Source organism: Streptomyces sp. IMTB 2501 (assembly GCF_001953885.1).
GTDB lineage: Bacteria > Actinomycetota > Actinomycetes > Streptomycetales > Streptomycetaceae > Streptomyces.
In genome coordinates this window covers 1-164,887 of the sequence record NZ_MQUS01000021.1, presented here as the reverse complement: position 1 = coordinate 164,887, position 164,887 = coordinate 1, and the positions used below count along the sequence as shown (strand labels likewise).

At 71.5% G+C, this 164,887-nt stretch carries 144 protein-coding genes, 1 tRNA gene and 6 pseudogenes; 78 read left to right on the top strand and 73 right to left on the bottom strand.

Annotated features, from left to right (window positions below; translation table 11 throughout):
- From AV521_RS30990 to AV521_RS30975, 4 genes are all read right to left on the bottom strand, one after another.
- Nucleotides 1-1,219: cation-translocating P-type ATPase (locus AV521_RS30990; RefSeq protein ID WP_143658670.1), on the bottom strand; the 1,219-nt coding region annotated here is incomplete at its 3' end.
- A gap of 125 nt (nucleotides 1,220-1,344) precedes the next feature.
- Nucleotides 1,345-1,584 carry a heavy-metal-associated domain-containing protein gene (locus AV521_RS30985; RefSeq protein ID WP_076092974.1) on the bottom strand — a complete coding sequence of 80 codons (240 nt, stop codon included), beginning with the start codon at nucleotides 1,582-1,584 and terminating at the stop codon, nucleotides 1,345-1,347.
- 74 nt (nucleotides 1,585-1,658) lie between these two features.
- Entirely contained in the window at nucleotides 1,659-2,609 is a 951-nt protein-coding gene (locus AV521_RS30980; RefSeq protein ID WP_076092972.1) for a PrsW family glutamic-type intramembrane protease, read from the bottom strand.
- An 87-nt stretch (nucleotides 2,610-2,696) separates the two neighbouring features.
- Complete coding sequence (locus AV521_RS30975) at nucleotides 2,697-3,353, bottom strand: TetR family transcriptional regulator (RefSeq protein ID WP_076092962.1); 657 nt, start codon at nucleotides 3,351-3,353, stop codon at nucleotides 2,697-2,699.
- A 124-nt stretch (nucleotides 3,354-3,477) separates the two neighbouring features.
- On the opposite strand from AV521_RS30975, the gene AV521_RS30970 reads away from it, so the two are divergent.
- Together AV521_RS30970 and AV521_RS30965 are read left to right on the top strand one after the other, a co-directional pair.
- Nucleotides 3,478-5,685 carry an MMPL family transporter gene (locus AV521_RS30970; protein ID WP_076092961.1) on the top strand — a complete coding sequence of 736 codons (2,208 nt, stop codon included), beginning with the start codon at nucleotides 3,478-3,480 and terminating at the stop codon, nucleotides 5,683-5,685.
- Nucleotides 5,686-5,715: 30 nt separating this feature from the next.
- Nucleotides 5,716-6,762, top strand: coding sequence for a zinc-dependent alcohol dehydrogenase family protein (locus AV521_RS30965; protein WP_076092960.1), 1,047 nt, complete (start codon nucleotides 5,716-5,718; stop codon nucleotides 6,760-6,762).
- Here AV521_RS30965 and AV521_RS30960 read toward each other — a convergent pair.
- The 3 genes from AV521_RS30960 to AV521_RS30950 all read right to left on the bottom strand — a co-directional run bounded on the left by AV521_RS30960 (nucleotide 6,743) and on the right by AV521_RS30950 (nucleotide 8,982).
- A complete protein-coding gene (locus AV521_RS30960) occupies nucleotides 6,743-7,306 on the bottom strand; it encodes a GNAT family N-acetyltransferase (protein WP_076092959.1) in 564 nt (187 codons plus the stop codon). The two genes, AV521_RS30965 and AV521_RS30960, sit on opposite strands and share 20 nt — an antisense overlap.
- Before the next feature lie 71 nt (nucleotides 7,307-7,377).
- On the bottom strand, nucleotides 7,378-7,578 hold the full coding sequence (locus AV521_RS30955; RefSeq protein ID WP_076092958.1) for an AlpA family transcriptional regulator: 201 nt from the start codon (nucleotides 7,576-7,578) through the stop codon (nucleotides 7,378-7,380).
- A 414-nt stretch (nucleotides 7,579-7,992) separates the two neighbouring features.
- Nucleotides 7,993-8,982, bottom strand: coding sequence for an AraC family transcriptional regulator (locus tag AV521_RS30950; protein WP_305965195.1), 990 nt, complete (start codon nucleotides 8,980-8,982; stop codon nucleotides 7,993-7,995).
- A gap of 164 nt (nucleotides 8,983-9,146) precedes the next feature.
- Here AV521_RS30950 and iolC point away from each other — a divergent pair, with 164 nt between their 5' ends.
- The 6 genes from iolC to AV521_RS30920 all read left to right on the top strand — a co-directional run bounded on the left by iolC (nucleotide 9,147) and on the right by AV521_RS30920 (nucleotide 17,093).
- Nucleotides 9,147-10,121, top strand: a complete 975-nt coding sequence (gene iolC / locus AV521_RS30945; protein WP_076092957.1) for a 5-dehydro-2-deoxygluconokinase — start codon at nucleotides 9,147-9,149, stop codon at nucleotides 10,119-10,121.
- Nucleotides 10,118-11,065 (top strand): deoxyribose-phosphate aldolase, encoded by a 948-nt coding sequence (locus tag AV521_RS30940; protein ID WP_256725724.1) that lies wholly within the window; start codon nucleotides 10,118-10,120, stop codon nucleotides 11,063-11,065. The genes iolC and AV521_RS30940 overlap by 4 nt, the downstream gene beginning before the upstream one ends.
- 7 nt (nucleotides 11,066-11,072) lie before the next feature.
- The gene (iolB, locus tag AV521_RS30935) at nucleotides 11,073-11,912 is read left to right on the top strand and encodes a 5-deoxy-glucuronate isomerase (RefSeq protein ID WP_076092956.1); all 840 of its coding nucleotides are present in this window, start codon (nucleotides 11,073-11,075) and stop codon (nucleotides 11,910-11,912) included.
- Nucleotides 11,909-13,786: a 3D-(3,5/4)-trihydroxycyclohexane-1,2-dione acylhydrolase (decyclizing) gene (gene iolD, locus AV521_RS30930; RefSeq protein ID WP_076092955.1), complete on the top strand. Its 1,878-nt coding sequence runs from the start codon at nucleotides 11,909-11,911 to the stop codon at nucleotides 13,784-13,786. The genes iolB and iolD overlap by 4 nt, the downstream gene beginning before the upstream one ends.
- A gap of 16 nt (nucleotides 13,787-13,802) precedes the next feature.
- On the top strand, nucleotides 13,803-15,305 hold the full coding sequence (gene mmsA, locus AV521_RS30925; protein ID WP_076092954.1) for a CoA-acylating methylmalonate-semialdehyde dehydrogenase: 1,503 nt from the start codon (nucleotides 13,803-13,805) through the stop codon (nucleotides 15,303-15,305).
- A 378-nt stretch (nucleotides 15,306-15,683) separates the two neighbouring features.
- A complete protein-coding gene (locus tag AV521_RS30920) occupies nucleotides 15,684-17,093 on the top strand; it encodes an APC family permease (RefSeq protein WP_076092953.1) in 1,410 nt (469 codons plus the stop codon).
- A gap of 28 nt (nucleotides 17,094-17,121) precedes the next feature.
- On the opposite strand, the gene AV521_RS30915 is transcribed toward AV521_RS30920, so the two are convergent.
- On the bottom strand, nucleotides 17,122-17,532 hold the full coding sequence (locus tag AV521_RS30915) for a GNAT family N-acetyltransferase (protein ID WP_076092952.1): 411 nt from the start codon (nucleotides 17,530-17,532) through the stop codon (nucleotides 17,122-17,124).
- Nucleotides 17,533-17,647: 115 nt separating this feature from the next.
- Between AV521_RS30915 and AV521_RS30910 the strand changes: the two genes are divergently transcribed.
- The 6 genes from AV521_RS30910 to AV521_RS30885 all read left to right on the top strand — a co-directional run bounded on the left by AV521_RS30910 (nucleotide 17,648) and on the right by AV521_RS30885 (nucleotide 23,387).
- Nucleotides 17,648-20,329: an alpha/beta fold hydrolase gene (locus tag AV521_RS30910; protein ID WP_076092951.1), complete on the top strand. Its 2,682-nt coding sequence runs from the start codon at nucleotides 17,648-17,650 to the stop codon at nucleotides 20,327-20,329.
- Complete coding sequence (locus AV521_RS30905; protein ID WP_076092950.1) at nucleotides 20,326-21,180, top strand: ABC transporter permease; 855 nt, start codon at nucleotides 20,326-20,328, stop codon at nucleotides 21,178-21,180. Before AV521_RS30910 ends, AV521_RS30905 begins: the two co-directional genes overlap by 4 nt.
- Before the next feature lie 260 nt (nucleotides 21,181-21,440).
- Nucleotides 21,441-21,830: a hypothetical protein gene (locus AV521_RS30900; RefSeq protein ID WP_256725723.1), complete on the top strand. Its 390-nt coding sequence runs from the start codon at nucleotides 21,441-21,443 to the stop codon at nucleotides 21,828-21,830.
- Nucleotides 21,831-22,239: 409 nt separating this feature from the next.
- On the top strand, nucleotides 22,240-22,572 hold the full coding sequence (locus AV521_RS52815) for a hypothetical protein (protein WP_076092949.1): 333 nt from the start codon (nucleotides 22,240-22,242) through the stop codon (nucleotides 22,570-22,572).
- Between the two features lie 59 nt (nucleotides 22,573-22,631).
- Nucleotides 22,632-22,961, top strand: coding sequence for a hypothetical protein (locus AV521_RS30890; protein ID WP_076092948.1), 330 nt, complete (start codon nucleotides 22,632-22,634; stop codon nucleotides 22,959-22,961).
- Nucleotides 22,962-23,054: 93 nt separating this feature from the next.
- A complete protein-coding gene (locus AV521_RS30885) occupies nucleotides 23,055-23,387 on the top strand; it encodes a hypothetical protein (protein ID WP_076092947.1) in 333 nt (110 codons plus the stop codon).
- A gap of 175 nt (nucleotides 23,388-23,562) precedes the next feature.
- Here AV521_RS30885 and AV521_RS30880 read toward each other — a convergent pair whose 3' ends face one another.
- Nucleotides 23,563-23,883 carry a hypothetical protein gene (locus tag AV521_RS30880; protein WP_076092946.1) on the bottom strand — a complete coding sequence of 107 codons (321 nt, stop codon included), beginning with the start codon at nucleotides 23,881-23,883 and terminating at the stop codon, nucleotides 23,563-23,565.
- 403 nt (nucleotides 23,884-24,286) lie between these two features.
- Here AV521_RS30880 and AV521_RS30875 point away from each other — a divergent pair, with 403 nt between their 5' ends.
- The 8 genes and pseudogenes from AV521_RS30875 to AV521_RS30840 all read left to right on the top strand — a co-directional run bounded on the left by AV521_RS30875 (nucleotide 24,287) and on the right by AV521_RS30840 (nucleotide 32,845).
- A complete protein-coding gene (locus AV521_RS30875) occupies nucleotides 24,287-25,471 on the top strand; it encodes a glycosyltransferase family 4 protein (protein ID WP_076092945.1) in 1,185 nt (394 codons plus the stop codon).
- Nucleotides 25,468-26,940: an exopolysaccharide biosynthesis polyprenyl glycosylphosphotransferase gene (locus AV521_RS30870; RefSeq protein WP_076092943.1), complete on the top strand. Its 1,473-nt coding sequence runs from the start codon at nucleotides 25,468-25,470 to the stop codon at nucleotides 26,938-26,940. The genes AV521_RS30875 and AV521_RS30870 overlap by 4 nt, the downstream gene beginning before the upstream one ends.
- 6 nt (nucleotides 26,941-26,946) lie before the next feature.
- A complete protein-coding gene (locus AV521_RS30865) occupies nucleotides 26,947-28,287 on the top strand; it encodes an O-antigen ligase family protein (protein WP_371917080.1) in 1,341 nt (446 codons plus the stop codon).
- Nucleotides 28,284-30,014 carry a lipid II flippase MurJ gene (locus AV521_RS30860; protein ID WP_079249476.1) on the top strand — a complete coding sequence of 577 codons (1,731 nt, stop codon included), beginning with the start codon at nucleotides 28,284-28,286 and terminating at the stop codon, nucleotides 30,012-30,014. Before AV521_RS30865 ends, AV521_RS30860 begins: the two co-directional genes overlap by 4 nt.
- Nucleotides 30,004-30,789, top strand: a complete 786-nt coding sequence (locus AV521_RS30855) for a polysaccharide deacetylase family protein (RefSeq protein ID WP_079249475.1) — start codon at nucleotides 30,004-30,006, stop codon at nucleotides 30,787-30,789. Before AV521_RS30860 ends, AV521_RS30855 begins: the two co-directional genes overlap by 11 nt.
- Nucleotides 30,786-30,953, top strand: a pseudogene (locus tag AV521_RS51220) (glycosyl transferase); the annotation flags it as partial. The gene AV521_RS30855 and the pseudogene AV521_RS51220, both read left to right, overlap by 4 nt.
- A 159-nt stretch (nucleotides 30,954-31,112) precedes the next feature.
- Complete coding sequence (locus AV521_RS30845) at nucleotides 31,113-31,739, top strand: lipopolysaccharide biosynthesis protein (protein ID WP_256725722.1); 627 nt, start codon at nucleotides 31,113-31,115, stop codon at nucleotides 31,737-31,739.
- 20 nt (nucleotides 31,740-31,759) lie between these two features.
- Nucleotides 31,760-32,845, top strand: a complete 1,086-nt coding sequence (locus AV521_RS30840) for a GNAT family N-acetyltransferase (protein ID WP_256725727.1) — start codon at nucleotides 31,760-31,762, stop codon at nucleotides 32,843-32,845.
- A 27-nt stretch (nucleotides 32,846-32,872) separates the two neighbouring features.
- Here the strand turns inward: AV521_RS30840 and AV521_RS30835 are convergent, their stop codons facing one another.
- From AV521_RS30835 to AV521_RS30825, 3 genes are all read right to left on the bottom strand, one after another.
- The gene (locus AV521_RS30835; RefSeq protein WP_107481068.1) at nucleotides 32,873-34,021 is read right to left on the bottom strand and encodes a glycoside hydrolase family 26 protein; all 1,149 of its coding nucleotides are present in this window, start codon (nucleotides 34,019-34,021) and stop codon (nucleotides 32,873-32,875) included.
- Between the two features lie 169 nt (nucleotides 34,022-34,190).
- Nucleotides 34,191-34,973, bottom strand: a complete 783-nt coding sequence (locus AV521_RS30830; protein WP_143658669.1) for a hypothetical protein — start codon at nucleotides 34,971-34,973, stop codon at nucleotides 34,191-34,193.
- 242 nt (nucleotides 34,974-35,215) lie between these two features.
- Complete coding sequence (locus AV521_RS30825) at nucleotides 35,216-37,135, bottom strand: long-chain fatty acid--CoA ligase (protein WP_076092931.1); 1,920 nt, start codon at nucleotides 37,133-37,135, stop codon at nucleotides 35,216-35,218.
- Between the two features lie 310 nt (nucleotides 37,136-37,445).
- On the opposite strand from AV521_RS30825, the gene AV521_RS30820 reads away from it, so the two are divergent.
- From AV521_RS30820 to AV521_RS30785, 8 genes are all read left to right on the top strand, one after another.
- Nucleotides 37,446-37,994 carry a vitamin K epoxide reductase family protein gene (locus tag AV521_RS30820; RefSeq protein WP_076093008.1) on the top strand — a complete coding sequence of 183 codons (549 nt, stop codon included), beginning with the start codon at nucleotides 37,446-37,448 and terminating at the stop codon, nucleotides 37,992-37,994.
- Between the two features lie 144 nt (nucleotides 37,995-38,138).
- The gene (locus AV521_RS30815) at nucleotides 38,139-38,645 is read left to right on the top strand and encodes a tyrosinase family oxidase copper chaperone (protein ID WP_076092929.1); all 507 of its coding nucleotides are present in this window, start codon (nucleotides 38,139-38,141) and stop codon (nucleotides 38,643-38,645) included.
- Nucleotides 38,629-39,495 (top strand): tyrosinase family protein, encoded by an 867-nt coding sequence (locus AV521_RS30810; protein ID WP_076092927.1) that lies wholly within the window; start codon nucleotides 38,629-38,631, stop codon nucleotides 39,493-39,495. The genes AV521_RS30815 and AV521_RS30810 overlap by 17 nt, the downstream gene beginning before the upstream one ends.
- Before the next feature lie 302 nt (nucleotides 39,496-39,797).
- Nucleotides 39,798-41,210: a condensation domain-containing protein gene (locus AV521_RS30805; protein ID WP_076092925.1), complete on the top strand. Its 1,413-nt coding sequence runs from the start codon at nucleotides 39,798-39,800 to the stop codon at nucleotides 41,208-41,210.
- A gap of 229 nt (nucleotides 41,211-41,439) precedes the next feature.
- A complete protein-coding gene (locus tag AV521_RS30800; RefSeq protein ID WP_023550648.1) occupies nucleotides 41,440-41,682 on the top strand; it encodes a hypothetical protein in 243 nt (80 codons plus the stop codon).
- A 172-nt stretch (nucleotides 41,683-41,854) separates the two neighbouring features.
- Complete coding sequence (locus AV521_RS30795) at nucleotides 41,855-42,187, top strand: hypothetical protein (RefSeq protein WP_076092923.1); 333 nt, start codon at nucleotides 41,855-41,857, stop codon at nucleotides 42,185-42,187.
- Between the two features lie 147 nt (nucleotides 42,188-42,334).
- Nucleotides 42,335-42,577, top strand: a complete 243-nt coding sequence (locus AV521_RS30790) for a hypothetical protein (protein WP_076092921.1) — start codon at nucleotides 42,335-42,337, stop codon at nucleotides 42,575-42,577.
- Between the two features lie 340 nt (nucleotides 42,578-42,917).
- Entirely contained in the window at nucleotides 42,918-43,277 is a 360-nt protein-coding gene (locus AV521_RS30785; RefSeq protein ID WP_076092919.1) for a hypothetical protein, read from the top strand.
- A 170-nt stretch (nucleotides 43,278-43,447) separates the two neighbouring features.
- Here AV521_RS30785 and AV521_RS30780 read toward each other — a convergent pair whose 3' ends face one another.
- The 3 genes from AV521_RS30780 to AV521_RS30770 all read right to left on the bottom strand — a co-directional run bounded on the left by AV521_RS30780 (nucleotide 43,448) and on the right by AV521_RS30770 (nucleotide 44,975).
- Entirely contained in the window at nucleotides 43,448-43,747 is a 300-nt protein-coding gene (locus AV521_RS30780) for a hypothetical protein (RefSeq protein WP_023550652.1), read from the bottom strand.
- 252 nt (nucleotides 43,748-43,999) lie between these two features.
- On the bottom strand, nucleotides 44,000-44,296 hold the full coding sequence (locus AV521_RS30775) for a hypothetical protein (RefSeq protein WP_076093006.1): 297 nt from the start codon (nucleotides 44,294-44,296) through the stop codon (nucleotides 44,000-44,002).
- A gap of 217 nt (nucleotides 44,297-44,513) precedes the next feature.
- Complete coding sequence (locus AV521_RS30770) at nucleotides 44,514-44,975, bottom strand: hypothetical protein (protein ID WP_076092917.1); 462 nt, start codon at nucleotides 44,973-44,975, stop codon at nucleotides 44,514-44,516.
- A 497-nt stretch (nucleotides 44,976-45,472) separates the two neighbouring features.
- On the opposite strand from AV521_RS30770, the gene AV521_RS30765 reads away from it, so the two are divergent.
- Both AV521_RS30765 and AV521_RS30760 read left to right on the top strand, forming a co-directional pair.
- Nucleotides 45,473-46,237, top strand: coding sequence for a hypothetical protein (locus tag AV521_RS30765; protein WP_076092915.1), 765 nt, complete (start codon nucleotides 45,473-45,475; stop codon nucleotides 46,235-46,237).
- A 72-nt stretch (nucleotides 46,238-46,309) separates the two neighbouring features.
- Nucleotides 46,310-46,585, top strand: a complete 276-nt coding sequence (locus AV521_RS30760) for a hypothetical protein (RefSeq protein WP_076092913.1) — start codon at nucleotides 46,310-46,312, stop codon at nucleotides 46,583-46,585.
- Nucleotides 46,586-46,698: 113 nt separating this feature from the next.
- Here the strand turns inward: AV521_RS30760 and AV521_RS30755 are convergent, their stop codons facing one another.
- The 7 genes from AV521_RS30755 to AV521_RS30720 form a co-directional block, all read right to left on the bottom strand.
- Nucleotides 46,699-47,802, bottom strand: coding sequence for a glycosyltransferase family 4 protein (locus AV521_RS30755; RefSeq protein ID WP_076092911.1), 1,104 nt, complete (start codon nucleotides 47,800-47,802; stop codon nucleotides 46,699-46,701).
- On the bottom strand, nucleotides 47,792-48,487 hold the full coding sequence (locus tag AV521_RS30750; RefSeq protein WP_079249473.1) for a sugar transferase: 696 nt from the start codon (nucleotides 48,485-48,487) through the stop codon (nucleotides 47,792-47,794). The genes AV521_RS30755 and AV521_RS30750 overlap by 11 nt, the downstream gene beginning before the upstream one ends.
- Nucleotides 48,488-49,547: 1,060 nt before the next feature.
- Nucleotides 49,548-50,684: a glycosyltransferase gene (locus AV521_RS30740; protein ID WP_076092905.1), complete on the bottom strand. Its 1,137-nt coding sequence runs from the start codon at nucleotides 50,682-50,684 to the stop codon at nucleotides 49,548-49,550.
- Nucleotides 50,681-51,103 (bottom strand): hypothetical protein, encoded by a 423-nt coding sequence (locus tag AV521_RS30735; protein WP_143658668.1) that lies wholly within the window; start codon nucleotides 51,101-51,103, stop codon nucleotides 50,681-50,683. The genes AV521_RS30740 and AV521_RS30735 overlap by 4 nt, the downstream gene beginning before the upstream one ends.
- Before the next feature lie 655 nt (nucleotides 51,104-51,758).
- Nucleotides 51,759-51,890 (bottom strand): winged helix-turn-helix domain-containing protein, encoded by a 132-nt coding sequence (locus AV521_RS52810; RefSeq protein ID WP_079249472.1) that lies wholly within the window; start codon nucleotides 51,888-51,890, stop codon nucleotides 51,759-51,761.
- A 419-nt stretch (nucleotides 51,891-52,309) separates the two neighbouring features.
- Entirely contained in the window at nucleotides 52,310-53,269 is a 960-nt protein-coding gene (locus tag AV521_RS30725; RefSeq protein WP_076092901.1) for a D-2-hydroxyacid dehydrogenase family protein, read from the bottom strand.
- Nucleotides 53,270-53,400: 131 nt separating this feature from the next.
- Nucleotides 53,401-53,473: transfer RNA gene (locus AV521_RS30720), tRNA-Arg, on the bottom strand.
- 318 nt (nucleotides 53,474-53,791) lie between these two features.
- On the opposite strand from AV521_RS30720, the gene AV521_RS30715 reads away from it, so the two are divergent.
- From AV521_RS30715 to AV521_RS30700, 4 genes are all read left to right on the top strand, one after another.
- A complete protein-coding gene (locus AV521_RS30715; protein WP_076092899.1) occupies nucleotides 53,792-55,402 on the top strand; it encodes a dynamin family protein in 1,611 nt (536 codons plus the stop codon).
- A 75-nt stretch (nucleotides 55,403-55,477) separates the two neighbouring features.
- Nucleotides 55,478-57,649 (top strand): GTPase, encoded by a 2,172-nt coding sequence (locus AV521_RS30710; RefSeq protein WP_371917079.1) that lies wholly within the window; start codon nucleotides 55,478-55,480, stop codon nucleotides 57,647-57,649.
- Between the two features lie 898 nt (nucleotides 57,650-58,547).
- The gene (locus AV521_RS30705; protein WP_076092895.1) at nucleotides 58,548-59,021 is read left to right on the top strand and encodes a single-stranded DNA-binding protein; all 474 of its coding nucleotides are present in this window, start codon (nucleotides 58,548-58,550) and stop codon (nucleotides 59,019-59,021) included.
- A gap of 238 nt (nucleotides 59,022-59,259) precedes the next feature.
- A complete protein-coding gene (locus tag AV521_RS30700) occupies nucleotides 59,260-60,696 on the top strand; it encodes a TQXA domain-containing protein (RefSeq protein WP_179023489.1) in 1,437 nt (478 codons plus the stop codon).
- A gap of 11 nt (nucleotides 60,697-60,707) precedes the next feature.
- Here the strand turns inward: AV521_RS30700 and AV521_RS30695 are convergent, their stop codons facing one another.
- Entirely contained in the window at nucleotides 60,708-60,902 is a 195-nt protein-coding gene (locus AV521_RS30695) for a hypothetical protein (protein WP_076092893.1), read from the bottom strand.
- Nucleotides 60,903-61,449: 547 nt separating this feature from the next.
- On the opposite strand from AV521_RS30695, the gene AV521_RS30685 reads away from it, so the two are divergent.
- Nucleotides 61,450-61,785: a hypothetical protein gene (locus AV521_RS30685; RefSeq protein WP_076092889.1), complete on the top strand. Its 336-nt coding sequence runs from the start codon at nucleotides 61,450-61,452 to the stop codon at nucleotides 61,783-61,785.
- A gap of 372 nt (nucleotides 61,786-62,157) precedes the next feature.
- Here the strand turns inward: AV521_RS30685 and AV521_RS30675 are convergent.
- Both AV521_RS30675 and AV521_RS30670 read right to left on the bottom strand, forming a co-directional pair.
- Nucleotides 62,158-62,364 (bottom strand): annotated as a pseudogene (locus AV521_RS30675) (hypothetical protein); the annotation flags it as partial.
- Between the two features lie 156 nt (nucleotides 62,365-62,520).
- Nucleotides 62,521-63,009 carry an HAD domain-containing protein gene (locus tag AV521_RS30670; RefSeq protein WP_076092887.1) on the bottom strand — a complete coding sequence of 163 codons (489 nt, stop codon included), beginning with the start codon at nucleotides 63,007-63,009 and terminating at the stop codon, nucleotides 62,521-62,523.
- Between the two features lie 239 nt (nucleotides 63,010-63,248).
- Between AV521_RS30670 and ettA the strand changes: the two genes are divergently transcribed.
- From ettA to AV521_RS30655, 3 genes are read left to right on the top strand one after another with little or no spacing between them, the layout of a single operon-like run.
- The gene (gene ettA, locus AV521_RS30665) at nucleotides 63,249-64,913 is read left to right on the top strand and encodes an energy-dependent translational throttle protein EttA (protein ID WP_076092885.1); all 1,665 of its coding nucleotides are present in this window, start codon (nucleotides 63,249-63,251) and stop codon (nucleotides 64,911-64,913) included.
- 6 nt (nucleotides 64,914-64,919) lie between these two features.
- A complete protein-coding gene (locus AV521_RS30660; RefSeq protein ID WP_076092883.1) occupies nucleotides 64,920-65,345 on the top strand; it encodes a thioesterase family protein in 426 nt (141 codons plus the stop codon).
- Nucleotides 65,342-66,019 (top strand): hypothetical protein, encoded by a 678-nt coding sequence (locus AV521_RS30655; protein WP_076092881.1) that lies wholly within the window; start codon nucleotides 65,342-65,344, stop codon nucleotides 66,017-66,019. The genes AV521_RS30660 and AV521_RS30655 overlap by 4 nt, the downstream gene beginning before the upstream one ends.
- Before the next feature lie 10 nt (nucleotides 66,020-66,029).
- Here AV521_RS30655 and AV521_RS30650 read toward each other — a convergent pair.
- The 3 genes and pseudogenes from AV521_RS30650 to AV521_RS30640 all read right to left on the bottom strand — a co-directional run.
- Nucleotides 66,030-66,656, bottom strand: a pseudogene (locus tag AV521_RS30650) (ATP-binding cassette domain-containing protein); the annotation flags it as partial.
- A pseudogene (locus AV521_RS30645) lies at nucleotides 66,635-66,925 on the bottom strand (hypothetical protein); the annotation flags it as partial. The pseudogenes AV521_RS30650 and AV521_RS30645, both read right to left, overlap by 22 nt.
- 49 nt (nucleotides 66,926-66,974) lie before the next feature.
- Entirely contained in the window at nucleotides 66,975-67,379 is a 405-nt protein-coding gene (locus AV521_RS30640; protein ID WP_076092877.1) for a globin, read from the bottom strand.
- 99 nt (nucleotides 67,380-67,478) lie between these two features.
- Between AV521_RS30640 and AV521_RS30635 the strand changes: the two genes are divergently transcribed.
- A complete protein-coding gene (locus AV521_RS30635) occupies nucleotides 67,479-67,802 on the top strand; it encodes a hypothetical protein (RefSeq protein ID WP_076092875.1) in 324 nt (107 codons plus the stop codon).
- Between the two features lie 106 nt (nucleotides 67,803-67,908).
- Here AV521_RS30635 and AV521_RS30630 read toward each other — a convergent pair whose 3' ends face one another.
- Together AV521_RS30630 and tatA are read right to left on the bottom strand one after the other, a co-directional pair.
- Nucleotides 67,909-69,546, bottom strand: a complete 1,638-nt coding sequence (locus tag AV521_RS30630; protein WP_079249471.1) for an MFS transporter — start codon at nucleotides 69,544-69,546, stop codon at nucleotides 67,909-67,911.
- A 126-nt stretch (nucleotides 69,547-69,672) separates the two neighbouring features.
- Entirely contained in the window at nucleotides 69,673-69,972 is a 300-nt protein-coding gene (tatA, locus tag AV521_RS30625; RefSeq protein WP_076093000.1) for a Sec-independent protein translocase subunit TatA, read from the bottom strand.
- A 223-nt stretch (nucleotides 69,973-70,195) separates the two neighbouring features.
- Between tatA and AV521_RS30620 the strand changes: the two genes are divergently transcribed.
- The 7 genes from AV521_RS30620 (at nucleotide 70,196) to AV521_RS30590 (ending at nucleotide 82,528) form a co-directional block, all read left to right on the top strand.
- A complete protein-coding gene (locus AV521_RS30620; protein WP_256725720.1) occupies nucleotides 70,196-71,320 on the top strand; it encodes a DUF1702 family protein in 1,125 nt (374 codons plus the stop codon).
- Nucleotides 71,317-73,251: a CRTAC1 family protein gene (locus AV521_RS30615; RefSeq protein ID WP_076092871.1), complete on the top strand. Its 1,935-nt coding sequence runs from the start codon at nucleotides 71,317-71,319 to the stop codon at nucleotides 73,249-73,251. Before AV521_RS30620 ends, AV521_RS30615 begins: the two co-directional genes overlap by 4 nt.
- Nucleotides 73,248-74,249 carry an enediyne biosynthesis protein UnbU gene (locus tag AV521_RS30610; protein WP_179023487.1) on the top strand — a complete coding sequence of 334 codons (1,002 nt, stop codon included), beginning with the start codon at nucleotides 73,248-73,250 and terminating at the stop codon, nucleotides 74,247-74,249. The genes AV521_RS30615 and AV521_RS30610 overlap by 4 nt, the downstream gene beginning before the upstream one ends.
- 19 nt (nucleotides 74,250-74,268) lie before the next feature.
- The gene (locus tag AV521_RS30605) at nucleotides 74,269-80,511 is read left to right on the top strand and encodes a type I polyketide synthase (protein WP_076092869.1); all 6,243 of its coding nucleotides are present in this window, start codon (nucleotides 74,269-74,271) and stop codon (nucleotides 80,509-80,511) included.
- On the top strand, nucleotides 80,429-80,905 hold the full coding sequence (locus tag AV521_RS30600; RefSeq protein ID WP_076092867.1) for a thioesterase family protein: 477 nt from the start codon (nucleotides 80,429-80,431) through the stop codon (nucleotides 80,903-80,905). Before AV521_RS30605 ends, AV521_RS30600 begins: the two co-directional genes overlap by 83 nt.
- Nucleotides 80,898-81,596, top strand: coding sequence for an NADPH-dependent F420 reductase (locus AV521_RS30595; protein ID WP_305965193.1), 699 nt, complete (start codon nucleotides 80,898-80,900; stop codon nucleotides 81,594-81,596). The genes AV521_RS30600 and AV521_RS30595 overlap by 8 nt, the downstream gene beginning before the upstream one ends.
- Before the next feature lie 128 nt (nucleotides 81,597-81,724).
- Complete coding sequence (locus tag AV521_RS30590) at nucleotides 81,725-82,528, top strand: alpha/beta fold hydrolase (RefSeq protein ID WP_076092863.1); 804 nt, start codon at nucleotides 81,725-81,727, stop codon at nucleotides 82,526-82,528.
- Nucleotides 82,529-82,544: 16 nt separating this feature from the next.
- Here the strand turns inward: AV521_RS30590 and AV521_RS30585 are convergent, their stop codons facing one another.
- From AV521_RS30585 to AV521_RS30575, 3 genes are all read right to left on the bottom strand, one after another.
- On the bottom strand, nucleotides 82,545-83,096 hold the full coding sequence (locus tag AV521_RS30585) for a carboxymuconolactone decarboxylase family protein (protein WP_076092860.1): 552 nt from the start codon (nucleotides 83,094-83,096) through the stop codon (nucleotides 82,545-82,547).
- Between the two features lie 201 nt (nucleotides 83,097-83,297).
- A complete protein-coding gene (locus tag AV521_RS30580) occupies nucleotides 83,298-83,480 on the bottom strand; it encodes a hypothetical protein (protein WP_076092858.1) in 183 nt (60 codons plus the stop codon).
- A gap of 334 nt (nucleotides 83,481-83,814) precedes the next feature.
- Nucleotides 83,815-84,879: a cobalamin-independent methionine synthase II family protein gene (locus AV521_RS30575; RefSeq protein ID WP_076092856.1), complete on the bottom strand. Its 1,065-nt coding sequence runs from the start codon at nucleotides 84,877-84,879 to the stop codon at nucleotides 83,815-83,817.
- A 230-nt stretch (nucleotides 84,880-85,109) separates the two neighbouring features.
- Between AV521_RS30575 and AV521_RS30570 the strand changes: the two genes are divergently transcribed.
- The 3 genes from AV521_RS30570 (at nucleotide 85,110) to AV521_RS30560 (ending at nucleotide 87,976) form a co-directional block, all read left to right on the top strand.
- Nucleotides 85,110-85,655, top strand: a complete 546-nt coding sequence (locus AV521_RS30570) for a hypothetical protein (protein WP_076092854.1) — start codon at nucleotides 85,110-85,112, stop codon at nucleotides 85,653-85,655.
- A 33-nt stretch (nucleotides 85,656-85,688) separates the two neighbouring features.
- A complete protein-coding gene (gene tatC, locus AV521_RS30565; RefSeq protein ID WP_179023485.1) occupies nucleotides 85,689-86,576 on the top strand; it encodes a twin-arginine translocase subunit TatC in 888 nt (295 codons plus the stop codon).
- Between the two features lie 83 nt (nucleotides 86,577-86,659).
- Nucleotides 86,660-87,976, top strand: coding sequence for an AarF/ABC1/UbiB kinase family protein (locus AV521_RS30560; RefSeq protein ID WP_076092852.1), 1,317 nt, complete (start codon nucleotides 86,660-86,662; stop codon nucleotides 87,974-87,976).
- 124 nt (nucleotides 87,977-88,100) lie between these two features.
- Here AV521_RS30560 and AV521_RS30555 read toward each other — a convergent pair whose 3' ends face one another.
- The gene (locus tag AV521_RS30555; protein ID WP_076092850.1) at nucleotides 88,101-88,793 is read right to left on the bottom strand and encodes a twin-arginine translocation signal domain-containing protein; all 693 of its coding nucleotides are present in this window, start codon (nucleotides 88,791-88,793) and stop codon (nucleotides 88,101-88,103) included.
- Nucleotides 88,794-89,126: 333 nt separating this feature from the next.
- On the opposite strand from AV521_RS30555, the gene AV521_RS47920 reads away from it, so the two are divergent.
- Entirely contained in the window at nucleotides 89,127-89,825 is a 699-nt protein-coding gene (locus tag AV521_RS47920) for a hypothetical protein (RefSeq protein WP_076092848.1), read from the top strand.
- 112 nt (nucleotides 89,826-89,937) lie between these two features.
- Here AV521_RS47920 and AV521_RS30545 read toward each other — a convergent pair whose 3' ends face one another.
- Together AV521_RS30545 and AV521_RS30540 are read right to left on the bottom strand one after the other, a co-directional pair.
- Nucleotides 89,938-90,516, bottom strand: coding sequence for a hypothetical protein (locus AV521_RS30545; protein WP_076092846.1), 579 nt, complete (start codon nucleotides 90,514-90,516; stop codon nucleotides 89,938-89,940).
- A gap of 137 nt (nucleotides 90,517-90,653) precedes the next feature.
- On the bottom strand, nucleotides 90,654-90,863 hold the full coding sequence (locus AV521_RS30540; RefSeq protein WP_143658667.1) for a hypothetical protein: 210 nt from the start codon (nucleotides 90,861-90,863) through the stop codon (nucleotides 90,654-90,656).
- A 125-nt stretch (nucleotides 90,864-90,988) separates the two neighbouring features.
- Between AV521_RS30540 and AV521_RS30535 the strand changes: the two genes are divergently transcribed.
- The 3 genes and pseudogenes from AV521_RS30535 to AV521_RS30525 form a co-directional block, all read left to right on the top strand.
- Nucleotides 90,989-92,878, top strand: coding sequence for an FAD/NAD(P)-binding protein (locus AV521_RS30535; protein ID WP_076092994.1), 1,890 nt, complete (start codon nucleotides 90,989-90,991; stop codon nucleotides 92,876-92,878).
- 175 nt (nucleotides 92,879-93,053) lie between these two features.
- Nucleotides 93,054-94,256 carry a putative PEP-binding protein gene (locus AV521_RS30530; protein WP_371917081.1) on the top strand — a complete coding sequence of 401 codons (1,203 nt, stop codon included), beginning with the start codon at nucleotides 93,054-93,056 and terminating at the stop codon, nucleotides 94,254-94,256.
- Nucleotides 94,257-94,310: 54 nt separating this feature from the next.
- Nucleotides 94,311-94,549, top strand: a pseudogene (locus AV521_RS30525) (methyltransferase); the annotation flags it as partial.
- Between the two features lie 26 nt (nucleotides 94,550-94,575).
- Here the strand turns inward: AV521_RS30525 and AV521_RS30520 are convergent.
- The 15 genes from AV521_RS30520 to AV521_RS30450 all read right to left on the bottom strand — a co-directional run bounded on the left by AV521_RS30520 (nucleotide 94,576) and on the right by AV521_RS30450 (nucleotide 114,144).
- Nucleotides 94,576-96,120: an FHA domain-containing protein gene (locus AV521_RS30520; protein WP_076092840.1), complete on the bottom strand. Its 1,545-nt coding sequence runs from the start codon at nucleotides 96,118-96,120 to the stop codon at nucleotides 94,576-94,578.
- A gap of 33 nt (nucleotides 96,121-96,153) precedes the next feature.
- Entirely contained in the window at nucleotides 96,154-97,494 is a 1,341-nt protein-coding gene (locus AV521_RS30515; RefSeq protein ID WP_076092838.1) for a VWA domain-containing protein, read from the bottom strand.
- A gap of 80 nt (nucleotides 97,495-97,574) precedes the next feature.
- Nucleotides 97,575-98,963, bottom strand: coding sequence for a PP2C family serine/threonine-protein phosphatase (locus AV521_RS30510; protein ID WP_076092992.1), 1,389 nt, complete (start codon nucleotides 98,961-98,963; stop codon nucleotides 97,575-97,577).
- Between the two features lie 3 nt (nucleotides 98,964-98,966).
- Entirely contained in the window at nucleotides 98,967-101,435 is a 2,469-nt protein-coding gene (locus AV521_RS30505; RefSeq protein ID WP_076092836.1) for a serine/threonine-protein kinase, read from the bottom strand.
- Complete coding sequence (locus AV521_RS30500) at nucleotides 101,432-102,706, bottom strand: hypothetical protein (RefSeq protein ID WP_076092834.1); 1,275 nt, start codon at nucleotides 102,704-102,706, stop codon at nucleotides 101,432-101,434. The genes AV521_RS30505 and AV521_RS30500 overlap by 4 nt, the downstream gene beginning before the upstream one ends.
- A gap of 41 nt (nucleotides 102,707-102,747) precedes the next feature.
- On the bottom strand, nucleotides 102,748-103,779 hold the full coding sequence (locus tag AV521_RS30495; protein ID WP_076092988.1) for a glutamate ABC transporter substrate-binding protein: 1,032 nt from the start codon (nucleotides 103,777-103,779) through the stop codon (nucleotides 102,748-102,750).
- A 14-nt stretch (nucleotides 103,780-103,793) separates the two neighbouring features.
- The gene (locus AV521_RS30490) at nucleotides 103,794-105,227 is read right to left on the bottom strand and encodes a hypothetical protein (RefSeq protein ID WP_371917078.1); all 1,434 of its coding nucleotides are present in this window, start codon (nucleotides 105,225-105,227) and stop codon (nucleotides 103,794-103,796) included.
- Nucleotides 105,228-105,374: 147 nt separating this feature from the next.
- The gene (locus tag AV521_RS30485; RefSeq protein WP_076092832.1) at nucleotides 105,375-106,358 is read right to left on the bottom strand and encodes an N-acetylglucosamine kinase; all 984 of its coding nucleotides are present in this window, start codon (nucleotides 106,356-106,358) and stop codon (nucleotides 105,375-105,377) included.
- Nucleotides 106,349-107,614: a 6-phospho-beta-glucosidase gene (locus tag AV521_RS30480; protein ID WP_076092830.1), complete on the bottom strand. Its 1,266-nt coding sequence runs from the start codon at nucleotides 107,612-107,614 to the stop codon at nucleotides 106,349-106,351. Before AV521_RS30480 ends, AV521_RS30485 begins: the two co-directional genes overlap by 10 nt.
- A 7-nt stretch (nucleotides 107,615-107,621) precedes the next feature.
- The gene (locus AV521_RS30475; RefSeq protein ID WP_076092828.1) at nucleotides 107,622-108,515 is read right to left on the bottom strand and encodes a carbohydrate ABC transporter permease; all 894 of its coding nucleotides are present in this window, start codon (nucleotides 108,513-108,515) and stop codon (nucleotides 107,622-107,624) included.
- Between the two features lie 2 nt (nucleotides 108,516-108,517).
- Complete coding sequence (locus AV521_RS30470; protein WP_076092826.1) at nucleotides 108,518-109,459, bottom strand: carbohydrate ABC transporter permease; 942 nt, start codon at nucleotides 109,457-109,459, stop codon at nucleotides 108,518-108,520.
- 3 nt (nucleotides 109,460-109,462) lie between these two features.
- Nucleotides 109,463-110,806 carry an ABC transporter substrate-binding protein gene (locus tag AV521_RS30465; protein ID WP_079249462.1) on the bottom strand — a complete coding sequence of 448 codons (1,344 nt, stop codon included), beginning with the start codon at nucleotides 110,804-110,806 and terminating at the stop codon, nucleotides 109,463-109,465.
- A gap of 53 nt (nucleotides 110,807-110,859) precedes the next feature.
- Complete coding sequence (locus AV521_RS30460; RefSeq protein WP_076092824.1) at nucleotides 110,860-112,071, bottom strand: ROK family transcriptional regulator; 1,212 nt, start codon at nucleotides 112,069-112,071, stop codon at nucleotides 110,860-110,862.
- A 208-nt stretch (nucleotides 112,072-112,279) separates the two neighbouring features.
- The gene (locus tag AV521_RS30455; RefSeq protein ID WP_076092822.1) at nucleotides 112,280-112,897 is read right to left on the bottom strand and encodes a Uma2 family endonuclease; all 618 of its coding nucleotides are present in this window, start codon (nucleotides 112,895-112,897) and stop codon (nucleotides 112,280-112,282) included.
- Nucleotides 112,898-113,034: 137 nt separating this feature from the next.
- A complete protein-coding gene (locus tag AV521_RS30450) occupies nucleotides 113,035-114,144 on the bottom strand; it encodes a mechanosensitive ion channel family protein (RefSeq protein WP_076092820.1) in 1,110 nt (369 codons plus the stop codon).
- 325 nt (nucleotides 114,145-114,469) lie between these two features.
- Here AV521_RS30450 and AV521_RS30445 point away from each other — a divergent pair, with 325 nt between their 5' ends.
- The 4 genes from AV521_RS30445 to AV521_RS30430 all read left to right on the top strand — a co-directional run bounded on the left by AV521_RS30445 (nucleotide 114,470) and on the right by AV521_RS30430 (nucleotide 117,963).
- Nucleotides 114,470-115,006: an HNH endonuclease gene (locus AV521_RS30445; protein ID WP_023550692.1), complete on the top strand. Its 537-nt coding sequence runs from the start codon at nucleotides 114,470-114,472 to the stop codon at nucleotides 115,004-115,006.
- Between the two features lie 274 nt (nucleotides 115,007-115,280).
- The gene (locus tag AV521_RS30440; protein WP_076092818.1) at nucleotides 115,281-115,514 is read left to right on the top strand and encodes a hypothetical protein; all 234 of its coding nucleotides are present in this window, start codon (nucleotides 115,281-115,283) and stop codon (nucleotides 115,512-115,514) included.
- Nucleotides 115,515-117,677: a 4-alpha-glucanotransferase gene (gene malQ / locus AV521_RS30435; protein WP_079249461.1), complete on the top strand. Its 2,163-nt coding sequence runs from the start codon at nucleotides 115,515-115,517 to the stop codon at nucleotides 117,675-117,677.
- 4 nt (nucleotides 117,678-117,681) lie between these two features.
- Nucleotides 117,682-117,963, top strand: a complete 282-nt coding sequence (locus AV521_RS30430) for a hypothetical protein (RefSeq protein WP_076092816.1) — start codon at nucleotides 117,682-117,684, stop codon at nucleotides 117,961-117,963.
- Nucleotides 117,964-118,075: 112 nt separating this feature from the next.
- Here the strand turns inward: AV521_RS30430 and AV521_RS30425 are convergent, their stop codons facing one another.
- Together AV521_RS30425 and AV521_RS30420 are read right to left on the bottom strand one after the other, a co-directional pair.
- Nucleotides 118,076-119,608 (bottom strand): carboxylesterase/lipase family protein, encoded by a 1,533-nt coding sequence (locus tag AV521_RS30425; RefSeq protein WP_076092814.1) that lies wholly within the window; start codon nucleotides 119,606-119,608, stop codon nucleotides 118,076-118,078.
- 176 nt (nucleotides 119,609-119,784) lie between these two features.
- Nucleotides 119,785-120,363, bottom strand: a complete 579-nt coding sequence (locus AV521_RS30420) for a TetR family transcriptional regulator (RefSeq protein WP_076092812.1) — start codon at nucleotides 120,361-120,363, stop codon at nucleotides 119,785-119,787.
- Between the two features lie 128 nt (nucleotides 120,364-120,491).
- Between AV521_RS30420 and AV521_RS30415 the strand changes: the two genes are divergently transcribed.
- From AV521_RS30415 to AV521_RS30405, 3 genes are all read left to right on the top strand, one after another.
- Nucleotides 120,492-121,937: an FAD-dependent monooxygenase gene (locus AV521_RS30415; RefSeq protein ID WP_076092810.1), complete on the top strand. Its 1,446-nt coding sequence runs from the start codon at nucleotides 120,492-120,494 to the stop codon at nucleotides 121,935-121,937.
- Between the two features lie 322 nt (nucleotides 121,938-122,259).
- Nucleotides 122,260-123,165 carry a DMT family transporter gene (locus AV521_RS30410; RefSeq protein WP_076092808.1) on the top strand — a complete coding sequence of 302 codons (906 nt, stop codon included), beginning with the start codon at nucleotides 122,260-122,262 and terminating at the stop codon, nucleotides 123,163-123,165.
- 17 nt (nucleotides 123,166-123,182) lie between these two features.
- Nucleotides 123,183-124,103: a LysR family transcriptional regulator gene (locus AV521_RS30405; protein WP_076092806.1), complete on the top strand. Its 921-nt coding sequence runs from the start codon at nucleotides 123,183-123,185 to the stop codon at nucleotides 124,101-124,103.
- 104 nt (nucleotides 124,104-124,207) lie between these two features.
- Here AV521_RS30405 and pepN (AV521_RS30400) read toward each other — a convergent pair whose 3' ends face one another.
- The gene (gene pepN, locus AV521_RS30400; protein WP_076092804.1) at nucleotides 124,208-126,784 is read right to left on the bottom strand and encodes an aminopeptidase N; all 2,577 of its coding nucleotides are present in this window, start codon (nucleotides 126,782-126,784) and stop codon (nucleotides 124,208-124,210) included.
- A gap of 112 nt (nucleotides 126,785-126,896) precedes the next feature.
- On the opposite strand from pepN (AV521_RS30400), the gene AV521_RS30395 reads away from it, so the two are divergent.
- Nucleotides 126,897-127,415 (top strand): DUF1203 domain-containing protein, encoded by a 519-nt coding sequence (locus AV521_RS30395; RefSeq protein WP_076092802.1) that lies wholly within the window; start codon nucleotides 126,897-126,899, stop codon nucleotides 127,413-127,415.
- Nucleotides 127,416-127,459: 44 nt separating this feature from the next.
- Here AV521_RS30395 and AV521_RS30390 read toward each other — a convergent pair whose 3' ends face one another.
- The 3 genes from AV521_RS30390 to AV521_RS30380 form a co-directional block, all read right to left on the bottom strand.
- The gene (locus AV521_RS30390; RefSeq protein ID WP_076092800.1) at nucleotides 127,460-128,221 is read right to left on the bottom strand and encodes an SDR family NAD(P)-dependent oxidoreductase; all 762 of its coding nucleotides are present in this window, start codon (nucleotides 128,219-128,221) and stop codon (nucleotides 127,460-127,462) included.
- A gap of 75 nt (nucleotides 128,222-128,296) precedes the next feature.
- Nucleotides 128,297-129,634 carry an RNA polymerase subunit sigma-70 gene (locus tag AV521_RS30385; protein ID WP_076092799.1) on the bottom strand — a complete coding sequence of 446 codons (1,338 nt, stop codon included), beginning with the start codon at nucleotides 129,632-129,634 and terminating at the stop codon, nucleotides 128,297-128,299.
- A 19-nt stretch (nucleotides 129,635-129,653) separates the two neighbouring features.
- Nucleotides 129,654-130,538, bottom strand: coding sequence for a LysR family transcriptional regulator (locus AV521_RS30380; RefSeq protein WP_107481065.1), 885 nt, complete (start codon nucleotides 130,536-130,538; stop codon nucleotides 129,654-129,656).
- 90 nt (nucleotides 130,539-130,628) lie between these two features.
- Between AV521_RS30380 and AV521_RS30375 the strand changes: the two genes are divergently transcribed.
- Nucleotides 130,629-131,948: an MFS transporter gene (locus AV521_RS30375; RefSeq protein ID WP_256725719.1), complete on the top strand. Its 1,320-nt coding sequence runs from the start codon at nucleotides 130,629-130,631 to the stop codon at nucleotides 131,946-131,948.
- A gap of 28 nt (nucleotides 131,949-131,976) precedes the next feature.
- Here AV521_RS30375 and AV521_RS30370 read toward each other — a convergent pair whose 3' ends face one another.
- On the bottom strand, nucleotides 131,977-132,996 hold the full coding sequence (locus AV521_RS30370) for an aspartate-semialdehyde dehydrogenase (protein ID WP_076092793.1): 1,020 nt from the start codon (nucleotides 132,994-132,996) through the stop codon (nucleotides 131,977-131,979).
- Between the two features lie 341 nt (nucleotides 132,997-133,337).
- Between AV521_RS30370 and AV521_RS30365 the strand changes: the two genes are divergently transcribed.
- Together AV521_RS30365 and AV521_RS49500 are read left to right on the top strand one after the other, a co-directional pair.
- Complete coding sequence (locus AV521_RS30365) at nucleotides 133,338-133,913, top strand: sigma-70 family RNA polymerase sigma factor (RefSeq protein ID WP_076092791.1); 576 nt, start codon at nucleotides 133,338-133,340, stop codon at nucleotides 133,911-133,913.
- A 1-nt stretch (nucleotide 133,914) separates the two neighbouring features.
- Nucleotides 133,915-134,844: a hypothetical protein gene (locus AV521_RS49500; protein ID WP_256725718.1), complete on the top strand. Its 930-nt coding sequence runs from the start codon at nucleotides 133,915-133,917 to the stop codon at nucleotides 134,842-134,844.
- A gap of 278 nt (nucleotides 134,845-135,122) precedes the next feature.
- On the opposite strand, the gene AV521_RS30355 is transcribed toward AV521_RS49500, so the two are convergent.
- Complete coding sequence (locus AV521_RS30355; protein WP_076092787.1) at nucleotides 135,123-135,665, bottom strand: CGNR zinc finger domain-containing protein; 543 nt, start codon at nucleotides 135,663-135,665, stop codon at nucleotides 135,123-135,125.
- Between the two features lie 111 nt (nucleotides 135,666-135,776).
- Between AV521_RS30355 and AV521_RS30350 the strand changes: the two genes are divergently transcribed.
- The 5 genes from AV521_RS30350 (at nucleotide 135,777) to AV521_RS30330 (ending at nucleotide 140,357) form a co-directional block, all read left to right on the top strand.
- Entirely contained in the window at nucleotides 135,777-136,223 is a 447-nt protein-coding gene (locus tag AV521_RS30350) for a VOC family protein (protein WP_076092785.1), read from the top strand.
- Between the two features lie 2 nt (nucleotides 136,224-136,225).
- Nucleotides 136,226-137,197 (top strand): pyridoxamine 5'-phosphate oxidase family protein, encoded by a 972-nt coding sequence (locus tag AV521_RS30345; RefSeq protein WP_076092783.1) that lies wholly within the window; start codon nucleotides 136,226-136,228, stop codon nucleotides 137,195-137,197.
- 9 nt (nucleotides 137,198-137,206) lie between these two features.
- Complete coding sequence (locus AV521_RS30340) at nucleotides 137,207-137,668, top strand: NUDIX hydrolase (protein ID WP_179023483.1); 462 nt, start codon at nucleotides 137,207-137,209, stop codon at nucleotides 137,666-137,668.
- Between the two features lie 216 nt (nucleotides 137,669-137,884).
- Nucleotides 137,885-139,012, top strand: coding sequence for a serine hydrolase (locus tag AV521_RS30335; protein ID WP_179023481.1), 1,128 nt, complete (start codon nucleotides 137,885-137,887; stop codon nucleotides 139,010-139,012).
- Between the two features lie 151 nt (nucleotides 139,013-139,163).
- The gene (locus tag AV521_RS30330) at nucleotides 139,164-140,357 is read left to right on the top strand and encodes a glycosyltransferase (protein WP_076092980.1); all 1,194 of its coding nucleotides are present in this window, start codon (nucleotides 139,164-139,166) and stop codon (nucleotides 140,355-140,357) included.
- 130 nt (nucleotides 140,358-140,487) lie between these two features.
- On the opposite strand, the gene AV521_RS30325 is transcribed toward AV521_RS30330, so the two are convergent.
- The 3 genes from AV521_RS30325 to pepN (AV521_RS30315) form a co-directional block, all read right to left on the bottom strand.
- A complete protein-coding gene (locus AV521_RS30325) occupies nucleotides 140,488-141,297 on the bottom strand; it encodes an SGNH/GDSL hydrolase family protein (protein ID WP_076092781.1) in 810 nt (269 codons plus the stop codon).
- Nucleotides 141,298-141,468: 171 nt separating this feature from the next.
- Nucleotides 141,469-142,506, bottom strand: a complete 1,038-nt coding sequence (locus tag AV521_RS30320; protein ID WP_076092779.1) for a hypothetical protein — start codon at nucleotides 142,504-142,506, stop codon at nucleotides 141,469-141,471.
- Between the two features lie 227 nt (nucleotides 142,507-142,733).
- Entirely contained in the window at nucleotides 142,734-145,325 is a 2,592-nt protein-coding gene (gene pepN, locus AV521_RS30315; RefSeq protein WP_076092777.1) for an aminopeptidase N, read from the bottom strand.
- A gap of 159 nt (nucleotides 145,326-145,484) precedes the next feature.
- Between pepN (AV521_RS30315) and AV521_RS30310 the strand changes: the two genes are divergently transcribed.
- Nucleotides 145,485-146,129 carry a DsbA family protein gene (locus tag AV521_RS30310; RefSeq protein WP_076092775.1) on the top strand — a complete coding sequence of 215 codons (645 nt, stop codon included), beginning with the start codon at nucleotides 145,485-145,487 and terminating at the stop codon, nucleotides 146,127-146,129.
- 118 nt (nucleotides 146,130-146,247) lie between these two features.
- Here AV521_RS30310 and AV521_RS30305 read toward each other — a convergent pair whose 3' ends face one another.
- Nucleotides 146,248-146,895, bottom strand: a complete 648-nt coding sequence (locus tag AV521_RS30305) for a superoxide dismutase (RefSeq protein WP_076092773.1) — start codon at nucleotides 146,893-146,895, stop codon at nucleotides 146,248-146,250.
- 185 nt (nucleotides 146,896-147,080) lie between these two features.
- On the opposite strand from AV521_RS30305, the gene AV521_RS51215 reads away from it, so the two are divergent.
- Nucleotides 147,081-147,500, top strand: a complete 420-nt coding sequence (locus AV521_RS51215; protein WP_076092771.1) for a hypothetical protein — start codon at nucleotides 147,081-147,083, stop codon at nucleotides 147,498-147,500.
- Nucleotides 147,497-149,695 (top strand): tetratricopeptide repeat protein, encoded by a 2,199-nt coding sequence (locus AV521_RS30295; protein ID WP_076092769.1) that lies wholly within the window; start codon nucleotides 147,497-147,499, stop codon nucleotides 149,693-149,695. The genes AV521_RS51215 and AV521_RS30295 overlap by 4 nt, the downstream gene beginning before the upstream one ends.
- On the opposite strand, the gene AV521_RS30290 is transcribed toward AV521_RS30295, so the two are convergent.
- From AV521_RS30290 to AV521_RS30260, 7 genes and pseudogenes are all read right to left on the bottom strand, one after another.
- Entirely contained in the window at nucleotides 149,668-151,080 is a 1,413-nt protein-coding gene (locus AV521_RS30290; RefSeq protein WP_076092767.1) for an amino acid permease, read from the bottom strand. The genes AV521_RS30295 and AV521_RS30290 overlap by 28 nt on opposite strands.
- A 121-nt stretch (nucleotides 151,081-151,201) precedes the next feature.
- Nucleotides 151,202-152,098 (bottom strand): TauD/TfdA family dioxygenase, encoded by an 897-nt coding sequence (locus tag AV521_RS30285; protein WP_076092765.1) that lies wholly within the window; start codon nucleotides 152,096-152,098, stop codon nucleotides 151,202-151,204.
- 11 nt (nucleotides 152,099-152,109) lie between these two features.
- Nucleotides 152,110-152,421: pseudogene (locus tag AV521_RS51210) on the bottom strand (LLM class flavin-dependent oxidoreductase); the annotation flags it as partial.
- Between the two features lie 83 nt (nucleotides 152,422-152,504).
- Nucleotides 152,505-153,239, bottom strand: a complete 735-nt coding sequence (locus tag AV521_RS30275) for an ABC transporter ATP-binding protein (protein ID WP_076092763.1) — start codon at nucleotides 153,237-153,239, stop codon at nucleotides 152,505-152,507.
- Complete coding sequence (locus tag AV521_RS30270) at nucleotides 153,215-154,057, bottom strand: ABC transporter permease (RefSeq protein ID WP_076092978.1); 843 nt, start codon at nucleotides 154,055-154,057, stop codon at nucleotides 153,215-153,217. The genes AV521_RS30275 and AV521_RS30270 overlap by 25 nt, the downstream gene beginning before the upstream one ends.
- Nucleotides 154,058-154,062: 5 nt before the next feature.
- A complete protein-coding gene (locus tag AV521_RS30265) occupies nucleotides 154,063-155,106 on the bottom strand; it encodes an ABC transporter substrate-binding protein (RefSeq protein ID WP_076092761.1) in 1,044 nt (347 codons plus the stop codon).
- A gap of 204 nt (nucleotides 155,107-155,310) precedes the next feature.
- A complete protein-coding gene (locus tag AV521_RS30260; RefSeq protein ID WP_076092759.1) occupies nucleotides 155,311-156,510 on the bottom strand; it encodes an ROK family transcriptional regulator in 1,200 nt (399 codons plus the stop codon).
- 442 nt (nucleotides 156,511-156,952) lie between these two features.
- On the opposite strand from AV521_RS30260, the gene AV521_RS30255 reads away from it, so the two are divergent.
- Nucleotides 156,953-157,534: a biotin transporter BioY gene (locus tag AV521_RS30255; RefSeq protein WP_076092757.1), complete on the top strand. Its 582-nt coding sequence runs from the start codon at nucleotides 156,953-156,955 to the stop codon at nucleotides 157,532-157,534.
- Here AV521_RS30255 and AV521_RS30250 read toward each other — a convergent pair.
- Nucleotides 157,531-158,838: an FAD-binding oxidoreductase gene (locus tag AV521_RS30250; RefSeq protein WP_079249479.1), complete on the bottom strand. Its 1,308-nt coding sequence runs from the start codon at nucleotides 158,836-158,838 to the stop codon at nucleotides 157,531-157,533. The two genes, AV521_RS30255 and AV521_RS30250, sit on opposite strands and share 4 nt — an antisense overlap.
- A 76-nt stretch (nucleotides 158,839-158,914) precedes the next feature.
- Nucleotides 158,915-160,342 (bottom strand): amino acid permease, encoded by a 1,428-nt coding sequence (locus tag AV521_RS30245; protein WP_076092755.1) that lies wholly within the window; start codon nucleotides 160,340-160,342, stop codon nucleotides 158,915-158,917.
- Nucleotides 160,343-160,603: 261 nt separating this feature from the next.
- Here AV521_RS30245 and AV521_RS30240 point away from each other — a divergent pair, with 261 nt between their 5' ends.
- On the top strand, nucleotides 160,604-161,089 hold the full coding sequence (locus AV521_RS30240; RefSeq protein ID WP_076092753.1) for a ribose-5-phosphate isomerase: 486 nt from the start codon (nucleotides 160,604-160,606) through the stop codon (nucleotides 161,087-161,089).
- A gap of 101 nt (nucleotides 161,090-161,190) precedes the next feature.
- On the top strand, nucleotides 161,191-162,000 hold the full coding sequence (locus AV521_RS30235; protein WP_076092751.1) for an Fpg/Nei family DNA glycosylase: 810 nt from the start codon (nucleotides 161,191-161,193) through the stop codon (nucleotides 161,998-162,000).
- A 97-nt stretch (nucleotides 162,001-162,097) separates the two neighbouring features.
- On the opposite strand, the gene AV521_RS30230 is transcribed toward AV521_RS30235, so the two are convergent.
- Nucleotides 162,098-163,339 (bottom strand): GNAT family N-acetyltransferase, encoded by a 1,242-nt coding sequence (locus AV521_RS30230; protein ID WP_076092749.1) that lies wholly within the window; start codon nucleotides 163,337-163,339, stop codon nucleotides 162,098-162,100.
- Between the two features lie 175 nt (nucleotides 163,340-163,514).
- On the opposite strand from AV521_RS30230, the gene AV521_RS30220 reads away from it, so the two are divergent.
- Nucleotides 163,515-164,693, top strand: coding sequence for a PP2C family protein-serine/threonine phosphatase (locus tag AV521_RS30220; protein ID WP_076092747.1), 1,179 nt, complete (start codon nucleotides 163,515-163,517; stop codon nucleotides 164,691-164,693).
- The last annotated feature ends 194 nt before the right edge of the window (nucleotides 164,694-164,887 follow it).

Genomic DNA, 164,887 nt, shown 5'->3' with positions numbered 1-164,887 from the left:
CGGCCGTGAACGCGGCGACCGTGTCGCCGGTGACGCCCAGCCAGGCGCCGAAGGTGGCGACGGCGATGAGGATGACCGCGGGCACGAAGACCGCGGAGATCCGGTCGGCGAGCCGCTGCATCCCGGCCTTGCCGTTCTGCGCGTCCTCCACGAGCCGCGCCATCCGGGCGAGCTGGGTGTCGGCGCCGACCCGGGTGGCCTCGACGACCAGCCGGCCGCCCGCGTTGACCGTGGCGCCGGTGACCCGGTCGCCCGGACCGACGTCCACCGGCACCGACTCGCCGGTCAGCATGGACGCGTCCACCGCGGAGACGCCCTCGATCACCGTGCCGTCGGTGGCGATCTTCTCGCCGGGCCGTACGACGAACCGGTCGCCGGCGGCCAGGGAGCCGACGGGGACGCGTATCTCACGGCCTTCGCGCAGTACGGCGACGTCCTTGGCGCCCAGCTGCATCAGCGCCTTCAAGGCCGCGCCCGCACGCCGCTTGGAGCGGGCCTCCAGATAGCGGCCGAGCAGGATCAGGGCGACGACTCCGGCGGCGACCTCCAGATAGATGGTGGAGGCGCCGTCCATGCGTGAGACGGTGAAGCGGAACTCGTCGTGCATGCCGGTCATGCCCGCGTCACCGAAGAACAGGGCCCACAGCGACCAGCCGAACGCGGCCAGTGTGCCGACCGAGACCAGGGTGTCCATGGTGGCGGCGCCGTGCCGGGCGTTGGTCCAGGCGGCCCGGTGGAAGGGCGCGCCGCCCCAGACGACGGCGGGTGCGGCGAGCGTCAGCGACAGCCACTGCCAGTTGTCGAACTGCAGCGCCGGGATCATCGCGAGCAGGACGACGGGCGCGGCGAGCAGCGCGGAGACGAGCAGCCGGTGGCGCAGGGCGCCGAGTTCGGGATCCCGCTCGGGGGTTTCCGCGGCCGCCTCGGGTTCCGGCTCCGGCTCCGGCGGTGCGGGCTCCTCGGCGGTGTAGCCCGTCTTCTCCACGGTGGCGATGAGGTCGGCCACTCCGACGCCCTCACCGAAGGCGATCTTCGCCTTCTCGGTGGCGTAGTTGACGGTGGCGCTCACACCCTCCATGCGGTTGAGCTTCTTCTCCACCCGGGCGGCGCAGGAGGCGCAGGTCATGCCGCCGATGAGCAGCTCGACCTCGGAGGCGCCGGCCGCGGAGGTGCCGCCTGTCGGGCTCGCCGTCCCGGTCTCTGCGGTGGTGCTGGTCATGTCCGGACTCCAGACATCGGACCGGGCCGTACGGATCCAGTATCAGCTGGTCGGCACGGCCCGATCGGGAAAAGGTTTCTCGTACGAGCCCCCGCTGCTCGGGCCTCGTGTACGTGTCCCGCCGCTCAGGCCCTGCCGGCCAGTTCGAAGCCGGCCTCGTCCACGGCGGCGCGCACGGCCTCGTCGTCCAGCGGGGCCTCGGAGACCACGGTCACCTCGCCGGTCGACGCGACGGCCTTCACCGAGCTGACGCCGGGGATCTCGGAGATCTCGCCGGAGACGGAGCCTTCGCAGTGGCCACAGCTCATGCCGGTCACCTTGTAGACGGTGGTGACGGAGCCCGGGGTGTCGGTGTGGGCGGTCATGTCGTTACTCCTCGTCGAGGCGTGTGGGGCCGGTGGGATCCACGAGAGAACCCCACGTTCCTCACAGTATACCCCTAGGGGGTACCTCTCCAAGAGAGGTCCCGGCGTGCCAGCGACCGCGCCCAGCCGACCCCGGCCAGGGCCACCAGGGCCAGCCCGCCGACCGAGAACAACGTGAACAGGTGTTCCTGCTCGGCGCTCGGCCGGACGAGGTACGCCTGGGTGAACAGCCGTCCTTGCAGGCCGGTGCCGGTCAGCCGGGCGACCGTCCAGATCGCGAGGCCGTGCGTGCAGTCCCCCAGGGCGTGCAGCAGGGACACGCCCAGGTAGGTGCCGAGCACCGGCGCGGCGAGGCGGAAGTCTCCGTTCAGGCGGCGCCGGGACAGCAGTACGCCGCCGGCGATCGCGGTCCACAGGCCGTGCCCGAAGGGGGCGAGCACCCCGCGCAGGATCTCCGTCTCCAGCAGGGTGCGCAGGTCGATGCCCCGGGCGGAGACGGTCACGTCGAAGGCGTACCCGGCGCTCTCCAGAGCCGCGAAGCCGAAACCGACGGCCGCGCCGAGCACCAGTCCGGCGCGCAGTCCGCGCATGTACGGCTGCCGGTGCAGCACGAACGCCAGCGCCGCGAGCTTGGCGGCCTCCTCGATCAGGCCGACGCCGACGAACATCCCGAGCGAGGCGTGCAGCAGATACGACTCCATCAGGGAGGCGCTGAGCACGCCGAGGGTCCCGCCGGTCAGGAAGCAGCCGAGGATCGCGCTGACGCCCAGGTCGCGGCCGTGCCGCTCGTACGCCCACAGCACGAAGACGACCGGTGCGAGAAAGCTGCCGAGCAGGATCAGCGTCGGCAGCAGCGTGGTGTTCCGTGTCTCGTACGTGACCCACGCGGTCAGCGACCACAGGGCGAGCCCGCCGCCCAGACAGCGCCGCCACAGGCCGGCTCCGATGCGGGGGTACGGCGGTGGCGGCTGCTGGGGGCCGGGTATGCGGGCCTTGGGCGTGCCGGGAGGCGGGGAGTGGCTCACGTCGGTCCCCTCGGACGGCTGCTGGGTGATTTATCCGCACTGTAGGCAGATGTGCAGGGCGCCGCAGTCCGGGACGGGGACCCGGAGTCACCCGTGGCCGAGCCGATCGCCCACCAGCGGGGCCAGGTAGCGGATCAGGACGTCCTTGATCTCCTGGACATAGGCCGCGCGCTCGGCGCCCTCGTGGGCGAGGACCAGCTCCAGGCCGGCCTTGTAGATACCGAGGCAGACATGCGCCGTGCGGGTGACGTCGGCCGCGGTGGCGGCGGGCATGAGGGAGGCGAGCAGGCTCTCGATCCGGCCGGTCAGTGTGGTGTGCAGCTGGTCGTGCGTCTCGGCTATCCGGCCGGGGATGTCGGGGCCGTGCATCAGCGCGAAGAACACCGGGTGTTCGGTGTTGAAGGTCATGAACCGGTCGATGGCGGAACCGATGGCCTCCTCCAGCGGGGTGGCGGGGTCCACGGGGGCCAGCGCCTCTCCGTAGGTCTCCCGCATCTCGTGGACGAGCCGGTCGCCCAGCTCGATCGCGATCGCCTCCTTGTTCGGGAAGAACTGGTAGAGCGTCCCCGGTGAGACGCCGGCCTCGCGGGCGATGGCGTTGGTGCTGGCGGCGGTGTAGCCGGTGGTGCAGAAGACCCGGGCGGCCGCTTCGAGCAGCTGGGCGATACGGCGCTCCCCGCGGGCCTGCCGGCGGCGCGGCTGCTCCTTCTGTGTCTGCGCCTGTGTCTGCGCGTTGTCGGGCACGAGTTGTCCCCAGATCTCCGAACGGGATTGACAAACACGAGCGGTCGCTCGCATTCTGTGAAAACGCGAGCGACATCTCGTGTTTGCCAGTTTACGGTTTCCACGGTGAAGGGGACACCGCACCATGACCGAAGTCAACAAGGCGCTGCGCGCAGGGGACGTGCCGCCCCGGCCCCGCGGCTGGACTCGATTCGTCACCGCCCGCCCGCGCCTGTCTCTGCTGGTGGCCCTGGTGCTCACGGCGCTGGCCGTGCTGGCCGGCAGCGGGGTCGCGGACCGCCTCGGCAGCGGCGGCTGGGAGGACCCGGCCGCGCAGTCGACGTATGCCACCAAGGCCCTGGAGCGCGAGTTCCCCGCTTCCCAGCCGAACCTGCTGCTCCTGGTCGACTCGGGCCGCGCCTCGGTCGACGATCCGGCGGTCGCCGCCCAGGCCCGCGCCCTGGCCGGCCGGCTGGCGGGGGAGCAGGGCGTGACCGGCGTCGGTTCCTACTGGCAGAGCAAGTCTCCGGCCCTGCGCGCCAAGGACGGGCACGAGGCGCTGATCGCCGCCCGCATCACCGGCGACGACAACGCGATGGGCAAGACCCTGGACCGCATAGCGCCCCACTACCGGGGCACGCACGGCCCGGTCCGGGTGAAGGTCGGCGGCATCGTCGCCGTGCGGCACGACATGCAGACCATCATCAAGGAGGACCTGACCCGCGCCGAGATGATCGCTCTGCCGATCACGCTCGTGCTGCTGGTGATGGTCTTCGGCAGCGCGGTCGCCGCCCTGCTGCCGCTCGGCATCGGCATCGTCGCCATCCTCGGCACCAACGCCGTTCTGCGCGGTCTGACGGCCTTCACCGACGTCTCCGTCTTCGCGCTCAACCTCACCACGGCCCTCGGCCTCGGCCTGGCCATCGACTACGCCCTGTTCATCGTCCGCCGCTACCGCGAGGAACTGTCCACGGGCGCCGACCCGTTGACGGCGATCGGCGCGACCCTGCGCACGGCCGGGCGCACGGTGCTCTTCTCCGCCCTCACGGTGGCGGTGTCCCTGGCCGCCATGATGGTCTTCCCGCAGTACTTCCTGCGCTCCTTCGCCTACGCCGGCATCGCCGTGGTCCTGCTCGCCGCGGCCGCCGCCCTGATCCTGCTCCCGGCCGCCCTGGTCCTGCTCGGCCACCGGGTCAACGCCCTCGACCTGCGCCGCCTGTTCCGCCGGGGCCGCGAGCCGAGGCCCGCCGAGGGGACGGCCTGGGCGCGGACCGCCCGCCTGGTGATGCGCCGCGCCCCGCTCTTCGCCCTCGGCACCACCGTCCTGCTGGTGATCCTCGGACTGCCCTTCCTGGGTGTGAAGTTCGGCACCGCCGACGACCGCCAGCTCCCCTCGACCGCCGAGTCCCATGTGGTGCAGGACCAGATCCGCGAGGGCTTCCCGGGCAGCCCCGGCGGCGGTCTGGAGGTCCTCGCCGAGGGCAGGGCCACCGCCGCGCAGTATGCCGCCTACAAGCAGCAGGTGGCCGCCCTGCCCGAGGCGGTCCGCGTCGACGGCCCGCTGGTCAAGGGCGACGCCGCCTACTTCACGGTGCAGCCCGAGGGGGAGGCCGTGGGCGACGCGGCCCAGCGCCTGGTGGGCGACATACGAGCCCTCCACCCGCCCTTCGACACGAAGGTGACCGGCACGGCGGCCGTCCTGGTCGACACCAAGCACGCGATAGCCGAGCGCCTGCCGTGGGCGGCCGTGTTCATCGCCGTCGTCACCCTGCTCCTGGTCTTCCTGCTGACGGGCAGCGTGCTGATACCGATCCAGGCGGTGGTGCTCAACGCGCTCAGCCTGACGGCGATGTTCGGCGCCGTGGTCTGGGTCTTCCAGGACGGCCATCTGTCCGGCTCGCTCGGCTTCACCAGCCCCGGCTCGATCGAGACCACCCTGCCCGTGCTGATGTTCTGCGTGGCCTTCGGGCTCTCCATGGACTACGGCGTGTTCCTGCTGTCCCGCATCAAGGAGGAGTACGACCGCACGGGCGACCACGAATCGGCGGTGCGGCACGGACTGCGGCGCACCGGTGGGCTGATCACCGCGGCGGCGGTCATCCTCGCTGTGGTGATGGTCGCCATCGGCACCTCAAGGGTGACCAACACCAAGATGCTCGGCCTGGGTATCGCGCTTGCGGTCCTGATGGACGCGATGGTGGTCCGCAGCCTCCTGGTACCGGCGATCATGCGGCTGACGGGGAGGGCGACTTGGTGGGCGCCGGCCTGGCTGCGGCGCGTTCACGAGCGGTTCGGACTCAGCGAGGGCGAGCCGGTGGCACCGGTGGAGGAGAAGGAGCCGGCGGGGGTGTGAGGTCGCCGGCCGCCGTGGCAGGGTGGGCCCATGAGAGCCGTGGTGTTCGAGCAGTTCGGGAAGCCGGCCGAGGTGCGGGACGTCCCCGACCCGGAACCCGTGGAGCACGGCGTGATCGTCCGGGTGGAGGCCACCGGCCTCTGCCGCAGCGACTGGCACGGCTGGATGGGCCACGACTCCGACATCACCCTGCCGCATGTGCCCGGGCATGAACTGGCCGGTGTTGTGGAGGCGGTCGGTTACCGGCTGACCGGTTGGCGGCCCGGTGACCGGGTCACCGTGCCGTTCGTCTGCGCCTGCGGGACCTGCCCGGCCTGTGCGGCGGGCGACCAGCAGGTGTGCGAACGCCAGACCCAGCCGGGCTTCCACCACTGGGGCTCCTTCGCCGAGTACGTGGCGCTCGACCACGCCGACGTCAACCTGGTCGCGATGCCGGACGAGATGGAGTACTCCACCGCCGCCGCCCTCGGCTGCCGTTTCGCCACCGCCTTCCGTGCGGTGGTGCAGCAGGGACGGGCGGTGGCGGGGGAGTGGGTCGCCGTGCACGGCTGCGGCGGGGTCGGGCTGTCTGCGGTGATGATCGCGGCGGCGGCCGGGGCCCGTGTGATCGCCGTCGACGTGTCTCCCCAAGCCCTCGACCTGGCGCGGAAATTCGGTGCCGCGGAGTGCGTCGACGCCACCGGTGTGGCCGACCCGGCCGCCGCCGTCCGTGAGCTGACCGAGGGCGGCGCCCACCTCTCCCTCGACGCGCTCGGCTCGCCCGCCACCTGCGCCGCCTCCGTGAACGGCCTGCGCCGCCGCGGCCGGCACATCCAGGTGGGCCTGCTGCCCTCACCGGACGGCACCACGCCCGTCCCGCTCGCCCGCGCCATCGCCCTGGAGCTGGAACTCCTCGGCAGCCACGGCATGGCCGCCCACAGCTACCCCGGCATGCTGCGCCTGGTCCGCTCCGGCGTCCTGCGTCCCGAGCTGCTGGTGACGTCCACGATCACGCTCGACGCGACACCGGCGGCCCTCGCGGCGATGGGTACGGCGGGAGGGGCGGGCGGCGTCACGGTCATCGAGCCGTGGACGTGAGAGCGGCCCACTCGCGGTCCAGGACGGCCATCAGCACCTCGTCGACCCAGTCACCGTCCCTGGGCACCGCTTCCTTGCGCACCCCTTCCACCCGGAACCCGACCTTCTCGTACACGTGCCGGGCCCGGTCGTTGTCGCCGTAGACCTCCAACTGGATCCGGCGCAGACCGAGTTGCTCGAAGCCGTAGCCGACGATCAGGCGGGTCGCCTCGGTACCGACACCGCGGCCGCGGCCCCGGGGGCCGATGAGGGTGCGGAAGGTGCAGCTTCGGGTGGCCGGGTCGTACTCGTACAGCACGGCCTCGCCCAGGACCTCGCCGGTCCCGGGGTCCGTGACGGCCAGGTCGAGCCGGTCGGGCGCGGTGGCCCGGGAGCCGTACCAGGACCGCAGTCGCTCCAGGGTGAGTTCGGTGGACGGGTCGAAGGTGAAGTGGAGGACCTCGGGGTCGGCGATGATCTCCCGCATGATGTCGGCGTCGGCCTCGGTGAAGGACCGAAGTACGGTCTTCCGGCCGGTCAGGGTGGGTTTGACGGAGAAACTCATGGAGCGACTGTGCCCCACGTGGACGGTGGGGCACAGGGGATTTTCTCCCGGCGGACGGGGGGGCGGCCGGGTCAGTCCAGGTGGCGGCCGCGGTTGCCGGGCCGGGAGGCGACCCAGGCGCGGACGGTGTCGGCGTACCAGTAGGGCTTGCCGCCCTCCACATGGTCGGGCGGAGGCAGCAGCCCGTGTTTGCGATAGGACCGTACGGTGTCCGGCTGCACTCTGATGTGTGCCGCGATCTCCTTGTAGGACCAGAGCCTTTGGTCGGTCATGAGTTGTACCTCCCTGCGCGCGCCACAGCGGCGGCCGGGGGTGGCCGTCGGGGGAGCCGGGCGCCGCGCTGGCGATCACCAAGCCTGTATCCGGTGAACGACGCACAGTGACCGGAGGGCAGTGCCTGTCGCCACGATGTGACGCACAACCCGCGTACACGGGACACATGTGACACAGAGAGGGCGTTTGTGACACAGCCGCCACAAAGGCGCACGCCGGGGCGCCGGCACGGCGCGTCGCTCCCACGCCGGTCCAGGGCCGGCTGAATCAAGCCATCAAGCCGTCAAGCCGTCAAGTCATCAATCCGTCAAGCCGAGTCGAGGGCCGAGGACGGGCCGGGTCCGCTGCGTCAGACCCGGCCCGCCGGCTCCCCCGTATCTCCGACGGCCATCCTCCAGGGGGTACCGACCCGGTCAGGGCGCCTCCCGGGCCGGCTCCCCCTGGCCGCCGGACGCCCCCGTCCGCCTGCGGAGTCTGATGGCCGGACGATCAGCGTGCCCGGTGGGGCCTCCGCGGGTCTTGGAAAAAGGCGCACCGCGGCCGGAGGTGAGAAGCAGGCTCGTCGGCTCGCCCGCCAGCCGGTCGGCCACGGCGGTCGCGGCCGGCAGCCGCCGGGCCGCCAGGAACTCCCCCGGCGTGCAGCCGGTCATGGTCCTGAACTCGCCGCTGAAGTGCGCCTGGTCGTAGTACCCGCACATCGCCGCGGTCTCCGCCTGCCCGTGTCCCGCGGCCAGCAGCCGCCGCGCCCGTTGCAGCCGCAGCACCCGGGCCGCCACCTTCGGGGGCAGACCGATCTGCTCCCGGAAGCGGTTCTCCAAGTGCCGTACGCTCCAGCCCACTTCCTCGGCCAGCCGGGACACCGGGACCCGGCCGGCGCTGCGCCCGAGCAGCGCCCAGGCGTGCACCACCCGCTCGGACACGGGCACGCCCGCGCGCAGCCGTTCCAGCAGCACGCGGTCGAGCAGTGCGAACCGCTCCGGCCAGCCGGGCAACGCGGCGAGCGCGGCGGCGAGTTCGCCGAGCGGTGCGCCCGCGTCGGCCAGCTCGTCCGGATCCAGCGAGCGGTTGGCCAGCTCGTACTGCGGCGTGCCGAACAGCGTGAACGCGGCCCACGGCGCGAGCAGCACCTCGATCCCGGAGAGCCGGCCCCCGTGTTCGCCGAGAGCGGGCAGGGTGGTCAGCCCGTTGACGACGGACACCAGGCTCACCGGGGGCCGCCCGGCCCGCGTGATACGCACCGGCGCCTCGAAGCCCAGGAGCAACGTGGCAGCACCGATCGGCGCCTCCAGCCGACGGCGCGGCCGGTCGAGGGCCATCCGTATCCCGCGGTAGCTGATCACCCCGGGCCGCAACGCCGGATGGGGCCAGGCAGGCACGGTCACCCAGGGCGATTGGTCCGACACGACACCATGCTACGAGCGGGCACGTGCAACGCCCTCGGGGGGACAGTGAGGACGAGGCGCCCGGAGTGGAACGGCCTCACTGGTCCGAATGTCTGGACAAAGCATTGACAGGACTCGGCGTCCGGGACTACAAAACCGGGGAGAGTCGTGACGAAGGGAAGTCGATGGCCTACGACCTGATCACCATGGGGCGGATCGGAGTGGACCTCTACCCGCTGCAAACCGGTGTCCCGCTCGCCCAGGTGTCGTCCTTCGGCAAGTTCCTCGGCGGGTCGGCGACGAACGTCGCGGTCGCCGCGGCCCGGCTCGGCCGGCACACCGCCGTGATCACCCGGACGGGCGACGACCCGTTCGGCACCTATCTGCACGAGGCGCTGCGCGACTTCGGCGTCGACGACCGCTGGGTCACCCCGGTCCCCGGGCTCCCGACCCCGGTCACCTTCTGCGAGGTCTTCCCGCCGGACGACTTCCCGCTCTACTTCTACCGGCAGCCCAAGGCGCCCGACCTGGAGATCGACGCCCACGAGCTGGACCTCGACGCCATCCGCGAGGCCCGTATCTTCTGGGTCACCGGCACCGGCCTGAGCGAGGAGCCCAGCCGTACGGCCACCCTCGCGGCCCTCGCCCACCGGGCGAAGGAGGGCACGACGGTCTTCGACCTCGACTGGCGCCCCATGTTCTGGAGCAGTGACATCAGCGGCTCCCGCCCCGGGCCGGCCGCCGCCCGGCCCTTCTACGCCGAGGCCCTGCGCCACACCACCGTCGCCGTCGGCAACCTGGACGAGGTGGAAGTCGCCACCGGCGTACGCGACCCGCATGCCGCCGCCCGCGCGCTCCTGGACGCCGGGGTCGAGATCGCCGTCGTCAAGCAGGGGCCCAAGGGTGTCCTCGCGGTCAGCCGCAACGGCGACTCCGCCGAGGTCCCGCCCCTCCCCGTCACCGTCCTCAACGGTCTCGGCGCCGGAGACGCCTTCGGCGGCTCCCTCTGCAACGGCCTGCTGGAGGGCTGGGACCTGGAGACGATCATGCGGCACGCCAACGCGGCGGGCGCCATCGTCGCCTCCCGTCTGGAGTGCTCCTCGGCGATGCCCACCCCGGACGAGGTGGCCGCCGCGCTAGAGGCGGGAGCGGTGCTGTGAGGGCCGGCCGGGTCACGGGAACGCACACCGAGGGCGGCTCCGGCACCCGCACCCCGCGGGTGGATGTGGCCGAGCTCGTCCGCATCCGCACCCACCATCCCGAGGCGATCGCCGAGGCCGCCACCCGCCGCGCCCGCAGGCCGCTCCTCAACGAGAACGGCAAGCTGATGATCGTCGCCGCAGACCACCCCGCCCGGGGTGCCCTCGGCGTCGGCGACCGCAAGCTCGCCATGGCCAACCGCGCCGACCTGCTGGAACGGCTGTGCCTGGCGCTGTCCCGGCCCGGCGTCGACGGGGTTCTCGCCACCGCCGACATCCTGGACGACCTGCTGCTGCTCGGCGCCCTCGACCACAAGGTCGTCATGGGGTCCATGAACCGGGGCGGGCTGCAGGGCGCCAGTTTCGAGCTGGACGACCGCTTCACCGGGCACCGGCCCGAGGACCTCCAGCGGCTCGGCTTCGACGCGGGCAAACTGCTGCTGCGCATCGACTACGCCGACCCGGGCTCCCTGACCACCCTGGAGTCCACCGCCCGTGCCATCGACGACATGGCCGCGCGGCGGCTGCCGGTGTTCGTGGAGCCGTTCATCAGCCGTCGCAGCCCCGAGGGGAAGGTCAGGAACGACCTGTCGGCCGAGGCGGTCACCCGGTCCATCGCCATCGCCTCCGGTCTCGGCGGCTCCTCCGCCTACACCTGGCTGAAGGTGCCCGTCACCGAGAACCCCGACGACATGGCCCGGGTCATGGAGACCTCGACCCTGCCGGCCGTGCTGCTCGGCGGTGACATCGGGGACTCGCCCGAGGACCAGGTCGCCGCGTACGAGAAGTGGCGCGGCGCGCTCCAACTCCCCACCGTGCGCGGCCTGGTGGTCGGCCGCTCGCTGCTGTACCCGGCGGACGGCGATGTGGCCGCCGCCGTGGACACCGCCGTAGGACTGCTGTGAGGGCCGCATGACCAGCACCGATCTGCATCTGCCCAAGGGCGCCACCGCGAACGCCCAGTACGCCGTCGACATCGACCCCAAGTTGGCCGGCTGGACACACAGCAGCCTGCGTGTGGTCGAGTTGGCGCCCGGCGGCAGCCATACGTTCACCACCGGCGACAGTGAGTGGATCGTGCTTCCGCTGCAAGGCGGATGTACCGTACAAATTGAGACTGCGTCAACCGAGAAGGACGAGTTCCAACTCCTGGGCCGGGACAGCGTGTTCGCGGACGTCTCCGACTTCGCGTACGTGCCCCGGGACGCCCGGGTCCAGATCGCCTCCGGCGCGGGAGGCCGCTTCGCCCTGGCAGGAGCGAAGTGCGAGCGACGACTCCCCGCCCGCTACGGCCCCGCGCCGGAGGTCCCCGTCGAGGAACGCGGCAGCGGCACCTGCGCCCGCCGGGTGCGCAACTTCGCCTCTGCCGGCTCCTTCGACTGCGACAGGCTGATCGCGGTCGAGGTGGTCACGCCGGGCGGCAACTGGTCCTCGTATCCGCCGCACAAGCACGACGAGCACCGGCCGGGCCAGGAGTCCGAGCTGGAGGAGATCTACTACTTCGAGATCGACGGCCCGGGCGGTCTCGGCTATCAGCGCGTCTTCCCCTCGCGAGAGGGCGGATCCGACGTCCTCGCCGAGGTCCGTTCCGGTGACGCGGTCCTCGTCCCCGACGGCTGGCACGGCCCGTCCATCGCCCAGCCCGGGCATGACATGTACTACCTGAACGTCATGGCAGGCCCCGGCGAGACCCGGGAGTGGCGGATCTGCTTCCACCCGGACCACACCGAGACCACAGGGGGTTACCGATGACGATCCGGCTGACCGTCGCCCAGGCGCTCGTCCGCTTCCTCGCCGCCCAGTACACCGAACGCGACGGTGAGCGGCAGCGGCTGATCGGCGCGACCTGGGGCATCTTCGGCCACGGCAATGTCGCGGGGCTCGGCCAGGCGCTGATCGAGTACGCCGATGTGATGCCGTATCACCAGGGCCGCAACGAGCAGTCGATGGTGCATGCGGCGGTCGGGTACGCCCGTCAGGCGAACCGGCTGTCCACGCACGCGGTGACGACGTCGATCGGCCCCGGCGCCACCAACCTCGTCACCGGCGCGGCCCTCGCGACCATCAACCACCTCCCGGTCCTGCTCCTGCCCGGCGACGTCTTCGCCACCCGCCCCGCCGATCCGGTGCTGCAGCAGCTGGAGGTGCCGTACGCGGGCGATGTGTCGGTCAACGACAGCCTGCGTCCGGTGTCGCGGTACTTCGACCGCGTCACCCGGCCCGAGGCCCTGATCCCCTCGGCCCTGCAGGCCGTGCGGGTCCTCACCGACCCCGTCGAGACCGGCGCGGTCACGCTCGCCCTGCCACAGGACGTGCAGGCGGAGGCCTTCGACTGGCCGGAGGAGTTCTTCGCCGAGCGCGTGTGGACGGTACGCCGGCCGGGCGCGGACCCCGTCGAGCTGGCCGAGGCGGTCCGGGTGATCCGGGACGCGCGCCGGCCCCTGGTCATCGCGGGCGGCGGAGTCCACCACAGCCGCGCCGAGGCGGCCCTCGCCGAGTTCGCCGAGGTCACCCGCATCCCGGTCGCCTCCACCCAGGCCGGCAAGGGCTCCCTGCGGTACGACCATCCGCAGGACGTCGGCGGGGTCGGCCACACCGGCACCGCGACCGCCGACGAGCTGGCCCGCACGGCCGACCTGGTGATCGGCGTCGGCACCCGCTACACCGACTTCACCACCGCCTCCGGCACCCTCTTCGCGAACCCGGACGTCCGCTTCCTCAACCTCAACATCGCGCCCTTCGACGGCCACAAGCTGTCCGGACTCCCGCTGGTCGCCGACGCCCGCAGCGGCCTGGGCGAGCTGACGGAGGCGCTGGGGATGCACGGCCACCGGGTGCCGGAGCCGTACATCACCGAGTACACCGAGGACAAGGAGCGCTGGGAGCAGCGCGTCGACGCCTGCTTCGAGGCCGAGGAGATCGACGTACGGCCGACCCAGCCGCAGGTCATCGGGGCCCTGGACGCCCTGGTGGACGAGTCCGACATCATCATCAACGCGGCGGGCTCGCTCCCGGGTGATCTGCACAAGCTGTGGCGGGCGCGGTCCTGCGACCAGTACCACCTGGAGTACGGCTACTCCTGCATGGGCTACGAGATCCCGGCCGCCCTCGGCGTGAAGCTGGCCGCGCCGGAGCGGAACGTGTGGGCGATGGTCGGCGACGGCACGTATCTGATGATGCCGACGGAGATCGTGACCGCCGTACAGGAGGGCGTCGCGATCAAGATCGTGCTGGTGCAGAACCACGGGTACGCGTCCATCGGCGGGCTCTCGGAGTCGGTGGGTGGCGAGCGGTTCGGCACCGCGTATCGCTTCCAGGCCGAGGACGGGACGTTCACGGGCGCACCCCTGCCCGTCGACCTCGCGGCCAACGCGGCCAGCCTGGGTATGCGGGTACTGCGCGCGAAGACCGTACGAGAGCTGCGCGCGGCGCTCGCCGAGGCGCGCGCCGCCGACACTCCCACATGTGTCTACGTGGAGACCGAAACGTCCGACACTGTGTCGGGCGCGCCCCCGGCGCAGGCCTGGTGGGATGTTCCTGTGGCCGAGACCGCGACCAGATCGTCCGCGGTCAAGGCACGTGAGCTGTACGAACGGCACGTCTCGACCCGACGCCGCCATCTGTAATAAGGAGTCTCTGGGCATGACGAAGATCGTCAACCACTGGATCGGCGGCAAGACCGCCGAAGGCGCGTCGGGTACGTACGGGCCGGTCACGGACCCGGCGACCGGCGCGGTCACCACGAAGGTCGCGTTCGCGTCGGTCGAGGAGGTGGACACGGCCGTCGCGGCGGCCAAGGACGCCTTCGAGACCTGGGGCCGCTCGTCGCTGGCCCAGCGGACCACCATCCTCTTCAGGTTCCGGGCGCTGCTGGACGCCCACCGCGACGAGATCGCCGAGCTGATCACCGCCGAGCACGGCAAGGTGCACTCCGACGCGCTCGGTGAGGTCGCGCGCGGGCTGGAGATCGTCGACCTGGCCTGTGGCATCAACGTGCAGCTCAAGGGCGAGCTGTCCACACAGGTCGCCAGCCGCGTCGACGTGGCCGCGATCCGCCAGCCGCTCGGTGTCGTCGCGGGCATCACGCCGTTCAACTTCCCGGCGATGGTCCCGATGTGGATGTTCCCGATCGCCATCGCGTGCGGCAACACCTTCGTGCTGAAGCCGTCCGAGAAGGACCCGTCGGCCTCCGTCCGGATCGCCGAGCTGCTGTCCGAGGCCGGTCTGCCGGACGGCGTCTTCAACGTCGTGCACGGTGACAAGGTGGCCGTGGACCGGCTTCTGGAGCACCCGGACGTCAAGGCCGTCTCGTTCGTCGGCTCGACCCCGATCGCCCGCTACATCCACACCACCGCCTCCGCCAACGGCAAGCGCGTGCAGGCCCTCGGCGGCGCGAAGAACCACATGCTGGTCCTGCCGGACGCCGACCTGGACGCGGCCGCGGACGCCGCGGTGAGCGCCGCCTACGGCTCCGCGGGCGAGCGCTGCATGGCCATCTCGGCCGTCGTGGCCGTGGGTGCCATCGGCGACACGCTGGTGGAGAAGATCCGCGAGCGCGCCGAGAAGATCAAGATCGGCCCGGGTAACGACCCGACGTCCGAGATGGGCCCGCTGATCACCAAGGTCCACCGCGACAAGGTGGCCTCCTACGTCGAGGGCGCGGCCGCCGAGGGCGCCGAGGTCGTGCTGGACGGCTCCGGCTACACGGTCGAGGGCTTCGAGGACGGCCACTGGATCGGCATCTCGCTGCTCGACAAGGTGCCCACCAGTGCCAGGGCCTACCAGGACGAGATCTTCGGCCCGGTGCTGTGCGTGCTGCGCGTGGACACCTATGAGGAGGGCGTGGCGCTCATCAACGCCTCGCCGTTCGGCAACGGCACCGCGATCTTCACCCGGGACGGCGGCGCGGCCCGCCGCTTCCAGCTGGAGATCGAGGCGGGCATGGTCGGCGTGAACGTGCCGATCCCGGTGCCGGTGGGCTACCACTCCTTCGGTGGCTGGAAGGACTCGCTCTTCGGCGACCACCACATCTACGGCAACGACGGCACGCACTTCTACACCCGCGGCAAGGTCGTGACCACCCGCTGGCCCGACCCGTCCGAGGCCCCGGCGGGCGTGGACCTGGGCTTCCCGCGCAACCACTGACCGCAGCCAGAACCCTTCGTCAGGCCGTCCGGACTCCGGACGGCCTGACATTTTTTTGACGCCTCAGCTGCGGTTCCCGTTCACGCCGGACGAAACGGGTGACGAAGGAGTTACGTGAAAATGACCTTTGAAAGCAAGGTCACATTCGCTTGGGGCTTGATGGATGCGCCTATAGGGCTTCACTGCCTGGGAATGTGATGCGGCGTAAGGGCGTGGGCAGGTGCGGATTCCGAAGGTAAACGGCCATTGACGTGACGGTTTTCGTCGGGGTTCTCTATGCGGGCCGGGAGCGGACGAGATGAACGCACGACGATCCGCCGGAGGCGATAGCGCTCCCGACCCCCACCCTCAGCCGTACAAGTCGATCGGAACCGCCGTATGACCGACACGCTCCCGAAGTCCGTGGCCGAAACCGCGCCCGCCTCTGCACCGGGCCTGAAGCGTTCCATCGGCGTCGTCGGCGGCACCCTGCTGACACTGTCGTGCGTCACGCCCGCCTCCACGCTGTTCGTGATCGTGCCCGACCTGTTCTCCAGCCTGGGCACGGCGACCGCGCTCTGTATCGCCATCGGTGCGCTGCTCTGTATACCCGTGGCTTTCTGCTACTCGGAGCTGGGCACCCTCATCCCCAGCGCGGGCGGCGAGTACGCCATGGTCTCCACCCTGGCCGGGCGGCTCGCCGGCTGGCTGGCCTTCGTGATGTCGCTGCTAGTCGTGATGATCGTCCCTCCGGTCATCGCGATGGGCACCGCCGACTACCTCGCCCCTGTCATCCACCTCGACCCGTCCTTCACGGGCGCCGGCGTGATGCTCGCGGCCACCCTGGCCGGTCTGCTGGACCTGCGCGCCAACGCCTGGATCACCGGCGTCTTCCTGGTCCTGGAGGTCGTCGCCGCCGGAGTCGTCGCCCTCCTCGGCTTCAGCCACGCGCACCGCGGCCTGGGCAGCCTCGGCTCCCTCCAGGTCGCCGGCGAGCACGCGCACGTGGGCGCCGTCACGGCCATGATGGTCGTCTCCGGGCTGGCCATCGCCCTCTTCGTCACCCAGGGCTTCTCCACCGCCGTCTACCTCTCCGAGGAGCTGGAGAACCCGCGCCGCAACGTCGCCCGTACCGTCCTCGCGACGCTCGCCATCTCCAGCGTCGTCATCCTGGTGCCGGTCGTGGCGATCACCCTGGGCGCCGGTGACCTGAAGGCCCTGACCGGCGGCGACATCTCCAGCATGGTCATCGCCTGGAGCAACTCGGCCGTCGGCACCTTCGTCAGCCTGTGCGTCGCCCTCGCGATCATCAACGCGGGCATCGTCATGGTCATCCAGAACTCCCGCGTCCTGTTCGCCTCCGCCCGCGACAAGGCCTGGCCCTCCCCGGTCAACAACGCCCTCGCCAAGCTCGGCCGGTTCGGCTCCCCCTGGGTCGCCACCCTCGTCGTCGGCGTCCCGGGCGCGTTCCTCTGCTTCGTCAACCTGGACACCCTCTACGGCGTCACGGGCGTCGCCGTCACCGGCCTGTACCTGCTGGTCGCGATCGCCTCGCTGCTCGGCCGGCGCGGCGCGCACGGCACCAGCAAGGCGTGGCGGATGCCGCTCTGGCCGGCGATGCCGATCCTGCTGATCGCCGTCCTCGTCTACATCCTGGTCGAGCAGGACCCGTCGTACCTGTGGTGGACCGGCGGCATCACCGCCGCCGCCACCCTCTACTGGGCCTTCTACCTCCGCCCGCGCCGCGACACCCGCTGGCTGGTGTCCCTCCCGGAGGACGTCCAGGTGGCCGAGCCGGCCCAGGCGTAAGCCCCGGTCGGGGCTGCGGGGCTCGCTCTCAGGCGAAGTCCCACGTCATCACCGTGCACGTCCCGTCGTCCTTGCCGCCCGCACTGCGATAGGCGGCAAGGGCGACGTCGTTCCCGGCGTCGACAGTGACCCACATGCCGTAACAGCCCCGCTCCCGGGCCAGCGCGGCCAGCCGCTCCACCAGCGCCCGCCCGATGCCCCGGCGCCGGTACGGCTCGTCCACCGCCAGCTCGTACAGGAACATCTCGGTGCCCTTGTCGGGGTGGACCGTCTCGACCCCGCTGACGAAGCCGACCGGCCCTCCGCCGGCGTAGGCCAGCAGCAGATGATGCCCGGCAGTGGTGAGGAAACGCTCCGCCCACTCGGGACGCGCCGGGTTGTCGAACAGGCGATCGGCGGCGACGACTTCGGCGACGGTGGTGGCGCGGCGAATGTCCATGCGTCTTCGTACCACGGTTGGTGTACGCCGGGCAGACCCCGTACTCCTGGGGGAGGGGCGGGGGTTCAGCCCAGCGGCTCCATCGGTTGTCGGTGGCGGCCCGTACCGTTGAGGCATGGATCTTCGCCCGCCCCTCCGGGGGCGTTTGAGGAAGCGCTTGCCCTCGGTGCGGGGGCTGCTCAAGGGGCCGCGCAGGCTGGTCACCGCCGCGGCCGCCGCCGTGGTGCTCGTCGGCGCCGGGACATGGACCGCGGCCGTCGCCTCCGCGGACACACGCACGGTGCGCGAGAGCGGCCAGGTCATGGCGGTCGACGGCGTGCGCCTGGACACCTCGTTCTTCGCCCCGGCCGGCGCCGGCCGCCACCCGGCCGTGCTGCTGGCGCACGGCTTCGGCGGCAGCAAGGACGACATGCGCGGCCAGGCCGAGGACCTCGCCCGGGACGGGTACGCGGTCCTGACCTGGTCCGCGCGCGGCTTCGGCGCATCCACCGGCAAGATCGGGCTCAACGACCCGAAGGCCGAGGTCGCCGACGTCTCCCGGCTCATCGACTGGCTGGCGAAACGCCCGGAGGTCCAGCTCGACAAACCGGGCGACCCACGCGTGGGCCTGGCCGGCGGCTCCTACGGCGGCGCGATCTCCCTGCTCGCCGCCGGGTACGACCGCCGGGTCGACGCCATCGCCCCGGCCATCACGTACTGGAACCTCGCGGACGCCCTGTTCCCGAACGGCGTGTTCAAGAAGCTGTGGACCGGCATCTTCTTCAACACCGCCGGCGGCTGCGCCCGCTTCGAGCCCGCGCTGTGCCAGATGTACGACAGGGTCGCCGAGTCCGGCACCCCGGACGCGTCCGCCCGCGAGCTTCTTCAGGAGCGCTCACCGTCCGCCGTCGGCTCCCGCATCAAGGTGCCCACGCTGCTGCTGCAGGGCCAGACGGACTCCCTGTTCACCCTCGCCCAGTCCGACGCGGCCGAAAAGGCGATCCGGGCGAACGGCGCCCCCGTGGACGTCGACTGGATCGCCGGCGGCCATGACGGCGGCGACATGGAGACCGGCCGGGGCCAGGCACGCGTGCGTGCCTGGTTCGACCGCTATCTGAAGGGCGACAAGAACGCGGCCACCGGCCCCGCCTTCCGGATCACCCGCACCGGCGGCGTCAACTCCGGCGACGGCACGGCCCAGCTGCGTGGTGCCGGCGCCGCCGCCTACCCCGGCCTGCGCGACCACCCGCGCGCCGTCGTCCTGACCGGCGGCACCCAGCACGTCACCAACCCGGCCGGAGCCAGCCCGCCCGGTGTCTCCGCGCTGCCCGGCCTCGGCGGCGCCGGCGGCCTGACCCAGCTGTCCGCGCTGGGCCTCGGCGTCTCCCTCGACTTCCCCGGCCAGTACGCCAGGTTCGACTCCGCGCCGCTCCACCGCGACCTGCAGATCACCGGCACCCCGACCGCCACCGTCCACATCACCTCGACCACCGACGAAGCCGTCCTGTTCGGCAAGGTCTACGACGCCGGCCCCGACGGCACCCAGCAGGTGCTGCCGGGCCAGCTCGTCGCCCCGTTCCGGGTGACCGGCGCCAAGATGGGCAAGGACGTCACGGTCACCCTCCCGGCGATCGACCACGAGGTGCAGAAGGGCCACCGGCTCCGCCTGGTCCTCGCCTCCACCGACCTCGGCTATGCCTCGCCGGCCGCCCCGGCCCTCTACACCGTCTCCCTGAAGGGAGACCTGAGCGTGCCGACGGCACCCGCCGTCACCACCGCCGCGGCACCTCTGCCCGCCTGGGTGTGGTGGCTGCCGGCGGCCGGTGCGGCGACCGCGCTCGCGCTGCTGCTCACCGCCCGCCGCCGCACGGCCACCCCCGCACCGGACCCACGGCTGGCCGAAGTCCCGCTGGAAATCAGGGACTTGAGCAAGCGATACGCGAAGTCCGCCGACCGGTACGCGGTGCGCGAGCTGTCCTTCCGCGTCGAGAAGGGCCAGGTGCTCGGCCTGCTCGGACCCAACGGCGCGGGCAAGACCACGACCCTGCGCATGCTGATGGGCCTCATCACCCCGGACGACGGCGAGATCCGTGTCTTCGGCCACGCCATCCGGCCCGGCGCGCCCGTGCTGTCGAGAGTCGGCGCCTTCGTGGAGGGAGCGGGCTTCCTGCCGCATCTGTCCGGCCGGGAGAACCTGGAGCTGTACTGGCGGGCCACCGGCCGCCCGCCGGAGGACGCCCATCTGGACGAGGCCCTGGAGATCGCCGGGCTCGGCGACGCGCTCGCCCGCGCGGTGCGCACCTACTCCCAGGGCATGCGCCAGCGCCTCGCCATCGCCCAGGCCATGCTCGGCCTGCCCGACCTGCTCATCCTCGACGAACCCACCAACGGCCTCGACCCGCCCCAGATCCGCGAGATGCGCGAGGTGATGATCCGCTACGCGGCCGCCGGGCGTACGGTGATCGTCTCCAGCCATCTCCTCGCCGAGGTCGAGCAGTCCTGCACGCATCTGGTGGTGATGGACCGCGGCCGGCTCGTCCAGGCGGGCCCCGTCCGGGACATCATCGGCTCCGGCGACACGCTGCTCGTCGGTACCGCCGCACCCGTGGAGGAGCCCGTCGCGGAGAAGGTGGCCGCGCTGCCAGGCGTCGCCTCCGCCGTGTGCGCCGACGGCGGGCTGCTGGTCCGGCTGAATGCCGGCGGCACCGCCGAGCGGCTAGTCGTGGAGCTGGTTCGGCTGGACGTGCCCGTCGCCTCGGTCGGCCCGCACCGGCGCCTGGAAGACGCCTTCCTCACCCTGATAGGAGGTTCCGCATGAGCGTGCTCACCGAGGTCGCCGCCGGCTATCAGACACGGCACACGCTGCCCCTGCGGGTCGAGCTGGTCCGGCAGCTCAAGCGGCGGCGCACGCTGATCATGGGCGCCATCCTGGTCCTGCTGCCGTTCGTGCTGCTGGTCGCCTTCGCGATCGGCGGCGACCCGGCCGCCCGCAACGGCCAGATCACCCTGATGAACACGGCCACCGCGTCCGGTGCCAACTTCGCCGCGGTGAACTTGTTCGTCTCGGCCGGCTTTCTGCTGGTGATCCCGGTCGCCCTGTTCTGCGGGGACACGGTCGCCTCGGAGGCCGGCTGGTCCTCCCTGCGCTATCTGCTCGCCGCACCCGTACCCCGCGCCCGGCTGCTGTGGTCCAAGCTGGTCGTGGCGCTCGGGCTGAGCCTGGTCGCGATGATCCTGCTCCCGGTGGTCGCCCTCGCGGTCGGTACGGCGGCCTACGGCTGGGGCCCGCTGCAGATCCCCACCGGCGGTGCGCTCGACACCGGGACTGCGGTGCAGCGGCTCGCGGTGACCGTGGCGTACATCTTCGTGTCCCAACTGGTCACCGCGGGGCTCGCGTTCTGGCTGTCGACGAAGACGGACGCCCCGCTCGGCGCGGTCGGCGGCGCGGTCGGCCTGACCATCGTCGGCAATGTCCTGGACGCCGTCACCGCGCTCGGCCACTGGCGTGACTTCCTGCCCGCGCACTGGCAGTTCGCCTGGGCCGACATCGTACAGCCGCACCCCGAGTGGTCCGGCATGATCCAGGGGACGTCGATCTCCCTCACCTACGCATGCGTGCTCTTCGCCCTGGCCTTCCGGGGATTCGCCCGCAAGGACGTTGTTTCCTAGTTTTCAGTTCAGCTGTTTTTCGTCCGGAATATTGACTGTCGCGCATTGGGAACACCATAAGATCAATTGATTCGCCGACCGGATGCAAATCCCTCTGGGGAATTCCGAGAAATGCACTTCTTCACTCCCGTGGCATTCATACGTATGGAGTAGTGCATCGCTTTTGGCGCACTGTGGACTGCTATGTTCTGCGTCTGTCGGATCAGAGGTAACTTCAAGTGAGGTGAATCATGAAGAAGGCAGTTTTCACAACTGCGGCGTTGGCCATCGGCGCGAGTCTCGTGGGTGGCTCCGCCGTCGCGGCGTCGGCCGCCACCAAGGCGCCTGCTCGCGAAACCGGCCCGCTCGGCCTCATGTCCCAGACCGAGGTGACTCCGGCGCTCGTACCCGCGGCCGACACCGTGATGCGAGTGGCCAAGCAAGGCAGTCTCACCAAGGGCAATGCGTTCGACCAGAACCAGGCGTCGACGGTCACCGGCACCAACAAGGCGGCGAAAGTCTCCGGTGTATACCTGGACGGGATGGGCCGGGGCAGCAACAAGAAGCCCGCAATTCCGCTGAAGAATCCCGTGGGAACCGGTGCCGTCCAGCTCCACCCGCTGAACGGTCCGACGAGTGCCGGTCTCGGTAGCCTGCTCAACCAGACGTGACCCGAATTCTGACACTCTGATCCGGTTCTCGTCCGCCGCAGACCGACACCGCAGCACCGCGGGACGGACCCGCGGTGGCCCTCCTGGTACGACCCACGTCCGACGCGTCACGAAGGCGCAGGCCCCAGGGGCCGCGGCCGGACCAGTGGCTCCGCGCCCTTCGGCGCCCGATGCGTGCCGGGGATACGCCTCAAGCCTGTCCGGCCCACTGGATTCCTCCTTGCCAGTGGGCCGGACGCACGTCGGCATTCATTCCTCCGCATGCGGCCCGCTAATACAGCGCACGGTCGTCGTTCCGCCATCCGGTGGAATCCGTACCGTATGGGTAGTGTCTGCGTGACTTTTCGCCACATATTTCGGTTTCTTGCTATGTAAGCGCGGCTTACCGTGAATCCAGGAAGGAACCGAGTTGACCAGGAAGTTCGCGGTCGTCACTGCACTCGCCCTTAGCGCGCTCTGTGGCAGCGCTGGCGTTGCCTCCGCCCACTCGAACACGACCAACGTCACTGGTGGTGACGGCTTTTCGGAGTCCCCGGTCGTCGTGAACGCCCCTCAGCAGGGGGTGGTTGTCGTCAACGGCGCGCTCATCGACGGCCGCTGCATCGCGCCGTGGTCCAACGGTGCCGTCGGCGTCCTCGGCGGTGCCGCGACCATCGCGCCGAACTCGCACTACGCCGCCTGCAACACAGCGCCGGTGGACCAGTCGCAGAAGGCCGGTTACCAGGGTGGCCTGCTCTTCTGACCCCTGCTTCGAGTCATTCCGAGCAGGTGAACCCCCTCGCAGTCCGGAAAGGACATTCCATGCGTAACAAGGTTACGGCCGTCTCCGCCCTCGCCGCGGGCGTCGTCCTTGCGGCCGCCGGCACTGCCGCAGCCGACAACTGCACGACGGTCACGGGCGGCAACGGCTTCGCGTCGTCCCCGGTTGTCGTGAACGCCCCGCAGCAGGGCGCCGTCGTCTCCAACGGCACGCTTGTCGACCTGCGCTGCGTCGCGCCGTGGTCCAACGGCGCGGTCGGCGTCCTCGGCGGTGCCGCGACCATCGCGCCGAACTCGCACTACGCCGCCTGCAACACGGCGGCCGTCAACCAGTCGCAGAACGCCCCGTACACCGGCGGTCTGCTCTTCTGACCCCCCTTTGCGCTCCGAACCATCCCGGAGTAGGGCGGGGACGTCGGCAGACGTTCCCGCCCGGCCTGCCCCTCCCATCCGAAAGGCGCATCTATGCGTAAGAAGGTTACGGCCCTGTCCGTCCTGGCAGCGGGCCTCGTCCTGGCGGCCGGTGGCGCCGCTGCGGCCGACGACAACACCACGACCGTCACCGGCGGCAACGGGTTCTCGGAGTCCCCGGTCGTCGTGAACTCCCCTCAGCAGGGCCTTGCCGTCGTCAACGGCGCGCTGGTCGACGGCCGCTGCATCGCGCCGTGGTCCAACGGCTCCGTGGGCGTCCTCGGTGGTGCCGGTGTCGCCGCGCCGAACTCGCACTACGCTGCCTGCAACACGGCCACGGTCGACCAGTCGCAGAACGCCCCGTACGCCGGCGGCCTGCTGTTCTGAGCAGTCCTGAGCAGTCCCCAGCCTGGCGGCCCGCCGAACTACGGCGGGCCGCCAGCTGTTTTTCTGCATTTCTGCATACGTCTGCATTTCTGCATACGGGTGTGGATCCGGAAAACGCGGAAGGCCGGCTCCGATGAACGGAGCCGACCCGAATGGCCCAGCGAGGTGTGCGTCTTTACCTGACGAGGGGAAGCTTGGCCGGCAGCTTGGAGGGAAGCTTGGCGGGGCTCTTGCCGTTGAGCGGGTTCGGGAGGGTGCGGCCGAAGACGGGGGTCTGGATGATGCCCGATTCCTTCACGCCCTCCGCCGTGCTCTTGACGTTGTCGCTCACGCCGCCCATCGGAATCGCGGCCGCGTTGGGGAGCGAGTGGGCGACCGACTTCCCGTCCTCGAGAAGGCCCTGCGCCGGCACGTCCGCAGCGACGGCGGGCGCCGCCGCGGCACCGACGATGGCCAGGGTGCCGACCATGAGGGCGGCAGCCTTCAGATTCTTCATTGTGTTCCTTTCGTACGCAGCTCGAGTCACCGGAGGGGACTCGCTCCTCGAGGCATCGCGAGTGTCTGGGCTCTCGCTTCTTCCGGGCTAACGAGAGACAGACACCACGGGAAACTCCGCTGCTGACAAGTTCTCGGAACTCATACATCCTGAAAGGCCGTGCGGAATTCTCATCGGATTATCTGTCTGGCTGTTCATCGGCGTGCGGCGGGGCCAAGTGGGTGAGGGGTGCGGGAAATATCACTCTGATGACGGCCCTCATTCCGACACAGGTGACGGGTTAGTAGAAAAAGACGGATAAGCGGCTAGTGTTGCATCCGAATCCGACGCGTTTTATGCCGAACCTACGATCACACCCATTGTGCTGGGTTCGGAATGTTTCTTCGGAAGGGAAGCCTCGGTCATGCGCATTCCCCTCGGTTCCGTCCCCCACCGTGCGACGCGGTCCGCCGCACGCGAGCCGCACGTCCTGCACGTCACCCAGCCGGTAGAGGGCGGTGTCGCCCGGTTCGTGACGGACCTGGCGACGGCGCAGCTCGCCGCGGGGCTGCGCGTCACCGTGGCCTGCCCGCGGGGCGGCACGCTGACCCACGCACTGCGCGCGGCCGGCTGCAGGGTGCTGCCCTGGGAAGCGACCCGCTCGCCGGGGCCTCGACTCCCCGGCGAAGTGGGGCGGTTGGCGCGGCTCGTGCGCGACGTGCGGCCCGATGTGCTGCATGCGCACAGCGCGAAGGCGGGGCTCGCCGCGCGGCTCGCGCTGCGCGGCCGGATCCCCACTGTCTTCCAGCCGCACGCCTGGTCGTTCGAGGCCGTCGACGGCGTCATGGCCCATGCTGCGCTGCAGTGGGAGCAGTTCGCGGCGCGCTGGGCCACGCGCGTGCTGTGCGTCAGCGAGGCCGAACGCCGCACCGGGGAACAGCACGGCATCGCCGCCCGCTGGCATGTGATCCCCAACGGCGTCGACACGAGCAGGTTCCAGCCGGAAGGGAACGTCGCCCGGTCCGCGGCCGGCCCGCTCGTCGTGTGCGTGGGACGGCTGTGCCGCCAGAAGGGCCAGGACGTGCTGCTGCAGGCCTGGCCCGCCGTGGTGCGGCAGCTGCCCGCCGCCCGGCTGGTGCTGGTCGGCGACGGTCCGGACGCGGCCCGGCTGCGTGCCGTGGCGCCCCCGTCGGTGGAGTTCGCCGGCGCGGCGGCCGACGCCGCCCCCTGGTACCGGGCCGCCGACGTCGTGGTCCTGCCGTCCCGCTGGGAGGGCATGGGGCTCGCCCCGCTGGAGGCCATGGCGTGCGCCCGGCCGGTCCTCGTCACGGACGTGGACGGGGCGCGCGAGAGCCTGCCGCCCGGCCATCTGCCGCACTGCGTGGTGCCGCCGGAGGACCCCGACACGCTGGCACGCGCGCTGACTGCGCTGCTGCTCCGAGGGCCGCTCCGCGCCGCGCTGGGCGCGCAGGGCCGCGCCCATGTGCTCACCGCCCACGACGTACAGCAGACCGCGGACGCGGTCACCGATGTGTACCGCGAACTGCTCGGCATCGTCACCACGCCGGTCGTGGTACCCAACCAGAGCAGAGAGTCCATCACCACATGACTGCGGAAAGTACTGTTCCTCCTCCTGCCGGGGGGTCCCGAGGGGCGGCGGGGAGCGCCGTATCCTTCCTCGACCCGCCAGGCGCCGCCGCGTGCCCCGAACTGCCCTCCGGGCGGGCGACCCGTCGCTCGCGGCGGATCTCCTGGACCCCCCTGCTGATCGCCGACCTCAGTGGCACCCTGCTGGGCGCCCTGGCCATGCCGGAGGACCAGCGGAATCCGCTGCTCATCGCCTTTCTCGGGCTGTGCGTGCTGAGCCTGAACCGACGGGCCCAGCTCTACGACACCTCGGATGTCGCCGGCATTGTGGAGGAACTGCCCGCCGTCTGCGGGCGCGTCGCCATCGGCTGGGCGGTCGTCGCGGCGCTCACTTCGATGCGGCAGCTGCCGCTGACGGTGCTCGGCACCGCGTGTGCCGTGCACTGCCTGGTGGCCTGCGCGGGCCGCGAGGCAGTGCACGGGCGGCGGCGCAGGCGGTTCAGACGCCGGCCCCGTCCCGCCCTGGTGGTGGGGCCGGCCCCGGCGGCGATGCAGGTCGCGGCCGCGTTGCAGCGCCGCCCGGGATGCGGAACGCAACCGGTGGGCCTTGTCGCCGATGCGCCGCACTCCGTACCCCCCTCCGCCGACCGGTCCCCGCTGCCGGTCCTCACCACGCGTGAAGACGCACATCGCGCGCTCATCCAGAACGGTGTGGAGACGGTCCTCGTCGTCGGGGCCTCGACCCGGGTGCGGAAGGCCCCGCTGCTGCGTGAACTCGCCGCGTTCGGCTGCGTGTTGTGGGAGCTGGACACGAACCCGCCGTCGTACGGCCCGCGCGGAAGGCGTGGGCGGGCGGGGCACCTTGTGGGCTTCCCGCGCAGGTTGCTGTGTACGGACTCCGGGCGGCGCGGCGGCGGTGCGGTCGGCAAGCGGATGCTCGACATCGTCTTCTCCGGTGTGCTTCTGCTGCTCGCCGGCCCGGTGCTGCTGGCCTGCGCGGCCGGCCTGCGGATCACCGAGGGGTCGGGGGTGGTGATCCGGCAGGAGCGGATCGGCCAGGGCGGGCGGCCGTTCACGATGCTGAAGTTCCGCACCCACCCGCCTGCCGGCGCGCACGCGGCCGCGACCCGCTGGAGCGGGGCGGACGAGCAGGACACGAGCCGCTTCTGCCAGTTCCTGCGCCGCACCTCGCTGGACGAGTTGCCCCAGCTGTGGAACGTCTTCCGCGGCGACATGAGCCTGGTCGGGCCGAGGCCCGAACGGCCTTATTCCGTCACCAAGTTCAGCCAGGCACATCCGGGCTACGCGGCGCGCCACCGGGTGAGCACCGGTATCACCGGACTCGCCCAGGTCAACGGGCTGCGCGGCGAGACCTCGATCGAGGACCGGTGCCGCTTCGACAACGCCTACATCGACACCTGGTCGCTGTGGCAGGACGTCTGCATCCTGGTGCGCACGGCGGTCCAGTTCGTACGGCCGACGGGAGGCTGAGCGCCGGTGAGCACCTCCGCGACGGCCTCGCCGCCGGCGGCGCTGCCCCTGGCGCCGGCCGCGCTTCGCCGCGCCGCGCCGGTCCTGCCCGTCGTGGCGATCGTCGTCATGCTGTGCCTGCCGGTCACACCGGACAGCGGGGCCACCTTTGCCGACGCGGTGTCGGGGCTGGTCGTGCTGTGGGCCGTCGTACGGACCTCGCGGCGGGCACGGCGCCCGCTGACGGGGACGGCCGCGATCGTCCTGGGGCTGCCGGTGGTGGGCATCGCGGTCGCCGCGAGCGGGGCGGTGACGCCCGGTGACGCCGTCACCGGACTGGCCCGGTATCTACAGGTGTTCGTGCTCGTCCCGGTCGCGGTGGTGCTGCTGATGCGGGACCGGCGCGACGTCCGGCTGGTGCTCTGGTCGCTGGTCGGGCTCGCGCTGTGGCAGGGCGCGATCGGGGTGTACCAGTACCTCACCGGCACCGGGGCCTCGTATCAGGGGGCCGACATCCGGGCGGTGGGCACGTTCGGGCCGTCCGATGTGATGGGGATGGCGACCGTCGTGGCGTACGGAGTGGTGGCCGCGACCGGCATCGCCCTCAGGACGCGGGACCGGCGGCAGCAGGTTGTGGCGGCCACGTGTGCGCTGGTGCTGCTCGTGCCGCTCACGGTGTCCTTCAGCCGGGGTTCCTGGATCGCCACGGCCCTCGCGTGCGGGGCGCAGCTCCTGTCGGCTGGGGCACGGCGTGCGGCAAAAGTGTGTGCGACGGCGGTCGCGGCGTCGGTGGTGTTGGTGGGCGGCTTCGGTGTGGGCACCGCGGCGCTACAGGAACGGCTGACCAGCATCACCCGGGTCACCGACGCACCGGACCAGTCCGTGGTCGACCGCTACAGCCTCTGGGCGGCGGCCACCGGCATCTGGCACGAACACCCCGTGACGGGCGTCGGGCTGAAAGCCTTCCCCGCGTACCGGGACGGGCACGCCTCGCTCGCGCTGTCGTCGGGCAGCGACACGGACGGAGCGGGCCAGGGCTATCGGCGCCAGCCTCTGCTCTCACCGCACAACATGTATCTCCTGATGCTCAGTGAGCAGGGACTGGTGGGCGTACTCACGGTCGCGGGCAGCTGGCTGGCACTGCTGGTCTGCGGGCTCAGACGGCTGCGGCGTGCGGAACGCGCCGCGGACTGTGCCGTCGCGGTCTGCGGGCTGCTGCTGTGGCAGCTCGTGGACTACCTGTACGCCGACATCGGCGGCCCCGACACCGTCCTGACGGCCGTGGTCCTCGGGCTCGCCGCCTGGTGGGCCCTCGCCCCCGACGCGGCGGACGCCTCGGCTCGGGCTTCGTCGGAGGTCCCGCGATGAGGCCCACGCCCCCGGCGGCACAGGACACACCCGCGCACACGGTGCTCGAACCGGGCACGGCGCACAGCCACGACCCGGCGGACACCGGAGCAACCGCCGAGTCCCACCCGGCCGGGACGGCCACGGCGCAGGAGACCTTCCCGGGAACCGTCTCGGGACGCTTCCTCGCAAAGGCCACCCTGATCTCCGCCGCGCTGTCCGTGGCGGGGTCGCTGCTCGGGCTCGGCCGGGACCAGGCCCTTGCCCATTTCTTCGGGGCCGGGGCCGAGACCGACGCCTTCCTGGTGGCCTGGACCGTGTCCGAGACGGCGGCGACGCTGCTGATCGACGCCGGGATGGCCTACGTGCTGGTTCCCGCGTTCAGCGTGGCACTGGCCCGGCGGGGCCGCGTGTCAGGTGGGGGTGACCCGGTGCGCGCGCTGGTCGCCGCCTCCCTGCCGCGACTGTGCCTGGGCCTCGCCGCCGTGTCCGTCGCGCTCATCGCGGGCGCACCGCTGGTGGTCTCCCTCCTCGCACCCAGCCTGCCCGACGCGTCCCTCGCCGCGGACTGCACCCGGCTGACCTCGACCTGTGTCCTGACGTTCGGACTGGCCGGGTACTGCAGTGCGGCGCTGCGGGCGCACGGTTCGTTCGTCGCTCCGGCGGCGATCTCCGTCGCGCTCAACATCGCGATCATCACCACCCTGTTCGGCCTCGGCGCACACTGGGGCGTACGGGCCGCCGCGCTGGGCGTCGGGCTCGGGGGATGCCTGATGATCGTGGTCCAGGCCCCGTCGCTGTGGCGCAGGCTCTCCGGGCAGCACTTCCCGCAGCCGCTGCCCGTGGCGGCCGGGGACGACCAGGGTCCGCTGACGCCGGCCCTGGTCATGTCGGTGCTGTTGTATGTGTTGTGCCGCCAGGCGCAGGTGTTCGTCGAGCGCTACTTCGGCGCGGGGCTGCCTGCCGGTGCCATCTCGCATCTCAACTACGCCCAGAAGGTCGCGCAGTTGCCCATGTCGCTGTCGCTGATGGTGTGCGTGGTCACCTTCCCCGTGCTGGCGCGGGCCGTCGCCGAGGGGGACCTGCGGCGGGCCGGGGAGCGGACCGAGCGGGACCTCGTGCTGGTGGGCTGTCTGGTGCTGCTGGGCACCGCCGTGATCGAGGCCTGCGCACCGCAGGTCATCCAACTCCTGTTCCAGCACGGCGCTTTCACGGCTGCGGACACCGCCGCGACCGCCTCCACGATGCGGGTGTACGCCCTCGGGCTGCTCGGCCACGCCCTGGTGGGGGCGCTTGTGCGGTCGTACTTCTCGGCAGGCCGCGCCTCCTGGTACCCGGTGGCCGCGATGGCCGTGGGCCTGGCCGTCACCATCGGCACCGGTGCCTGGGCCATGGGGCTCTGGGGGGCGCGGGGCATCGCCGGGGCCAACGCCGCCGGCATCACCCTCACCGCGCTCCTCCTGCTCCGCGGGCTGGGTGCCCGCAGCGTCCCCGTGCGCGTCCCCAGGGTCGTCGCCGAACTCGCCAAACCGCTGAAGGCGGCCCTGTGCGCCACTGGAGCCGGGATCGTCTGCACGCGGCCGTTCGCCTCACCCCCCGCCGCCGTCGCCGTGGGCTGCGCGAGCGTGACGGCCGTCTTCCTCGCGCTGGTCTGGGCTCTCGACGTGGCAGACACCCGGACAGTCCTGGCCCGCGCCGCGCACACCGTCCGACGCTCCGTCACACGAGGGGCATGCCATGGCCGTTGACGTTCCGCCACCCCCGCGGGCCACCGGACCGGACCGCGAACCGGGCGTACGAGAAGGCCGGAGGCGGGGGCCTGCGGCCTGGGTGGCCATGTATCACTCCGTCTCGGACGACCCGGAGGACCCGTCCAACATCACCGTCACCCCCGCCCGGCTCGACCGCCAGCTCGCCTGGCTGCGTGGCCGCAGTCTGCGCGGGGTCAGCATGCGGGAGCTGCTCGCGGCCCGCGCGCGTGGACGGGAGCGTGGGCTGGTCGGGCTCACCTTCGACGACGGCTACGCCGACTTCGTCACCGCCGCGCTGCCCCTCCTGGAGCGCTGGCAGTGCGGGGCCACCCTGTTCGTGCTGCCCGGGCGACTCGGCGGTGTCAACGACTGGGACCCGCTCGGCCCGCGCAAGCACCTCCTCGACGCGGACGGCATCCGCCGGGCCGCGGCCGCCGGCATCGAGATCGCCTCGCACGGTCTCACCCACATCGACCTCACCTGGGCCACCCCCCACGAACTGCGTGCCGAGGTCCACCACAGCCGCTTTCTCCTGGCCGAGCTCATCAACGCCGACGTCCAGGGTTTCTGCTATCCCTACGGCCGGGTCGACGCGCGCGCCCTGACCGCCGTGCGCGAGGCCGGATACGGCTATGCCTGCGCCATCGCTCCCGCCCCCGCGGGCGACCTGGCGCTGCCCCGGCTGCACATCGGACAGGCCGACACGCCCGCGCGCCTGGAGCTGAGAAGACGCCTGGCCCGCCTCCGCGGCCGAGCCCTGGAGGCACCGTGAAGGCCCCGCACATCATCACCGGTCCCGGCGTCGGCGGCGCCGGGCGGCAACCGCGCCTGCCGCTGCGGCACCTGCCCGTCCGGTGTGCCGCGGTGACGCCGGCCGACCCGGGCCCGGTCGCCGGGAGAGCGCGGCGCGACGGCGCCCGCGTCACCGTCACCGGCGGCACCGCCGCATACGTCCGGGTGGTGTGCGGCACCACAGCATCGAGCGAACCGCCGGGCAGCTGATGGACGTGTACACGGCCGTGCTGTCCGGCTCAACCTGGAAGTGAGGTCCCGATGTCCGACAGCCCCCCATCGCCCGCAGGACTGCCGCGCCGCATGCTCGCGCAGGCAATCCGACTGCTGCCGCGGTGGCTGATCCCGGCCGGCGCGCTTCTCGGCGCCGCGGCCGGGGGCGTGTACGCGGCGGTGACACCGGCTCAGTACACGGCCACCAGCTACGTCATCGCCGTACCCGCCGACAGGGCGAAGACCGACTCCGCCACGGCACTCGGATTCGCGCAGGGGTACGGCCGCGTGGTGACACAGCCCGCCGTGCTGGCGCAGGCACAGGAGCGGGCGGGGGTACCGGCGCAGAAGCTGCGCAGAAGCGTCCAGGCCGCCACCTCGCCCGACGCGCCGATGATCGCGATCACGGCGACCTCCGAGCGCCCCGGCCAGGCCGCCGCCATCGCCAACGCCGTGTCCGGCGCACTGACCCAGCAGGCCGACCGGACCAAGAAGTACACGGGCATCAAGCTGGTGCGCCTGTCCCATGCCGTCCCCCCCGACACGCCGTCGTCCCAGTCCCCGGCACTGACCTCGCTCGTGGGTGCCGGCGCCGGAGGCCTGTTGTGCGGCCTCGTGCTGCTGGCCCGGCCGCGGCGGGCGGCGGCGGACGATGCCACGGAGCGGGCGCAGCTGCCCGGTCCCGCTCCCGCCGCCGACGCGCAGGGGGTGCGGTGACCCCCACATCCGCACACGCTCTGTCGGTGGAGGTGCGTACCGACGAGCAGGCCTTCGCCAAGCTGGCGGGGGAGTGGGAACGCCTGTACCGGGCCTGCCGGTCCGCGACGACATTCCAGAGTCACGCCTGGCTGCACTCCTGGTGGCTGTCGTACGGAACGCCGGGTGGGCTCCGGCTGGTCCTGGTGCGTGCGCACGGTGACTTGGTGGCGGTGGCACCGCTGATGCGCCTGCCCGGTCCGCTGCCGGTGCTGGCGCCGATCGGCGGCGCCATCTCGGACTTCTTCGATGTGCTCCTCGACGAGGCGGCGGCCGCGCAGGGCGCGGCCGCGCTGGCGGACGCCCTGGCCGACCTCGCCCGCACCGCCCTGATCGACCTGCGCGAGGTGCGGCCCGGCAGCGCGGTGGAACGTGTCTACCAGGCCTGGCGCGGGCCGCGGCGGCGCCTGAGCGACTCCGAGTGCCTGGAGATCCCCGTCCTGCCGATGGAGCAGTTCGTCAAGCGGCTGCCCAAGGCGCGCGCCCAGCGGGTGCGCAACAAGCAGAACAAGCTGAGGAAGCTCGGCGTCGAGTGGCGCGCTGTGGACCACCTGGAGGTGGGGACGTCGCTGCGGCGGATGCTGGAACTCCACCGGCTGCAGTGGGAGGGCAGGAAGGTCAACCCGGAGCATCTGCGGCCACGCTTCCTGGACCACCTGGTCCGGTCCGTGGTTCCCCTGGTCCGGTGCGGCGAGGCCGTGGTGAAGGAGTACCTGCTGGACGGCGAGATCGCGGCCGTCGATCTGACCTTCCGGTCACGGAAGCTGGCGGGGAATTACCTCTACGGGGTCCACCCGCGGCTGATCGAGCGCAAGCTGGACGCGATGACGATGATGATCGGCGCGGCCGTCGACGACCTCGCATCCGACGGGGTCGGCGTGCTGAGCCTGATGCGGGGCAAGGAACCGTACAAGTACCGCTGGCTTCCCGAGACCGTCGTCAACCAGCGTTTCCTGCTGGCTCGTCGGCGCACCGCACCGTTGCTGGCGTCCGCCGTCTGCGGCGCCGCGGCGCGGGACTGCGCGAAGCGGGTCCTGCGCCGGACCACCACGGCCGAGCCCGCCTAGGTCGTCTTCTCCGTCGACCTGCCACGGTCAGCGGTGCGGCGGGACGACCGGCGTCGTGCGGACCGACGGCTCGGGCATCGGGTTCGGCGTGGGACCCGGCATGTGCCCGTCGGAGAACAGCGCCCGGTAGATGGCGGACGACCGGGGATTGGCGGAACACAGCCACACGCCGTGCGGGCAGTAGTCGCTGACCGTGTGGTAGAGGGGCTTGTTCTCGTCCATCCACGCGAGCATGCGCAGCATGTACGTCGGGTTGTCGCCGTTGCGGAACAGACCCCACTCGGGGTACGAGGTCGGCTTGCCATGCGTCTTCGCGAAGTCGACCTGGTACTGCAGGCCGTAGGGCTCGGAGATCTGCTGGTCGAAGGAGATCCCCTCCGGCTGGTCGTACGAGTCCATGCCGATGATGTCGACGACGTCGTCGCCGGGATAGCACTGCGGCCACGGAATTGCGTCCACGCCCCGGTCCGGTGTGAAGTCGAACCTGAAATTCTGCCCGGGCACCGAGCGCATGACGGTGATGATGCGCCGCCAGTACGTCTTCCAGTCGTCCGGGTCGGGGCCGCAGCGGTGGGTGTAGCTGATGCCGTTCATCTCCCAGCCGGGCACGAGGATCGTGTCCGGCACCCCCAGGGCGACGAGGCGCTCGGCGAGCACCCGGAAGTGCTGGTCGAACTCGCCCGCAGCGGCGCGTCGCATCAGCCGCGCGACCTCCGCGTCCGGCAGGTGGTCCTCGTTGCGGTCCATCATCGGGACGTTGACCACGAGGAGCCTGTCGTCCTTGGCGCGCCGCCAGTCGGCCCAGCTGTCGAGGAAGTGGTGAGCACCCTCGATGTTGCTCCACTGGTCCCCCGGCAGGTAGGTGTGTCCCACGCGTACCTCGGCGTGGTCGAGCCAGTCGCTGAAGCCCTGGATCAGCTTCACGCCGAGGGGCCCGTAGTTGAGGTACGCGCCGAACGCGGGCGGGTGCGCCTCCCCCGAGGAGGGACCCGTCGCCCCGTTCGCCGCGCACCCTGCGGGGACGGGAGCGGCGAACCCGGCCGCGCAGTGCCGCGCGGCCGGGTTCGTCGTGGGGCCGGACTTGAGGACCGGGCTGGGAAGGACACTCGCCGCCGCGAACACCCCGGCGGCGAGAAACGTCACTCGCCTCAGGGATCGCAGACGCTCGGACGCCATTCCCACTCCTTTGGTGTGACTACACCCCAATTACTGGGACACAGCCATATATACGCTCATTGCACCAATGGAGTCGGGCGGCTCGACGCCGCTAGTCCACAAGGACGACCGTACGAGATCGGTTTTCCGTCGGCGGGTGCCGGGCGCGGGGCGTCCGGCACCCGGGCGACTACTGCTGGGCCGTGGTGGCCTTGCGGCTTCGCCGGTAGAGGACGGTTCCGGCGATCAGCAGAGCGCCGCTGGCGGCGGCGGCTGCGATCGTGCCCTCGGCGCCGGTGTGGGCCATATGCGGGTGGTGGTGATGATGACGGTGGTGCGGGTGGTGAGGCCTCTCGGGCTTCTCCTCCGGCGGCATGTGGTGGTGATGGTGGTGGTGAACCACCGGCTTCGGTTTGTGGTGGTGCGGGGGCTTTTCTTCGTTGCCGTAGCTCGACTCGTCGTCGCCGTAGTCCGAGTGCTCGTTGCCGTAGCTCTCGTCGTCGTCGCCGTAGGAGGGCTTGTGGCTCGGCTTCTCGTCGTCGCCGTAGTCCGAGTGGTGGCTCGGCTTCTCGTCGTCGCCGTAGGAGGAGTGGTGGCTCGGCTTCTCGTCGTCGCCGTAGTCTCCACGGGAGGAGTGCTGGCTGGAGTCGTCGTCGCCGTAGTCCTCGGAGGAGCTCTCGCGATGCGACTTCGTCACATGGCCCGTGGACCAGCTGGGGGAAAAGTGGCCCGAGAACTCCGCCGCCATGTTCTGCGCCATCTCCGTGGCGCTCTCGGCGCGCTCCATGGCCCGTTCGGCGCTTGCCGCACCGGGGAAGTCGGAGGAGTCGCCGACGTCGTCCGAAAAGGCGGAGTACGAGTCGTCTCCGGACGAGAACGGACCGGAGTCCGCGAACGCCCAGGGGCTGTAGAAGGACAGGACGCTCGTCGCGGCGGCGGCCACGACCAATCCCTTGCTCAGGGTGTGTCGCACTCTCTTTGTCTTCCTCTCAGGGGGAGTCGAAAGGCGGGCCCTGGAGCCAGTGAAGGGGGGCTGCTCCGCAGTGGGCCGCCGGGGTTCCGTAGGTTCGTCGCAGGGCTGTGATGCCGCACGGATGCCGCACGTTCACACGTGCCACCACTTGCAGACTGTGAACGAAATATGTACGCCTACGGACACTGGGAAGCATGAAATGCCGGGTAATTCACCCGATCGCCCATTTCGGCTTGCCGAGCTCACTCGCCGTACAGGGCCTCGATCTGCTCCGCGTACGCGGTTGTCACGGCCTGCCGCTTGACCTTCAACGACGGGGTGAGCAGCCCGTTCTCCTCGCTGAACTCGCCTTCGACCAGTGCGAAGGCGCGGATCGACTCGGCGCGTGAGACGGCCGCGTTGGCATGGTCCACCGCCCGCTGAACGTCGGCGCGCATCCTCGGGTCCCGGATGATGTCCGCCATCGGAGTGTCCGGGGGCAGCTTGCGGACCGACAGCCAGTGGGCCACCGCCTCCGGGTCGAGCGTGACGAGAGCCGCGACGAAGGGGCGCCGGTCACCGACGACGAGGCACTGGCCGACGGGCGGGCGGCTGCGCAGCCGGTCCTCCAGGACGGCCGGGGAGACGTTCTTGCCGCCGGAGGTGATGAGGATGTCCTTCTTGCGGCCGGTGATGGTGAGATAGCCGTCGCCGTCGAGGGAGCCGAGGTCGCCGGTGGCGAACCAGCCGTCGCTGAGCACCGCGTCGGTGGCCGCCGGGTCGTTCCAGTACGCCCCGAACACCACCCCGCCCCTGATGAGGACCTCCCCGTCGTCGGCGATGCGGACCGTGGTGCCGGGGACCGGCAGGCCGACCGTGCCGGGACGCGGCGTGAGCGGCGGGACGATGGTGGCGGCGGCGGTGGTCTCGGTCAGGCCGTAGCCCTCGTAGACGATGATGCCGGCCGCGTGGAAGAACAGGTTGAGACCGCGGTCGAGCGGGGAGCCGCCACTGATGGCGTAGCGCATCCGGCCGCCCAGCTCCTTGCGTACGCGCCGGTAGACCAGCAGGTCGTACAGCGCCCAGGCGGCGTACAGACCGATCCCCGGACCCTTGCCCGTGCCGAGGAACTTCTCCAGGTAGGCCTCCCCGAAGCGCACCCCGATCCGGTCGGCGCGGTCGAAGGAGGCACCCCGGCCGATCCTCTCGGCGGTGGCCCGCCCGGTGTCGTGGATCTTCTCGAAGAGGTACGGCACCCCGACCAGGAAGGTGGGCCGGAACTCCTTGAACATCGGCCGCAGTTCGTCCGGTTTGATGCTCGGGCAGTGGCCCAGCTCGATCCGGGCCAGCAGACAGGCGATCTGCAGGGTGCGGCCCAGTATGTGGGCGAGGGGCAGGAACAGCAGGGTGGACGCGGTCTGGCCGGTGACCTCCTTGAAGATCGGGTGGAGCAGCTCGACCGTGTTGGCGGCCTCGGCGTACAGGTTGGCGTGGGTGAGCACGCAGCCCTTGGGCCGTCCGGTGGTGCCGGAGGTGTAGCAGATCGTGGCCACCGCCTCGGGCGCGAGGGCCGTACGACGCTTGCTGACCTCCTCGTCCGGGATGTCCCGGCCGAGGGCGACGAGTTCGGCAAGCGCCTCGGCGTCCAGCCGCCAGATGCGCGGGGGTTCGGCGTGGCCGGCCGTGCCGGCGGCGACCGTCCCGGCGTTCCCGGCGGTCTCGGCGACGACGAAACGGGCGCCGGAGTCGCGCACGATCCACTCCACCTGTTCGGCCGAAGAGGTGGCGTAGACGGGGACGCTCTGGCCGCCGGCGGCCCAGATCGCGAAGTCCAGGACCGTCCACTCGTAACGGGTGCGGGACATCACGGCGACGCGGCCGCCGGGTTCGAGGCCGGCGGCGATCAGTCCCTTGGCGGCGGCGGTGACTTCACGGGCGAAGACCGCGGCGGTCACCGGGCGCCAGACGCCGTTCTCCCGGCGGCGCAGCACCACGGCGCCGGGAGCCTCCTGGGCGTTCACGAACGGGATGTCGGCGGTGCTGCCGCCGGTGCCCCGGGGCGCCAGGGGAGCGGTGCGGACCTCGCGCACCGTACCGGTCTCGTCCCTGACCAGCTCGACCGCCGTACGCGCCGGCAGACCGGCGTGCCGCCGAGCCCGCTTCAGATCCCTGCGTACGCCCATGACGGCTCCCGGTCACGGTCGGCTGACGTGCTGCGGTACGTGCCCCCGGACTTACCGAAAGGTCAACTTACTCGCGCGTAAGAATTGGTCAATGGGTCCGGCACACCGAATCGCACCACGCGTCCCCCGATCGTGTGGAGCCCCGGCCGCCCTCCTCCGGTCGGGTGAGCGCACACCGGGGTGCCCCGTCGCCGATCGGTAGGGTCGCGCGGTGACCTCAACCCCCGGCGACACGCCCCCGTCCCGCCCCGCCGACCCGGGCACCCCCGCCCGGCCCGCGCCGGCGGCGGGCGCCGGCCGCGGCTTCGCGCTGCTCCTGGTGCTCACGGGCGCGGCCGGGCTGCTGGCCGCGTGGGTCATCACCCTCGACAAGTTCAAGCTGCTCCAGAACCCGAACTACACGCCGGGCTGCAGCCTCAATCCGGTGGTGTCCTGCGGCAGCGTCATGAAGAGCGCGCAGGCCGCGGTCTTCGGCTTCCCCAACCCGATGCTCGGCCTGGTGGCCTACGGCATCGTGATCTGCGTAGGCGTGAGTCTGCTGACCGGCGCCGCATTCCCGCGCTGGTACTGGCTGGTCTTCGGCGCGGGCTGTCTGTTCGGGGTCGGGTTCGTGTCCTGGCTGCAGTTCGAGTCGCTGTACCGGATCAACGCGCTGTGCCTGTGGTGCGCTCTGGCCTGGGTCGCCACGATCCTGATGTTCTGGTGCGTGACCTCGTTCGCCGTACGGCACCGGTTCCTGCCCGTGCCGGGCCCGCTGCGGGCGTTCTTCGCCGAGTTCACCTGGGTGCTGCCGCCGCTGCACATCGCGGTCGTCGGCATGCTGATCCTGACCCGCTGGTGGGACTTCTGGACCAGCTGAGTCCTCCGGCTCCGGGGCCTTTGGCTGCGGCCGCGGCGCGCGCGTCACCGGTCCGGCGGTCACCGGTCCGGCCGCACGGCGGTGACCGGGAGGGCCGCCCGGCGGTTACCGCCTCGGACAACCGAACCGGACGAGGAGTGAACCATGGTTCCAGGTGTCGGCGGAGAGCCGGTGGGCGGGCAGCGCGGCACGCCGGCCGCGGACGGAGCGCGGCCCCGGGGCAGCACACGGCGGGACGTGACGCGGAGACTGTTCTCCTCGGCCCTCGTCGTGGCGCTCACCCCGGTGACCGCGGCCTGCGGAAAGCGGGCCGAGCATGCCCCGGACGACGGCCGGCGGGCCACCGCATTCGACGAGACCTACCGAGGCCGCCACATCCGCGGTGTCGAGGTGCACCCCGCCGAGCGGGCCGCCGTCGCCGGGGCCCAGTGGAAGGTCACGATCGACGGCCACCCGCTGCATCTGATGCGCCGCGCCGACGGCAGCTGGCTGAGCATGGTCGACCACTACCGCTCGTACCCGACCGCGCTCGCCGCGGCCCGCGGGGCGGTCGACGAACTGGGCCCCGAGGAGCAGCTGCACGACCTGGCACCCGGGCCGATGGGCGGCGGGCCGATGCACATGGGGGGCGGCAATGGCGTACACGCGTAAGAACGTCACCCGGCTGACCGCCGCCGAGCGGCGCCGGTTCGTGGGCGCCCTGCTGGACATCAAACGCAGCGGTGAGTACGACGAGTTCGTGCGGATGCACATCGACTACAACACCCCCGACGGGGAAAGCGGGCTGCGCACCGCCCACATGGCGCCCTCCTTCCTGCCCTGGCACCGCAAGCTCCTGCTGGACCTGGAGCGGGCGCTGCGCCGGGTGGACGATTCGGTGGCGGTGCCGTACTGGGACTGGACCCGTGACCGCTCGGCCACCGCGCTGCCGTGGACCGACGACCTGCTCGGCGGCAACGGGCGGCGCTCGGACCGGCAGGTGATGACCGGCCCGTTCGCCTACCGGGCCGGCCACTGGAAGCTCACCGAGAACGTGACCGACCGGGAGTACCTCACCCGCGACCTCGGCCGCGCCCGCGACCCGATCCAGCTGCCGACCGGCCAGGACCTGGAGTCGGCGCTCACCGATCCGGTCTACGACACGGCGCCCTGGGACTCGACGGTCACCAGGGGGTTCCGCAACAAGCTGGAGGGATGGGGGCCGGGCCAGGGCAAGGTCTCCTGGCGCAACCACAACCGGGTGCACCGCTGGATCGGCGGGGTGATGGTCGGCGGCGCCGCCGTCAACGACCCCGTCTTCTGGCTGCACCACTCCTTCGTGGATCTGCAGTGGACCCGCTGGCAGCAGCGCCACCGCGACCACCGGTACCTCCCGGCCGACCCGCCGGGCGAGCGTGACGCCCAGTACGACCGGGTCGTCGCCCGGCACGAGCAACTGCCGCCGTGGGACGTGACACCGGACGAGCTGGAGGACATGAGCGGGATCTACCGGTACGAGTGAGGCCGGTCCGCGGGAGCCGCCAGGCGGCAAGAGCCCGAGAAGCCCCGGCCCGCACGGCGCCGGGGCCCTTCCCGCACGTACGACGATTCCGTCAACTCAGCCTTTTTCTTGGTCTGTTCAGTCGGCATTCCGGTCGACAGCGGTGAGAGCGCGCCGCGTTGCCGGCCTCGATCATCCCGAACGTTCGCTTCGCCGTTCGAGGCATCACACGTCCCGCTGAATTGCCGGCGACACGGCAACCGCCGCCCGGCGCACGGCTCTCCGCTGATCAAGTCTGGGTCTTCTGCGAAGGAGACGCCCCTGTGCGAATTTCTGACATTCAGCGCTGCGAAGCGCGGCCCGGACATCTCGTCGAGTGGACGTTCAGCCCGGCGACCGTCGCGGCCGCGGCAGCGCTGCCGCCGGATCCGCGGCCGCCGTCGTACATCCAGGAGTCGCACATCAGAACCGCGCGTTCGGTGCGCGAGGACGGGCTCTTCGTGCCGACCTGGATCGGCACGGCGTTCGATCTGCCGGGCGCGGCCGATCTCGACGCGCTGGAACAGGCGTTGCGCGGCTGGACCCTGCGGCACGAGACGCTGCGCAGCGGCTTCAGATGGGCCGGCGACGACATGCACCGGTTCACGCTCGACGAGGACGACGTGTCCCTGCACCGCGAGGTGGTCGGCGACTTCGCCGACGCGGACACGCTGGTCCGCTATCTGCAGGACCGATTCGACGTCGCGGCCGACGCGCTCGGCTGGCCCAACTTCATCTACGCGGCGGTCGTCCGCGACGATTCCACCAGCGTGTACCTGGCGTTCGACCACACCAACGTCGACGCCTACTCCCTGCAGCGCATCCCGGACGAGATCCACGAGCTGTACCGGGCGGGCGTCACGGGCCGGTCCCTGGCCGGGGCGCCGGTGGGCAGTTACGTCGACTTCTGCGAGCAGGAGCGGGCGAACGCCGACGGCATCGACGACACCCACGCGATCGTCGCCCGCTGGCGGGAGTTCATCGCCCGGGGCGACGGCACGCTTCCGGCCTTCCCCGTCGACCTCGGTCTGCGCCCCGGGGGCCCGCTGCCCGCCCAGAAACTGATGCGCGAGCCGCTCGTCGACGCGGACGCCGCCGCCGCGTTCGAGGCGTACTGCCGGCCCTACGGCGGCAGCATGGTGGGCGTCCTGGCCGCGACCAGCCTGATCGTGCACCAGCTCGGCGGGGAGCCGGTCTACCGCACGGTCGTACCGTTCCACACCCGGGTGAAGTCCGCGTGGTCGGACTCCGTGGGCTGGTACGTCGGCGGCGCACCGATCGAGGTGCCGGCGGCCCGGGACTTCGACGGCGCGCTGACCGCCGTCCGCGCGGAGTTGCAGGCCAACCGGTCGCTGGCGCGCATCCCGCTGGCCCGCGTACTGCGCCTGCTCGGCGCGGACTTCCGCCCGACCTCGCCCGACCTGTACTCGATCGTCTCCTACGTGGACGCCCGCGACGTCCCCGGCTCGGCCCACTGGCCGGAGCAGAAGGTGTACGGGCTGCTCCGGGTGTCGTACGGCGACCAGGTGTGCGTCTGGATCACCCGGCTGCACGAGGGGTTGTGGCTGGCCTGCCGCTACCCCGACACCGACATCGCGTACAAGAACATGCGGCGCTACATCGAGGCGCTGCGGGATCTCGTGGTGTCCGTGCCCGCGCACACTCGTCTCCTGGCCACCGAACCGACATTTTCGTAATACCGGGCCGGCCAACTTCCCCTTTCTCCATCCGCGTTGGCCTGCCTTTCCGCAACCCGCAATGTGAATGCGGCAGTTGCCTTTGCCCGGCACAGCCTTCGTACCCATGTCCCCTTTTGGACACGGATATCCGGCAAAGTGGAATACCGCGTATCGCTACTGGTAGTGTTCGCTCAGTCACGGTAGGCAATCAGCCTCGATGTCCAAGCAAGGAAGAACCGAGGGTTCCATGCGCAAGCTTCAGCAAGTCGTGATCGCAGCAGTGGCGGCCGGCGGCCTGGCCGGCGTCGGTGCCGGCGCCGGTACGGCCTACGCCCACGGTCGCGGGGTTGAGGTGAACGACCTCTACCGCCCCTACCAGGAGTGCAGCCCGCAGACGGTGGCCGACGGCAGCCTCCCGGTCTCGGTGCTCGGCCTCTCTCAGACCTTGGACACCACCTGCGGTCAGTTCAACAACGCCTTCACTGGCTGAGGTCGACGGCGTCGGCACACGCGACGCCGTCCGCGGAACCCTTCGGGTCACCCTCCGAAGGGTTCCCCTCGCACCCGGCCGGTCGCCCGGCTCCCAGGACGAAGTCAGGGCAGGGTGCGGCCGGTTCGCGGCGCACGGTGCCCTGGCGCCCCTCACAAAGGAAACGCAACACATGCTCAGTAGAAAGAAGCTCGCGGCCGTCTCGGGGCTCGTCGGCGGCCTCGCCGTGACCTGCACCGGCCTCGCCCAGGGGTACGCCGCGGCGGACCCGGGGGTCTGCACGCGCGACCTTCAGGGCAACGTCACCTGCATCCAGAAGATCCAGGGCCAGATCCCCGAGGACGGCGTCATCCCCCACCAGGACAACTGCATGCCGATGCAGCCCATCACGCTGCCGGCCGCCCTGGGCAACGGGACCATCAAATACGGGCCCGAAGTGACCTGCTCCGCGCCGCCCCGCGACAAGGGTGACGGCAAAATGGAATTCCCCGGCCTGCTGGACTGAGACTCCGGACGGAAACCTCCCTGTGAACGCCTTGCGGTGACCCGACACGACGTATGACCGAAGATCCCAAATTGCTACTGATCGTGAGTATATGCTCACGATAAGTAGTCAACCAGGGCTGCGTGCCCGGGCAAGAAAGGGTCAATCATGCGTAAGTTTCAGCGTGCAGCGGTCGTAGCGGCGGCGGTTGCGGGGCTGTCCGTCCTCGGTGTCGGTGTCAGCTTCGCCGGCGGCGGTGAAGACCACGAGCAGCCGTCGCAGGAGTACACCGCTGTGGCCAACTCGTCGGCCAACGCCGTGGCCACGTACGGCGGCTACAACACCCACGGCCGGGGCCACGACGACCCCGCGCCCGAGGGGGGTTACAGCGAGGGTCAGGGCGGCCAGTAAGACCAACCCGGTCCACGATGCGCACGGGTGAGCACGAGGAGCGGCCGTAGCGCATCGGCATTCCTTTGGAACGCGATATGCACGTCGCACGAACTGTATTTCCCAGTATTGGACCAACTCGGATTGTTCGCCGGTGTGCTGAGTAATACCCCATGGCGAAGGCAGCCCGGACGCGTGGCAGACCCCTCAGGGTGCGCGTCCGGGCTGCGGCAATGCCGCCGCCGGACGCATTCGTTCATGCGTCCAGGCGCTGGGTCCCCGTTTCGACCTTCTTCAAGGCCCGGGTGTGCGCCGGTGGATGGCGCAGACGCCGGGCCTTCAGCGCAAAGGAACACAGCACATGTTCACTCGGCAGAAAATTGCGACCGTCACCGGGCTCGTCGGAAGTCTCGCCGTGATCTGTGTCGGCGCCGCACACGCGCTCCCCGACGGCCCCAGGCCTGACTGCAAGACCACCGCCATGGGCGACGTCATCTGCATTCACAAGCGCGAGATCCGCACCGACCGGCACGGCAAGCACATCATCAAGCAGGCGCAGGACTGCTCGGTCGTCGACCGGTCGCGCGTGGTGTTTCCTGAAGGCGATCTGCTGGGCGGCGGATCCAGGAAGGTCGGGCCGGTGGTGAACTGCTCCAACGAGGTAAAGCTGCCCAAGGGCTTCAAGAAGCCACATTTCCCGAAGCCCCACTTCGGGTTCTGAGGGGCGATCGCAGGCGTCTGACGCGCGATCGGAAAATGCCGGACCGGGATCGTCCCGGTCCGGCATTTCGGCTTTCTGGGGGCAGGTTCTGCCCGCTACATGGAATTCCCCGGTGCCTCGGCCTCGCGGCCGGGACACCGGGGAAGGGGTTCTGCTACCTGCCTACTCGCTTACTTGCCGACGCTGTTGTTGCAGCCCATGTTCGAGCCGAGCTGCGACTCCTGTGCACCGGCGTTGCCCTCGCCGTTCAGCAGGTTGCCGCCCAGGCCGTTGAGGATGCCGACCTCGCCGAGGACGTCGGCGTTGAGATCGTGGGACCTGCAGGTCGTGCTCTGCAGGACGCTGAAGCGGCTTCCGCCGCCCCCCTTGCCCCCGCCAAAGCTCTGGTCGGCGTGGGCGGCGCCGGCGCTCACGAGCCCGATGCTCCCGAGGGCGGCGACCAGGACGGCGGCCTTGCGCAGCTTGTGCATGTCTACTCCGGTGGAAGAGTTGTGGATGCGATCCGTGAGAGATCGACTTCGAACAGTTATGGACGGTAATAGGAAATATGCGTAGACAAACAGCGACGCGCCGAATTCGTAATTCTCTTCACTCTGAATGCTCAATTATCATTCTGAATGCTCAATGGAGCGAAAAACGAGGCGCAAAAAGAGTCCCGGCACCGAGCGTGAGGCTCGGTGCCGGGATCATTTTCCGCTCTCGCCGCGCCTGCGGCGGTGGGCTCAGAAGGCGCTGTTGCTGCAGCCCATCGTCGAGCCGATGTGGGTGGCCTGGGCGCCCGGGTCACCCTCGCCGTTGAGCGCGTTGCCCAGCAGGCCGTTGAGGATGCCGACCTCGCCGAGGACGTCCAGGTTCAGGTCGTGCGACTTGCAGTTGGAGCTCTGCAGGACGCTGAAGCGGCCACCGCTGTCGCCGCCCTTGCCGCCGCCTTCCTGGCCGCCGGCGTGTGCCGTGCCGCCGACGAGTCCGATGCTGCCGATGGCGGCGACCAGGACGGCGGCCTTGCGAAGCTTGTGCATGTCCATCTCCGGTGGAGTGAAGTGGTTGCGATCTGTAGTTGATCGCCTTCTTACAGTTACCGGAGATTAATAGGAAATACCCCAAAGTGGACAGCGACGCGCCGAGTTCATGATCTATTGGCAAAAGCACCCGAAAGCCGCACCGCACGCACACGGGCCCTTCGAGGATGCTCCTCGAAGGGCCCGTCGGGCGTCGGTGTTCGGTTGTCGGGCGGCTCTAGTGCCCGGAGTGGGCAAGGGCGTTCGACTGCGTGTTGCCCTGACTGCACTCGATCCCATGGGTGTCGGCGGCGGCGAGCAGGGCGACCGGGACGTTCGCGCCCAACAGGGACTGCGGGCTGCACTCCTGGGACGGGCGGAAGAGGTTGCTCTGGAGCGAGTCGCCGCCCTGTCCCGGGGTCGCCTGCGGGGAGATCTGCGGGCTGAGGGAGGGGCTCAGGGTCGGGTTGATCTCCGGCGTGACCTCCGCACCCCGCTGCGGCGGAGCCGCCTGCTGCGGGCCGTAGCTCTGTGCGGTGGCCCCCGCGGAGCTCGCCGAGGAGGCCTGGGCGTCCGGCTGTGAAGCGGGGGGCGGATAACCGCCGTTGTAGTCCGGAGCGGCGGAGCTGGGGCCGGCGCCGACGGCGGACAAACCGCCGGCTGCTGCGACGATGAGCGCGACTTGCTGGAGCTTGCGCATGAAACCCTCGGCCCTTCATTGACCTGTGCACGGAACGATTCAAAATGCTGGTGAGCCAGTGCAGTTGTTGCTGTTCTTGCTGCCCTGTGCGGTTGCGACGGACCATCGCTCTGGCCCAGTGGGAACGACGGAAGTGGGCCTTGGACACGGAGTTGCGGGCCCTGATCACCCATTTGCCCGAGGCCCTGTGTGCCGCGCCGCCGCGTTCCGGACGCCTCTGCAATCATGCTCCGGGGCGACCGGCCGTCAATGGCAAATGGGTGACGGGCTTTCAAGTCCCGTGACCGCGGCGGGGGAAAAGTCGTTGCCAGCTGGGAGAGGGCAGCGATCATGGATCACGGAGGGGTTACGGAATTCGCTGCCGGCTCTGGCGTGAGTCCTTGTGTGGCCCGGTAGTTACCCCGCAAAGGTGCAGTACGAATATCCGACTGGGCGCACGCGAGACTGCACTGAATACAACGGATTTCCTGTTCAGGTTTCGAAGGGCCGAGGGTTCCATGCGCAAGCTTCACAAGGCCGCTGTCGTCGCAGCAGCGGCCGGCGGTCTGACCGCCATCGGCGCCGGCGTCAGCCATGCCGACGCTCCCGTCGGGTACGGTGCCGCTCCAATGTCGGCTCCCGAGTACCCCGCGCCGCAGTACGGGCCGCCCCAGTACGCGCCACCGCAGTACGCGCCGCAGTACGGGCCGCCCCAGTACGCGCCCCAGTACGCGCCGCAGTACGGGCCGCCCCAGTACGCGCCGCAGTACGCGCCGCCGCCCCCGCCGAGCGGTCCGATGGCCGAGGCGGCGTCCCACTCGCGGGGCTACGCACAGGTCGCCGCTCCGCAGCCGTACCCCCAGCCGATGATGCAGGCCCCTCCGCCGCCACCCGCGCCGCCGCAGCAGCCGACCGGTTACGCCGTCGCCTCGGCCTCGTCGGGCGGCTCCGCGCAGGCCTCCAACTCGCCGTACGGCCAGCAGGCCGCCCCGCAGCCGGCCCCCGCCCCCCAGCAGACGGCGCAGGTCATGCCGCAGGTCAGCCCGCAGTCCGCGCCGGAGGTCATGCCGCGGGTCGCCCCGCAGGTCGCCATGCCCCAGACCTTCGGCGCCGCGGACGGTCCGCCGAAGGTCGCCCCGCAGGTGAACCCGTCGGTGAACCCGCAGGTGAACCCGCTCGTCAACCCGCTGGTGGCGCCTGACACACCGCAGGCGCCCGGGCTCGGCCTCGGATCGGTCGCTGCGCCTCCCGTCGGCGCGCTGGGTCTGCCCCGAATCGGCTGATCACCTCCGGCGCTGTCCGCCGCCCCCACTCGATCTGCTGCAGATCGCAACCGCTCGACCAACGGAGAAGTAATGCGCACGTTTCAGAAGGCCGTCCTCGTGGGCGCCATGCTCGGAAGTGTCGGCTCCCTCGGCGTCAACACCGCCTTCGCACACGGTGAGCCGGGCCACGACCTGGAGGTCGCACAGTCCACCGAGTGCCGCTCGCACGACATGAACATCAATGTGCTCGGCAGCGTCGGCGCCCTCAACGGCCTGGCCGGCAACCTGCTGAACGGCGAGGGCTCCCCGGGCGCACAGCCCAACAACCTCGGCTCGACCATGGGCTGCAACAGCAAGGCCCTCTGACCGGCTTCGCCGCACGTTCATGGAAAGCGCCGGACTCTCCCACGACCGCGGGGGAGAGTCCGGCGCTCTTCTGCGTGATGCCGTATCACCGTCCGGTGCGCAGTCGGCGACCGTCACTGGTCGTACGCGTACCGCAACATCGTGCGCTGCCGCTCCGGGGTATGTTCGGCGAACAGCTGGTCCAGCCTCGCGTCGGTCTTCTCGCCCGGGCCATGCGTCAGCAGCGCGACGGCCGCCGTCGCCAGATCCAGCGGCGTGTCGACCAGGCCGGTCAGGCCCAGAGACTCCAGGGCCGGGATGCGCCGCGCCACCACCGGCCGCCCCAGCCCCACCGCCTCCAGGAGCGTCATCGGCGCGCCTTCCCAGCGTGCGGTGTGCGCGTACACGTCCGCCTGAGCGAGCAGGCGCTGCAGGGAGCGGTGGTCCAGCCAGCCGGTGACCGTCACGCCGGCTCGCTCCAGTCGCTCACGGTGTACGGATTCGCCGCCGCCGAGCCAGAACCAGTTGCTCGACGGCATCAGCCGCCGCCCTTCGGCCGCCGCCTCGGCGAAGAAGGCGGGGTCCTTCTGCGGGCACAGCCTGCCGACGGCGGCAACGGTTCGCGGCGGCAGACCGGTGTCGCCGGTGCGGACTTCGGGTTCCGCCCTCGGATTCGACGGGACGGCTGCCACGGTTTCCTGGCAGGGCACCAGGTTGGGTACGTGGACGGCTCGCTGGCGCTTGCGCAGCGAGCGGGCGAGTTCGACCTCACGGGGGCTGACACCCGCCACGGTGCCCGTACGCCGGGACAGCACACGCTCGACCGCCCGCACCGCTGCCGCCGCGTACCGCGCGAGGTCGCCGCGCTCCATCGCGTAGCAGTGCGGGGTGTAGACGATCCGGTCCGTCGGCACGGCGAGGGCGAGGCGCACATAGCCTCCGGCCAGGGAGGAATGGGCGTGGACCACGTCCGGCCGCAGCTCACGGAACAGCCGGCCCACTTCACGGACGCGAGCGAAGTGGCCGGGCGGCATCCGCCAGACGCCGTCGAAGATCGCATCCGTGTCGGCGACCTGGCAGTCGGAGCGCTCGGACATCAGCAGCAGGTGCCGCACTTCCGGAACGGATCGCACATAGTCGCGGACCGCTGTCTGTACCCCGCCGCCCCATGCTTCCGCGACATGCAGGACAGTGGTCCGCCCGCCGTCCTCCGTGGCGCGGCCCGGATCACCGTGCATTGCTCGTTCTCAGAACGGCGGGCAGCGTGCGCAGGAGGATCAGCAGGTCCAACTGCAGGCTCCAGTGGGCGACGTACCGCAGGTCGAGCCGGATCGCCTCGTCGGCCGTGGTGCTTGAGCGACCCGACACCTGCCACAGCCCGGTCATGCCCGGCTTGACGGACAGTCGCCTGGCCCGGTGCTCCGGGCACAGCAGCTGGTTCTCGGGGCGCACGTTGGGGCGCGGCCCCACCAGCGACATGTCGCCCCGCAGCACGTTGATCAGCTGAGGGAGTTCGTCCAACGAGGTTTTGCGCAGGAAACGACCGACCGGTGTGATGCGCGGATCGTGCCGTGGTTTGGTGCAGATGGACATCTCGCTGCCGTCGGCCAGCAGCAGTGCCGCCACGTCAACGGTCGAATTGTGCTCCATGGTGCGGAACTTCAGCATGGTGAACGATCGTTGCCCCATCCCGTCCCGAGCCTGCCGGTAGATCACGGGTCCCGCACTGCTGACAGCCACCGCGAGAGCGATGAGCGCCATCAGAGGAAGGAAGGCGATCAGCAGAAGAGCGGAGAGCACCACATCGAGCGTGCGTTTGACGCGGGCGTACGCAGGGTCAGCGCGTGTCTCGCCGGGGAGCGGTGGCGGTGACACCGCTGCCGAGCCCTCGGCATCGCCCAGCGCCTGGACTACTCCTACCAAGACAGTACTCCTCCCGAATTAGAAGCAAATAATGTGACAGTTACATAGAAATGTAGGAGCGGCCGACGCCGCGGATCGGCTGCGACATACCGCGGCCCATTCCGTCGCCGGGGCAGGAGCACCCGTACGACGCATCGCGCGCCACTGTCGCTCTTGATGTCCTTGCCCACAGCCGAAGGGCCCTCCCGGCCCGCGCCCGGACGGCCCTTCATGCCGATGACGGGTCACACAGATGTGGTCGCCCAGCCGCTACGACCGGTCAGGTACCGGCGGCGCCCAACAGTGGCGCGGTACGGCGGGAAACACTGTTTGACGAGGGTCTCGGGGTACCAGCGGTACCAGCAGGGCTCATCGCGAGCATGAACGGTGCCGCGGCCGTCAACACTCCGCGCCGGTGCAGGGGGACGAACTGCAAGCGGCCCGGCGTGCCGTCCGGCAGCCACCACGACGCACCCAGGCACCCTTGGGGAACGGCGTCGCCAACGGGCATGCCCGGTGCGGCCACGCCCACTTCTCGCCCAGCGGGCGGACCCGCGCTCGTCGGTGCACAACTCCACCGACAGCGAGCCACCGGACACGCTCATCCCAACTGCTCTTGGACGTCGCTGAGTGGACCGGAGCCGGCACCCACGTCCCGGCCAGGCCGCCCAGCGGGCCACCGGCGCCCATGAGCGCGGTCAGCCCGCGGGACGCCGACGACGGCTGGGCGGGCGTCAGGGCAAGGGAGAGACGCACGAGTCTGACACCGGTGCCCCGAACGGAGCGGTCGGCGTTCTCGGCCGGCGAGCCGGCCACCGCGGTGGCGATGCCGGCGGCAAGGCCGGCGTGACGGGAGGTCGCCGAGAGGGAGACCATACGCGCGTCCTCCCCGAGCCCCGTGAGCTGCGTGAACAGGAGGCCGTGCGCCTGCGCGAAGCCGAGCGCCCATGGGAGCCGACGCACCGGTGCTCGTCCGGTACGGCCACGACGCAGCTGGTGGCCGTGTACCGCGGTGTCCGCACTGCGCCGTACACGCCTCCGGCCACGGCGCCGAGCAGCGGCGGTGCCGGTTGTCAGAGGCTCACTTCCGGGTCGAGCCGGCCAGGACTTCCGTGTACAGACGCGATGTCTGCCGGGCGATGTTCTGGATGCTGTTGTGCCATACCACCTCCGGGACGGTCCGCTCGCCGGGACCCGCCGCGTGCAGCCGCAGCAACTCCCGTGCGTACTCCTCGGCACCGCCCGTGACGCGCAGGGCGCGCGGCATCGAGCCCGGGGGCAGGACCGAGAGGGCGGGGGCGGTCGTGTAGAGCACGGGGAGCCCGCTCGCGAGCGCCTCCACCACCGCCATGTGGTAGGTCTCCGCCATCGACGGCCCGGCGAGCACATCCATGGCGAACAGCAGGTCTGGGATGCAGGGTGCGCCGTCCCGGAAGTCCGGCAGGTACGGGCGCTCGCCCGTCAGCACCACTCGGTCGGCGACCCCCAGGTCCCGGGCGTTGCGTCCCAGCGCCGCGTGCTCAGGCCCGTCGCCGACCAACAGCAGCCGCGTCTCGGCGGGCAGATGCGGCAACGCCCGCACGAGCACGTCGAAGCGCTTGCCGGGAATCTGACGGCCGACGGCGCCGACCACGAACGCGTCGTCCGGCAGCCCGTAGTACATCCGGGCCTGCTTGCGCCGCACCTCGTCGAAGCGGAACAGGTCCGGATCGAAGCCGACCGGGATGACACGGATGCGCGAGGCAGGCACGCCCCAGCGCTGCAGCGCCCCGGCGACCGTCGGCGAGACGGCTACCGTGACGCGGCCCAGGCGCTCGCCGAGCAGGTACAGGGCGCGCACACCCAGGGTCGCGCGCCGGCCCTCCACCGAGTCGTCCAGCAACGAGTGCTCGCTGGCCAGCACGGCCCGCACCCCCGCCAGACGCGCGGCGATCCGCCCGTACAGGCACGCCCGGTACAGATGGGTGTGCACGACGTCGTAGCCGCCGGCGCGGATCAGTCTGGTCAGCCGGGGCAGGGCACTGAAGTCGCGGTTGCCGTCCATGCCGAGGTGGCGGACGCGCGCGCCGTCGGCGCGCAGCCCGTCGGCCACCGCTCCGGGGCTGGTCAGGGCGACCACATCGCACTCGACCTCGGCCGGTAGATGACGCAGAAGCTGACGCAGCTGCTGCTCGGCGCCCCCGGCGTTGAGACCGGTGATGATGTGCAGCACTCTCATGCGGTCTTCTCCCATACGCGGCCCCAGGCGCGGGCCGGCCGTCGTTTCGTTTCCAGATGCGCCGAGGCGTCGGACCGGCCGGCGTCGATGTGCGGCAGCGCCGGATCGCCGGTGATACCGGGACAGGGGGCGATGGCGCAGGCGTGCCGGTGACCGGCGTTGTGCGCGGCGGCCTCGACGTCTGCGGCCACGAGACGGCGAATGCCGTCCGCGCCGGGCGGCTGCTTGTGCGGGCCGCGCGACTCCCGGTCGATCTCGCCCCCGAGCCGCCCGAAGGCCACGAACACGGTGGCAGCGCACCGCCGACGGCGAGGCCGGGGCGGCGCGCCCGTGACGAAGTCGGCGTATCCGTTCTCGAAGGAGAGCCCGACGAGACCGCGGTTCTCCTCCCGAGCACGGGCCGTGAGCGGCTCCCGCATGCTCACCTCGCGCGGTCCGCGGCCGCACAGTCGGGCTTCCGTGACTGAGTGGTACGTGCTCACCCGGGCGGCGGGACCACGCCGACCATGCGCACGCACGGGCGCGCCGCCCCGCTCGCGGCGAGCGGCGCCGGGGCGGGCCGGGCGGGAGCGGACCCGGGCAGATACGGCCGGGGGGCCCACGCTGATCGTCGTCATGTGGGGTCTCCCTGCATGTCGTGGGCGTGGCCCCGGGTTGCGCGGTCACGCCGCCGTGCGGCGCGGAACAGGGACCCGAACCAGGGATCGAGAACGGTGACACGGCCAGTTCGGCCGGATTTCCGGAGACGAGCACCTCTATCGGCACCTGTATTTATCCAAGAACGCGTCAACTGTGTCGGAACTGCGAGGTCGGCCATCGCGTGTCCCGCATCCCGGCTCACCCCGTCGGCGGCAGCCGGCGCCTCGAATGGCGCACCGCCGCCGGGTGGCGGCAGGTGACCGGGCTCACGGAAGGCGTGCGGGTAATCGAAGCTGAAGGTGATCGGGTCCTTGGCAGGAGGGGCGGGAGCTTGGTCTGCCCGAGAGGGCGGTCACCGGTCTCGTCCTCGTAAGAGGCGCACTCGGTGTACGTGCCCACGCGGAAGGTGCCCGCCCGACGGCTTGACCGCGTAGATCATCGCTGCGGCCTGCGCGGCGGGGAGGCCGCCGGCCACGTCTCCGTGCGCAACGCGGCGATCACTTCCTCGTTCCGCTCAACGGCCCGCACCTCGGGCACCTGCCGGGACCAGCCCAGCCGGTCCAGCAACCGTCAGACTCCCGATCTCGACTGGCCCGCAGCAAGATCTCCAGCTCCGCTTCCCGCACGGCGGACAGGTACGGGCTGCCGCCCTGCCCTTTGGACAACGGGGCATCCCTGCCGCCCTCCCGCCAGGCCCGGTGCCACAGGCCGACCGCCTGCCGCGTCACTCCGAGCACCTCCGCGACCTTGCTCTGCCACACCCCCTGTTCGAATGAGTCAGCCGCTTGCGGGCGCTGCCGCGCCGCCTCAACTCGGCCCAGATGCCTGCCAGTTCGAGTTCCCAGGTCTCTGGGCCTACCGTGATGCATGCGGACGCGCGCAGCCGCACGGTGGCGGCCTCCGCGGTACCCGGCTCCGCACCGGACGGAGTGAGGCGCGCCGGACCTCCTCCGCGTTACCGCTTCCCGGCTGAATGGCCTGGGGGCTCAGGGCAGGAGCCGTGTCGGGGACCCGGCCAGATAGGCCTGGATGTTCTCCACCGCCTGGCGGTAGTACGTCGTGTAGTTGGTGTGCGAGACGTAGCCGAGGTGGGGTGTGGCGAGCAGGCGCGGGGCGGTGCGCATCGGGTGGCCGGCGGGCAGCGGCTCGATGTCGAAGACGTCCACGCCGGCGCCCGCGATCCGGCCCGCGTGCAGCGCGGCCAGCAGGGCGTCCTGGTCGACGACCGACGCCCGGGAGGTGTTGACCAGGTAGGCGGTCGGCTTCATCAGGGCCAGCTCGGCGGCGCCGATGAGGCCGCGGGTGCTGTCACCTCCGGGCACCTGGACGGTGACGAAGTCGCTGTCGGCGAGCAATTCCTCCTTGGACGCGGCGAGTTCCACGCCGTGTTCCGCGGCGCGCTCCTTGGTCAGGCGCGGGCTCCATGCGCTGACCCGCATGCCGAAGGCGAGCCCGACCCGGGCCACGTGGCCGCCGATCCTGCCGAGACCGAGCACACCGAGCCGGGCGCCGTTCAGGTCGGCGCCGACGGTGGACTGCCAGGGGCCGTTCGTGCGCAGCGCGGTGCTCTCCTCGGCGATCCCGCGCGCGAGGCCGAGCAGCAGCGCCCAGGTCAGCTCGGCGGGCGGGATGCCCGAGCTCTGCGTACCGCACACGGTGACGCCGTGGGCCTGCGCGGCGGCGTAGTCGATGACGGTGTTGCGCATGCCGGAGGCGATGAGCAGCTTCAGCCGGGGCAGCCGGGCGAACAGGGAGCCGGGGAAGGCGACGCGTTCGCGCAGCGTGACGACGATGTCGCAGTCGGCGAGAGCCACGGCCAGGGCGTCCTCACCGTCCAGATGCTCCCGCAGCGAGAAGACCTCCACCTCGCCCTTGAGCACCGACCAGTCGGCCAACTCGGTGGCCACACCCTGGAAGTCGTCCAGCACCGCACAGCGAAGTCGCACGTCGTCTCTCCTGCCGAGTACCTGTCACCTCTCACGGACGGGGACAAGTCTGCCCTGAGCGGTGAAACGCTCTCCCGAAGGGAGCCGGAGACAAGAACGCCCTCCCGAAGGAGGGCGGAGACAAGACAGAGCGCCCCCGGCAGGACTCGAACCTGCGGCCAAGCGCTTAGAAGGCGCCTGCTCTATCCACTGAGCTACGGGGGCCTGGTGTGGTGGCCTCGTGCGGATGCCCTGGTCGGTGATCCGTGACGTGACCCGGGGACAAGGATAGGGCTCCCGGTTCCTTGACCCTGTTGCTTCGCCTCCGTGGCTCGATGTGGAGGTTCGGTGAAGCGGTCCTGATAATCGCAGGCAGGTGCGATTCGTGCATCGCTTTTGGCGTCCGACGCCCCGGGTGTTGTGCACTCGTTATGCCTGGACTGTGCCTGTGTCCCAATGATTCCTTCCGTCCGTTCCGTCCTCTCGGCACGCAGACATGCCTATATGCTTCAGAATCCCCCTCAAATTGGGCATTCTTCGCATGTGGTGACCTTGGACGTACGGCCTCAGCTGCTCGACACACTTTCCGCTCTGCGCGATCGTGTCGCCGCCACACGCTTTCCGCTGCCCCTTCCTGGGGCCGCACGCGCGCGTGCCAACCGCGACGAACTCCTCGCGCAGCTCAACGACTATCTCGTACCCCGCCTGCGAGAGCCCGAGGCGCCGCTGCTGGCCGTCGTCGGGGGATCCACCGGCGCGGGCAAGTCGACGCTGGTCAACTCACTCGTCGGGCGGCGGGTGAGCGAGGCGGGCGTGCTGCGGCCGACGACCCGGACGCCGGTCCTCGTCTGCCATCCGGAGGACCACCACTGGTTCAGCGCCATGCGCGTGCTGCCCGAGCTGACGCGGGTCTGGGCGACCCAGCCGGATCCCGCCGACGATCTCCTGCTGCCCGCCCGCCAGGAGCCCCTGCGCATGCTGCGCATCGAGACCGCCGAGACCCTCCCGCGCGGGCTCGCCCTCCTCGACGCACCCGACATCGACTCGCTGATCGCCGACAACCGTGTCCTCGCCGCCGAGCTGATCTGCGCCGCCGACATCTGGATCATGGTCACCACGGCGACCCGCTACGCCGACGCCGTCCCCTGGCACCTGCTGCGCACCGCCAAGGAGTACGACGCCACCCTCGTCACCGTGTTGGACCGGGTGCCCCACCAGGTCGTCTCCGAGGTCTCCCGGCAGTACGGCGCCCTGCTCACCAAGGCCGGGCTCGGTGACGTACCCCGCTTCACGGTGCCCGAGCTGCCCGAGTCCGCCTGGGGCGCCGGACTGCTGCCCGCCACCGCCGTCGCACCCCTGAAGAACTGGCTCGTCCACCACGCCCAGGACGCCGCTGCCCGACACCAGGTCATGGCCCGTACCGCCTACGGCCTCCTCGACTCGCTCCAGTCGCGCATGCCCGAGCTGGCCAGCGCCGCCGCCGCCCAGTACGCGGCCGCCCTCCGGCTCACCTCCGCCGTGGACGCCGCCTACGACACCGAGCACGCGCGCGTGCGCGGCCGCCTGCAGTCCGGGGCGGTGCTCGCCGGAGACGCGCTCAAGCGCTGGCGGGCCTTCCCGCTGGACTGCACCTCGGGGGAACTGCTCGACGCGCTCGTGGAGAGTCTGGGCGCCCTGCTGCTGTGCTCCGTCACCGCGGCGGACGAGCGCATCGACGAGGCCTGGCGTCACGAGCCCGCCGCCGGCGCCCCGGGCCTCACCGCCCGAGACCTCTCCCCGGAGACCGCCGAGCACCGCATCGGCCTCGCCGTACGGCGCTGGCGGCGCGAGATGGAGGAGTACGCCGAGGACGAGGTGCGGGTGCTGGAGCGTACCTCCGCACCCGACCCCGAGATCGTCGCCGCCGTCGTCGCCACCGTGCTGCTGGGCGGGCGCCGGTCACGCAACGCGGGCGAGGGACTCGCCTCCCGGATGGGAGCCCAGGGCGCGCTGCGGCTGCGCGAGCGGGCGGGGTGCCTGCTGACCGAGTACGTGGACCGTGTCATGAACGCCGAACGCGAGCGGCGCCTCGCCGCGCTGGAGGCCCTCGACGTCCAGCCCGCGCCCCAGGCCGAACTCATCGCCGCCCTGTCCGTACTGCAGAAGGAGAGGTGACCGGTGACGGCCGCCACTGATCAGGACCAGATGGAGCACACCGACCACATGGCGCTTACTGAGCACAGCGGTCACATGAATTCCGAGGTCGTGAACCCCGGAGAGCGTGGCGACCTTCGCGGGGAGCTGGTGCCCCCGAGCCCGGGAGCTCCCGGCGACACCGCCGTCCCGGAGGACCGGACCGAGGTTCCGGGCCAGGATTCCGCGTCGGCCGCCTCGGCGGTGGGCGTGGACGCCGGGGAGGACAAGGCCGCGGCCGCGATCGAGGGGGAGGACGGGGAAGGCGATGAACGCGACCACCGCGGCCGACGCGATGACCGTGAGCGGGACGCGCGCGTGACGGACCAGGACACGGGCCGGGCGGCCGTGCCCGCCGTCGGCAGGAGCGCCGACGCGGTCGGCGGCCGGCGCCCCCGTCCGCCGCACCGCACCCCCCGGCAACCCGGCCCCAGCGACGAGGCGCACCCCCGGCGCCGATCAGACGCCGGTACCTCCGCCGCCGGCACCGGCACCGGCGCCGACGCCGACTCCGCGGAGACCTGGGACGACGGCCTGATCGCCCGGCGCATCACGGATGCCGCAGCCGCCGCGCTCGCCGCCGAACGCGAGACCGACAGCCGGGGCCAGGGCAGCAACCCCCCGCCCCCGCTGGCGTACGACGGCCCACTGCGCTCCCGTCTCGACGCCCTGCGCGAACTCGTCGGCCTCTCCCGCACCCGGCTGGACCACCACACCCTCGCCGAAGCGGGCCGGGTCCTGGACGAGGCGGCCGCGCGCCGCAAACTCTCCGGCCGGCACACCGTCATCGCCATCGCGGGTGCCACGGGCAGCGGCAAGTCACAGCTGTTCAACGCCCTCGCCGGCGTGGCCATCTCGGAGACCGGCGTACGGCGTCCGACCACGGCCGCCCCCATCGCATGCAGTTGGAGCGACGGCGCGGCGGGCCTCATCGACCGGCTGGGCATCCCGGGCCGGCTGCGCCGCCGCCCCGCGCACAACCCGGACAACGAGGCGGAGCTGCGCGGGCTCGTCCTGGTCGACCTGCCCGACCACGACTCCGCCGCCGTACAGCACCGCGAACAGGTCGACCGGATCCTGAAGCTGGTCGACGCGGTGATCTGGGTGGTCGACCCCGAGAAATACGCCGACGCCGTACTGCACGAGCGCTATCTGCGGCCCATGTCCGGCCACGCCGAGATCATGTTCGTCGTCCTCAACCAGGTCGACCGGCTGCCCGGCGAGGCCGCCGACCAGGTCCTGGACGACCTGCGCCGGCTGCTGGACGAGGACGGCGTCGCGCTCGGCGAGCACGGCGAACCGGGCGCCAATGTGCTCGCGCTGTCCGCACTCTCCGGCGAAGGCGTCGGCGAACTGCGTGAGGCGCTCGGCCAGTTCGTGGCGGAGCGCGGCGCGGCGGCCCGCCGGGTCGCGGCCGACGTGGACTCCGCCGCGGCCGACCTGCGGCCCGTCTACGCCGCCGAACGGCGCGTCGGCCTCAGCGAGGAGGCGCGCGAGGAGTTCGCGGCACGGCTCGCGGACGCGGTGGGCGCCACCGCCGCGGGCGACGCCGCCGAGCGCGCCTGGCTGCGCAACGCCAACCGCGCCTGCGGCACGCCCTGGCTGCGGCTGTGGCGCTGGTACCAGGGGCGCGGCGACGCCACGACGGGCCGGCACGCGGTGCGTCCCCAGGCCGAGGAGGAGATCACGGCCAGGCAGCGCGTGGAGCAGGCCGTCCGTACGGTGGCCGACCGGGCCTCGGCCGGGCTGCCCGGGCCGTGGGCGCAGGCGGTGCGTGAGGCGGCCGTACGCGGTGCGCACGGGCTGTCGGAGGCGCTGGACGAACTGGCGGCGCGGGCCGGACTGCCGCCGGGCCGGCCGCCGCGGCCGGGCTGGTGGCCGGTGGCGGTGCTGGTGCAGGCGGCCATGACGCTGTTGCAGATCCTGGGAGGCCTGTGGCTGGCGGGCCAGATCGCCGGCGTCATGGGGCCCAACCTCGCGGTGCCGGTGCTGCTGATGGTGTGCGGGATCGTCGGCGGTCCACTGGTGGAGTGGGGCTGCCGGATGGCGGCCAGAGGCCCTGCCCGGCGCTACGGCCAGGAGGCGGAACGGCGCCTGCGAGAGGCCGCCGCCGGCTGCGGCCGGGCCCGGGTGCTGGACCCGGTGGCGGCAGAGCTGTTGCGCTATCGGGAGGTGCGCGAGCAGTACGGGCGGGTTGTACGGACCGGGTCGGGCGTCAGCGCGAGCTGACGGGCGTCGCGACCGCCGGGGGCGCGTGGGCTGTTGGGGGGGGCGGGCGGTCATCTGAGGGTGAGTGAGCTGTGGGGCGGGGACGGTCATCCGGGGGTGAGTGAGCTGTGGGTGGCCGTCGGAGGTGCGTGAGCTGGGGGTGGCGGGCGGCTGCGGTCACCCGGGTGGGTGTGGGTTGAAGGTCGGGGGTGGCTGCTCGGGGGTGTGTGGGTTGACGGTGGGGCGGTCGCTGGGGGTGCGTGGCTGGGGGCTGGGGGCTGGGGGCNNNGGGGGGGGGGGGGGGGGGGGGGGGGGGGGGGGGGGGCGGTCATTCGGGGGTCTGTGGGTTGTGGGGTGGCGGGTGGCTCGGTCGCCTGGGTGGGTGTGGGTTGAAGGTCGGGGGTGGCTGCTCAGGGGTGTGTGGGTTGACGTGGGGCGGTCGCTGGGGGTGCGTGGGCTGGGGGGGTGGGTGGCTGCGGTCACCCGGGGGTTTGGGTTGAAGGCCGGAGGTGGTCGCTCGGGGCTGCGGGGGCTGACGGTCGGGGGGCCGCCCGGGGTGCGTGAGCTGGGGGCCGGTCGCGGCCTCCCGGGACAAGTCAGCCGGTGGTCGGCTGCGGCCACCGGGGGTGAAGGCAGCGACGGGGGGCGGAGGTCACTCGTAAGGGCGACGGGGATTTCCACAGGTGAGATGGCCGTACACAGCGCTCAGCGGGTCTGGCCCGGCGGAGGCAGTCTGGGGTCGCGGCGATCGCAGGGCGGGTCCGACCGGAGGGACGGCGGACGGCGCGCGCGATCGGCGGGACGTGCCGGCGCGTACGGCGGTCGTACGCGCCGGCACGGCAGACGCAGCCGTACGGGACGGGCCCGTACGGGTGTCCGCCCGGCCGTCGAGAGCCGGGCGGGGGAGGGGAGCGAGGACATGAACGAGACGATCGTCTGCGTGGTGGGCAACGTGGCGACCCAGCCGGTGTACCGGGAGGCGGCGGGCCCGTCGGCCCGGTTCCGGCTGGCGGTGACCACGCGCTACTGGGACCGGGAGAAGAGTGCCTGGACCGACGGACACACCAACTTCTTCACGGTATGGGCCAACCGCCAGCTCGCGGTGAACGTGGCGGCATGCGTGGAGGTGGGCCAGCCGCTCGTCGTACAGGGCCGGCTGAAGGTGCGCACGGAGGTGCGCGAAGGGCAGCAGCAGTGGGCCTCCGCCGACATCGACGCCGTGGCGATCGGCCACGACCTCGCACGCGGTACGGCCGCCTTCCAGCGCGCGGCCAAACCGGAGGCCGCCCTCACGGCGGCCCGGCCGGAGCCGAGCTGGGAGACACCGCGCCCCGTCGGCACACCGGACGAGGGGGCGGCCCAACAGGCCCCGGAGCCAGCTGCGGTGACGTGACGTCAGCTACTGCGGGGGGCGCCGGGACCGCCCGGTCCCGGCGGGACACGGATCCCGAACACCCCGTACGAACCGGTTGATTTGTCGATATGCCCAGCTCGTGGACGGTCCCGGGGATAACGATTACGGATCGGATCGCCCATCGGATCATCCGACCGACGGGAGAGGCTCCGAGTGATCCATAGGATTCCGGGCGTGCCCCTAAGGGCTGCCGATTCTGCTGGTGGGACCGCCCCCCATGTCCAATGGGTCCCGCTCGAAGGGGAATTCTGTGCTTGTTGCGTTCTCTGGGTTCCGCCGCTCCGCCGGAGCGGCCCGCCTGGCCGCCGCCACGGCGGCATCCGGTCTCGTGGCAGCCGGTGTGCTGTCCGGCGCCGGTAGAGCCGCGGCCGACGAGACACCGCAGACCGAGGGCGGAGCGGCGGCCACGATCAACGGCCTGAAGACCTACGGCGAGGCCGTGATCCACGAGAACGGCGGCGACCAGCGGGTGCAGGCGGGCCTGTTCGAGATGTCCGTCGACGGCGGGGGCACCCTGCAGACGTACAGCGTCGACCTCCACAACCCGACCCAGCGCGACGCCTACTACGAGGAGACGTCCTGGAGCGGCACCTCGCTGGGCGGCAACAAGGACGCCGGCAAGATCAGCTGGATCCTGCAGAACTCCTACCCCCAGATCAACGACCTCGCCGCCCTCGCCCACGAGGCGGGCACCGGCTCGCTCACCGAGCAGGACGCGGCGGCCGGCACCCAGGTGGCCATCTGGCGCTATTCCGACCACGTGAAGGTCGACGCCGTCGACCCGCAGGCCGAGAAGCTCGCCGACTATCTGCAGAAGAGCGCCGGCGACCTCGGTGAACCGCAGGCCTCACTCACCCTGGACCCGCCGGCGGTCTCCGGCCGGCCGGGTGACCTGCTGGGGCCGGTGACCGTGCACACCAACGCGACCGGTGTCGCCGTGACCCCGCCGACGGACGCGGCCACCAGCGGGGTGCGGATCATCGACAAGACCGGCAAGGTCATGACCTCCGCGAAGGACGGCAGCCAGCTGTACTTCGACATCCCGGAGGACGCCTCGACCGGCACGGCGCAGCTGACGGTACAAGCCTCGACCACGGTGCCCGTCGGCCGAGCCTTCACCTCCGACAGCCGCAGCCAGACCCAGATACTGGCCGGCTCCAGCGAGTCCACTGTCTCCGCGACCGCGACCGCCAACTGGGCCTCCGGGGGCGCCATACCCGCGGTCTCGGCCCGTAAGGACTGCGCCAAGGGCGGCGTGGACATCATCGCGGCCAACAAGGGTGACCAGCCCTTCACCTTCGAGCTGATGGGCGCCGAGCACACCATCCCCGCGGGCGCCACCCGCACGGTGACCATCCCGCTCCAGGAGGACCAGGCCTACGACTTCACGATCACCGGGCCGCACGGTTTCTCCCACCGCTTCACCGGCATCCTCGACTGCAAGACCCAGGGCGCACTCACGACCCTGACGGCCCAGGTCCACAACGAGCCCAGCCCCGCCACGGTCGGCGGCACCACGACCCCCGGCACCGACCTCGCCGCGACGGGCGGCTCGGCGATCAGCCCGCTGATCGCCGGCGTGGCCATCGGCTTCGTGGTGATCGGCGGCGCGGTCCTGGTACTGCTCCGCAAGCGCGAACAGCCGGACAACTGACCGCGTCCGGGTCAGGCCTCTTCGCCTCGGGCGCCGGCCTCGTCCTGGGAAGTGTCAAAGAAGATCAGCCGCGCCGAACCGCTGATCATCCCCGCACACCCCAACCCGAGCGCCACCCGCCCGAGGGCCTTGCCGCCATGCCAGTCGTGCGGGGCCCCGAAGACCACCCAGGCACCCAACGCGATCCCCGCGATCAGGACCGCCACTCCACCGGTACGACGTAAGCCGTGACTCGTGGGCCCATCGTCGCCCGCGCCGATCACCACACAACCCGGGTTTCCGTCCAGGCCCGGCCGTCGGGCGAGATGGAACGTTACGTGCCACGGGAGGGCATACGGTTTCTTCGCCAATGAGGGGGCCGTGTCAGGCGGCTTGGGCCGTCTGTGGGCCGTCATCCGTCTTCAACGGGGTGTCTCGCGGTCGAGTTCGCAGCCGCCTCACCAGGTATCGAAGCCCTTCCTGAGGCGGCGCTGCTCCGGTCCCTCGCGGGATGGGACCGCGATGACGGCGAGTCCCCTGCGCGCATGGCTCTCACGGTGCGCATCTCCGAATATCTGGAGGACTGCGAGCTGGTAGCAGGCGAGGATCCCGCACGCGAGCCTGCCTTCTGGCTCGCGCACCTCATGTTGACCGTGGGCGATCCGAGCGAGGACCCGGAACGTCCGGTGGCCCGGTGGGCCCGCACCGCAGCCATGCGCCCAGATCAGCGCTCCCGCACCCCCTTGCCTGCGGTCACCTGCTGGAGGAAGATCCTTGCGGATCGAGGGAGATGTGATGCTGCGGTTCATGGACTGGTCCGTGGTCGCGATGGGGTGTGTGCTCGTTCTCGGTGGCCTCGGCAGCCGACGCTGGGAGCGGACCCGAGTTCGGAAGGACGAGCGCTCCGACCAGGACATGCGCTTCCTGTGGGCATGGCTCCCCCTCCTCGTGGGCGTAGGAATGATCTGTGCCAGGGTGCCGGGCCTGTTGCGCGCGCCCCACCTCGTCATCGAGGTCTTTGACGCGCTCAACTTCGGACTGGCAGTCACGGTTCTGGGCCTCTTCCTCAGGTTGGGGTGTCGCTGCCTTCGGGCGCGCGGCACCGCGTGAGGGCCGCGACGGCCACCACGACCGTCCCTGTCCGGCTGTCGCGCCGGTCGACGGCCGCAGCTGGAGCGGACTCGGATCGAACTCCTGAAGCGGTGCTCATCCGCCACCCGGTTCAGGGCGAGGGAGAGAAGCCGGCCGACTGGTCGAGGTGAAACGGTGAGCCCGCACGAGTCGGAACCCATCCCCGCCGTAGGGCAGCCCCAGGTTGGTTCGTGGTGACGACCAGGGTCGCCCCAGGGCGCTCCGCACGCTCCACGGCCTACGTACACGGCGACCAGCAGAGCCCCCGGCCGTAGGTGGGCCTGTGTCTCGCCGCCAGCGGTAACTAGTGCCGGCGTCGTCCTTCCACGGTCAGGGGCGCGTTCCTGTGCGTCATGCGGCGGAGCCGGGTGCAGAGGTGCGCTGTGTGCGGTCCTGCTCGGCGATGGCCTCGGCGACCTCTTGGACAGCGGCCCGACTCAGGTCACCGTAGGGAGCCTGAGGAAGGCTGGGGGTGTGTGCTTCGGCCGCGTTGATGTACTCGGTGGCGGCTTCGAAGGAACCCAGCCGGCGGTAGTTGTCGGCGAGGTTGAGGTGGAGCCTCAACCGACTCGAAGGTCAACATCAACGTGCGGCGTCACCGACCTCATGACGGGCACCAGCCAGCCGCTCCTCACAGAGCGACCACCGACATCCACGGCTTACATCAACGAGGCGGGACAGCGGGTTTGCACCGGCATCCCCGCACCGAGCCAATCATCCCCGCACCGAGAGCCAGTCGGTGAGCGCGGAGAAGTCGGCTTCTACGAGTCCTCTGGCCGGGTCGACGCGATGAAGCAGCGACGGCCCGGGATGTTGGGCGGCGACCCACAAGCGGTCCATGGCGCTGATTTCGTCGTCGACCCAGATGAACGGCCGGCGGCCGGCCCACTCGACAAGGTGCCGGGTCTTCCAGTGCAGGCCCCGGGGTCCGTCGTCGGCCCCGGCGTCCGGCCACTCCACCACGGGGAGCTCCGGCAGTCCCAGGCGTGGGGCGACGGCCTCGTTCGCATCCTCCATCCATGTCGTGGCCCACACGAGATGACAGCCCAAGGCCAGGAGGCGCGGTCCGATCCCGGGATCGAGCCGGTCAAGCAGTGGGTTCCCCTGATCGGCAGACGTCGAGGAGCCGTACGGCGCCCCGAACGGGATGAGTGGGCCGTCGACGTCGAGGAAGAGGACGGGGCGCTCCGCTGCGCTTGTCACAGCGGAACGATAGTCCGGCACGACGGGAGGCACTCCGGCTCCCGGGCCGTCCCTGGGCCGTGCGAGGGTGCCCGAGGCCACCCAACAGCGACCGTCAGCGACCGGCGAGCCACCGCCGTCACCCGCGAAAGTCCAGGTCAGAGCCCTCAGAGCAAACGGGTTAACACCCGAGGCTGGCGTTCAGGCAAGATGGGTTGTATCTGCCCACTGCCAGATTTCAAGCTGCCGGACGGTTTCTCTTGGCTGAGTTCATTTACACCATGCGCAAGGCGCGCAAAGCGCACGGCGACAAGGTGATCCTCGACGACGTCACCCTGAACTTCCTGCCGGGTGCCAAGATCGGTGTCGTCGGCCCGAACGGTGCCGGTAAGTCGACCGTGCTGAAGATCATGGCTGGTCTTGAGCAGCCGTCGAACGGTGACGCGTTCCTGTCGCCGGGCTACAGCGTGGGCATCCTGCTGCAGGAGCCCCCGCTGAACGAGGAGAAGACCGTCCTGGAGAACGTCCAGGAGGGTGTCGCCGAGATCAAGGGCAAGCTCGACCGGTTCAACGAGATCGCAGAGCAGATGGCGACCGAGTACACCGACGCGCTCATGGACGAGATGGGCAAGCTCCAGGAGGAGCTGGACCACGCCAACGCCTGGGACCTCGACGCCCAGCTCGAACAGGCCATGGACGCGCTCGGCTGCCCGCCCGGCGACTGGCCCGTCACCAACCTCTCCGGTGGTGAGAAGCGCCGCGTCGCGCTCTGCAAGCTGCTGCTGGAGCAGCCCGACCTGCTGCTCCTCGACGAGCCCACCAACCACCTCGACGCCGAGTCGGTGAACTGGCTGGAGCAGCACCTCGCCAAGTACCCGGGCACCATCGTGGCCGTCACCCACGACCGGTACTTCCTCGACAACGTCGCGGGCTGGATCTGCGAGGTCGACCGCGGCCGCCTCCACGGCTACGAGGGCAACTACTCCAAGTACCTGGAGACCAAGGCCTCCCGCCTCAAGGTCGAGGGCCAGAAGGACGCCAAGCGGCAGAAGCGGCTCAAGGAAGAGCTGGAGTGGGTGCGGTCGAACGCCAAGGGGCGCCAGGCCAAGTCCAAGGCCCGTCTCGCGCGGTACGAGGAGATGGCCGCCGAGGCCGACAAGATGCGGAAGCTGGACTTCGAGGAGATCCAGATTCCGCCGGGCCCGCGGCTCGGCAACGTCGTCGTCGAGGTCGACCAGCTCAACAAGGCCTTCGGCGAGAAGATCCTCGTCGACGGGCTGAGCTTCACGCTCCCGCGCAACGGCATCGTGGGTGTCATCGGCCCCAACGGCGCCGGCAAGACCACGCTGTTCAAGATGATCCAGGGCCTGGAGACGCCGGACTCCGGCGACATCAAGGTCGGCGAGACCGTCAAGATCTCCTACGTCGACCAGACCCGCGCCAACCTCGACCCGAAGAAGACGCTGTGGGAGGTCGTGTCCGACGGGCTCGACTACATCAACGTCGGCCAGGTCGAGATGCCGAGCCGGGCGTACGTGTCCGCCTTCGGCTTCAAGGGACCGGACCAGCAGAAGCCGACCGGTGTCCTCTCCGGCGGTGAGCGCAACCGCCTCAACCTGGCGCTGACCCTGAAGCAGGGCGGCAACCTGCTGCTCCTCGACGAGCCCACCAACGACCTCGACGTCGAGACCCTCAGCAGCCTGGAGAACGCGCTGCTGGAGTTCCCCGGCTGCGCCGTGGTCGTCTCCCACGACCGCTGGTTCCTCGACCGTGTCGCCACGCACATCCTCGCCTACGAGGGTGAGTCGAAGTGGTTCTGGTTCGAGGGCAACTTCGAGTCGTACGAGAAGAACAAGATCGAGCGGCTCGGTGCGGACGCCGCGCGTCCGCACCGCGCCACCTACAAGAAGCTGACCCGGGGCTGATCGGTCTTGCGCCACATCTACCGCTGCCCGCTGCGCTGGTCGGACATGGACGCGTACGGACATGTCAACAACGCGATCTTCCTTCGCTATCTGGAGGAGGCCCGTATCGACTTCACGTCCCTCAGGGGCACGGAGTCCAAGCAGGGGTCCGTGGTGGCGCGCCATGAGATCGACTACCGGCGCCAGCTCGTCCACCGGCCCACGCCCGTGGACATCGAGCTGTGGATCACGGAGGTCAAGGCCGCGTCCTTCACCGTCTCCTACGAGGTGAAGGACGCGGACGTGATCTACGTGACGGCCCGGACCGTGGTCGTCCCGTTCGACTTCGAGGCACAGCGGCCGCGCCGGCTCACCGACGCGGAGCGGACGTTCCTCCAGCAGTACACGGACCGGGACGACGACTCCGCCGACGAGGAGGCCGTCGCCGCATGACGGTGCTGCACCTGGCCGACGAGACGGAGGCGGCCGACCTCGCCGCCTTCCTCTCCCGGCTGCTCCACTACGACCGTGGAGCCGCGGTGCGCCTGCAGGCGGCCGGCACGGCGCTCGCCGTGTTCGGCCGACCGCCGTCCTTCGAGGTGCTCGCCGTACGCGCGGTACGGCTGGCCAAGCCGTACGAGAACGGGCTCGACGTCACCCTCGACGTGACCGTCTCCGCCGGTCAGTTCCTGGAGTCCGTGGACGAGCGCGCGGCCACCGCCGGCGTACCGGCCGCGGTCACCGGTCCGCCGTGGGCCGGTGTGCTGCCGCCGCGCGGCGGCTGGCAGGCCGAGCCGGGGCTGCCCGCCCCGGACGCGCTGCGGGCGACCGTCGCCGCGGCGGTCGCCGAGTTCCGGTCGCGTACGGAGGAACTGGCGCCGGACGGTCGTACCCGCGCCGAGCTGGACCGGATCGGCCGGGACATCTGGTCCCGGGAGATCGGGCGGACCGGGTTTCCGGTGCGGGCCGTGCACGCGGCCCAGTCCCTGGGCTTCCTGCGGCCCGGGGGCGATCCCGCCGACACCGGGCTGTTCTCCTCCGGGGCGTGGCTCCGGCTGCGCACCCCCTACGGGTCCGTCGCTGTACGACGGGCCGGGCTCGGGGCGCTCGGCGTCAGCGTGCGCTGACCGACTCCGGTCACCGGGTGTCGTCCGGCCCTACCCCGATGTGGTCCGTCTCCAGGTCCAGCGCCACCCGGTCGCGCATCCAGGACGCGGAGGCAGTCGGCGGGCAGCTGGAGGCGGCCTGCGCGGTCCAGCATCGTGTACTCGCGGGCCACGACCGTCTCGTGGCCGGTCGTGGCGTGGCGGACCTCGCTCGCCACTGCCTGGTCGTGCCGAGGGTTTCGTTGGCGGTGCGGAACGCGTCGAAGATCTCTGTGGCCGTCCGGGAGCCGAGTTCGCCGGTGGGTTCGTCGGCGAGCAGTACGGCCGGGTCGTTCGCGAGGGCCACGGCGATCGCGACGCGCTGCTGCCGGCCGCCGGTCAGTTCGCGCGGGCGGCGGGCGCGGCAGTCGGCCACCTGGACCAACTCCAGGAGCTCCACCGCGCGTTGGGCGCGGGCGCGGCGGGCGGTACGGCGTCCGCGGGCGCCGGAGAGCTGGAGGGGGAGGGCGACGTTCTGGTCGGCGGTGAGCTGGGGGAGCAGGTTGTGGGAGGTCTGCTGCCAGACGAAGCCGACGACTTCGCGACGGTGGGCCAGGCGGTCCACGGCGGTCATCATGAGCAGGTCGCGGCCGGCTACGCGGGCGGCTGCAGCGAGCGGGGCAGCGCGTACGGGCCCGAGCGGCGCAGCGTCCGCAGCGTCACCGGCAGACCGTCGAAGGTCATCCGGGCGCCCTCGCGGACGGCGGTGTCGGCGGCGGCGCGCCCGGCCGGCGGCATGTCCTCCTTGACGATCAGCGCGGCGTCGCCGATCGCTGTGGAGTACGCGGCGAGAGTCGTCAGCACCGCGGTGGTCAGCACCACGGTGAGCAACGCGGCACCCAGCAGCAGGCGGTGCGCACGCGCGCGCGAGACGACGAACCCCGTCACCCTGCCCCCGTGTGTCCGGAACTCCAGACTTTCGGGCGTGAGTTCGGGCTCACTCCGGCGTGTTCACCATCGACGCGGCCGCGTACGTCAGATAGTTCCACAGCGTCGTCTCGTGCTCCTCGGACAGTCCGAGTTCGTCGACGGCCACCCGCATGTGCCGCAGCCAGGCGTCGTGCGCCGCGCGGTCCACGGTGAACGGGGCGTGCCGCATCCGCAGCCGGGGGTGGCCGCGGTTGTCGCTGTAGGTGGTGGGTCCGCCCCAGTACTGCATCAGGAACAGGGCGAGCCGCTCCTCGGCCGGGCCCAGGTCCTCCTCCGGGTACATCGGCCGCAGGATCGGGTCCTCGGCGACTCCCTCGTAGAAACAGTGGACGAGCCGGCGGAAGGTCTCCTCCCCGCCGACCTGCTCGTAGAAGGTCTGCTCCTGAAGCGTGCCGCGCCGAATCTCTTTCACCCGTACATCGTCTCAGACGGGGTGACCCAGGACTCAAGGCTCTGTGGTCGGCGCTCGAAGTCCGACGGGCGGAGGTGGCAGGCCTCCACTGGAATGGCTGTGCCGCGGCGTTGTAGCGGTCTTCCGAGCAGCACGGCGCCGCGGGGCGAGCGGGCCATCGCTCAGACCCGCCTCGCCCCGGCCACCGCGTTCACCGACCCGGACCGCGCGGACGACGAACTCACCCTCGCCCACCAGCTCCTGGAGCCGCTCGACCAGCGCGCGACCACCGACCGCGCCAATGTCCCGCGCACCCAGATCGATGTCACCGTCCTGGCCTGGCTGGTCCCGCTCCTGGAAGTCTCCCCGGCCTTCCACCACGCCGACGGCTACGGGCAGAGCGCACACCCGACCTGGGGAAGTGGTGCGGCGCGAGGCGAGTGACGGTGACTTTGTGCAGCTCAGCGCCGGTGCAGCCGACATTACTGAGTGCAACGGACCTCGACGTGCGTGAGGAGACGGCAGGCCGGACCGTCTCGTGGGGCGGCCATCATGCTGAGGTGGTCGCGGATGCTTTGCCTTTCAGGGGCGTTGCGGAGATCTCTTCCAGGGACCGTGCACGGGTGTCCACTCCCGAGAGGATGACCGCGACGGTGGCGAGGGCGAGCGGCACCGCGCCGAGCAGCGCGGTGGTACGGAGAGACGGCGGAGCCACGGCCGCCACGACCACAGCGATCATCAGCACGCCGCCGACCTTGGTGAACGCGGCCGTGAGTCCGGAAGCCTGCGAGCGGACCGCCGTCGGATACACCTCCGCCGTATAGGCACCCAGGACGGCGACGGCCGAGCCGGCCGACCAGATGGGGACGGTGAGCAGCAGGTGCAGCGGCAGTGGGTGCACGGCGATCCGGTCGCCCACCGCTGCCAGTGCCGCCATGGCGGCCGCGGTGCAGGCGCCCAGGAGGACGAGTGCGCCCTTGCTGCTCCACCGTCCGTACAGCCAGGCGATCGCGAGATTGAAGGGCAGTCCCAGCAGAGCCGCGTCTCTCAGGGTGGTGTCCGCGGTCAGTTCGGTGAAGCCCAGGCGCTGCAGGTCGGTTGGGATCCACAACTGGAAGCCATAGGTCACCAGGCCGATCCCGAGGGCGAGCACCACCAGGGGAAGGCCGACTCTGGTGTAGGGCGCCAGCAGGAGCTTCAGATAGCCGTCGCGGGGCGAGGCCGTGGGGGCGTTCGCGGGAGCGGGCGGGGCGGAGGTCAACCGGGCGCCGTAGCCTGCCAGCACGGCCTCGGCGTCGGCACGCCGCCCACAGGCCGCGAGAAAGCGCGCGGACTCCGGGATCCAGCGGTTGAGCAGCAGCAGGACGACGCTCGTGGGCAGTCCGAGCAGCCACAGCACGCGCCAGCCGAAGTGTGGCACGAGCAGTGAGGCCGCCCAGCTGGTCAGCACATAGCCGCCGGCGGTTCCGACGCCGCCGATGAGAACGACGATCCAGCCGCGCTGCCGGGTCGGCACGGTCTCGGTCAGCAGGGTGAAGGTGAGCGGGAGCATGCCGCCCGCGCTCATCCCCATCAGGAAGCACATGAGGATGTTCATCCAGAACAGCGGCATGGCTCCGCAGACGGAGGTCGCGAGAAAGACGACGCTGGCCAGCAGGATGGCGGGGCGGCGGCCGATGCGGTCGCCGAATCTGCCCCACAGAAAGGAGCCGATGACGGTTCCGCCGATTCCGGAGAGCGGCAGCAGCGCGACGGGCAGGCCGCCGTGCGGATGGAGTGCCGAACGCAACCCGTATTCCTTGGCGACTCCCGGTACGACGAAACTCAGCGTCATGGGCTTCATGACGTCGATGGCCACGGCGAGCATCATCACCATCGCCAGCGCGCAGTGTGCTCGTGTCAGCGGTACGTCGTCGGTGAAACTCACCCGGAGCGGTTCCTGCCCGTCGTCGCCGGTCGTCCGGCGGGGGCCGACGACTCCGTAGGCGCACGCCGCCACCCCGGCCAGGATCAGCGTCATGCTGATCACCATGAGCGGGCTGGAGTCGCTGCCCGCCATGGAGGCCGGATGCCCTGGCTGGTGGGCGAGGTGCCCGTACATCGGCAGATGGCCCAGCGTGCCCGCGAGGCACAGGAGGGCGCCGCACCGGAACCAGACCGGTCGAGCGAAGTCGACGCGATGTCCCATGGATCCCCGCCTCTCGAACCGGTGCCGGGAAACACCAGGAAACACTGTGACAAGGCGGCTACCACGCGTCAATGGCCCGATACTTTGCGCGATTGCCCTGCCGGACGTGACCCTCCGGGGCACGTGTCAGTCGTGGAGCACTTCTCTCCCCTTCCCGGTGGTCTCCGCGACGACGATGTGCGGCTGCGGGGATGCCCCCGCCTTCGTGAGCGCCGGTGGCTCGGTCGACGTGGACGAGGTGGACGACGCGGACGAGGTGGACGACGCCTCCCGCTCCGCCTCTTCGCGGCCGGCTCGGGTCTCGGCCTTGAGGATGCGCAGCGACTTTCCGAGCGAGCGCGCTGTATCGGGGAGCCGTTTCGCTCCGAACAGAACCATGACGACCAGGGCGATAATAATAATTTCGAGCAGGCGGTTTTCCAGCATCGCGACCTTCTTCGGCTGGTGCGGACTAATCATTCTCGCGTTGTGACGGCATGATTATTGTCACCTTTTCCGGACTTCTACCCGTTTGATCGGCGGCCATCGGGTGTGGTTCACCTGTTGGATGCAGGGCCGGTCAGGTGCACTCTTTCAGCGGATCAAGACGGCGCCAAGTTGCCCCGAGGCTATTAATCGCAATAGATGACGTGCTGGAGGGGAAATAATAGTGCCGTTCTTGGTTCCAGGCGCAGGAAAGTCGGCAGCCGGCTGCGGTGGTCCGCGTTCTCGTGCTGCCCGGTTGTTGCGGCAGGACATGCGGCAAGTTGATTTCGGAGCGCGCCGATTCAGGCTTCGCTCGGGTCCGTCCCGACAGCGGTTGGAGGATTCCGGAAGAGCCTTTCTTGAGGGCTTCAACCACTCGGTGGATGCGCACATTACGGACGCGCTCGGCACGGCACTCGACGGTGTCCCCGAGGAACTCCGAGGGTTTGCCTTCGAGGGCGCGGGCATGGGCTGCGCGCTGCTTGATCTGCTCACCCTGTCCCGGGGGCGCAGACTGCGGGAATTTCTTGAAGGACCGGGTGTCGACTATCCGCATCTGATCCATGTGGGTGTCGGCTGGGCCTTCGGCAAACTGCGCCTGCGCCCCTGGCGCGGACTCCGCGCCGGTGACCCCCTGCTGCGCTGGCTCGCCTGGGACGGATTCGGCTTCTACCAGGGGTTCTTCGACTCGGACCGGGTCGTGGCGGGGCAGCGGTCGGAGCGGGGCCTCGACGTGTGGCAGCGTGCCGTGCGGGACCAGGGGCTCGGGCGGTGCCTGTGGTTCCACGAATGCGCGGACCCCGAGGCGCTGGGCCTGCGGGTGGCCGAGTTCCCCACGTGGCGGCGGGCGGATCTGTGGAGCGGCATCGGCCTGGCGGCCGTGTACGCGGGGGGTGCGGACCAGGACGAACTGTGCGCGCTGGTCGAGGCGGCGGGCGACTACAGGGCCCACCTGGCCCAGGGCGCCGCCTTCGCCGGTGCTGCCCGGCTGCGCGCCCGTACCCCCCTGCCCGAGCACTGCGACCGTGGGGTCCTGGCTCTCGCCGGGGTGTCGGCGCAGACCGCGGCCGACTGGACCGACACCGCACTTGCCGACCTGGGTCCCGACCCCCGTACCGGACAGCACTACGGGGAGTGGCGGGCCGGGATCAGACGGCTGTGGGCGGCCCACCACGGTCCCTGTCCGGCCGATGCCCCCACGCAGAGCCCTGCCCAGGACTCCCGGACCACCGAGGCCGCCATGTCCGCACCTCGCTCTCGGGCCGTTGAGCCCGCCGAGTCCGCGCCCCGCTCTCGGAGGAGCCGATGAACTCGCTCGCCTGTCATGTGAGAGCGCATGCCGCCAAGGCCGTGGCGCTGTGCTGCTGTGTCACGGCCTTCTCCCTGGCCCAGCCGGACGCGGTGTCCGCGGACAGCCGGGCGGAGGCGGCCGCGCCCTTCCACTTCACGGCACATCCTCTGAACGCACCCGACCGGCCGGGCGAGCGCCGGGTGCGCCCGGTGGCGCCGGCGTTCCACCACATCCGGTCGTGGATCTCCTCGGTCGGAGCCGGCGCCGGGCTGTTCGCCGTGGACGGCGGGACGGTCGCGCACGACGTATGCCTGGTCGACCCGCGCACGGACACCGTCACCGTCGAGCCCGCGCCCGGGACCGGGAAGCGGTACCGCCCCTTCACTCTTGAGGCGAAGGGCCTGTACATGCCGTCGTACGCGGCCCCGATGGGCTGCATGCCGGCCGACCTGAACCAGGACGGCCGGCAGGACCTGGTGGTCTACTACTGGGGCCGCTCGCCCGTGCTGTTCCTGCGCCGCCCCGGCACCGCCCCCTCCCGGGCCGCCTTCGTGCCGCGGGAACTGGTTACCGGCCACCCGGTGTGGAACACCAACGCGATGACCCTGGGTGACTTCGAGGGCAACGGGCACCTCGACCTCGTCGTGGGCAACTACTTCAAGGACGGGGCCCGGGTACTGGACCCCACCGCCAGGCAGTCCGAACTCCAGATGCCGTCGTCGATGTCCCATGCGCTGAACGGCGGCACACTGCGCTACTTCCGTTTCACCGGCGGCCGTTCGGGCCCGAAGCCCGAGGCCCGCTTCGCCGAGGTACCGGACGCCTTCGGGGCGAAGCCCCCGACCGGCTGGACGCTGGCTCTCGGCGCCCAGGACCTGGACGGCGACGGACTGCCGGACCTGTACCAGGCGAACGACTTCGGGCGAGGCCGGCTGCTGATCAACGAGTCCAGGCCCGGCGCCCCCAAGTTCCGTCTGGCGACGGGAACCCGCCACTTCACCACGCCGAAGTCCAAGCAGCTGGGCAACGGCTCGTTCAAGGGCATGGGCGTCGCCTTCGCCGACCTGGACCGCAGCGGAACCCAGTCCATCCTGGTGGGCAACATCACCGAGCCCTACGCGCTCCTGGAGAGCAACTTCGTCTTCCGGCCCACGGTGCCCCGTGACCGGCTGGGCGCCCTGCTGCATCGCGGCGAGGCCCCCTACGACGACCACAGCGAGGGCATGGGGCTGTCCCGCTCCGGCTGGACGTGGGACCTCGTCGCGGCCGACTTCGACAACTCGGGCTATCCCCAGGTGATGCACGCCACCGGATTCGTGGCGGGCAGGACCGATCGCTGGGCGCAGCTGCAGGAAACGGCGATGTCCAACGACCTGATCCTGCGGCACCCCGAACTCTGGCCCAACGTCGAACCGGGGGACGAACTCTCCGGCCACGACCCGAACACCTTCTTCGTCCGGACACCCCAGGGCCGCTATGTGAACCTGGCCAGGGAAGCCGGGGTCGCGTCCACCGCCGTCACCCGGGGATTCGCCGTCGGTGACGTCATCGGTGACGGACGGCTCGACTTCGTCGCGGCCAATCAGTGGGGACAGTCGGTGTTCTACCGGAACCAGTCCAAGGCGGCTCCCTTCCTCGGGCTGCACCTGCGGCTGCCCACCGGCTCACGGCACGCCACCACCCCGGCCATCGGCGCCGTCGCCCGGCTGCACCTGCCCGACGGAAAGGTGACCGAGCAACAGCTCTACCCCGCCAACGGGCACGGCGGAGTCGCCGCCCCGGATCTCCACTTCGGCCTGGGCGGAGAGAATCCGGCCCGCCCGATGCGCGTGGACCTCTCCTGGCGAGACCTCCACGGAGTACGGCACGAGCGCACCACAACCCTCCCACCGGGCTGGCACACCCTCGTGCTGGCAGCCGACGGAACCATCGCGGAGGTTCCCGCATGACGACCGACCACACCTGCGCCACCGACACCGGCAAGCCCTGCGCCCCGTGCCGGCGCAGCAAGGCGCTGCGCCGCTTCGCGATGTCCATCACGGCCGCCACCGTGCTCGGCCACACCGTCCTCGGCTTCGAACAGGCCTATGCCACACCGCTGTTCTCCGTCCTCGCCGCGGTGCTCACCGAACTGCTCCTGGAAACGGTCGAGGCATGGGGCCTACGGCGCCCGGCCCGGTACCGGCGGCCTCTCGGCGAAGTGGTCGACTTCCTGCTGCCCGCCTACATCGGGGGCCTGGCCTGCGCGATGCTGCTGTACGCCAACAGCCGTATCTGGCCCACGCTGCTGGCCGCGATCGTCGGTGTGTCCGGCAAGTACCTGATCCGGGTACGGGTGATGGGCAAGTCCCGGCACGTCCTCAACCCCAGCAACTTCGGCATCGTCACGGTCCTGCTGCTGTTCCCGTGGGTGGGCATCGCGCCACCGTACGAGTTCACCGAATGGCTGAACGGCTGGTGGGGTGCGGTCCCGCCGATGGTGGTGCTGGCTCTCGGCACCCTGCTGAACGGCAAGCTGACCGGCAAACTGCCGCTGATCCTCGGCTGGGCGGGCGGCTTCGCGGCGCAGGCGGTGCTTCGCGGCGCGCTCACCGACATCTCCACCGTCAGTGCCCTGCTGCCGATGACCGGCACGGCCTTCGTGCTGTTCACCAACTACATGATCACCGATCCGGGCACCTCACCGTGGCGGAGACGCAACCAGGTCGTCTTCGGCGCGACCATCGCCGCGGCGTACGGCGTGCTCGTGCAACTGCACGTCGTCTTCGGCCTGTTCTTCGCCCTGGTCATCGCCTGCGTGCTGCGCGCGGCACTGCTGGCCTTCCTCTCGGCGCGCGGTGCCAGCGGTATCCCGGCCCCGCGCCAGGAAGCCGGACAGGCCGACGCCCAGAACGCCCGTGCCACGGCCGCTTCCGGCGCCGGCGCCGCGGTCGCCGACGCGTCCTGACTGGCTAGGAGAGTCGCCGTTGTCCCCGTCCGAGAAGGCCGGCGAGGCATCCCACGACGGCATCGCCGTGGTGGGGATGGCCTGCCGCTACCCCGATGCCGACGACCCCGCCCAGCTGTGGGACCTCGTCCTGCGCCGGCGCCGCGCGTTCCGGCGGCTGCCCGCGGAACGCCTCGCCGTCGAGGACTACGCCGACCCGACGCGCCGCGACCCGGACAGCACCTACGGGACCAGGGCCGCCCTGCTGGAGGGCTGGCGCTTCGACCGGGGCGCCTTCCGCGTCCCCGGCGCGGTGCACCGCGCCACGGATCCCGCCCACTGGCTCGCGCTGGAGACCGCGGCTCGCGCGCTGGAGGACGCCGGGGTCCCCGGCGGCGCCGGCCTCGACCGGGACCGGGTCGCGGTGGTCATCGGCAACACCCTCACCGGCGAGGTCACTCGCGCCCGCACCATGCGGCTGCGCTGGCCGTACGTGCGGGCCGTGCTCGACGCCGTCCTGTCGGAGGAGGGACTCACCGGGACACAGCGCGAGAAGGTGCTCGCCCGGACCGCGGAGCGCTACCTGGAGCCGTTCCCCGCACCCGACGACGAGTTCCTGGCCGGCGGCCTCGCCAACACCATCGCGGGCCGGATCTGCAACCAGTTCGACTTCCACGGCGGCGGATTCACCGTGGACGGTGCCTGCGCCTCCTCGCTGCTCGCCGTGACCACGGCCTGTGGGCGGCTGCGCGAGGGCAGCGCCGACCTGGTGCTGGCCGGAGGCGTGGACATCAGCCTCGACCCGTTCGAACTCGTCGGGTTCGCGCGGCTCGGCGCGCTGGCCGAGGACCGGATGCGGATCTACGACAAGGAGGCCACCGGCTTCCTGCCCGGCGAGGGATGCGGGGTCGTCGCCCTGATGCGCGCCCCGGACGCGGCCGCCGCGGGGATGCCCGTCTACGCCGAGATCCGGGGCTGGGGGATCTCCTCGGACGGCGCGGGCGGCATCACCCGCCCCGATCAACGGGGCCAGCTCCTGGCGCTGCGCCGGGCCTACGCCCACGCGGGTCTCGACCCGGCCGCCGCGGGGCTGCTGGAGGGGCACGGAACCGGTACGGCCGTGGGCGACGCGATCGAGCTGCAGGCGCTGCGCGCCCTGCGCGCCGGGTCCCCGCGGCCGGCCGCGCTCGGATCGATCAAGGCCAACATCGGCCACACCAAGGCCGCGGCCGGACTGGCCGGGCTGATCAAGGCGTGTCTGAGCGTGCACGGCGGAGTGCTGCCGCCGACCACGGGATGCGACAGCCCACGGGACGAACTCGCCGGTGAGGGCGCGGTGCTGCGGATCCTCGCCGACGCGGCCGAGTGGCCGCCCGGTCCGCGCGTCGCCGGTGTGAGCGCCTTCGGGTTCGGCGGCATCAACACCCATGTGGTGCTGAGCGAGCCCCGGCACCCGGGGCCGCGGGCCACCGCCCTTTCCGCTGTGCCCCGCGCCCGCCGGGCCGACCCGGAGCAGGAGCTGGTCCTGCTCAGCTCGGACAGCCCCGAGGAACTGTCGGACCGGCTGCGACACCTGGCACGGCTGGCCCCGCGGCTGTGCGACGCCGAACTCCACGACCTCGCCTGCGCCTGGGGCCGCGCACCCCACCCCGGTCCGGTCCGCGCCGCCCTGATCGCGGCTTCTCCCGAGCAGCTCGCCCGGCGCGCCGAGGCCGCCGCGGCCGCCCTCGCCGAGGCCCCGCCGGGCACGCTGGCCCGGCGCCCCGGCGTGTGGGCCGGGAACGCCTGCCGGGGCCGGGTCACCCTGCTGTTCCCGGGCCAGGGAGCCCCGCTGCCCGCCGGCCCGGGTGCGATCGGCGCCGACCTGGCGGAGGACGGGGCGAGCGGGTTTCACCCCGGCGACGGATTCCACCCACCCCTCGCCCACGAACCCGGCCCGGTCGCCGACACGGCCGCCGCTCAGTCGGTCGTCCACCGGGCCTCGCTGACGGGCCTGAGGTGGCTTCAGAAGCTGGGCGTACGGGCCGAGGCGGCGCTCGGGCACAGCCTGGGCGAGTACGCCGCGCTCGTCTGGGCGGGCTGTCTGGGCGCCGGGGAGAGTCTGGAGCTGGTGGACCGGCGCGGCCGGACGATGGCCGAACTCTGCGCCCCCGGTACGGGGATGCTGGCGCTCACCGTCGACGCCGCTGCCGCCGAGGAGCTGTGCCGGGGCACCTCGTTGGTGGTCGCCGCGTACAACGGGCCGCTGGCCCACGTCGTCGCCGGGCCCGCCGACGAACTGACCGCGCTGGCCCGGCGCGCGGCCGAGCGCGGTATTGACGCGCAGCCGCTGCCAGTGGCGCACGCCTTCCACTCGCCCGCCGTCGCCTCCGCGGCTCAGAAGTTCGCGCCCCTGGTGCGCGCCGCCGGATGCGCGGCGCCCCGCGGCACGCTGCTGTCCGGCGTGACCGGCGGCGTGTGTCGCGCCGGGGGAGCGGAGCTGCAGGAACTGCTGTGTGCGCAGATGACGGCGCCGGTGCGGTTCTGGGAGGCGGTCCGCGCGGTCGCCGACCGGACGGACCTTTTCTGCGAGACCGGCCCCGGCCGCGTCCTGGCCGCGCTCGCCGCCCCCAGCGGCGTGCCCACGGTGTCCCTGGACGTCGGGGCGGCGGGGCCGGGGCCGCGCGCGCAGACGGCGGCCGCGCTCTTCGCCTGCGGCGCGCTCACCTCGGCGGAGGCGCTGTTCGAGGGCCGCGAGAGCCGCCCCGTGGACCCGTGGCGGGAGCGAGTGTTCATCGGCAACCCTTGCGCCCGGCCCGCAGCCGGTCCGGTCACCGCGCCGGTCGCCCCGGCCACACCGGCCGGTCCCGCCGCCCCGGGCGAGCTTGCCCAGCGGGCCGCATCAGCCGAGCGGGTGGCGTCCACCGAGCGGGTGGCGTGCGCCGAGCCGGCCGGACCCGCCGAGTCGGCCGTGTGCGGCGAGTCGGTCGTGTGCGGTGAACGGGCTGTATCCGCCCGGCCGTTCACGTCCGTCGAAGCGTTCGCCGCCGCCCCGCCCGAGCAGGCCGCCCCATTCGGGTCGGTCGAGCTGGCCGCGTCCGCTGGGTCGGCTGTGCCCGGCGAACGATCCGTACACGCCGGGACGTTCACCTCAGCACACAGCGAACAGCCCGTACATTCCCAGCCGTTCGCTGCCGCCGGACCCGGCGAGCCCGACGTCCGCCCCTCCGGGGAGGACGTCGCCGGCATCGTGCTGCGCTCGGTCGCCCAGGCCACGGAGTTCGAGCCGGCGGCGCTCACGCCGGACCAGCGTCTGCTCAGTGACCTCCATCTGTCGTCGCTGAAGGTCACCCAGCTGGTCGCCGAGGCCGCCCGCGCGGCGGGCCGTGAGCCCCCGGCCGCGCCGCTCACCATGGCGGACGCATCCCTCGCCGAGATCACCGAGATGGTGCGCGCGCTCCCCGGAACCGGCAGCGGCGACGGGCAGGACGCGATCGCCCCGGGGGTCGCGCCCTGGATCCGCTGCTTCACCGAGGAACTGCGCCCCGTAGCGCCGCCCGCCCCGGACCCCGCCGACCGCCCGGGCCGGGTCACCGTCGCGGCACCTCGGGGAGCGGCGTCCGGTGCCTTCTGGCCCGCGGCCGACGAGCCGGCGGGCCAGGCCGAACTGCTGTACGTTCCCGACGCGGAGGCGCCGGAAGGGCTCGCCGGGCTCCTCGGCGCGGCCCGCTCGGCCATCGCCGGTGGCGGCCGGCTCGTCCTGGTCACGCATGGTTCGGGCCTGTCCGGCTTCGCGGGCAGTCTGCACCAGGAACACCCGCGGCTCGGCATCACCCTGCTCCGGGTCCCGCCGACCGCGGCGGGCCTGGCGGCCGCAGCAGCCTTCGCGGGGGCCGAGCCCGGGGTGCTGCGGGAACTGGTGGTGCTCAAGGACGGCACCTGCGCCGAGCCGGTCGCCATGCCTCTCCCGGAACCGGACGCCGTAGCCCAACCGGTGCTCGGCCCGGGGGACGTACTGCTGGTCAGCGGCGGCGGCAAGGGCCTGGGCTTCGAGGCAGCCGCCGCCTTCGCCCGTACGACGGGTGTCTCGCTCGCCCTGCTCGGCCGCGGCGATCCGGCTCGGGACGCGGCGCTGCGGCGGAACCTGGAACGGCTCGCCGAAATCGGCGCCACGGTCCGCTATCAGCGGGCGGACATCACCGACCGGCGCGCCACCGCGCACGCGGTCGCCGAGGTGGAGCGCGAACTGGGCCCGGTCACAGCTGTGCTGCACGCGGCCGGGATCAACCAGCCGCAGCGCTTCGACGACCTCACCGAAACCGACGTACGCACGCACTTGGCACCGAAGACAACGGGGCTGGCCCATCTGCTGGCCGCGGTGGACCGCGGCCGGCTGCGTCTGCTGATCGGATTCGGCTCGGTGATCGGCCGTTACGGGTTGGCGGGCGAGTGCCACTACGCGCTCGCCAACGGCCGGTTGCGCCAGATGCTCCAGGACGAGGCCCGTGACCTGCCCGGATGCCGCACCCTGGTGCTCGACTGGTCGGTGTGGGCCGGCGTGGGCATGGGGGAACGGCTCGGCGTGCTGGACCAGTTGGCCCGCAGCGACGTCACGCCGATCCCCGTCGAGCAGGGCCTGGACCTGTTGCTGCGGCTGGCCACAGCTGAGGGCCTGCCCACGGCGGTGACCGTGCACGGGCGCATGGGACTGCCGCCGCGCCCGCTGCCCGCGGACGCGTTCGGCCCCGCGGCCCGGTTCCTGACGCGCCCGCGCGTCCACTACCCGGGCGTGGAACTCGTCGTGGACAACGCGATGACCGAGGCCACCGACCCGTATCTGAGCGACCACCGCGTAGACGGGCTGTCGGTGCTGCCCGCCGTCGTCGGTCTGGAGGCGATGGCCCAGGCCGCCTCCGTACTGGCGGGCCGGCCGCTGCGGCGCTGCCGCGAGGTGACGTTCGAGCGGCCCGTCACGTCGGCGGCCGACGGCACGCGCACCCTGCGGCTGTGCGCGCTCGCCGAGAGCGGCGCCGTCACCGTGGCCCTGCGCAGCGACGAGACGGCGTTCCGGGCGGACCACTTCCGCGCCGTGTTCCCGCTGCCGGACGGCGGCGGCGATACGGAGCCGGCGGGCGACGCGCCGTCCCTGCCGCCGGTGACGGGCGACGACCCCGAGGTCCCGGCCGCGGACCTCTACGGGCCGCTCTACTTCCACACGGGCCGCTTCCGGCGGGTCGAGCGGCTGAACGCCCTGCGGGCCCGGCAGGTCAGGGTAAGGCTGGGCCCAGCCGTCGAGGCGGGCTGGTTCGCCCAGGAACTGGCCCAAGGCTTGCTCCTCGGCAGCCCCGCACGCAATGACGCGATCATCCACGCGCTGCAGGCCTGTGTCCCGGGCCGGCGGCTGCTGCCCGTGGGCTGCGAGGAGTTCCAGGCCGCTGAAGAGGGCACCGAACTGGGGTCGGCCGGTGCGGACGGTGACGTCACAGTGCATGCCCGGGAGCGCAGGTCCGAGGCTGGTGTGTATGAATGGGACGTCGAGGCCGTGAACGAGGGCGGCCGGGTCCTGGTCCGCTGGCGCCGGCTGCGGCTGCTGGACGTGGGCCGGCTGCCGCGCCGGGAGCGCTGGAGCAGGCCGCTGCTCGCGGTGCACCTGGAACGGGGCGCGCTCGCACTCGGTCTGGACCCCGCCCTGACGCTGAGCATCGAGTCGGGCGCACCGCGGGAACGTACCGTCCCTCCGGTGCGGCCGCCGTACGGCACCTCACGTAGCCACTGTGGTCCGCTGACCCTGGTCGCCACGGCGCCGGACGGTGTCACCGTGGACTGGCAGCGGATCGTCCCCGAAGAGGCGGAGGGGGTGCGCTCGGCGCTCGGTGCCCCGTACGAGGGCCTGTGGAGGCAACTGCGTCTGGCGTTGGACGAACCGGACCATGCCATCGCGGCACGGCTGTGGACGGTGGCCGAGTGCGGCAGCAAGGCGGGGTGCGGCCCCACCGCACCGGTGACCGTGGACGGGGTCTTCGAGGACGGCTGGGTCCGTTTCCGCAGCGGGCGTTCGCTCATCGCGACCACGGTGGTCCCGGACCGTCTGGTGCCCGAGGGCGTGCCGGAACCGGAGCCGTACGTCGGCGGTGAGCCGGGTACCGGTGACGCGTTGGGCACCGGCGAAGTGTCGGGCCCGGTGATCGCCGTGGCCGTGATGACAGGAGCGGGAGGCACACATGTGGCAGCGCACGACGTACAACCACCGGCATCTGGTGATGCTGGAAGAGACGAACCTCGTTGGGAACGTGTACTTCAGTAACTACTTCCTGTGGCAGGGGCATTGCCGCGAGCGCTTCCTGGCCGAGCGGGCACCGGGAGTGCTCCGGGCCCTGCGCGAGGACTTCGCCATGGTCACCGTCTCCAGCCGCTGTGACTTTCTCGCCGAGCTGTACGCCGCCGAGGAGGTGGAGGTGCGGATGTCGCTCGGCGCACGCGAGTCCAACCAGGTCACCATGGTCTTCGACTACTACCGGGTGCAGGGCAGGACAGCTCAGCTGGTGGCCCGGGGTGAGCAGACCATCGCCTGTATGCGGCGCACCGCCGAGGGGATGGAGCCGATGGACGTGCCCGAGGAGTTCGCCGAGGCGCTGCGGCCCTACGAGCGGGAACCCGTCGAGCGGGAACCCCGCCTGGCGGTGGCCCGGAGTGTCTGAACCGGACTCCTGCCCCGGTCGCGCTGTCTCCGCGCCCTCGCCGCTGCCCGCCTGCACCGCCGTGGTGGGGTGCGGACGCATGGGGTCCGCTCTGCTGCGCGCCGCGCTGTGGCAGGGCCTTGAGGTGCTGGCCGGGGTGCGCGAGCACCGCCGCAGACGGCCCGGTGTGCCGCCGGAGGTGGTGCAGCTGGCGCCTGGAAGAGCCGCGGCGGCGGCCGAGCTGGTGGTGCTCGCGGTGCCGCCGGGCGAGCCGCTGCGGCAGCTGGCGGAGCAGTTGGAACCGGTCCTGGCCGGAAAGGTGGTGCTGGAGCTGTCCAACCCCGTGATGCCCCAGCGTGACATGCCTGCACCGCGCGGGCCCTGGGGGCCGAGCGAGGCGGAGCTGCTGGCCCGCCGCCTGCCCCGGACGCGCGTGGCGAAGGCGCTGAACACGGTCTCGGCCAAGGCCCTCGGACGGCTTGGGCCGGTGCCCTCGGGGGAGTGGCGCCGGCCGAGCGTCCCCGTCGCCGTGGACGATCCGTCGGCGCAGCGACTGGTCTGCGCCTGGGTGGAGGCGCTGGGCTTCGAGGCCGTGCCGGCGGGACCCCTCACGCATGCCCGCTGGCTGGAGCACCTGGCCCAACTGCTGTGCCACATCGACGCGCAGTCGGGGCGTACCGGCCTGGTCGGATGCCGGATCCTGCGCCCCTGAACCGTCACTGGCCGTGAGTCATCGCTCCGTCGGCAGCCTGAAGGAGGGCACCCATGTGCGGAACGCTCGATTCTGATTGCAAGGAAGCAATGGAAGCAAAGGAAGCAGACGGGAGGACGCTCATCCCGATGCTGATGCCCGCTCCGTACGGTCCGCTCGCGGGCGTCGAGATCCGCCGTCCGGGTCCGTCCGGCCCCCACTGGAACGGCAGCAGAGTGGCGCTGGTGTCCGGAGCGGGGGGCGCCAAGGAGGACTTCCTGCCGCTGATGCACCGCTTGGTCGGCGCGAGACGCCGGCTCTTCGCGGTGGATCTGCGCGGCCAGAACGAGACCCCTGGCCTTGACGACCCCGCCGCGTACGGTATCGGCGTACTGGCCACCGACCTGGGCGTCGCGATGACGGCGGCGTGCGCCCGTAAGCCCGTGCACCTCGTCGGCCACGGTGCCGGCGCCCTCGTGGCGGCCACCGCCGTGCTGCAGGCCCGCTCCCGGGAGAGGTTCACACCGTCGACGTACCTCAGCCTCACCCTCGTCGCCCCCTGCTGGGACGGGCTCATGACGGCCGGTGACGCGGAGCCCGCCGACTGGGAGCCGTTGGTGGCGCGGCAGCACCGCGGCGGCACCATGGCCGACGAGCGCCGTGCCGTGATCCGGCAGCGGCTGTCCCGCAGCCACCCGATGAGCCTCGGGCACCTGGCTTCGGCCACCGCCGGACCGGAGCTCGTCACCGGACTGCGCGCCGAAGGCATCCGGATGCTGGTGGTGGGCGGTGCGGAGGACCCGCTGGTCCCGGTGGACCGCACCGCTGAACTGGCCCGGCGACTCGGTGCGCGCCACGGTGTCGTCCCCGAGGCCGGACATCTGCCGCACCACGACAACCCGGATGCCGTCGCCGGAACTCTGATGGCGTTCTGGGCGGAGGACGGTACGTAACGGTGTCGCGGGGCCGTCAGGGCTGGAGGGGCACGGCGTCGCGGTAGCCGTGGGCGGTGATGTGATGGGCCATCTCGGTATACGCGGCCGCCTGGTCGGGGGCGGTGGTGGCGAGGCCGTCGACGTAGCGGTTGAACATGCAGAACGCCGCCGCGATCAGCACGGTGTCATGGATCTCCGTGTCCGTCGCCCCGGCGACGCGGGCGGTCTTGATGTGCTCGTCGGTGACCGCGCGGCCGCTCTCCTGGACCGCGTCGGCCACGGCGAGCAGAGCCTTGAGCTTGTCGGAGACGGGTGCTGCGGCCGGGTCGGCGCGGACCTGGTCGACCAGGGGCATGCCCTGGTCCAGCTGGACGGCGGCGAACGCGGCGTGGCAGTCGGCGCAGAAGCGGCAGCTGTTGAGGTGGGAGACCCGGGCGGCGATCAGCTCCCGCTCGCCCCGGCTCAGGGTGCTGGGCCCGCGCAGCAGTACCTCGGCCAGCTCGCTCAGCGGCGTGGCCGTCTCGGGCCGGAAAGCGAACAGCGACACGATCCCGGGCAGGTCGTTGCCCAGTTCGATGTGCGGCATATGGGGCTCCTTCAGTCGGTTACCGTTTCCGCCGCCTCGCTGCCGGCCCCCACGCCACCGCGACAGCACCGGCCGCCGGCACGGTGAACGGTTCGATGGTCGCGACGGTCACCCCCGGCATGACGGTGGGTGCCAGGCCCACTGGTTGTCGCGAGGTCAGGGTATGGCGGTGCGGCTCCCCGCTGGTGAGGTTGTCGTTCTTCAGGACCAGCGGTTCGGTGGTGGTGAGGGTGACCGACCCAGCGATTCGACCTCCCCGGTGGGGCTGGGACGGACCAGGCGCAGGGTGCTGGGCGGCGGCGAGCGGGGGTCGGCCTCCTCGGTGATGGTGATCCGGCCGCAGTCGATGTCGACGGTGCCCGATCCGGCAAGGGCGCGCAGCATCACCCCGCGCCGTGCCGGCGCACCGGATCTCCTGCCCGGCGCGCGGCAGCGAGGAATCGGCCGCATACGTCTTCGAGGGGGCCGCCCACCAGACACCTGCCGTGAGCGCGGTGGCCCCGGCGGCGGTGAGGAAGGCGCGACGGTCGGCAGATGCGTGATCAAGTGAACTCATGCTGCGGAATCCAAGGGGCGGCTGTACGGCAGCTCCCCGTACCGGCACCGGTGTGGCGATCATTCCGCCCGGCCGGACGAAGCGCGACGAGACTGCCGACCGCACCGCCCGCCCCGGGGACGTGCGGTGCGATGGCGCGCGGCCGGCCTGTCGCACGTCCGGTCAGGCGCCCAGCGCCTCGGCGGCCAGGGCGGTTCCGCGTACGCGTGCGTCGATCTTGGCGAAGGCCAGGTCACGTGAGGTGGACGTGTCGTCGGCGAACGGCGAGAAGCCGCAGTCGTCGCAGGTGCCCAGCTGGTCCACCGGGATGTGGCGGGCGGCGAGCAGCACCCGGTCGCGTACCTCCTCCGGGGTCTCCACCGTCGTACCGATGGGATCGGTCACGCCGACGAACACCCGGATGCCGGGGCGCAGTTGGTCGGCGATGATGCGAAGGACCCGCTCGGGGTCGGCCTCGCTGGCCAGCTGGACGTAGTAGTTGCCCACCTTCAGCCGGAAGAGCTCGGGCAGCAGTCCGGCGTAGTCGACGTCCAGGCTGTGGGTGGAGTCGTGGTCGCCGCCAGGGCAGGTGTGCACCCCGAGGCGGGCCCGCTCCGCCTCGCTGAACCGGCCGAGCACCTCGTTGTTGAGAGCGATGAAGTCGTCGAGAATCGCGCCGCTCGGATCGAGCTTGAGCGAGAGGCGGCCCTCGGTGAAGTCGAGCTGGACCACGTGCGCGCCCGCCTCCAGGCAGCCGCGGATGTCGGCTTCCGCCTCGTCGGCCAGGTCCCTCAGGAACGCCTCGCGGGAGTAGCCCGCGATGGACTCGGCCGGGTAGAGCAGGCTGAGCGCCGAGGGTGCGATGACCGCCTGCTTGAGGGGGAGGTCGGTGTGCCGCTGGGCGTCGCGCAGATACGACTCCGCGCGGACCTGGTAGCGGAACGGCCCCTCGGTCAGATGCGGCAGCTGCCGGGTATGGCCGTCGGCGAACGGGATGGTGACACCGTCCGGCGCGAGGGTGGCCAGGCCCGCGATCGGGTAGGTGGCGAAGCTGGGCTTGGCCTGCTCGCCGTCGACGAGGACGGGGCAGCCCAGCTGCTCAAGGCGGGCGAGAGTGTCCGCCGCGGCCTGCTCCTGAAGCTCCGTCAGTTCCTTGTCGTTCAACCGGCCTTCGGCGTGCTCACCGAGAGCCTGCTGCAGGGCGCGCGGGCGGGGGATGCTGCCGATCGGCTCAGTGGGGATGCTCATGGTCGGACCGTAGGAGGCCCCATGCCTCCCGACAAGCCGTGCGGTGCGAAGGCTCCCGCGAGTTCACCCGATCGGGATGCCCGTCCAGGCGTCGAGTTGACCCGGCAACGTCATGGGCGAACGAGTGAATCCCCGGCCACATGGCGCCTGTTTGTAATGATATGTGGTGTGAAATGTCTTCATGATGCCTATTCGCCGGATCCAGCGACCTCGCTGTACCTCTTGGAGTGATGGTGTTCAACCTGAGCCCGTTCACCCTGGTCGCTCTCGCTCTGATCGCGATGTTCCTCTACGGCCCCGACAGGCTGCCCAAGGCAGTCGGGGAGGCGGCCCGTGGCCTGCGCAGGCTGCGTACGGTGCTGCGCGGCGCCACCGACGGGGTACGGCGGGAGCTGGGTCCCGAGTACCAGGATCTGCGCCTGCGCGACCTCAATCCGCGGGCGTTCGTCGCGAAGCACCTGCTGGAGGACGACAGGCCCTGGGACCCTCCGAAGCCGCAGTGGCAGTCGGGCCCGAAGCCCGAGGGCTGGCCGGAGCACGTGCCGTTCCCCTCGGCCGCCGAGATGGGCATGGACGAGGGGGCCGACCCGTTCAGCGCACCCATCCCGCGCGAGCGGACCTCGTCGCCGTCGCCGGACACCTCGGACGCGGCGCCGCAGAAGCCCGCTGAGGAAGCGTCACAGGCGTCCGCGGAGGGCGTACCGGTGTCGCAGGCACCCGCCGCGCAGGCAGCCGTGCCTGAGCGTGGCGAGGGCGTACGGATTCACGACCGCTGATCTCGTCGCTCACGTATGAGGAGTTCCGACCCCGTGGACACGAACCGACTCGACAAACCCCGGACCCCGGCCTCCGCGGGCGGCCGGATGCCTCTGCGTGAGCATCTGCGCGAGCTTCGGAACCGCTTGGCGAAGGCCCTGCTCTTCGTGTTCCTCGGCACGGTGGCCGGCTGGTATCTGCACCCCTGGCTGATCACCGAACTGACGGGTCCCAGCTGCCATCTCCCCGGTCTGCACGGGATCGCGCCCGCGACCTCGGCCTGCCCCAACGGGCTGATGGTGATGCAGGGCGTGATGACCCCGCTGACCTTCACCTTCAAGGTGGCCCTGGCTGCCGGAGTGGTGATCTCCAGCCCGTTCTGGTCGTACCAGCTGTGGGCCTTTGCGGCGCCGGGGCTGCACCGCCACGAGAAGCGCTACACGCTCGGGTTCGTCGCTGCCGCCGTACCGCTGTTCCTGTCCGGGGCGGGGCTGGCCTACTGGGTGTTCCCGAAGGCCCTGCGGATCCTGCTCGGGTTCACGCCGGGTTCCTTCAGCAACTTTCTCCAGGGCGATCAGTTCCTGGAGTTCTTCATCAGGATGATCCTGGTGTTCGGCATCTCCTTCGAGATGCCGCTGCTGCTGGTGCTGCTCAACTTCGCGGGCGTCGTGAGCGCCGGGAGCCTGCTGGCCCGCTGGCGGACCCTCGTCATGCTGATCTTCGTGTTCTCGGCGCTGGCCACCCCCACGGGCGACCCGCTCACCATGATGGTCCTCGCGGTGCCGATGACCGCCCTGTTCGCCGTGTCGCTGTCCGTGGTCGTCTGGCGCGACCGGGTGCGCACGCGCAGGGCGGCATCGGCGGCGCTCCCGCCCGACGAGGCGTCGTCGATCGACCTGACGCCGTCGCAGATCGAGGTTCCGGTGGGAAGCGGGGACTGACACGCCGCCGCCCCCACCAAGGAGCCATCCCGGAGCCATCTCACAACGATCAGAGCCATCTCAAAGTCCTCTCGGAGTCATCGATGAACGCCGACACCGTCCGGCCGCACGCGGACCCGGTCGCCACCCTCCCGCGCCGAGCGCTCGTCGGGCGCGCGGCGGTCCTCCTGCTGCTCCTGCTGCGCGGCGGCGCGGCCCTCGCCCGGCATACGGCGGTCGGGGTCCTGCGCCGCGACCTTCGTGCCCGCCGGGACCGCTGGCTGGTGGACCTGGTCACCCGGCTCGGACCCGCCTTCGTCAAGGCCGCCCAGCTGCTGGCCACCCGGGTGGACGTGCTGCCGCCGCGCGTGTGCGCCGCGCTCGCCCGCCTGCACGACGGCGTCCGGCCCCTGCCGCTGACGGCCGTGGCCGGCGAACTGCGGGACACCGGCCTCGAACTGGACCGGGGGACCGACGGGATCGCCCGCCCGGTCGCCGCCGGCAGCATCGCCTGCGTCTACCGTGCGACCGCTCCCGACGGCCGGAGGATCGCGGTGAAGCTACGGCGCCCCGAGGTCGCCCGGCAGCTGGCGCTGGACCTGGAACTCATGCGCAGGGGTACCCGGCTGGTGGCCCGGCTGCCCCGGATGCGCGGTCTCCCGGCCGTCGCCGTCATCGACCAGATGGCGCAGGCGGTCCACGGCCAGCTGGACTTCCTGCGGGAGGCGCGTCTCCTGGAGGAGTTCCAGGAGAACCTGGCGCAGGAGTCCGGTCTCCGGGTACCCGCGGTGCACCGGGAACTGAGCCACGACGGCGTTCTGGTCATGGAGTTCGTGGAGGGCCTGCGACGGCGCGAGCCTCACGAGTTCCCGGAGGAGGTCCGCGAGCGGGCGGTGCGGTCGACGCTGCACGGGATCTACCGGATGCTCTTCATCGACGGGCTGGTCCACTGCGACCTGCACCCCGGCAACCTCTACTTCCTGCCGGACGGCGAGGTGGTGCTGGTGGACGCCGGCTTCACCGTGCGCCTGGACGAGCGGACACGCGCCGCGTTCGCCTGGTTCTTCCTGCAGATGTCCGTGGGCGACGGGGAGGCCTGCGCCCAGATCGTCCTGAAGACGGCGACCCCCGGGCCGAGCGCCGACACGGACGGCTTCACACGCGAACTCGCCGCGCTGGTACGGGCGAACAGCGGGGTGTCCGCAGGGGACTTCGACCTGGTGTCGTTCGGCGCCTCGCTGTTCGACATCCAGCGCCGCCACGACCTGTACGCCGCGCCGGAGTTCGTGTTTCCCCTGTTGTCCCTGCTGGTGCTGGAGGGCACCGTACGGGCCTTCGCTCCGCAGATGGACTTCCAGAAGGAGGCCGGACCGTATCTGATGAAGGCCGTGTTCGGCGAGGCTTTCCGGCCGGCGGCCTGAAGCGGCGCACCCCCGGGGCCGCGGCGGTGAGCGGCTGGGACGCGGTGGTGAGCCGCGCGCGGGAACGGCGAACCGCGCCCCTCCGCCGGCCAGGTGGCGGGGCGCGGTTCGCCGTTCCCGGTTCTCAGGCGCTCTGGTTGACCGTGACCGGGAAGCCCTGCAGCATGCCGGCCTGGTTGCCGTTCTGGTCGAGGAGCGGCACGTTTCCGCCGAGCGTGTACCCCTGGTTGGCGGGCGGGAACGCCTTGAGCAGGCCCGAACTCAGCGTGGCGGGGTTGTTCGGGTCGGTGGACAGGACCAGCGGCGGGCTGCCGTCCTTCGGGGCGACCGTGAGCTTGAAGAGCAGCTTGACGATCATCTCCGGGAAGGGCGGGACCGGGGGGACCGCGGTCGGGTTGCCCGGGTTCATCTGCATCAGGCTCAGCGGCGTGATGGTGGTGTCCGACTGCTCGATGGTGACCGTCTGGGTGGGGGTGTCCGCGACCACCTTGTGGCCGATCACCTCCAGGACGACGCCGGTCTCGCTGCTCGTACGGACGCAGATGTCGATGCCGCCCTTGAAGTCGAGGTTGACGACCCCGGTATTGAGCTGAAGAGGGACGTTGGAGGCATAGCAGCTACACGGGATGTCCACGCCCACGGGCGGCAGCGCGAACGGGAACGCGGGCTGCAAGGCGGCGTTTCGCTCCGCCTCCGCGGCCTGGGCGGTGCCCGGCACGAGAGCTCCGGCGCCGACCGCCGCGGCGGTGACCGCCGCCCCCTTCATGAACCCGCGGCGGTCGCTGCCGCTGCCGGTGATCTCTGCAGACTCAGTCATCCGACTGTTCTTCCTTTCTCTCCGGTGAGTGGGCGGCACCTGGACCGTCCAGACGGTCACCGCCACCTGTGTCGCGCATGCCCGGTTCATTACGGTCGCGCCGAGTCACGTATACCGCGTAAATGTGACGAACCATCAAAATTCATTTATTTCGTTCGATTGGGGCCCTTCCACTCTGGTGGCATGAGGTCATGGCACCGCCTGATGCACCGTCATGTCTGTTTTGCTTCTCTATGGGAATGTTTGATATGTTTGATGTCGAATCATATGCAGTCGGGTTGAAGGGGTCGGAGCCGCCACGGCCCGCCCAGGGCAACGGAAAGGTCGTTCGTCATGACGGATGGGCAGGAACCGACCGGGACCAGGGGAGCCGGCCGTCCGGCGCGCCGAAGCGGGGCCCGCCGGGTCGGAACGTGGTACGCGGCGGTCGTACTGGCGGGCACGGCGACGGCCCTGGGCGCGAACCCGGCGGTGGCCGCGGGGAAACCGCATCCGGCGCTGGTCGACCATCCGCAGAAGCAGTCCGTGGTCATCAAACCCGGGCAGACGGGCCAGGCGAGGATCGAGCTCAAGAACACCGGCAGGAAGAGCGCGCGCAACGACGCGCGCATGTACATGGAGATCTGGGCCCCTTACGGCACCCGCTTCACGGACACCAGGCTGACCCCGCTCCACGGGGCGCTGGGTGGATGGGCCTGCAAGGGTGACGCGGGCCGGCCGGGTGTTCCGTACGAGAGCACGATTCTGAAATGCTTCTCCGACCGCCACGGGCAGGTCGCCCGCGCGGGCGGAACGGCCGCCTGGCAGCTGAAGATGAAGGTCGTGCCCGGCACACGGGCTGGAACCACGCTGGCCCGCACCCCCTACAACCAGGGAGCCGCGCTCCACTTCAGCTACCGTGGGAAGGCCGTCTGGACGACCATGTCCCTGAAGGTCAGGACTCCCGGCAAGCCGCAAGCCGGGAAGGTGGCACGGCGGACCACCATCAACGCCGCGGCAGGCCACGGGAATCACCGGAACCCCCGGAGCTGACGGGAACGCCGGGCCGGGCAGGCCGCCCCGGCTCCGGGGCTGCGCGGGGTCGCGCCGCCCGCGCAGCTCCGGGCGCGCATCGAGCGGGATTGCGCCCGGGGCGGGGGAGCTGTCAGGGTGTCGCCGCAGCGACCGGGGTACGGACCTCCAGGGTCATCGCATTCGAGTCCCACCAGGTGCCAGAGCCATGGCCGGGGGAGTGCAGCCGCAAGGAGGCCCAGCCGTTGGCGCTCCTGGTGCCTGCCGGCAACTCCGCGGGAACCGCGATGTTCGCCTTCCAGTGCCATTCCTTGGCGGGCGGCGGCCCGCTGTAGCGGGTCGTGCAGACCATGTGCCTGCCGTTGTGCTCCATGGGGGTCATCCCGTCGTACATCCGGCAGGACCACCCTCCCGGCGCTTTGCCGACCGGGGTCACCTTGGTGTCGGCCAGTCGCGCGAGTTCCGGTGAGTACACCGTCAAGGTCAGCTTGTCGACGCGGGAGGGCAGGTTCCCCGTCCTCTTGATCCCGAACGTCACCGGGCCGGACGAGCCCGACTTGACGAGGGCGATAGGACGCTGGGGACTGTCGCTTCCCCAGTACGGCTGCGGCGTGCCTGGTGCGGCAGTGGCCGGGACAGGGCCGCTGCCCAGGGTGAGCGCGGCGCCCGCAGCCAGGACTGCGGCCCCCCACTGCCGTACATAAGTCATCATCTGTGCCTCTCCCTAGCTTCTGGCGGTTGTCGGTCTTCGAGGGCGGCGGCCGTGCGCACGGTGTGCCCCCGTGGGATCGGATACTCATCCCTTCCTCGGCCGCTTCCCTCCGTCCCGCGCACCGACATGCCGAAGGCTCACCTGATCGCCACGCGCATGCGATGTGCACCCGTGTGCCCCTGACCCCGTACCACCTGGTCGCCGTCCTCCAGGACGTAGGCACCGCCCTTGTCGGCCATGTGCGTGGCCGGCTTCAGCCGCTGCCGCTGCCGCTCGCCGCCCGGCAGAGTCGCCAGCGGCTGGCCCAACGCCAGTACCATGAGGGCGAGTTGCGTCAATGTGGACACTCCCCATGTCCGCCTACAAGGATCTTGCGCTGTCCGCTCTCAAGGCGCACTCTGCCCGCAGCCCTTGCTCCCGGCGTGAGACAGGAACGTCGGGTTCCCATCGCTCGGCGGAGACGATGTTCACCATGAGCCGGACAGGTTTACGCCCAAGAGTGCTGATAGTCGGCGCCGGTCTGGCCGGCACCGCCACGGCGATCCGGCTGCTCCGCTTCGCGCGCGGCCCGCTTGAGATCGTCCTGCTGGAGCGGCGTTCCGAGTACCGGTCCGCCGGTGTCGCGTACCACCGGGAGGGCAACGCCTGGGACCACGTGTTCAACATCCAGGCGGGTCGGATGTCAGTGTTCCGGGAGGACGTTCTCGACTTCGTCCGCTGGGCCAACGTCGAGGCAGACCGCCGGGACTGGCCGGCGCAGTGGGCCGGGACCGAGTTCGTCGAGCAGGGCCCGGCGCCCCGGCGGATCTTCCAGGACTATCTGATCGAGCGGCTGGCCGAGGCCCGGCGGGAAGCCTGTCCCGGTGTCGTACTCGTCGAAGCGGACGGCGAGGCAGTCGACATGGACGTACTCTCCTCAGGGGTCGAGGTGACGGTTCGGCAATGGTCCGCGCCGCACGGGAGCAGTCCGAAGGCCGGGCAGGGCCCGGAACCGGCGGTGATCTTCGCCGAACACGTCGTTCTCGCGACCGGTCTCGCACTCAGGGAACCGCCCTTCGCCGCCGAGGTGCTCACCCACCCGTCCTTCGTACGCAACCCGTTCTCCGCGGCCGGCGTCCGCAAGCTCGTGGCCCTCCCCTCCGAAGCGAGGGTCGTGATCATCGGATCCGTGCTGAGCGCGTACGACTCGGCGGGCCTTCTGCTGCGCCAGGGGCACACAGGGAGGATCCACCTGATCTCCAGGACCGGGACGATCTTCCGGACCTACCCGGCTGACCACGAGCACGAAGTACTACAACTGCCCTGCCCGAGAGCACTGCTGGAGCCGTACCGGAACCGGGAGGAGTTCCTTGCCCGGGTCCGGGCCGAGTGGGAGACGGCGTGCTCGACCGTCGCCAGGGATCACCCCGGAGTTCACCCGGCGGTGATCGCGGAGCGGGTGGCCAAGGCGTGGGAGCCGTATCTTCCCGAGATCATCGAGCGGATTCCCTCCGCGGAACTGCGCCGTCTGCTGGACGATTTCGGTACGGCGATGGCCGCGTTCAGGGTCGGCGCGGTGGAGTACACGATGGCGGTCATCGAGCGCGCGATGCACACCGCGGGCGGGCCGTTGGAGCTGGTCGTCGGGAACGTGGAGCGGATCGCGCCGGCGCAGGCGGGGCGGCTGGTCGTCTCGGTCGCGGCCTCGGAGCAGAGACATGCCATCGAGGTCGACCTGGTGGTCTCCCACTTCGGCAGGGAGTGGGACTACAGCAGGGTCGGCGAGCCGTTCTGGAGGAATCTCCTGCGGAAGGGGATCGTGGTCCCTCATGAGCGCACCGGGCGCGGCCTGGAGGTCGACAGAGAGGGAACGCTCCTGCGCCCCGACGGGGAGCCGGCCGGCCCGATCCTTGCGGTCGGCGTGCTGAGAGAAGGTGACGAGTTCGTACGGAACGGACGAACCGGTGCGTTCGCCTTCAATCTCGCCGCCATCAAGAATCAGTCGATCGCCGTCGCCGCACACATCGTCGGGCAACTGGAACTGCGGAAGAACGGGTTGGCCCACGGCATGACGCGATTCCACGCCGGTGTCAGCAGTATGGAGGAAGCGGCCCGCGTCGGATTCGAGGAGGCCGTGGTCCTGGAGGTGAGGAGGCTGGCCACGCGTGCTCGCGGTGAGCGGGAACTGCTCGATTCCAGAGTGGACGCTTGTGTCCGGTCCCTGGGTGACATCCCGGCCCTTCCGAAGGATGATCCCCGGCGCGACCGCCTGATATGGACGGCCGTCAACCGGGCCGCCGTAGAACGACTCACCGACGTCTCCGTGACACCACGGCAACTGCGCCGGCAACTGGGGATAGCGGACGCCGAAGACCTGAGCTGACCGTCTCGAAGATCCCCCATCTGCTCACGGCTGTCTTCCCGTGCACCGCCATGACGGCTGCCAGACTGCTACACCGGTCCGTTGAACCAACTGGACACAGCGCGAAACCGCACGGGAGTACTGGGTGAACGGGCGACGGATTCAGGGATCCCTTCTGGTCGGCGGTGTGCAGAGTGTGCTGCGAGGCACCTGCAACCGCTCACGCAGTCCAGTTGACGGATCCATCCTCGTCGCCCCTGGTCTTGACGCGGGTCTGTACGACGCGATCGTGACGGCGCGTGCGGTCGTCTGCAGTTCCGGTGGGCTGACCGGTCATATGCAGTCCCTCTGCCGCGGCAGGGGAATCCCCGTGCTCCGCGTCGGCCAGGCAGACCTCGCCGACCTGGTCGGCGAAGTGACGCTGGACCTGGAGAGCCAGTCGGTCGTCATCGGATCCGGCGCGAGGGCCGGGGCTTCGAGGTCGTGGGCCGAAAGTCCGTCGGCGGACGATCTCGGCTCGGCGTGTGCGGTCATCGCGGACCTGGAGGACATCCACACGATCAACGCGTGCGGGCCCCCCGCACAGCGGGTCGACTGCTTCTTCGTCCGGGAGGAGTTCCTCTGCCTGGCGGCAGCCCTGCACCCGCTGGACTCCCTGGCCGGCGGCCCTGGCGACATCGCGGCCTACGGGCAGTGTGTCGCGGAACGGCTGTGCACCTACGCCGGCGCACTCCTGCCCGGCCAGCGACTGGTCCTGAGGCTTCTCGACCTCCGCTCCGACCACGCGGCCGACATCACCGGACTGGCCCCGGTGGGAGCCGAACCGAACCCCGAACTCGGCCTGCACGGCGCTCGCTGGCTGCTGGGTTCGACCGCCTACCGGGACGCCCTGCACGCCATGCTCGGGACCCTGCGGGGACGGCTCGGTGAGGATACGGGCCACGTGCACCTCTCGGTTCCGTTCCTCACCGACGAGAGGGAGTTCATCCAGCTCAGGGCGCACCTTGAGGTGCCGCGGGACGTGCCCTTGTCCGCGTTCATCGAGACACCCGCGGCGGTGCACGCCACCCCGGCGATCTGCGCGGCAGGCGCCAGTGAACTCTTCGTCGGCACGAAAGACCTGGTGCAGTTCTACCTCGCTGCGGACCGGACCAACCACCTGGTGGCCGACTCCTACCAGACCCGGCACCCCGCCGTCCTGGACGCGCTGTGCAGGGTGGTGGAGGCCGCGCGTGCCGCATGCACCCCGGTGAGGGTGTACGTGCTGGGTGCGGATCTCGCCCACTACCTGGAGCACTTGGCGACGCCGGACGGCTACATGATGTGTACCGCTGAACTCCAGCAGGTGCTCCTTCAGGGACAGCCCTGCCACCAGGCCCACGGGGGTGTACCCGGCTAGCGGGGCCCGGCCCGGCCGCTTGCCCGCTCAGCCCCTGTGGCCCACGGTGAAGGGCGCGGCGAGGGCAGGACGGAGCCGGAGGGCGTGTCGCTCGCCGGGCTGCCGGGCCGGGCCCGCGAGCAGGAGACGTTCCGCTTCCTGCTCGCGCTGACCCGGGGCGCCCTCGGTCCGCAGGAGGCCTGCGCGCTGTGGGAGCGCGAGGGCATGCCGGAGCGCGAGCGGTACGGCGTCACGGCGACGGCCAGCACGCCTGGGCCTGGCTGGACGACCCGGCGAGGCCGTACGCCTGGCCCTGCCGTGACCGTCCCCCGGGTGCCGCTCAGGCCCGCCGGATGGTGATCGTCGTCCAGGCGCCCACGTGCACCCGGTCGCCGTCCTGCAGCGGCACCGGCACGAACGGCTGGATCGGTTCCTCGGACATGTTGACCGTGGTGCCGTTGGTCGAGTTCTGGTCGACGACCGCCCAGCTGCCGTCGGGCTGCTGCACCAGCACCGCGTGCTGATGCGAGACGCCCGGGTCCTCCGGCGGTACCGACAGGTCGACGTCGGGGGTGTCGCCGGTGGAGTGCCGGCGGCGGCCGATGGTGAGCTGGTTGCCGTTGAGCGTGCGCTGCTGCTCGGGCGAGTACGCGGGCAGGTTCAGGCCGGCGGCCTCGGGCCCCGAGCGCTGCATCATCGCCATGAAGTAGTCGCGGTCCGGACCGATGGTCGCCGTCCAGGTGACCGGTCCCGCGGGCCGCTGCGGGAAGCCGGGAACGGGCGGCGGGGCCTGGGTGGCGCCGGGCTGCGGGTAGCCGTAGCCGCCACCGGGACCACCGGAGGGGCCGGGGGACGACGGCGGGGCCTGGGTGGCGCCCGGCTGCGGGTAGCCGTACCCGCCACCGGGACCTCCGGAGGGGCCGGGGGACGACGGCGGGGAGATCACCCAGTCGTCGTCACCGCCGCCGACCGGGGGCCGGCCGGTCTCGCCGGGGAACGCGGGCGGCGCGGGCGGACCCGGCTGCGCATACGCCTGCGAGGGACCGCCGGGAACGGCACCGGGGCCGGGCGGGGTCGGGCCGGGCGGCGGCGGGACCGGACGCGAGGGGGCGCCGCCGAACCCGGAGGGACCGGGCACGCCGGGACCGCCCTGCGGCGGGCCGGGAGGAGTGGGAGCACCGGGACCCGAGGGCTCCCGGCCGAAGGGCGGGGGCGCACCGGGCCCGGACGGCTCACGCCCGAACGGCGGCGGGCCTGCGGGAGCACCGGGCCCCTGGCCCTGACCGGGACGCTGCCCAGGCCCCTGGCCGGGACCCTGCCCCGGGCCGCCGCCGAAGCCGGACGGACCACCGGGAGCACCGGGAGCACCAGGAACCGGTCCCTGGCCCGGGCCGCTGCCGAAGCCAGGCGGATCCGACGGACCCCCGCGGTCGTTGCCGAACGGCGTCGGGCCCGACGGCTCGCTGCCGAAGGACGGGATCGGCTCGGCGGGCCGGTTCACCTGCGAGGGCCGCGAGCCCTGGTACTCGTACCCGTCACCGCCGCCGTAGGTCGCGCTCGGCGGCTGGAAGCGCGGCTGCGGCGGGCGCGGCGAGGCCGGGGTGTACGAGGTGGCCGTGTTGGTCAGGAAGTTCCACCGGCACTCCTCGCAGAACGGCGCGCCGCCCTCGCGGGGCGTACGGCACTGCGGGCACATCTCCGGCTCCTGGGCCGACGCGGCGGGCGGGCGGCCGCCGGCCGGGCCGCCCTGCGCGGGCGGGAAGCCGTATCCGCCCGCGGGCGGGGGCGGCGGCGGGGGCGGAGGTACGGCACCGGCCATGCGGTGACCGCAGACCTCGCACCAGTCGTCGGAACCCGACTGGTGTCCGTTCGGGCAGGTCGGCATGTCGGCGGTTCCCCTTCTCCAAAGCTTCCAGGGTCACTTCTTTACACGAACAGTCTTTGTGGACCGGGTCTCCAAGGTCATCTCATCCGCCTCGGCGACCCTCGTCTTCAGACGCACAGTACCTGTCGCGGCGTCGACCACGTCCACCACCTTCGCAAGCAGTTTCGCAGTATCGGCGTTCCCCGAGGCACTCGCGAGCTGAACAGCGCGCCCCAGTTTGGCCGTTGCTCCATCGAAATCGCCCGCTTTGCGAAGGTCAAGTCCTTGCTGGATGGCTTGTGCCAGTTCGGCCTGCCCGGTGTAGTGGGCGACTTGGGGGTTGATGGACGTGGAGGCCGTCATGTCGTCGGTCCACACCGCCCGTACGAGGCCCTGCGCACCTACGTTCTGTACCGATCCGTCCGGTTGGGGCACGACCAGGGACACCCGCGCGGCGAGCATCTCCTGGCCGAGACCGGCCGCCGGGACCTCCACGCACACGTGGTAGTCGCGGGACTCGTCGCCCCAGGACCCGGTCGGATAGTCCCCGGCGCGCGGCCCGGCCTCGGTGCGGCGGTCGGTCAAGTCCTCGACGGTGGGCGCGACTTGCTTGACGAACCTGATGGCCGTGCCGACCGGTGCCCACACCCGCAGGGCGACGTCGGCGACCTCCTTGCCCATCGCCGTCTCCATCATCCGCGTGAAGTCGGCGGCGAGACCGGCCGGGTCGGCGACGATGTCGGCGCTGCCGAGGAGCGCGGAAGCGATCCCTGTGACTTCTTTCACTTCCCAGTCGGTGCCCACGCCCCGCGCGTCACAGGTGAACCGTCCGGCACACGCGTCCAGCGCCGCGCGCAGATCCTCCGGCGACTCGTGTTCGTTGCGGCCGTCGGTGAGCAGGATGCCGTGCCGGATGGTGACGTCGTCCGAGTTCAGCAGCCGGTCGGCGAGCCGCAGCCAGGTGCCGATGGCCGTACCGCCCCCCGCGCTGAGCCGCCGTAGCGCCTGCTTGGCCTGCTCGCGGGTGGTGGCGTCGGCCGTCGCGAGCCCGCCGCCGCCCGGATAGACCTCCTTGGCCACGTGCGTGCCGCCGATCACCGCGAAGTGCGTGCCGTCGCGCAGGGCGTCGATCGCGGCGGCCGTGGCGTCCCGGGCGCCCCGCATCTTGGTCGGCGGGTAGTCCATCGAGCCGGAGCAGTCCACCATGATCGCCACAGCGGCGGACGGGCCGCGCCCGGCCGGGCGCACCGGGGTCACGGCGCTGCCGACGGTGCCGCCGCCGGTCGCCGTCACGGTGACGATGGCGTTGACCTCGCGCCCGCCCTCCGGCAGGTACTCGTTCTGGTACACGTCCATCGAGAACTGCGGCACATGCGACTTCGCGAAATTGGCCATGCGTACTCAAATCCCCCTTGACCGCCCCGCTGAAGCAGGGCGATGGCTGTGAACAGACCGGTCCCCTCCGGCCCGTGGCCTCAGGCCGATCCTGCCCCCTGCATCGGTGCCGGGAACGGCACGACGGCCACTGTTACGTTGTCGTGGCCCCCGCCGTCCAGGGCGTGGCCGACCAGCACCCGGGCGCTGTGCAGCGGGCGCTCGGCCGCGTCCCGGGGGATGGCCTCGGCCATCTCCTCGGCCGTCTCGGCGTAGTTCCACAGGCCGTCGGTGCACACCACCACGACGCCGGAGCGGTCCGGCTTGAAGGACGCGGTGTGCGGCTCCAGTTCGTAGGCGTCCGCGCCGAGCCAGCCGGTGATCGCGTGGGCGCGCTCGTCGGCGTACGCCTCGGCCTCGCTCATCAGCCCCGCGGCGACCATCTGCGCGGCCCAGGAGTCGTCCTCGGTGAGCCGGGCCGCGGGCGCGGACCGGTCGTCCGGCACCCAGTAGACCCGGCTGTCGCCGACCCAGCCGACGACCAGGAGCCCGGAGGCGACGACCGTGCCGACGATCGTGCACGCCGGGGCGTTCTGGTGCGGGGCGTGCTCGCGGGCCGTGGCGGGTTCCTCGGCGAGCGCGTTCACGGCCTGCGCGGCGGCGACGATCGCCTCGTGCATCGCCGTCTGCGGATGCGTGCCGCGCGGCAGGGCGGCACGCAGCGTGTCACCGGCCGCCTGGGAGGCGGCGGTCGACGCGGCGTCGGGGCGGGTCGCGGAGGACACGCCGTCGCAGACGACCGCGAGGACGGCCGGGGTGCCGTCGGGCAGCGCGGTGTGGCCGACGCTGAAGGCGTCCTCGTTGCGGTGGTGGCGCAGGCCCCGGTCGCTGACGGCGGCCACCGGGCCCGACTCCTGCTCCATGTGGTCGCGTTCGCGGGGCTGGGCGTGCCCGCAGTTCTCGCAGTAGCCGTCGCTGTCCACCCGGCCCGCCCGGCAGGCCACGCACAGCTGTGCGGGCTCCTCCGGTACGGCGATGTGCTCGGGGCTCCCGGCCACCCGCGGATCGGGCGCCTGCAGCGGGTACTCCTCCGGCTCCGCGGGCCGGTCGAACCGCACCCCGGACCCGGCCGGCCGCCGTGGCTCCTCGGCGCCGGACTCGGGCCCCTCCGGGTCCGTGCCGGACGCCTCCGCCGTCCCCGGCTCGTGGTCGTGCAGCGGCTCGCCGCCCGAGTCGGTGCCGGGCAGATCGGTCGGCAGATGCACCGCCGGCGGGGCGGCGGAGCTCTCCGGTTCGGGGGCGGGCCAGGCAACGCCCTCCGCGTCCTGACCGGCGGAGCCGGTCATGGTGAGCGTCGGATGGTCCTGCGGTGGCGTGGGTACGACGGAGAGGTCGTACCCGCACGCTCCGCAGAAGAGGTCACCCGACTCGACGGGCTCCGCGCAGCTCGGGCACTTCGCCAGTGCGGCCTGCTGGGGCATCTGCGACATCAACTACACCCACGTCCGGGGGCGGTAACGGTTGGCCCGTTCCACCAGTTCGATCCTCTCCTCGCCGCCGGGCGCCAGCCGGGCCAGCGTGCGGTAGGCGCGCTCCAGGCCGAAGCGGAGGCCCCGCTCGTCCAGACCGCTGCCCAGCAGCACCCGTCCGCCGTCGGCGGGACGGCTGCCCTGGCCTCCGGAGAGTATCCAGTCCAGCGCCGAGCCGAGCACTTCCGCCGCCAACTCCTCGCGCCGCGCCGGGTCCAGACCGTACGCGTCCAGCGCCTCGACCTGCCCGGCGGCGGCCGTCAGGTCGTCCAGGAACGGTACGTCACCGGCGCTCGCCGTGCGTTGTCTGAGCCGCGCGCGTACGGCGGCGACCCGGGCGGCCGTGTAGTGGATGGACGACTCCGGCACCGACTCCAGCGTCCGCACCGCACCCTGCCGGTTCCCGGCCGCGAGCTGCACCCGGGCAAGACCGAAGGCGGCGCTGACGAAGCTCGGGTCGGTCGCCCACACCAGGTGGTAGTACTCGGCCGCGTTGTCCAGCTGGCCCAGCACCTCCGCGCACAGACCGAGCGCCAGCTTGGGCGCGGGCTCGCCGGGGAAGGCGTCGTAGATCGCGTCGAAGGCGAGCGCGGCGCCCTCGAAGTCACCGGTGACCAGTCCGGCCAGGCCCCGGTACCACACCACCCGCCAGTCGTCCGGCCGTTCCTCGTCCAGCTTGGCCAGACCCATCAGCGCCGTCTGCTGCTCACCGCTCTCCAGCCGGGCGCGGATCTGCCGCAGCCGGGTCTCCACGGTCTGGGTGGGCGCCGCGTCGAGGGCGCTGATCAGCTCGGCCGGCGCGGAGGCCAGCAGACCGGCCAGGAAGCCGGCGTTGGGGTCGCCGGGGTCGACCAGCGGGACGGGCAGGGCGAGCGCGGTGGCCGGGGTGTCCACGGGCCGGACCAGGGCGGCCGGGGGCAGTGCCGGGGCGGCGGGCGCGGCCTTGCGCACCTCCCGTGCCCCCAGCCGGGACACGTCACCGTCCAGCCGTGGGAACAACTCCCGGTCGGTGACCCGCACCTCGGGTCCGAACTGCGTCGACAGCGCGGGCCGCGGCTGCCCGGTCTGCAGCGAGACCACCTCGCGCAGCACACCGGTCAGCTGCTCGGCCATCTCCTGCGCGGAACCGAACCGGCGGGCCGGGTCGGGGTCGGTGGCGCGCACCAGGAGCCGGTAGAAGGACTCGTAGCGGCGGAAGACCTCGATGGTGTCCGGATCGGGCAGGGAGTCGGCGTAGACGTTCGTGTAGCCCTGGAAGTCGAAGGTGAGCACCGCGAGCGTACGGCCCACCGTGTACAGGTCGCTGGCCACCGACGGGCCGGCATCGGCGACCTCCGGGGCCTGGTAGCCGACCGTGCCGTAGATGGCCGACTCGTCGTCGTCCATGCGGCGCACCGCGCCCATGTCGATCAGCTTGAGCTGGTCCTCGGTCTGGATGGCGTTGTCGACCTTGAAGTCGCAGTAGAGGAGGTTACGGCTGTGCAGATGGCCGAGGGCTTCGAGGGCCTCGATGCCGTAGGCGCAGGCCTGCTCGACCGGCAGCGGATCGCGGCGGCCCTCGGGTGTACGGCGGGCGTTGGCGATCTCCTTCAGGGACTTGCCGCCGACGTACTCCATGACGATGTAGCCGTCGAGGGAGCCGGTGCGCTGGTCGAGGTGCTCGACGAAGTTGTAGATCCGCACGATGTTGGCGTGCTCGATCTCCGCGAGGAAGCGCCGCTCGGAGATCGCGGCGGCCATCGCGTCCTGGTCCCCGGTGTCCAGCAGGCCCTTGAGCACCACCCACCGGTCGGAGACGGCCCGGTCCACGGCGAGATAGACCCAGCCGAGCCCGCCGTGCGCGAGACAGCCGACGACCTCGTACTGGCCGTGCACCACGTCCCCGGTCTTCAGCTTCGGCACGAACGAATACGGGTGCCCGCACTTGGTGCAGAACCCCTCCGTACGGCCCGGCCGGTCACCGCGGGCGCGGCCGACGGGCGCCCCGCAGTCGGAGCGCGAGCAGAACCGCTTCCGCTCCGGCACCTCCGGGTTCTCCAGCACCATCACGCGCGGGTCGGGCCGCGGCACCTGCGGCACGTGCACCAGCCCGGCGCCCAGCCGTCCCCGCGTGGGCGTCCCCGAGGAGGAGCCGGAGCTGCGCACCGACACCGACCGCTCGCTGGACCGGCCCGACAGCGAGCGCGAGAGCCGCCCCGACACCGACCGGCGCGACTTCGACGACTGCGAGGACGTACGCGAACTGTGCGAACCACGCGAACTGCCACTGTCCACCGCGCCCCTGGTGAGCCCGGTGGGCGGCGAGCCGACCATGCCTTTCGCCGACACCACCGGTGCCAGGCCGCAGGTGTCGCAGTACAGCTCACCGCCGCCGACGTCCTCGTACGACCCTTCGCAGTCCGGCCGCTGACACGTCTGCCCCGGCTGACTCATGCCTGGTCCCCCTCACGGTCCACCGGCGCGCCCGGCCGGCTCAGCAGATCGGCCGCCAGCTGCTGATAGCGCAGCACGGCCTGCTCGGCCACCCGCAGATCGCACGGCGCGCTCCACAGCATGCGGCGGGCCGCGTCGTACCGCTCGACCAGGAACGGATCCTCGGCGAGGCCGTTCCGGGCGACCTTCGCCTTGTACGCGTCGAGGCGGCCGCGCAGCTCGGCGCGGACCGCGAGCGGCGCGGTGACCGCGGTCAACGACTCGCGGGCGCGCAGCAGTTCGTCCTCGGCCTTCTGCTCCAGCGACTCCAGCAGCGGGGAGAGCCGGTGCCACTGCGCCTGCCTGCGGTACTCGGCCGCCGTCGCCAGCTGCTCCTGCAGCACGGTCGGCGGGCCGCTCACCACCGGCACCTCCGTCGCCGCGATCTTCGCCAGCACCTCGCCGCGCGCGGTACGGGCCTCGGCGAGGGTGCGGTCGGCGCGCGAGAGGACGTCCCGCAGCCGGATCAGCCGTGCCTCCGCGTCCTGCCGGACCGTCAGCACGGCGTCGATCTCCCGGCGCACGTCCTCCAGGGCGCGCGCCTCCCGGTCGTACACCGTGGTGTCGGGACGGCCGCCGCCGGGCGCCGAACTGCCCTCGGCCGGCACCCAGAAGGCGAGCGGGTCCGAGACGACGTCCTCGCGCAGCTTGGTCAGCGTGCGCGTGATCCGCTCCAGGTCGTCACCCGCCGGGTGCTCGCCGGGGCGTACGCCGACGGAGTGCGCGAGCTTGCGGGTGCGCTGGAGTTCCGCGGCGAGTAAATCGATCCTGGCGGGCAGCGCCGACCACACCGCGTCGGCGGCGACGACCAGGTCCAGGCTCGTCGCGTACAGCTCGTTCATCCGGTCCACCAGGGCGGTCAGCGAGTAGGTCTCGCTGAGCCGGCCGCTCCCGGCGACGGTCACGGACTCGCCGCGCAGCAGCTCGGTCAGCTCCACCAGGTCCTCGCGGGTGGACCAGCGACGGCGGCCGCGGATGTCCCGGGCGGAGCGCAGCGCGGCCGCGTACGCGTCGAAGTACCCCCACAACAGGGTGATCTGCCCCTCCGTGGCCTGCCAGCGTTCGCCCGTGACGCCGGTCAGGCGGGCGCCTTCGAGGAGTCTGCGGCCCGCGTGGTCCTGCAGGGCCAGCAACGAGGTCTCGATCGCCTCGTGCTCCTGGCCGAGCCGCGCCAGCGCACGGTCCACCTCGTCCCGGTCCATCACCGGCCCGGCGGGGTCCGTGACGCCCATCGATCACCTCTCGCTGCTTGTGTTTCCCGGTCGGATGCGGCTCAACTCGTCCGCAGATACTGCGGTGCGGGCGGTTTGGACGGGCCCGAGTCCTTTCCCAGTGTCGCCGACAGCCAGGTGTCGTACGACGCCTGCCAGCCGCTCGCGCGGTAGTCCACCAGAACGCGATTGACCCGGCGTACCAGATCGGAGGCGTCCTTCTTCATCGCCACGCCGTAGTAGTCGGTCGTGAACGCCGTGCCCTTGAGTTCCACGGTCGGGTCCTGCGCGGCCTGGCTCGCGGCGAGCGCGCCGTCGGTCACCACCGCGTCCGCCTCGCCCAGTTGCAGCCGGACCAGACAGTCCAGCTGGTTCGGGACGGTGGTGGAGATGTCGGTGGAGGCGGGCAGGGTGCCGGCCTTCTTGTCGGCGTCCAGCTTGGTGTACGCCGTCGAACCGGCCGCCGTGCACACCTTCTTGTGCGCCAGCGTCGAGTTGTAGCCGGTGATCGAGGACGACTTGGGCGCGAGCACCTGCTGCCCGGTCTTGAAGTAGGGCGCCGAGAAGGCCACCTGGGCCAGCCGCTCGCAGGAGATCGTCATGGTCCGTACGACCATGTCCACCCGCCCGTCCTGGATCGCGGAGATCCGCTGGTTGGTCGGGATCGCCTTGAACTGCACCGCGTTCGGGTCGCCGAGTATGTCCTGCGCGATCCGGTGCACCAGGTCGATGTCGAAGCCCTCCAGCTCCGCGCCCTCGGTGTTCGGATTGCGGTAGCCCCAGTGGTAGCTGTTCTGGTCGACGCCGACGATCAGCTTGCGCTTGACGCCGGTACGGGACTTGATCGCGTCGATCGTCGGGCCGTCCGCGCCGGACGGCGACAAGGTCTGGTTCTGGGCGTCGGCGGCCGTGCAGTTCCCGGCGCGGGCCTGCACACCGTCGGCGACGGCCTGGCCGCCGCGCCACGGAGCCTGCCGGGTCTGCTGGGTGCACGGCAGCAGCAGCACGAACGCCAGCGCCAGCGCGCACAGCACCGCCATCGCGCCGACCCCGCCCCAGCCCCGCAGGGAGGCCCGCACACGCTTCGCGTACATCGTCATGCCCCCTGTCACCGGTACTCCGACAGCCTGCGCCCGATGCCGGACACCGCGCCGGCCGCGCCGAGCACCGCGAGCACGGCCGCGCCCACCGGAAGACCGGTCATGGCGTCCCGCCCGTCACCGGCGGCCTGCTGGAACTCGGCCTGCTCGTGGTCGATGGCCTGGGCGAGATCGCTGTCGACACCGTCGAAGCACTCGCCGGTGGCGCCCTTGGCGCCGATGACCTTGTCCAGCGCCTGCTGGTAGTTGCCGTCCTCGTCCTCGGTGCGGGCGGACGCGTGACGCTGCTTCCACACCGCCATGTTCCCCTCGGCCGTCTTCACCGGCGTACGGCCGCCCTGGTCGTCGGCGAGCTGCTCGGCCCGGGTCAGCCCCTTGCCGAGGGTGGTCATGTCCTGGTCGAAGGCGTAGTAGTAGGTGTCGTACGGCCTGCCGTCGACCGTGATGGTCTCGGCGCCGCGCGCCACCAGGCTCAGGTTCTCGTTCCCACGCGCCTTCAGGGAGGCGATCCGGGCGTCGTGCAGGACGGTCAGTGAGCGGATGCCGTGGTCGTAGGAGCCGTTCAGCTCCGCGCGGGCCACCGCGTGTCCGACGACGAGCCACAGCAGGGCGACGGCGGTGGCGCCGGAGGCGGCGACCAGGCCGTGGTTGAGGACGCGGTTGGTGCGCCGGTACGTGCGCTGCTGGGCCCAGCCGAGCGCGGCCAGCGCGAGCACGCCGAGCGCGATCGCGATCCACGGATACGGAGTCGCGTCGCCGTAGTCGGCGTCGAGCCGCTGGTTCTCCTTGGTGTAGAGATCCTCCGCCGCCGGGAGCATCTCCTTCTGCATCTTCTCGTTGGCGTAGCGCAGATACGCGCCGCCGACCGGATACCCCTGCCGGTTGTAGGTCCGCGCCCGCTCGATCAGCCCCTTGTACTCGGGCAGCAGCGTGTTCAGCTTGCTGATCGCCGCCTCGGAGGCGGAGCCCGGCTCGGCGTTCGCGGCGGCCGTGATGAGTCCGGCGGCGGCCGTACGGATGTCCTTCTCGTACCGGTCGCGGGAGTCCGCGGTCTCCTGGCCGCCGGCCAGGAAGCCGCTGGAGGCGGCCGTGTTGGCGTCCGCCAGCGAGCGGTAGATGTCGGCCGCGCCGGAGCTGAGCGGCTGGCTGCGGTGCAGCACGTCGTCCGCGGCGGCCGCCCGCTCACTGGCCTGCCAGGCGGTGACCGCGCCGAACGCCACGACCAGCAGCGCCAGTACGGCCCCGATGATCCGCAGCCGGCCCGGCTCGGTGGTGGCCGCGGACCGCAGCCGGTCGGCCCCCTCGGCGAACGCGGTGCGCCGTCCGGACGGCGCGGGGGAGCCGACGGGGGCCGGGCGGCCGGGCTGTGCGGGGACACCGGGGACGGCGGGCATGCCGGGGCCCGCCGCTGGCGGTGCCGCGCTCTTCGGCGGGTGTGTCACTCGACCTCCCCCAGGGTCATCCGTTCGCCGCCAAGTATCGCCGCACGGACTGACATCCGCACCGGCCTTCACTGGATCTTGATCGGATCGCAGCGTCCGCTGCTCATGAATACGCCCTGTGCAGGTGTTCGGTTCCCCCGGGGACGGTCAGCCTTTCCAGTACCCCCGCGCCCGCTCCCGCTCCTGCGCCCCCGCCCCCAGCCGGTCCAGGCCCAGCAGGGCCGCGCCCAGGACCGGGCTCGCCGTCACCACCCGGACGTCGGCCTTCGGGGCGCGGGCGGTCAGCAGGTCGCGGACGGCGTCGTTGAGCAGGGCGTGGCCCGCCGTCAGCACGCTGCCGCCGAGCAGCACCGGTGTCTCCTCGTCGAGCAGGTCCAGGCGGGTCAGCGCCACCGTGGCCATCACCGTCACCTCCTCCGCGAGCCGGGCGACGATCGCGCGGGCCACCGCATCGCCCTCGGCGGCCGTGGCGAACAGCACCGGCGTCAGCTCGTGGCGGCGGTCGTGGTCGACGTGCTCCAGATGCAGCGCCTCGATGAGCGCGTACATCGTCGGCAGGCCGAAGTGGCCGGGGAGTGTGCGGGCGAGGGCCGTCGGCTCGCCCCGGCCGTCCTCCGCGCGGGCCGCGAACCACAGCGCCTCCTCGGCAAGGCCCCAACCGCCGCCCCAGTCACCGGAGATACGGCCGATCGCCGGAAAGCGCGCGGTACGGCCGTCGGGGCGCATGCCGACGCAGTTGATGCCCGCGCCGCACACCACGGCCACCCCGCGCGGCTCGGCGACGCCCGCCCGCAGGACCGCGAAGGTGTCGTTGCGCACCTCCACCGACGCGCCCCAGCCGCGGGCCTTGAGCGCCGTCGCCAACTGCTCCTCCTCGACGGGCAGATCGGCGTTGGCCAGACAGGCCGAGACATGGGAGACGGCGGCCACGCCGGCGTCCGCGAAGGCGCGCGCGACCGGTTCGGCCAGCGCGTCCAGCGCCGCCGTCACCCCCACCGCGGGCGGGCGGAAGCCGCCGCCGCGGGCCGTGGCGAGGACCTCCCCGGCGGCGCTGACCACGGCCACGTCGGTCTTGCTGTTGCCCGCGTCGATGGCGAGCACCCCTGCGGGAACGGGTGAGGTCAGGCCCACGCGAGGTGCTCCCGGTTGTGTGCGATCAACTGGTCGGTGAGGGTGTCGGCGTATGCGTACTGGCCGATCAGCGGGTGGGCGAGCAGTGCGCGGAAGACCCGGTCCCGGCCGCCGCGCAGGGCCGCCTCCAGGGCCAGGTCCTCGTACGCCGTCACGTTCGCGACCAGACCGGAGAACAGCGGGTCCGGCTCGGGTACCGGCAGCGGCGCCGGGCCGTTCGGGCCGACCGCCGCCTGGACCTCGATCACCGCGTCGTCCGGCAGGAAGGGCAGCGTGCCGCCGTTGTACGTGTTCACCACCTGGTACGGACTTCCCCCTCCGCCCAGCAGCGCCGCCGCCAGGTCCACGGCCGCCTCCGAGTAGTAGGCGCCGCCCCGCTGGGCGAGCAGCGCCGGCTTCCCGTCCAGGGCCGGATCGCCGTACATCGCCAGCAACTCCCGCTCCATGGCGGCGACTTCGGCCGCTCTGGACGGCTTGGTGCGCAGCTCACGCACGACCTCGTCGTGGGCGTAGTAGTAGCGCAGGTAGTAGGAGGGGACCACGCCGAGACGGTCCAGGAGGGGGCGGGGCAGACGGAGGTCCGCGGCGATCGCGTCGCCGTGCTCGGCCAGCAGCTTGGGCAGGACGTTCTCGCCCTCCGGGCCGCCGAGGCGCACATCTGTTTCCCAGGTGAGATGGTTCAGGCCCACATGTGCCAGATGGACATCCGCCGGGGCCACGCCCAGCATGCCCGCGAACTTCCGCTGGAAGCCGATCGCCACGTTGCACAGTCCGACCGTCCGGTGCCCGGCCTGGAGCAGGGCGCGGGTGACGATGCCGACCGGGTTGGTGAAGTCGATGATCCACGCGCGCGGGTTGGCACGGCGGACCCGTTCGGCGATGTCGAGGACGACGGGCACCGTGCGCAGCGCCTTGGCCAGGCCGCCCGCACCGGTGGTCTCCTGGCCGACGCAGCCGCACTCCAGCGGCCAGGTCTCGTCCTGCTGCCGGGCCGCCTGGCCGCCTACGCGCAGCTGGAGCAGGACCGCGTCGGCGCCGTCGACGCCCGCGTCCAGGTCGGCGGTGGTGACGATGCGGCCCGGGTGGCCCTGCCTGGCGAAGATCCGCCGGGCCAGGCCGCCCACCAGCTCCAGACGCTCGGCGGCCGGGTCCACGAGGAAGAGTTCCTCGATCGGCAGGGTGTCCCTGAGCCGGGCGAATCCGTCGATGAGTTCGGGGGTGTAGGTCGAGCCTCCGCCGACCACGGTGAGTTTCATACAGGAATCAACCCTTCACTCCGGTGAGCGTGACGCCCTCGACGAACGCCTTCTGGGCGAAGAAGAACACGACGATCACGGGTGCCATGACCAGCACGGTCGCGGCCATCGTCAGGTTCCAGTCGGTGTGGTGGGCGCCCTTGAAGGACTCCAGGCCGTAGGACAGGGTCCAGGCGCCGGGGTTCTCGGACGCGTAGATCTGCGGGCCGAAGTAGTCGTTCCAGGCGTAGAAGAACTGGAAGAGGGCTACGGCGGCGATGCCCGGCCGGGCCATCGGCAGGACCACCTTCAGCAGCGTCCTGAGGTCCCCGCAGCCGTCGACCTTCGCCGCGTCCAGGTACTCGTTCGGGATCGTCATCAGGAACTGGCGCAGCAGGAAGACGGAGAACGCGTCCCCGAAGGCCATCGGGATGATCAGCGGCCACAGCGTGCCGGACAGATCCAGTTGCTTCGCCCAGAACAGGTACATCGGGATGATGATCACCTGCGGCGGCAGCATCATCATCGAGATCACCAGCATGAGCGACAGACTGCGGCCCCGGAAGCGGAACTTGGCGAGCGCGTACGCCACCGGGATGGACGACACCACGGTCAGCACGGTGCCGAGACCGGCGTAGATCAGCGTGTTCTTCCACCAGGTCAGAAAGCCCGGCGTGTCGAAGACCTTCCGGTAGTTGCCCCACTCCCAGGTGTGCGGGACCAGATCGCGGCTGAGCGCCTGGGTGTCGCTCATCAGCGAGGTCAGGAGCACGAAGACGAAGGGGAGGACGAAGAAGAGTGCGGCGGCGACCCCGAGGGAGTGGACCGCGATCCACTCCAGCAGAGCCCTGCGCCGGGCGGTGCGCTCCGCCCCCGACACCGGGGCAGCCAGCTCGACGGGCTGGTCCAGTACTTGGGTCATGGTCAGTCACCTGCCTGGATGAGACCGCCCCGGCGCCGCATCAGGAACCCGGTGAACACCATCGACAGGGCGAACAGCACCAGGGCCACGACACAGGCCGAGCCGTAGTCGAAGCGCTGGAAGCCGAGGTTGTAGACGAGCTGGGGGAGCGTGAGCGTGGACTTGTCGGGGTAGCCGGGCTCGAACTGGGTGCCCGCGCCCTGGATCACGCCTGAGGCGACCTTCCCCGCGATCAGTGGCTGTGTGTAGTACTGCATCGTCTGGATGACACCCGTGACGACGGCGAACATCACGATCGGCGAGATGTTCGGCAGCGTGACGTACCGGAAGCGCTGCCACGCCGAGGCGCCGTCCAGCTCCGCCGCTTCGTACTGCTCCGTCGGCACGTCGAGCAGCGCGGCCATGAAGATGACCATCAGATCGCCGATGCCCCAGAGTGCGAGCAGGGTGAGCGCGGGCTTGGACCAGGCCGGGTCGTTGAACCAGCCCGGCGCCGGGATGCCGGCCTTTTCGAGGATCGAGTTGACCGGCCCGGTACCGGGGTTGAGAAGGAAGGCGAAGGCCATGGTCGCGGCGACCGGCGGGGCGAGATACGGCAGATAGAACAGGGTGCGGAACACACCCGTAGCCGTCTTGATCTTGGTGATGAGCAGTCCGACACCGAGCCCGAAGACGACCCGCAGGGTCACCATCACCACGACCAGCCACAGTGTGTTGCGCAGGGCCGGCCAGAACAGCGGATAGTGCTCGAAGACATAGGCCCAGTTCTTTCCCCCGCTCCACGTCGGCGGTTTGAAGCCGTCGTAGTGCATGAAGGAGAAATAGACCGTCGAGATCAGCGGATACGCGAAGAAGACCGCGAAGCCGATCAGCCAGGGCGACATGAAGGCGACCGTACGAAGCGCCGACCTGCGGCGCTTCGACGCCAGAGTGAGCGCACTCATCGGCTACTTCGCCTGCGCGATGTCCGTGTCGATCTGAGCGGCCGCGTTCTTCAGGCCGGACTTCAGATCGGTGACCTTGCCGCTTTCGTAGTCATAGCCGAGCTGCTGGATCGTCACCAGGTACTGACCGCCGTTGACCGAGGCGGGAGAGGTGGTGGAGTTCGGGTCGGCTGCGATGTCGAGGAACGTCTTGAACCGGGGGTCGTACTTCAGCTTCGGCGATTTCAGCGCGGCCAGTGTCGAGGGCACGTTGTGGATGTCGTTGGCGAAGCCGACCACGGCGTCGGTGTCCGTGGTGACGTACTTGACGAACTCCCAGGCCGCGTTCTGCTTGCGGCTGCTCGCCGCGATACCCGCGATGGTGCCGGTGATGTACCCCTTGCCGTACTGCGCGGCCTGGTCGTCGGGCACCGGCAGCGGGGCGACGCCGATGTCGAACTTCGGCTTGGCCTGCTCGGCCATCCCCAGCCGCCACTCGCCGTCGAGCTGCATGGCGACCTGACCGGTGTGGAAGGGGTGCTTGGGACCCCATTCGTCACCTAGGGTCGCCCGGAACCTCTCCAGCTTCTGGAATCCGCCGAGTTCGTCCACGAGCCGCTTCTGGAGGGAGAATCCCTGCTCGAAGGCCGGGTCCTTGGTCACATTCGACTTGCCGTCCTTGCCGAAGTACGTCGGCGAGAACTGCGCGAAATAGTGCTCGGTGGTGGTCTCCCAGCCGTGGTAGTCCGGCATGAATCCGAGCTGCCGGTAGCTGTCGCCCTGCGCGATGGTCAGTTTCTTGGCGTCGGCCTCGAACTCGGACCAGGTCTTCGGCGGGGCGGCGATGCCGGCCTTCTTGAACGCGGTCTTGTTGTAGTAGAGCCCGTACGCGTCACCGAGCAGCGGCACCGTGCAGCGGTCGCCGTTGAACTGGGTGTACTCGTTCATCGGCTTCGGGAAGGTGGTCTGCGGGTCGATGCCCGACTTCTTGAAGAAGGGGTTGAGGTCGGCCAGCGCACCCGAGGAACAGAACTTGCCCACGTTGTTCGTGGTGAACGAAGAAATCACATCGGGCGCCTTGTCACCCCCCGACCGCAGTGCCTGGTTGATCTTGTCGTCGGTCATGTCGCCGACGATGTTCACGTGGATGTTGGGGTGCGCCTTCTCGAAGCCGGCGACCAGCGACTTGACGGCCCGCACCTCGTTCTGCGCGCTCCAGGCGTGCCAGAAGTTGATCGTCGTGTCCTTGGAGGCGTCGTCGGTGGCACCGGAGCCGGACTGTCCGGTACAAGCGGTGGCGAGCAGGGCGAGGGAGGCGGTGAGGGCAAAAGCCGCCTTTCGGGCAGCTGAGGGTATGACTTCGGGCATGGCGAGGTCTCCCAGAGGGCGGGTTGGTGAAATCGGTGACGGAGCGGGCCGCTCTAGCGCGAGGTGTCGAAGACCTCGTCGCGGGTGGTGACGAGCGCGGACTCCAACGCGCCGCGCAGGACGGGGTGTTCATGGACGTCCCCGACGACCAGCCGGGGGCGGGCCGCGGCCAGCTCCTCCAGCTCGGCCTGGACGAGGGCGCGCAGCACCTCGCCGCCGGCCGTCAGCGCGGAGCCGCTGAGAACGACGAGTTCGGGGTCGAGGACGGAGACGAGCGAGGCGAGACCGGTGGCGAGCCGGGTCGCGTAGGTCTGGAGGAGTTCGCGATAGGGGCCGGAGGCGTGATCGGCGCCCCGGGCCACGATTTCGGCGGCGACCTCGGTGTACGGCCCCGAGGGAAGGTCGGGGATGCCGAGTTCACGGGCCAGCTTCGGTACGGCCTGGGAGCCGGCCAGCTCCTGGTAGCCACCGCTGTTGGCCTTGGTCACCTGCCGTACCAGGGGGGTGCCCGGCACCGGCAGGAAGCCGACCTCGCCGGCACCGCCGGTCCAGCCCCGGTGCAGCCGGCCGCCGAGGACCAGGGCGGCACCCAGGCCCTCCTGGCTCCACAGGAGCACGAAGTCCGCGTGTCCCTTGGCCGCCCCGAGCCGCTGTTCGGCGAGAGCGACGAGGTTGACGTCGTTCTCGTACTCCACCGGCATCGGCAGCGCGGCGGCGAGTTCGTCGAGCAGGGTGGGGGAGTGCCAGCCGGGCAGGTGGGAGGCGTAGCGCAGCCGACCGGTGTTGGGGTCGAAGGCGCCCGGGGTGCCGATGACGAGCCGGTGCACATCGGACCGCGCGAGCCCGGCCGCCTTCACGGCCCCGTCGAGCGCGTCGCTGACCTGCTGGACGACGGGCCGCGCGGGATGCCGGCCCGGGGTGGGCAGTTCGTACTCGCCCACGGTCCGGCCGGTGATGTCGGCCACGGCGGCGCGGATGCGGTGGGGGGCGACGTCGAGCCCGGCGGCGTACGCGGCGGCGGGGTTGACCGCGTACAGCTGGGCGTTGGGGCCCGGCCGGCCCTCGCTGGTGCCGGTGATCCGGACCAGACCGGCCGCCTCCAGGCGGGCCAGCAGCTGGGAGGCGGTGGGCTTGGACAGGCCGGTGAGCTTGCCGATCCGGGTGCGCGACAGCGGCCCGTGCTCCAGCAGGAGGTCCAGGGCGGCGCGGTCGTTCATGGCGCGCAGCACACGCGGGGTGCCCGGCGTACCGGCGGTTCCTGCCATGGGGTCGACACCTGCCTCTCCAGCCGCCCAGCTTCCCAGTGACCTGGCCGGACGTCCAGTCTTGATCACCGGTCGCCGGTCGCCGTAGATCACTGTTAGGAAGGTTTCCTATTCGGGTGGGAGGAACGTAAGCCCAGGACGAAGGGGGCGTCAATAGACAACGGGCCCGAGGAGACGGAGTCGTTACCTCGGGGCCGTTGTCTGGGGTTCAGTTCTCTAGAAAGGGAGCGGTGTCGAGGGTGGGATAGGGGTCCGGGAGGGGGAGGGGGTCGCCGAGGGTGACCTTGGTGTCGGTGGCGTAGTACGCCTCGGTGGGGTCGTCACCGGGGAGGACGGGGTCCGTGTAGCAGTGGGCCGTCTTGGAGTGGCGGTTGATCAGGACGTAGATCGGGACTCCGGCAGCTGCGTAGGCGCGGAACTTGGGGCCGGTGTCGGTCTTGTGGTTGGTGGAGGTGACTTCACCGACCAGGGCGAGCATGTCCATGGGGTACCGCCCCCCGTTGGCTCCGCGATATGCCGCGTCAAGGTCAGAGGCCCTTCTGTGACGCACGTAAAAGTCCGGAGCGAGCGACGCCACGGTGCGGCCGTCCTTGTCGGCGGCGCGGAAGGCGCTGCCGAAGCCGACGAGGGGGAATCCGGCCGAGCGGAACTGGATGTACAGCTCCCCAATGCCGTCGTTGTGGTCTTCGTCGGGATACGGCGGCACGATGATCGTCCCCTCGACATACTCCGGTCGAATCGGCACCGGCGATGCCTCTTCGATCGCGCTCAACAGGTCGATGGGGTCCTGCGTCATGACCGGCTCCATGATCGGTTCGGCGCTCATCGCTTCTCCTCGTCACGCTGATGCCAGGCTAAGCCCGCGCTGGGCGCCCCGGCAGAACGATGGGGCACCCCGTGCGCACTGCGCGCCGGAATGCCCCACCTGTTCACTCGAACGAGTGTGCTGAACCGTTCCGCTCGCTACTTGGCCGGAGGCTCCGGCTGCTGCGGAGCTATCGGCGTCGTCGCCTTCGCCTGCGCGGAGTCCGCGTTGGAGAAGACCGAGGGGGCCGCGACCGTGGCCGTCGGGTCGGGGGTGCCCGCCGCGTCCTCCACCGCCGTCGTACCGCCCACGATGCGGATGTGCGCCGCGTCGAACGCCCGCTTGATGCGCCAGCGCAGTTCGCGCTCGACCGTCAGCGCCTTGCCCGGCATCGTCTTGGCCGAGACCCGCACCACCATGGAGTCGATCAGGACCGAGTCCAGGCCGAGCACCTCCACCGGGCCCCACAGCAGCTCGTTCCAGGGCTCTTCCTTGCTCATGTGCCCGGCGACCACGTCCAGCGTCTCCTTGACCTTGTCCAGGTCCTCGCCGGAGCGGACCGTGACGTCGACACCCGCCGTCGCCCAGCCCTGCGAGAGGTTGCCGATCCGCTTGATCTCGCCGTTGCGGACGTACCAGATCTCGCCGTCCGAGCCGCGCAGCTTGGTCACGCGCAGCCCGACCTCGATCACCTCACCGGTGGCCACACCCGCGTCGATCACGTCGCCGACGCCGTACTGGTCCTCCAGGATCATGAACACACCGGAGAGGAAGTCCGTGACCAGGTTCCGGGCGCCGAAACCGATCGCCACACCCGCGACACCGGCGGACGCCAGCAGCGGCGCCAGGTTGATCTTGAAGGTGGACAGCACCATCAGCGCGGCCGTACCGAGGATCAGGAAGCTCGCCACCGAGCGCAGCACCGAGCCGATCGCCTGCGAGCGCTGCCTCCGTCGCTCGGCGTTGACCAGCAGCCCGCCCAGCGCCGTGCCGTTCACCGCCTCGGCGGTACGGCCCATCCGGTCTATCAGTTTGGTGATCGCCCGCCGCACCACCGAGCGCAGCGCCACCGCCACGACCACGATCAGCAGGATCTGCAGCCCCATCGCGAGCCAGGTCGACCAGTTCTGCTCGACCCAGCTCGCCGCGTTCGTGGCGCTCTGCTGGGCGTCCTGGAGCGATGGCACGGCGGGTGTCGTCCCCGACGGGGAAGGAGACGGGGTCGGCGACGCACCGGCGGCCAGTAGGACGGCGGGCAAGGACGACACGGCAGTACCTCCAACGTGCTGCGCAGTACGTACCGGTGGGGCGGTCAAGGTCTTCAAGGTCACGAGAAGGTCACCGGACGGACAGGACAACCACACTAACGGGGCATTGTGTGTGTCCCGCGCGGATCAGCCAAGGAGGGGCGCAGGAGAGACGGGTCTCACCCTGGCTTGAACAGGCCATGATCCGGGGGATGAATCGGATGTGGTCGAAAACACTCCCAGCCCGTTACCGGGACATGGTGGCGCTTCCACCAGGCATGAGGGGAGACTGACTGCAGATCGTCCCGGCGCGAGCCACGCGCCGCCGACGCCCAAGGAGGCACCCGTGCCGCATGTCCTGGTTCTCAACGCGTCGTACGAGCCGCTCGGCGTCGTACCGCTCCGCCGCGCGCTCATCCTCGTCCTGGAGAACAAGGCTGTCTCCCTAGAGGAATCCGGCGCCTTTATGCACAGCGCAACCGTCACAGTCCCCGCACCCAGCGTGGTCCGGCTCAAGCGATTCGTCCGGGTTCCCTATCGGGGGCCCGTTCCTCTCACCCGCCGCGCGCTCTTCGCCCGCGACGGGGGCCGGTGCATGTACTGCGGTGGCGTCGCAACCAGCGTCGACCACGTCATCCCGCGCAGTCGCGGGGGCAAGCACGTCTGGGACAACGTGGTGGCCTCCTGCCGCCGCTGCAACCACGTGAAGGCCGACCGTCACCTCGTCGAGCTGGGTTGGCGGCTGCGGCACAAACCGGCTCCACCGACGGGGCTGGCCTGGCGCATCATCGGCACCGGGCATAGGGATCCGCGCTGGCTGCCCTATTTGCAGCCGTACGGCGCGGACGACGCTTTGGCCCGGATCGACGGCATATCCGCCTAGATCCGGGCCCGTGTTGTTTTGCGCCTGATGGGGGCGTGGTGATTGTGGTGCGGCGGCCGCGGGTCGGTCGTGGCCGCGCGCACCCACGCGACGGACCGTATGTCGACAGGTCGACACGGCCCCGCCCCGCCTCTTTCGGGTGCTCGTTCAGCCTCCTTCAGGTGCTCCGGAAACGGGCGCGAGTGCGGGCGCCGTCTCGGGGTAGGCCTGCCGTAACCCGTTCAAAGCCGCATCATCCGACCGGCTCGTTCGACCGACCCGAAGGAGACCCCTCGTGGCCACCCCCACACGACTCTCGATCCCGGCCCAGTGGAAACCTGAGGCGGACCCGTCCGCCGCCACCGACGACGCATCGCTGTGCGTCTTCAGCGCCGAGAGCGCCTGCGCCCAGGCCCCACTGACCAGCGAGCCGCCCCTGCCCGACGCCGAGCCCCTGACCAGCGAGCCACCGCTCGCCGAGGCCACCCCGCTGACCAGCGAGTCCGACGCCTTCGGTGTGGGGTTGTAGATGACCGCGGGGTTCGAGGACGCCGGGGACTCCGAGGGCTCCGGGGACGCGGATCTCGCCCGGCTCGCCGAGCTGCACGGCGTCGCCACCTCCTACAGCCCCGCCCCGGGGCGTACGGTCGCCGTTCCCGCCTCCGCGGTGGTCGCCGCCCTGGCCGCCCTCGGCGTCGCCGCGGCCGCCCCCGACGCCGTACGCACCGCGCTCGCCGCACGGGAACGCGAGCTGCGCGAGCGCCTGCTGCCCCCGACCGTCGTGCACTGGGCGGGTGACCCGCAGGGCCCCGCCGCCCTGGCCGCACTGCCGCCCGGCACCCGTCTGCGCGTCGAGACCGAGGACGGGGAGGAGCGGGAGACGGCCGAGGGGCTGCCGCTCGGGGTGCACCGGGTGACCGCCGTCGCACCCGACGGACGGACCGGACACGCCCACCTCGTCGTCGCCCCCGACCGGCTGCCCGCCCCGCCCGGCCGCTCCTACGGCCTGCTCGTCCAGCTGTACTCCCTGCTCTCGCGCCGCTCCTGGGGCATGGGCGACCTCGGTGACCTCGCCGAGCTGGCCGGCTGGGCCGGACGCACCGCCGGCGCCGGATTCGTCCAGGTCAACCCGCTGCACGCGGCCGTACCCGGCGCCCCCACCGACCCCTCCCCGTACCGCCCGTCCTCCCGCCGCTTCCCCGACCCCGTCCATCTGCGGATCGAGGCCGTCCCGGAGTTCGCGTACGTCACGGACCGCGAGCGGCTCAGCGCCCTGCTGGAGCGGGCCGAGCGGCTGCGCGCCGCCGTCCTCGACAAGGGCGCCCTCATCGACCGGGACGCGGTGTGGGAGGTCAAGCGCGCGGCCCTGGAACTGGTCCTGGCCGTCCCGCTGAGCCCCGGCCGCCAGGCCGCCTACGACGACTTCCGCGCCGCCCACGGCCAGGCACTCGACGACCACGCCACCTGGTACGCCCTCGCCGAGACCCACGGCTGCGACTGGCACCGCTGGCCCGACGGGCTGCGCGACCCCCGCTCGGCCGCCACCGCCCGCGCCCGCACCGACCTCGCCGACCGGGTCGCGTTCCACACCCGCCTCGCCTGGCTCACCGACGCCCAGCTCCGCGCGGCCCAGCGGGTCGCGTCGGAGGCCGGCATGCCGGTCGGGATCGTGCACGACCTCGCCGTCGGCGTACACCCCGCCGGCGCCGACGCCTGGGCCCAGCAGGACGTGTTCGCCGCCGGCACGTCCGTCGGCGCCCCGCCTGACGCCTTCAACGCCCGCGGCCAGGACTGGGGCCTGCCGCCCTGGCGCCCCGACCGGCTCGCCGCCACCGGCCACGCCCCCTACCGCGAGCTGCTGCGCGCCCTCTTCCGCTACGCCGGCGCCCTGCGCATCGACCATGTCATGGGCCTGTTCCGGCTGTGGTGGGTCCCCCAGGGCAGCCCGCCCACCGAGGGCACGTACGTCCGTTACGACGCCGAGGCCATGCTCGCGATCCTCGCCCTGGAAGCGACCCGCGCCGGGGCCGTCGTCATCGGCGAGGACCTGGGCACCGTGGAGCCCGGTGTGCGCGAGACGCTGCAGCGGCGCGGGGTGCTCGGCACCTCGGTGCTGTGGTTCGAACGCGACTGGGAGGGCGACGGGCGCCCGCTGCCGCCCGACCGCTGGCGCGCCGACTGCCTGGCCACCGCCACCACCCACGACCTGCCGCCCACGGCCGCGCGGCTCACCGGTGACCACGTCGACCTGCGCGACCGCCTCGGCCTGCTCGCCCGCCCGGCGGCCGAGGAGCGCGCCGAGGCCACCGCCGACGCCGCCGAATGGCTCGCCCTGCTGGGCAGCCTCGGCCTGGTGGACCGCAGCGCCGCCGGGCCGCCCGGCACGGACGAGGAGGAGGAGATCCGCGCCGTCCACCGCTTCCTGCTGCGCACCCCGGCCCGGCTGATCGGTGTCTGGCTCCCGGACGGCGTCGGCGACCGCCGCCCGCAGAACCTTCCGGGGACCTGGGACCAGTACCCCAACTGGCGGCTGCCGATCGCCGACCGCGAGGGCCGGCCGGTGCCGCTGGAGGAATTGACGGCCATGCCCCGACTGAGGGCACTACTCGCCGTATTCGCAAAGGTCGGGGGTGTGTCCGCCCCCGCTAGGGGACCCCGGGCGCGCGCCGTTCCGGGTGGTTCGCTAACTTGAGATCGTGGACAAGAAGAACGCCCTGCGCGCCGGCGCCCTGGCCGCCGGTACGACGCTGATGATGCTGCTCATGTCGTCCCCCGCGCTCGCGCTGACCCGCGACGACGGTGACGACCCCGGCCCCGGCCTGAGCGTCATCCAGACGCTGGGGCTCTACGTGCTGATCCCGGTCGCCCTGTTCGCGGTCATCGCCGGTCTGGTGATGGCGCTGGACAGGTCCAAGATCAGGACCATCAAGCCCTCGTCCAACACCGACGCGAAGTCCGGGGCGGGCGCCAAGGCCTGACCGGACCCCGGGTTCCTCCGCCGGGGGCGCCGCCCTCCCGCCGGTACGCGCACACCGCCGTACCCGGGCGAGGCCGGCGCCCTCGGCGTTTCGTCTTTCGGTGATCGCTCCGCTATCCGCCGGCCAGCGGGAGTGCCGGGAAGGTGTGGTCCTGCCACAGCTGCCGGGAGGTCTCCTCCGGATAGGCGGTGACGGCCGGTCGCGTATCGAAGAGCTGTACGAGGCGCTGCTCAAGGTCGTAGCCGGGCCAGCCGGGATCGCCGTCAGCGGCGAACGCTGTCCACGCGGTGCGGATCCGCGCGGAGAGCGCCTCTGTCTCCGGGGACGGGGGTTCGCCGATCAGCAGGGCGGGCTGCCCGCTGCCCAGGTTGCCGAATACGAGCGGTACGTCGAGGCCGTGGCAGGCGCCGAGGGCACCGCCCAAGCCCGGAGCGGGCCAGGTCAGCTCATAGACGTGGGTCCGGCCGCCGGCGGTGGTGTGCGCCTGCGCGAGTCGGAGGGTCGGCATGCGGAACAGCCAGTCGGCGTTGACCAGTTCGTACAGTTCTTCCGGGCCCGCGGCCGGGAAACCGTCGCGGTACCGCCGTGCGCCGTCCGGGCCCGGGGCGAGGATCCGCAGGGCCGTCTCGGCGTCCTGCTGTGTCACCTGACCGAGCACGCCGTCGATCAGGCTGAACAGCCGGTGCTCGTCACGGGTGTGACCGACGAGGAGTTCGATGTCCCGGCCGGCGCCCTCGGCCAGCGCCTGCCAGGGAGTGGCCGGCAGAACATCGCCGTCGACGACGGGCGCGAACGGGATGGGCCGGTGCGTGATCTGCCCCCAGCGGTCCTTCCACTGGCCGATCTTGGCGGAGATCGCGTCGGCTGCGGCGGGCAGCCGGGACGGGGCCACCGTGGACAGGTCGGCCACCGTGGGCCGCAACCCCAGTTCGGTGGCGCAGGCGGCGGCGATGTCGGCGGCCAACTCGGGGGAGAAGAACGTGCCCGGCACGCTCTGCGCGACGGCCCGGCGGAAAAGCCCTGCCGCCCGCGGCATGGCCAGCAGCGCGGCGACCGATCCGCCGCCCGCCGACTGGCCGAAGACCGTGACCCGGTCCGGGTCACCACCGAACGCCCGGATGTTGTCGTGCACCCACTGCAAGGCGGCGACCTGGTCGAGCAGGCCGCGGTTCGCGGGCGCACCTTCGATCTGCGCGAAACCCTCGATGCCGAGCCGGTAGTTGAGTGTCACCACGACGACGCCTTCCCCGGCCAGGCGACCGCCGTCGAACTCCGGGAGGCTGGAGGCGCCGATCACATAGGCGCCACCAGGGATCCACACCATCACGGGAAGACCCGCTCCTGTGGACGGCTCGGGCGTCCAGACGTTGACCGTCAACCAGCCGTCACCCGTCTCCCGTGCCGGGGCGTCCGTGCCGAACACGCCGGACTGCGGGGGCGGCGGGCCGTACGACACCGCGGCACGCACACCGTCCCAGCCGGGTACCGGCTGCGGTGCGGCGAAACGGAGCGCACCGACCGGCGACTCGGCGAACGGGATGCCGCGGAAGACCGCAAGGCCCGCCTCCCGGCTGCCGCGCAGGGCTCCGGCCGCCGTACGGACTTCGGGCTCGGACTCGGACGGCGTGGACGCGGTGAGGCTCACTACGGCTTCCTCTCCGAAAGGCCGAGCGCGATCAGCTGTTTCCTCCGGCAGGGCCCGGCTCCGCGGATACTTCCACCGCACACAGGACGAAGGCGAGCGGTTTATGGAGGGCCGGGCTCACATCGGCCACAGCGACCGGCATCGCATTCCCGGTACTCGGCCACGAGCGGTGCGGCTCAGGGGTTCGGTGCCGTCAGGTAGCGCTGTACGGTCGGGCCGAGCCACGCCAGGAGTTCCTCGCGGGTGAGTTCGCGGGCCGGCGGCAGGCGCAGCACATAGCGGGTCAGGGCCAGCCCGAGCAGCTGCGCGGCGCACAGCGCGGCCCGGGCCGGGACCTGCTCGGGGTCGGGGCAGACCTGCCGGGCCATGGGCAGCAGCTGGTCCCGGAAGATGCCCTGCATCCGCTCGGCCCCGGCCTCGTTGGTGACGCCGACCCGGAGGACGGCCGTCAGCTCCTCGTTCTCCTCCCACAGGTTGAGGAAGTGGCCGACCAGCGTCCGCCCCACCTCCTCCCGGGCCGTCCGCGTCAGATCGGGCATCCGCAGATCCAGCGCGACGGCCGCCGCGAACAGTCCCTCCTTGCTGCCGAAGTAGCGCATCACCATCGACGGATCGATGCGCGCGTCCTTGGCGATGGCCCGGATGGTGGCCCGGTCGTAGCCATCGGCGGCGAACCGCTCGCGGGCGGCGTCGAGGATGGCGGCGCGGGTGGCGTCGGAGCGGCGTGCCAGGTTCGTCTTTGTGCTGCCGGTCATGCCAACGAGCGTAGGCCAACATGAGTGGGCCAACAAGTGTTGACTCGGTCGGCGGCCGGTTCTACTGTTGTCAACAGGCGTTGGCCAACGAGTGTTGACCAACGGGCGTTGGCACCCAGGAGGCCCCCATGAACGGCACCAAGGGAAACATCATCGTCGTAGGCTCCGGCCCCACCGGCCTTCTGCTCGCCGGTGACCTCGCCACCGCCGGCGTCCCGGTCACCGTCCTCGAAAAGCGCCCCCACAGGATCAGCAACCTCTCCCGCGCCTTCGTCCTGCACGCCCGCACCCTCGAACAACTCGACGCGCGCGGCCTCGCCGACGACCTGGAGGCCGTGGGCCGGCCGCTCGACCGCCTCCGGCTCTTCGGCCGGCTGGGCATGGACCTCTCCGACCTCCCCTCCCGGTTCCAGCACCTCCTCGTCGTGCCGCAGTACGAGGTCGAGAAGGTCCTGGAGCGGCGCGCGGTCGAGGCGGGCGTCGAATTCCGGTACGAGACCGAGGTGGCCGGGCTCACGCAGGACGCGGACGGCGTGACCGTCGAGGCGCGCGGGCCCGAGGGGCGTACGGAGAACCTGCGGGCGGCATACGTCGTCGGCGCCGACGGCATGCGCAGTGCCGTACGGGACGCGATCGGGCTGCCCTTCCCGGGCAGGTCGGTGATCCGGTCCGTGGTCCTCGCCGACGTCAGGCTCACCGAGAAGCCGCCGGCCCTGCTCACCGTCGACGCCGTCGGCGACGCCTTCGCCTTCCTCGCGCCGTTCGGCGACGGCTACTACCGGGTGATCGGCTGGCACCGCAGCCGTAACGTGCCCGACGACGCGCCGCTGGACCTGGCCGAGGTCAAGGAGATCACCCGCCTCGCCCTCGGCCGGGACTTCGGGATGTACGACGCCCGCTGGATGTCCCGCTTCCACAGCGACGAACGGCAGGCGCCCGCCTACCGGGTCGGGCGGGTCTTCCTGGCCGGCGACGCCGCGCATGTGCACACCCCGGCCGGCGGCCAGGGCATGAACACCGGGCTCCAGGACGCGGCCAACCTGAGCTGGAAGCTGGCGGCGGTCGCCACCGGCCACGCCGACCGCGCGCTCCTCGACACCTACCAGGCCGAGCGGCACCCCGTGGGCCGGGCCGTGCTGCGCAGCAGCGGCGGGATCGTCCGCCTCGCCATGGCCAAGCGCCCCTGGACCCTCGCGGCGCGCGCCGCGCTCACCGCGTTCCTGAACGCCGTCGGCCCCGCCCGGCGCGCGGTCGCCGCCCAGGTCACCGGCATCGGCCACCGCTACCCGGCACCCCGCGGCGCCCACCGCCTCACCGGCACCCGCGCCCCGGACGTCGCCCTCGCCGGCGGCGGCCGTCTCTACGAGGCACTGCGCGGCGGCCGGTTCGTACTGATCACCCCGGAGCCGTACGAAACGGAACCGGCCCGCGCCGGACGGCTGACTGTCGCGCACTGGGCGAGCGCCCGCCGTACGACCGTGCTGGTACGCCCCGACGGCTACGCGGCCTGGGCGGCGGACCCGGCCGACGCGGAAGGGATCGAGGCGGCGCTGACGGCGCACGTCGGAGCCTGAGTGCTCCGCTACGCCTGCCGGTCCAGTACCACCCGTCGCCGTAGTTCACCTGGTTGACCCGGTACCAGGTGTCGCCGTAGGCGCCGAGGCTCTCGCCGACGGTCCAGCACTGGGCGTAGACCGCGCCGCCCGGGACGACGTCGTCGGCGGAGGCGGTCCCCGCTGTCGTCAGGAGCGCGCCGGCGCTCAGTGCCGCGGCCGCGGCGAGGAATCGTTCAGTTCTTCTGAAAAGAACGGTCGAAAAGTTTCGATGGACCTGACAGGTCACTCGCTGCGACGGTAGGAGAACGCACCCGCCACCCCTCCCGCCGAAAGGACCCCCGTGCCCGCTGTCCTGCACCGGACCGCCACACCCACCACCACGGCCACCGCCCCCCTGCTCGGCCTCGCCTGCGCCGCCCTCGCGACGGTCGTCTGGTCCGGCAGCTTCGTGACGTCCCGCGGCCTGCACGACAGCGTCCCGCCCATCCAGCACGCCTTCTGGCGCTGGGTGATCGCCCTGCTCGCCGTGGCCCCCTTCGGCGCCCGTCAGGCCTGGCGGCAACGGGCGCTGCTGCGCCGCCACGCCCGCTACGTCCTCCTGGCCTCATTCCTCGGAGTGGCCGTCTACAACACCCTCGTCAACCAGGCCGGACTGACCACTCCCGCCGCCACCATGGGCATGATCATGGCTGCCTCCCCGGTGCTCATGGCGCTGTTCGAACGCCTCGGCGGCGCCCGGCTCGGCGCGCGGCGCACCACCGGACTGCTCATCGCCTGCGCCGGCGTGGCCCTCCTCGTCGGCGACGGCGCGAAGTTCTCCCCCGGCGACCTGTGGATGATCGCGGCGGCCTGCAGCTTCGCCGGTTACAGCGCGCTGCTGCGCCGCAGGCCGGCCGAACTGGGCGGTACGGCCTTCCTGTTCACGACGTTCCTGGTCGGCACCGTCCTCCTGCTCCCCGTCCAGGCCGCGAGCGTGGCCCTCCAGGGCAGCTTCAACCCGACCCCCGGCACGGTCCTGCCGCTCCTCTACGTAGGTGTGGCCTCCTCCGCGATCGCCTTCTTCGCCTGGAACAAGGCCATCGCCCTGATCGGCGCGACCCGCGCGGGCATCGTCTACTACCTCCAGCCGGTCTGCGTGGCCGTACTGTCCTGGGCCGTCCTGGGCGAGGCGACCGGCCTGCCCCAGCTGCTGTCGATGGGCCTGATCCTGGGCGGGGTGGTGCTGGGGGCGGCCTCCCGCGGCTGACGTGTAGTTTTCCCGGCATGGCCGAGTGGGACATCCGGAAGCTGCAGATCCTGCGTACCCTGCGCGAGCGCGGGACGGTGACCGCGACGGCGGAGGCCCTGCACATGACGCCGTCCGCGGTCTCCCAGCAGCTCACCAATCTCTCCCGGCAACTCGGTGTACCCCTGCTGGAGGCACGGGGCCGCCGGGTCCGTCTCACCGACGCGGCCCGTCTGGTGCTGTCCCACACGGAACCGGTCTTCGAGCAACTGGAGCGTACGGAGGCCGCGTTGGCGGCATACAGCCGGGGCGAGGCGGGCGAGGTCCGCGTAGGCGCCTTCTCCACTGCCGTCCCCGCCCTGGTCGTACCGGCCGTACGGGCCCTGCGGACCGCGCGCCCCCGAGTGACCGTCCGCGTACGAGAGGCGGAGGCGGCCGAGGCCTACGACCTCCTGGCGGCCGGCGACGTAGACCTCGCCCTGTCCCTGGCCGCGGAGGCCCCGAGCGCGGCCGACCCCCGCTTCACCCAAGTCCTCCTCCTGGCCGACCCCTTGGACGTGGCCCTGCCCCCCGGCCACCCCCTGGCCACGACCCCCACCCTGACCCTCACCGACCTCGCCGCCGAACCCTGGATCTTCGGCGGCAGCGGCCCCTGGTCGGACATCACCCGCCGCGCCTGCGAGGCGGCCGGCTTCAGCCCCCACCAGGGCCACTCGGCCTCCGGCTGGACCGCGATCCTGGCCATGGTCGAAGCCGGCATGGGCGTCGCCCTGATCCCCAGAATGGCCGCGGCCCCCCGCGATGGCGTACTGATGCGCGACCTGGGCCCGAACGGCCCGGTCCGCCATGTGACGGCGGCGGTACGCCGGGGCGGGGAGACGGGGCGGGCGCTGGCGCATGTGCTGGGGGCACTGCGGGACGCGGCGGTCGTCCATGCCACCCCGGTCACTCGGGCCTGAACTCGTCGCTGGACCCGGCTCCTGGGCGGGGACCCTTGCCGGGCCCGCGCATGTGAAAGGGCGCCCGGCACAAAGTCCGGGCGCCCTCGCAGCCGTGGACGTGACTACTCGACCGTGGCCGCGTCCGCCGCCTGGGCCCGCAGTGCCCGCTCGATGCCCGCGCGGGACTCCGAGACGAGGCGGCGCAGGGCCGCGTTCGGGTCGGCCGAGGTCAGCCAGGTGTCCGTCTTGGTCAGGGTCTCCTCGGAGACCTGGACCGCCGGGTACAGGCCGACGGCGATCTGCTGGGCGATCTCGTGCGAACGGGAGTCCCAGACGCCCTTGACGGCCTCGAAGTACTGGTCCGTGTACGGCGCCAGCAGCTCGCGCTGGTCGGTCTGCACGAAGCCGGCGATGACGGCCTCCTGCACGGCGTTCGGCAGCTTGTCGGACTCGACCACCGACGCCCAGGCCTCCGTCTTCGCCTCCGGCGTCGGGCGGGCCGCGCGAGCCGTCGCCGCATGGCGTTCGCCGGCCGCGGTCTTGTCCCGCTCGTACTCGGCCGAGATCTCCGCCTCGTCGAACCGGCCGACCGCCGCCAGCCGCTCCACGAACGCCCAGCGCAGCTCGGTGTCCACGGCCAGACCCTCGATGGTGTGGGTGCCCTCCAGCAGGCTCTCCAGCAGGTCAAGCTGCTCCGGGGTGCGGGCCGTCGCCGCGAAGGCACGGGCCCAGGCCAGCTGGTGGTCGCCGCCCGGCTCGGCCGCCCGCAGGTGCGCCAGCGTGGCGTCGGTCCAGCGGGTCAGCAGGGCCTCGCGGGCCGCCGGGTCGGCGTACAGGTCGACGGCGAGCTTGACCTGGCGCTGCAGCGACTGCACGACACCGATGTCGGACTCCTTGCCGATGCCCGACAGGACGAGGGACAGGTAGTCGCGGGTCGCCAGCTCCGCGTCCCGCGTCATGTCCCAGGCCGAGGCCCAGCACAGCGCGCGCGGCAGGGACTCGGTGAAGTCGCCGAGGTGCTCGGTGACGAAGGCCAGCGACTGCTCGTCCAGGCGGACCTTGGCGTACGACAGGTCGTCGTCGTTGAGCAGGATCACCGCCGGACGGCGCTTGCCGTTCAGCTGCGGCACGGCCGTCAGCTCACCGTCGACGTCCAGCTCGACGCGCTCGGTGCGCACCAGCTTGCCGCTCGCGGCATCGAGGTCGTAGAAACCGATCGCGATGCGGTGCGGGCGCAGGACCGGCTCGCCCTTGGCACCGGCGGGCAGCGCCGGGGCCTCCTGGCGGACGGCGAAGGAGGTGATCGAGCCGGAGGCGTCCGTGGCCACCTCGGGCCGCAGGATGTTGATGCCGGCCGTCTCCAGCCATTTCTTCGACCAGGTCTTCAGGTCACGGCCGGAGGTCTCCTCCAGGGCGCCGAGCAGGTCGGACAGGCGCGTGTTGCCGAACGCGTGCCGCTTGAAGTACGCCTGCACGCCCTTGAAGAACTCGTCCTCGCCGACGTACGCGACGAGTTGCTTGAGGACGGAGGCCCCCTTGGCGTACGTGATGCCGTCGAAGTTGACGAGCACGTCGTCCAGGTCGCGGATGTCCGCCATGATCGGGTGCGTGGACGGCAGCTGGTCCTGCCGGTACGCCCAGGTCTTCATCGAGTTGGCGAACGTGGTCCACGAGTGCGGCCAGCGCGAGCCGGGCGCGGCGGCCTGGCAGGCGATGGAGGTGTAGGTGGCGAACGACTCGTTCAGCCACAGGTCGTTCCACCACTCCATGGTGACGAGGTCGCCGAACCACATGTGGGCCAGCTCGTGCAGGATGGTCTCGGCCCGCACCTCGTACGCCGCGTCGGTCACCTTGGACCGGAAGACGTACTGGTCGCGGATGGTGACGGCACCCGCGTTCTCCATCGCGCCCGCGTTGAACTCCGGCACGAACAGCTGGTCGTACTTCGCGAACGGGTAGGCGCAGTCGAACTTCTCCTGGAACCAGTCGAAGCCCTGCCGGGTGACCTCGAAGATGGCGTCCGAGTCCAGGAACTCGGCGAGCGAGGGGCGGCAGTAGATGCCGAGCGGTACGGACTGCCCGTCCTTCTCGTACACGCTGTGCACGGAGTGGTACGGGCCGACGATCAGCGCCGTGATGTACGACGAGATGCGCGGGGTCGGCTCGAAGGCCCAGACGTTGTCCTTCGGCTCCGGCGTCGGCGAGTTCGAGACGACGGTCCAGCCCTCGGGCGCCGTCACGGTGAACCGGAACGTCGCCTTCAGGTCCGGCTGCTCGAAGGAGGCGAAGACCCGGCGGGCGTCCGGCACCTCGAACTGGGTGTAGAGGTACGCCTGTTCGTCGACGGGGTCGACGAAGCGGTGCAGACCCTCGCCGGTGTTGGTGTACGCGCAGTCCGCGACCACGCGCAGCACGTTACGGCCCGCCGGCAGGCCCGGCAGCGCGATCCGCGAGTCCGCGAAGACCTCGGCGGGGTCGAGCGCGTCGCCGTTCAGGGTCACCTCGTGGACGGTGGGCGCCACCAGGTCGATGAAGGACTCGGCGCCGGCGCGGGCGACGTCGAAGCGCACCGTGGTCACGGACCGGTAGGTACCGCCCTCCTGCGCACCGGAGAGGTCGAGATCGATCTCGTACGAGTCAACGGTGAGCAGCTCGGCCCGCTGCTGCGCCTCTTCGCGAGTCAGGTTTGTGCCAGGCACGCGGTCATCTCCTCGATATGTGTCGGTTGCGCCATCCTTCCATGGGATCCACAGGGAACGCGATGTCCGCTTCCCGCCGGTGAGCGGGGCGCCGGAAGCGGACGCTGGACCCATGACGACGACCTCCACCACCCGGACGTACACGGCACGTCCCATCACCCCGGAAGCCCTGAGGGACCTGCGGACCACCGACGACGCGGGCCGCCCCACGACCCCCTTCACCGACGCGGAGGGCGGCGCCCCGCTGCGCTGCTGCCTGCGCCGCAGCGCGCCCGGCGAGCGGATCGCCCTGGTCTCGTACGCGCCCCTGCGCCGCTGGGCGGCGGACACCGGCGCCCACCCCGGCGCCTACGACGAACAGGGCCCGGTCTTCATCCACGCCGACCACTGTCCGGGCCCGACCGGCCCCGCCCTGCCCTTCACCGACGCCCACCGCGTCCTGCGCCGCTACTCCGCCCACGGCCACATCCTGGGCGGCCGCCTGGTGGACCCTTCGGAGAGCTTCCAGGCGTCCTTCACGGAAGCCTTCACCGATCCCGAGGTGGCGCTCGTCCATGTGCGTGCGGTGGAGTACGGGTGCTTTCTGTACGAGGTCCGGCGAGCCCACGACCGTGAAGCCGGCCGGGTCTGATGAGGCGCCGTCGATCCCCGGTGACCTGATCCGCCGGACAGGACCTAGCCCGGGAACATCCCCCCGGTCACATTGACGAACGTGCCGGTGATCCCCGCCGCGTGGTCGGAGGCGAGGAAGACGGCCGTTGCGGTGATCTCGGCGAGGGTGGGGTTGCGGCGGGTCATGCGCAGGCCGGCCAGGTGGTCGAGGATGCCGGCGATGTTCACGCCGGGGTCGACGGCACGGAGCTTCTCCTCGGACAGGGTCTCCGGTACGCCGGCCGCCCACAGGCCCACCGCGCGCACCCCGCGCGGGCCCAGCTCCATGGCGAGGTTGCGCACCAGGGCGTCGGTGGCCGCGTCGGCCGGGCCCGTGCCGCCCATCATCGGACTGCCGTGCGCGGAGCCGCTGTTGAGGGTGAGGATCACCCCCGAGCCGCGGGCGGCCATGCGGCGGGCGGCGGCGCGGGCGGTGAGGAAGCCGGCGCGGGTGCCGTCGAGGACGGGGCGCAGGAAGTCGTCGGCGGACATCTCCGTCAGCGGGGCGCCCTGTACGTCGCCCCGGCTGACCAGGTTGAAGGAGACGTCGATCGTGCCGACCCGGTCCGCGTGCTCCTCCACGGCCGCCTCGTCCAGCGCGTCCAGGACGGCCGTCTCGGCGTGTCCGCCGGTTGTGGTGATGTCCTTCGCCACGGTGTCCAGCGTCTGGCGGGTGCGGCCCACGAGGTGCACCCGGGCGCCCTCACGGGCGAAGGCGCGGGCCACCGCCCCGCCGATCGAGCCGCCGGCGCCGTACACGATCGCGGTCCTGTCGGTGAGCAGCATGGTGAACTCCCTGAGTGAGTGTGAGTGTCTGTCGTTACGCCGATGCAGACGTACGGCACCCGCACCACTCATCGCTCACAGCCGCGGTGGCAGCCCGAACGCCGGGAAGAGGTGCGGTTCGAAGGAGGTGATCTCCGTGATGCGGCCCTCGCCGTCGAAGCGGAGCACGTCCAGGACCTGGGCGCGGTAGACGTTCGTACCGGGGCGGCGGACGTAACCCCCGGCCGCGAGCTGCCCGTTGGCGCGGGCGGGCAGATGCCGCCAGTGGCCCAGGAACACGGGGGAGGCGGGGTCGAGGCTCGGGCGGAGGAAGGCGAGGAGCGCGTCGCGGCCCGTGAACCAGAACGGGTTCGGCGGCATCGTGAGTGTGACGTCCTCGGCGAGCATGTCGGCCATCGCGTCGAAGTCGAGCCGCTCGGCCGCCGTCATGTACCGCTGGAGCGCGGCCCGCTGGACGTCCGTGGGCGGGGCGGCCTTCCAGTCCGTACGGCTCGCGGGCAACTGCTCGCGCAGGGCCGGACGGGCGCGTTGCAGCGCGCTGTTCACCGAGGCCACGGAGACGTCGAGGGCCTTGGCCGTCTCGGCGGCGGTGAGTCCCAGCACGTCGCGCAGCACGAGTGCGGCGCGCTGGCGGGCGGGCAGGTGCTGCAGCGCGGCGAGCAGCACCAGCTCGACGGTCTCCCGGGAGACGGCGGCCTCCTCGGGCCGGCCGTCCCCGGCGGCGGGCAGTTCGTCGTCCGGGTAGGGCTGCAGCCAGGTGATACGGGCGGGCGGCCGGCCGGCGCCGTGGTCCATGCCGGGCAGCGGCTCGTAGCGCTGCGGGCGGCGGGCGGTACGGCGCTGGAAGTCCAGGCAGGCGTTGGTGGCGATGCGGTACAGCCAGGTACGGGCGCCGGCCCGGCCCTGATAGCCGTCCCGGGCCCGCCAGGCGCGCAGGAACGTCTCCTGCACCAGGTCCTCGGCGTCGTCGTAGGAGCCGGTCATGCGGTAGCAGTGGGCGCGGATCTCACGGCGGTACGACTCGGTGAGCGCGGCGAAGCCCGTCTCGTCGAACGGCACCTCTTCGGACGGGGGCTCCGCGTATTCCGTCACGCGGGCCTCTGTGACGGATTGGTTCCCGCTCTCCCGCACCCCCGTCGTCTCCTGCGCGAGGCGCGCGATGCGGCGCAGTCGGGCCACCGAGGCCGACAACTCGGTCACGCCCGCGTACAGCGCGGCCGCCGGTCTCGGTACCAGCGCACCCGCCTGCCGGCCGACCGAGGCGATCAGCTCCTCCAGATCCCCACCGCCGTCCTGCCGCTCCCGGTACGCCTTCTGCCGGCAGGCCGCCGAGCAGTACACCGAGCTACGGCCCCGGCGGCCGGCCCGCGCCGGAAGCGGACCGCCACAGCTCGCACAGGTCTCCACGGGCACCTCTCACCGGGTTTCGGGGTCAGCGATCCTCGCGCACCAGGGGCGAGTCCGCCAGCACGCGCGCGAACTCCCGTACCGTCTCCGTCTCCGCCTCCCGGTGCCAGACCAGGCCCAGCACCGAGTCGGGCACGCCGTCCACGGGGACATAGGCGACGTCGTCGCGCGGGTGGCGGGCGGCCGTGGGCCGGCACAGCAGCAATGCGCCCCGGCCGGCCGCGGCCAGGGACAGCGCCTCCTGCAGGGTGGCGGCCGCCGGGCCCGGCAGCGCGCCGGGGGCGTGGGCGGCACGCCAGTACGCGGGTGCCGGCGCCGCCGCCCCGATCAGCGCCACGGCCGCCAGGTCCGCCGCGCCGATCCGGTCACGGGCGGCGAAGGGATGGCGGCGGGTGACGGCCAGCGTGTGCCGCTGCCCGGAGAAGACCGGGCCGAGGACCAGATCCGGTTCCTCGACCGGCAGCAGCACCACCGCCGCGTCCACCGCGCCCTGCCGCACCGCCCCGAACGGATCGGCGTACGGCACCTCCACCAGGTCGACGCTGCGGGCCGGGGCCGCCGCCTCGAAGGCCGCGACCGCCGCCAGCAGCCCTGCGCAGGCCGAGCCCTGGAAACCCAGCCGCAGCGGCCCCGCCCCGCCCCGGGCCACCGCCCGCGCGTCCGCCACCGCCGCGTGCAGACCGTCGTACGCCGGACGCAGCCGCTCCAGGAAGCGTTCGCCGAGCGGGGTCAGGGCCACCCGGCGGCTGGAGCGGTGCACCAGCCGGGCGCCGACCCGGCGTTCCAGCGCGGCCAGCAGCTGGCTCACCCGGCTCTGCGAGACGAACAGCCGCTCGCCGGCCCGCCCGAAGTGCAGCTCCTCGGCGAGCACCAGAAAGCACTCCAACTCCCGCAGTTCCAGCCCGGACACGCCGCCTCCCCGATGCCGATCACTCTCGCTCATGCAAGGGTGAGGACTTCGCCGTTGTTCCCGGACCGGGGCCGTAAAAGGCTCTCGGGTATGGCTTCCACGCAGCTCACCCCACCCGGTACACGGTCCTGGACGGGCGTGTGCACGCTCGCCGCCGCCACCTTCGGCGTCGTCACCACGGAGATGCTCCCCGTCGGGCTGCTCACCTCGCTCGCCCGCGCACTGCACGTCTCCGACGGCACCGCGGGCCTCGCCCTCACCCTGCCCGGACTGGTCGCCGCCGTCGCGGCCCCACTGCTGCCGGTCGCCGTCCGCCGGGCCGACCGGCGTACGGTGCTGTGCGCGCTGCTGCTCCTGCTCGCCGCCGCCAACCTGGTCACCGCGCTCGCCCCCGCCTTCCCCGTGCTGCTCGCCGCCCGGCTGCTGGTCGGGGTGTGCATCGGCGGGGTCTGGGCGGTGGCCGCGGGGCTGGGCGTACGGCTGGTGCCGGGGCCGGAAGGCGGCCGGGCCACCGCCGTCGTCTTCAGCGGGATAGCAGTCGCCTCGGTGCTCGGTGTGCCCGCCGGGACCTTCCTCGGCGCGGTCACCGGCTGGCGGTGGGCGTTCACCGCGATGGCCGGCGTCGCGGTGCTGGTGGCGGCCGGGCTGGCCGTCGTCCTGCCACCGCTGCCCGCCGAGGGCGCCGTCCGCCTCGGCACGTTTCCCCGGCTGCTGCGCGTCTCGCCGCTCCGGTGGCGGCTGGGCGCCGTCGCCCTGCTGGTCACCGGGCACTTCGCCGCCTACACGTATGTCCGGCCCGTCCTGCAGCGGACGCCGGGCACCGGACCGGGCCTGGTCAGCGTCCTGCTGCTCGGGTACGGACTCGCGGGCGTCGCCGGGAACTTCGCGGGCGGCGCGCTCGCGGCCCGCGATCCGCGCCGCGCCCTGCGGCTGGTCTCCGCCGTCCTCGGCGCCGTCGTCCTGCTCCTCGTCCCGGCCGCCGGTTCCACGGCCGTGTCGGGCACGCTGCTCCTGGTGTGGGGACTGGCGTACGGCGGAGTGTCCGTGTCCGCCCAGCGCGCCCTGTCGGCCGCCGCGCCCGAGAGCCTGTGCCGCGTTCCCGGCCGGATCAGCGCACGGCGTCCGGTCCATGCGATCGCAAGGCGCCGCTCCGGCAACGCGGCTGGGGGTGCCCCCTCTGGGGGAGTGCGTGCCAGGCGCTGGGCGCCCGGCCGGGGAGGTGACACCGGCCCTGAGGCCCCGGAGGCGGTGTCCGCGCTGTTCGCCGGGGTGTTCAACGCCGCGATCGCGCTGGGTGCCTTTCTGGGCGGACGGCTCTCGGACGGGCCCGGGCTGACCGCCGTCCTGGTCACGGGCGCGGTGCTGGCGCTGCTGGCGGCGGCCGTGGAAACGAGAGGGGCGGCCACGTGACCGTGACCGCCCCTGCCGTACGGGTGCCTTACTTGGCGGACAGCTCCGCCGCCACCAGCTCCGCGATCTGCACCGCGTTCAGCGCGGCGCCCTTGCGGAGGTTGTCGTTGGAGATGAACAGCGCGAGGCCGTTGTCCACCGTCTCGTCGCGGCGGATACGGCCGACGTACGCCGGGTCCTGGCCGGCCGCCTGCAGCGGGGTCGGGATGTCGGAGAGCACGACGCCGGGGGCGCCCGCGAGCAGCTCGGTCGCGCGCTCCGGGGACAGCGGGCGGGCGAAGCGGGCGTTGACCTGGAGGGAGTGGCCGGAGAAGACCGGGACACGGACACACGTGCCGGAGACCTTCAGGCCCGGGATCTCCAGGATCTTGCGGGACTCGTTGCGCAGCTTCTGCTCCTCGTCGGTCTCGTTCAGACCGTCGTCGACGATCGAGCCCGCCAGCGGAAGCACGTTGAAGGCGATCGGCCGCTTGTAGACCTGCGGTTCGGGGAAGTCGACCGCCGCGCCGTCGTGGGTGAGCTTGTCGGCGTCGGCGACGACCTTCTGCGCCTGGCCGTGCAGCTCGGCCACGCCCGCGAGGCCCGAGCCGGACACCGCCTGGTAGGTGGCGACGACCAGCGCCTGCAGACCGGCCTCCTCGTGCAGCGGCTTCAGGACCGGCATCGCGGCCATCGTGGTGCAGTTCGGGTTGGCGATGATGCCCTTGGGGCGGTCGGCGACCGCGTGCGGGTTCACCTCGGAGACGACCAGCGGGACCTCGGGGTCCTTGCGCCAGGCCGAGGAGTTGTCGATCACGACGGCGCCCTGGGAGGCGACCCTCTCGGCCAGCGCCTTGGAGGTCGCGCCGCCCGCCGAGAAGAGCACGATGTCCAGGCCGGTGTAGTCGGCGGTCGTCGCGTCCTCCACCGTCACGCCGTCCAGCACGGTGCCGGCCGAACGCGCCGAGGCGAACAGGCGCAGCTGTGTGACCGGGAAGTTCCGCTCCGTGAGGATCCTGCGCATGACCGTGCCGACCTGACCGGTGGCTCCGACGATTCCGACCCTCACAGTGACTCCCTCTTTGTGTCTCTTCCATGACCAGGCGCATGACCGGGGCGTTTCCATCATGCGGCCGACCCCGGTCCGCCTGTCCAATTCTTTGCGGAACGTGCCCAAGGTGTGGGATACGTCTTCCCCGGCCGGCGGTTCCACACCTGCGCTGTTCACCCCGCTGAGCTGGAGGAATTCCCTCGGCCGGGGGCCCGCGCCGCAAGCTGTGCTGTCCCGACCCTGCCCGTACGGACCCCGGCCACACGGCGGTGTGACGTACGCCTCTGCGGACCGCCGCTCCCGGCCGAACGTTTCGGCCCGCCGCCGCGTCGTAGGGGCAGACGCGGAGGGGGTGGCTCGTGCTGCGCGGAGGGACGCGCCGCGACCAGGGGGCGTATGTCGCGGACACGGACCGCACGGACGAGGCGGACCGTACGGACCATGTCGGTGACGACCCGCTGGACGCGGCCCAGGAACGCCGGGTGCGGGCGGTGCTCGCGCTCGGCGGGGTGCCGCAGTCGGACCTGCCGGACGGGGTGCAGCAGGTCCGGCTGCGACTGCTGGAGCGGACCGCGAGCGGGCAGGAGGCACCGCGGGACGTGTCGGCCTGGGCGGCGGTGGTCGCCTCCCACCTCGCCATGGACTGGCACCGGGCCAAGCGCCGCCAGGACCGGCTGGGGGAGCGGCTGGCCGCGCTGCGGGAGCCCGCGCACCCGTCCGGCGAGGAGACCAGCCTGCGTTCCCTCGCCGTCGCCCGGGGCCTGGACGAGCTGCCCGCCGCCCAGCGGCAGGTGCTCGTCCTGCGCTTCTTCGCCGACCTGCCCGTGCGGGCCATCGCCGAGGAACTGGGCATCCCCGAGGGCACGGTCAAGAGCAGGTTGCACACGGCGGTCCGCGCCCTGCGTGACCGCCTGCACGAGGACGAGGTGGTGTGACGTGACCGCCGGGCAAGGGGGTACGCAGGGGGCCGCAGGCGCGGGGAATGCCGGGGAGTACGACGGCATGGACGCGCTGATGGCCGCGATCACCGGGGAACCGTTGCCGGAGGAGGCCCGCCGGGATCCCGCTTTCCTCGCCGAACACCGGGCTGCCGAAGCCGATGTGGTACTGCTGAAGGATGAACTGGCTTGGCTGGCGGAGGCGTTGGCCGGGGATCCGGCAGACAGCAAGCCGGTGGACAGGGAGGCGGCGGACAAGGAAGCGCGCCCGGCGCCGGAGGCACTGGCACCGGGTGAGCCCGCACGGCCCGTCCCGCCCCCTCGGCCACCCCGCCGTCCCCTCGGCGCCGGCCGCCGCCCCGCAGGTACCGCCCGCCCCCCACGTCCCCCACGCCCCGGCCGCCCCACCGGCCCCCGCCGCGCGCTGCGCATCGCGCTCGGATCGCTCGCCGGTGCCGCAGCCTTCGTGCTGGCCGTCGGGTTCGGCTGGATGGTGACGCACTCCGCCGGCTCGGTCGACGACAGCGGGGCCGCGAGTGCCGCCGACAGGAATGGCAAGGCTTCCGGGGCGGAGACCGGACCGTCGGCCGGCCTCGCACGCGAACTCGCCTGCTCCCGGCTGGTCGTCGAGGGCAGGGTGGCGAAGGTGGAGCCGGAGAAGTCGCCCCTCTGGAGCCGGATCACCCTCACCGTGACCCGCTCCTACAAACCCGCCCACGGCCCGGCGGAGGTCACCTTCCAGCTGGCCGGTGGCGCGCAACCGCCCCCGCGCACGGGACAGCATGTGCTCGTCACGGTCGGTGCGGGCCGGCGGAACGCGAGCCTCTGGGCCGTGGGAGACGCCCGTGTCGCCGTCAACCGGGCATGGATCACCGAGGCGTTGCCCCAGTCCCGGCATACGACCTGCGCCCCCGGCGGCTCCCCCTAGTACCCCGACAGGCAACGTTCGCCCCGTCGCGACGCCCGGCACGCCCTCTCGCCGCACCGGCCGAAAGCCCACGTACGCCCAGCCCATCGGGTACGGCCTCCGGCCGGCACACCTGGAGCACGCACCGGACGCCGCTCCCCTACGGGCAAACGTTGCCTGCCGGGGCACCAGGCAGAAGGGCGGGCCCCATCCGGCACCCGCCCCTCACCCGCCCCCACCCGGGCGAGCCGCTCCGGGCTGCGGCGTGGCCTTCTCGATCCTCATGTCCGCCCCACGGGTCAACTCTCCTTCGAGCGCGCGTAATGCCGGGACGCCTTCGCGCGGTTGCCGCACGCGGCCATCGAGCACCAGCGGCGGGTGCCGTTCCGGGACGTGTCGAAGAAGTGCAGGATGCAGCCGCCGCCGGAGCAGACGCGGATCCGCTCCGGGGCCCGGCCGAGCAGGTCCAGATAGTCCCGGGCGGCGAGCCAGGCCGGACCCCAGGCCGGATCGGCGAACTCCGGCTCCTCGGCGGGACCGTCGGCGGTCAATCGGGCCCGGATCCGCCCGTGCGCCAGTACGGCGTCCACGAGCGGCGCCGCCACCCGCGGTGACCCGTGTACCGCGGCCGCGAGCGCCTCACGTGCCTCGCGCAGATGACGCAGTACCTCCGCGTCGGCCGGGTGGGCGCCGGTCAGTCCGTTGCTCGTGAGCCACACCGCAAGCCCGTCGGTGTCGACGAGCAGGTCCTGGGTGACGCCTTCCCGGTTCCACCGGGTGTTGAGCAGGTCGAGCGCGAGGGGCTCACCGGTGAGCGGGCGGGGATCGCGGACGGCGGACATCGGGCTCTCCTTCTCTGGCTAACCACTAAAGCGTACGTCACCGGTTGACATTCTTATGTCTAACCTCTTAACCTCATGAGGTAGGTTAGGTACTTCGAAGGAGAACACACCATGGCTCCGCGCATCGCGCACGCAGGCCTGAACGTCACCGACCTCGACCGCTCGCTCGCCCTCTACCGCGACCTCCTCGGCTTCGTCGTGCTCGCCGAGGGCAAGGAGGACGACCAGCGCTGGGCGATGCTGGGGGAGACCGGCGGCGCCCCGCTCGTCACCCTCTGGCAGCAGGCGCGGGGGTCGTACGACAGCGGCCGGCCCGGACTGCACCACCTCGCCTTCACGGTCGACTCGATCGACCGCGTCCGGGAGTACGAGACCGCGCTGCGGGCCGCCGGAGTGGAGTTCGCCCATGAAGGTGTGGTCGCCCACCGCGAGGGCGGGACATCGGGCGGGATCTTCTTCCACGACCCCGACGGCATCCGCCTGGAGATCTCCGCCCCGCTCGGTCCCGAGGGCGCCCCGGCCCCTCACGCGGACGCCCCGACCTGCGGATTCTTCTAGCCATGGGCACCTATCACGCGGGCTCGCTCGCCGTGCAGGAACTGCTGGGCGTGCGCGACCGCGCCGAGCACGTGGGCCGCTCCCTGGGTCAGGGCATCAAGCCGATCGCGGCGGCCTTCCTCGAACTGCAGCCGCTGCTGATGGTGGGCGCGGCGGACCCGGAGACGGGGAGGGTGTGGACCTCATCGCTCACGGGCACACCCGGTTTCGTCCGGGCCACGGGTCCAAGGCGGATTTCCGTCGTCACTGATGCCGGGCATGAATCTGGTGGGCGGTCGGACAGCCGACCTCGAAGGGCGCGGGGAACTGCGCGAGCAGCCGACGGCAGCCCGCACCCGGCCGACGGCCTGAGCGGCCCCCTCGCAGTGGCGCTGAAAACCCCCGGCACCCACGTAGGCGCCATCGCCCTGGATCCCCGCACCCGCCGCCGCATGCGCCTCAACGGCCGGCTCAGGCCGACACCCCGCGGCTTTGCCATAGAGGCGGACCAGGTCTTCTCCAACTGCCCCCGGTACATCCAGCGCAGAGAGTCGTACGAAACGGTCACCGACCGCACGCCCGGCACCCCCCGCCTCCTCACCGAACTCGGGCCGCGCGAAAGGGAGTTCATCCGGTCCGCCGACACCTTCTTCCTGGCCACGGTCCACCCCGGCGGAGCCGACGTCAGCCACCGGGGCGGTAACCCCGGCTTCGTCAGGGTCACGTCACCGCGCGAACTCACCTGGCCGGACTACCCCGGCAACGCCATGTTCCTCACCCTCGGCAACCTGCGTACCGATCCCCGCGCCGGTCTGCTCTTCCTCGACTGGACCACCGGCGACACCCTCCAGCTCACGGGCGAGGCGCACACCGACGTCACCGCCGGAGGCGACCGCACGGTCCGCTTCGCGCTCACCCAGGCAGTCCTGACCCCGGCCGCCCTCCCCCTGCGCTGGTCCGCGCCGGAGTATTCACCGGCCAACCCCAGCGGTTAACGTCGGTCGATGCAGCGCAAGTTGAGGGTGGCGGCCTACGCCGTGTGTGTCCGCGACGAACAGATCCTGCTGGCCCGTTCACCGGGGCCCGACGGAACTCCCGAGTGGGTGCTGCCCGGTGGCGGCATGGACCACGGCGAGGACCCGTACGACACCGTCCGCCGTGAGGTCGCCGAGGAGACCGGTTACCGGATCGAGGTGACCGGTCTCCTCGGTGTCGACTCCCTCCGGCTGGTCGGCCACCCCCGCGTCGGCCGCCGTACCGACCACCACGGCCTGCGCCTCGTCTACGCGGGAGAGGTCGTCGGCGGCGAACTCCGTTACGAGGTCGGCGGATCCACCGATCTCGCGGCATGGCAGGACCTTTCGGTCGTACCGGACCTGAACCGGGTGCCGCTGATCGACATCGCGCTGCGTCTGTGGCGCGAACGCCCCGCGAACGGTCGTCTCGCCGCAGGAGACCTTCCATGACCGAGCCCGGTACCCCGCGGTGTCCGTGTTCAGCACGCTGATCGAGTCCGCCGCCCCGCCCCGCACCGACTTCGCCGGCCTCTCCCGGACCGGCCTCGGAGCTTGTACTGAAGAAGGGCTGAAATTCACTCAACTGAGGTAACAGAAGGCAACCTTCGCGCACCCGGTGCCGGTTTCTTCCCCTGACCGCACGAACACCACAGGTTGGGGGAAGACATGCGTGTACGCGCGACTCTGGTGGGCGCCACGGCCCTGCTCGTCTCCGCGGCCCTGGCGGCTCCGGCGGCATTCGCCTCGGAGGGCGGTGGGCACGCCGCGACCCGCAAGGCGGTCGAGGCGGCCGTCGCGGCCGGGGTGCCCGGTGCGACCGCCACCGCGAGGGACGCCCACGGCACCTGGTCCGCCACCGCCGGCGTGGGCGACCTCGGCACGGGCAGGCCGCGCTCGACGGCCGACCGCTACCGCGTCGCCAGCATCACCAAGACCTTCGTCGCCACCGTCCTGCTCCAGCTGGAGGCACAGGGCCGGCTGTCCCTGGACGACACCGTGGACAAGTGGCTGCCCGGCGTCGTCCACGGCCACGGTCACGACGGCCGCCACATCACCGTCCGCCAGCTGCTGAACCACACCAGCGGCATCTACAACTATCTCGCCGACGCCGGTTTCCAGCGCACGTACTTCACCCCGGCCGGCTTCTTCGCGCACCGCTACGACACCGTCGACGCGCGCGACCTGGTGGCGGTCGCGATGCGGCACAAGCCGGACTTCGCGCCGGGCACCTCCTGGAACTACTCCAACACCAACTACGTACTCGCCGGAATGGTGATCGAGAAGGTGACCGGCCGCCCCTATGCCGCCGAGATCTCCCGCCGCGTCATCGGACCGCTGCATCTCACGGCGACGTCCGTGCCCGGTACGAAGGACACCCTCCCGCGGCCGAGCAGCCGGGCGTACTCGAAGTTCCACGACCCGAGCGGCCCCACGTACGACGTGACGACGCTCAACCCGTCCATCGCCTCCTCCGCCGGCGAGATGATCTCCGACTCCGCCGACCTGGACCGCTTCTACAGCGCCCTGCTCGGCGGAAAGCTCCTTCCGCCCGAGCAGCTGAAGGAGATGAAGACCACGGTCGACACGCGGATCGCGCCCAATATCCGCTATGGCCTCGGCCTCATGGACACCACGCTGACCTGCGGCGTCCACGTCTGGGGCCACACCGGCGGCATCCATGGCTCCTCGTCGGAGGTGGCGACGACGCCGGACGGCCAGCACTCCGTGGCGGTCAATTTCAACGGCGACTGGAGCGGGGACGCGGCGCCCGTCCTCGAAGGGGAATTCTGTTAGTCACTGTTTCATACGCGTCGTTTCGTGTTAACGCGTACGCAATGTCCGTACCGCCTCATATCGGCTAACCCGCTGTTCACGGGGATGGCTCGATCTTCTCGATCATTTATGCAAGGCGGGTGGTCGTGTGCGCGCGACACACGAGCTGCGTGTGCTCTCGGTCTATGAGGGTTTCTTCTCCGGAGGAGCCCGGATCGTGCACACCGACGTCGTACGGGGACTGGCCGAGGGCGGCCAGTCCCACCACGTCCTCAGCATCCATGGCGAGGTCCTGCGCGAGGCCACCCGGCAGCGCATGCAGGACGACCACTGCTACCGGGAGCTGACCGCCGGCGGCATCGGCGTCACCTCGCTCGGCCGCAGCGCGGGCCTGGTGGACGGGGCGCTCGCGGCGAACGTTTTCAGCGGGCCCGAGCTGGCCGAAACCGCGCGGGCGATGGCCGCGGCGGATGTGATCCTCTCCCTGAAGGAGCAGCCGCTGGCCCTGCTGAACCAGGCCGGCCTGCCCCGTCGGCCGGTCGTGGTCGCTCTGCACCGCTCCGACCCGGAGAACCAGGGCCCCGCGCTGGACGAGCTGAAGGCCGCCATCGCCGACGGCACCGTGGCCGCGTGCGTGTGCTGCGCCGAGTCCACGCGGGCCGCCTACGAGGCCGCCGGCATCCCGGCCCGGCTGCTGCACGTCATCCCCAACGGCGTCGACCTGCTCCGGTTCCGCCCCGACCCGGCGGTGCGGCTCGCCCTCCGCGCCTCGCTCGGGATCGCCGACCGGGCGCCCGTGGTCGTCTTCGCGGCCCGGTACGCCCCGATGAAGAACGTCCCCCTGCTGCTGCGCGCGGCCCGCGCCTGGCTCGCCCGCGAGGGCGGCGGGCACGTGGTGATGTGCGGGGCCGGGATGACCCCGGGCAACTCCGGGCTGCGTGCCGACCTCGCCGAAGCCTTCGCGGACGCGCCGGGCCTCGCCGACCGGGTGCATCTGCTCGGCGTACGGCACGACATGCCGGCCGTGTACGCCGCCGCCGACGTCGTCGCTCTGACCTCGGTCTCCGGGGAGGCGGCTCCGCTGTGCCTGATCGAGGGCATGATGTGCGGCGCGGTCCCGGTGACGACCGACGTCGGCGACAGCGCGGCCATCGTCACCGGGCTCGGCTTCGTCACCCCGCCGGACCCGGGCGCGATCGCCCTGTCCTGGACGGCCGCGGTCGCGGGCCGCCCGGATCTCGCCCCGGCCCTGGAGGCCGCCCGCGAGCGTTTCAGCCGCACCCGGATGATCGCGGCCTACGCGGCGCTGCTCGACCGTCTGCACGCGGAGGCCGTCCGCGCGCCGTCGCTCCCGGAGCCGCTGTAGGACCTGTCCGGCGGAACCTGCCGCAGGCGCGGGGGCCGGCACGCCGGTGCCGCGGATGCCCTGCGGCCTGATCCGCCGGACCGGCCCCGGCGGGCCCCGCCGTGGTTGCCGTAGCGCGCGCCGACCCGGTTCAGGAGACCCGGTCGAGGGCCGGGAGGTAGCCGCGCGCCTGCCCCGGCGCTGTCGGGTGGTACGACTCGGTGGGGGCCAGCACGTCGACACCGCGCATCCAGGGGCTCCGCGAGCAGATCTCGTGGCCGGCGAAGTCGGCCCTGACGTCGACGAAGGTGAACCCGTGATCGGCGGCGCGCCGGGCGATCATCGCGTCGAGGTGATCCACACCGGCGTTGACGGCGGCCCGCGCCCGGTCCTGCAGGCCGACCTCGCAGCCGCCCTTGAGGTGGTACAGGTGCGGATAGCCGAGCACCACGACGTGGGCGGCGGGCGCCCGGTCCCTGATGGCCGAGTAGAGCCGGTCCAGGTTGCGCACGAGCGGCCCGTCCATGGCTGAGAGGGCGCGGGCGACGGCGGACAGGCAGCGGCTGGTGCCGCCCAGGTCGCAGCTGGTCATGACGGCGGCGAAGCCCGCGTCACTGCCGCCGACGGTGAGCGTGACCAGCCGGGTACCGGGACCGAGCGGGCCGAGCTGGCCGGCCAGGACGTCGTCGGCCCCGGCGCCGTTGCACGCGGGGAAGGCGAAGGCCGTCGCCCCGTGCGCCTCGGCCCACAGCACGGGGAACGCCCGGCTGCTGCGCTTGCAGCTCTTGCGGCCGGGGAGGTAGTCACCGGCGCCGACACCGGCGGAGTAGGAGTCACCGAGGGCCACATAGCCCGCGGCCGCCGCCCGAGGAACCCCTTGGGCCGTAGCGGGGGCGGCGAAGACGCAGGCCGCGGCGAGCAGCAGAGCGGACGAACACGCCACCGTCCGAGAATGTCGCATACGTCCCATCTACTGTGCCCCGATCACCCACCGCCCGCCGGACTCGCCCGTCCGGGTGAACTTTCGGCAGGCGCCGATACGTGAGGAGGGGCCACCGGAATCGGTCCGGCGGCCCCTCCTCTCCCCTCCTGAGGGCTCTGTACGGCCCTCCTGATGCCTCCCGGTCCGTCACTACCGGGGGAGCACCACGACATAGGCGGCCGGGTCGCGGTCGACGGACGCCATCAGGGCCGTACGGACCACCGTGGCCTGCTGCTCGCGCGCGTCCCTGAGCTTCTTCGGGGTGATGTACACGACCGTGATCCCCAGCCGTTCCAGGTGCTCGCGCTTGCGGGCGTACTCCGACCACAGCGCGTCTTCGTCCTGCCGGGGCGCCCGGGTGTCGAGCTCCACCGCCACCGCCTGGTCGGGCCAGTACGCGTCCACGCCGCCGAGGTGCGGGCCGCCGGGCAGCCGCAGGTCGACGTTCCAGACCGGGTCGGGCAGCCCGTGCTCGCTCACCATCCGGTACAGCCGGTCCTCGGCGATCGAGCGGCCCTCAGCCAGGAGCGCGTCCACCGCGTCCACCACATGGGGCCGGTTCAGCAGCTTGGCAAGGGTCAACTCTCGGACGACGGCGGCCGGTTCGCAGTGGCCGCCGCGCACCGCCTCGGTCAGCAGCCGCCGTACCGCCTGCGCGTCCGTCAGCTCCGCCACCGCGTCCGCCAGGGCTCGTGGCACCGGCGCCACCGGCAGGCCCGCCACCGCCTTGGGCCTGGGCAGGGCGGGGGTGCGCAGGACGCGGACGTACCCCGCGGAGCGCACCCGGCGCTGACGCGGGATCAGGACGTCGACGTGGTCCAGGGACAGCAGCGGCGGGGTGGCCGAGAAGCCGTGGAGGGTGAGGGCGGCCAGGCCCGTGATCATCGCCTCCGCGTAGACCGGGCGGTGCGGTTCCTCCGCCGTCGGCTGGGCCGGGACGCCCGGCGTCGACTCGCGGGCCGCGTACAGCAGGGCCCCGTGCAGTCGCTCCTCGCTGGTCGGCGGGCCGGGGTGCAGCAGGACCACGTTCGGCAGCAGCAGCTGCCAGGGGCCGCCGGGGCGGCACTGCTCGCCCAGCTCGGCCGACGTCACACTGTGGGAACGGAGTTGACTCACCGTCAGGACACGGCGGTGGACGTCGGAGAGGTGGCGGAGGGGGCGGGGGGAGAGCGGGGTGTTGTGGGTCATGGCGTCGGGATTCCCGCGTCCGGACCCGCCCTTAACCGCTGTTACACGGCCGTCGATGAATGCGGACAAGGTGGGACTAAAGGTCAGGTGTTCGGGTACCGAGTAGGGACGGGAAACCCCTGGTCCGATCGGGTGCGGACCAGGGGTTACGGTTCTGATGGAACGAATTCCGTAACGGTCACCGGCGGCCCAAGCTCAGGCCAAAGGTCGGCCGGTGCCGGGCGGTGTCAGCCGGCGATCGCCGCCGCGTCGCACGCCTGTGCGCGCAGCGCCCGCGCCAGATCGTCCCGTGCCTCCAGCACCAGCCGGCGCAGCGCCGGCGCCGCGTCCCGGTGCGCCGCCAGCCACGCGTCCGTCGCCTGAAGCGTCTCCGGGCGGTCCTGCAGCGCCGGGAACAGGCCCCGTACGACATCCATGCCGATCTGGATCGACCGCTCCCGCCACACCCGCTCGATCGCCGCGAAGTACTTCTGCGCGTACGGCGCGGTCAGCTCCCGCTGCGACGGCTGTCCGAAGCCCGCGATCGTCGCCTCCACCAGCGCGTTCGACAGCGCCTCGGACTCCACCACCTGCGCCCACGCCTGCGCCTTGACCGCCGCCGACGGACGGGACGCGAGGCAGCGGACCTGGTGCCGCTTGCCGGATGCCGTGTCGTCACGGGCCAGCTCCGCCGCCAGCACGGACTCGTCGGCCGCGCCGTGCGCCGCCAGCGGCTCCAGGAACGCCCAGCGCAACTCCTGGTCCACCTCCAGGCCGTCGATCCCCGACGTGCCGTCCAGCAGGTCCGTCAGCAGCTTCAGGTCCGGCTCGGCGAAGGCGGCGGTCGCGAAGAACCGCGCCCAGGCCAGCTGGTGTTCGCTGCCCGGCTCGGCCGCCCGCAGCTCCCGCAGCGCACCCTCCGCCAGCAGCTCGGCGCCGGTCTCCCGCCACTGCGGGGCGGCGTAGTACTCCAGCGCCGAGTTCGCCCACGCGTGCAGCATCTGCAGCACACCGATGTCGGACTCGCGGCCCGCGAACCGCAGCACCAGACCGACGAAGTCCCGCGCCGGCAGCAGCGCGTCCCGGGTCAGATTCCACAGCGCCGACCAGCACAGGGCACGGGCCAGCGGGTCGGTCAGCGCGCCCAGGCGCTCGCGCAGGGTGGCCAGCGAGGTCTCGTCGAAGCGGATCTTGCAGTACGTCAGGTCGTCGTCGTTGACCAGCACCAGCTCCGGGGCCTCGGCTCCGGCCAGCTCCGCCACGACCGTACGCGGACCCTCGACGTCCGTCTCCACGCGCGCGTACCGCTCCAGCGCACCCTCGGGCGTACGGCGGTACAGGCCCACCGCGACCCGGTGCGGGCGCTCCTCGGGATGCGACTCCGGAGCCTCCTGCACCACCGCCAGCTCGGCCACCCGGCCCGCCGGGTCCAGCAGCACCTGCGGCGTCAGCGAGTTGACCCCGGCCGTCTGCAGCCAAGCACGCGCCCACGCGGACATGTCCCGGCCGCTGGTCTCGCCGAGCACCGACAGCAGGTCGCCGAGGCGCGTGTTGCCGTACGCGTGCCGCTTGAAGTAGCGGCGGGCGCCCTCCAGGAACGCGTCCTGGCCGACGTAGGCCACCAGCTGCTTGAGCACCGAGGCACCCTTGGCGTACGTGATGCCGTCGAAGTTCAGCTTGGCGTCCTCCAGGTCATGGATGTCCGCCGTGACCGGATGGGTGGAGGGCAGCTGGTCCGCGCGGTACGCCCAGGCCTTGCGGCGGTTGGCGAAGGTGATCCAGGCGTCGGTGAAGCGGGTCGCGCCGACGGCTCCGAACGTGCCCATGAAGTCCGCGAAGGACTCCTTCAGCCACAGGTCGTCCCACCACTCCATGGTGACCAGGTCGCCGAACCACATGTGCGCCATCTCGTGCAGGATGACGTTGGCCCGCGCCTCGTACGACGCCTGCGTCACCTTGCCGCGGAAGATGTACTCCTCGCGGAAGGTCACCAGGCCCGGGTTCTCCATCGCGCCCAGGTTGTACTCCGGCACGAACGCCTGGTCGTACTTCCCGAACGGGTACGGGTGGTCGAAGTGGTCGTGGAAGAAGTCCAGGCCCTGCTTGGTGATCAGGAAGACGTCGTCGGCGTCGAAGTGCGGGGCGAGCCCCTTGCGGCACAGCGCGCCGAGCGGGATCTCCAGCTTGGTCCCGTCCTCGAAGGTGCGCGTGTAGGAGTCGGTCACGTAGTGGTACGGGCCTGCCACCACGCAGGTGATGTACGTCGAGATCGGCTTGGTCTCCGCGAACTTCCATACACCGTCGGCCTGTTCGCCCACGCCGTTGCTCCACACCGTCCAGCCCTCGGGCGCGCGCACCTCGAAGCGGTAGGGCGCCTTGAGGTCCGGCTGCTCGAAGTTCGCGAAGACGCGCCGGGAGTCGGCCGGCTCGTACTGCGTGTAGAGATAGACCTCGCCGTCCTCGGGGTCGACGAAGCGGTGCAGGCCCTCGCCGGTGCGCGAGTAGGCGCACTGCGCGTCCACCACCAGCTCGTTCTCCGCGGCCAGGTCCTCCAGCGCGATCCGCGCGCCGTCGAAGACCTGGCCCGGGTCCAGGTCCCGGCCGTTGAGCGACACGGAGGTGACGCCCGGGGCGATCAGGTCGGCGAAGCTGGACGCCCCCGGTTCGTTGCAGCGGAAGCGGATCGTGGTCACCGAGCGGAACGTGCGCGGCGCCCCGCCCTTGGAGTCCCCGTCGCCGACGACGGCGGACCTGAGGTCCAGGGACACGTCGTACCCGTCGACGGACAGCAGGGCGGCCCGCTCCCGGGCCTCGTCGCGGGACAGATTCTCACCGGGCACGGGCGCACTCCCTCGTAGTCGCGTGCAAGGACGGCTGTGGATGACGGCTGAACAGGACCGATCCTGCCATGTGCCCCTGACAGGGGGCAGCAGGGAATGGCCGGGCGGACCGGGACGTTCTCACGGGAATACGGGAAAGCGTTCCCCTTGAGGAGAGACATGTCGGAGAAGACCCCCGTCGACTTCTGGTTCGACCCGGTGTGCCCCTGGGCCTGGATGACCTCCCGCTGGGTGCTGGAGGTGGAGAAGGTCCGGGACATCGAGGTCCGCTGGCATGTGATGAGCCTGTCGGTGCTCAACGAGGACCGGCTGGACGAGCTGCCGGAGGAGTACGCCGAGAACATGCGGCCCGGTGGCAAGACCTGGTGGCCGGTCCGGGTGGTGATCGCGGCCCAGCAGCTGCACGGCGACGAGGTGGTCGGCAGGCTCTACACCGCGCTCGGCACCCGCTTCCACAACGAGGGCCTCGGGGTGAACCGCGACAGCATCGCCGCCGCCCTCGCCGACGCGGGCCTGCCCGCCGACCTGATCGAGTACGGCGACAAGGACACCTACGACACCGAGCTGCGCGCCTCCCACAAGGAGGGCATCGACAAGGTCGGCCAGGACGTCGGCACTCCGGTCATCGCGCTGCCCGGCCCCGACGGGGAGCAGATCGCCTTCTTCGGCCCGGTCGTCACCCCCGCCCCGAAGGGCGAGGAGGCGGCCCGCCTGTGGGACGGCGCGGTCGCCGTCGCCTCGGTCCCGGGCTTCTACGAGCTCAAGCGCACCCGCACCAAGGGCCCGGACTTCAGCAACCTGTAGGTCTTGGCACCCGGCATGGGAGGACCCCCGCGAGTCACGTCCTCGCGGGGGTCCCCCGTTTTCCGCCTGCCGTCGTGAAGGGTGAGAAGACGATCACGAGGCAGGACGACCCGGTGGCTCAGGGAGCCAGCAGCAGTACGTCGGCGCGGGACCTGGCGGCCGTGTAACGGCGGGCCACGTCCTGCCAGTCGACGACCTGCCACATGGCCTCGACGAAGTCCACCTTCTGGTTGCGGTACTGCAGATAGAAGGCGTGCTCCCAGGCGTCGAAGACCAGGATCGGGGTGGCGCCCTGACCGACGTTGCCCTGGTGGTCGTAGACCTGCTCCACGACCAGCCGGCCGCTCAGCGGCTCGTACGCCAGCACGCCCCAGCCCGAACCCTGGGTGGTGGCCGCGGCCTTGGAGAGCTGGGCCCTGAAGGCGGCGAAGGAACCGAAGGACTCCCTGATCGCCTCCGCCAGCTCGCCCAGGCCGTCAGCGGCGAGCGGCTCACCGCCGCCGTCCTTCGGGCCGGTCATGTTCTGCCAGTAGATGCTGTGCAGGATGTGCCCGGAGAGGTGGAACGCGAGGTTCTTCTCCAGGCCGTTGACCGAGCCCCAGCTCTCCGTGTCCCGCGCCTCCGCCAGCTGCTCCAACGTGTCGTTGGCGCCCTTCACATAGGCCGCGTGGTGCTTGTCGTGGTGCAGCTCGATGATCTCCGGGCTGATCACGGGGGCCAGCGCCGAGTAGTCGTAGGGCAGGTCGGGCAACGTGTAGACGGGCATGGGTGATCCCCTCCGGAACCTTATTGCAAGTCACTTGCAACTACAAACTAGCAACAATATGACGGGGGTGAGCATCGGGGCGCGCGGAAACGGCAGTGGCGGATCGGGTGACCGGAGCGGTGAACGGGCGTGCCGGGGCGATGGCGGCCGCACTACTATCGAAGGTCGGAGAAGAGGGGGCGGCCATGGGGCCTGAGATCGCCGAACTCGCCAGAACAGCGGGGACGACCATGGTGACGCTGATGGCCGGACAGGCCTGGGAGGCGGCCCGTGAGGGCCTGGTCTCCCTCTGGCGGCGCTTCCAGCCGGACCGTGCCGAGGCCGTCGCCGGTGAACTGGACGCCGCCCGCGAGGACTTGCTGCTCGCCCAGCAGTCGGGCGACACCGACACCGAGGCCGAACTGACCGCCGAGTGGCAGGCCAGGGTCCGCCGTCTGCTGGCCGCCCGCCCCGAGGTCGCCGAGGAACTGCGCCGGATCCTCGCGGAGTTGACCCCGCAACTGCCGGACCAGCGGTCCTCGGTCGACATCCGGCTGCATGCCGAGGTCTCCGGCAGTGGCCGGGTCTACCAGGCCGGACGCGACCAGCACATCACCGAGCGATGAGCGAGCTCGGAGCCCGGGCGTCCGGGCAGGGGCGGATCTTCCAGACCAGTGGTGACCAGTACATCCAGGAGCATCACCATCACTACGGCGCCGGAGCCGGTGGTCCGCTCTTCGGCCGCGAGGGCGGGCCCTCGGCCGGCGGGTCCGGGCCGGCCGCCCCGGACTCCGTGCGCATTCCGCTCGTCGGCCGCCCGCCCGGGATCCTGCGCGACCGGAGGGAACTGCGCGCACTGCTGAGCGCGGCCGTCGCCGGTCCCGGCGGCGAGGTCCACGTCGTGCACGGCATGGGCGGCTGCGGCAAGACCGCGCTGGCGTACTGGCTGTTCACCGATGCCGTACGCGAACACGGCCGCGTCGGCTTCTGGGTGAACGCCTCCGAACGGATGTCCCTGCGGGCCGGGATGCTGGCGGTGGCCGGTGACCGGGGTGCGTCGAGCGGTGAACTGGCGGCCGCCGCGGCGGGGCAGCGGGCGGCGGCCGATGTGGCCTGGCACTATCTCGGCCGGTCCGCCGAGCCATGGCTGCTGGTCCTCGACAACGCCGACGACCCCGCCGTACTGGAGGAAGGGGCGTGGCTGCGCGCCGGCGGGCAGGGCACGGTCCTGGTCACCACCCGGCATGCCACGTCCCCGCTGTGGCACACACCCGGCACCCGCCTCCACGCGCTCGGCGTGCTGCCGCTGGACGACGCGGCCCAGGTGCTGTGCGACCTGGCGCCCGGAGCGGGGGACCTGCGGTCCGCGCGGAAGGTGGCCGCCCGCCTGGACGGCCTGCCGCTCGCCCTCACCCTGGCGGGCTCCCATCTCGCCCGCCCCCTGCTGGAGTCATGGTCCATGGACGAGTACGAGCGCAAGCTGGACGAGGAGTCGACAGTGATCGTCGACCGCGGTGCCATGGGCTACGGCGGCGGACAGTCGCGTCATCTGGTCAGCCGCACCTGGCAGTTGTCCCTGGACGCGCTGGCCGGACAGGGGCTGTCGGAGGCGACGACCGTGCTGCGGCTGCTGTCGTTCCTGGCCGCCGGTCCGGTGCCGCTGAGTCTGCTGGCGCCGCTGGCCCGAGGGGAGATCGCGGCCACCGGGCTCCAGCTGGCGCTGCCCCCGGAGCGGTTGGAGGCCGCGCTGCGCGGGCTGCTCGATCACTCGCTGGCCGAGCTGGTCGAGGCGGAGGGCGTGCGCTGCGTCCAGGCACACGGGGTGCTGCTGGACAGCGTGGCGGCGGGGATTTCGGACGCGCAGCGGGAGTGCCTCGCAGAGGTGGCGGGCGGGTTGCTGGAGACGGCACTGCCCGAGCGAGGGGACGTGTCGCCGGAGAGCCGCAGGCGGCTGGCGCTGCTGGCGCCGCACGGCTCACGCCTGCTGGAGACGGCACCGGGCGAGCGATCGGCGGCCCTCGGCGTGCGGCTGGTGCGGCAGGTGTACGAGACGGCGGACTACGGCGCGGCCATGGCGCTCTCCCGCGCCGTCGCCGACCGGACCCGGGCACTGCTGGGCGAGGACCATCCGGTGGCGCTGGACGCGCGGGACGTGGTGGGCAGGGCGCTGTTCCGCGTGGGCCGGTACGAGGAATCGGAGACCGTGCACCGGCAGGTGCTGGCACGCCGGGAAGCCCTGCTCGGGCCCGACGATCCGGACACCCTGCGCAGCTGCGCCGGCCTGCACCGGCCGCTCGATCTGCTGGACCGGGACGAGGAGGCCGAACACTGGCTCCGGCGCGCGATCGAGGGCATGCGCCGGGTGCTCGGCGAGGACTCTCCCGAGACGCTGTACACCTGGACGTCCCTGCCCGAGGTCCTGTCGCAGCTCGGCAGGGAGCGGGAGTGCGACGCCGAGCTGGCGCTGCTGATCCCGGCGTGCGAGCGGGCCCTGCCGGCGGACCATCTCACACTGGTCATGGCGCGCCACATGCAGGCCTACGCGCTGTGGCAGTTCGGGCGGTTCGCCGAGGCGGAGCCCGTGGCTCGCCGGGTGCTGGACGACCGGATGCGCATCGTCGGGCCGGACAACCGTTTCACGTTCGCCGCGCGGGGCCTGCTGGCCGAGATCGTGCACGGGCTGGGCCGCCACGCCGAGGCGATCGCACTCGTGAGCCGTGTGGTGGAGGACAGCGACCGGGTGCTCGGCCCCGAGCACCCGATCGTCAACCACTACAGCGCGACACTTGCCCGTTACCGGACCGAACCGGGCGCTCCCTGATCAGACTTGGCCGCCCGCGCCCGCTGCCAGGCGTACCCCACCGCCGCCAGCGCCAGCGTCATCCCGCCCGTCGAGTACAGCTGGACGCGGGTGTCCGCCTCCCGTGCCATCAGGACGAAGATCGTGACCATGCCCGCCAGGGCGACCCAGGTGAGGAACGGGAACGCCCACATGCGGACGACCAGCTTCTCGGGGGTCTCGCGCTCGATGCGGCGGCGCAGCAGCAGCTGGGAGACCGCGATGAAGATCCAGACGACCAGGATGACCGCACCGATCATGTTCAGCAGCCACTTGAAGACGTCGTCCGGCCGCCAGTAGCTGAGCAGCACACAGACGAAGCCCAGCACACAGGAGGTGAGCACCGCTATGCGCGGGACGCCGCCGGACAGCTTCGCCAGTACCTTGGGGCCCTGGCCGCGCTCGACCAGCGAGTAGGCGATGCGCGAGGAGCCGTAGATGTTGGCGTTCATCGCGGAGAGCAGGGCGACCAGGACGACTACGTTCATCAGCTGGCCCGCGCCCGGGATGCCGAGGTGGTCGAGCGTGGCGACGTACGGGCCCTTCGCCACCACGTCCTCGGAGTCCCACGGGACCAGGGTGACCACGACCGCCATGGAGCCGATGTAGAACAGCGCGATCCTCCACATCGCCGTACGGACGGCGGACGCCACGCCCCGGACCGGGTCCTCCGACTCGGCCGCCGCGATGGTGACGGTCTCCAGACCGCCGTAGGCGAAGACGGACGCGAGCAGGCCGATGATCAGGCCGTTGCCGCCGTGCGGGAGGAAGTGGCTCAGATTGGCGGTGCCGGGGGCGTCCGTGCCGGGCAGTACGCCCGCGATCGCCAGCACGCCGAGGATCAGGAACAGGCTGATCGCGCCGACCTTCAGCGCCGCGAACCAGAACTCGAACTCGCCGAAGTTCTTCACGGCGGCCAGGTTCGCCCCGCAGAACACGACCATGAACAGCGCCACCCAGGCCCACTCGGGGGTGCCGGGCAGCCAGCCGGAGACGATGTGCGCGGCGCCGATGCCCTCCAGGCCGACGGCCGTGCACAGCAGGATCCAGAAGGACCAGCCGGCCGCGAAGCCCGCCCAGGGGCCGATCGCCCGCTCGGCGTGCGCCGAGAACGAACCCGAGGAGGGGTAGGCGGCGGACATCTCACCGAGCATCCGCATCACCAGCATCACCAGCAGGCCGGAGAGCGCGTAGGCGATCACGATGGAGGGGCCGGCCGCGGCGATGCCCGCACCGGAGCCGACGAACAGACCCGCGCCGATCACCCCGCCGAGGGCGATCATCGACAGATGGCGCCGCTTCAGGCCGTGGGAGAGGCCGTCGTGTTGCTGTGGCGGCGTCTCGGTGGTCGTGCTGCTGCTGGGCATGGGCGCGGCTCTCCCCGTGCAATGGGCGGGCAAAAACCCCGCCAGTCTGGGCGGCCCGTCCGCTCGGACGAACGGGCTGCCCAGTATCCGGACACCTGGCGTACGCAGGGTGAACGGGCCGTTACGCGGTCTGGAGTACCGGTGTGTAGTGCGAGGCGTCGCCCTCGATCGAGTAGCTCTCCTTGCCCTCGATGCCGACCGGCACGTCACCGGCGACGGTCACCCGGTGCAGGCGGCGCGGCTGTCCGTCGTAGTTGTCGATGGCGTAGTGCTGGGTGATGCGGTTGTCGAAGAGGACCAACTGGTTCGGCGACCAGCGCCAGCGCAGGATGTTCTCCGGGCGGGTGACGTATTCCTGGAGCAGATCGAGGACCTTGCGGGACTCGTTCGCCGACAGGCCTGCGATCCGCTGCGCGAACCCGCCGATGAACAGCCCGCGTTCGCCGGTGAGCGGGTGCACCCGGACCACCGGGTGGGCGGTGCGGTACGTGATGGAGGTGAACTCGGCACGCTGGGCGGCCCTCTCCTCGTCGATCTCCTCGTTCGGCACCGCGTAGTCGTAGTCGTTGGTGTGCTCCGCCCACAGCGTGTCGGCCAGTCGGCGCAGCGGCTCGGGCAGGTCGCGGTAGGCGGCCGCCGCGTTGGCGATCAGGGTCTCGCCGCCGTACGGCGGGACGGTGATCGAACGCAGGGTGCTGGCCTGCGGCGGGTTGAGGACGAAGGTGACGTCGGTGTGCCAGTGGTTGGCGCGGCCGCGCTCGCTGTCCACGGGCAGCACGTTCGGGGCGCCCTCCACGGCGCCGACCGTCGGGTGGGCGGTGGTCAGGTCGCCGAAGTGACGGGCGAAGGCCTGCTGACCCGCGTCGTCGAGTTCTCCGGCCTCGAAGACCAGCGCCTTGTGGACGTTGAGCGCCTCGCGGATTCCGGCCACCTCCTCGGGGGCGAGCGGCCGGGTGATGTCGACGCCGGAGACCCGGGCGCCGATGCGCGCGGTGACCTTGGTGATGTCGAGGGACATGAGGGTTCCTTTCAGACGAGGGCGGGGGCGGAGCAGAGGTACTGGTCGGCGGGACGGGGAAGGCCGTAGCGCTCCCGCAGGCTCTGGCGGGGGGCCGTATTGCGGTGCGAAGCGGACCGTGGGCGCGCAGGATCGGTACGACGTGCTCGACGAACGCCTCCAGACCGGAGGGCAGCACGGCCGGCATGATGTTGAAGCCGTCGGCTCCGCCCCGCGTGAACCAGGTCTCGGTCGGCGACCTGCTCGGGCGTCCCGGCGAAGGCGAGCTGCCCGCGTCCACCGCCGATCCGCCCGATCAACTGCCGCACGGTCAGCCGCTCGCGAGGTCGGGGTACGTGGGATCGGCGTTCAGGCCGGAGTTCCGGGCGGCTTCGGCGCCCACGGTGTCGGGGGAGCCTCCTCGGTGTCACTGGTGGTCCTCCGTGACGCCCAGCGCGGCCAGCAGTCGCTCGCGGTACTCGCCCAGCACCGGCTCGCGGTAGGAGCGCGGGTGGGGCCGGTCGATGGTCAGGTCGAGGCCGATACGGCCCTGGTCCAGGACGAGGACCCGGTCGGCGAGCACGATCGCCTCGTCCACGTCGTGGGTGACGAGCAGCACGCAGGGCCGGTGGCGCTCCCACAGCTCGCGCAGCAGGTGGTGCATCCGGATCCGGGTGAGCGCGTCGAGCGCCCCGAACGGCTCGTCGGCCAGCAGGAGTTCCGGCTCGCGGACCAGGGAGCGGGCGAGCGCCGCCCGCTGCGCCTCACCGCCGGACAGCTCGCCCGGCCAGGCCCGTTCACGGCCCCGCAGACCGACCTCTTCGAGGGCGGCCCGGCCGCGTTCCCCGGCATCCCTGCCGTCCAGGCCCAGCAGGACGTTGTCCAGCACCCGGCGCCAGGGCAGCAGCCGGGAGTCCTGGAACACCACCGACACCCGCTCGGGCGCGGTGAGCCGGCCGCTCCCGGCCACCCCGTGATCGAGCCCGGCGACGGCCCTCAGCAGGGTCGACTTGCCCGAGCCGCTGTGCCCGAGCAGGGCCGTGAACTGGCCTGCGGGCAGGTCGAGGTCGATGCCGTCGAGGACCGTACGGTCCCCGAACGACCGGGTCAGGCCGCGGAGCCGCACCGCGGGCCGGGTCAGCTGCTCAGTGTGCGGCGCCACGACAGCACCCTCCGTTCGATCAGCCGGACCACGCTGTCGGAGACCAGGCCGAAGACGCCGTAGACCAGCAGGCCGACCAGGATGACGTCGGACTGGCCGTAGTTCTGCGCCTGGAACATCAGATAGCCGAGGCCGCTGGTGGCGTTGATCTGCTCCAGGACCACCAGGCCCAGCCAGGACCCGGTGACACCGAGCCGCAGACCCACGAAGAATCCGGGCAGCGCACCGGGGATCACGACTGCCCGGACGAAGGCGGACCTCGACAGGCCCTGCACCTCGGCGAGTTCGACGTACCTGCTGTCGATGCCGGACAGCGCGGCGTGGGTGTTCAGATAGATCGGGACGTAGACGACGATCGCGATGACGGCGACCTTGAAGGTCTCGCCGATGCCCAGCCAGAGGATGAACAGCGGGATCAGACCCAGGGTCGGGATCGCCCGGTTGAGCTGCACGGTCCCGTCGATCAGCGCCTCCCCGGTCCGGCTGAGCCCGGAGGCCAGCGCGAGGGCGACCCCGGCGGTCAGGCCGATCGCGAAGCCGTATCCGGCCCGCTTCAGCGAGGTCAGCACATCGGTGGGCAGCGTGCCGTCGCCCCACAGCCGGGCGCCCGTCCTCAGCACCGTCCAGGGTGCGGGGACGGCACCCGGGTCGAGTTGTCCGGCGGCCGAGGCGGCGGCCCACAGGGCGAGGACCAGCAGCGGGCCGGCCAGCCGGGCGGCGGGCAGGCGGCGGCCGGGGGAGAGGCGGCGGCGCGGGCGGACCGCGGGGAGTTCCCCGCCGGCCGTCACCGTCACCGCCGTCGTCGTCGTGGTGGCCACGGCGCTCACCTCCGGTACTGAGCCGGTACGGCTCCGGCGGCGATGGACTCGAAGCGGTGGTCGAAGAGCGAGGAGACGTCGAACTTCTTCACGAAGCCGCCCTCGGCGAGCAGATCGGCGGTCTCCTGCTCCCACCTGACCGCCTCGCCCCAACTGGGCGGGAACAGGGGCTTGTTGGCCAGCCTGGTGATGTCCCGGGCCTGCTGGGGGGTCAGGTTCTGCGTCTTGACGTAGAACTCCTCGTTCCACACGTCCGGGTGCTCGTACGTCCACACCTGGCCCCGGGCCCACTGTGGGATGTAGGCGGCGATCGCTGCGGCCTTCGCCGGGTCGTTCAGCACGGGCTGCGGTGCCCACAGCAGGTTGAGCAGGTCGACGACGTCGGTGGCGACGGTGCGGGCGCCCTTGCCCTCGTACTGCTTGAGGTAGGCGGGTACCTGGCTGTTGGCGAGCGGGGCGATGTCGACCTGCCCCGACTGCAGGGCGGTGAGGAACTGGTTGCTGGTCAGCGGGACCAGCTTCACCTCGTCGTACCTCAGGTCCGCCTTCTTCAGCGCCCGCAGCAGGACGACACCCTGTGCCTGGCCCTGGGAGAAGGCGAGCTTCCTGCCCTTGAAGTCCTCGACCGTGCGGATGTCGCTGCCCGGCCTGGTGGCGAAGACGTAGTTGGGCCTGCGGGTGATGCCGATCGCCACGATTCTCGCGGCGAAGCCCTGGTAGTGCGCCTGGATCGGCGGAATGCCCGCGTTGTCGGCGAGGTCCAGGGACTGGGCGCGAAAGGCGTTGATGACGTCGGGGCCGGCTCCGATGTTCACCCAGCTCGACACCGCGAACGGCAGCGGGGGCAGCTTCGCCAGCCTGAACTGCAGCTGCTGCACACCCTGGTAGGAGGCGATCTTCAGGCTGGTGCCCGCCGGAACCTTGTCGGCGAGCGGCTCGGTGGCGGCGCCCTTGGTGTCGGCCGCGGCACTGCCGTGCGCGCAGCCGGCCAGGCCCGCCACGGCGGCGGACGCGCCCAGCAGGGAGGTGAGAAAGACACGACGGTGCATGCGGGGACTCCCGGGCGGAAAAGGAGAGAAAAGCAGGAGGAATTCCGGGAAGGCGAAGCCGGAGCAGAAGGACTCACGCAGTGCAACACGCGCTTCATGCGCGGCAATGTGTCAGCAACAGAGGGTGCGACAGCTCGTGAGAAGGCTCATGACCAGGATGTTCCCGGCCATGAGCAACCCCTGTCAATATTCCGAGTTTCTGAATTAAATAGCCTCAGGTGACGCACTCAACGGGTCCCGGAACAACGCGTCCAGCAGCACCGATCCGCCCGCCACCGCCAGCACGGAATCCGGGAAACTCGTCGGCAGCACGGCCGCGGACCGGCGTTTTCCGGCCGCTTCCCGCAGCGCGGCCAGGCAGTCCTCCCGGTGGATGGCACCCACCTCGGTGACGACCACCGTCTCCGGATTGAGCACGTCCAGCAGCAGCCCCGCCGCCCGTCCGGCCATCCGTGCCCGCTCCACCAGCAGCCGCACCGCCACCCGGTCCCCGGCCTGCGCCGCGGCGAGCACATGCATCGGGTTCGCCCCGTCGGTCACCCCGGCCGCGCGGGCCCGCCGGCACAGCGTCCGCTCGCTCAGCTCCGCCTGGAGGCAGCCGGTTCGCCCGCAGCCGCACGGCTCGGTGCCGCCCGGCACCGGAACGTGGGCGATCGCGCCGGCCTGCGAACGGGGGCCGTGGTGCACCTCGTCGTTGGTGGCGAACGCCGCGTCGACCACGTTGCCGACGAACAGATGCAGCACGCTGCGGCTGCCGCGGGCCCGCCCGAACAGCCGCTCCCCGTTGACCAGCGCCCGCGCGTGCCCGTCCACCAGGACCGGCAGCCCGGTGCGGGCGCCGAGCAACTCCCGCACCGGCACCTCCCGCCAGCCCAGCAGCTCGTGCTCGACGACGGTGCCCGCCTCCCGGTCCACCCAGCCGCCGACCGCGACCCCGACCCCGAGCGGCCGGCGGCCCGGATCCAGCGCGAGCAGCGCCGCGAGGCCCTCGGCGGCCCGGGCGAGCACCCGGCCCGGATCGGTCCGCTCGTGCCGCAGCCGCCGCTCGGCCACCACCCGGCCGCGCAGATCGAGCAGCGCGACCGTGGTGTACGGCACGGCCACATGCACCCCGCCGACCACGAAACGCTCGCTGTCCAGGTCGACCGGCACATGTGGCCGGCCCACCCCGCCCGAACGGCGGGGCGCCGCCTCCTCACGGATCAGCCCGAGCCCGGCGAGCCGGGCACAGTGCTCGGTCACCGACGCGGGCGACAGCCCGGTCAGCCGGGCGATGGTGCTGCGCGCCACCGGCCCGTGCTCCAGCACGGAACGCAGCACGGCGCTGGCGCTGGTGCGCCGCCGGTCGCTGTCGGCGGCACGGGGAACGGGGGAGACGAGGGTGGATGCCGCGGTACGGGGCATGGAGGACCGTCCTCGGAAACGGGGCCGACACGTCGCGGAAGACAGGGACGCGCCGGAGTGCGCCCCTACCCGGGACGGTGACAGGTGGCCGCGCCCTGGCGTCGCAGGTCGACATAGCGACGCGACGTGAAGTACCGGGCCTGGGCAACCATGCGTTCGAAGCTAGCAAAACGGCCCCGCGCTGCCCAGACGGCGACCGACGGGCGAGACGGCCACCAGGCCCTTGGTGGAACCCTACAGACGCGGTGTCAGGCCCGCGCGTACCAAGAACCACTCCACCTCAGTGACCGGTATCACGTCGTACCCGGTGTAACCCACACCCTTTGTACGGAGCCCACCAAGGCGCGGCTCAAGCCTTTGTCGACCGGTGACGGTGATCGACGCCATCGGAGCGGTATAGCGTCACCGTGTTCCCACCTGCCCACTCACCCGCGGAGACCCCATGAGCACCGCCACCGCCACCGCTCGCCCCGGCGCAGTCCTCGCCGACCTGCTCCCCACGTCCCGCGTCCGCGACGCGGCCCTCGTCGCCGGCGGCGCCGTGCTCACCGGTCTCGCGGCACAGCTGGCCGTCCCGGTGCCCGGCTCCCCGGTGCCGGTGACCGGCCAGACCTTCGCCGCGCTGCTCGTCGGCACCGCGCTCGGCGCCCGCCGCGGTTTCCTCTCCCTCGCCCTGTACGCGCTCGCCGGTGTGGCCGGTGTGCCGTGGTTCGCGGACGGCACCTCCGGCGCGGGCTCGGTCTCCTTCGGCTACATCGTCGGCATGCTGCTCGCCTCGGCCGCCGTCGGTGCCCTGGCCCGGCGCGGCGCCGACCGTTCCCCGGTGCGCATGGCGGGCACGATGGTCCTCGGCGAGGCCGTCATCTACGCCGTCGGCGTGCCCTACCTGGCCCTGGCCGCCCATATGTCCCTCTCCCAGGCGGTCGCGGCCGGCCTCACCCCGTTCCTGATCGGTGACCTCCTCAAGGCCGCCCTGGCGATGGGCGCGCTGCCCACCGCCTGGAAGTTCGCGAACAAGCGCTAGACGCCATAGTTCCTGCGGAAGAGGTTCCCCGGGTCGTATGTCTCCTTGACCCGGGTGAGCCTCTTTCGCGTATCGGGGTCGTACAGGCCCGCGCCCCGGTCGCCCGCCCCGAAGGCGAAGTTGAGCGACCGGCCCAGGAAATCGTCGGCCAGCAGCGCGAACGCCGGATCGAGGACGGCTCGCGCCCCCTCCCGGTCCCCGACCGTCAGCAGCCGTACCAGGAACCGCCCTTCGCGGTACGGCACCGCGTTCGGCGCGGGCCGGGCGAGCGCCCCGCCCAGGTGGTTGATCTGGACCACACACATCTGCTCCGCCTCCGGCCCGGTCGCCCGCAGCAACTCCCCGGCCCCCTCGACGTCCAGGTCCCGCAGCACCGCGCTGTCGCCGTAGTAGGCGTGCGGGAAGTCCGGGTCGCTGTGGATGGTGTGGCTCTCGGCGTACGGCATCTCGCGCAGCGAGTCCGACAGCAGCGGGCCCAGCCGCCGGAGAGGGGCGACGAGCGCGTCCCCGTCGTCGCCCGTGCAGGCGACCCGGATCGAGACCACGTACCGGCCGCGCAGCTGCGGCGGCAGCGCCAGCAGGTCCGGATACGGCACGGCGGCGAAGGACGAGGTCAGCCCGTCCGGCACGGTCCGCGTCCAGGCCTCGTACGCGCGCAGCAGGGCCGCCGGGTCCACCGTCCGCCCGTCGAAGGCGAGCGAGCCGCCGTACAGCGTGCGCACCGGTACGAGCCCGATCTCCAGCTCGGTGACCACACCGAGGTTCTGCCCGGCGCCGAGCAGCGCCCAGTACAGCTCGGGGTCGGAGTCGGGGGTGACCCGGCGCAGTTCTCCGTCGGCGGTCACGACCTCCAGCCGGCGCACATGGTCGGCCGCGTACCCGAACTCCCGCGCCAGGATGCCGAGTCCGCCGCCCAGGGTGTACGACACCGCGCCCACGCTCGGCGCGGACCCGTTGAGCGGCGCCAGCCCGTACGGCTCGGCCGCCGCGACCACCTGCCCCCAGCGCACCCCGGCCTGCACCCGGACGGTACGGGCCTCGGCGTCGACGGTGATCCCGTCCAGCCGCCGGGTGGTGACGAGCAGCCCGCCCTCGTACCCGCCGGGCAGCCCGTGCCCGGTCGCGTGCACACCCACGGGCAGGCCCTCGGCGGCCGCGTACCGTACGGCGGCCACGACGTCTGCGGTCGAGCGGGCGGGCACGATCACGGCGGGCCGCTGGGTGAAACCGAGCTGGAAACCGGTGAGTTCGTCGTCGTAGCCCCGGTCACCGGGGCGAAGGAAGGCACAGGCGGCGTTGGTCATGGGACGCAGCATGGCCGCATAACCTGACGGATGCCGTCAGGTTATGCGGCCTTGTCCGCCGCTGTGTCCAGTGCCGTCAGCCGGTGGTGACCTTCTCGGCCGCGTCGGCGACGGGCGCGCTCTGCGCACGGGCGGGCCCGAACTTCTGCTTCACCAGGGCGATCACGACCACGACCGCCGCCACGCCCACCGACAGCAGCACGGTCGTACGACCGCTGCTCTCGCCCTTCGTGTCGGTCAGCATGTAACCGAGAACGAAGACGATGAAGGCCGCCGTGATCCAGGTCAGGTACGGGTACAGCCACATCTTCACGACGAGCTTCTCCGGCGACTCGCGCTGGATGATCTTCCGCATCCGCAGCTGCGAGAAGCAGATGACCAGCCACACGAACAGGGCCACCGCGCCGGAGGAGTTGACCAGGAAGAGGAAGACGGTCTTCGGGTAGGCGTAGTTGAAGAAGACGGCCACGAAGCCGAAGACGACCGACGCCAGGATCGCCGCCATCGGCACACCGCGGGCGGTGGTGCGGGCGAACGCCTTCGGGGCGTCACCGCGCTGGCCGAGCGAGAACGCCATCCGGGAGGCCGTGTACAGGCCGGAGTTGAGACAGGACAGCACCGAGGTCAGCACGATCACGTTCATGATCTGGCCGGCGTGTGCGATGCCGAGGGAGTCCAGCGCGGCGACGTAGGAGCCCTCCTTCTTGATGGAGGGGTCGTTCCACGGCAGCAGCGAGACCACGACCAGGATCGAGCCCAGGTAGAAGACGCCGATCCGCCAGATGATGCTGTTGGTGGACTTGGTGACCGCGCGCCGCGGGTCCTCCGACTCACCGGCCGCCAGGGTCGCGATCTCGCTGCCCATGAAGGAGAAGACGACGAGAAGTACGCCGGTGAGAATGGTGCCGGGTCCGTGCGGCAGGAAGCCGCCGTGGTTCGTCAGATTCCCGAAGCTCGCCTTGTCGGCGTGCACGCCCGGCAGTACGCCGAACACGGCCAGCAGACCGATGACGATGAACGCGCCGATCGCCACGACCTTGATACCGGCGAACCAGAACTCGAACTCGCCGTAGGAGCCCACGGAGACCAGGTTGGTCGCGGTCAGCACGCTCATCACGATGAGCGCCCAGCCCCACTGCGGTACGGCCGGGACCCAGCCGTGGAGGATCCCGGCGCCGGCGGTGGCCTCGACGGCCAGCACGACGACCCAGAAGAACCAGTACAGCCAGCCGATGGAGAAGCCGGCCCAGGGGCCGATCGCGCGCTCGGCGTGCGCGGAGAAGGAGCCGGAGGCGGGGTTGGCGGCGGACATCTCGCCGAGCATCCGCATCACGAGGACGACGAGGGTGCCGACGAGTGCGTACGACAGGAGGATGCCCGGTCCCGCGGTGGCGATACCGGAACTGGAACCGACGAAGAGGCCGGCTCCGATGACACCACCGATCGCGATCATCGACAGATGGCGGTTCTTGAGTCCTGCTTGGAGGCCCGAACCAGGGGTCATGGACGGATTTCCTTTGCGCCAGGAGGAGGGCAGCTCGTATGAGCGGTGTACGAGTCGGTCCAGTGAATCCGAGGCGAACGGATTCGGGAACCTCTGAATCCGTATCGTTACTTGAGGTTCCCTTGAGGTTCTATGGTCTGACTCACATTTCCCGAGGTCTGGCTGGGTTTCTTTCGGAGCCGGTGCGGGTGCCCCCAGGGGCCCGGCGGGGCCCTGCCACCCGAGGCTGCTCCCCTGAAACAGCCGTGTCACACTCATTGCATGCGCGTGTACCTCGGCTCCGACCATGCGGGCTACGAACTCAAGAACCACCTCGTCGAATGGCTCAAGGCGGCGGGGCACGAGCCCGTCGACTGCGGGCCGCACATCTACGACGCCCAGGACGACTACCCGCCCTTCTGTCTGCGCGCCGCGGAGCGGACGGCCGCGGACCCCGACGCCCTCGGCATCGTGATCGGTGGCTCCGGCAACGGTGAGCAGATCGCCGCGAACAAGGTGAAGGGCGTGCGGGCGGCGCTGGCCTGGAGCGAGGAGACCGCGTCGCTCGGGCGGCAGCACAACAACGCGAACGTCGTGGCCGTGGGTGCGCGGATGCACAGCGCGGAGGAGGCGACGAAGTTCGTCGAGACCTTCCTGAACACGCCGTTCTCCGGTGACGAGCGCCACATCCGCCGCATCGACATGCTGTCGGCCTACGAAACGACGGGCGACCTGCCTCCGATCCCGGGCCACCATCCCCAGCAGTAGGCTCCGCCGGCCAGGCCACCGTCTGCCCGCCCGCCCGTCCGACCCGGTCGGCTGGAGGCGGGTGGGCGGACGGGAAAGACGTTGGAGAAGGAGACCTTGTCTTGCCGGAAGGGCACACCATTCACCGGCTGGCCCAGGACTATGCCGCGCGGTTCCGGGGCGCAGCCCCTCGTGTCACCAGCCCCCAGGGCAAGTTCTCCGACGCCGCCGCCCTTCTGGACCGGGCGGAACTGACGGCCACCGAAGCCCACGGCAAGCACCTCTTCCTCCGGTTCCGGGACACCGACTGGGTCCACATCCACCTCGGCCTCTTCGGCAAGGTCGGCTTCGGCGACGCCCCCGCGCCCCCGCCTACCGACACCGTGCGCCTGCGGCTCGCGACCGACACCGCCTACGTCGACCTCCGCGGCCCCACCACCTGCGCGCTGATCACAGAGGGGGAGAAGCGCGCCGTACACGACCGCCTCGGCCCCGACCCGCTCCGCGAGGACGCCGACCCGAGCGCGGCGTTCCGGAGGATCTCCCGCAGCCGCACGACGATCGCCGCGCTGCTGATGGACCAGAAGATCGTCGCGGGCGTGGGCAACGTCTATCGCGCCGAGGTCCTCTTCCGGCACGGCATCGACCCCTACCGCGCGGGCAAGGACGTCACCCCGGCCGAGTGGGACACCATCTGGTCCGACCTCGTCGCGCTGATGCACGAGGGCGTGCGGAACAACCGCATCGACACCGTGCGCCCCGAACACACCCCGGAGGCGATGGCGCGGCCGCCACGCGTGGACGACCACGGCGGCGAGGTGTACGTCTACCGACGCGCCACCTTGCCCTGCCACATCTGCGGCGACGAGATCCGCACCGCCGGCCTCGCCGCCCGCAACCTCTTCTGGTGCCCCACCTGCCAGCAGCGCTGACCGGCAGGGCGGCGGGCCAGTGCCCCAACAGGCGACGTTCGCCCCGTCGCGACGTCCGGCGCCGCTCCTCGACGGGAAGGCGTTGCCTGCCCGGGCACTAGAAGCCGTGCGACAGCCACGGCGCGACCGGTGAGCCGAACGCCACCGACGCCTCCGCCAGCGCCCCGGGCCGCAGTTCCCGTACCCGCCCGGCCGCCGCCAGCGACAGCAGGGTCGTACCACCCAGGTACGCCGCCCCCAACTCCCGTACGGAGAGCGACACTTCGGCCGGGTGGGAGGTCCGCTCGCAGGTCGCGCCCCGCGCATCACCGGTCAGCCGCCAACGCCCCTCGTTCCAGGGGCAGAAGGCGTCCGCCACCTCCAACACGACGTCCACCGGCGCCAGACAGGCGCGCGCCGACAGGGCCGCACCCACGTCCACGAGGCGCACATACCCGGCGTCCCGCGAGCGCGGCCGGCAGCGGCGGATGTCGGAGACCAGGTGCTGCCAGGCCTCGTCGACCGGTCGCCCGTGCACCGTCAGCGCCGACATCAGGTCGATGCCGAACAGGAAACGCCACAGCGCCCCCTCGGTCGCGGGATCCAGCGCGGCCAGGTCCTCCAGCGTCACCGTGCCGTCGTGCCCGCTCGGGCCCCAGCCCATCTTGGTACGGAACCGGGCGTACCCGGTGACCTCCCCGTCCCGTTCCGCGACCACGCACTGCAGCGCCGACGCCCCCTCCCGGTCGCTCTCCGGGTCGAGCAGCCCCTGCCGCTCCCAGCCGGGCTGCCGGGCCAGCATGCCGGGTCGGCCGGGCACCAGGGCCGCGTACACCGCCTCGCACTCCTTCAGGGAGTCGGCGGGCGACGCGTAGCGCACGCACACCGAGTCGGTGCCCTCGGGCAGCGCCAGGGTGACCCGGGCGGTGTCGATCTCGGCGTTGAGCTGGAAGGTCGCCGCACCGAACCCGAAGCGGCCGTAGATCGCGGGCTCGGACGCGTGCAGCGCGGCCAGCGGCTCACCCTTGGCGTGCGCGTCGTCCAGCAGCCGCCGCATCATCGACGTCAGCGCCCCGCGCCGCCGGTGCGTCGCGGCCACGCTGACCATGGTCACGCCCGCGGTGGGCACCAGGGCTCCGCCGGGCACGGTCATCCGGAAGCTGAACGCGCCCGCCGTCCCGACGATCTCGTCCCCGTCCCGCACGGCCAGCGTACGGTCGAACTCGGTGAGAGACCTGTCCAGTTCGCGCTCCTCGGACGAGGCGGGCCCGCCCCCGAACGCACGCACCACACCGTCCCACCATCGGTCGAAGTCCTCCGGCGCCAGCACGGTCGGTTCAGTCGTGTGTTCAGTCCCCATGCGCCATGGCTATCAGGGCATTGCGGGACGAGCCAGTGAATTTCTCCCGGTGGGCGGCGTGCTGGCCTCCGGTGCCGTTCACTGTGAGGACGAACCGCTCAGCGGAGCCTCGCACGGGGGACAAGTGGGACCTCCCGTGCCAAGCAGCCGGTCCGATGGATAGGGTCCCGAACTAATGGCAGCAGGACGAGAGCGGCGCGCGAAGGCCGAGACGTTCACGGCCCGGTGGAAGATGTTGTGGCACCGGGCCCGCACCGGGCTGCGCAGAAGCGCCGTGGACTACTTCCGCGGCGACGGCTCCGACTGGATCGCCTTCGTCGGACTGCTGCTCACCATCCCGGTCCTCATGGCCATGACCCTGGTCGACTCGGTGTGGTGCTCCCCGGCCACCCTGGTGCTGCCGATCATCGCGGGCGGCCTGCTGCTGCGCCCCGCGAGCCTGCTCGGCCTCTACGCGGCAGGGGCCACGGCACTGATCGTGGAGTCGGTACGGCTCGGCCCGTACACCGAAGGGCCCTCGCGCGTGACCCCCGGCGTGGTCCTCGTCGTTGCTGCCTGTGGCTTCTTCGGCCTGCTCACGGCCCAGTTCCGCAGCCGGGTCGGCGTGCCCTGGCGGCGCGGCGGCACCATGCTGTTCGACCTGCGCGAGCGGATCCGGGTACAGAGCAAGCTGCCGAAGCTGCCGCAGGGCTGGCACCACGAGATGGCACTGCGGCCGGCCGGCGGTCAGTCCTTCTCGGGCGACTTCGTCGTCGCGGCCCGTACGAGCAGCGGCCGCACGCTGGAGGTCGTCCTGACGGACGTCTCGGGCAAGGGAATGGACGCAGGCTCGCGCGCACTGCTCCTGTCGGGCGCCTTCGGCGGCCTGCTCGGCTCCCTGCCCCCGCACGCCTTCCTCCCCGCCGCGAACGGCTACCTGCTGCGCCAGGACTGGGACGAGGGCTTCGCCACCTCCATCCATCTCGTCCTGGACCTCGACTCCGGCGACTACGAGCTGTACTCCGCCGGCCATCCGCCCGGCCTGCAGCTCAGCGCGGGCAGCGGACGCTGGGAGGAGAAGGCCGCCGAGGGGCCACTGCTCGGTGTGTACGACGGCGCCCAGTTCGACCCCGTGAAGGGCTCCCTGCGGCCCGGCGACGTCCTGATGCTCTTCACGGACGGCCTGGTGGAGACCTCCGACCGTGACATCGTCGAGGGCATCGACCGGCTCACGGGCGAGGCCGACCGCTATGTCGCCGGAGGCTTCCACGGCGCCGCCTGGCACCTCATCGAGGCGGTCGCCAGGGACGTCAACGACGACCGGGCCCTCCTCCTGATCTGCCGCCAGGCGTCGGCGGCTCAGCCGGCGCGCTGACCTCACCGCCGGGCAAGGCGGTTCTTCGCCAAGTTTTGGTCACGGAAGTTTGCTGACTTTGTGACGGTGCGGACCCTGGCTTGGCCTGCAGATCCGGGAGTTGATACAGATGATTCCGTATGCGACATGAGCGGCGTTGGCCGCGTGAGCCCGTACCGGGGGAGGCGACATGAAGTTCGACATGGGTGCGCAGA

Bases quoted from the DNA above. Each gene is read 5' to 3' on its own strand.
- AV521_RS30985 (WP_076092974.1), bottom strand. From the start codon at position 1,584: ATGACCGCCCACACCGACACCCCGGGCTCCGTCACCACCGTCTACAAG.
- AV521_RS30970 (WP_076092961.1), top strand. From the start codon at position 3,478: ATGACCGAAGTCAACAAGGCGCTGCGCGCAGGGGACGTGCCGCCCCGG.
- AV521_RS30965 (WP_076092960.1), top strand. From the start codon at position 5,716: ATGAGAGCCGTGGTGTTCGAGCAGTTCGGGAAGCCGGCCGAGGTGCGG.
- AV521_RS30960 (WP_076092959.1), bottom strand. From the start codon at position 7,306: ATGAGTTTCTCCGTCAAACCCACCCTGACCGGCCGGAAGACCGTACTT.
- AV521_RS30955 (WP_076092958.1), bottom strand. From the start codon at position 7,578: ATGACCGACCAAAGGCTCTGGTCCTACAAGGAGATCGCGGCACACATC.
- iolC (WP_076092957.1), top strand. From the start codon at position 9,147: ATGGCCTACGACCTGATCACCATGGGGCGGATCGGAGTGGACCTCTAC.
- iolB (WP_076092956.1), top strand. From the start codon at position 11,073: ATGACCAGCACCGATCTGCATCTGCCCAAGGGCGCCACCGCGAACGCC.
- iolD (WP_076092955.1), top strand. From the start codon at position 11,909: ATGACGATCCGGCTGACCGTCGCCCAGGCGCTCGTCCGCTTCCTCGCC.
- mmsA (WP_076092954.1), top strand. From the start codon at position 13,803: ATGACGAAGATCGTCAACCACTGGATCGGCGGCAAGACCGCCGAAGGC.
- AV521_RS30920 (WP_076092953.1), top strand. From the start codon at position 15,684: ATGACCGACACGCTCCCGAAGTCCGTGGCCGAAACCGCGCCCGCCTCT.
- AV521_RS30915 (WP_076092952.1), bottom strand. From the start codon at position 17,532: ATGGACATTCGCCGCGCCACCACCGTCGCCGAAGTCGTCGCCGCCGAT.
- AV521_RS30910 (WP_076092951.1), top strand. From the start codon at position 17,648: ATGGATCTTCGCCCGCCCCTCCGGGGGCGTTTGAGGAAGCGCTTGCCC.
- AV521_RS30905 (WP_076092950.1), top strand. From the start codon at position 20,326: ATGAGCGTGCTCACCGAGGTCGCCGCCGGCTATCAGACACGGCACACG.
- AV521_RS30890 (WP_076092948.1), top strand. From the start codon at position 22,632: ATGCGTAACAAGGTTACGGCCGTCTCCGCCCTCGCCGCGGGCGTCGTC.
- AV521_RS30885 (WP_076092947.1), top strand. From the start codon at position 23,055: ATGCGTAAGAAGGTTACGGCCCTGTCCGTCCTGGCAGCGGGCCTCGTC.
- AV521_RS30880 (WP_076092946.1), bottom strand. From the start codon at position 23,883: ATGAAGAATCTGAAGGCTGCCGCCCTCATGGTCGGCACCCTGGCCATC.
- AV521_RS30875 (WP_076092945.1), top strand. From the start codon at position 24,287: ATGCGCATTCCCCTCGGTTCCGTCCCCCACCGTGCGACGCGGTCCGCC.
- AV521_RS30870 (WP_076092943.1), top strand. From the start codon at position 25,468: ATGACTGCGGAAAGTACTGTTCCTCCTCCTGCCGGGGGGTCCCGAGGG.
- AV521_RS30860 (WP_079249476.1), top strand. From the start codon at position 28,284: ATGAGGCCCACGCCCCCGGCGGCACAGGACACACCCGCGCACACGGTG.
- AV521_RS30855 (WP_079249475.1), top strand. From the start codon at position 30,004: ATGGCCGTTGACGTTCCGCCACCCCCGCGGGCCACCGGACCGGACCGC.
- AV521_RS30845 (WP_256725722.1), top strand. From the start codon at position 31,113: ATGCTCGCGCAGGCAATCCGACTGCTGCCGCGGTGGCTGATCCCGGCC.
- AV521_RS30835 (WP_107481068.1), bottom strand. From the start codon at position 34,021: ATGGCGTCCGAGCGTCTGCGATCCCTGAGGCGAGTGACGTTTCTCGCC.
- AV521_RS30825 (WP_076092931.1), bottom strand. From the start codon at position 37,135: ATGGGCGTACGCAGGGATCTGAAGCGGGCTCGGCGGCACGCCGGTCTG.
- AV521_RS30815 (WP_076092929.1), top strand. From the start codon at position 38,139: ATGGTTCCAGGTGTCGGCGGAGAGCCGGTGGGCGGGCAGCGCGGCACG.
- AV521_RS30810 (WP_076092927.1), top strand. From the start codon at position 38,629: ATGGCGTACACGCGTAAGAACGTCACCCGGCTGACCGCCGCCGAGCGG.
- AV521_RS30800 (WP_023550648.1), top strand. From the start codon at position 41,440: ATGCGCAAGCTTCAGCAAGTCGTGATCGCAGCAGTGGCGGCCGGCGGC.
- AV521_RS30795 (WP_076092923.1), top strand. From the start codon at position 41,855: ATGCTCAGTAGAAAGAAGCTCGCGGCCGTCTCGGGGCTCGTCGGCGGC.
- AV521_RS30790 (WP_076092921.1), top strand. From the start codon at position 42,335: ATGCGTAAGTTTCAGCGTGCAGCGGTCGTAGCGGCGGCGGTTGCGGGG.
- AV521_RS30785 (WP_076092919.1), top strand. From the start codon at position 42,918: ATGTTCACTCGGCAGAAAATTGCGACCGTCACCGGGCTCGTCGGAAGT.
- AV521_RS30780 (WP_023550652.1), bottom strand. From the start codon at position 43,747: ATGCACAAGCTGCGCAAGGCCGCCGTCCTGGTCGCCGCCCTCGGGAGC.
- AV521_RS30775 (WP_076093006.1), bottom strand. From the start codon at position 44,296: ATGCACAAGCTTCGCAAGGCCGCCGTCCTGGTCGCCGCCATCGGCAGC.
- AV521_RS30770 (WP_076092917.1), bottom strand. From the start codon at position 44,975: ATGCGCAAGCTCCAGCAAGTCGCGCTCATCGTCGCAGCAGCCGGCGGT.
- AV521_RS30765 (WP_076092915.1), top strand. From the start codon at position 45,473: ATGCGCAAGCTTCACAAGGCCGCTGTCGTCGCAGCAGCGGCCGGCGGT.
- AV521_RS30760 (WP_076092913.1), top strand. From the start codon at position 46,310: ATGCGCACGTTTCAGAAGGCCGTCCTCGTGGGCGCCATGCTCGGAAGT.
- AV521_RS30755 (WP_076092911.1), bottom strand. From the start codon at position 47,802: ATGCACGGTGATCCGGGCCGCGCCACGGAGGACGGCGGGCGGACCACT.
- AV521_RS30740 (WP_076092905.1), bottom strand. From the start codon at position 50,684: ATGAGAGTGCTGCACATCATCACCGGTCTCAACGCCGGGGGCGCCGAG.
- AV521_RS30735 (WP_143658668.1), bottom strand. From the start codon at position 51,103: ATGCGGGAGCCGCTCACGGCCCGTGCTCGGGAGGAGAACCGCGGTCTC.
- AV521_RS30710 (WP_371917079.1), top strand. From the start codon at position 55,478: ATGAATTCCGAGGTCGTGAACCCCGGAGAGCGTGGCGACCTTCGCGGG.
- AV521_RS30705 (WP_076092895.1), top strand. From the start codon at position 58,548: ATGAACGAGACGATCGTCTGCGTGGTGGGCAACGTGGCGACCCAGCCG.
- AV521_RS30700 (WP_179023489.1), top strand. From the start codon at position 59,260: ATGTCCAATGGGTCCCGCTCGAAGGGGAATTCTGTGCTTGTTGCGTTC.
- AV521_RS30655 (WP_076092881.1), top strand. From the start codon at position 65,342: ATGACGGTGCTGCACCTGGCCGACGAGACGGAGGCGGCCGACCTCGCC.
- AV521_RS30630 (WP_079249471.1), bottom strand. From the start codon at position 69,546: ATGGGACATCGCGTCGACTTCGCTCGACCGGTCTGGTTCCGGTGCGGC.
- tatA (WP_076093000.1), bottom strand. From the start codon at position 69,972: ATGCTGGAAAACCGCCTGCTCGAAATTATTATTATCGCCCTGGTCGTC.
- AV521_RS30615 (WP_076092871.1), top strand. From the start codon at position 71,317: ATGAACTCGCTCGCCTGTCATGTGAGAGCGCATGCCGCCAAGGCCGTG.
- AV521_RS30610 (WP_179023487.1), top strand. From the start codon at position 73,248: ATGACGACCGACCACACCTGCGCCACCGACACCGGCAAGCCCTGCGCC.
- AV521_RS30600 (WP_076092867.1), top strand. From the start codon at position 80,429: ATGTGGCAGCGCACGACGTACAACCACCGGCATCTGGTGATGCTGGAA.
- AV521_RS30590 (WP_076092863.1), top strand. From the start codon at position 81,725: ATGCTGATGCCCGCTCCGTACGGTCCGCTCGCGGGCGTCGAGATCCGC.
- AV521_RS30585 (WP_076092860.1), bottom strand. From the start codon at position 83,096: ATGCCGCACATCGAACTGGGCAACGACCTGCCCGGGATCGTGTCGCTG.
- AV521_RS30580 (WP_076092858.1), bottom strand. From the start codon at position 83,480: ATGCTGCGCGCCCTTGCCGGATCGGGCACCGTCGACATCGACTGCGGC.
- AV521_RS30575 (WP_076092856.1), bottom strand. From the start codon at position 84,879: ATGAGCATCCCCACTGAGCCGATCGGCAGCATCCCCCGCCCGCGCGCC.
- AV521_RS30570 (WP_076092854.1), top strand. From the start codon at position 85,110: ATGGTGTTCAACCTGAGCCCGTTCACCCTGGTCGCTCTCGCTCTGATC.
- AV521_RS30560 (WP_076092852.1), top strand. From the start codon at position 86,660: ATGAACGCCGACACCGTCCGGCCGCACGCGGACCCGGTCGCCACCCTC.
- AV521_RS30555 (WP_076092850.1), bottom strand. From the start codon at position 88,793: ATGACTGAGTCTGCAGAGATCACCGGCAGCGGCAGCGACCGCCGCGGG.
- AV521_RS47920 (WP_076092848.1), top strand. From the start codon at position 89,127: ATGACGGATGGGCAGGAACCGACCGGGACCAGGGGAGCCGGCCGTCCG.
- AV521_RS30545 (WP_076092846.1), bottom strand. From the start codon at position 90,516: ATGATGACTTATGTACGGCAGTGGGGGGCCGCAGTCCTGGCTGCGGGC.
- AV521_RS30535 (WP_076092994.1), top strand. From the start codon at position 90,989: ATGAGCCGGACAGGTTTACGCCCAAGAGTGCTGATAGTCGGCGCCGGT.
- AV521_RS30520 (WP_076092840.1), bottom strand. From the start codon at position 96,120: ATGCCGACCTGCCCGAACGGACACCAGTCGGGTTCCGACGACTGGTGC.
- AV521_RS30515 (WP_076092838.1), bottom strand. From the start codon at position 97,494: ATGGCCAATTTCGCGAAGTCGCATGTGCCGCAGTTCTCGATGGACGTG.
- AV521_RS30510 (WP_076092992.1), bottom strand. From the start codon at position 98,963: ATGTCGCAGATGCCCCAGCAGGCCGCACTGGCGAAGTGCCCGAGCTGC.
- AV521_RS30505 (WP_076092836.1), bottom strand. From the start codon at position 101,435: ATGAGTCAGCCGGGGCAGACGTGTCAGCGGCCGGACTGCGAAGGGTCG.
- AV521_RS30500 (WP_076092834.1), bottom strand. From the start codon at position 102,706: ATGGGCGTCACGGACCCCGCCGGGCCGGTGATGGACCGGGACGAGGTG.
- AV521_RS30495 (WP_076092988.1), bottom strand. From the start codon at position 103,779: ATGTACGCGAAGCGTGTGCGGGCCTCCCTGCGGGGCTGGGGCGGGGTC.
- AV521_RS30480 (WP_076092830.1), bottom strand. From the start codon at position 107,614: ATGAAACTCACCGTGGTCGGCGGAGGCTCGACCTACACCCCCGAACTC.
- AV521_RS30475 (WP_076092828.1), bottom strand. From the start codon at position 108,515: ATGACCCAAGTACTGGACCAGCCCGTCGAGCTGGCTGCCCCGGTGTCG.
- AV521_RS30470 (WP_076092826.1), bottom strand. From the start codon at position 109,459: ATGAGTGCGCTCACTCTGGCGTCGAAGCGCCGCAGGTCGGCGCTTCGT.
- AV521_RS30465 (WP_079249462.1), bottom strand. From the start codon at position 110,806: ATGCCCGAAGTCATACCCTCAGCTGCCCGAAAGGCGGCTTTTGCCCTC.
- AV521_RS30460 (WP_076092824.1), bottom strand. From the start codon at position 112,071: ATGGCAGGAACCGCCGGTACGCCGGGCACCCCGCGTGTGCTGCGCGCC.
- AV521_RS30455 (WP_076092822.1), bottom strand. From the start codon at position 112,897: ATGAGCGCCGAACCGATCATGGAGCCGGTCATGACGCAGGACCCCATC.
- malQ (WP_079249461.1), top strand. From the start codon at position 115,515: ATGACCGCGGGGTTCGAGGACGCCGGGGACTCCGAGGGCTCCGGGGAC.
- AV521_RS30420 (WP_076092812.1), bottom strand. From the start codon at position 120,363: ATGACCGGCAGCACAAAGACGAACCTGGCACGCCGCTCCGACGCCACC.
- AV521_RS30415 (WP_076092810.1), top strand. From the start codon at position 120,492: ATGAACGGCACCAAGGGAAACATCATCGTCGTAGGCTCCGGCCCCACC.
- AV521_RS30405 (WP_076092806.1), top strand. From the start codon at position 123,183: ATGGCCGAGTGGGACATCCGGAAGCTGCAGATCCTGCGTACCCTGCGC.
- AV521_RS30395 (WP_076092802.1), top strand. From the start codon at position 126,897: ATGACGACGACCTCCACCACCCGGACGTACACGGCACGTCCCATCACC.
- AV521_RS30390 (WP_076092800.1), bottom strand. From the start codon at position 128,221: ATGCTGCTCACCGACAGGACCGCGATCGTGTACGGCGCCGGCGGCTCG.
- AV521_RS30375 (WP_256725719.1), top strand. From the start codon at position 130,629: ATGGCTTCCACGCAGCTCACCCCACCCGGTACACGGTCCTGGACGGGC.
- AV521_RS30355 (WP_076092787.1), bottom strand. From the start codon at position 135,665: ATGTCCGCCGTCCGCGATCCCCGCCCGCTCACCGGTGAGCCCCTCGCG.
- AV521_RS30350 (WP_076092785.1), top strand. From the start codon at position 135,777: ATGGCTCCGCGCATCGCGCACGCAGGCCTGAACGTCACCGACCTCGAC.
- AV521_RS30345 (WP_076092783.1), top strand. From the start codon at position 136,226: ATGGGCACCTATCACGCGGGCTCGCTCGCCGTGCAGGAACTGCTGGGC.
- AV521_RS30340 (WP_179023483.1), top strand. From the start codon at position 137,207: ATGCAGCGCAAGTTGAGGGTGGCGGCCTACGCCGTGTGTGTCCGCGAC.
- AV521_RS30335 (WP_179023481.1), top strand. From the start codon at position 137,885: ATGCGTGTACGCGCGACTCTGGTGGGCGCCACGGCCCTGCTCGTCTCC.
- AV521_RS30325 (WP_076092781.1), bottom strand. From the start codon at position 141,297: ATGCGACATTCTCGGACGGTGGCGTGTTCGTCCGCTCTGCTGCTCGCC.
- AV521_RS30320 (WP_076092779.1), bottom strand. From the start codon at position 142,506: ATGACCCACAACACCCCGCTCTCCCCCCGCCCCCTCCGCCACCTCTCC.
- AV521_RS30310 (WP_076092775.1), top strand. From the start codon at position 145,485: ATGTCGGAGAAGACCCCCGTCGACTTCTGGTTCGACCCGGTGTGCCCC.
- AV521_RS30305 (WP_076092773.1), bottom strand. From the start codon at position 146,895: ATGCCCGTCTACACGTTGCCCGACCTGCCCTACGACTACTCGGCGCTG.
- AV521_RS51215 (WP_076092771.1), top strand. From the start codon at position 147,081: ATGGGGCCTGAGATCGCCGAACTCGCCAGAACAGCGGGGACGACCATG.
- AV521_RS30295 (WP_076092769.1), top strand. From the start codon at position 147,497: ATGAGCGAGCTCGGAGCCCGGGCGTCCGGGCAGGGGCGGATCTTCCAG.
- AV521_RS30290 (WP_076092767.1), bottom strand. From the start codon at position 151,080: ATGCCCAGCAGCAGCACGACCACCGAGACGCCGCCACAGCAACACGAC.
- AV521_RS30285 (WP_076092765.1), bottom strand. From the start codon at position 152,098: ATGTCCCTCGACATCACCAAGGTCACCGCGCGCATCGGCGCCCGGGTC.
- AV521_RS30265 (WP_076092761.1), bottom strand. From the start codon at position 155,106: ATGCACCGTCGTGTCTTTCTCACCTCCCTGCTGGGCGCGTCCGCCGCC.
- AV521_RS30260 (WP_076092759.1), bottom strand. From the start codon at position 156,510: ATGCCCCGTACCGCGGCATCCACCCTCGTCTCCCCCGTTCCCCGTGCC.
- AV521_RS30255 (WP_076092757.1), top strand. From the start codon at position 156,953: ATGAGCACCGCCACCGCCACCGCTCGCCCCGGCGCAGTCCTCGCCGAC.
- AV521_RS30250 (WP_079249479.1), bottom strand. From the start codon at position 158,838: ATGACCAACGCCGCCTGTGCCTTCCTTCGCCCCGGTGACCGGGGCTAC.
- AV521_RS30245 (WP_076092755.1), bottom strand. From the start codon at position 160,342: ATGACCCCTGGTTCGGGCCTCCAAGCAGGACTCAAGAACCGCCATCTG.
- AV521_RS30240 (WP_076092753.1), top strand. From the start codon at position 160,604: ATGCGCGTGTACCTCGGCTCCGACCATGCGGGCTACGAACTCAAGAAC.
- AV521_RS30230 (WP_076092749.1), bottom strand. From the start codon at position 163,339: ATGGGGACTGAACACACGACTGAACCGACCGTGCTGGCGCCGGAGGAC.
- AV521_RS30220 (WP_076092747.1), top strand. From the start codon at position 163,515: ATGGCAGCAGGACGAGAGCGGCGCGCGAAGGCCGAGACGTTCACGGCC.